The 227,291-nt window shown below is 66.3% G+C and carries 210 protein-coding genes, 1 tRNA gene, 10 pseudogenes and 1 riboswitch (1 of these 222 running past the window's edge); of the genes and pseudogenes, 95 read left to right on the top strand and 126 right to left on the bottom strand.

The window, feature by feature from the left end:
* Both QM789_RS09705 and QM789_RS09700 read right to left on the bottom strand, forming a co-directional pair.
* Window positions 1-696 carry the 5' portion of a patatin-like phospholipase family protein gene (locus QM789_RS09705; RefSeq protein ID WP_420351716.1) on the bottom strand. 354 nt of this gene lie to the left of the window's left edge, so only the first 696 of its 1,050 coding nucleotides appear in the window; its start codon is at window positions 694-696; its stop codon lies off the left edge, out of view.
* The gene (locus QM789_RS09700; protein ID WP_420353281.1) at window positions 696-1,469 is read right to left on the bottom strand and encodes a 3-hydroxybutyrate dehydrogenase; all 774 of its coding nucleotides are present in this window, start codon (window positions 1,467-1,469) and stop codon (window positions 696-698) included. Before QM789_RS09700 ends, QM789_RS09705 begins: the two co-directional genes overlap by 1 nt.
* 279 nt (window positions 1,470-1,748) lie before the next feature.
* On the opposite strand from QM789_RS09700, the gene QM789_RS09695 reads away from it, so the two are divergent.
* The 6 genes from QM789_RS09695 to QM789_RS09670 all read left to right on the top strand — a co-directional run bounded on the left by QM789_RS09695 (window position 1,749) and on the right by QM789_RS09670 (window position 7,530).
* Window positions 1,749-3,566, top strand: coding sequence for an extracellular solute-binding protein (locus QM789_RS09695; protein ID WP_420351715.1), 1,818 nt, complete (start codon window positions 1,749-1,751; stop codon window positions 3,564-3,566).
* Window positions 3,563-3,679 carry a lipoprotein gene (locus QM789_RS09690; RefSeq protein ID WP_420351714.1) on the top strand — a complete coding sequence of 39 codons (117 nt, stop codon included), beginning with the start codon at window positions 3,563-3,565 and terminating at the stop codon, window positions 3,677-3,679. The genes QM789_RS09695 and QM789_RS09690 overlap by 4 nt, the downstream gene beginning before the upstream one ends.
* A gap of 61 nt (window positions 3,680-3,740) precedes the next feature.
* Complete coding sequence (locus QM789_RS09685; protein WP_420351713.1) at window positions 3,741-4,058, top strand: hypothetical protein; 318 nt, start codon at window positions 3,741-3,743, stop codon at window positions 4,056-4,058.
* Between the two features lie 37 nt (window positions 4,059-4,095).
* Window positions 4,096-5,607 (top strand): class I adenylate-forming enzyme family protein, encoded by a 1,512-nt coding sequence (locus QM789_RS09680; RefSeq protein ID WP_420351712.1) that lies wholly within the window; start codon window positions 4,096-4,098, stop codon window positions 5,605-5,607.
* Entirely contained in the window at window positions 5,604-6,224 is a 621-nt protein-coding gene (locus tag QM789_RS09675) for a DsbA family oxidoreductase (protein ID WP_420351711.1), read from the top strand. The genes QM789_RS09680 and QM789_RS09675 overlap by 4 nt, the downstream gene beginning before the upstream one ends.
* A 91-nt stretch (window positions 6,225-6,315) precedes the next feature.
* Window positions 6,316-7,530 carry a multidrug effflux MFS transporter gene (locus QM789_RS09670; protein ID WP_420351710.1) on the top strand — a complete coding sequence of 405 codons (1,215 nt, stop codon included), beginning with the start codon at window positions 6,316-6,318 and terminating at the stop codon, window positions 7,528-7,530.
* Here QM789_RS09670 and mfd read toward each other — a convergent pair whose 3' ends face one another.
* Together mfd and QM789_RS09660 are read right to left on the bottom strand one after the other, a co-directional pair.
* Window positions 7,531-10,950: a transcription-repair coupling factor gene (gene mfd, locus QM789_RS09665; RefSeq protein WP_420351709.1), complete on the bottom strand. Its 3,420-nt coding sequence runs from the start codon at window positions 10,948-10,950 to the stop codon at window positions 7,531-7,533. It lies immediately after the preceding gene.
* 42 nt (window positions 10,951-10,992) lie between these two features.
* The gene (locus QM789_RS09660) at window positions 10,993-11,475 is read right to left on the bottom strand and encodes a component of SufBCD complex (protein ID WP_420351708.1); all 483 of its coding nucleotides are present in this window, start codon (window positions 11,473-11,475) and stop codon (window positions 10,993-10,995) included.
* A 118-nt stretch (window positions 11,476-11,593) separates the two neighbouring features.
* Here QM789_RS09660 and hemB point away from each other — a divergent pair, with 118 nt between their 5' ends.
* Entirely contained in the window at window positions 11,594-12,595 is a 1,002-nt protein-coding gene (gene hemB / locus QM789_RS09655) for a porphobilinogen synthase (RefSeq protein ID WP_420351707.1), read from the top strand.
* Window positions 12,596-12,690: 95 nt separating this feature from the next.
* Window positions 12,691-13,248 carry a YSC84-related protein gene (locus QM789_RS09650; protein ID WP_420351706.1) on the top strand — a complete coding sequence of 186 codons (558 nt, stop codon included), beginning with the start codon at window positions 12,691-12,693 and terminating at the stop codon, window positions 13,246-13,248.
* A 61-nt stretch (window positions 13,249-13,309) separates the two neighbouring features.
* Here the strand turns inward: QM789_RS09650 and QM789_RS09645 are convergent, their stop codons facing one another.
* Window positions 13,310-13,924, bottom strand: a complete 615-nt coding sequence (locus QM789_RS09645; protein WP_420351705.1) for a lytic transglycosylase domain-containing protein — start codon at window positions 13,922-13,924, stop codon at window positions 13,310-13,312.
* A 132-nt stretch (window positions 13,925-14,056) separates the two neighbouring features.
* The gene (locus QM789_RS09640) at window positions 14,057-15,700 is read right to left on the bottom strand and encodes a long-chain-fatty-acid--CoA ligase (RefSeq protein ID WP_420351704.1); all 1,644 of its coding nucleotides are present in this window, start codon (window positions 15,698-15,700) and stop codon (window positions 14,057-14,059) included.
* Window positions 15,701-16,088: 388 nt separating this feature from the next.
* On the opposite strand from QM789_RS09640, the gene QM789_RS09635 reads away from it, so the two are divergent.
* A complete protein-coding gene (locus QM789_RS09635) occupies window positions 16,089-16,715 on the top strand; it encodes a TetR/AcrR family transcriptional regulator (protein ID WP_420351703.1) in 627 nt (208 codons plus the stop codon).
* Here the strand turns inward: QM789_RS09635 and QM789_RS09630 are convergent.
* Window positions 16,712-18,019, bottom strand: coding sequence for a sigma-54-dependent transcriptional regulator (locus QM789_RS09630; RefSeq protein ID WP_420351702.1), 1,308 nt, complete (start codon window positions 18,017-18,019; stop codon window positions 16,712-16,714). The two genes, QM789_RS09635 and QM789_RS09630, sit on opposite strands and share 4 nt — an antisense overlap.
* Window positions 18,016-19,674 carry a sensor histidine kinase gene (locus tag QM789_RS09625; protein ID WP_420351701.1) on the bottom strand — a complete coding sequence of 553 codons (1,659 nt, stop codon included), beginning with the start codon at window positions 19,672-19,674 and terminating at the stop codon, window positions 18,016-18,018. Before QM789_RS09625 ends, QM789_RS09630 begins: the two co-directional genes overlap by 4 nt.
* 184 nt (window positions 19,675-19,858) lie before the next feature.
* Between QM789_RS09625 and QM789_RS09620 the strand changes: the two genes are divergently transcribed.
* Window positions 19,859-21,193: a dicarboxylate/amino acid:cation symporter gene (locus QM789_RS09620; RefSeq protein ID WP_420351700.1), complete on the top strand. Its 1,335-nt coding sequence runs from the start codon at window positions 19,859-19,861 to the stop codon at window positions 21,191-21,193.
* Window positions 21,194-21,235: 42 nt separating this feature from the next.
* On the opposite strand, the gene QM789_RS09615 is transcribed toward QM789_RS09620, so the two are convergent.
* Window positions 21,236-21,877, bottom strand: a complete 642-nt coding sequence (locus QM789_RS09615) for a hypothetical protein (protein WP_420351699.1) — start codon at window positions 21,875-21,877, stop codon at window positions 21,236-21,238.
* Window positions 21,878-21,957: 80 nt separating this feature from the next.
* On the opposite strand from QM789_RS09615, the gene QM789_RS09610 reads away from it, so the two are divergent.
* Window positions 21,958-23,163 (top strand): hypothetical protein, encoded by a 1,206-nt coding sequence (locus QM789_RS09610; protein ID WP_420351698.1) that lies wholly within the window; start codon window positions 21,958-21,960, stop codon window positions 23,161-23,163.
* Here QM789_RS09610 and QM789_RS09605 read toward each other — a convergent pair.
* The 8 genes from QM789_RS09605 to QM789_RS09570 all read right to left on the bottom strand — a co-directional run bounded on the left by QM789_RS09605 (window position 23,078) and on the right by QM789_RS09570 (window position 34,492).
* Window positions 23,078-23,884: a CatB-related O-acetyltransferase gene (locus QM789_RS09605; protein WP_420351697.1), complete on the bottom strand. Its 807-nt coding sequence runs from the start codon at window positions 23,882-23,884 to the stop codon at window positions 23,078-23,080. The genes QM789_RS09610 and QM789_RS09605 overlap by 86 nt on opposite strands.
* A gap of 34 nt (window positions 23,885-23,918) precedes the next feature.
* Window positions 23,919-25,217 (bottom strand): HlyD family type I secretion periplasmic adaptor subunit, encoded by a 1,299-nt coding sequence (locus tag QM789_RS09600; RefSeq protein ID WP_420351696.1) that lies wholly within the window; start codon window positions 25,215-25,217, stop codon window positions 23,919-23,921.
* Complete coding sequence (locus tag QM789_RS09595; RefSeq protein ID WP_420351695.1) at window positions 25,214-26,941, bottom strand: type I secretion system permease/ATPase; 1,728 nt, start codon at window positions 26,939-26,941, stop codon at window positions 25,214-25,216. Before QM789_RS09595 ends, QM789_RS09600 begins: the two co-directional genes overlap by 4 nt.
* On the bottom strand, window positions 26,934-28,220 hold the full coding sequence (locus QM789_RS09590) for a glycosyltransferase family 4 protein (protein ID WP_420351694.1): 1,287 nt from the start codon (window positions 28,218-28,220) through the stop codon (window positions 26,934-26,936). The genes QM789_RS09595 and QM789_RS09590 overlap by 8 nt, the downstream gene beginning before the upstream one ends.
* Window positions 28,217-30,373, bottom strand: coding sequence for a hypothetical protein (locus tag QM789_RS09585; RefSeq protein WP_420351693.1), 2,157 nt, complete (start codon window positions 30,371-30,373; stop codon window positions 28,217-28,219). Before QM789_RS09585 ends, QM789_RS09590 begins: the two co-directional genes overlap by 4 nt.
* Window positions 30,370-31,614, bottom strand: coding sequence for a glycosyltransferase (locus QM789_RS09580; RefSeq protein ID WP_420351692.1), 1,245 nt, complete (start codon window positions 31,612-31,614; stop codon window positions 30,370-30,372). The genes QM789_RS09585 and QM789_RS09580 overlap by 4 nt, the downstream gene beginning before the upstream one ends.
* Window positions 31,611-33,638: a hypothetical protein gene (locus QM789_RS09575; RefSeq protein ID WP_420351691.1), complete on the bottom strand. Its 2,028-nt coding sequence runs from the start codon at window positions 33,636-33,638 to the stop codon at window positions 31,611-31,613. Before QM789_RS09575 ends, QM789_RS09580 begins: the two co-directional genes overlap by 4 nt.
* Window positions 33,639-33,703: 65 nt before the next feature.
* Window positions 33,704-34,492, bottom strand: coding sequence for a calcium-binding protein (locus tag QM789_RS09570; RefSeq protein ID WP_420351690.1), 789 nt, complete (start codon window positions 34,490-34,492; stop codon window positions 33,704-33,706).
* Window positions 34,493-34,680: 188 nt separating this feature from the next.
* Between QM789_RS09570 and QM789_RS09565 the strand changes: the two are divergent.
* Both QM789_RS09565 and QM789_RS09560 read left to right on the top strand, forming a co-directional pair.
* Window positions 34,681-35,124: pseudogene (locus QM789_RS09565) on the top strand (calcium-binding protein); the annotation flags it as partial.
* Window positions 35,125-35,153: 29 nt separating this feature from the next.
* Window positions 35,154-35,363, top strand: coding sequence for a hypothetical protein (locus QM789_RS09560; RefSeq protein ID WP_420353280.1), 210 nt, complete (start codon window positions 35,154-35,156; stop codon window positions 35,361-35,363).
* Between the two features lie 379 nt (window positions 35,364-35,742).
* Here QM789_RS09560 and QM789_RS09555 read toward each other — a convergent pair whose 3' ends face one another.
* Window positions 35,743-36,597, bottom strand: coding sequence for a neutral zinc metallopeptidase (locus QM789_RS09555; RefSeq protein ID WP_420351689.1), 855 nt, complete (start codon window positions 36,595-36,597; stop codon window positions 35,743-35,745).
* Between the two features lie 119 nt (window positions 36,598-36,716).
* On the opposite strand from QM789_RS09555, the gene QM789_RS09550 reads away from it, so the two are divergent.
* The 6 genes and pseudogenes from QM789_RS09550 to gluQRS all read left to right on the top strand — a co-directional run bounded on the left by QM789_RS09550 (window position 36,717) and on the right by gluQRS (window position 43,579).
* Window positions 36,717-37,298: a YqaA family protein gene (locus QM789_RS09550; protein ID WP_420351688.1), complete on the top strand. Its 582-nt coding sequence runs from the start codon at window positions 36,717-36,719 to the stop codon at window positions 37,296-37,298.
* A 3-nt stretch (window positions 37,299-37,301) separates the two neighbouring features.
* The gene (locus QM789_RS09545) at window positions 37,302-37,787 is read left to right on the top strand and encodes a disulfide bond formation protein B (protein WP_420351687.1); all 486 of its coding nucleotides are present in this window, start codon (window positions 37,302-37,304) and stop codon (window positions 37,785-37,787) included.
* Between the two features lie 76 nt (window positions 37,788-37,863).
* Window positions 37,864-40,599 (top strand): DNA gyrase subunit A, encoded by a 2,736-nt coding sequence (gyrA, locus tag QM789_RS09540; RefSeq protein WP_420351686.1) that lies wholly within the window; start codon window positions 37,864-37,866, stop codon window positions 40,597-40,599.
* A gap of 91 nt (window positions 40,600-40,690) precedes the next feature.
* On the top strand, window positions 40,691-41,380 hold the full coding sequence (locus QM789_RS09535) for a hypothetical protein (RefSeq protein WP_420351685.1): 690 nt from the start codon (window positions 40,691-40,693) through the stop codon (window positions 41,378-41,380).
* A 36-nt stretch (window positions 41,381-41,416) separates the two neighbouring features.
* Window positions 41,417-42,746, top strand: a pseudogene (gene trmFO / locus QM789_RS09530) (methylenetetrahydrofolate--tRNA-(uracil(54)-C(5))-methyltransferase (FADH(2)-oxidizing) TrmFO).
* Complete coding sequence (gluQRS, locus tag QM789_RS09525; RefSeq protein ID WP_420351684.1) at window positions 42,734-43,579, top strand: tRNA glutamyl-Q(34) synthetase GluQRS; 846 nt, start codon at window positions 42,734-42,736, stop codon at window positions 43,577-43,579. Before trmFO ends, gluQRS begins: the two are co-directional and overlap by 13 nt.
* Here the strand turns inward: gluQRS and hisI are convergent.
* The gene (gene hisI / locus QM789_RS09520) at window positions 43,566-43,922 is read right to left on the bottom strand and encodes a phosphoribosyl-AMP cyclohydrolase (protein WP_420351683.1); all 357 of its coding nucleotides are present in this window, start codon (window positions 43,920-43,922) and stop codon (window positions 43,566-43,568) included. The two genes, gluQRS and hisI, sit on opposite strands and share 14 nt — an antisense overlap.
* Window positions 43,923-43,982: 60 nt before the next feature.
* On the opposite strand from hisI, the gene QM789_RS09515 reads away from it, so the two are divergent.
* Window positions 43,983-44,405, top strand: a complete 423-nt coding sequence (locus QM789_RS09515) for an iron-sulfur cluster assembly scaffold protein (protein WP_420351682.1) — start codon at window positions 43,983-43,985, stop codon at window positions 44,403-44,405.
* 288 nt (window positions 44,406-44,693) lie between these two features.
* On the opposite strand, the gene recG is transcribed toward QM789_RS09515, so the two are convergent.
* From recG to QM789_RS09495, 4 genes are all read right to left on the bottom strand, one after another.
* A complete protein-coding gene (gene recG, locus QM789_RS09510) occupies window positions 44,694-46,781 on the bottom strand; it encodes an ATP-dependent DNA helicase RecG (RefSeq protein WP_420351681.1) in 2,088 nt (695 codons plus the stop codon).
* On the bottom strand, window positions 46,778-48,850 hold the full coding sequence (gene ligA, locus QM789_RS09505; protein WP_420353279.1) for an NAD-dependent DNA ligase LigA: 2,073 nt from the start codon (window positions 48,848-48,850) through the stop codon (window positions 46,778-46,780). Before ligA ends, recG begins: the two co-directional genes overlap by 4 nt.
* A gap of 128 nt (window positions 48,851-48,978) precedes the next feature.
* Window positions 48,979-49,692: a response regulator transcription factor CtrA gene (gene ctrA / locus QM789_RS09500; protein ID WP_420351680.1), complete on the bottom strand. Its 714-nt coding sequence runs from the start codon at window positions 49,690-49,692 to the stop codon at window positions 48,979-48,981.
* Between the two features lie 95 nt (window positions 49,693-49,787).
* On the bottom strand, window positions 49,788-50,066 hold the full coding sequence (locus QM789_RS09495; RefSeq protein ID WP_420351679.1) for a DUF1153 domain-containing protein: 279 nt from the start codon (window positions 50,064-50,066) through the stop codon (window positions 49,788-49,790).
* A gap of 130 nt (window positions 50,067-50,196) precedes the next feature.
* Between QM789_RS09495 and mnmA the strand changes: the two genes are divergently transcribed.
* A complete protein-coding gene (mnmA, locus tag QM789_RS09490) occupies window positions 50,197-51,336 on the top strand; it encodes a tRNA 2-thiouridine(34) synthase MnmA (protein ID WP_420353278.1) in 1,140 nt (379 codons plus the stop codon).
* On the opposite strand, the gene QM789_RS09485 is transcribed toward mnmA, so the two are convergent.
* Together QM789_RS09485 and QM789_RS09480 are read right to left on the bottom strand one after the other, a co-directional pair.
* Window positions 51,333-53,174 carry a PHA/PHB synthase family protein gene (locus QM789_RS09485; protein ID WP_420351678.1) on the bottom strand — a complete coding sequence of 614 codons (1,842 nt, stop codon included), beginning with the start codon at window positions 53,172-53,174 and terminating at the stop codon, window positions 51,333-51,335. The two genes, mnmA and QM789_RS09485, sit on opposite strands and share 4 nt — an antisense overlap.
* Before the next feature lie 431 nt (window positions 53,175-53,605).
* Window positions 53,606-53,968, bottom strand: a complete 363-nt coding sequence (locus QM789_RS09480; protein WP_420351677.1) for a phasin family protein — start codon at window positions 53,966-53,968, stop codon at window positions 53,606-53,608.
* Between the two features lie 153 nt (window positions 53,969-54,121).
* On the opposite strand from QM789_RS09480, the gene QM789_RS09475 reads away from it, so the two are divergent.
* Window positions 54,122-55,063, top strand: a complete 942-nt coding sequence (locus tag QM789_RS09475) for a DMT family transporter (protein WP_420351676.1) — start codon at window positions 54,122-54,124, stop codon at window positions 55,061-55,063.
* Here the strand turns inward: QM789_RS09475 and QM789_RS09470 are convergent.
* The 5 genes from QM789_RS09470 to cyoA all read right to left on the bottom strand — a co-directional run bounded on the left by QM789_RS09470 (window position 55,060) and on the right by cyoA (window position 59,849).
* On the bottom strand, window positions 55,060-55,761 hold the full coding sequence (locus QM789_RS09470; protein WP_420351675.1) for an SURF1 family protein: 702 nt from the start codon (window positions 55,759-55,761) through the stop codon (window positions 55,060-55,062). The two genes, QM789_RS09475 and QM789_RS09470, sit on opposite strands and share 4 nt — an antisense overlap.
* A gap of 63 nt (window positions 55,762-55,824) precedes the next feature.
* Complete coding sequence (cyoD, locus tag QM789_RS09465; protein WP_420351674.1) at window positions 55,825-56,211, bottom strand: cytochrome o ubiquinol oxidase subunit IV; 387 nt, start codon at window positions 56,209-56,211, stop codon at window positions 55,825-55,827.
* Entirely contained in the window at window positions 56,211-56,819 is a 609-nt protein-coding gene (gene cyoC, locus QM789_RS09460) for a cytochrome o ubiquinol oxidase subunit III (protein ID WP_420351673.1), read from the bottom strand. Before cyoC ends, cyoD begins: the two co-directional genes overlap by 1 nt.
* Window positions 56,816-58,807, bottom strand: coding sequence for a cytochrome o ubiquinol oxidase subunit I (gene cyoB / locus QM789_RS09455; RefSeq protein ID WP_420351672.1), 1,992 nt, complete (start codon window positions 58,805-58,807; stop codon window positions 56,816-56,818). Before cyoB ends, cyoC begins: the two co-directional genes overlap by 4 nt.
* A complete protein-coding gene (cyoA, locus tag QM789_RS09450) occupies window positions 58,797-59,849 on the bottom strand; it encodes a ubiquinol oxidase subunit II (protein ID WP_420351671.1) in 1,053 nt (350 codons plus the stop codon). The genes cyoB and cyoA overlap by 11 nt, the downstream gene beginning before the upstream one ends.
* A 487-nt stretch (window positions 59,850-60,336) precedes the next feature.
* Here cyoA and argE point away from each other — a divergent pair.
* Window positions 60,337-61,492, top strand: a pseudogene (gene argE / locus QM789_RS09445) (acetylornithine deacetylase).
* Window positions 61,489-61,710: a hypothetical protein gene (locus QM789_RS09440; protein WP_420351670.1), complete on the top strand. Its 222-nt coding sequence runs from the start codon at window positions 61,489-61,491 to the stop codon at window positions 61,708-61,710. The pseudogene argE and the gene QM789_RS09440 overlap by 4 nt, the downstream one beginning before the upstream one ends.
* 63 nt (window positions 61,711-61,773) lie before the next feature.
* Here QM789_RS09440 and QM789_RS09435 read toward each other — a convergent pair whose 3' ends face one another.
* Complete coding sequence (locus tag QM789_RS09435) at window positions 61,774-62,181, bottom strand: universal stress protein (protein ID WP_420351669.1); 408 nt, start codon at window positions 62,179-62,181, stop codon at window positions 61,774-61,776.
* A gap of 21 nt (window positions 62,182-62,202) precedes the next feature.
* The gene (moaA, locus tag QM789_RS09430; protein WP_420351668.1) at window positions 62,203-63,207 is read right to left on the bottom strand and encodes a GTP 3',8-cyclase MoaA; all 1,005 of its coding nucleotides are present in this window, start codon (window positions 63,205-63,207) and stop codon (window positions 62,203-62,205) included.
* A gap of 98 nt (window positions 63,208-63,305) precedes the next feature.
* Here moaA and QM789_RS09425 point away from each other — a divergent pair, with 98 nt between their 5' ends.
* From QM789_RS09425 to QM789_RS09415, 3 genes are all read left to right on the top strand, one after another.
* Window positions 63,306-63,716 carry a hypothetical protein gene (locus QM789_RS09425; protein ID WP_420351667.1) on the top strand — a complete coding sequence of 137 codons (411 nt, stop codon included), beginning with the start codon at window positions 63,306-63,308 and terminating at the stop codon, window positions 63,714-63,716.
* 254 nt (window positions 63,717-63,970) lie between these two features.
* Complete coding sequence (locus QM789_RS09420) at window positions 63,971-65,545, top strand: Re/Si-specific NAD(P)(+) transhydrogenase subunit alpha (RefSeq protein ID WP_420351666.1); 1,575 nt, start codon at window positions 63,971-63,973, stop codon at window positions 65,543-65,545.
* A gap of 15 nt (window positions 65,546-65,560) precedes the next feature.
* Window positions 65,561-66,997: an NAD(P)(+) transhydrogenase (Re/Si-specific) subunit beta gene (locus QM789_RS09415; RefSeq protein WP_420351665.1), complete on the top strand. Its 1,437-nt coding sequence runs from the start codon at window positions 65,561-65,563 to the stop codon at window positions 66,995-66,997.
* A gap of 31 nt (window positions 66,998-67,028) precedes the next feature.
* Here QM789_RS09415 and glpK read toward each other — a convergent pair whose 3' ends face one another.
* Window positions 67,029-68,504, bottom strand: coding sequence for a glycerol kinase GlpK (gene glpK, locus QM789_RS09410; RefSeq protein ID WP_420351664.1), 1,476 nt, complete (start codon window positions 68,502-68,504; stop codon window positions 67,029-67,031).
* Window positions 68,504-70,045, bottom strand: coding sequence for a glycerol-3-phosphate dehydrogenase (gene glpD / locus QM789_RS09405; protein WP_420351663.1), 1,542 nt, complete (start codon window positions 70,043-70,045; stop codon window positions 68,504-68,506). The genes glpK and glpD overlap by 1 nt, the downstream gene beginning before the upstream one ends.
* 886 nt (window positions 70,046-70,931) lie before the next feature.
* Between glpD and QM789_RS09400 the strand changes: the two genes are divergently transcribed.
* Window positions 70,932-71,594, top strand: a complete 663-nt coding sequence (locus QM789_RS09400) for an integrase (RefSeq protein ID WP_420351662.1) — start codon at window positions 70,932-70,934, stop codon at window positions 71,592-71,594.
* Between the two features lie 358 nt (window positions 71,595-71,952).
* On the opposite strand, the gene QM789_RS09395 is transcribed toward QM789_RS09400, so the two are convergent.
* Window positions 71,953-72,150 (bottom strand): hypothetical protein, encoded by a 198-nt coding sequence (locus QM789_RS09395; protein WP_420351661.1) that lies wholly within the window; start codon window positions 72,148-72,150, stop codon window positions 71,953-71,955.
* 1 nt (window position 72,151) lies between these two features.
* A complete protein-coding gene (locus QM789_RS09390; RefSeq protein ID WP_420351660.1) occupies window positions 72,152-73,183 on the bottom strand; it encodes an SDH family Clp fold serine proteinase in 1,032 nt (343 codons plus the stop codon).
* A 713-nt stretch (window positions 73,184-73,896) separates the two neighbouring features.
* Here QM789_RS09390 and QM789_RS09385 point away from each other — a divergent pair.
* The 4 genes from QM789_RS09385 (at window position 73,897) to QM789_RS09370 (ending at window position 77,536) form a co-directional block, all read left to right on the top strand.
* A complete protein-coding gene (locus QM789_RS09385) occupies window positions 73,897-74,499 on the top strand; it encodes a hypothetical protein (protein ID WP_420351659.1) in 603 nt (200 codons plus the stop codon).
* Window positions 74,500-74,814: 315 nt separating this feature from the next.
* The gene (locus tag QM789_RS09380) at window positions 74,815-75,228 is read left to right on the top strand and encodes a hypothetical protein (RefSeq protein ID WP_420351658.1); all 414 of its coding nucleotides are present in this window, start codon (window positions 74,815-74,817) and stop codon (window positions 75,226-75,228) included.
* Window positions 75,209-77,086, top strand: coding sequence for a phage major capsid protein (locus QM789_RS09375; protein ID WP_420351657.1), 1,878 nt, complete (start codon window positions 75,209-75,211; stop codon window positions 77,084-77,086). Before QM789_RS09380 ends, QM789_RS09375 begins: the two co-directional genes overlap by 20 nt.
* Before the next feature lie 60 nt (window positions 77,087-77,146).
* Window positions 77,147-77,536, top strand: a complete 390-nt coding sequence (locus QM789_RS09370; RefSeq protein WP_420351656.1) for a hypothetical protein — start codon at window positions 77,147-77,149, stop codon at window positions 77,534-77,536.
* 76 nt (window positions 77,537-77,612) lie between these two features.
* Here QM789_RS09370 and QM789_RS09365 read toward each other — a convergent pair whose 3' ends face one another.
* Complete coding sequence (locus QM789_RS09365; RefSeq protein ID WP_420351655.1) at window positions 77,613-77,963, bottom strand: hypothetical protein; 351 nt, start codon at window positions 77,961-77,963, stop codon at window positions 77,613-77,615.
* Window positions 77,956-78,477: a hypothetical protein gene (locus QM789_RS09360; RefSeq protein WP_420351654.1), complete on the bottom strand. Its 522-nt coding sequence runs from the start codon at window positions 78,475-78,477 to the stop codon at window positions 77,956-77,958. The genes QM789_RS09365 and QM789_RS09360 overlap by 8 nt, the downstream gene beginning before the upstream one ends.
* 170 nt (window positions 78,478-78,647) lie before the next feature.
* Here QM789_RS09360 and QM789_RS09355 point away from each other — a divergent pair, with 170 nt between their 5' ends.
* The 3 genes from QM789_RS09355 (at window position 78,648) to QM789_RS09345 (ending at window position 80,390) form a co-directional block, all read left to right on the top strand.
* Window positions 78,648-78,866, top strand: a complete 219-nt coding sequence (locus tag QM789_RS09355) for a helix-turn-helix domain-containing protein (RefSeq protein WP_420351653.1) — start codon at window positions 78,648-78,650, stop codon at window positions 78,864-78,866.
* 222 nt (window positions 78,867-79,088) lie between these two features.
* Complete coding sequence (locus tag QM789_RS09350) at window positions 79,089-79,334, top strand: hypothetical protein (protein ID WP_420351652.1); 246 nt, start codon at window positions 79,089-79,091, stop codon at window positions 79,332-79,334.
* A 207-nt stretch (window positions 79,335-79,541) separates the two neighbouring features.
* The gene (locus QM789_RS09345; protein WP_420351651.1) at window positions 79,542-80,390 is read left to right on the top strand and encodes a tyrosine-type recombinase/integrase; all 849 of its coding nucleotides are present in this window, start codon (window positions 79,542-79,544) and stop codon (window positions 80,388-80,390) included.
* Window positions 80,391-80,464: 74 nt separating this feature from the next.
* Here QM789_RS09345 and QM789_RS09340 read toward each other — a convergent pair.
* Window positions 80,465-80,538: transfer RNA gene (locus tag QM789_RS09340), tRNA-Cys, on the bottom strand.
* A gap of 608 nt (window positions 80,539-81,146) precedes the next feature.
* Here QM789_RS09340 and QM789_RS09335 point away from each other — a divergent pair.
* Together QM789_RS09335 and QM789_RS09330 are read left to right on the top strand one after the other, a co-directional pair.
* Window positions 81,147-81,590: a TonB-dependent receptor plug domain-containing protein gene (locus QM789_RS09335; RefSeq protein ID WP_420351650.1), complete on the top strand. Its 444-nt coding sequence runs from the start codon at window positions 81,147-81,149 to the stop codon at window positions 81,588-81,590.
* Window positions 81,583-83,445: a FepA family TonB-dependent siderophore receptor gene (locus tag QM789_RS09330; RefSeq protein WP_420351649.1), complete on the top strand. Its 1,863-nt coding sequence runs from the start codon at window positions 81,583-81,585 to the stop codon at window positions 83,443-83,445. The genes QM789_RS09335 and QM789_RS09330 overlap by 8 nt, the downstream gene beginning before the upstream one ends.
* A 17-nt stretch (window positions 83,446-83,462) precedes the next feature.
* Here the strand turns inward: QM789_RS09330 and QM789_RS09325 are convergent, their stop codons facing one another.
* Window positions 83,463-84,317, bottom strand: a complete 855-nt coding sequence (locus tag QM789_RS09325; protein ID WP_420351648.1) for an alpha/beta hydrolase — start codon at window positions 84,315-84,317, stop codon at window positions 83,463-83,465.
* A gap of 181 nt (window positions 84,318-84,498) precedes the next feature.
* A complete protein-coding gene (locus tag QM789_RS09320) occupies window positions 84,499-84,771 on the bottom strand; it encodes a metal/formaldehyde-sensitive transcriptional repressor (RefSeq protein ID WP_420351647.1) in 273 nt (90 codons plus the stop codon).
* 317 nt (window positions 84,772-85,088) lie between these two features.
* Between QM789_RS09320 and QM789_RS09315 the strand changes: the two genes are divergently transcribed.
* The 10 genes from QM789_RS09315 to QM789_RS09270 all read left to right on the top strand — a co-directional run bounded on the left by QM789_RS09315 (window position 85,089) and on the right by QM789_RS09270 (window position 94,029).
* On the top strand, window positions 85,089-85,751 hold the full coding sequence (locus tag QM789_RS09315; protein WP_420351646.1) for a response regulator: 663 nt from the start codon (window positions 85,089-85,091) through the stop codon (window positions 85,749-85,751).
* Between the two features lie 135 nt (window positions 85,752-85,886).
* On the top strand, window positions 85,887-87,050 hold the full coding sequence (locus tag QM789_RS09310; RefSeq protein ID WP_420351645.1) for a sensor histidine kinase: 1,164 nt from the start codon (window positions 85,887-85,889) through the stop codon (window positions 87,048-87,050).
* Window positions 87,051-87,185: 135 nt separating this feature from the next.
* On the top strand, window positions 87,186-87,734 hold the full coding sequence (locus QM789_RS09305) for a DedA family protein (protein ID WP_420351644.1): 549 nt from the start codon (window positions 87,186-87,188) through the stop codon (window positions 87,732-87,734).
* Between the two features lie 33 nt (window positions 87,735-87,767).
* Window positions 87,768-88,643, top strand: a complete 876-nt coding sequence (locus QM789_RS09300; RefSeq protein WP_420351643.1) for a phosphatase PAP2 family protein — start codon at window positions 87,768-87,770, stop codon at window positions 88,641-88,643.
* 425 nt (window positions 88,644-89,068) lie between these two features.
* Entirely contained in the window at window positions 89,069-89,722 is a 654-nt protein-coding gene (locus QM789_RS09295; protein ID WP_420351642.1) for an ABC transporter ATP-binding protein, read from the top strand.
* On the top strand, window positions 89,719-90,516 hold the full coding sequence (locus QM789_RS09290; RefSeq protein ID WP_420351641.1) for an ABC transporter permease: 798 nt from the start codon (window positions 89,719-89,721) through the stop codon (window positions 90,514-90,516). Before QM789_RS09295 ends, QM789_RS09290 begins: the two co-directional genes overlap by 4 nt.
* Before the next feature lie 120 nt (window positions 90,517-90,636).
* The gene (locus QM789_RS09285) at window positions 90,637-91,146 is read left to right on the top strand and encodes a PepSY domain-containing protein (RefSeq protein ID WP_420351640.1); all 510 of its coding nucleotides are present in this window, start codon (window positions 90,637-90,639) and stop codon (window positions 91,144-91,146) included.
* Window positions 91,147-91,914: 768 nt separating this feature from the next.
* A complete protein-coding gene (locus QM789_RS09280) occupies window positions 91,915-93,342 on the top strand; it encodes an alkaline phosphatase (protein ID WP_420351639.1) in 1,428 nt (475 codons plus the stop codon).
* A 58-nt stretch (window positions 93,343-93,400) separates the two neighbouring features.
* Window positions 93,401-93,862 (top strand): hypothetical protein, encoded by a 462-nt coding sequence (locus QM789_RS09275; RefSeq protein WP_420351638.1) that lies wholly within the window; start codon window positions 93,401-93,403, stop codon window positions 93,860-93,862.
* A gap of 2 nt (window positions 93,863-93,864) precedes the next feature.
* Complete coding sequence (locus QM789_RS09270; RefSeq protein WP_420351637.1) at window positions 93,865-94,029, top strand: hypothetical protein; 165 nt, start codon at window positions 93,865-93,867, stop codon at window positions 94,027-94,029.
* Window positions 94,030-94,035: 6 nt separating this feature from the next.
* On the opposite strand, the gene QM789_RS09265 is transcribed toward QM789_RS09270, so the two are convergent.
* From QM789_RS09265 to QM789_RS09245, 5 genes are read right to left on the bottom strand one after another with little or no spacing between them, the layout of a single operon-like run.
* Entirely contained in the window at window positions 94,036-94,659 is a 624-nt protein-coding gene (locus tag QM789_RS09265) for a class I SAM-dependent methyltransferase (RefSeq protein ID WP_420351636.1), read from the bottom strand.
* 9 nt (window positions 94,660-94,668) lie between these two features.
* Window positions 94,669-96,096, bottom strand: a complete 1,428-nt coding sequence (locus tag QM789_RS09260; protein ID WP_420351635.1) for an ABC transporter ATP-binding protein — start codon at window positions 96,094-96,096, stop codon at window positions 94,669-94,671.
* Entirely contained in the window at window positions 96,093-96,917 is an 825-nt protein-coding gene (locus QM789_RS09255) for an ABC transporter permease (RefSeq protein WP_420351634.1), read from the bottom strand. The genes QM789_RS09260 and QM789_RS09255 overlap by 4 nt, the downstream gene beginning before the upstream one ends.
* The gene (locus tag QM789_RS09250) at window positions 96,914-97,849 is read right to left on the bottom strand and encodes an ABC transporter permease (RefSeq protein WP_420351633.1); all 936 of its coding nucleotides are present in this window, start codon (window positions 97,847-97,849) and stop codon (window positions 96,914-96,916) included. The genes QM789_RS09255 and QM789_RS09250 overlap by 4 nt, the downstream gene beginning before the upstream one ends.
* Complete coding sequence (locus tag QM789_RS09245; RefSeq protein WP_420351632.1) at window positions 97,846-99,348, bottom strand: ABC transporter substrate-binding protein; 1,503 nt, start codon at window positions 99,346-99,348, stop codon at window positions 97,846-97,848. The genes QM789_RS09250 and QM789_RS09245 overlap by 4 nt, the downstream gene beginning before the upstream one ends.
* 232 nt (window positions 99,349-99,580) lie before the next feature.
* On the opposite strand from QM789_RS09245, the gene QM789_RS09240 reads away from it, so the two are divergent.
* Complete coding sequence (locus QM789_RS09240) at window positions 99,581-100,360, top strand: hypothetical protein (RefSeq protein ID WP_420351631.1); 780 nt, start codon at window positions 99,581-99,583, stop codon at window positions 100,358-100,360.
* A 36-nt stretch (window positions 100,361-100,396) separates the two neighbouring features.
* Window positions 100,397-100,771, top strand: coding sequence for a hypothetical protein (locus QM789_RS09235; RefSeq protein ID WP_420351630.1), 375 nt, complete (start codon window positions 100,397-100,399; stop codon window positions 100,769-100,771).
* Between the two features lie 36 nt (window positions 100,772-100,807).
* Here the strand turns inward: QM789_RS09235 and mmsB are convergent.
* From mmsB to QM789_RS09215, 4 genes and pseudogenes are all read right to left on the bottom strand, one after another.
* A pseudogene (gene mmsB, locus QM789_RS09230) lies at window positions 100,808-101,681 on the bottom strand (3-hydroxyisobutyrate dehydrogenase).
* Between the two features lie 37 nt (window positions 101,682-101,718).
* Entirely contained in the window at window positions 101,719-102,750 is a 1,032-nt protein-coding gene (locus QM789_RS09225; protein WP_420351629.1) for an enoyl-CoA hydratase/isomerase family protein, read from the bottom strand.
* Window positions 102,747-103,889, bottom strand: a complete 1,143-nt coding sequence (locus tag QM789_RS09220) for an acyl-CoA dehydrogenase family protein (protein WP_420351628.1) — start codon at window positions 103,887-103,889, stop codon at window positions 102,747-102,749. The genes QM789_RS09225 and QM789_RS09220 overlap by 4 nt, the downstream gene beginning before the upstream one ends.
* Before the next feature lie 108 nt (window positions 103,890-103,997).
* Window positions 103,998-105,497, bottom strand: coding sequence for a CoA-acylating methylmalonate-semialdehyde dehydrogenase (locus QM789_RS09215; protein ID WP_420351627.1), 1,500 nt, complete (start codon window positions 105,495-105,497; stop codon window positions 103,998-104,000).
* Window positions 105,498-105,599: 102 nt separating this feature from the next.
* Here QM789_RS09215 and QM789_RS09210 point away from each other — a divergent pair, with 102 nt between their 5' ends.
* The 3 genes from QM789_RS09210 (at window position 105,600) to coaD (ending at window position 107,579) form a co-directional block, all read left to right on the top strand.
* Window positions 105,600-106,499, top strand: a complete 900-nt coding sequence (locus QM789_RS09210; protein ID WP_420351626.1) for a LysR family transcriptional regulator — start codon at window positions 105,600-105,602, stop codon at window positions 106,497-106,499.
* 66 nt (window positions 106,500-106,565) lie between these two features.
* Window positions 106,566-107,000: a CBS domain-containing protein gene (locus QM789_RS09205; protein WP_420351625.1), complete on the top strand. Its 435-nt coding sequence runs from the start codon at window positions 106,566-106,568 to the stop codon at window positions 106,998-107,000.
* Window positions 107,001-107,081: 81 nt separating this feature from the next.
* Window positions 107,082-107,579, top strand: a complete 498-nt coding sequence (gene coaD / locus QM789_RS09200) for a pantetheine-phosphate adenylyltransferase (RefSeq protein ID WP_420351624.1) — start codon at window positions 107,082-107,084, stop codon at window positions 107,577-107,579.
* A 95-nt stretch (window positions 107,580-107,674) separates the two neighbouring features.
* Here the strand turns inward: coaD and QM789_RS09195 are convergent, their stop codons facing one another.
* Together QM789_RS09195 and QM789_RS09190 are read right to left on the bottom strand one after the other, a co-directional pair.
* Complete coding sequence (locus tag QM789_RS09195) at window positions 107,675-107,902, bottom strand: DUF1150 family protein (protein ID WP_420351623.1); 228 nt, start codon at window positions 107,900-107,902, stop codon at window positions 107,675-107,677.
* Window positions 107,903-107,914: 12 nt separating this feature from the next.
* On the bottom strand, window positions 107,915-108,328 hold the full coding sequence (locus QM789_RS09190) for an Hsp20 family protein (RefSeq protein ID WP_420351622.1): 414 nt from the start codon (window positions 108,326-108,328) through the stop codon (window positions 107,915-107,917).
* 216 nt (window positions 108,329-108,544) lie between these two features.
* On the opposite strand from QM789_RS09190, the gene QM789_RS09185 reads away from it, so the two are divergent.
* The 5 genes from QM789_RS09185 to QM789_RS09165 all read left to right on the top strand — a co-directional run bounded on the left by QM789_RS09185 (window position 108,545) and on the right by QM789_RS09165 (window position 112,629).
* Entirely contained in the window at window positions 108,545-108,775 is a 231-nt protein-coding gene (locus QM789_RS09185; protein ID WP_420351621.1) for a YdcH family protein, read from the top strand.
* Between the two features lie 58 nt (window positions 108,776-108,833).
* Window positions 108,834-109,319 carry a 5-(carboxyamino)imidazole ribonucleotide mutase gene (gene purE, locus QM789_RS09180; protein WP_420351620.1) on the top strand — a complete coding sequence of 162 codons (486 nt, stop codon included), beginning with the start codon at window positions 108,834-108,836 and terminating at the stop codon, window positions 109,317-109,319.
* Window positions 109,320-109,365: 46 nt separating this feature from the next.
* Window positions 109,366-110,430: a 5-(carboxyamino)imidazole ribonucleotide synthase gene (locus QM789_RS09175; protein WP_420351619.1), complete on the top strand. Its 1,065-nt coding sequence runs from the start codon at window positions 109,366-109,368 to the stop codon at window positions 110,428-110,430.
* Between the two features lie 70 nt (window positions 110,431-110,500).
* Window positions 110,501-111,238, top strand: coding sequence for a metallophosphoesterase family protein (locus QM789_RS09170; protein WP_420351618.1), 738 nt, complete (start codon window positions 110,501-110,503; stop codon window positions 111,236-111,238).
* On the top strand, window positions 111,238-112,629 hold the full coding sequence (locus tag QM789_RS09165; protein ID WP_420351617.1) for a serine/threonine protein kinase: 1,392 nt from the start codon (window positions 111,238-111,240) through the stop codon (window positions 112,627-112,629). The genes QM789_RS09170 and QM789_RS09165 overlap by 1 nt, the downstream gene beginning before the upstream one ends.
* Here QM789_RS09165 and QM789_RS09160 read toward each other — a convergent pair.
* Window positions 112,614-113,633 carry a ribose-phosphate pyrophosphokinase gene (locus QM789_RS09160; protein ID WP_420351616.1) on the bottom strand — a complete coding sequence of 340 codons (1,020 nt, stop codon included), beginning with the start codon at window positions 113,631-113,633 and terminating at the stop codon, window positions 112,614-112,616. The genes QM789_RS09165 and QM789_RS09160 overlap by 16 nt on opposite strands.
* 101 nt (window positions 113,634-113,734) lie before the next feature.
* Between QM789_RS09160 and QM789_RS09155 the strand changes: the two genes are divergently transcribed.
* Both QM789_RS09155 and QM789_RS09150 read left to right on the top strand, forming a co-directional pair.
* A complete protein-coding gene (locus tag QM789_RS09155; protein WP_420351615.1) occupies window positions 113,735-114,334 on the top strand; it encodes a 2-hydroxychromene-2-carboxylate isomerase in 600 nt (199 codons plus the stop codon).
* Window positions 114,331-115,122 (top strand): alpha/beta fold hydrolase, encoded by a 792-nt coding sequence (locus tag QM789_RS09150; protein WP_420351614.1) that lies wholly within the window; start codon window positions 114,331-114,333, stop codon window positions 115,120-115,122. Before QM789_RS09155 ends, QM789_RS09150 begins: the two co-directional genes overlap by 4 nt.
* On the opposite strand, the gene QM789_RS09145 is transcribed toward QM789_RS09150, so the two are convergent.
* The 8 genes and pseudogenes from QM789_RS09145 to aroC all read right to left on the bottom strand — a co-directional run bounded on the left by QM789_RS09145 (window position 115,119) and on the right by aroC (window position 122,018).
* Window positions 115,119-116,168, bottom strand: coding sequence for a threonine aldolase family protein (locus tag QM789_RS09145; protein ID WP_420351613.1), 1,050 nt, complete (start codon window positions 116,166-116,168; stop codon window positions 115,119-115,121). The genes QM789_RS09150 and QM789_RS09145 overlap by 4 nt on opposite strands.
* Window positions 116,168-116,614 (bottom strand): YcgN family cysteine cluster protein, encoded by a 447-nt coding sequence (locus QM789_RS09140; RefSeq protein WP_420351612.1) that lies wholly within the window; start codon window positions 116,612-116,614, stop codon window positions 116,168-116,170. The genes QM789_RS09145 and QM789_RS09140 overlap by 1 nt, the downstream gene beginning before the upstream one ends.
* 36 nt (window positions 116,615-116,650) lie before the next feature.
* Complete coding sequence (locus tag QM789_RS09135) at window positions 116,651-117,574, bottom strand: bifunctional riboflavin kinase/FAD synthetase (RefSeq protein WP_420351611.1); 924 nt, start codon at window positions 117,572-117,574, stop codon at window positions 116,651-116,653.
* A gap of 34 nt (window positions 117,575-117,608) precedes the next feature.
* On the bottom strand, window positions 117,609-118,055 hold the full coding sequence (locus QM789_RS09130; RefSeq protein WP_420351610.1) for a MaoC family dehydratase: 447 nt from the start codon (window positions 118,053-118,055) through the stop codon (window positions 117,609-117,611).
* Window positions 118,056-118,172: 117 nt separating this feature from the next.
* Window positions 118,173-119,051, bottom strand: a complete 879-nt coding sequence (locus QM789_RS09125) for a TIGR01459 family HAD-type hydrolase (protein WP_420351609.1) — start codon at window positions 119,049-119,051, stop codon at window positions 118,173-118,175.
* Window positions 119,052-119,146: 95 nt separating this feature from the next.
* Window positions 119,147-120,067 (bottom strand): manganese-dependent inorganic pyrophosphatase, encoded by a 921-nt coding sequence (locus QM789_RS09120; RefSeq protein WP_420351608.1) that lies wholly within the window; start codon window positions 120,065-120,067, stop codon window positions 119,147-119,149.
* Window positions 120,068-120,270: 203 nt separating this feature from the next.
* Complete coding sequence (locus tag QM789_RS09115) at window positions 120,271-120,891, bottom strand: TetR/AcrR family transcriptional regulator (RefSeq protein WP_420351607.1); 621 nt, start codon at window positions 120,889-120,891, stop codon at window positions 120,271-120,273.
* A gap of 24 nt (window positions 120,892-120,915) precedes the next feature.
* Window positions 120,916-122,018, bottom strand: a pseudogene (gene aroC, locus QM789_RS09110) (chorismate synthase).
* Window positions 122,019-122,105: 87 nt separating this feature from the next.
* Window positions 122,106-122,205, top strand: a riboswitch (TPP riboswitch).
* Window positions 122,206-122,232: 27 nt separating this feature from the next.
* Between aroC and QM789_RS09105 the strand changes: the two are divergent.
* From QM789_RS09105 to QM789_RS09095, 3 genes are read left to right on the top strand one after another with little or no spacing between them, the layout of a single operon-like run.
* A complete protein-coding gene (locus QM789_RS09105) occupies window positions 122,233-123,210 on the top strand; it encodes a thiamine ABC transporter substrate-binding protein (RefSeq protein WP_420351606.1) in 978 nt (325 codons plus the stop codon).
* Window positions 123,186-124,718, top strand: coding sequence for an ABC transporter permease subunit (locus QM789_RS09100; RefSeq protein WP_420351605.1), 1,533 nt, complete (start codon window positions 123,186-123,188; stop codon window positions 124,716-124,718). Before QM789_RS09105 ends, QM789_RS09100 begins: the two co-directional genes overlap by 25 nt.
* Window positions 124,702-125,394, top strand: coding sequence for an ATP-binding cassette domain-containing protein (locus QM789_RS09095; RefSeq protein ID WP_420351604.1), 693 nt, complete (start codon window positions 124,702-124,704; stop codon window positions 125,392-125,394). The genes QM789_RS09100 and QM789_RS09095 overlap by 17 nt, the downstream gene beginning before the upstream one ends.
* On the opposite strand, the gene ygiD is transcribed toward QM789_RS09095, so the two are convergent.
* Window positions 125,388-126,203 (bottom strand): 4,5-DOPA dioxygenase extradiol, encoded by an 816-nt coding sequence (gene ygiD, locus QM789_RS09090; RefSeq protein WP_420351603.1) that lies wholly within the window; start codon window positions 126,201-126,203, stop codon window positions 125,388-125,390. The two genes, QM789_RS09095 and ygiD, sit on opposite strands and share 7 nt — an antisense overlap.
* 13 nt (window positions 126,204-126,216) lie before the next feature.
* Complete coding sequence (locus QM789_RS09085) at window positions 126,217-126,618, bottom strand: DoxX family protein (RefSeq protein ID WP_420351602.1); 402 nt, start codon at window positions 126,616-126,618, stop codon at window positions 126,217-126,219.
* A 123-nt stretch (window positions 126,619-126,741) separates the two neighbouring features.
* On the opposite strand from QM789_RS09085, the gene QM789_RS09080 reads away from it, so the two are divergent.
* Window positions 126,742-127,635 (top strand): LysR family transcriptional regulator, encoded by an 894-nt coding sequence (locus tag QM789_RS09080; protein WP_420351601.1) that lies wholly within the window; start codon window positions 126,742-126,744, stop codon window positions 127,633-127,635.
* On the opposite strand, the gene QM789_RS09075 is transcribed toward QM789_RS09080, so the two are convergent.
* Genes QM789_RS09075 through QM789_RS09065 form a run of 3 tightly spaced genes read right to left on the bottom strand, consistent with a single transcriptional unit; the run spans window position 127,632 to window position 129,064 of the window.
* Window positions 127,632-128,213, bottom strand: a complete 582-nt coding sequence (locus QM789_RS09075) for an SCO family protein (protein WP_420351600.1) — start codon at window positions 128,211-128,213, stop codon at window positions 127,632-127,634. The two genes, QM789_RS09080 and QM789_RS09075, sit on opposite strands and share 4 nt — an antisense overlap.
* 1 nt (window position 128,214) lies before the next feature.
* A complete protein-coding gene (locus QM789_RS09070; protein WP_420351599.1) occupies window positions 128,215-128,682 on the bottom strand; it encodes a copper chaperone PCu(A)C in 468 nt (155 codons plus the stop codon).
* A gap of 37 nt (window positions 128,683-128,719) precedes the next feature.
* A complete protein-coding gene (locus tag QM789_RS09065) occupies window positions 128,720-129,064 on the bottom strand; it encodes a hypothetical protein (RefSeq protein ID WP_420351598.1) in 345 nt (114 codons plus the stop codon).
* Between the two features lie 580 nt (window positions 129,065-129,644).
* Between QM789_RS09065 and QM789_RS09060 the strand changes: the two genes are divergently transcribed.
* From QM789_RS09060 to QM789_RS09045, 4 genes are all read left to right on the top strand, one after another.
* Window positions 129,645-130,532: a CPBP family intramembrane glutamic endopeptidase gene (locus QM789_RS09060; RefSeq protein WP_420351597.1), complete on the top strand. Its 888-nt coding sequence runs from the start codon at window positions 129,645-129,647 to the stop codon at window positions 130,530-130,532.
* 58 nt (window positions 130,533-130,590) lie between these two features.
* Window positions 130,591-131,499 (top strand): acetyl-CoA carboxylase, carboxyltransferase subunit beta, encoded by a 909-nt coding sequence (accD, locus tag QM789_RS09055; RefSeq protein WP_420351596.1) that lies wholly within the window; start codon window positions 130,591-130,593, stop codon window positions 131,497-131,499.
* A gap of 9 nt (window positions 131,500-131,508) precedes the next feature.
* A complete protein-coding gene (locus tag QM789_RS09050) occupies window positions 131,509-132,777 on the top strand; it encodes a bifunctional folylpolyglutamate synthase/dihydrofolate synthase (RefSeq protein WP_420351595.1) in 1,269 nt (422 codons plus the stop codon).
* 75 nt (window positions 132,778-132,852) lie between these two features.
* Window positions 132,853-133,878 carry an LLM class flavin-dependent oxidoreductase gene (locus QM789_RS09045; RefSeq protein ID WP_420351594.1) on the top strand — a complete coding sequence of 342 codons (1,026 nt, stop codon included), beginning with the start codon at window positions 132,853-132,855 and terminating at the stop codon, window positions 133,876-133,878.
* On the opposite strand, the gene panC is transcribed toward QM789_RS09045, so the two are convergent.
* On the bottom strand, window positions 133,879-134,718 hold the full coding sequence (gene panC, locus QM789_RS09040) for a pantoate--beta-alanine ligase (RefSeq protein WP_420351593.1): 840 nt from the start codon (window positions 134,716-134,718) through the stop codon (window positions 133,879-133,881). It abuts the gene before it with no gap.
* Between the two features lie 139 nt (window positions 134,719-134,857).
* Here panC and QM789_RS09035 point away from each other — a divergent pair, with 139 nt between their 5' ends.
* Both QM789_RS09035 and QM789_RS09030 read left to right on the top strand, forming a co-directional pair.
* Window positions 134,858-136,324: an ABC transporter substrate-binding protein gene (locus QM789_RS09035; RefSeq protein ID WP_420351592.1), complete on the top strand. Its 1,467-nt coding sequence runs from the start codon at window positions 134,858-134,860 to the stop codon at window positions 136,322-136,324.
* The gene (locus QM789_RS09030; RefSeq protein WP_420351591.1) at window positions 136,324-136,659 is read left to right on the top strand and encodes a cupin domain-containing protein; all 336 of its coding nucleotides are present in this window, start codon (window positions 136,324-136,326) and stop codon (window positions 136,657-136,659) included. The genes QM789_RS09035 and QM789_RS09030 overlap by 1 nt, the downstream gene beginning before the upstream one ends.
* Window positions 136,660-136,869: 210 nt before the next feature.
* On the opposite strand, the gene QM789_RS09025 is transcribed toward QM789_RS09030, so the two are convergent.
* Entirely contained in the window at window positions 136,870-137,715 is an 846-nt protein-coding gene (locus tag QM789_RS09025) for a L,D-transpeptidase (protein ID WP_420351590.1), read from the bottom strand.
* Window positions 137,716-137,822: 107 nt separating this feature from the next.
* On the bottom strand, window positions 137,823-139,982 hold the full coding sequence (locus QM789_RS09020) for an esterase-like activity of phytase family protein (RefSeq protein WP_420351589.1): 2,160 nt from the start codon (window positions 139,980-139,982) through the stop codon (window positions 137,823-137,825).
* Between the two features lie 170 nt (window positions 139,983-140,152).
* On the opposite strand from QM789_RS09020, the gene dprA reads away from it, so the two are divergent.
* The 4 genes and pseudogenes from dprA (at window position 140,153) to QM789_RS09000 (ending at window position 145,423) form a co-directional block, all read left to right on the top strand.
* A complete protein-coding gene (dprA, locus tag QM789_RS09015) occupies window positions 140,153-141,286 on the top strand; it encodes a DNA-processing protein DprA (RefSeq protein WP_420351588.1) in 1,134 nt (377 codons plus the stop codon).
* A gap of 113 nt (window positions 141,287-141,399) precedes the next feature.
* Window positions 141,400-143,999 (top strand): annotated as a pseudogene (topA, locus tag QM789_RS09010) (type I DNA topoisomerase).
* A gap of 60 nt (window positions 144,000-144,059) precedes the next feature.
* Window positions 144,060-144,794: a CoA transferase subunit A gene (locus QM789_RS09005; RefSeq protein ID WP_420351587.1), complete on the top strand. Its 735-nt coding sequence runs from the start codon at window positions 144,060-144,062 to the stop codon at window positions 144,792-144,794.
* Window positions 144,794-145,423, top strand: a complete 630-nt coding sequence (locus QM789_RS09000; RefSeq protein ID WP_420351586.1) for a 3-oxoacid CoA-transferase subunit B — start codon at window positions 144,794-144,796, stop codon at window positions 145,421-145,423. Before QM789_RS09005 ends, QM789_RS09000 begins: the two co-directional genes overlap by 1 nt.
* Here the strand turns inward: QM789_RS09000 and QM789_RS08995 are convergent.
* Window positions 145,420-146,224: pseudogene (locus tag QM789_RS08995) on the bottom strand (lytic transglycosylase domain-containing protein). The gene QM789_RS09000 and the pseudogene QM789_RS08995 sit on opposite strands and share 4 nt — an antisense overlap.
* Before the next feature lie 213 nt (window positions 146,225-146,437).
* Here QM789_RS08995 and QM789_RS08990 point away from each other — a divergent pair.
* The gene (locus tag QM789_RS08990; protein WP_420351585.1) at window positions 146,438-146,635 is read left to right on the top strand and encodes a hypothetical protein; all 198 of its coding nucleotides are present in this window, start codon (window positions 146,438-146,440) and stop codon (window positions 146,633-146,635) included.
* Between the two features lie 76 nt (window positions 146,636-146,711).
* Here QM789_RS08990 and QM789_RS08985 read toward each other — a convergent pair whose 3' ends face one another.
* From QM789_RS08985 to lgt, 4 genes are read right to left on the bottom strand one after another with little or no spacing between them, the layout of a single operon-like run.
* Window positions 146,712-147,329, bottom strand: coding sequence for a lipoate--protein ligase family protein (locus QM789_RS08985; RefSeq protein ID WP_420351584.1), 618 nt, complete (start codon window positions 147,327-147,329; stop codon window positions 146,712-146,714).
* A complete protein-coding gene (pgeF, locus tag QM789_RS08980; RefSeq protein ID WP_420351583.1) occupies window positions 147,330-148,091 on the bottom strand; it encodes a peptidoglycan editing factor PgeF in 762 nt (253 codons plus the stop codon).
* On the bottom strand, window positions 148,075-149,175 hold the full coding sequence (locus tag QM789_RS08975; protein ID WP_420351582.1) for a class I SAM-dependent methyltransferase: 1,101 nt from the start codon (window positions 149,173-149,175) through the stop codon (window positions 148,075-148,077). Before QM789_RS08975 ends, pgeF begins: the two co-directional genes overlap by 17 nt.
* Entirely contained in the window at window positions 149,172-150,056 is an 885-nt protein-coding gene (gene lgt, locus QM789_RS08970) for a prolipoprotein diacylglyceryl transferase (protein ID WP_420351581.1), read from the bottom strand. Before lgt ends, QM789_RS08975 begins: the two co-directional genes overlap by 4 nt.
* A gap of 117 nt (window positions 150,057-150,173) precedes the next feature.
* On the opposite strand from lgt, the gene QM789_RS08965 reads away from it, so the two are divergent.
* Window positions 150,174-150,419, top strand: coding sequence for an accessory factor UbiK family protein (locus tag QM789_RS08965; RefSeq protein ID WP_420351580.1), 246 nt, complete (start codon window positions 150,174-150,176; stop codon window positions 150,417-150,419).
* A 74-nt stretch (window positions 150,420-150,493) separates the two neighbouring features.
* Here QM789_RS08965 and QM789_RS08960 read toward each other — a convergent pair whose 3' ends face one another.
* Window positions 150,494-150,796, bottom strand: a complete 303-nt coding sequence (locus QM789_RS08960) for a DUF6476 family protein (RefSeq protein ID WP_420351579.1) — start codon at window positions 150,794-150,796, stop codon at window positions 150,494-150,496.
* Here QM789_RS08960 and QM789_RS08955 point away from each other — a divergent pair.
* Both QM789_RS08955 and rpoH read left to right on the top strand, forming a co-directional pair.
* Window positions 150,786-151,810, top strand: a pseudogene (locus QM789_RS08955) (RluA family pseudouridine synthase). The gene QM789_RS08960 and the pseudogene QM789_RS08955 sit on opposite strands and share 11 nt — an antisense overlap.
* Window positions 151,811-151,963: 153 nt before the next feature.
* Window positions 151,964-152,862 (top strand): annotated as a pseudogene (gene rpoH, locus QM789_RS08950) (RNA polymerase sigma factor RpoH).
* 261 nt (window positions 152,863-153,123) lie between these two features.
* Here rpoH and QM789_RS08945 read toward each other — a convergent pair.
* The 4 genes from QM789_RS08945 to QM789_RS08930 all read right to left on the bottom strand — a co-directional run bounded on the left by QM789_RS08945 (window position 153,124) and on the right by QM789_RS08930 (window position 155,030).
* Window positions 153,124-153,591 (bottom strand): periplasmic heavy metal sensor, encoded by a 468-nt coding sequence (locus QM789_RS08945; protein ID WP_420351578.1) that lies wholly within the window; start codon window positions 153,589-153,591, stop codon window positions 153,124-153,126.
* A gap of 10 nt (window positions 153,592-153,601) precedes the next feature.
* A complete protein-coding gene (locus tag QM789_RS08940) occupies window positions 153,602-153,910 on the bottom strand; it encodes a hypothetical protein (RefSeq protein WP_420351577.1) in 309 nt (102 codons plus the stop codon).
* On the bottom strand, window positions 153,903-154,478 hold the full coding sequence (locus tag QM789_RS08935; RefSeq protein ID WP_420351576.1) for an RNA polymerase sigma factor: 576 nt from the start codon (window positions 154,476-154,478) through the stop codon (window positions 153,903-153,905). The genes QM789_RS08940 and QM789_RS08935 overlap by 8 nt, the downstream gene beginning before the upstream one ends.
* 66 nt (window positions 154,479-154,544) lie before the next feature.
* Complete coding sequence (locus QM789_RS08930; protein WP_420351575.1) at window positions 154,545-155,030, bottom strand: EF-hand domain-containing protein; 486 nt, start codon at window positions 155,028-155,030, stop codon at window positions 154,545-154,547.
* A gap of 147 nt (window positions 155,031-155,177) precedes the next feature.
* Here QM789_RS08930 and QM789_RS08925 point away from each other — a divergent pair, with 147 nt between their 5' ends.
* A complete protein-coding gene (locus tag QM789_RS08925; protein ID WP_420351574.1) occupies window positions 155,178-155,567 on the top strand; it encodes a DUF983 domain-containing protein in 390 nt (129 codons plus the stop codon).
* Window position 155,568: 1 nt separating this feature from the next.
* Window positions 155,569-156,255, top strand: coding sequence for an NUDIX hydrolase (locus tag QM789_RS08920; protein WP_420351573.1), 687 nt, complete (start codon window positions 155,569-155,571; stop codon window positions 156,253-156,255).
* On the opposite strand, the gene QM789_RS08915 is transcribed toward QM789_RS08920, so the two are convergent.
* From QM789_RS08915 to QM789_RS08820, 20 genes are all read right to left on the bottom strand, one after another.
* A complete protein-coding gene (locus QM789_RS08915; RefSeq protein ID WP_420351572.1) occupies window positions 156,252-157,121 on the bottom strand; it encodes an EamA family transporter in 870 nt (289 codons plus the stop codon). The two genes, QM789_RS08920 and QM789_RS08915, sit on opposite strands and share 4 nt — an antisense overlap.
* The gene (locus tag QM789_RS08910) at window positions 157,121-157,627 is read right to left on the bottom strand and encodes a lipocalin (RefSeq protein WP_420351571.1); all 507 of its coding nucleotides are present in this window, start codon (window positions 157,625-157,627) and stop codon (window positions 157,121-157,123) included. Before QM789_RS08910 ends, QM789_RS08915 begins: the two co-directional genes overlap by 1 nt.
* Window positions 157,628-157,637: 10 nt before the next feature.
* The gene (locus tag QM789_RS08905) at window positions 157,638-158,675 is read right to left on the bottom strand and encodes an aldo/keto reductase (protein ID WP_420351570.1); all 1,038 of its coding nucleotides are present in this window, start codon (window positions 158,673-158,675) and stop codon (window positions 157,638-157,640) included.
* A gap of 57 nt (window positions 158,676-158,732) precedes the next feature.
* Window positions 158,733-159,332, bottom strand: coding sequence for an aminotransferase class IV (locus QM789_RS08900; RefSeq protein ID WP_420351569.1), 600 nt, complete (start codon window positions 159,330-159,332; stop codon window positions 158,733-158,735).
* Window positions 159,305-160,405, bottom strand: a complete 1,101-nt coding sequence (locus QM789_RS08895) for an aminodeoxychorismate synthase component I (protein WP_420351568.1) — start codon at window positions 160,403-160,405, stop codon at window positions 159,305-159,307. The genes QM789_RS08900 and QM789_RS08895 overlap by 28 nt, the downstream gene beginning before the upstream one ends.
* 52 nt (window positions 160,406-160,457) lie before the next feature.
* Window positions 160,458-161,606, bottom strand: coding sequence for a CaiB/BaiF CoA transferase family protein (locus QM789_RS08890; protein ID WP_420351567.1), 1,149 nt, complete (start codon window positions 161,604-161,606; stop codon window positions 160,458-160,460).
* Window positions 161,607-161,702: 96 nt separating this feature from the next.
* A complete protein-coding gene (locus QM789_RS08885; RefSeq protein WP_420351566.1) occupies window positions 161,703-162,173 on the bottom strand; it encodes an NADPH-dependent FMN reductase in 471 nt (156 codons plus the stop codon).
* A 115-nt stretch (window positions 162,174-162,288) separates the two neighbouring features.
* A complete protein-coding gene (locus QM789_RS08880; protein ID WP_420351565.1) occupies window positions 162,289-162,426 on the bottom strand; it encodes a hypothetical protein in 138 nt (45 codons plus the stop codon).
* A gap of 46 nt (window positions 162,427-162,472) precedes the next feature.
* Window positions 162,473-162,787 carry a hypothetical protein gene (locus tag QM789_RS08875; protein WP_420351564.1) on the bottom strand — a complete coding sequence of 105 codons (315 nt, stop codon included), beginning with the start codon at window positions 162,785-162,787 and terminating at the stop codon, window positions 162,473-162,475.
* A 120-nt stretch (window positions 162,788-162,907) separates the two neighbouring features.
* Window positions 162,908-163,534: a hypothetical protein gene (locus QM789_RS08870; protein ID WP_420351563.1), complete on the bottom strand. Its 627-nt coding sequence runs from the start codon at window positions 163,532-163,534 to the stop codon at window positions 162,908-162,910.
* Between the two features lie 320 nt (window positions 163,535-163,854).
* Window positions 163,855-166,602, bottom strand: a complete 2,748-nt coding sequence (locus QM789_RS08865) for an Rne/Rng family ribonuclease (protein WP_420351562.1) — start codon at window positions 166,600-166,602, stop codon at window positions 163,855-163,857.
* Window positions 166,603-167,030: 428 nt separating this feature from the next.
* Window positions 167,031-168,362, bottom strand: coding sequence for a sigma-54-dependent transcriptional regulator (locus QM789_RS08860; protein ID WP_420351561.1), 1,332 nt, complete (start codon window positions 168,360-168,362; stop codon window positions 167,031-167,033).
* A gap of 3 nt (window positions 168,363-168,365) precedes the next feature.
* Window positions 168,366-170,150 carry a sensor histidine kinase gene (locus QM789_RS08855; RefSeq protein ID WP_420351560.1) on the bottom strand — a complete coding sequence of 595 codons (1,785 nt, stop codon included), beginning with the start codon at window positions 170,148-170,150 and terminating at the stop codon, window positions 168,366-168,368.
* 46 nt (window positions 170,151-170,196) lie between these two features.
* A complete protein-coding gene (gene purQ, locus QM789_RS08850) occupies window positions 170,197-170,865 on the bottom strand; it encodes a phosphoribosylformylglycinamidine synthase subunit PurQ (protein WP_420351559.1) in 669 nt (222 codons plus the stop codon).
* A 30-nt stretch (window positions 170,866-170,895) separates the two neighbouring features.
* Window positions 170,896-171,135 carry a phosphoribosylformylglycinamidine synthase subunit PurS gene (gene purS / locus QM789_RS08845; protein WP_420351558.1) on the bottom strand — a complete coding sequence of 80 codons (240 nt, stop codon included), beginning with the start codon at window positions 171,133-171,135 and terminating at the stop codon, window positions 170,896-170,898.
* Between the two features lie 130 nt (window positions 171,136-171,265).
* Window positions 171,266-172,024: an ABC transporter ATP-binding protein gene (locus QM789_RS08840; protein ID WP_420351557.1), complete on the bottom strand. Its 759-nt coding sequence runs from the start codon at window positions 172,022-172,024 to the stop codon at window positions 171,266-171,268.
* Window positions 172,021-172,974 (bottom strand): iron chelate uptake ABC transporter family permease subunit, encoded by a 954-nt coding sequence (locus tag QM789_RS08835; RefSeq protein WP_420351556.1) that lies wholly within the window; start codon window positions 172,972-172,974, stop codon window positions 172,021-172,023. Before QM789_RS08835 ends, QM789_RS08840 begins: the two co-directional genes overlap by 4 nt.
* Entirely contained in the window at window positions 172,967-173,920 is a 954-nt protein-coding gene (locus QM789_RS08830) for an ABC transporter permease (protein WP_420351555.1), read from the bottom strand. The genes QM789_RS08835 and QM789_RS08830 overlap by 8 nt, the downstream gene beginning before the upstream one ends.
* A gap of 4 nt (window positions 173,921-173,924) precedes the next feature.
* Window positions 173,925-174,830, bottom strand: a complete 906-nt coding sequence (locus QM789_RS08825) for a siderophore ABC transporter substrate-binding protein (RefSeq protein ID WP_420351554.1) — start codon at window positions 174,828-174,830, stop codon at window positions 173,925-173,927.
* The gene (locus QM789_RS08820) at window positions 174,827-175,081 is read right to left on the bottom strand and encodes a hypothetical protein (protein ID WP_420351553.1); all 255 of its coding nucleotides are present in this window, start codon (window positions 175,079-175,081) and stop codon (window positions 174,827-174,829) included. The genes QM789_RS08825 and QM789_RS08820 overlap by 4 nt, the downstream gene beginning before the upstream one ends.
* Window positions 175,082-175,182: 101 nt before the next feature.
* Here QM789_RS08820 and QM789_RS08815 point away from each other — a divergent pair, with 101 nt between their 5' ends.
* Window positions 175,183-175,833 (top strand): hypothetical protein, encoded by a 651-nt coding sequence (locus QM789_RS08815; protein WP_420351552.1) that lies wholly within the window; start codon window positions 175,183-175,185, stop codon window positions 175,831-175,833.
* On the opposite strand, the gene QM789_RS08810 is transcribed toward QM789_RS08815, so the two are convergent.
* The 13 genes from QM789_RS08810 to QM789_RS08750 all read right to left on the bottom strand — a co-directional run bounded on the left by QM789_RS08810 (window position 175,812) and on the right by QM789_RS08750 (window position 195,072).
* Window positions 175,812-178,034: a helicase C-terminal domain-containing protein gene (locus QM789_RS08810; RefSeq protein ID WP_420351551.1), complete on the bottom strand. Its 2,223-nt coding sequence runs from the start codon at window positions 178,032-178,034 to the stop codon at window positions 175,812-175,814. The two genes, QM789_RS08815 and QM789_RS08810, sit on opposite strands and share 22 nt — an antisense overlap.
* Entirely contained in the window at window positions 178,034-179,125 is a 1,092-nt protein-coding gene (locus tag QM789_RS08805) for a hypothetical protein (protein ID WP_420351550.1), read from the bottom strand. Before QM789_RS08805 ends, QM789_RS08810 begins: the two co-directional genes overlap by 1 nt.
* Window positions 179,122-179,700, bottom strand: a complete 579-nt coding sequence (locus QM789_RS08800; RefSeq protein WP_420351549.1) for a type I-E CRISPR-associated protein Cas6/Cse3/CasE — start codon at window positions 179,698-179,700, stop codon at window positions 179,122-179,124. The genes QM789_RS08805 and QM789_RS08800 overlap by 4 nt, the downstream gene beginning before the upstream one ends.
* On the bottom strand, window positions 179,697-180,380 hold the full coding sequence (locus tag QM789_RS08795; RefSeq protein WP_420351548.1) for a hypothetical protein: 684 nt from the start codon (window positions 180,378-180,380) through the stop codon (window positions 179,697-179,699). Before QM789_RS08795 ends, QM789_RS08800 begins: the two co-directional genes overlap by 4 nt.
* Before the next feature lie 165 nt (window positions 180,381-180,545).
* Window positions 180,546-181,463: a MurR/RpiR family transcriptional regulator gene (locus QM789_RS08790; RefSeq protein ID WP_420351547.1), complete on the bottom strand. Its 918-nt coding sequence runs from the start codon at window positions 181,461-181,463 to the stop codon at window positions 180,546-180,548.
* A gap of 65 nt (window positions 181,464-181,528) precedes the next feature.
* Window positions 181,529-182,152, bottom strand: coding sequence for a tetratricopeptide repeat protein (locus QM789_RS08785; RefSeq protein ID WP_420351546.1), 624 nt, complete (start codon window positions 182,150-182,152; stop codon window positions 181,529-181,531).
* Window positions 182,149-182,835: a Fe2+-dependent dioxygenase gene (locus QM789_RS08780; RefSeq protein WP_420351545.1), complete on the bottom strand. Its 687-nt coding sequence runs from the start codon at window positions 182,833-182,835 to the stop codon at window positions 182,149-182,151. The genes QM789_RS08785 and QM789_RS08780 overlap by 4 nt, the downstream gene beginning before the upstream one ends.
* Window positions 182,836-182,906: 71 nt before the next feature.
* Window positions 182,907-185,156, bottom strand: coding sequence for a TonB-dependent receptor (locus QM789_RS08775; protein WP_420351544.1), 2,250 nt, complete (start codon window positions 185,154-185,156; stop codon window positions 182,907-182,909).
* A gap of 641 nt (window positions 185,157-185,797) precedes the next feature.
* Window positions 185,798-188,254, bottom strand: coding sequence for a TonB-dependent siderophore receptor (locus tag QM789_RS08770; RefSeq protein ID WP_420351543.1), 2,457 nt, complete (start codon window positions 188,252-188,254; stop codon window positions 185,798-185,800).
* Between the two features lie 108 nt (window positions 188,255-188,362).
* The gene (locus QM789_RS08765; protein ID WP_420351542.1) at window positions 188,363-189,280 is read right to left on the bottom strand and encodes a FecR family protein; all 918 of its coding nucleotides are present in this window, start codon (window positions 189,278-189,280) and stop codon (window positions 188,363-188,365) included.
* A gap of 13 nt (window positions 189,281-189,293) precedes the next feature.
* Entirely contained in the window at window positions 189,294-189,860 is a 567-nt protein-coding gene (locus QM789_RS08760; protein WP_420351541.1) for a sigma-70 family RNA polymerase sigma factor, read from the bottom strand.
* 1,669 nt (window positions 189,861-191,529) lie between these two features.
* Window positions 191,530-193,821 carry an ATP-binding protein gene (locus QM789_RS08755; RefSeq protein WP_420351540.1) on the bottom strand — a complete coding sequence of 764 codons (2,292 nt, stop codon included), beginning with the start codon at window positions 193,819-193,821 and terminating at the stop codon, window positions 191,530-191,532.
* A 78-nt stretch (window positions 193,822-193,899) separates the two neighbouring features.
* Window positions 193,900-195,072, bottom strand: coding sequence for an RsmB/NOP family class I SAM-dependent RNA methyltransferase (locus QM789_RS08750; protein ID WP_420351539.1), 1,173 nt, complete (start codon window positions 195,070-195,072; stop codon window positions 193,900-193,902).
* Between the two features lie 117 nt (window positions 195,073-195,189).
* Here QM789_RS08750 and alr point away from each other — a divergent pair, with 117 nt between their 5' ends.
* From alr to purF, 6 genes are all read left to right on the top strand, one after another.
* Entirely contained in the window at window positions 195,190-196,239 is a 1,050-nt protein-coding gene (gene alr / locus QM789_RS08745; protein ID WP_420351538.1) for an alanine racemase, read from the top strand.
* The gene (locus QM789_RS08740; protein ID WP_420351537.1) at window positions 196,236-197,015 is read left to right on the top strand and encodes an MlaE family ABC transporter permease; all 780 of its coding nucleotides are present in this window, start codon (window positions 196,236-196,238) and stop codon (window positions 197,013-197,015) included. The genes alr and QM789_RS08740 overlap by 4 nt, the downstream gene beginning before the upstream one ends.
* Window positions 197,012-197,755 (top strand): ABC transporter ATP-binding protein, encoded by a 744-nt coding sequence (locus QM789_RS08735; RefSeq protein ID WP_420351536.1) that lies wholly within the window; start codon window positions 197,012-197,014, stop codon window positions 197,753-197,755. Before QM789_RS08740 ends, QM789_RS08735 begins: the two co-directional genes overlap by 4 nt.
* Window positions 197,755-199,122, top strand: coding sequence for a DNA repair protein RadA (radA, locus tag QM789_RS08730; RefSeq protein ID WP_420351535.1), 1,368 nt, complete (start codon window positions 197,755-197,757; stop codon window positions 199,120-199,122). The genes QM789_RS08735 and radA overlap by 1 nt, the downstream gene beginning before the upstream one ends.
* A gap of 24 nt (window positions 199,123-199,146) precedes the next feature.
* Window positions 199,147-199,722: a CvpA family protein gene (locus QM789_RS08725; protein WP_420351534.1), complete on the top strand. Its 576-nt coding sequence runs from the start codon at window positions 199,147-199,149 to the stop codon at window positions 199,720-199,722.
* Window positions 199,723-199,827: 105 nt separating this feature from the next.
* Window positions 199,828-201,303: an amidophosphoribosyltransferase gene (purF, locus tag QM789_RS08720; protein WP_420351533.1), complete on the top strand. Its 1,476-nt coding sequence runs from the start codon at window positions 199,828-199,830 to the stop codon at window positions 201,301-201,303.
* 85 nt (window positions 201,304-201,388) lie between these two features.
* Here purF and QM789_RS08715 read toward each other — a convergent pair whose 3' ends face one another.
* Complete coding sequence (locus tag QM789_RS08715) at window positions 201,389-202,198, bottom strand: cell division protein ZapA (protein ID WP_420351532.1); 810 nt, start codon at window positions 202,196-202,198, stop codon at window positions 201,389-201,391.
* Window positions 202,199-202,204: 6 nt separating this feature from the next.
* Window positions 202,205-202,741: a hypothetical protein gene (locus QM789_RS08710; RefSeq protein ID WP_420351531.1), complete on the bottom strand. Its 537-nt coding sequence runs from the start codon at window positions 202,739-202,741 to the stop codon at window positions 202,205-202,207.
* Between the two features lie 199 nt (window positions 202,742-202,940).
* Between QM789_RS08710 and tkt the strand changes: the two genes are divergently transcribed.
* The 3 genes from tkt to QM789_RS08695 are packed head-to-tail and all read left to right on the top strand — an operon-like array spanning window position 202,941 to window position 206,736.
* Window positions 202,941-204,959 carry a transketolase gene (tkt, locus tag QM789_RS08705; protein ID WP_420351530.1) on the top strand — a complete coding sequence of 673 codons (2,019 nt, stop codon included), beginning with the start codon at window positions 202,941-202,943 and terminating at the stop codon, window positions 204,957-204,959.
* On the top strand, window positions 204,956-205,855 hold the full coding sequence (locus tag QM789_RS08700) for a DMT family transporter (protein ID WP_420351529.1): 900 nt from the start codon (window positions 204,956-204,958) through the stop codon (window positions 205,853-205,855). The genes tkt and QM789_RS08700 overlap by 4 nt, the downstream gene beginning before the upstream one ends.
* Window positions 205,852-206,736 carry a lysophospholipid acyltransferase family protein gene (locus QM789_RS08695; protein WP_420351528.1) on the top strand — a complete coding sequence of 295 codons (885 nt, stop codon included), beginning with the start codon at window positions 205,852-205,854 and terminating at the stop codon, window positions 206,734-206,736. Before QM789_RS08700 ends, QM789_RS08695 begins: the two co-directional genes overlap by 4 nt.
* On the opposite strand, the gene QM789_RS08690 is transcribed toward QM789_RS08695, so the two are convergent.
* Window positions 206,733-207,632 (bottom strand): DUF1223 domain-containing protein, encoded by a 900-nt coding sequence (locus tag QM789_RS08690; RefSeq protein ID WP_420351527.1) that lies wholly within the window; start codon window positions 207,630-207,632, stop codon window positions 206,733-206,735. The genes QM789_RS08695 and QM789_RS08690 overlap by 4 nt on opposite strands.
* Before the next feature lie 217 nt (window positions 207,633-207,849).
* Here QM789_RS08690 and acnA point away from each other — a divergent pair, with 217 nt between their 5' ends.
* Complete coding sequence (gene acnA, locus QM789_RS08685; protein WP_420351526.1) at window positions 207,850-210,603, top strand: aconitate hydratase AcnA; 2,754 nt, start codon at window positions 207,850-207,852, stop codon at window positions 210,601-210,603.
* Between the two features lie 68 nt (window positions 210,604-210,671).
* Here acnA and QM789_RS08680 read toward each other — a convergent pair whose 3' ends face one another.
* Both QM789_RS08680 and QM789_RS08675 read right to left on the bottom strand, forming a co-directional pair.
* A complete protein-coding gene (locus QM789_RS08680; protein WP_420353277.1) occupies window positions 210,672-211,664 on the bottom strand; it encodes an NAD(P)H-quinone oxidoreductase in 993 nt (330 codons plus the stop codon).
* A 20-nt stretch (window positions 211,665-211,684) separates the two neighbouring features.
* Window positions 211,685-212,350, bottom strand: a complete 666-nt coding sequence (locus QM789_RS08675) for a COQ9 family protein (RefSeq protein WP_420351525.1) — start codon at window positions 212,348-212,350, stop codon at window positions 211,685-211,687.
* A 93-nt stretch (window positions 212,351-212,443) separates the two neighbouring features.
* On the opposite strand from QM789_RS08675, the gene rpsU reads away from it, so the two are divergent.
* Together rpsU and QM789_RS08665 are read left to right on the top strand one after the other, a co-directional pair.
* On the top strand, window positions 212,444-212,650 hold the full coding sequence (gene rpsU / locus QM789_RS08670; RefSeq protein ID WP_011748553.1) for a 30S ribosomal protein S21: 207 nt from the start codon (window positions 212,444-212,446) through the stop codon (window positions 212,648-212,650).
* Between the two features lie 125 nt (window positions 212,651-212,775).
* Entirely contained in the window at window positions 212,776-214,227 is a 1,452-nt protein-coding gene (locus tag QM789_RS08665; RefSeq protein ID WP_420351524.1) for a TrkH family potassium uptake protein, read from the top strand.
* Here QM789_RS08665 and QM789_RS08660 read toward each other — a convergent pair.
* Complete coding sequence (locus tag QM789_RS08660; protein ID WP_420351523.1) at window positions 214,224-214,682, bottom strand: Lrp/AsnC family transcriptional regulator; 459 nt, start codon at window positions 214,680-214,682, stop codon at window positions 214,224-214,226. The genes QM789_RS08665 and QM789_RS08660 overlap by 4 nt on opposite strands.
* A gap of 136 nt (window positions 214,683-214,818) precedes the next feature.
* Here QM789_RS08660 and QM789_RS08655 point away from each other — a divergent pair, with 136 nt between their 5' ends.
* Together QM789_RS08655 and uvrA are read left to right on the top strand one after the other, a co-directional pair.
* Window positions 214,819-215,985 carry an MFS transporter gene (locus tag QM789_RS08655; RefSeq protein ID WP_420351522.1) on the top strand — a complete coding sequence of 389 codons (1,167 nt, stop codon included), beginning with the start codon at window positions 214,819-214,821 and terminating at the stop codon, window positions 215,983-215,985.
* Window positions 215,986-216,070: 85 nt separating this feature from the next.
* The gene (gene uvrA, locus QM789_RS08650) at window positions 216,071-218,929 is read left to right on the top strand and encodes an excinuclease ABC subunit UvrA (protein ID WP_420351521.1); all 2,859 of its coding nucleotides are present in this window, start codon (window positions 216,071-216,073) and stop codon (window positions 218,927-218,929) included.
* Window positions 218,930-219,047: 118 nt separating this feature from the next.
* Here the strand turns inward: uvrA and QM789_RS08645 are convergent, their stop codons facing one another.
* Complete coding sequence (locus QM789_RS08645; RefSeq protein ID WP_420351520.1) at window positions 219,048-219,269, bottom strand: hypothetical protein; 222 nt, start codon at window positions 219,267-219,269, stop codon at window positions 219,048-219,050.
* A gap of 390 nt (window positions 219,270-219,659) precedes the next feature.
* On the opposite strand from QM789_RS08645, the gene QM789_RS08640 reads away from it, so the two are divergent.
* Window positions 219,660-220,862, top strand: a complete 1,203-nt coding sequence (locus QM789_RS08640) for a CobW family GTP-binding protein (RefSeq protein WP_420351519.1) — start codon at window positions 219,660-219,662, stop codon at window positions 220,860-220,862.
* Between the two features lie 7 nt (window positions 220,863-220,869).
* On the opposite strand, the gene QM789_RS08635 is transcribed toward QM789_RS08640, so the two are convergent.
* The 7 genes and pseudogenes from QM789_RS08635 to QM789_RS08605 all read right to left on the bottom strand — a co-directional run.
* A complete protein-coding gene (locus tag QM789_RS08635; protein WP_420351518.1) occupies window positions 220,870-221,955 on the bottom strand; it encodes a CobW family GTP-binding protein in 1,086 nt (361 codons plus the stop codon).
* 153 nt (window positions 221,956-222,108) lie between these two features.
* A complete protein-coding gene (locus tag QM789_RS08630; RefSeq protein ID WP_420351517.1) occupies window positions 222,109-222,420 on the bottom strand; it encodes a VOC family protein in 312 nt (103 codons plus the stop codon).
* 9 nt (window positions 222,421-222,429) lie between these two features.
* Entirely contained in the window at window positions 222,430-224,394 is a 1,965-nt protein-coding gene (thrS, locus tag QM789_RS08625) for a threonine--tRNA ligase (RefSeq protein WP_420351516.1), read from the bottom strand.
* On the bottom strand, window positions 224,372-224,605 hold the full coding sequence (locus tag QM789_RS08620; protein ID WP_420351515.1) for a hypothetical protein: 234 nt from the start codon (window positions 224,603-224,605) through the stop codon (window positions 224,372-224,374). Before QM789_RS08620 ends, thrS begins: the two co-directional genes overlap by 23 nt.
* Before the next feature lie 3 nt (window positions 224,606-224,608).
* Window positions 224,609-224,788 carry a hypothetical protein gene (locus QM789_RS08615; RefSeq protein WP_420351514.1) on the bottom strand — a complete coding sequence of 60 codons (180 nt, stop codon included), beginning with the start codon at window positions 224,786-224,788 and terminating at the stop codon, window positions 224,609-224,611.
* Window positions 224,789-224,832: 44 nt separating this feature from the next.
* Window positions 224,833-225,879 carry a CobW family GTP-binding protein gene (locus tag QM789_RS08610; RefSeq protein WP_420351513.1) on the bottom strand — a complete coding sequence of 349 codons (1,047 nt, stop codon included), beginning with the start codon at window positions 225,877-225,879 and terminating at the stop codon, window positions 224,833-224,835.
* 671 nt (window positions 225,880-226,550) lie between these two features.
* Window positions 226,551-227,291: pseudogene (locus tag QM789_RS08605) on the bottom strand (phosphomethylpyrimidine synthase ThiC); the annotation flags it as partial.

Here is a 227,291-nt window from a genome sequence, read left to right as displayed (position 1 = left end):
GATGTTCACGATCACGATGTCGCGCGGATATTTCGGCTCATAGAGCGGAAACAGCGGCGGGTTGCCGGTGAAGCCGCCGTCCCAGAACGCCTCGGCCTTGCCGGTCTGCGGGTCCACCATCTCCACCGCGCGGAACACGTTGGGCAGGCAGGCCGAAGCCAGGATCGCCTCCGCCGTGATTTCCCGCCCGGAGAACACCCGGATCTTGCCGGTGCGGACATTGGTCGCGGCGACGAAGAAATCCGGGCCGGTTGCCTTGCAGACATGCTCGAACTCGAACCGCTTCACGATCCGTTCCAGCGGGTTGATATAGAACGGGCCGGAATCATAGGGTGAAACCACGCGCGCCATCTGGTCGAACCAGGCGGCCGGGGTGAACATCTCGATCCAGCGGTTCAGGGCCTGCGGATAGGGGAACAGCGCCGTCAGCCAGCGGTCGATGCGCAGGTCGTTGACCTCCGACACCTGCGACCAGAGCCAGTCGAGGTTCTCCCGCGCCTTCCGCCGCCCGGAGCGCGCCCCGCCCTGGGCCAGCCCGGCCTTCAGTGCGGCGCCGTTCAGCGCCCCGGCGGAGGTGCCCGAAATCGCCGCGATTTCGAGCCAGCTTTCATCGAGCAGCCGGTCAAGCACGCCCCAGGTGAAGGCGCCATGCGCGCCCCCACCCTGTAGCGCCAGATTGATGCGCTTCTTCTCCACTACAGCGCGGTCCAGCCGCCATCGACCGAGATCGTCGTGCCGGTGATCTGCGCCGCCGCATCCGAGCACAGGAACACCGCCGTGCCGCCCAGTTCCTCGACCGTGGCGAATTCGCGCGAGGGCTGGCGGTCGAGCATGACCTTCTTGATCACCTCTTCGCGCGACATGTTGTGGGTCTTCATCTGATCGGGGATCTGCGCCTCGACCAGCGGGGTCAGGACGTAGCCCGGGCAGATCGCGTTGCAGGTGATCGGCTCTTCGGCGGTCTCCAACGCGGTGACCTTGGTAAAGCCCACCACCCCGTGCTTGGCCGAGACATAGGCCGATTTGAACGGCGAGGCCGTCAGCCCATGCGCCGAGGCGATGTTGATGATCCGCCCCCAGCCCGCCTTGCGCATCCCCGGCAGCGCGGCGGCCGTGGTGTGGAAGGTCGAGGACAGGTTGATCGCGATGATCCGGTCCCAGGTCTCCGGAGGGAAGGTGTCGATCGGCGCGACATGCTGGATACCCGCGTTGTTCACCAGAATATCGACCTGCCCCGCCTGTTCGATCAGCGCGCGGCATTCGGCGCCCACCGACATGTCGGCCTTGATATAGCGCGCGGTGACCCCGAATTCGGCCCCCAGATCGGCGGCCATCTGGTGATCCTCGGGCCGGTCGGTGAACGAGTTCAGCACGACATCCGCCCCCGCCTTCGCCAGTTCGCGCGCGACGCCGAGCCCGATGCCCGAGTTCGATCCCGTCACCACCGCCGTCTTGCCGGTCAGGCTGATCGTGAAGCTCATAGTCTTCTCCCCTCCTCAGGAAATCCGGGGCGATCATGCCGCGCCTGCGAAGCGGCGTCCACAGCGCATCTTCGTGATCCGGGGGAAAGAAAAAGACGCCCGCGCAAGGCGGGCGTCAAGTCATGAGGCAGGTTTCATACAGGCAAGAAACCTATCGAGCAGTGAGTTCTTTATAAGCCGCTATTTGCCGCCCTCCAAGGGAAAAGTTTGCGCCGGAGCGCGCCCCGCACTAGCTTGCGGCCTGAAAATACAGACAAAGCCAGGGATATGGAGCAGATGCGGCAAGGGTTGATGCGGGGATTCGCCGTGCTGGCATTGGCTTTCGCGCCGCTTTTCGTGAGGGCGGAACCCGCACAGGGAATCGCCATGTATGGCGAACCAGCGTTGCCAAAAGGCTTCACGCAACTCCCCTATGCGAACCCTTCGGCCCCGAAGGGCGGGCAGATTCGCTTTGGGGAATCAGGCAGTTTCGATTCGCTCAACCCCTGGATTCTGACCGGCCGGCCGGCGCAGGGAATCGCCCTTTATGTGGCCGAGCCGCTGATGATGCGCTCGATCGACGAGCCCTTCACGCTCTATGGCCTGCTCGCCGAAAGTGTGGAGACCGATCCCGCGCGCACATGGGTTGAATTCACCTTGCGGCCCGAGGCGCGGTTTTCCGACGGCTCCCCGGTCACGGTCGAGGATGTGATCTGGTCGCTCGAAACCCTCGGTACGCAGGGCCATCCGCGCTATACCAACGCCCGGCGCAAGGTGGCCCAGGCCGTGCAGACCGGGCCGCGCTCGCTGCGCGTGACCTTCACCGAGCCGGACCGGGAACTGGCGCTGATCATGGGGATGGGGCCGATCCTGAAAAAGGCGCAGTGGCAGGGGCTGGATTTCACCCGCGCCACGCAGGTGGTGCCGGTGGGATCGGGGCCCTATACCGTCGAGACCGTGGACATGGGCCGCTCGATCACCCTGAAACGCAATCCGGACTGGTGGGGCAAGGATCTGGCCGTGAATGCCGGGCGCTACAACTTCGACCGGATGCGGTGGGATTATTTCCGCGACAGCGGCGTGGTCTTCGAGGCGTTCAAGGGCGGGGCCACCGATACGTTCCGCGAAACCAATGCCGCGAAATGGGCGCGCGACTATGACTTCCCCGCCGTGCGCAGCGGGCAGGTCGTGCTGTCCGAAATCCCGCATCACCGGCCCTCGGGTATCAGCGGGCTGGTGATGAACACCCGCCTGCCGGTATTCCGGGATTGGCGCGTGCGCGAGGCGCTGACCCTTGCGTTCAATTTTGAATTCATCAACCGCACGTTGAATGGCGGGACGGAGCCGCGCATCACCTCCTATTTCGCGAATTCCGATCTGGCGATGCGGCCCGGCCCGGCCACGGGACGGGTGGCCGACGTGCTGGCGCCCTTCACGGACAGCCTGCCCCCCGGCACGGTCGAGGGCTATACCCTGCCCGTCTCGGATGGCAGCGCGCTGAACCGGGCGAACAACCGCAAGGCGATCCGTCTGCTGGAAGAGGCGGGCTGGCATGTCGATGGTGCGGGCGTGCTGCGCGATGCGGCAGGGGTGCCTTTCACCTTTGAAATCCTGCTGCCGCAGGGCGCCGCCGAAACCCGGCAGATCGTGCAGATCTATGTCGAGGCGCTGAACCGGCTGGGCATCTATCCCGACGTGACCCCGGTGGATGATGCGCAATATCAGATGCGGCGCAGCAATTACGAATTCGGCATGACCTGGATGACGCTGGCGCTGTCGCTCTCGCCCGGCAACGAGCAGATGTTGTATTGGGGCGCGCGCGGCGTGACCGAACCCGGCTCGCGCAACCTGATGGGCATGCACTCCCCCGCCGCCGAGGCGATGATCCACGCGATGCTGAACGCGACCGGGCCGGAGGACTTCACCGCCGCCGTCCGTGCGCTGGACCGGATCCTGACGGCGGGGCGCTATGTGATCCCGGCCTGGTATCCGAAGGTCTCGCGGCTGGCGCATGTCCGGGAACTTCACTTCCCCGAACGACTTCCGCTATACGGGGACTGGCCGGGGTTCCAACCCGAAGTCTGGTGGTATGAGGCAGCGAAATGAAGAAACTCGTCCTTCTGGCCGTCCTCGCGGCGGCATTGAGCGGATGCAACACGGTGGCCGGTGTCGGCGACGACATCTCGGGCGCGGCGCGCTCGGTTCAGGGCTGGCTCTGATCGGGGCTTTTCAGCCGCGCGCCACCGGCGCAATATGGGGTATGGGGAAGGAGATCCGCCGATGAAATGGAGCCATGTGCAGGACAACTGGAGCGCGTTCTACGACGCGATCACCGACCGTTGGCCGGACGCCGAAGAGGATGCGCTGGACGAGATCGACGGCGATCAGCGCGCCTTCATCGCCTATATCGCGCGGCTCACCGAGCAGGAGCCCGGCGACGCGCGCGACGAGATCCGCGACTGGCTGACCGGGGAACTGCCTTCGGATGTGATCATGGATCCGGAGCATGACAACCATTCGATCATGCTGTCGGAGAAATACGTCCCCGAGGGCGAAGACGAATACGACGACGACGCCAAGTTCGGCGACGGGAGATAGGCTTGCGCGGGGGCCCGGCCTGACGTAGCAGGACTCCATGCTGTCCGTCCATGTCCCGACCGTCTCCGACCCCGTTCCCGCGCCGTTCAACATGGCGGCGCATGTGCTGGCCCATGCCGGGCGGCTGGCCGACAAATCGGCGATGCAGATCCTGCGCCCGACCGGGGCCGAGCGCTGGTCCTACGCCCGGCTTGAGGCGGCTGTACGCGGCGCGGGCACCGGCTTTCTGAACGCGGGCGCCGTGCCGGGGGACCGGGTGCTGCTGCGGCTGGGCAATACGCCGGAATTTCCGGTGGCCTATCTGGGCGCGATCGCCGCCGGGCTGGTGCCGGTACCAACGTCCTCGCAACTGACGGCGGCGGAGATCGGCAAGATGGCGGCGCAGGTCACGCCCCGGCTTGTCGTGGCGGGCGAAGGTATCGCGCTGCCCGAAGGCGTGCCGGTGATCACCGAAGCCGAGCTACGCGGGTTCGAGGCCCTGCCGCCCTGTGCCTGGGACATGGGCGATCCGGAGCGGCTGGGCTATATCGTCTTCACCTCGGGGACTTCGGGGCAGCCCCGCGCGGTGATGCACGCCCATCGCGCGATCTGGGCGCGGCGGATGATGCAAGACGGCTGGTATGGGCTGAACGAGTCCGACCGGCTGCTGCATGCCGGGGCGTTCAACTGGACCTATACGATGGGCACCGGGCTTATGGATCCGTGGTCCGTTGGGGCCACCGCGCTGATCCCGGCGGCGGATGTGCGGCCCGAGGCACTGCCGCTGCTGCTGCGCCGGTTCGATGCCACCATTTTTGCTGCTGCACCGGGCGTTTACCGGCAGATTCTCAGGCATCACGCGAAGATTGCCCTGCCCCGTCTGCGGCATGGGCTGAGCGCGGGCGAAGCCCTGCCGGACCTGACCCGGCGGCATTGGACCGAGGCCACCGGCACCCCCATTCACGAGGCGCTCGGCATGTCGGAATGCTCGACCTTCATCTCGTCCAGCCCCGCGCGCCCGGCGCCCGAAGGCACTGCCGGTTGGCCGCAGGATGGCCGCCATGTCGCCGTGCTGCGCGACGGTGCCCCCGTGCCGCGTGGCGAGCCGGGCGTTCTGGCTGTGCATCGCAGCGATCCGGGCCTGTTTCTGGGCTATATGGGCGCGCCTGCGGAAACCGTCGCGCGGTTTGCGGGGGATTGGTTCCTGACCGGCGATATGGTGGAGATGACGCCCGAGGGCGCGATCCGCTATATCGGTCGCGACGATGACATGATGAATGCCGGGGGCTTCCGCGTTTCGCCGCTGGAGGTCGAGGCCGCGATGGTCACCTGTCCGGAGGCCGGAGAGGTCGCGGCGGTCGAGGTCCGGGTGTCAGAGGAAGCCACGGTGATCGCGATGGCCCATACCGGCGCCGCGACGGCGGAGGCGCTCTCCGCCCATGCCGCCGCCACCCTCGCGCGCTACAAGCAGCCGCGCCTTTACCGTCAGGTCGCGGACTTGCCCCGCAACCGCAACGGCAAGATCGACCGGCGCGCGATCCGCGCCGGCTGGACCTCGGAGACCCCATGATTTCGCTCGATATTTTCGCCGATCCCGTTTGCCCCTGGTGCCTGATCGGCAAGGCGCGGCTCGACCGTGCGCTGGAGGCGCGACCGGATCATCCCTTCGCGCTGGCCTGGCGGCCGTTTCAGCTCAACCCGACCCTGCCGCCCGAAGGCATGGACCGGCAGGCCTTCCTTCAGGCGCGCTTCGGGGCGGAGGCGGAGCGGATCCATGTCCCCGTGCTCGACGCGGCGCGGGAGGCGGGCGTGACGCTCGACCTCGCCGCGATCCGGCGGATGCCGAACACTTTCGACGCGCATCGGCTGCTGTTCTGGGCCGGGCTCGAAGAACGGCAGACCCGGGTGATGTCCGCGCTGATGCGGGCCTATTGGCGCGAGGGGCGCGACATTGGCGCCCCGGCGGCGCTGGCGGACATCGCCGCGGAGGCCGGGATGGACCGGGCCATGGTTGCCCGGCTGCTGGCCTCCGACGCCGACCGCGACACCGTTGCCGAAGCCGAGGCCCATGCCCGCGAGCGGGGCATCCGCGCAGTGCCGACCTTCATCCTCGGCAATCAATATGTCCTCGAAGGCGCGCAGCCGGTCGAGACATGGCTGAAGGTGATCGACGAAATCGCCGCCTGAGCGCTGGCGCACACCCCCCTGCGCGGCGATAGCGCTGGCATTCGCGTGCGGGCGCGATATGTTCCGCGCGATTCCCAGAAAGGCGTATCCCGTGACCCCAGCCCCCCAACCGGCGGCCAAAAGCCTGCCCCTGCCCGAATTCGTCGCGCTGCTGGCGCTGCTGATGTCGATGGTGGCCTTCTCCATCGACGCGATGCTGCCCTCGCTGCCCGACATCGCGGCGGCGCTGTCGCCCGAAAACGTCAACCGGGCGCAGCTCGTGCTGACTTCCTTCATGCTGGGCATGGGGCTCGGCACCTTCTTCGTCGGGCCGATTTCGGATGCGGCGGGGCGCAAGCCGACGCTGGCGGGCGGGCTGGCAATCTATCTGGTCGGCGCGGCGGCCGCGATCTGGGCGAACAGCCTGGAACTGCTGCTGCTGGCGCGGTTCGTGCAGGGGCTCGGCGCCTCCACCGGGCGGATCGTGCCGATGGCACTGATCCGCGACCTGCATGCCGGGCCGAACATGGCGAAGATCACCTCGATCATCATGATGTTCTTCATGCTGGTCCCGGCGATCGCGCCCACGCTGGGCGGGTTCATCGCGCATCATTTCGGCTGGCGCGGGGTGTTCGGCGCCTTTCTGATCTTTGGCGTGATCTGCTTCGGCTGGATGATGATCCGGCAGCCCGAGACCCTGCCCCGCGAACGCCGCCGCCGTCTGGTTCCGTCGCAGCTGATCGCGGGCGCGGCCGAGGTTCTGGGCAACCGCGACGTGCGGATCTACACGCTGGTCCTGACGCTCGGCTTCGGGCAGATGTTCACCATTCTGTCGACGGCGCAGCAGCTTTATGCCGCCTATGGCGTGACCGATACCTTCCCCTACTGGCTGGGTGCGGGGGCGATCCTGGCCAGCAGCGCCTCCTTCATCAACGCGCGCTTCGTGATCCGGCTGGGGATGATGCGGCTCGCGCGCGGGGGGTATCTGATGCAGGTGGTTCTGTCGGCGCTGATGCTGGTCCTGGTGCTGGCCGGGGTCGCGATCGGGCCGCAGGCGCTGCCGATCCTGTTCCTGTGGGTGGTGTCGGTGTTCTTCATCGCCGGGATCACCTTCGGCAATATCAACGCGATGGCGATGCAGGGGATGGGTCATCTGGCGGGAATGACGGCCTCGGTGCTCACCGCGTTTTCGACCGTGGGAGCGGTGCTGATCGGCGGGCCGATCGGGCAGATGTTCACCGGCTCGCCGTTGCCGCTGGTCGTCACCACGCTGATCTGTTCGGCCATTGCATGGGTCATGCTCGGCCGGACGAAACCGGCCGAGTGATCACGCCTTCGCCGCGATCACCTTCGCGGCGAGATCCTTGGCAATCTCGAAACTGCCCTTGATCTTCTCGGCATCCGAACCCCAGTCGCGCGCGACGAAGACCTTGTTGCCGGTGATCTTCGCCTGCCCGCGATTGCCCTGGATGAATTCGACCAGACCGGCGGGGTTCGGGAATTTATCCTGATGGAACTGGATGTTGACGCCCTTCGGCCCGGCGTCCAGCTTCGCGATATGGGCGCGTTTCGCCATCGCCTTGATCCGCACCACCAGCAGCAGGGTGTTCACCTCGCGCGGCAGTGGCCCGAAGCGGTCGATCAGTTCGGCGGCGAAGCCCTCAAGCTCCACCTTCGTCGTCAGCCCCGACAGCCGCCGATACAGCCCCAGCCGCACGTCGAGATCGGGCACGAAACTTTCCGGGATCATCACCGGCACGCCCAGATTGATCTGCGGCGACCATTCGCCCTCATCCAGATCGGTGATCGCACCGGATTTCAGCTTGGCGATCGTCTCTTCGAGCATCGCCTGATAGAGTTCGTAGCCGACTTCCTTGATATGGCCGGATTGCTCCTCGCCCAGAAGGTTCCCGGCGCCGCGCAAATCAAGGTCTTGCGAGGCGAGGCTGAACCCCGCTCCGAGGTTGTCGAGCGAACCGAGCAGCCGCAGCCGCTTCACCGCCTGCGGCGTCAGCGGCATCCGTGGCTTCGTCGTCAGATAGCAATAGGCCCGGCTTTTCGACCGCCCGACCCGACCCCGGATCTGATAAAGCTGGCTCAGCCCGAACATATCCGCCCGATGCACGATCATCGTGTTCGCCGTCGGAATGTCGAGCCCGCTTTCCACGATGGTCGTGGCCAGCAGGACGTCATATTTTCCGTCATAAAAGGCATTCATCCGGTCATCGAGTTCCCCCGCCGCCATCTGGCCATGCGCGGTGATGAAGCTCACCTCCGGCACCTGGCTACGCAGGAATTCCTCGATCCCCGCCAGATCGGTGATCCGCGGCACGACATAGAACGACTGCCCGCCCCGGTAGCGTTCGCGCAAAAGCGCCTCGCGGATCGTCACGGCGTCGAATTCGCTGACATAGGTGCGGATTGCGAGGCGGTCCACCGGCGGCGTGCCGATGATCGACAGGTCGCGCACCCCGGTCAGGCTGAGCTGCAAGGTGCGCGGGATCGGCGTCGCGGTGAGGGTCAGGACGTGGATTTCAGAGCGCAGTTCCTTCAGCCGTTCCTTGTGCTGAACGCCGAAATGTTGTTCCTCATCAATGACAAGCAGGCCGAGGTTGCGGAATTTTACGCCCTTCGCCAGCACCGCATGGGTGCCGATGACGATATCGACCGTGCCATCGGCCAGCCCCGCGCGGGTCGCCGCCGCGTCCTTGGCACTGACAAAGCGGCTGAGCGGCTTGACCGTGAGCGGCGTGCCCCGGAACCGTTCGGCGAAGGTCTTGTAATGCTGGCGTGCGAGCAGCGTCGTCGGCGCGATCACCGCCACCTGCATTCCCGACACCGCCGCGACGAAGGCCGCCCGCATCGCCACCTCGGTCTTGCCAAAGCCCACGTCGCCCACCACCAGCCGGTCCATCGGCGTGCCGGAGGCGAGGTCGTTCACCACATCCTCGATCGCGGCCATCTGGTCCTCGGTCTCGGTATAGGGGAAGCGGGCGGCGAAGGATTCCCATTCGTGATGCGGCGCTTCGAGAATGGGCGCCGCGCGCAGGTGCCGTTCGGCGGCGATGCGCATCAGCTTGTCGGCGATCTGCCGGATCCGCTCCTTCAGCTTCGCCTTCTTCGCCTGCCAGGCGCCGCCGCCCAGCTTGTCGAGCAGCCCCTCTTCGTGGCCATAGCGCGACAGCAGTTCGATATTGGTCACCGGCAGATAGAGCCGGTCGCCCCCCGCATATTCCAGCAGCACACAGTCGAGCGGGGCGCCGAGCGCATTGACCGTCTCCAACCCTTTGTAGCGGCCAACCCCATGATCCACATGGACAATCAGGTCACCGGGCGTCAGGCTCTGCGCCTCGGTCAGGAAGTTTTCCGCCTTGCGTTTCTTCTTCGGCCGGGTCACCAGCCGGTCGCCCAGCACATCCTGTTCCGAAATCACCGTCAGGCCGTCGGCCTCGAACCCGTGATCCAGCGCCCAGATCGCCAGACCGATGCCGCCAATCTCCCGCGCGTCCCGGATCGGCTTCGTGCCGGTCAGGCCCTCATCCTCCAGAAGCCCCTTCAGACGTTCCCGCGCGCCCTCGGACCAACTGGCAATGACCACCGGACCAAGTTGAAGTCGCTTCAGAACATGATCCTTCAACGCACCGAAAAGGCTGACATTCTCCAGCTGACGCTCCGGCGCGAAATTGCGCCCGATCCGCGCTTCGGCATTCAGGATCCCGGGCCCCGGCGGCGCCGGCAGAACCTGCAACCGCAGCACCCGATGCGCCGCCAGCGCCGCGTTCCAGCCCACTTCGTCCAGATACAGCAGGCCCGGCGCGGCGGGTTTGTAGACGGTATCGACACGATCCTTGCGGGTCAGCGCCTCGCGCCGGGTGTCGTATTGGTCGGTGATCCCCTCCCATCGGGAAATCCGCTGCGCCTCGATCTGATCGTCGATCATCACCGCGGCCTGCGGCAGATAGTCGAAGATCGTCTCAAGCCGGTCGTGAAAATAGCCCAGCCAATGTTCCATCCCGGCATGCTTGCGCCCCGCCGACACCGCCTCATACAGCGGATCGTCCGCGCCGCCCGCGCCGAATTCGATGCGGTAATTCTGCCGGAATCGGGTGATCGAAGGCTCATCGAGGATCACTTCGCTGACCGGCGCAAATTCCACCGCCTTCAGCTTTTCGGTCGTGCGCTGCGTCGCCGGGTCGAACCGGCGCGCGCCGTCCAGCACGTCGCCGAACAGGTCGAGCCGCACCGGCCCGGATTCTCCCGGCGGATAAATGTCGATGATGCCGCCGCGCACCGCGTAATCGCCCGGCTCCGCGACCGTGGACACCGGAGAAAACCCCATCTTTACAAGGAATTCCCGCAGCTTCTTCTCGTTGATCGCGCCACCCACCCGGGCGGTGAAGCTCGACGCCGCAACCAGATCGTGCGCGGGCACCCGCTGCATCGCCGCGTTCAGCGTGGTGAGCAGCACGAACGGCCCCGGCACACCCGCCGCCAGCGCGGCCAGCGTCGCCATCCGGGTCGCCGAAATCTCGGGGTTGGGAGACACCCGGTCATAGGGCAGGCAATCCCAGGCCGGGAAGTTCAGCACCACCGCATCGGGCGCGAAAAAGGCCAGCGCCGCGCGCATCGCCTCCAGCCGCCGATCATCGCGGGCGATATGGATCACCGGCTGACCGCGCGCCAGTTCCTTCGCCAGAAGTTTCGCGTCATAGCCCTCGGGGGCGCCGGAGAGAAGAAAGTGATCCATCCGTCCGAGGTATCCACCCTGCCGCCGCTGTCAAGCCCCCCGTCAGGTGCCGAGGAAATGCGCCCGCACGATCTGCCGCATGCCATACCAGGCCGTCCCCCCGATCACCGCGAAAGCCACGACCTGCACCACGACGTGATGGCTCAACAGCACCTGCGCCAGCATCGGCCCATCCGGTGCCGCCCGCGCCCGCCGCGCCGCCGACAGGTCGAGCAACCGAACGAGCGTCACCGGCACCGCGATCAGCGCCACCGCCTGCGCCAACTCATACCCCTCGCCGAAACCGAGCAGCAGCAACACCGTCAGCGCGCAGGACACCAGCACCACCCGGGGCAGCCCCGGCACACGCCGCTGTGCCAGAAGGCCGCGCACCAGCACCTCGGCCCCGGCATCAACGCGGGCACGAAAGGCCAGATCCAGCGGCACATCCAGCACCCGGCGCGTCACCATCCCCCAGGCGGCGGCGACGAGGATCCAATACCACAGGCTGCCGAAGGCGCGGGTGTCGATAAGGTCGAAGATCATGTCTGCCTGCCCGTTTTGCTGCGACTTTATCGCATCCCCCAGGCGCGCGAAAGTGAGCCCGGAAGGCTTGAGCCCCGCCCCGATCCGTGGCACCGAAAGGCAGCCAAAGGAGGTTCCCATGCAGCCGATCATCCCGCCGTTCCCCGTCACCCGCCTGCGCCGGATGCGCACCACGGCGGCGTTGCGCGACCTGGCGCAGGAGCATCGGCTGAGCGTCAAGGATCTGATCTGGCCGATCTTCATCACCGATGTGCCGGGCGCGGATGTCGACGTGCCCTCAATGCCCGGGGTCAGGCGGCTGACCTGCGAGGGCGCGGTGCGCGCGGCGGAAATGGCGGCGAAGCTGGGCATCCCGGCGGTCTGCCTGTTCCCCTACACCGACCCGGCGACACGGACCGAAAGCTGCGAAATCGCCTGGAGCCCCGACAACATCACCAACCGCGTGATCCGCGCGATCAAGGCCGCGGTGCCGGAGATCGCTGTCATGACGGATATCGCGCTCGACCCCTACAACGCCAATGGCCATGACGGGCTGGTGGTGAACGGCGAGATCGTGAATGACGAGACCGTGGCGGCGCTGGTGAAGATGGGCCTCGCGCAGGCCGAAGCGGGGGCGGACATCCTCGGCCCGTCCGACATGATGGATGGCCGGATCGCCGCGCTGCGCGACGTGTTGGAGGCGAACGGCCACCGCAACGTGACGATCATGAGCTATTCGGCCAAATATGCCTCGGTGTTCTACGGCCCGTTCCGGGATGCGGTGGGCGCCACCGGCGCGCTGAAGGGCGACAAGAAGACCTATCAGATGAACCCCGGCAATACCGACGAGGCGCTGCGGCTGGTGGCGCGCGATCTGTCCGAAGGCGCCGACATGGTGATGGTGAAACCCGGCATGCCCTATCTGGACGTCTGCCGCCGGGTGAAGGACGCGTTCGGCGTGCCGACCTATGCCTATCAGGTGTCGGGCGAATATGCGATGGTGGCGGGTGCGATCAACAACGGCTGGCTGAAGCGCGAGGAGACCATCCTCGAAAGCCTGCTGGCCTTCCGCCGGGCGGGCTGCGACGGGGTGCTGACCTATTTCGCCCCCGAAGCGGCGCGGCTGCTCGCGCAGGGCTGATCGGCGAGAAGCCGCCTGTGGCTCAAGGAAAAGTGACAGGCCGCCCGTTTTGCCTTATAGATGAAGGTAAACCCGGGACAGGGAGCAGAGAGCAGATGACACAGATTTCCAGACGGAACCTCCTCGCGCTGAGTGCCGCGGGCCTCGGACTGGCCGCCTGCGGCAATGGCATCGGCTCCGAAGAAGGCGCGCGGATCGACGCAAGGGTCGATGCCACGCGCGACTATCTTCTGAGCAAATATCCCGGCACGCAGGATCTGATGAACAAGGCGACCGGCGTGCTGTATATGCCGCTGATGACCGAGGTCGGTCTCGGCGTCGGCGGATCCTATGGCCGCGGGGCGCTGCGGATCAACGGGGTGACGGTGGATTACTACTCCGCCGCCTCCGCCTCGATCGGCTTCCAGATCGGCGCGCAGCAATATGCCCATGCGCTGTTCTTCATGACGCCCGATGCGCTGGCCGAGTTCCGCCGCTCGAACGGCTGGGAACTGGGCGCCGATGCACGCTATGCGCTGCCCGACCGGGGCGGCGCGCTCGGAACCGATACGACGACATCGCTCGCGCCGGTCATCGCGCTGGTCTTCGGTCAGGCCGGGCTGATCGCCGGGGCATCGCTGGCGGGAACAAAATATACCCGGATTCTTCCGTAGGTTACGACGCGATCTTCATGTAAAATACAAAGGCGCGGGACATCCCGCGCCTTTTTCGTGGTCAGCTTCCGTAGATGACCTGCACATAGTTCATGGTTTCCTTATAGGGCGGCACGCCGTTGTGCTGATCCACCGCGCCCGGCCCGGCATTATAGGCCGCCAGCGCAAGCCGCCAGTTGCCGTAACGTTCATACATCATCCGCAGATAGCGCGCGCCACCTTCGAGGTTTTGCAGCGGATCGCCCGGATCCACGCCAAGAAACGCCGCCGTATCCGGCATCAGTTGCGCCAGCCCCGTCGCCCCCTTCGGCGAGAGCGCATTCGGATTCCACCCGCTTTCCTGCTGCACGAGCCGCAGGAACAGGTCTTCCGGCACGCCATGCTTGGCCGCCACCGTGCGCGCCGAATTCACATATTTGCCCTTGTAGGAGCCGCTGTAGCGCGGCACCGCAGCCGCCACCTGCACCGTTTCGGATTTCGGCTTCAGCCGATCCGAACCGCCGTATTGCGTTGCCAGCCGCGTATCCAGAAGTTTCGTCTGGTTGCGGAACAGGGTCGCCCGCGATTTCGTCGATTTTCCAGAGAGCACCAGCCCCTCGGCCCTGGCCACATCCGCAGAGAGTGGCGCAAGTGCAAGCGCCAGTCCCAGGGTAGCCGCCCCGGTGAGTTTCCGCATCTGTCCCCATCCACCCTTTTTCTTCGTGCCGGACTATACCCGCGAAAAATGCCTCCGCAAAGCGGGAACTCGCTCAGCCGGAGCGCACATCGGCAAGGCTTGGCCGAGCCCCGCCGGGCCCGGCCGAGAGCGTCAGGACAGGATGCTGTCGTCGGGTTCCATCGCGGCGAACCGCGCGGCGACGATCTCCCGGATCTTCATTTTCAACAGCTTGCCGGTGGCGGTATGGGGCAGTTCGTCCACCACGACCAGATCCTCCGGGATGCTCCATTTCGAAATCCGGTCGGTAAAGAGGTCCACCATGTCGTCCCGGGTGAACCGCGCGCCGTCCCGCAGCACCACGACCAGCACCGGCCGCTCGCCCCAGCGGGCATCGGCCCGCGCGACGACGGCGGCTTCCTTCACTGCGGAATGCGACTGCGCGATGTTTTCCAGTTCGATCGAACTGATCCATTCGCCACCCGATTTCACCACGTCCTTGTTGCGGTCGACGATCTGCACGAAGCCGTCGGCATCCATCGTCACCACATCGCCGGTGTCGAACCAGCCGCCGGAATGCGCCGGGCTTTCGGGGGTGTTGAAATAGCCCGCCGCGACCCAGGGCCCGCGCACCAGCATCGCGCCATAGGATTTACCGTCGCGCGGCACCGGGTTGCCGTCCGTCCCCTCGATCCGGAATTCCATCCCGAACACCGGCCGCCCCTGCTTTGCCTCCAGCATCAGCCGCGCCTCGTCATCGAGCACTGCGTGCTTCGGCTTCAGCGAGGACGCCAGCCCGATCGGGCTCGTCTCCGTCATCCCCCAGGCGTGGCGCACGTTCACGCCCTTGTCGCGGAACCGGGTGATCAGCGCGGGCGCCGGGGCCGATCCGCCGATCACCGCGCGCTTCAGCGTGGTGAAATGCCGCCCATGCGCATCCATCCAGTCCAGCAACCCCATCCAGACCGTCGGCACGCCCGCGGTGATGGTGACGCCCTCCTCCTCGAACAGCGAAAACAGGCTGGCACCGTCCAGTTTCGCCCCCGGCAGGACCAGCTTCGCGCCGATCATCGGCACCGAATAGGGCATGCCCCAGGCGTTGACGTGGAACATCGGCACCACCGGGCAGACGGTTTCCGAACTGGAGATGCTCATGATGTCGGCGCTCGAACTCGCCATGGCGTGCAGCACGACGGAGCGATGGCTGTAAAGCACCCCCTTCGGCGCCCCGGAGGTGCCCGAGGTATAGCACAGGGCGCAGGCCGTGTTTTCGTCAAACTCCGGCCAGTCGTAGCTGTCGGATTCGTCGGCGATCAGCTCTTCGTAGCAAAGCAGGTCCAGCACCTCCGACACCGGCATATGCGCCCGGTCGGTCAGGATCACCACCGCCTTCAGCCCCTTGAGCACCGGCGCCAGGCTTTCGAGGATCGGCAGGAAGCTCAGGTCCGAAAACAGGATCTGGTCCCCGGCATGGCTGATGATGAATTCGATCTGGTCGTGGAACAGGCGCGGGTTGATCGTGTGGCAGACATAGCCCGCCCCCGAGATGCCGTAATACAGTTCCAGATGCCGATAGCCGTTCCACGCCAGCGTGCCGACCCGATCGCCGGGGCTCAGCCCGAATTTCGCCAGCGCGTTCGCCACCTTCTTCGCCCGCGCGGCCATGTCGGCATAGCTGTAGCGGTGGGTGCCACCCTCGACGGTGCGCGAGACGATCTCGCTGTCGCCGTTGTAGTTCTCGGCGTGGCGCAGGATCGACGACACCAGAAGCGGTGTGTTCATCATCAGTCCGAGCATTGGGGTCTCCTCCCTCAAGGTTCCTCAGTTCTTCAATGGCTTGCCGGTCTTCAGCATATGTTCGCCCCGGGCCATGGTCTGCACCGTCCCGAACAGGCGCATGTTCACGGGCGACGATCTCCTCCTCCGCCCCAGCCGGGGATCATGCCGATCTTCGGCTCGACAGCATGGGCCTGGATCGCATCGCAATGCAGAAGCACCCCGCCACCGCCTCGATGATCCAGTCGGCCTTTTCGATCTTGCCCATGTCTCCCCCATCCGTTACCGAAACTGTATCAAACAGTTGTTACAGTTTTCAAGCACCTCCCGCGCGGCAAAATCCGCTCCGGGCTATTTCCAGAAAACCAAAGCCGGGCTAGATCACGGGGAAAACGCAAAGGAGAGACGCATGGCCCGGACCAAGACTGTGCCGCAGTACCGGCCGGCCCTGGAGGGCAAGCTGTCGCCCGACCTGTTCCGCGACGAAATGAGCGACCGGCACCGCGAGATCCTTGAGGCGGCGGCGGTGCTCTTCGCCGAGCGGGGCTACGCCGCCACATCGGTGCGCGACATCGGCGAGAAGGTCGGCCTGCTGGGCGGGTCTCTTTATCACTACATCCGCTCGAAGGAGGCGCTGTTCGTGCGGATCCACGACACCGCCCTGCAACGCGGCGAAGAGCGGCTGCGCGCGGCGATCGGCGCGGCGGCGGACCCGTGGGAAAAGCTGACCGTCGCCTGCGTCACCATGCTGGAAATCCAGCTCGACCCGCATTCGCTGACCATGCCGCTGATGAACGACCTGCGCGCGGTGCCGCCCGAGGTGCGCGACAGCCTGATCGCGCGGCGCGACACCATCGAGCGGATCTATCAGGAACTGATCGACGATCTGCCGCTGGATCCCGGACTGGACCGGGGGATCTACCGGCTGCTGCTGCTGACGCTGCTGAACAACATCTCCGGCTGGTATCGCGAAGGGCGGCTGACGCCGCAGGACATCGGCCGCCAGATTGCCGCGATCTTCCGCCACCCGGCCTAGCGGAAGTCCTTCGGCTGGATGCCGTGGCGGGCGAGCTTGTCATAGAAGGTCTTGCGCGGCAGTTTCAGCCGCTCCATCGCCGCGGTGGCATTGCCCCGCGCCTGCCGCAGCGCATCGCGGATCAGCGCGGCTTCGTAATCGGCAACCAGTTCGCCCAAGGGCCGGTCACCGCCCTGCGCCGCGCTTTCGGGCGAGAGTTCCAGCACATGGCGTTCGGCGAACTGCTCCAGCTCGCGCAGGTTGCCGGGCCAGTCGTGGCTTTCCAGATGGGCCTTCAGCGCGGGGGTCAGCGGCGGGACGGGCCGCCCGATCCGGTTCGCGGCCTCGATCACCATGCGGCGAAACAACAGCGCCACATCCTCGCGCCGGTCCTTGAGCGCGGGCATCTGCAACACCACGCCGCCCAGCCGATAGCGCAGATCGGCACGGAACCGCCCCTCGGCCACCAGCGCGGGCAGATCGGCGCGGGTCGAGGCCACCACCCACAGATCCACGGGCCGCGCGGCCTCGGCCTCCACCGGCCAGATCTCGCGCTTTTCGATGACGTTCAGCAGACGGGCCTGAAGGTCGATCGGCAGGGCGTCGATCTCATCCAGAAACAGCATCCCGCGATGGGCGCGTTCAAAACGCCCGATGCTGCGCGCCCCCCGCGCAGGCGCAAGGCCCAGCATCTCGGCGTCGAACCGCTCGGGCGCGATGGCCGCGCAGTTCACATGCACGAACGGGCGCGCGCGCCGGGGGCTGAGGTGATGCAGATAGCGCGCCAGCCGCTCCTTGCCCGCCCCCGAAGCACCGATCACCAGCGTATCCAGACAGGCCTCCGCCACCCGCACAGCCGCCTCGCGCAGCCGCACCATCGCCGGACTTTGCCCGGGCAGGCCATCGTCCTCCTCGGGACGGGCGGAGCGTAGCGCCCGGTTTTCCAGGACCAGCCGCCGGGTCGCCAACGCGCGGCGCAGCGTCGCCTCCAGCAGATCACCCGCCACGGGTTTCGTCAGGAAATCATAGGCCCCGCCCTTCAGCGCCTGCACCGCCATTTCCACATCGCCATGCCCGGTGAGCAGGATCACCGGCAGGTCAGGATCCATCGCCCGCACCGCCTGCGCAAAGTCGAGCCCGTCCATCCCGGGCATCCGCACATCGGACAGCACCACCCCCGGCCACTCCGGCCCGAGCCCCGCCAGCGCGGGCTGTGCCGCCTCGAACGCCTCCACCTCAAAGCCGCGCAGCCGCAGCCCCTGCACCTGCGCCAGCCGCAGCGCCGGATCGTCCTCGACCAGCCGAACCAGATCCGTTTCGCTCATGCCGCGACCATCTCCATGTGAAAGCGCGCGCCCTGCCCCGGCACCGGCGGATCGGCCCAGAGCCGCCCGCCAAAATCGCGCATGATTCCTTGCGAAATCACCAAGCCCAGCCCGGTGCCCTCGCGTTTCGTCGTCAGGAAGGGGGTGAAGAGGTTGCGCGCCACCTCTTCGGGCAGGCCGGGGCCGTTGTCGGCGATGGTGAGGGTGACGATCGCGGTGCCATCCGCCCGCGTGCCGCGAGTCAGGCTGACACGGATCTCCGGTCGCTCGACGCCGGAGAGCGCCTCATGCGCGTTCTGGATCAGGTTCACCATGACCTGTTCCAGCCGCACCTTCTCGCCGATCACCTTCAGCCCGGGGTCGATCCGCGGCGCGATCACCGGGGTGCGGTCGCTTTCGCGCCGCGAGGCCGACAGCAGCAGCGATGCCTCCCACGCCTCCGCCAGCGACACCGGCTCGCGGTCGCCCCGCGCCTTACGGGCAAAGCCGCGCAGTTCCGAGGTGATCCGCGCGATCCGATCCGACATCTGCACGATCAGGCCCAGATTGCTCCCCACCTCCGGCTGCTCGTGCAGCATCGCCTGCGCATTCTCCGCCAAAAGCCGGATCGTCGCCAGCGGCTGGTTCACCTCATGCGCCACGCCCGCCGTGATCTGCCCCATCGCGGCCAGCTTGTTCGCCTGCACCAGCCGCGCCTGCATCGCGGCCAGGTTGCGCTCGGCCTCCTTGCGCTCGCGGATTTCCTCCGACAGCGCCTGAGTCCGGGTGGCGACCGCGTTTTCCAGATCCTGCCGGTAGCGCGCCTCCACCTCGGCCCGGGCGATCCGCCGCCGCTGCCGCGCCCGCAGCCACAGCCCGCCCCCGCCCAGCGGCAGCAGCAGCAGCCCCGCGATCAGCGCCTGCGCCGCCGCCTCGCGCCGCACCGTGTCAAGCGGAACCACCATCTCCAGCCGCCAGTCGGTGCCCTCGACCGGACGCTCGATCACGATCCGATCCGCCCCCGGAGCCGCGAGGGACGTGAACCGGCCCGCCGGACGCGAGGTCAGCATCACCACGCCCTTCGGATCCACCGCCACCGTCTCGATCCCGCCGCCGCGCCAGCTTGCCTCGATCGCGTCAAATTCGACCTTTACCACGATCACGCCGACCGGATGGCCCGCGCTCTCGACCCGCTCCGAAAGGTACAGCCCGGGCCGGTGGCTGACACTGCCGAGCGCATATTCCCAGGCCCGCCCCTGCGCCATCGCCCCGGTGAAATAGCCGCGGAACGCATAGCTGACGCCGACGAAACTGTCCGGATCGTGCCAGTTCGACGCCGCGATCGCCAACCCCGCCGTGTTGAGCGCATAGATCACCGTGCCGCCGGTCTGCACCCGCAGATCCTCGAACTTGCGCGAAATCGCCTCCGCCCGGCCCGGATCGCGCGTCGCCAGCGCCTCGGTCACGTCACGGTCCCCGGCCAGGATCACCGCCACCGCGCGCTGCTTCGCCAGTTCGGACGACAACGTTAGCGCCCGGGCCCGCGCCGTCGCCCCGGCGTCTTCGGTCAGCCGCGTCTCGCCACGCGAAAGCGCGATCTGCCAGGTCTCGAACACCAGCGCCGCGCCCAGAAGCGCCGCCAGAAACCAGACCATCGCGGCCTTTCCGCGCCCCATCCCATGCCCCCCAGATGTGCGCCATTCCACACGCCCGCCGCCAGAATGTGCGGAAAATGAAACACATTCAAGCCGGATTTACCATCCGAAACTTTTCAGAACAAATACTTAGGCCGCGCGTAACAATCTTTCGACAGCGCTCCGGCAATGCCTATTCTGCGCCGCATTGCAACGGAGGAGAGCCATGCAGCTTCACGACCTTCGGGTAACGCAGACCGCGCCCACCCACAAACCCTTTTACCGCAACCTGTATTTCCAGGTTCTGCTCGCAATCGTCGTGGGCGCCGTACTGGGCCATTTCTGGCCCGACCTCGGCGTGCAGATGAAGCCGCTCGGCGATGCCTTCATCAAGCTGGTGAAGATGATCATCGCGCCGGTGATCTTTTTGACCATCGTGACCGGCCTCGCCGGGATGGGGACGCTGAAGGGCGTGGGTTCCGTCGTGGCGAAATCCTTCGGCTACTTCCTGTTCTTCTCCACGCTCGCGCTGGTCGTCGGGCTGGTCGTGGCGAATGTGGTGCAGCCGGGCGCGGGAATGAACATCGACCCCGCCACGCTCGACACCAAGGCCGTGGCCGCCTATGCCGCGAAGGCGCATGAGAGCACGCTGACCGGGTTCCTGATGAACATCATCCCGACGACGCTGACCTCGGCCTTCAACGACGGCGACATCCTTCAGGTGCTGTTCGTCGCGATCCTGTTCGGCATTTCGGTGATCCTGGTGGGCGAACCCGCGCGCCCGGTGGTGACCTTCTGCGAAGCCGCGACCCATATCCTGTTCAAATTCGTCTCGCTGCTGATGAAGGTCGCCCCGATCGGCGCCTTCGGGGCCTTTGCCTTCACCATCGGCAAATATGGCATCGGCTCGATCGTCAATCTGGCGACGCTGGTCTTCACCTTCTACCTGACCGCTGCGATCTTCGTGCTGGTGATCCTCGGCGCGGTCTGCGCGCTGAACGGTTTCTCGGTGCTGAAGCTGATCCGCTACCTGAAGGCGGAACTGCTGCTGGTGCTGGGCACCTCGTCTTCGGAATCGGCGCTGCCCGCGCTGATGGAGAAGATGGAGCATGCCGGCTGCAAGCGTTCGGTCGTGGGGCTGGTGGTGCCGACGGGCTATTCGTTCAACCTCGACGGTACGAATATCTACATGACGCTCGCCGCCCTGTTCATCGCGCAGGCGACCAATACCGACCTGACCATCGGGCAACAGCTTCTGCTCCTCGCCGTGGCGATGCTGTCGTCGAAGGGCGCGGCGGGCGTGACGGGCGCGGGCTTCATTACCCTGGCCGCGACGCTTTCGGTCGTGCCCTCGGTGCCGGTGGCCGGGATGGCGCTGATCCTGGGCGTGGACCGCTTCATGTCGGAATGCCGCTCGCTGACCAACTTCATCGGCAATGCGGTGGCCTGCGTCGTCGTCAGCCGCTGGGAAGGCGCGCTCGACACCGACCGGCTGCACAAGGTTCTTGGCGGTCACGAACTGCATCTGATGCATTCGCACGACGACAAGAACGCCGCCTGACAACAACGGTATCGGCCGGTTTCCGGCCGATACCTGCCGCCCTCACCCGGCGAGCAGCGACCAGATCCCGACCGCGAGCGAGATGACCGCGATCACCGCCCCCGCGCCCGCCAGCCCCCACAGCCCGCGCTGCGATTTCGGCTCCGGCGGCTCGACAGTGGCCAGCATCGCCTCGATCCGCATCTGCACCATCTCGATCCGCTCCACCTGCTTTTCCAGAGCCTCCTCGACGTGCTTACGATTCTGAGCCAGGTCGTCGCGCAGCGCCGTGACCTCGGTGAAAACCCTCTCCAGGATCTTCTGCTCCGGCTGCACCCGCGATCCGGCCAGCCGCGCCGTCGGCCCCACCGGACATTCCACCCCGTCCCGGCTGCGCGCCACGATCGACAAGGTGAATTCCATCCCGGGTTCCAGCGGCGGATCGAGCGGGATCGAGAACCCATAGAGCCCGGTGCCCACACCGTTGCGCGCCAGATCCCGGCGGGGCCGGTTCGCGGTCTGCGTCGCCACCACGCGCCCCTCCCGCAGCAGATCGACCTCCGCGCAGGCGGCGGGATCGGTCCGGTCGATGACCCAACCCGCGATCCGCTCCGCCTTGATCACGTCGATCACGCCATAAAGCCGCGGCCCCTCACCCTGGCCCACCTCTGCCTCGGGAACGGCAATCGGTGCCTGATCGGTCATTTTTTCCCCCGGATGACTGATATTTCCTGTTTGGTAACCGAAGGATATTTAAGATTCTCTCAACAGCCGACAGGGTTCCGATGCGCCTCATCCTCGCCTTCCTCCTGCTTGCCCCCACAGCCTGGGCGGACCCTCCACGCATCGTCGGCCGCACCGAAACCGTCTTCGACTGGAGCAGTCAGCGCTGCGATACCTGGGACATTCCCGACAGCCCCGCCCGGGCGTGGCGCGACCGGGCGGGCCGGGTGAATTTCATGGCGGCTTCCGAAGCGACACGCCTGGCTTCCGGACCTGACCTCGACACCCTGACGCGGGCCTGCCCCGTCATTCACGCGGGCGCCCATGCCGATACACCGGGGGCCTATGACGACCGGAGCTGGGTTGCGGCGCCCTATCTGGGCCGCGACGGTCGGCTGATCGCGCTGGCCCATGTCGAATTCCACGGCCATCGCCGCGCGGGGCATTGCACCGAAGGCACCTACGCCGCCTGCTGGTGGAATGTGATCGTCGAATTGCAGTCTGAGGATGGGCGCAATTTCCACCGCACTGCGGGGCCGGGTGACCTCGTAGCCTCCCCGCCCCGTCCCTATCAGCCGGATCAGGACCACAGGACGGGATATTTCAACCCCAGCAACATCATCGCCAAAGACGGTTATCTTTATGCCTTCATCTTCGCCGAAAATGCGCCGCCGCAGCGGCGCGGAGCCTGCCTGATCCGCCGCCCGGAAACCGGCGGCCCCAAGGACTGGCGTGCCTGGGACGGTGAGGATTTCACCGTTGCCTTCGCCGATCCCTACCGGTCGGATGTCAGCGACCCGGAGAAGCACGTCTGCAAACCTCTGCCCGGCCTTGGAAGCACGCTTTCATCGGTCGTGCGGCGTGCCGGAACGGATGAGTTCCTGGCCGTCACCCCGGCGACCCTGCGTGCTCCGGACGGAAAGCGCATCCCGGGAATCTGGACGACCACTTCAACCGATCTGATCCACTGGCAGCGGCCGGAATTGCTGAAGGCGCTTCCGCTGCTGTGGAACCGGGAGTGCGGCAGTGATTTCGCTTATGCCTATCCCTCGCTGATCGACCCGGACAGCCCGGATCCGAATTTCGGAACCGTGGACGATCACTTCTGGCTGTATCTGGTGAAGATCGCGCTCGATCCGGAGGGCAAAACCGGACCGGAGCGCGATCTGATCCGTCTGCCCCTTAGCTGGCCTGCGCCAAAGGCGGAAGGAACCGGTCAGCCAGACGGGATGCCAGCCCCTTCGGATCCGCCAGATCTTCCGCGGTAACGATCGGGCCCTCATAAGCCGAGAGGCGGCCGGAGCCGATTGCCTCTTCGATCACATCCAGCGCTTTTTCGATGTCGTCGAAAGGCGCGCTGAACAGGTCATAGATCGAATAGCGCCACCATGCGGCGGCCAGCAGGCGCTCCACGATTTTCTCCGGGAAACGCAGGCGCAGAACCTTGCCCGGCGTGCCGACGACGATCGAGTAAGGCGGAACATCGCGCAGCACCGTCGCGCGGGCGCCGATGATCGACCCGGTTCCGATCGACACTCCGGATTTGACGAAGGCCCCCTGTCCGATCCAGACGTCATGGCCGATCTCGGTGATCGGGCAACTGCCGGCAAAGGGACGCCGCCCCTGCCGGATTTCGTCCTTCCGGTCGCGGGCCACCAGGTCATCCCAGCCGTTGACCTGCGGGAAATAGGCCGTGCGAGAGGTCGTCAGCCAGTCGGTCGGATGTTCGTGCGGGCCGATGACCACGCCGCTGGCCACCGAGCAATAGCGCCCGAACCGTGCGTTGTTGATCGTGCCGCCGCTGAGATTGCAGAAGGCGCCGATATCCACGAACGCCCCCTGCGGCACGGAGGAAATCACCGATACCGGCCCTTCGAGTTGCGATCCCCGGGCAAGGCGACGGGTGTCCCTCAGGCCGGGAATGCGCAAGCCCAGCTTGTCGAGTGCCTGAATGTCAGCATGGCTGAGCGTGTAGGTTTGTTCGGTCATGTTGCTCCCTTTCCATTCCGGCGAAATCCGCCCCTCATTCATCGCGCATCGCTTTGCGCAAGTGCCGCAAGATCGGCTCCAACAGGTAATCCCCCGCCCGCCGCTCGCCGGTCTGGACGGCGACTTCGACCGGCATGCCGGAGCTTAGCTGGACATCGGGATGCCGCCCAAGCTCTCCCGGATCCAGCGTGACCCGCGCCTCGAAATAGGTCGTTCCGTCACGCGGATCCTGCAACAGATCGGCGGAAACATAGGTCACTTCGCCGGGTATGGTCGGGGCCACCGCCCGGCGATAGGCGGTCAATCGCACCCGCGCGGGACGGCCGACGTAAACGCTGTCGATCGCTTCCGGGGGAAGCCGGGTCTGGATGACCTTATCGTCGGCATCCGGGACGATCTCCATCACCACGGCGCCGGATCCGATCACCGCGCCCGGCGTGACGACGGGAATATCGACGACCAGACCATCCTGCGGAGCGCGCAGCGTCCTGCGATTGAGAATATCCTCGGCCGCGCGCATCTGCGACAGCAATCCCGGCAAGGCCCGCTGCGCATCGGCGAGCTTCTGACTGGATTCCGCAATGCGCTGATGCTCCAGCGTCGCGATATCCGCTGCCACGCGTTGCTTGTCCCGTTCGGCGGCGGTTGCAAGACTGTGGTATTCGTCGCGCTCCCCCTCCAGAATGGCAATATTACGGTCGAGTTCGCGCAGCTTCTGTTCCGGTGTCGCGCCACGGGCGACAAGCGTCTGACTGCTTTCACGGTCTTTCTGCCAGCTTGCGATCTGACGCTCGGCAGCCAGGGATTGCGCCTCGTTCGCCGCCGCTTGCGCCGCCAGAAGTTCCGTTTGACGGTTCAGCGAGGCGATCTGCCCCTCCTGCAACCGCAGCCGCGCATCGAACAGCCGGAGTTGCGCCTCGATCTGACCGGCATCGCGCTCCGGTGCCGTCGCGGGATCGAGCGCCGCCGCCCCGGCAACCTCCGCCGCGAGGCGCCAAATGTCAAAGACCAGCGTCTTGCGCTGCACTTCCATCTGCGCCAGCCGCTCCTGATCCTGAGTTGTGTCGAGTTGCGCCACGGGCTGCCCGGCAACAACCCTGTCGCCGGGGCGGACGAGAAGCTCCGCCAGGATCCCGCCTTCGAGATTTTCGACCGTCTTCCTCTTGCTTTCCGCGAGGACAACACCCTGCGTCACCACCGCCCCATCCAGCCGCGCATACATGGCCCATCCGCCGAAGGTCACAGCCAGAGCGCAGATCAGGGCCAAGGCCGCGACGAAAACCGATCGGTAGCTTTGCGGCACATCATCATCCCAGAGGTTCGCCGCGCTCATTGTGCCGCCGCCTCCCTGACCCCGCGCGGCCGACGCGCGCCCTGTGGTCCCATCGTCGCAAGAATCTCCGACTTCGGCCCATAATTCGCCACCACCCCATCCTTGAGGACCAGAAGGCGATCGGCCTTGTTGAGGATCGACATCCGTTGCGCGATCACCAGAACGGCCGCTCCGTTCTTCCGCGCAGCCTCAATGGCCTCGACAAGCGCTGCCTCGCCTTCCGCATCCAGGCTTGAATTCGGCTCGTCCAGCACCAGCAGCTTGGGCACCCCGAAAATCGCACGGGCCAGCGCGATCCGCTGCCGTTGCCCGCCCGACAACCTGGCACCGGCATCCGCCAGCAGCGTCTCGTAACCTTTCGGCAGACGCCCGATCAACTCATGCACACCGGCCTGCCGCGCCGCAGCCACCACCGCCGCCATCGGTGTTTCACGGAAGCGGCAGATGTTTTCCCGAACCGATCCGTCAAGCAGAAGCGGCTCCTGCGGCAAATACCCCACCGCCTCGCCAAAGCTCGCGCGTTCATGGCGATAAGTGCTTTGACCATCCAGAAAAATTCCGCCCGTGGTCGGTGCCCAAAGACCAACGACCAGCCGCGCCAAGGTCGATTTTCCGGCTCCGGAAGGCCCGATCACGCCAACCATTTCCCCAGGCCCGATGCGGAAAGTGATGTTACGCAGCAGCGGGACATCCTGGCCCGCGGGCACATAGCTCAATCGGTCCACGACAAGTTCGGCGCGGTTGATCTCGACCGGGTTGGCGGATCGGGCGCTCCCACCGGATTCCAGCACTTCGCGCAATCTTCGGAGCGTCGAGAAGGCCGTCATCCACTGCCGCCAGCCGTCGATCAGATGTTCAAACGGAGAAAGCATGCGGGAGGTGATAACCATCGCTGCCATGATGGTACCGGCACTCGCCTCCTGACCGATCACCACCACCGCGCCGGTGCAGATCACGGCGATCTGCAACCCGAGGCGAAGGCCCCGCGCAAGCGCCACGAGCGCCTTCGCCGCCGACCGACCACTTTCGATCCGTTCCAGTGAACGGGCATGGCTGATGCGCCAACGTCTGGCAACGGCAGGCAACATACCCATCGCCGCAATCACCTCGGCATTGCGGATGGCCGCACTGCTTTCCGCCTGAACCGCGCTGCTCGCCCGCGTCGCGTCGGCGACCGGGCGGCGGGCCAGAAATTCCGTCGCAACGGCCGCGACGCTGAGTAGAACCGCTCCCGCCAGCCCAACCATTCCATAAAACGGATGGAGCATCGTCAGGACCACGATCAGGATCGGCGTGAAGGCGAGGTCGAGCGGCAGGGCAATGGACCCACCAGCCACGAAACCGCGCAGGCTGCCCAGATCCCGCAGAGCCGTTGCCGCCGAAGACGGGCCGTGATTCAAGGCACTTTCCACCGCCGCCTCGAATACCGACCGGCCGAGCCGCGATTCAATCCGCCCAGCGAGGATCATGAACAGGCGGGAGCGGAGAAAATCCAGCATCGCCTGAAACGTGAGCAGGATGACCACGATCAGGCTCAGCGCGATCAGCGTGTCATAGTTTCCACTGCTGATCACCCGATCATAGATCTGCGCGTGATAGATTGGCATCGCCAGATACAGGATATTGACGAAAATCCCGATGACCGCCGCGGCCGCCGCCCCCAGTGCGAGATCCCTCATCGCCGCACGATAGGCCGGTGACGCGGCCGTTTTCTTCCTAGTCATGACGGACCAGCTCCATCGAGGCGCGCGCGTTTTTGCGCGCGATCAGCCGCTCGAACAAATCGGCATGCTGTCGCGCCGCGGAATCGCAACTCGTCGGCGGGCGGATTCCCGCGTGAAGCCGATCCCAGACCACAGGATCCATTGCGCGGGTCATCGCCTCGGCCAGGCTCTCCGGATTCGAGACGCGGAAATGCAGCCCGTCGATGCCGTCGCGCACCTTCTCCGCCATGCCGCCGATGTCGGAGGCAATGATCGGGCGGCGGTGATGAAACGCCTCCTGGATCACCACGGGCGCGTTTTCCCACCAGGTCGATGGCACGATCGTCCAGTCGACCTCTCGCATCAGATGCGGAAGATCCGGGCTCTTGTAGGAGCCCATGAACCGCAACCGCCGACCGGACGCCCGGAACAACTCCTTGACCTGCGCCTGAAACTCCTCGGGCTGGTGTTCGAGGTTGCCACCGAAGATATAAAGGATGCCGTCGCCCCATACCTTTTCTGGAATCCGGGTGACTGCCTCGACCAAAACCTTGATCCCTTTGAAGGGGTTGAGTTGTCCGAAATAGGCAAAACGGTTGCGGCGTCCTCCCGGCGGCAGCTTGCGGATCGGTGCCACCGGTCCGCCGTCCAGACCGTTTTCGATCATCACCAGCTTGTCGCGCGGAAGGCCCCAGTCACCGAACCGCTTCAGCAGGAACTTCGACGGCGAAACGAAGGCATCCACCTCGGAGAAGAATGACTTGATGAACAGTTCACGGCGCAACATGTTTGCCGGGCCGATGTCAGGGAAGCACATGCCGCAATCGGACGGCGACGCCTTGGAACAGAGGGCGCCGTTCCGTGCCTTGATCATCTGGCCATGATGCGCACAGATCGGCAGATATTCATGCAGGGTATAGACCACCGGCACATCGCCGAGGGCACGGCGCGTTGCGCGGATCGCCTGAATCCCGAAACCCATGACATGATGAAAATTCACCACATCGGGGCGGAGATCGGCCAGAAACCGCTCGAAATGGGTCATGATTGATTTGAGATCATTCATCCCGAGATGGAACCAGTCATAGTCATTGGTCCAGAACAACGTTTCGTCCGGCGCCTGCCCCAGCGACATCAGCGGCGTCGCGGCGTGGCGGGCCACCGGCGGGCCGATCCCCGCCATATAATGGGCGTCCCAGCCCCTCTGGCTCTTCAACCCCTGGAAAAGATTGTAGGATGCGACCTGTGCGCCACCGATCGAAAAAGCCGGGTGGGCATGGCTGAGAACGAGGGCTTTCATCGCGCAGGATCCTCCGCAGCGGCGATCAGCACCGCATCGACCTTTTCCATCAGTTGCGCATGAGGATCGCGCGTCTTCGGCTCTTCTTGCAGCATCCAGAAGTCGGCCCGCCCCGAACACCATGTGCCGTACCCGGCACGATGCAGCCGATGCGCCAGATCGCGGTGGGTGAAACGGTCGCTATATAGGCGGCCCTGAAACCCGCCCGCCCTCTCAAGCGCGATGCGGTCGATCAGGGCGATTTCGGCAGCTCCGGCGGGCATCGGCGCACAATCGGATCGCACCAGCCAGTCCGCCGGATAGCCAAGCAAGGGGGATGGCGTGCCGTTCGTCGCCCCCGCGCCGCCATAATAGACCGACCCGTCCTCATAGATCAGCGTCGGCGAAAGGAGCCCGGGGCCATCCAGACGCTCCATTTCCGTGATCAGCCGGGCCATCCAGCCCGGCGTCAACGGCAGGGCCGAGGGTGACCAGACCAGAACACGCTCCCCGGACGTGCAGGCCAGACCAGCCTCGACCTGTTGGGCGAAGACGAAATGATCCGGGGTCAGCAGAAGCCGCCCGTTGATGCCGTAGAACTGGAACATCTCCACCAGCTTTTCCGCCAATCCGACAGCGGCACCGCGCGTCGTGGTCAGAACGAGGTCGATTTGTTCCGCCTCCGGCGACCCGGCCAGAAGCGCCAGGACCGGGTGCAGATGGGCAACAGTGCGGAATGGCATGATCGCCGGGATCTCCCCAACCTTGTCGGACAGGGCGAGCGGCCGACTGACCGCGGATCGCAACGGCCGGTTCCGCGTAGGAATACCGGACAGGAAGGGAGCCAACGTCCCCTGGACGATCTGTTCGATCGCCGGATCGGCGGGTGACACCGCGGACAGGATCTGAGGCAGGCGGTCCCGGGATTCGAGCCGGGTCACCTTGACCGGGCGGAACAGGCAACTGTTGTCGTCCAGCACCAGTTCCAGATAAACCTCGTGGTCAACCACCTGCTCGACCTTGCCCGGAGCATAGGCGAGGAAGCCGTGCAGCGTGTCGCTCGGATCGAGCAGACGGGCAAAGCGTGGATCCTGCGCGAAGCCGCTGTTAAGGTCGGGGCGCGGCGACGGATTCCAATGGTCCTGCAAGGGCGCATAGAGCCCGCCGGTGCTCTTGACGATCACGCGCTCGACCCGTTGCAACGGATCCAGCAACCAGCCGGTGGCGAGAATCCCGCCATCGGGGGCCTGAAAGATCGCGTCCAGCGCCGCAGCGATCGGCAACGGCGTCCCGGAAAGCGTATCCTCTCCCTGATACCGCGGACGGCAGATCCGCCGGAATGCGCCCATCACATCGGTGCGCGCCTCGATCCGGGGGAGCATGTCGGCGACGTGACGCGTCGCGGCCTCTCCGGAGAGACGCAACACCGAACTTGGCACCACATCAAGCCGCCTCAGGCGCCCGTCATGCTCGAAAAACACGCAATCCAGATTGGCATCGTCCCAGCCGCGGCCATAGAAACAGAACCCATGACCGGGCGGCAGGATGTCTTCGCGCGCGAAGGTGCCGACATCGACCTCGCTCAACGAAAGATCGCCATCGAGCCGGGCCAGCCGAAGGCGCCCGGTCGGCATGCTCATCGACCAGCCCTGCGCGAACAGCCCCCCCGTTTCGGGCCGCGCGAGGATTTCCACGAAACCGTCCGGTTCGGCCGCACGGGTCAGGAAACCAGCGGCAAATTCGCGCTCGGCACGGCGCTCCTCGGAACGATCGTCGGAGACCAGAACCCGCAGGAGGAAATCGAAGACGTCGCGGCTATCGACCCCTTCCGCCCGGACGAATTCGGCCAGGGGAGCCGGGGAGACATCGACCCGATGCGACGGCACGATCGTTCCGAAGCGGCGGCCGCTCTGATCCCGGATCTCCGCCACATCCGTCAGCGGCGCATCGAACAGCGCGAGCCCCGCGCGGCCATTCCGGCCGGGCCAGCATCCCGCAATACATTGAGACAGGCGCGCACCCTGGCGCAACTCCCCCCGCGCCGGCATCGGCCCGGGAAGCCCGCTCAGGGCGACGAGCGCGCGGCCACCGGGCAAAATCACGGTCAGATCGGCGCGGATCGGATCCTGCGCCGAAAGCTCCATCCCGAAAGGGGCCCCATCTGCCGGTGTCATGCTGCGGTTCTCCGTGTCTGGCTGCGGTAGATTTCCAGATGAAGATTTACGAAGTCCTTATACGCGTCGGGAGAATGCGCCTTGCGTTGCGCCTGCGCGAAACGGCGGTGCAGAGGCACATCGCGCGCCGCCTCCCGCATCACCTCGGCCAGCGTCGCGGCATCGCCCGGCGGCACATGCAGGCCGGTCTGTCCATCGGCGACCATCTCCGCCATCCCGCCGATTCCCGAACAGATCACCGGCAGGCCCGCAGCCCGCGCCTCAAGCAGGACGAGCGGTGCGTTTTCCCACCAGACGGAGGGCATCACCATCCAGTCGGCCCGCCGCATCAGCTCCGGCAGATCGTCACGGCTATAGGGACCGTGGTGCTGAACGATGGCCCCGGCCGCCGCCAGGGCCGTATCAAAGGCCTGAGCGAAGGCGGGTTCGGGATGGATCAGGCCACCGTGCAGATCAATCCGCAGATCCTCTCCCGCCAGCCGCCGCGCGGCATCGAGAAGGGTCAGAACCCCTTTGTGCGGCACGATATTTCCGAAGAAGGCAAAGCGGTTCGGCGCCGGACGCGGGGCCGCCGGCAGGGCGGCGACGGGCAGGACCGCGTTGGGCATAAGGCGAATCCGCCCGGCCTCGATCCCCCAGTCGATGAAGCGGTCGCGCAGGAAGCTGCTCGGCGCCAGAAACACATCCACCAGCCTCAGAAGCGCCAGAAGATGGGCCCGCCGCAACGCATGACGCCCCCCGGCCTGCGCCGGAAAGCAACCGTGGCAGCGGTCCGGCCCGGGATTGGCACAGCGCTGGCCACCGCCCACCGTCAGCATCAGCCCATCATTCGGGCAGGGCATCTGGAAATCATGCAGCGTCAGGATGATTTTCGCCTGCGGCGCCAGCCGACGCAGCACCGGCAGAACCTCCGCCCCGATCCGGTCGAGGCCATGAAGATGCACGACCTGGGGACGCTCGGCCGCGATGACCCGCGAAAGGCTGGCGATCCATTCGCTGCCATCGAGCCGGGTCATCGTAAACCGATCATACCGCCCGGTGCGCAGAACATAATCCGCGCCCTGCAACCCCAGGCTTCCCGGAACGTCTTCGGCGCGGCTGAGCGCCGTCGATGCGGCGAGAAAGCTGCATTGCGCATCCGCCCGCGCGTCGAGCGCCCGCGCGAGGTCATGCGCGAGGATCTCCGTCCCGCCGGGGGTGAAATCGGGGTGGTCATGCGCGATCTGAAGGATGCGGATCATGCCGCGGTCTCCTCGGTCAGGACCAGGGCCGCCTGCTGAAGCGCAAGCGCAAAGGGGTCGCACGCGGGCGCGGGCGTATAACGCATGAAACCGTGTTTCGTCGCGATCTGAAGGCCGGTTTCCGGGATCAGTTGCGCGATCAGGACAGCCGGATCCGGATGCGCCGCCGCACGCGCAAGAAGACGCTGGATCCCCGCCTCGGTCAGCGCAAAACAATCGGGAATGGGGCGCCGGATACCCCGCAGCGTTTCGGGCAAGCGGGACACGGGCAGGCCGCGCCAGCCGTCTTCGGGCCGGTTTTCCGCAGCGGCAACGGAGCCATCCGCCGCGAGCAGCACGGAACCGATAACGTCCTCCTTCGCCGATGCAAGGCGACGCTGCCATGCCGAAAGCCACCCCGGACCTGTGGGAAGGGCGCCCTCCGCCAGAACCAGTGCCGGCCCCGCCCCCTCCGAAAGACCGGCGAGGATCCGTTCGGCGGGCGATGCGGTGGCCGACAGGGTGATCACGGAATGGGGAATGCCATAGACCGCGACGACCTCCTCGACCGCGCGCCGCGATGCCGAGGCAAGCGGCCCTTCGGACAGGGTGCAGACCACTTCGACGCGCTGCGCCCCGCGTTCCGCGAAGATCATCGCGGCCCGGGCGCGCAGCAGGTCGATGGAATCGCCAAGATCCGTCACCACCCGCAGCACCGAGGCATTCGGCGGCGTCCCGAAACGGCGCGAAACATGACGCAGAGGCTCGCGGATCGCGCCGAGGCAGGCCCCCGCCAGAGCCTTTTCAAGCGTGCGCATGTCGGCGGTTTCCTTCCAGAAATCGGAAAACTCCGCCGCCAGCGTCCCGTCGAAGGTTTGTAACACGCCCCGCGCCACCTCCCGCAGACGCCCCGAATGATGCAGAAGCAGAATCCGATAGGGCTCCGTGCCATCCGCGCGGCCCGCGACTTCGCCCACCCCGGCGATCAGCCCCGCGCCATCGACGCCGCAACATGCCGACAGTTCCACCCGCCGACCATCCCGTTCCAGGAGGATCGCGCGCACAAGCCCCTGCGGATCCGAAAGATCGACGGCATAGAGCATCCCCGAACGGGTCGCCGACAGATGCCGAACGGTCAGTTGCGGTTCAACCGCATCCGGGCGCAATTCGCGCAGGGCATTCGCCGCACCGGGATCCTTGCGCGCCGCGGCCAGAACCTGCTCCACCAGCCAGTCCCGAACCGCCGTCGTGCGGCCTTCGAGCCAGACCGGCGCGGGCAGCCGACGCATCTGCGCCGGGGGCGGCGCCAACCGCAACGGGTGATCCCCGAACAGGACGACCTCGCAATCCTGCGCCGCCGGGGGCAGATGGATGTGCAGATTCTGACCATCCTGCACGAGCGCGACCTTGCGCAGCAAGGCCGGCCTTTCCCGCGCCAGCACGACCACATCCACCTGCGCCGCAAGACCCTGATGACCGGGGGCGCGGTAGCTCAGAACCGTCTGTCCGCCGAACCCCGTGGCGGAAACCGGCTCTACTGGCGCCAGGTCACAGATCTCCATCATCGTGCGGAACGACGCGATCAGCGCCGGGCCCGCCGCCGCGAGGAACAGCGAAGCCCCCGTCGTCAGCAGCATCCGCAACAGCTTCGCGCGTCCCGCCTCGGTCAGCCCCTCAACCAGCGCCGCCAGATCGGCAATGGGCAGTTGCAGCCAGCCGGGATCAAGTTCCGCCGCCAGAGTGTCGTTCAGGTAAAGCGCCAGGGGGCGCGCGAACACTTCGTCGATCCCGCGCGCCATCAGCAGCACATGCCGGACGCCACCGCCGCGCAGATCGAACGTGCCGGTGATGAAAGGTTTCGGGATGGGGGATCCATCCTGCTTGGCCACCAGCCGCTGACGCGCGCCGCTCGGAGCGGATCGGTCGAAATAGGCCGCGCAGACATGGGGCGCCAAACCGACCAGCGTCGCATCGTCCAGCGGCTTTGCGCGCAGGGACGCGGGATGTTCCGGAACGTCGAGCGGGGGGGTGACGGGGATATTCATTCTGTGCCTCGTAACGGGGAGACGAAAGCAACCGGGCGCACCGGGATGTGCGCCCGGTCAGTTCATCAGACGACCGAGATGAATTTCGACGGATCGGCCGTCACGTCGTCATAGGAAACGCCGTGCAGCAGAACGCTGTCGCCCTGCCCGAAGTCGATCAATGTGCCTGCATCGCCGAGGTCGACCGCATATTCCGCCACATCGTCGGCGGTTCCGAGCGACACGCCGTCAAGCGACGACGAAATCTGAAGGATGTCCCCTTCGGAGAAGTCCATCACGACATCGCCACCGCCGGAGAAGACGAACAGGTCGTCCCCCTCGCCGCCATAAAGCACGTCATCGCCCAGGCCACCGTCGATGGTGTCATTGCCCGCGCCGCCCGTGATCAGGTCGTCGCCCGCGCCGCCGACCAGGAAGTCGTCGCCTTCGCCACCGTCGATCTGATCATCGCCGTCCCCGCCGGAAATGACGTCATTGCCCGCATCACCCGAAAGGACGTCATCGCCTTCGCCGCCGTCGATGGTGTCGTCCCCGGCGCCACCGACCAGCAGATCGTCGCCCGCGCCGCCATGCAGCACGTCATTGCCCGCGCCGCCCGAGAGGGTATCGTTCCCCTCGCCGCCATCCAGCAGGTCGTCCCCCGAACCGCCAAGAAGCTGGTCATTCCCCTCGCCGCCATGGAGCGAGTCATCCCCGGAACCGCCGTTGAGGAGATCGTCGCCGAGCCCCCCCTTGATAAGGTCGTCTCCCGACCCGCCGGAAACGGTGTCGTTCCCGTCACCCGCGTCGATGTAATCGGCTGCCGACGTTCCGAAAAGGAAGTCGCTGAAAGTACCGCCTGGAATTGTTGCCATAGTTACCCTCTTTCACACATGTCCACCCATGTAAGGGGCACTTACCCATCCCGGCGCTTAACCCGAGGTTAATTTGCACCCGGGATTTATTTCGCATTTGCAGCATCTGACCTCCCGGCCGCACTGCGGCGCGGCATTTCTTCACCATTCCGTAAGACCTTGCAGACATCAGATTGGATCTGAGGAGGGTGGTTGGTCCGGCGGCGTCGGGCCGGGAGCGAGGAGAGGCACGGGGGCACGGCAGATTGAGCAGCGCCGCCTGGATCGCGGGAAAACGGCTGTCGTCGGACGAACTTCATGGCGGCACGGGGAACGACACGCTGGAATATTCGTTCGGATCCAGTCGGCTTTATGGCGGCGACGGCAACGATTCGCTCTGCCGTCGCGACGGCGGCGATCTGCTGCACGGCGGAACCGGCCACGATTTCCTGCGCGGCGATGCGGGCGCCGATACGCTATTGGGCGGTGCGGGAGATGATACGCTCGACGGTGGATTGCGCACGGATTGGCTGGACGGCGGCGACGGCAACGATTCGATCCTGGGCTGCGACGGCGATGACCGCGTTCGGGGCGGATATGGCGATAACGAAGTCCGCACCGGCGACGGTGATGACGTCGCCTATCTGGGCGCGGGCAACGACTTCTTCGCCGGAACGGCGATTTGCGCCGGGACGATGATGTCCTCTTCGGCGAAGATGGCAACGACAGCCTGCACGGCGGTCGCGGAAGCGACATGCTCTATGGCGGCGCGGGGAATGATGCCCTCATCGGTGGCGCGGGTGACGATTATCTTGTCGGCGGCCGAGGCGCGGACAGGTTCGAGTTCCGCTCTGCATCCGGGGCCGACATTCATCGCCGATTTTCCGGCTGAGGAAACACTGATGATAACCCGCAACATCAACGGGTTGGGGGCTTCCACCGGCGGGACCGTCACGATCGACAGGCTGCTCGACAATGTGACAGATCTCGATGGCACAGCCTGTCTCGCTTTCGGCAACGGCCACGGAATCTACTCCTCAGCCTAACCGGCGACGAATTGAAGATGCTCTTGCCGGATCACGTCGGCTTTCCGAACGGAACCAGCCGCTGAGGAAACGGAAGTATCCCCTTCCGCACCGCTGGAGGGCGCCCCCCCGACGCAGCACGTCATGGCCTCTGCCAGGGCACGTCGCCCCGGCGCAAGACGATCCCGCAGCCGAAGGAACATCGCCGCTCGGCGCCCCTCCTGCCCCCGCAACCGTCGCCAGCGCTCAGAGGTTGCGGGCGGAAAACGTGTCGCAGTCCGAAAGATCGCCGTTGCGGAAACCCGCCGTGAACCAGCGCTGCCGTTGCTCCGATGTGCCATGCGTGAAGCTGTCGGGCATCGGTCGCCGGCCGGCATTGCGCTGCAACGTGTCGTCACCGATCTTCGACGCGGCGTTGATCGCCTCGGCAATGTCGCCCGGCTCGATGGAGCCGAACTGTTCGGCCGCATGCCGCGCCCAGACGCCGGAGAAGCAATCCGCCTGAAGCTCGATGCGCACCGACAATTCGTTGCTCTCGGCTGTGGAACTGCGCGCCCGGATTTCGTTGACCTTGGACAGGATGCCCAGTTCGTCCTGCACATGGTGGCCGATTTCATGGGCCACAACATAGGCCGCGGCGAAATCGCCATGTGCCCCCAGCTGCCGCGACAGCGTGGCGAAGAAATCGGTGTCCAGATAGACCTTCTTGTCCACCGGGCAATAGAACGGCCCGGTGGCGCCCGACGCCGTGCCGCAGGGCGATTGCGTCGCCTGGCTGAACAGCACCAGCGTCGCCGGAGTATAGGCGCGGTTCAGATCCTGCCGGAAGATCTTCGTCCAGACCTCCTCCGTATCGGCCAGCGTCACCGAGACGAAATCGCCCATCTGCCGGTCCCGTTCGGTCAGTTCGCCCTGGGTCTGCACGGTCTGTCCGCCCTCCATCCCGGTCAGCAGCGGCGTCAGGTCCACGCCGAAGAAGTAGCCGACCAGCACCACCGCGAGGAGGCCGAGCCCCCCGGCACCGCCGACGCGCATCACGCCGCCGCCCTGCCCGCGCCGATCCTCGATATTGCCGCTGCCGCGCCGTCCCTGCCATTTCATCGCAGTCCCTCCCGGTTTCACGTTCCCGAGATTATCCTGTCTTATCCTCAGGCAAAAGCTCCGTTGCGCTTGACGCGCGCCGCTGGCCGGGGGAAGCATCGGAAAACAAGAGGGTCAAGGTGTTCCGCAAGCTATATTACTGGACGTTCAGCCTCGCGGGCCATCCCCGGGCAGAGGCCGCCCTTGGCGCCGTCAGCTTCGTCGAAAGCTCGTTCTTCCCCATTCCGGCCGATGTGCTGTTCCTGCCGATGTGCCTGTCGCGGCCGGAAAAGGTCTGGCGCTATGCGCTGATCGCCTCGGTTTTCTCGGTGCTGGGCGGGATTTTCGGCTGGCTTCTGGGGCATTACGCCTTCGACCTGATCGGGCGTCCGATGCTGGAAGCCATGGGCAAGATGGACAGTTTCGAGCGGCTTCAGGGCACGACGGGCGACCTCGCCATTCTGGTCATGCTGGTGACATCGGGGCTCGCACATGTGCCGCCGATGAAGGTGGTGACGATTCTCGCCGGTGTGATCAGCTTCGATCCGATATTGTTCATCCTGTCGGCGATCGTGGCGCGCGGGGCGCGGTTCTATGGGCTGGCGTGGCTGCTGTCGCGCTATGGCGCGCGGATCGCGGCGTTCATCGAAAAGCGTGCGGGCTGGGTGGCGCTGGCGGTCCTTCTGGTGGCTGGTCTGGCCTGGTATTTCCTGAAAGGGTAAGCGATGGACATCAGAGATCTGACAACGCCACGCGGCCTGGTCGCGCTTGCCGCGGCCGGTTCGGCGGCTATTCTGCTCGGCGCGCTGATGTTTCAGGCGATCGGCTATGCGCCTTGTGATCTGTGTATCCAGCAACGCTGGCCGCATCTGGCGGCGGCGGTGCTGGGGGTGCTGATCCTGGTATTCCGGCTGCCGATGGCGACGGCGCTTCTGGGGGCGGTGGCGGCGCTGGTGACAGCGGGTCTGGGAGTCTATCACTCGGGGGTCGAGCGGAAGATCTTCGCCGGGCCGGATACCTGCACATCGAATCCGCCGGGGTCGATGTCGGCCGCCGATCTGCTGGCGCAGATCCAGAACGCACCGCTGATCCGCTGCGACGAAATCGCGTGGGAGATGTTCGGCATCACCATGGCCAATCTGAACGCGCTCTTCTCCTTCGGCTTCGCCGTGCTCTGGGTCGCCGCATGGGTCCGATCGCGCCGCGGCTGAGCCTTCGCGATTGCGCCCAAACGGTTGATTGCGCTATAAGGTCAGTCAACAAGATCTAGAAGAACGAGCGAGCTTCGTGACCGATACCCCCGACACGCCGGATACCCTCGACGAGGGGCCGAAGCGCCCCGCCTATGACGGCCCGACCGTTTCGATCGCCGAGGAGATGAAGACCGCCTATCTCGATTACGCGATGAGCGTGATCGTGTCCCGCGCGATCCCCGATCTGCGCGACGGTCTGAAGCCGGTCCACCGCCGCATCCTCTACGCGATGTTTGAAACCGGCAACACGTCGGACAAGCCCTATCGCAAATCGGCCCGCCCGGTTGGCGACGTGATGGGGAAATACCACCCGCATGGCGATGCGGCGATCTATGACGCGCTGGTGCGGATGGCGCAGGACTTTTCGATGTCCCTGCCGCTGCTGGACGGTCAGGGCAACTTCGGCTCGATGGACGGTGATTCCCCGGCGGCGATGCGCTACACCGAAGTGCGCATGGACAAGCCTTCGGCCTTCATGCTGGCCGACATCGAAAAGGAAACCGTCGACTTTCAGGACAATTACGACGGCAAGGACAAGGAGCCCACGGTTCTTCCGGCGCGGTTCCCGAACATGCTGGTCAATGGTGCGGGCGGCATTGCCGTGGGGATGGCGACCAACATCCCGCCGCACAACCTGGGCGAGGTGATCGACGCGACGCTGGCGCTGATCGAGAATCCCGACATGTCCACCGAGGCGCTGATGGAGATCGTGCCCGCGCCCGATTTCCCGACCGGCGCGCAGATCATGGGCCGTTCCGGCGCGCGCAAGGCCTATCTGGAGGGGCGCGGTTCCGTCATCATCCGGGCAAAGACCCGGATCGAGGAGGTCCGCAAGGACCGCCACGCGATCATCGTCGACGAGATCCCCTATCAGGTCAACAAGGCCGCGATGATCGAGAAGATGGCCGAACTGGTCCGCGACAAGAAGCTTGAGGGCATTTCCAACATCGCCGACGAATCCGATCGGGTCGGCGTGCGGGTGGTGATCGAGCTGAAGCGCGACGCGACGCCGGATGTGGTGCTGAACCAGCTCTACCGCTTCACGCCGCTGCAAACCTCTTTCGGCTGCAACATGCTGGCGCTGAACGGCGGTAAGCCCGAAGTCCTGACGCTACGCGATTTCCTCAGCCATTTCATCACGTTCCGAGAAGAAGTGGTGGCGCGGCGCACGGCGTTCGAGTTGCGCAAGGCGCGCGAGCGCAGCCACATCCTGTGCGGTCTGGCCGTGGCGGTGTCGAATGTCGATGAGGTCGTGGCGACGATCCGGTCCTCGAAAGACCCGGCAGAGGCACGCGACCGGCTGATGACGCGGCGCTGGCCCGCGCATGAGATCGCCGAATACATTCGGCTGATCGACGATCCGCTGCATGAGATGAACGACGACGGCACCTATAACCTGTCGGAGGTGCAGGCGCGCGCGATCCTTGATCTGCGGCTGCAACGGCTGACCGCGATGGGGGTGCAGGAAGTCACTGACGAGCTGGTGGAACTGGCCGGCAAAATCCGGGATTACCTCGATATTCTCGGCTCGCGCGAACGGATCATGGCGATCATTTCGGACGAACTGCGCGAGGTGAAGGCGCAATTCGCCGTGCCGCGCCGGACCGAGATCATCGACTGGGCGGGTGACCTCGACGACGAAGACCTGATCGAGCGCGAGGATATGGTCGTGACCATCACCTCGGGCGGCTATATCAAGCGCACCCCGCTCGCCGAATTCCGCGCGCAACGGCGCGGCGGCAAGGGGCTCGCCTCGATGCAGACGAAGGAAGATGACGTGGTGACCACGCTCTTCGTCGCCAATACGCATACGCAACTGCTGTTCTTCACCACAGACGGCATGGTCTACAGCCTGAAATGCTGGCGACTGCCGCTGGCGGGGCGGACGTCGAAGGGCAAGGCGATCGTCAATATCCTGCCGATCCCGCAAGGCGTTTCAATCGCCTCGCTGATGCCGGTGGACGCGCCCGAGGCGGAATGGGACGCCTATCAGGTGTTCTTCGCCACTTCGGACGGCGACGTGCGGCGCAATGCGCTGTCGGATTTCGCCAAGGTCATGCGCAACGGCAAGCGCGCGATGGAACTGCCCGAAGGTGTCACCCTGGTCGATACCCGGATGTGCACCGAGGATGACGACATCATGCTGGTGATGGCCGGGGGCCGCGCGATCCGCTTCCCCGTCCCCGAGGTGCGCGTGTTCAAGGGCCGGTCCTCCACCGGCGTGCGCGGTGTGCGGCTCGCCGAGGGCGACAAGGTTGTGTCGATGTCGGTCATCCGCCATTTCGACGCCGAACCCTGGGAACGCGCGGAATTCATCAAGCGTTACCGGATGGAACTCGGCGCCGATGAGGAACCCGGCGAGGTGCCCGAGTCCGACGAAGAGGATACCGAAGGCGCGGGCATCCTCTCCGACGACCGCTATGCCGCGATGCTGGAGGCGCAGGATCTGATCCTGACCATCACCGCGAAGGGCGTGGGCAAGCTGACCTCCTCGCATGACTATCCCGTGCGCGGGCGTGGCGGTCAGGGGGTCACGGCCTTTGAAAAGACCATGCGCGGCGGGCCGCTGGTGGCCTCCTTCCCGGTCGATATGCCGGATCAGATCATGCTGGCCACTTCGACGGGACAGTCGATCCGCTGTCCGGTCGAGGGGATTTCCTTCCGTTCGCGCTCGGCGGGCGGGGTGAAGGTCTTCAATACCGGTGCGGAGGAGGAAGTCGTCTCCGTCGCGCGCATCGCCGATCAGGAAGAGCCTGAAGGCGAAGAGTGAACCCACCTTGCGGGGCTTCCCCGCAGGGCGCCAACCCCGGCCCAGCCGGTCCAACGAAGGCGGCACAGACTGCCGAGCCATGAGGTTAACGATGCGGACATTCCTGATTGCGGCGCTTGGTGCCGCGCTTCTTCCCTCCATTGCGGGCGCCGAAATCATCGGCGCCGAAGTCGGTGGAGAGCATTCCACCCTCGCCGACGGCAAGGCGCGCGACATCCACAAGTCGACGCTCGGCGGCAGCATCGAATTCGGCTTCGGACAGTTTGCCGCGCAATTCGACCTGAAGCAACGCTATTACGGCCTGGCGGACTGGGATGGCACCACCTTCGGGATGCACGGGATCTATCGGCTGGGAAGCTCCTCGGTGGGTCTGTTCGTCGGCAAGGACTGGATCCACCACGATCGGGTTGAGAATTACGGCCTGGAATTCGCCTCGCAACTCGGCCAGATCAACTATCAGGCTTCCGCGGCATGGCTCGACGGGCGGCATGACAACGGCTATGCGCTCACGCTGGACGGCGATTATGCGCTGAACGACCAGTTCGGCCTTGGCGCCAAATTCGCCACCGTTCAGGCCGATGCCGATCTGACCCGCCTCGGCGCGACGGCACGCTATGAATTCACCCCCGGCCTGATCGGGAGCGCGGAACTCGGCCTCGCCTCGCTGGAGGATTCGGATAACGAGGTGTTCCTGACCCTGGGCCTCAAGGCCGTGTTCGGCGCGGGCCATGGCGTGACCTTTGGCACGCGCGGGCTGCAAGAAATACTTCCCGGCTTGTGATTGCAACCGCATGGGCGGGGCGCTACATCCCCGCCCATGGAAACGCTTCATATCATCGGCGGCGGCATGGCCGGATCCGAGGCTGCCTGGCAGGCGGCTTCGCTGGGTGTGCCGGTCGTTCTGCACGAGATGCGCCCGGGTGTCGGCACCTTCGCGCATCAAACCGGAAATTTCGCGGAAATGGTCTGCTCGAATTCGTTCCGCTCGGACGATGATGAGCGCAATGCCGTGGGCCTGCTGCATTGGGAAATGCGCGCGGCCGGCGGGCTGATCATGCAGATGGCGGATCGGCATCAGCTTCCGGCGGGCGGTGCGCTGGCGGTGGATCGGGACGCCTTTGCGCAGGCGGTGACTGCGGCCCTGCGCGCGCATCCGTTGATTTCCTTTTCTGAGGAAGAGGTTACCGAGCTTCCTTCATCCGGAGAATGGATCATCGCGACCGGGCCGCTGACCTCCGGCGCGCTGGCCGAGAGCATCCGCGCTGCGACCGGGGCCGAGAGTTCTGGCGTTTTTCGATGCCATCGCGCCGATCGTTTATGCCGAGTCGATCGACATGAACGTGGTCTGGCGCCAGAGCCGCTATGACAAGGGCGAGACCGAGGAAGAGCAGAAAGCCTATCTCAACTGCCCGATGGACAAGGCGCAATACGAAGCCTTCATCGACGCGCTTCTGGCCGCCGAGAAGACCGAATTCCACGAAGGCGAGACCGCAGGTTATTTCGACGGCTGCCTGCCGATCGAGGTGATGGCCGAGCGCGGGCGCGAGACGCTGCGCCACGGGCCGATGAAGCCCGTCGGCCTGACCAATGCGCATCGGCCCGAGGTCAAGCCCTACGCCGTGGTGCAATTGCGCCGGGATAATGCGCTCGGCACGCTCTACAATATCGTCGGCTTCCAGACGAAGATGAAGTATGGCGCGCAAACTGCTGTTTTCCGGATGATTCCGGGGCTAGAGCAGGCATCCTTCGCGCGGCTGGGCGGGATCCATCGCAACACCTTCATCAATTCGCCGACGCTTCTGGATGACCGGATGCGGCTGCGCGGCCGTCCGGGCGTGCGCTTTGCCGGGCAGATCACCGGCGTCGAGGGTTATGTCGAAAGTGCGGCGATGGGGCTTCTGGCCGGGCGGATGGCCGCCGCCGGGATCCTCGGGCGCGACCTGCCGCCGCCGCCGCCCGAAACCGCGATGGGCAGCCTGATCCATCACATCACCGGCGGCGCCGAGGCAAAGACCTTCCAGCCGATGAACGTGAATTTCGGCCTGTTCCCGTCAATCGACGCCAAGGCCGGGCGGCGCGGCCGCAAGGACCGCTACAAAGCCTATACCGACCGTGCCAAGGCGGCGTTCACGGAATGGCTCCGCTAGTCACCCGCTTCGCGCCGTCGCCGACGGGGCCGCTGCATCTGGGCCATGCCTATGCGGCGATGGTCGCCCATGACCGGGCGCGGGCGAGCGGTGGGCGGTTCCTGCTGCGGATCGAAGATATTGACCGGCAGCGGTCTAAGCCGGAATGGGAAATGCAGATCTACGAAGATCTGCGCTGGCTGGGGCTGACCTGGGACGGGCCGGTGATGCGGCAGTCGGATCGACTGAACATCTACCGGCATCATCTTGAAAAACTGTGGAAAGACGGGTTTCTGTTCCGCTGCACCTGCACCCGGCGGGATATCGAACTGGCCGCTTCGGCGCCGCAGGAAGGCGTCAGCTTTGGGCCGGATGGGATCGTCTATCCCGGCACCTGCCGCGGACAAAAGGCCAAGGGTCCACTACCAGACGCAGTTCTCAGATTACATATGGAACGCGCTGCAACAGATTGCGAATTCACGGAAATCGGAGATCTGCATCGCGGCGTTCACCGCATCACCCGCGACCATATGATCCGCGAGGTCGGCGATGTCGTGCTGTCGCGGCAAGGCATGGGCACCTCCTATCACCTCTCGGTGGTGCTGGACGATGCGGCGCAGGGCGTGACGCTCGTGACCCGGGGCGAAGATCTGTTCGACGCAACGCAAATCCACGTCACTCTTCAGAAACTACTTCAATTTACAATCCCAACATACTGTCATCACAGACTTATCCGCGACGAAAACGGCAAAAGACTGGCCAAGCGGGACGATGCCCGCGCCATTGCCCTTTACCGCGCCGAGGGGGCCAGCCCGGCTGACATCCGCCGCATGGTCGGCCTTACATCGGGGTGAGGATCACGACCTCTTCGCCGTCACGCAGCGCCGTATAGAAACAGCTGCGCCGGTTGGTATGACAGGCCGGCCCCGCCTGATCGACCAGCAGCAGCAGGCAATCACGGTCACAGTCGATCCGCAACTCGACCAGCTTCTGCACATGGCCCGAGGTCGCCCCCTTGGCCCACAACGCCTGCCGCGAGCGCGACCAATAGGTGACCTGCCCGGTCCGGAGCGTTTCCAGCAGGCTTTCGGGGTTCATCCAGGCCATCATCAGCACTTCGCCCGTCGCATGATCCTGCGCGATCGCGGGGATCAGACCGTTGGCATCATATTTCAAACTGCTGGGATCGAAGGGCATCGGGCTTTCCTCTGTCGCGGGACGCTCCTATCTAGGACGCGAACCGCCGGAGGGAAAGCCATGAGCGACACAGACCTGTTCAAGCTGTATTCGCAGCAGATCCTGACGCTCGCCGCCAGCATTCCGCATGCGCAGCTTTTGCCCAGCTTCGACGGTCAGGCACGGGAGCGCGCGCCGCTGTGCGGCTCAACGGTTGAGGTGACCCTGCGGCGGGATCATGGCCGGATCACGGCATTCGGGCAGAAGGTGCAGGCCTGCGCGCTCGGTCAGGCGTCGGCGTCGATCTTCGGCGCGCAGGTGATCGGCTGCGGGCGGGATGAAATCGCCCGGCTTTGCGCGGAACTGGACGCGATGCTGGCGGGCGGGCCTGTTCCTGCCGCGCCTTTCGGGGGCTATGACGTTCTTCAGGCCGCGCGCGCCTATCCGAACCGCCATGCCTCGATCCTGCTCGCACCGCGCGCGACGCTGGCGGCATTGGTGTGAAAAAACGCCGCCACCGCAAGGATGGCGGCGCAGGAAGCGCTTTCAGGGCAAGCGGACCGCGGGGACATGCGGGCCGCAAAAGCGCGAGGCAGTTCAGAACAGACCGGGCAGATACAAAACGCCCACGAAGGTGACGCAGACCGACAACGCCCCGAGCGCGTCCTGCCAAAACCTGGGATTGCGGGCGAAACTGGCGGGCAGATCCTTGTGCATTCCTTAACCTCCGTGATCGTGTTGCTTATTTGTTCTCATGATTCTTACGATCTGTAAAGAACTTTGTGAGAACATTCAGCCAACATCCAGGAGGCGGAACGCACGGTCCTGCTCCATCAGCCATAGCAGCACTCGCGCGGCCTGCCCGCGTGGGGTGTTCAGGTCGGGGTCACGTTCCAGGAGCGCACGGGCATCGCTCTGCGCGACCGCCATCAACCCGGCCTGCCGTTCCAGATCAGCGATGCGGAAGCGCGGCAAACCAGATTGCGCCGTGCCGATCACATCGCCCGCGCCGCGCATGGCAAGGTCTTCCTCGGCGATGCGGAAACCGTCCTCGGTCTCGCGCAGGATCCGCAAGCGGCGCTCGCCCGCCTCGCTCAACGGCGCCTGATAGAGCATGAGGCAGGTCGATTCCGCCGCACCTCGCCCGACCCGGCCGCGCAATTGATGAAGCTGCGCCAGGCCGAAAATCTCGGCGCGCTCGATCACCATGATCGAAGCGTTGGGGACGTTCACGCCGACCTCGATCACCGTCGTCGCGACCAGAACCCGGGTCCGGCCCGCGACGAAATCGGCCATCGCGGCGTCCTTCTCGGCCAGCGGCATCTGACCATGGACCAGCCCCACGGCATCACCAAGCGCGGCACGCAGGCTGAGAAACCGCTCCTCGGCGGAGGCGAGATCGACCTTCTCGCTTTCCTCGACCAGCGGGCAGACCCAATAGGCCTGCCGCCCTTCGGCCACGGCGCGCTTCAGATGGGCAACGACCTCGGGCAGCCGTTCCGTCGCCATCAGGGCGGTGCGGACCGGGCTGCGCCCAGGCGGTTTTTCGTCCAGCAGGCTGATGTCCATATCGCCATATTGCGCGAGCGCGAGGGAGCGCGGGATCGGCGTCGCGGTCATCACCAGAACATCGACCCGCTCGCCCTTCGCGCCCAGCTCCATCCGCTGCGACACGCCGAAACGATGCTGTTCGTCGATGATAACCAAACGAAGATCCTGAAATTCAACGTCTTTCTGGAACACCGCGTGAGTGCCCAAAAGGATATGAATCCGGCCCGCGACGAGATCGGCAAGCTTCGCGGCGCGCTCGGCGCCCTTGTCGCGCCCGGTCAGAACCTCGACCCGGACCCCTGCGGCGGCGGCGAGCGGCGCGAGGCTGTCGAGATGCTGACGCGCGAGGATTTCGGTCGGCGCCATCATCACGCCCTGCCCGCCCGCCTCGACCGCCACGAGCAGCGCGAGCATGGCGACCAGCGTTTTGCCCGAACCCACATCGCCCTGAAGCAGCCGGTTCATCCGCCGTTCGGAGCCCATGTCGGCGGTGATTTCCGCGACGGAACGGCTCTGCGCCCCGGTCGGCGCCCAAGGCAAAGCCGCCAGCACGCGCGCCCGAAGGCGGCCATCGCCCCGCGTCGCGCGCCCCTTGAGGCGGCGTTGCGTCCGGCGCGCCAGGGCGAGCGTCAATTGATGCGCGAGCAATTCATCGTAAGCGAGCCGCGCCCGCGCCGGTGCGCCCTGCACGAGCGACTGGGCCCCGCGCGGCTGGTGAGCGGCACGCATGGCCCCGGCCCAGTCGGGCCAGTTTTCCCGCGCGAGCAAGCCGGGGTCGATCCATTCGGCCAGCTGCGGCAGGCGCGCCAGAGACCCGGCGGCGGCCTTGGCCATCAGGCGCTGCGTCAGCCCGGCGGCGAGGGGATAGACCGGCTCGAACTCCGGCAGATCGGCGGCATTCTCGGGCGCGAGGATATGGTCCGGGTGAACCATCTGGACGATGCCGTCGAAGGCTTCGAGCTTGCCCGACACGAGACGGCGCGCGCCGATGGGGAGCGTCTTTTCCAGATAGTCACCGCGGGCGTGGAAGAAGACGAGGGAGAATTCCGTCTCGGCATCCTGCACCAGCACGCGCGATGGGCCATCGCGGCGGCGGGCCGGAAGATGAGCGAGGACGGTCACCTCGACCGTCGCGACGGTTGGTGGGGCAACCGCACGGACCGAGGGCACCGGCCGACGGTCGACCACCGCATGGGGGAGCGTGAAGAGCATGTCGCGCGGTCGGGTGACGCCGATCTGCGCGAAGGCCGCCGCCGTCTTGGCGCCGATGCCGGACAGCGTTTCGATCCCGGCGAACAGCGGGAAGAGGACGGCGGGGCGACCGCTCATGCCCCCTCCGCCAAAGCCAGCCAGGTGTCTTCGTCGATCACCTCGATCCCGAGTTCGGCGGCCTTTTTGGCCTTCGATCCCGCGCCCGGCCCCGCGATCAGCAGATCGGTTTTCGCCGAGACGGACCCCGCGACCTTGGCGCCGAGCGCCTCGGCCCGGGCCTTCGCCTCCGCCCGGGTCATCTTCTCCAGCGTACCGGTAAAAACCAGCGTCTTGCCGGCGACAGGGCTATCCGTCGCGACGCGCTGCGCGACGGGTTCGGCACTGACATAGCCCATCAACCGGTCGATCGCGGCGCGGTCGGCAGAATGGTTGAGCGAGGCGACCAACGAGGCGGCGGTGGTTTCACCGATCCCGTCGATCGACATGAGATCGGCCCAGGCGGGGCCCTCGCGGTCGTCCGCCGCGCGCATCGCGGTGATGAAATCCGGCCAGTTGCCGTAATGACGCGCGAGCAGATTGGCGGTTTCCTCGCCGATATGGCGGATGCCGAGCGCGAAAATCAGCCGGTTGAGCGGCACGTTGCGCCGCTCCCGAATCGCCTTGAACAGGTTGGTGACGGATTTCTCACCAAAACCGTCGCGGTTCTTCAGCTTGCCCAGATTGGCGGTGTCGCGCTCCTCCAGCATGAAGATGTCGACCGGCTCGCGGATCGGAAGATCCCTGTCGGCGAAGAACATCTCCAACTGGCGCGGGCCGAGGCCTTCGATGTCGAAGGCCTGCCGGGAGACGAAATGCTTCAACTTTTCCAGAGATTGCGCCGGGCAGTTGAGCCCCCCCGTGCAGCGGCGCACGGAATCGCCCTCCTCGCGGATCGCGGCGGAACCGCAGATCGGGCAGGTTTCCGGGAAGACATAGGGCACCGCCTCCGGTGGGCGCCGGGACAGGTCGATATCGGCAACCTTGGGAATCACGTCGCCCGCGCGATAGACCTGCACCCAGTCGCCCTCGCGGATGTCCTTGCCGCCGCGGATCTCGCCGCCGCGGGAATCGCGCCCGGCGATGTAATCCTCGTTGTGCAGCGTGGCGTTCGAAACGACGACGCCCCCCACCGTCACCGGCAACAGACGGGCCACCGGGCTGAGCGCACCGGTGCGGCCGACCTGGATTTCGATCTTTTCCAGCCGCGTCCAGGCCAGTTGCGCCGGGAATTTATGCGCCAGCGCCCAACGCGGTGTCGTGGCACGGAACCCCAGCCGGCGTTGCAGGGCCAGATCGTTGACCTTGTAGACAACGCCGTCGATGTCATAGCCCAGCGTCGCGCGCTGGTCCTCGATCAGGCGGTATTGCGCCAGCATCTCTTCGGGGCCGTGGCACAGATGGGTGAGCGGGTTCGTCTGAAAGCCAAGGGCCGCGAGCCGCTGAATCGCACCGGATTGCGTATCGGCCAGCGGTTCGGACAGCGCCCCCCAGGCATAGGCGAAGAACCGCAGCCGCCGCCCTGCCGTGATCCGGGGATCCAACTGGCGCAGCGAACCGGCCGCCGCATTGCGCGGATTGGCAAAGGTCCGGTCCCCGCGTTCGGCCTGCCGCGCATTCAGCGCCTCGAAATCGGCATGGCCCATATAGACCTCGCCCCGGATCTCCAGGACCGCCGGAGCCCCTTCGAGCCGTTGTGGAATATCGGCGATGGTACGGGCGTTTTCGGTAACGTTTTCACCGACTTCTCCATCGCCCCGGGTTGCGGCCCGAACCAGAACCCCGGCCTCGTAACGCAGCGACAGCGAAAGCCCGTCGATCTTCGGCTCCGCCGTATAGTCCAGCGGCGCTTCCGGCCCAAGGCCCAGATAGCTGCGCACGCGCGCATCGAAATCGCGAAGATCTTCCTCGGAAAAGCCGTTCTCAAGGCTCATCATCCGGATTTCATGGACGACCTTGCCGAATCCCTCCGCCACTGCGGCTCCGACCTGATGCGTCGGGCTGTCAGGGCGCGCGAGATCGGGGAAGCGCGCCTCAAGTGCCGCAAGGCGGCGCTTCAGCGCATCATAGTCCGCATCCGAAATCTCAGGCGCGTCGAGCGTGTGATAGGCGGTGTTCGCCGCCTCCACCGCACGGGTCAGACGCGCCATTTCGTCAGGCGCATCCGCACGGGAAACATCCTCTCCCGCGACCGGGTCCGGCGTGGTTTCCTCTGTCATGGGCATCTCCTCGGCTGTCCCCAATCCTTAGGGACAGCCGGGAAGGTCGTCCAGAGGGCTCAGGCCGAAGCCGCGATGCGCCGCCCCATCTCCCCCTGATCCGGATCGCGCAGGACATAGCCCCGGCCCCAGACGGTTTCGATGTAATTATCACCATCCGTCGCTTCGGCCAGCTTCTTGCGCAACTTGCAGATGAAGACGTCGATGATCTTCAGTTCGGGCTCGTCCATGCCGCCGTAGAGGTGGTTCAGGAACATTTCCTTGGTCAGCGTCGTGCCCTTGCGCAGGCTGAGCAGTTCCAGCATCTGGTATTCCTTGCCGGTCAAATGGACCGTCTTGCCAGCCGCCTGCACCGTCTTCGCATCGACGTTCACCGCAATCTTGCCGGTCTTGATGACCGATTGCGAATGCCCCTTCGACCGGCGGATGATCGCGTGGATCCGCGCGATCAACTCCTCCCGGTGGAACGGCTTCGTCATGTAGTCGTCCGCGCCGGAGCCGAAGCCCTTGATCTTGTTGTCGGTATCGTCCGCCCCGGTCAGGATCAGGATCGGCGTCTCGACCCGCGCCAGACGCAGCTGCCGCAGCACCTCCAACCCGTTCATGTCGGGAAGGTTCAAGTCCAGAAGAATCAAATCGTAGTCATAAAGCTTGGCAAGATCGATCCCCTCCTCGCCCAAATCTGTGCAATAAACATTCAGATTGGCATGGGTCAGCATCAGCTCGATGCTGCGAGAGGTCGTCGGATCGTCCTCCACCAACAGAATCCGCATTGTGGGTGCTCCGCGTTAATCACTCAATCACCAATCAACGTTGCATCAACTGGTTAACACGGAGTTACTGTCGCAGCTTTTTTCGCCGTCGCAACCTAAAGTTGTCGATATTTCTGGATCGCTGTGACTTTCAGGCCAGCCACCCCATGCTTGCTCACCGCATTGGCCCAGATGTCATATTCTTCCTCGGACAGGTTGTATTTCTCCAGCACCTCGGCCCGCGAGATCAGGCCGTAGGTCACCGCGTTCACCACCGTCGCCTTGCGCGAGGCAACCCACCGCCTCGTGTCGCTGGGCGGCAGATCGGCCCGGGTCAGAATGATCCCGTTCGGCAATGTGACCGAACGCGGACCGTCGACTTTCTTCAGATACATGGTCGCACCCCTTCACTCCATGCGGGTCACGATGCGGGGAGCGACTTAACGACCAGTGAAACGCGGACTTGAGAGTATTTAGCATTTTCATATATTCCTTCGGTTCTCGCGAAAGGACCGCCAGATGCGCATGGACCCGCCTATCCCGTTGAATTCGCTCGGGCTGCCGAAACCACCGGCCGAGACCCGAGTCGTCGTGGCGATGTCGGGCGGCGTCGACAGCTCCGTCGTGGCGGCGATGCTGAAGGAAGAGGGCTATGACGTCGTTGGCGTCACGCTGCAACTTTACGACCATGGCGCTGCGCTGGCGAAGAAGGGCGCGTGCTGTGCCGGGCAGGATATCCACGATGCGCGCCGCGTGGCCGAGGCGATGGGCTTCCCGCATTACGTTCTGGATTACGAAAACACCTTCCGCGAGGCGGTGATCGAGGAATTCGCCGATGCCTATCTGGCGGGCGCGACGCCGGTCCCCTGCATCCGCTGCAACGAGCGGGTGAAGTTCCGTGACCTGCTGGAAACCGCGCGCGACCTCGATGCCGATTGCATGGCGACCGGGCACTACATCCAGCGCAAGACGGGCCCGCACGGGCCGGAACTGCATTGCGCGGCCGATCCGAATCGTGACCAGAGCTATTTCCTGTTCTCGACCACGCCGGAGCAGTTGTCCTTCCTGCGCTTCCCCCTCGGCCATCTGCACAGCAAGGCCGAGACCCGGGCACTGGCGGCGAAATACGGCCTTGCCGTGGCGGACAAGCCCGACAGCCAGGACATCTGCTTCGTGCCGAACGGCAACTACGCCAGCGTGATCGAAAAACTGCGCCCCGGCGCCGCCGACCCGGGTGAGATCGTCGATCTGAACGGCAACGTGCTGGGCACCCATCGCGGCGTGATCCACTACACCATCGGCCAGCGCCGGGGGCTTGGCATCGGCGGGCTGGGCGATCCGCTCTATGTCGTGAAGCTCGACCCGGAGACGCATCGCGTCATCGTCGGGCCAAAGGAAGCGCTCGCCACCCGGATCGTTCCGGTGCGGGAAATCAACTGGCTGGGCGACACGCCGCTGACCACGCGGCCGGAATGGCATGTCCTCGTCAAGGTGCGCTCGACCCGCCCGCCACGCGAAGCGATCCTGCGCCCGCTCAGCGCGACCGAGGCCGAGGTCGAACTCCTCGCCCCCGAAGAGGGCGTCAGCCCCGGCCAGGCCTGCGTCTTCTACGAGGCGGAAGGCAGCAGGATCCTCGGCGGGGGCTGGATCTGGAAGGGCCGCTAACGCTGCATCACATATTTTCCGGGCGCGGGATACAGCACGGGATAGCCCGCCCCGGCATTACCCATCGGCGGCGGCGCGACGGGCTCGCCCCGGTCCTGCTCGCTTAACCAGTCCGCCCAGGCGGGCCACCAGCTTCCCGGTTGCTGTGGTGCCGCCGCCGCCCAATCGGACGGGCCCGGATGGCTGCGCCCGGGGACATGCGTCATCATCCGGAACTTCGCCTTCGGATTGCCCGGCGCGGCGACGATGCCGGTATTGTGCCCGCCCGAAGCCAGCGCGAAAGTCACCGGGGATCGCAGCAGCCAGGTCAGCTTGTAGACCGAGGTCCAGGGCGCGATATGGTCACGCTCCGTCGCCACGGCGAAAACCGGAACCTTGATGTCCTGAAGGAAGATGTGGTTGCCACCGACCTGCATCCGCCCCTCCGCCAGATCGTTGTCGAGAAACAGCCAGCGCAGATATTCGGAATGCATCCGATAGGGCATCCGCGTCGCGTCATCCGACCATGCGCCAAGCGCCGAGGGCAGCTCCCGCTCGCCCATGACATATTCGCGCACCATCTTCGACCAGATCAGATCCTGCGATTTGAGCATCGAGAAGGTGCCCGCCATCGCCTCCTTGCCCAGAACGCCCTGCTCCCACATCATGTCTTCCAGCAGGGCAAGCTGGTCTTCGTTGGTGAACAGGCTCAACTCGCCCGCCTCGTCGAAATCGACCTGCGCGGCCAACATGCTCATCGACGCGAGCCGGTTGTCCCCGTTCTGCGCCATCACCGCAGCCGAGACCGCCAGCAGCGTGCCGCCAAGGCAATAGCCCAGCCCCTGCACCTTCGGCGCGCCGGTGATCGCCGTCACCGCATCGAGCGCGGCCATCACGCCCAGCTTGCGGTAATCATCGAAACCGAGATCGCGATCCTCCGGCCCCGGGTTCTTCCAGCTGATGCAGAACACCGTAAAGCCCCGGTCCACCAGCCATTTGACCAGCGAATCCTGTTCCGTCAGGTCGAGGATATAGTATTTCATGATCCAGGCCGGAACCAGCAGCAGCGGCACCGGCTTCACCGTCCCGGTCGTCGGCGCATATTGGATCAGTTCGATCAGGCGGTTGTGATAGACCACCTCGCCCTTCGTCGCGGCGACCTCCTCCCCCGGGGTGAATTCGACGGAATGCTCATCGACGCGCAACAGTTTCCGGACCGCATCCTCCACCCAGTACTGCGCGCCGCGCATCAGGTTGGCGCCGCCTTCGTCCACCGTATGCGCGATAAGCTGCGGGTTGGTGGCCAGGAAATTCGACGGCGACAGCATGTCGAGCATTTGCCGCCCGTAGAAATCGACCAGCCGCAGATGGTGCTTGTCTGCCCCGGGCAGGTCCGAAACCGCCCGCTTCCACCGTTGTTCCGCCAGAAGATGCCGCTGCGCCCAGACGGCAAACGGGAACCGGTTCCATTCGGGCGCGCTGAAGCGCCGGTCGGGCTTGGCCGGTGCCGGGCCGGGGTCGTCCCCCGTCGCCGCGCCTGCGGCCCAGGCGGCCAGACGCTGCCCGTCCTGCGCCGCCTTCCACAGCAATTCGGCCTGTCTGCCCGGGCTGAAGGCCAGATGCGCCGCCCAATCCATCCAGGCCATTCCCAGCGACAGCGGCGAAATGCCGTTCTCCGACCGCCCCATCAGCGCATGAAGGTAGCGGTCGAACCGGCGGAAAGCATCCTCGGCAGGCACACGCGGCGCCTCCCGCAGCGCCGGAACCCCGGGCTCAATCCGCGCGGGCAGTTGCGCGATCGGCTCGACCGGAAGCGCTTCGGCCTCCGCCATCTTGCGGCGCGCGCGGGGGGCCTTCACCGCGCGATCAGCAACCGCTTCGGCCACCGGCTTGCGGCGGGCGCGCGAGGCCTTCGGCGCATCATCAACCGGCCCAGGCGGAATCTGCGCCGTATCAGCCGCCACCGGCTTGCGGCGGGCACGCGGGGCCTGCGGCGTATCATCATCGTCAACCGGCGCGCGGGGCGGAGCCTGCTCGGCGCCACCGGAACCCGGTAGCTCCTGGCCAGCAGTCAGAGCCTGTGCCTCGGGCTGAGCGGGACTTGCCCCAGACGGTTCCGGCGCGATGTCCTCCCCCGCGGTCTCTCCTGCCTTGCGCGGAGCGCGGCGCGCCTCCGCCCTGCTGCGCCCCTGGCCTGCCGACCGCCGACCACCACTACCCGCTCCGCGTCCTGCCACCTTCGCCTCCGATCAATGCGCTCCCGGCCCGGGCCGGGAGCCTTCTGGACCGATTACTCGGCCTTGCCCTTGCCCGCCCCATCGGTCGCGCTGCGGATCGTCTCCTGCGCGAGGGTGGCTGCCGAAGCGGCGAGCTTGTCCGTCTCGCTGGCATAATCCGCCAGCATCTTCTGCCAGAACCCCTGCCACAGGCCGATCGCATCGGTCGGGCTCTCGGCACGCCCGAGCGCCGCGAGGAAATCGCGGTCGCGCTCGCAACGCGCCTTCAGGAATTCCAGCGTCTCGATATTGTGCCGCAGCATCGCCTCCGCCACCCGCGCCTGCGGCTTGACGAGCGCGGTCCAGTCAGGCAGCGGCGCGTTCTTGAATGCTTCCGAGAAGCTGCCCATCATATCCGTCGGTGTCTTTCGGGTCATGCCGATCTCCTCTCCCTCCCATTAACCGAACATTACCATAGCATCACGTTCCGGTCCCGATATTGATCTGTGACAAACGCATGTTTCCGTGACCCCCTTGACCTCCGCCCGATGCGGGAGAATGAACGCGGGCCTTCCAGCCCCGGAGCCGCCATGCCCGCCGAACCCCCTGTCCCGACATCCCCAACCTCAGGCGTGCTGCTCGGATTCGCTGCCTTTGCCGCCTTTTCCCTTTCGGATGCCTGCGTGAAGCTGATCGAGGGCGGGTTGCCGCCTTACGAATCAGCCTTCTTCGGCGCGGTCTTCGGGCTGGCCGTCCTGCCCTTCCTGCGCCGCAGGGGCGAGCGGCCCGGCGATGTCTGGCGCACCGTCGACCGGCCGCTGTGGCTGTTGCGGTTCATCTCCTATCCGGTGGGGGTGATCGGGTCGGTCACCGCCTTCACCCATCTATTGATGGCCGAGGCCTTCGTCCTGATCTTCCTGCAACCGGCCTTCGTGACGGTGATCTCGATGCTGTGGCTGAAGGAACAGGTCGGCCCGCGGCGCTGGTTCGCGGTGGTGCTGGGCTTTGTCGGCGTACTGATCGTGCTGCGGCCGGGGATGCGGGAGTTGACGATCGGCCATCTCGGCGCGCTGGTCGCGGGGATGAGCGGCGCGGTCTCGGTCGTCACCTACCGCGCGGTGGGCGGGCGCGAAACGCGGCTGTCGCTGATCGGCGCGGGGGTGATGGGCGGGGTGATCCTGTGCGGGCTGGCGGCGATCCCGGGCTTTGTCTGGCCCGATGCCGGGCAATGGCTGCGGCTGGCGGGCTACGGCCTGTTTGCGGCGCTGGCGAATGTGCTGCTGATGCAGGCCGCGTTTCACGCGCCCGCCGCATGGATCAGCACGACGCAATACAGCCAGATGCTCTGGGCGATCGTTCTGGGCTGGCTGATCTGGGGTGACCGGATCGACTTGCCGACGGCCCTCGGCATCGTGCTGATCATGGGGTCGGGCCTGTTGACGCTGCTGCGCGAACAGGCCCGCCGGGTGCCCGAGCCGCGCGCGATGGGCGGCACGACGCGCCTTGGCCCGGTGACCATGCGCAAGGACTAGCGCCGCCGCTCGCCGCGCAGCACCAGCCCCCAGGCGAAGGCGACAAAGGCCGCAAGGCCGAACCAGGTCAGCGCATAGCTCAGATGCGCGTTGCGGAAGCTGACCACCGTCTGCCCGCCGCGCGGCCAGGCGGCGGGATCGCCCAACTCCTGATCCACGAAATAGGGCGCGGCGTCCTTCAGCCCGAGCGTCTGCGTGATCGACGCGATGTCACGGCGATACCACTGCCGCGCCTCCGGATTGTTCGCGCGCGAAAACAGCCAGCCCCGGTCCTCCGGCATCCGCAACAGGCCGATGACGGTCTGTTCGCCCTCGGGCGCGGGCCGGGTCGCGGGATCGCGCCGGTCCTCGGGCACCAGCCCACGGTTGACCATCACCACCGTGCCGTCGTCGCGCGCCAGCGGTACCAGCACCCAATAGCCCGGGCCCCAGTCGGTGGGGGTATAGATCTGCACCTCGTCCCCGTTCAGGAAATGGCCGCGCAGCACCACCCGGCGGTATTCGGCGCTTTCCGCCGTCAGGCCGGGCCAGTCGGCCGGACCCGGCGCGGGCACCGGCTCGGCATGGATGCGGGCATCGACCCGCGCGATCAGATCGGTCTTCCAGCGCAGCCGCTCGACCTGCCAGACACCCAGGCTGGCGAACCCGGCGAAGAGGACAAGCGCGAGAAGCGTGAAGAGGACAAAGCGCGGGCGCATCAGGGGGATCCTTTCATGACGAAGGGGCCGGAAAACCCGGCCCCTTGCGTTGCTGTGTTGCGATCAGTGCGAATGACCGGCGGGCACTTCGGGGCTCAGCCCCTGAACCTCGCCGCCCATGTCGGGCATCGGCGGCATCATGTGGGTGTTCATATTGTGCATCACCCAGAGCGACCCCGCCAGCACGATCCCGAGGATCACCACCGAGAAGATCGTCGCCGCCAGCGTCCAGCCGCCCTCCGCATGCCGGTTGACATGCAGGAAATAGACCAGATGCACGATGATCTGCACCGCCGCCAGCGCCATGATGATGCCGACCAGCAGCGTGCGACTCATCTCCACTTCGGACATGACCAGCACGAAGGGCACGACCGTCAGCACGACCGCCATCGCGAAGCCGATCATCAGTTGCGACATGGTGCCGTGCGAATGGGTTTCGGAATGCGCCATCAGACCAGCCTCACCAGATAGACGAAGGAGAACACCCCGATCCAGACCAGATCGAGGAAGTGCCAGAACATGCTCAGCGTGCTGAGCCGACGCATGTTCTCCTCCCGCAGGCCGTGGATCTTGAGCTGGATCGTCAGAACGATCAGCCAGATCAGGCCGAAGGTCACATGCAGCCCGTGCGTGCCGACCAGCGCATAGAAGGCCGACAGGAAGCCCGAACGGTCCGGTCCGGCCCCGATATGGAGCAGGTGCCGGAATTCGTAGACTTCCATCGCGATGAAGCCCGCGCCGAACAGGCCGGTCACGATCAGCCAGCGGATCGTGCCGGTCAGGTCCGCCGCGGAGGCCCGCAGCATACCCAGCCCGAAGGTAACCGAGGAGATCAGCAGCAGCGCGGTTTCCCACGCCACGAAGCCGGGCTCGAACAGATCCTTCGGCCCCGGGCCCCCGGCAAAGTTGTTGCCGAGAACCGCATAGGTGGCGAACAGGCATCCGAAGATGATGCAGTCGCTCATCAGGTAGATCCAGAAGCCGATCGGCGTCGGGCTCTCGTGATGATGCTCCGCGTGCGCAAGCTCCTGCGCCGTGGTGGGGGTGATCACGTTCATGCCGTGGCTCCCTTCTCCATCGCCGCGACGTCAGCCGCCGGGATGTAATAGTCGCGGTTGTAGTTGAAGGTATGCGCGATCGCGATGCCGACGATGGCCACGAAGGACAGCGCCGCCAGCCACCAGATCCACCACACCATCGCGAAACCGAAGACCAGCGACGCCGCCGCGATCAGCACGCCCGCCGCGGTGTAATGCGGCATGTGGATCGGCGTGTAATGACCGGACCATTTGAAGCCTTCCTGCTTCATGCGCCAGAACTCGTCGAGGCCGCGCACATGGATGGTTTCCGGGAAGTTGTAGGGCGCAGGCGGCGAAGAGGTCGCCCATTCCAGCGTCCGCGCGTTCCACGGATCCGACCCGCAGGCGAGCTTCTTGCGGTTCAGCACCGCGAAGAACATCGACGCGAAGTTGCACAGGATGCCGCCCAGAATGAACACCGCGCCAATCGCAGCCATCACGAAGTAGATCTGCCAGGCCGTGTCCTGATACTGGCTGATCCGGCGGGTCACCCCGATCAGGCCAAGCGCGTAAAGCGGCATGAAGGCCAGATAGAAGCCGATGATCCACAGCCAGAAGCCGCGCACGCCCCATTTCCGGTCAAGATGGAACCCGAAGGCCTTGGGCCACCAGTAGTTGACCGCCGCATAGACACCGAACACCACCCCGCCAATCGCGACGTTGTGGAAGTGCGCCACGAGGAACAGCGTGTTGTGCAGCTGGAAATCGACCGGCGGAATCGCGAGCATGACACCGGTCATGCCGCCGATGGTGAAGGTGACGATGAAGGCGATCGTCCACATCATCGGCAGTTCAAACCGCACCTGCCCCTTATACATGGTGAAGAGCCAGTTGAAGATCTTCACGCCCGTCGGCACCGAGATGATCATCGTGGCAATGCCGAAGAAGGTGTTGACGCTCGCCCCCGACCCCATGGTGAAGAAGTGGTGCAGCCACACGATGAAGGACAGGACCATGATGCAGCAGGTCGCCCAGACCATCGTCTTGTAGCCGAACAGCGGCTTGCCCGAGAAGGTCGCCGAGATTTCCGAGAACACGCCGAAGATCGGGATGATCAGGATGTAGACTTCCGGGTGGCCCCAGATCCAGATCAGGTTGATATACAGCATGGCGTTGCCGCCAAGGTCGTTGGTGAAGAAGTGCGTGCCCAGGTAACGGTCCAGCGTCAGCAGCACCAGCGTCGCGGTCAGCACCGGGAAGGCGGCGATGATCAGCACGTTGGCACACAGCGTCGTCCAGCAGAACACCGGCATGTCGAACAGCTTCATCCCCGGCGTGCGCATCTTGAAGATGGTCGCGACCATGTTGATGCCCGAAAGCGTGGTCCCGACACCCGCGATCTGCAACGCCCAGATGTAGTAATCGACCCCCGGCCCCGGCGAGAAATCCTTGCCCGAAAGCGGCGGGAAGGCCAGCCAGCCGACACGCGCGAATTCCCCGATGAACAGCGAGATGTTCACCAGAAGCGCCCCGGCCACCGTCATCCAGAACGAGAAGTTGTTCAGGAACGGGAAGGCCACGTCGCGCGCGCCGATCTGAAGCGGCATGACGTAGTTCATGATCCCGGTGATGAAGGCCATCGCCACGAAGAAGATCATGATCACGCCATGCGCGGTGAAGACCTGATCGTAGTGGTGCGGCGGCAGATAGCCTTCGGCGCCGCCCGCAGCCAGCGCCTGCTGCGCGCGCATCATGATCGCATCGGCAAAGCCGCGCACGAACATGACGAAGCCGAGGATCATGTACATGATCCCGATCTTCTTGTGGTCGACCGTGGTGATCCAGTCCTTCCACAGCGGCGCCCAGAGCCGGAAGTAGGTCATCGCCGCCAGAAGCGCCAGCCCGCCCACCACGATGGCGGAGAAGGTCAGCACGAGGATCGGTTCGTGATAGGGAATCCAGTCGAGCGTCAGCCGGCCGAAGATCGGCGACACCGGCCCGACATAGGGATTGATTTCAGTGGCCATTATGCTGCCCCTCCGTTTCGACCGAGGACATCTGCTCATGTCCGCCATGCGCCTTCGGCGCCAGCGGAGCGGGCTGGGCGGGCATCGGGTTGCCGAAGCCGTCGATCGTGCGCTCGTCGTCGTAGTTGTATTTGTCCTTGTCGCCGATGCCGTGCAGGCCACCGCCGCCCATCTGGTCCTGCATCATGGTTTCGCCCATGCAGACCTTGCCGGGTTCGACGCACATGCCGACGATCCGGTCGAAAAGCCCCGCCTCGACGGTGCCGAAATGGCCCACGGGCACGTTCATCGACGGTTTTTCCAACGCCAGATAGCTTGCGGTATCAAGCGCGGGCGACGGCTTCGCCGCTTCGATCCAGGCCGCGAAATCGGCGTCGTTCATCGCCTTCGCGTCGAAGGTCATATGCGAGAAGCCCGGCCCCGAGTAATGCGCCGAACGGCCCGCATAGGTGCCTTCGTGATCGGCGATCAGGTGGAGCTGCGTCTGCATCCCGGCCATCGAATAGACCATGCCGCCAAGCGCGGGCACCACGAAGGTGTTCATCACCGTCGAGGAGGTCAGCTTGAACTGCACCTGCCGCCCCACGGGGATCGCCAGTTCGTTCACCGAGGCAACGCCGTATTCCGGATAGATGAACAGCCATTTCCAGTCGAGCGACACCGCCTCTACGACCAGCGGCTCGCCGCCGTGATCAAGCGCGCGATAGGGGTCGAGCCGGTGGGTATAGACATAGGTCAGCCAGCCGAGCACGAGGATGATCAGGATCGGCACGCCCCAGACGGCCAGTTCGATCTTCGTCGAATGGTGGAATTCCGGATCGTAATCCGAATTGTCCGTGCGCGTGGCGCGGTATTTCCACGGGAAATAGACCGCCATCACCAGAACGGGGATGATGACGATCAGCATCAGGAGGGTGGAGATGATCAGCAGGTCGCGCTGTTCGGCGCCGACCCACCCCTTCGGGAGGAGCACGTCATACTGACATCCCGCCAGCGATACCGCCACAGGCAGCATCAGGAGGAGTTTGGGCAGTTTCAACAAATCCGGCCTCTTGGGCAATTCCGGCCCGCGCGGGGAATTCCCCGACGGGCTGGGAACTGGGATGGACTCCGCCATGGCATGCGCCTGAGCGGAGCAATATGCGCGCCTTAGGCGCCTTGGACGGGGTTCGTCATGGGACATTCTGTCGCACCCCGCGCAGGGCTATCACCGCAAAAATACTCATGAATTCATATATGTTGGCAGCGACGCCGCCGCCACGGTCAAACATATATCTGAGATTCAAGGTAAATTGCAGGGGAGAAGCACAAGACCGCTCGCCCGTCACGCTAAACCCATGGCTGCGGCGCAGCAATCTCCCAGCCGATCGCGCATATCAGCCATGCGCTGAAGACAAGGCTTAACCGGCTGTTAAATCGGGCAGCCCCCGAGACCCGATCGACGCCCGCTCACGGGACTCACGCGCCGGGGGTTGACCTTGCCCGGTCGTGGCGCAACGCTCGACCGTCTTCCCATACAGGAGCCCAAGATGACCGATCTCGCCACCGCCCGGATGCTGCTCGACCGGCTCGTTGCCTTCCCCACCGTGTCCAGCGGCCCGAACCGGGCGCTGGTCGAATGGGTCGAGGGATGGCTGGCGGAGCGCGGGATCCGGGCCGTGCGGCTGCCCGATCCGGCGCAGCCCGGGAAGGAAAGCCTTTACGCCTGCGTCGGCCCGGCGGTCGAGGGCGGCGTGATGCTTCTCGGGCCACAGCGACGTGGTGCCGGTGGAGGGGCAGGACTGGACCACGGACCCGTTCACGGTAACCGAGCGCGACGGACGGCTGATCGGGCGCGGCTGCTGCGACATGAAGGGGTTCGACGCGCTGGCGCTGGCGGCGCTGGCATTGGCGGCGGAGCGCCCGCTGAAACGCCCGCTGCAATTCGCGCTGAGCCATGACGAGGAACTGGGCTGCCTCGGCTGCATTCCGATGATCGAGGCGATGAAGGCCCTGCCCCGCGCCGCCGCCGTGATCGTGGGCGAGCCCACCGAAATGCGTACCGTCACCGGGCACAAGGGCTCCGGCGCCTGGCGGGTGCGGGTGCATGGGTTCGAGGTCCACAGTTCCATCATGCACACCGGCGTTTCGGCGGTCCTGGAGGCGGCGAAGATCCTGAGCTGGGTCAACGAGATGAATGCCGAGGGTGCGGCGGCGGGACGCGGCGCGCCCTTCGATCCGCCCTGGACCACCGTCCACACCGGCACGATCCACGGCGGCACCGCGCATAACATCACCGCGAAACTGTGCGAATTCGACGTCGGCTTCCGCGTCATCCCGGGCGAAAGCCTGGACGACTGGCGCGCCGCGCTGCTGGCCAAGGTGGCCGAGGTCGAGGCCGGGATGAAGGCGATCCGCCCCGAGGCCCATATCGAGGTGATCGAGGATTTCACCCTCCCCGCCCTCGCCCCCGAACCCGGCGGCGCGGCGCAGGCGCTGGCACTCTCGCTCACCGGCCGCAACGACACCCATGTCGTCAGCTACGCGACTGAGGCCGGGCAGTTCCAGACCCGGGGCTGGTCCGTCGTGGTCTGCGGGCCGGGCAACATCGCACAGGCGCACCAGCCCGACGAATGGCTGGCGGTGAGCCAGTTCGCCGAGGGCTGGGCCTTCATGGAACGTCTGGTCGACAGGCTGTGCCAATGATCCCGCTCGCCGACCGGGTGGCCTATCCCGGCCCGCCGCCGTCGCAGGCGGATGTGGTGGCGGCGTGGTCGGGGCTGTTCGCGCAGGGGCATGGGATCCGGCTGCGGCAGCTTTCCGTGCGTTCCCCGGTCGCACAGACGGCGCCGGACCTGTCGGGGCATGGCTTCGGCATCGGGCGGGTGATGGCCGATGATGCAGGGGCGCGCGTCGGGCCATGACCTGACGCGCTTCCGGCTCGGCCGGTTCTCGGACGGGTCGAAAATGGACCTCGGTCCAACCCCTTAGCGCAGCACCATCACCGAGCAATGCGCATGCCGCACCACGCGCGCGGCGGTCGAGCCGATCAGATAATCGCCGAACCCCGGCCGGTGCGAGGCGATCACGATGCAATCGGCTTTGGTTTCCTCGGCCAGCTTCAGGATCTCGTTCGCGGGATTGCCCTCGCGCAGCACACCCGTAGCATTGCCGAATTCCTCCGCCAGCTTGGTCAGCGAACCCTGCAACGTCTTGCGCAGATCGTTCGAATATCCCGGCGGCATGTAAGACACCGCATAGCCCGGCACATCCGCCATGACATGGACCAGTGTCACCTTCGCCCCTTCGGAGGCCAGCGCCCGCGTCACGTTCAGCGCGGTGTCGGGGTTGTGTTCATCGTCGAAGGCGACGGGGACAAGGATGTTCGTATACATCGGATTCCTTCCATTGTGCGCTCAGCCACCCGTGTGGCTCATGTGCCGGCTCATCTGACCCGAAATCCGCGCCCGGGAATAGTCGAAATCGTGCCCTTTCGGCTTGTGCGAAATTGCCGCACGGATCGCCGCCGCCACCGCCGCATCGTCCGACGCGCGCAGGACGGAGCGCAGATCGGCGCGATCCTCCTGCCCCAGGCACATGTAAAGCTCGCCGGTGCAGGTCACCCGCACCCGGTTGCAGCTTTCGCAGAAATTATGGCTCAGAGGCGTGATGAAACCGATCTTCTGCCCGGTTTCCTGAAGCCGGACATAGCGCGCCGGGCCGCCCGTGCGCTCGGTCAGGTCGATCAGCCGGTAGCGCCCGGCCAGCCGCGCGCGCAGATCGGTCAGCGGCCAGTATTGGCCCAGCCGATCGGCCTCCTCCATCTCGCCCATCGGCATCACTTCGATGAAGGTCAGGTCATGGCCCTCGGCGCCGCACCAATCGACAAGGCGGAACAGTTCGTCCTCGTTGAAGCCCTTGAGCGCGACGGTGTTGATCTTGACCCGCAGCCCCGCGGCCTTTGCGGCGCGGATGCCCTCAAGCACCTGCGGCAGCCGCCCCCAGCGGGTGACGGCGGCGAAGCGGTCCGCGTCCAGCGTATCGAGCGAGACATTCACCCGCCGCACCCCCACCGCCGCCAGATCCCCGGCAAACCGCGCGAGTTGCGAGCCGTTGGTGGTGAGCGTGAGTTCGCTCAGCGCACCGCTCTCCAGATGCCGCCCCATCGCGCGAAAGAAGGTCATGATGTCGCGCCGCACCAGCGGTTCCCCCCCGGTCACGCGCAGCTTGCGCACGCCCAGCCGGATGAAGGTAGAGCAAAGCCGGTCCAGTTCCTCCAGCGTCAGCAGGTCGCGCTTCGGCAGGAACTGCATATGTTCCGCCATGCAATAGGTGCAGCGGAAATCGCAACGATCCGTCACCGAGACCCGCAGATAGCTGATCTCGCGCGCGAAAGGGTCGATGAGGGGCGCCGTCTCCATCCGCCAGACCTAGTGCAGCACAGCCCCCGCGGCAAGAGCGGTTGCGGCGGCGCGCGCCCTGCCCTAGTTTGCGCCCCAGCCATGACGGGAGAGCGGGAATGAAGATCGCGAAGGCGGGGTTGATCGTGCTGATCGCGGCGGTCGCGGTTTCCGGCTGCATGAAGCGCAGCAAATCGCGCGATGGCGCACCGCCAACGATTGTCGGGGCTACCGTCGATCCGACCAAGCCGCTTCTGGAACAGCCGCTGGCCGGAGAGAGCCGCCTGGGCGAAACGGTGGCGACGCTGGGCGATCCGACGCAGCCCGGCTTCTGGCTGCGCACGCCGCTGGTCTCCAAGGAAACCAAGGGCCGGGTCGTGAACGACAAGACCGGCGCCTCGGTCCAGGTCGATCTGCTGCCGACGGGCGGCGAACAGGGCGTCGGGTCGATGCTGTCGCTCGCCTCGATGCGGCTGCTCGGCGGGTCGCTGACCGATCTGCCGGAACTGACCGTCTTTGCGCTGAACTGACCCCAGCCGCGTGGTCCGGCCGGGTGGGAAGCCCGTCGCCGCGGCGCGGAATTCACGCGCGCCCTAACCCCTTGGCATCGCGTGAAAACCCCGTATCCCAAGGTATACCGTCAGGAAATGGCGTCCCGCGCGCCTTTTTGCGGCATTACGCCCTGAGTTCTCGCTTGTGAAACTTTATTACGCGGTGCTAAGGAAGCTAAGCCACACCTGCCTGCCGGGGCCCGGCCCCGGCAAAATGACAAGGGGGAAACACAGTGAAGATCGGGGCACCGAGAGAGACATTCGAGGGCGAAGCGCGCGTCGCGATGACGCCCGACTCGGCCGTGCAGTTGCAGAAGCTCGGCCATAGCTGTTTCATCGAATCGGGCGCGGGCCTTGCCGCCGGGTTCACCGATGCCGCCTATGAAAAGGTGGGCGTGACGGTGATCCAGGGCGCACAGGCGCTGTTCGAGGCGGTGGATTTCATCGCCAAGGTCCGCCCGCCGAGCGAGGAGGAAATCACCTGGCTGAAGAAGGGCCAGACGCTGATTTCGTTCTTCTATCCGGCGCAGAACAAGGATCTGCTGGAGAAGGCGCAGGCCACCGGCGCGAATGTCATCGCGATGGACATGGTGCCCCGGATCTCGCGCGCGCAGAAGATGGACGCGCTCAGCTCGATGGCCAATATCGCGGGCTACCGCGCGGTGGTCGAGGCGGCGAACAACTTCGGCCGCTTCTTCACCGGGCAGGTGACGGCGGCGGGCAAGGTGCCGCCGGCCAAGGTGCTGATCATCGGCGCGGGCGTCGCGGGGCTTGCGGCGATCGGGGCGTCGACCTCGCTCGGCGCGATCACCTATGCCTTCGATGTGCGCCCCGAAGTGGCCGAGCAGATCGAATTGATGGGCGCGGAATTCGTCTATCTCGATTTCGCGGGCGAGCAGCAGGACGGCGCGACAACCGGTGGCTATGCCGCCCCGTCAAGCCCGGAGTTCCGCGAAGCGCAGCTGAAGAAGTTCCGCGAACTCGCGCCGGACATGGACATCGTGATCTCCACCGCGCTGATCCCGGGCCGCGATGCCCCGGTGCTGTGGACGAAGGACATGGTTGAGGCGATGAAGCGCGGCAGCGTCATCGTCGACCTCGCCGCCGAGCGTGGCGGCAACTGCGAACTGACCGAGAAGGATCAGAAGATCGTCACCGACAATGGCGTGACCATCGTCGGTTATACCGATTTCCCGTCGCGGATGGCGGCGCAGGCGTCGCAGCTTTATGCGACCAACGTGCGCCACATGATGGCCGACCTGACCCCGGGCAAGGATGGCGTCGTCAACTACAACATGGAAGATGACGTGATCCGCTCGGCGACCGTCACCCATGAAGGCGCGCTCACCTTCCCGCCGCCGCCGCTCAAGATCGCGGCGATCGCGGCGAAGAAACCGGCGGAGAAGCCGAAGGAACTGACGCATGAGGAAAAGCGCGCACTCGAAGTAGCCGCCTTCCGCAAGCAGACCCGCAACCAGATCGGCCTTCTGGGCATCGGCGCGGTGCTGCTGCTGGCGGTCGGGCTGGTGGCGCCTGCGTCCTTCATGCAGCACTTCATCGTCTTCGCGCTGAGCTGCTTCGTCGGCTTCCAGGTGATCTGGAACGTCTCGCACAGCCTGCACACGCCGCTGATGGCGGTGACGAACGCGATCTCCTCGATCATCATTCTGGGCGCGCTGATGCAGATCGGCTCGGGCTCGTTCCTGGTGATCCTGCTCGGCGCGCTGTCGGTGTTCATGGCGGGGATCAACATCTTCGGTGGCTTCATGGTCACCCGGCGCATGCTCGCCATGTTCCAGAAGTCATAAGCGGAGGAAGAGGTTATGGAATTCGGATTCACGACCGCCGCATATGTGGTTGCGGCCGTCCTCTTCATCCTGTCGCTGGGCGGGCTGAGCGGGCAGGAAAGCGCGAAACGCGCGGTCTGGTATGGCATCGTCGGCATGGCGCTCGCCGTGGTGGCGACGCTGATCGGCCCGGGCAAGGGGCTGTGGCTGCTGTCGCTGATCATGATCGTGGCGGGGGGCATCATCGGCTGGATCGTCGCGAAACGCGTGCAGATGACGGAAATGCCGCAACTGGTGGCGGCGATGCACTCGCTCGTCGGCCTCGCTGCGGTGTTCGTCGGCTACAACGCCTATCTTGAGGCGGTCCACGTCGCGGGGCTTTCGGAGGAGGCGCGCGCCTCGCTGGGCGGTTTCGCGGCCATCGTCGCGCATAAAACGCCGGTCGAGCTCAGCATCCTGCGGGTCGAGCTGTTCCTCGGCGTGTTCATCGGGGCCGTGACCTTCACCGGCTCGATCATCGCCTTCGGCAAGCTCGCGGGCAAGGTCGACGGCAAGGCGAAGAAGCTGCCGGGCGGGCATATCCTGAACGCGGCGGCGGCCATCGGCTCGGTGCTGCTTCTGATCGCCTTCATGAACGGCGCCGGGGCCTGGGCGCTGGTGCTGATGACGCTGCTCGCCTTCTTCATCGGCTATCACCTGATCATGGGCATCGGCGGCGCCGACATGCCGGTGGTGGTGTCGATGCTGAACAGCTATTCGGGCTGGGCTGCGGCGGCCATCGGTTTTTCGCTGGGCAATGACCTGCTGATCGTCACCGGCGCGCTGGTGGGTTCCTCGGGCGCGATCCTGTCCTATATCATGTGCAAGGCGATGAACCGCTCGTTCATTTCGGTGATCCTCGGCGGCTTCGGCGGCACGACAGGCCCGGCGATGGAAGTCACGGGCGAACAGGTCGCGATCGACGCGCAGGGCGTGGCCGATGCGCTGAACGATGCCGACAGCATCATCATCGTGCCGGGCTACGGCATGGCGGTGGCGCAGGCGCAACAGGCGGTCAGTGAACTGACCTCGATCCTGCGCGGCAAGGGCAAGGAAGTGCGTTTCGCGATCCACCCCGTCGCGGGCCGCCTGCCCGGGCACATGAACGTGCTGCTGGCCGAAGCCAAGGTGCCCTATGACATCGTGCTGGAAATGGACGAGATCAACGACGATTTCCCGAACACCGACGTGGTGATCGTGATCGGCTCGAACGACATCGTGAACCCGGCGGCGCAGGAAGATCCGAACAGCCCCATCGCCGGGATGCCGGTGCTGGAAGTCTGGAAGGCGAAGCAGGTCTTCGTGTCGAAGCGCGGTCAGGGCACCGGCTATTCCGGCATCGAAAACCCGCTGTTCTACAAGGACAACACCCGCATGTTCTACGGAGACGCCAAAAAAAGCGTCGAGGAACTGCTGCATCTCCTGCGCAAGTAAGCGTTTGAGGTTGGCCGGTTACCGGCCAACCTCAGCCCGCTTCGATCGTCGCCCGGACCGCGCGGCGCCATCGGGCGTATTTCTCCGAACGGAGATCTTCCCCCATCATCGGCGCAAAGCGGCGCTCCAGCGACCAGCTTCGGGCGAAATCCTCGGGCTCCGGACACAGCCCGGCCTTAAGCCCCGCCAGATAGGCCGCGCCGAGCGCCGTCGTTTCGGTCACCACCGGCCGATCCACCGGAGCACCCAGAATATCGGCCAGGAACTGCATCGCCCAATCGCTGGCCACCATCCCGCCATCGACCCGCAGAACGCCCGCCGTGCCCCAATCCGCGCGCATCGCCTCGACCAGATCGCGAGTTTGATAGCCCACGCTTTCCAGAGCCGCCCGCGCGAATTCCGCCGGGCCGGAATTGCGGGTCAGGCCGAAGACCGCACCCCGGCTTTCGGGCCGCCAATAGGGTGCGCCAAGGCCGGTGAAGGCGGGCACGATCACCACCTGCTGCGCGGGATCGGCGCTTTCGGCGAGCGGCTGCGTCTCTGCCGCCGAACGGATGATCCGCAGCCCGTCGCGCAGCCATTGCACCACCGCCCCGGCGATGAAGATCGACCCTTCGAGCGCATAGGTCGTCCGCCCGTCCAGCCGGCAGGCGATGGTGGTCAACAGCCGGTTGCGCGATGCGACGCGATCCGTGCCGGTGTTCAGCAACGCGAAACAGCCCGTGCCATAGGTCGCCTTCATCATCCCCGGGTGGAAGCACGCCTGCCCCACCGCCGCGGCCTGTTGGTCCCCCGCCACGCCCAGGATCGGGATCTCGCGCCCGAACAGATCGGGCCGGGTCCGGCCGAAATCGGCGGCGCAGTCCCGCACCTCGGGCAACAGCTGCATCGGAATATCGAGCAATCCGCAGATCTCCGCATCCCAGGCATTGGCGCCGATGTCGAACAGCAGGGTCCGCGCGGCATTGGTGGCATCCGTCGCATGGAGCCGCCCGCCCGTCAGGTTCCAGATCAGCCAGCTGTCCACGGTGCCGAAGGCCAGCTCCCCCCGCCGCGCCCGCTCCCGCGCGCCGGGGATGGTATCCAGCAGCCATTTCAGCTTCGTCCCCGAGAAGTACGGATCCAGCAGCAGCCCCGTCCGCTCGGTGATCATCGGCCCATGAGCATGCAGCGCGGAACACATATCGGCGGTGCGGCGATCCTGCCAGACAATGGCGGGGTGCAGCGGCCGCCCCGTCGCGCGGTCCCACAGCAGGGTCGTCTCGCGCTGGTTGGTGATGCCGATCGCGGCGATCCGCCCTGCCCCGATCCCCGCTCGTTCGATCGCCGCCCGCCCGGTGGCGGCCACCGTGGCCCAAAGGTCGCCGGGATCATGTTCGACCCAGCCGGGGCGCGGATAGTGCTGCGGGAATTCCTCCTGCGCCACGGAGACCGGGCGCAGCGCGGCGTCGAACAGGATCGCGCGCGAAGAGGTCGTGCCCTGGTCGATGGCAAGAATATGGTCCACTAGCTCACCCGCGTCATATGCGCATCCAGCGCCGCGACCTGCTCCGGCGTCAGGCTCAGGCCCAGCTTGGTGCGCCGCCACAGAATATCCTCGGCGGTGCGGGCGTATTCCTTGCGGATCAGCCAGGCGACCTCGGTACAGGTCAGCGTCCCGCCCAGATGGTTCCCCAGATCGGCGGGCCCCTTCGCATGGTCGAGCATCGCAAACGCCTCGGTCCCATACGTCCGGACCAGCCGCGCGGCATGGGGAGCGGCCAGGAACGGATATCTTTCGCGCAGGCGCCCGATCAGCGCGCCCACCCCATCCACCGGAAAATCCCCCCCCGGCAGCGGCACGCCCGCCGTCCAGTTGCCGCCCGCCTGCGGGAAGAAGGGCAGCAGCTTGCCCATCGCCTGTTCCGCCAGCCGCCGATAGGTGGTGATCTTGCCGCCGAATACATTCAGCAGCGGCGGCCCCGCCGTATCCAGCCCCAGCACATAATCCCGCGTCGCCGCCGTAGCCGATTCCTCCCCGTTGTCATAAAGCGGGCGCACACCGGAATAGGTCCAGACGACATCCTCCGGGCGCACGGGTTTCACGAAATAGCGGCTGGCAAAGGCGCAGAGGTAATCGCGCTCGGCATCGGTGCAGCGCGCATCCTCGGGGCGGCCCTGATGGTCCTGATCGGTGGTGCCGATCAGGGTGAAGTCCCCTTCATAGGGAATGGCGAAGATGATCCGCCCATCCGTGCCCTGAAAGAAATAGCATTTGTCATGGTCATAGAGCTTCGGCACGACGATATGGCTGCCCCGGACAAGGCGCACGCTTTCCGCCGTGGGCAGGCCGATCACATCGCGGATCACCCCGCCGATCCAGGGGCCCGTGGCATTGACCAGCGCGCGGGCGTGATGGACCGCGCCGTCTTCGGTGACGATCTCCCAAAGCCCATCCTTGCGATGTGCCGAGCGTACCTCCGTCCGGGTCAGGATCCGCGCGCCGTGCAGTTCGGCGTCGCGCGCGTTCAGCACGACGAGGCGCGAATCCTGCACCCAGCAGTCGGAATATTCCCACGCACGCGGAAAGCCGGGTTTCAGCGGCCCGCCTGCCGGATCCCTGTTCAGGTCGACCCGGCGCGTGCCCGGCAGGATCTTCCGCCCGCCCATCACGTCATAAAGGAACAACCCGAACCGGATCAGCCAGGCCGGGCGGCGCCCCTTCATCCACGGCAGGAACAGCCCCAGCAAGCGCGACGTCGGGGTGTTGCTCTCGAACCGCATCTCGGGCGACCAGGGCAGCACGAAGCGCATCGGCCAACTGATATGCGGCATCGCGGTGAGCAGGGTTTCCCGCTCCGCAAGTGCCTCCCGCACCAGATGGAAGTCGAAATATTCGAGGTAGCGCAACCCGCCATGGAACAGCTTGGTCGAGGCGCTGGACGTGCCCTGTGCCAGATCGCCCTGCTCGGCCAGCGTGACGCTCAGCCCCCGCCCCGCCGCGTCCCGCGCGATACCGCAGCCATTGACGCCGCCGCCAATCACGAACAGGTCGACTGTCTCCGACATCTGCGCCTCCTCCGGAACCACTGCCTCAGGGCGCGCAGCCCCGGGTCGCCAGAGTCACCCTCTATCATCCCGGTCGCAAGGAAGGAACATCCCCGATCACGGTCCATCTCCGGGCGGCGGGACGGCGCCGCTACGGGCGGACGGAAGCGGCATCGTCACATCGAAGATGGTGACAAGCGCCTTCATTCCGTCACCCTGCCCGGCCGTTCCTCGCACGGATCTACCAGAAGCCGCGCCTGTTCGCTACCGGCCATTCGCGGCGAACCCTAGGACCCGCCCCACTGCGCAGGATGAAAGCTCCGCGCGTCGGGCGATTGCTCACTCTGCGCCGATCAAGCAAACACAAACCGGGCTCCGGTCGCGACTGGATGAAAAACCCGTGGCAGATAACCCGGAACGCAGGCTCTCAACCGGCAGAACCTCCCGACCCGCCACCAGAAACCGCCGATCATCTTCCCAAAGAAAGATGCCCGGACCAATTTACTGAAAGCCTCGGACGCAGGCACCGATTCGGTAGTCCACTGAAATCAAACGGGAAAGTTGCATACCCACCCGCGAGCAAGCCCGCATTTTCGTCGGATTCTGCGCTATTTGCCGCTCTGTTGCCCTGCCGCCACGGTTTCACTGGCTCACAAGGCTGACCATAGCCGATCTTCTTTCACGCGCGAGAACTTGCCTTGGCGACGCGCTGGCCGATGTCGTCACGATGGTTTCGGACCTGTGGGAGCGGCTGAAGGCACGTCTGCGTTTGACCGGGAATACTGGGAAATCCTTACAGGCAAACGCGCCCAGGCGAAGTCCGCATAGGCCGCGCTGATGGACGACTACCGCACGTCCGACCGCTGGACCCGCCTCAAGTCGTACCCGACAGGATTACGACAAGGTGATGGACTACCTGCGGGAGAAGATCGGCAGCCGCGACGTGAAAGCCCTGACGCGGGCCGATGTGATCGGGGCGCAGAAGGCGAACGCGCATCGCACCCGGTTCGCGAACTATAGCCCCCAGATGCTGGTTGTCGCGATTGATCTGGGCAGGCTCCATAACAATCCGGCGAAGGGCGTCCGGGCACTCAAGACCCCTGCCGAGCGGCGGCGGGAACACCTGCCATGGCCGGATTGGGCGGTGGAAAGGTTCCGGGCCGAGGCGCAACCGCTGCCGCTCCTAATCTTCGAGATTGGCGTCGGCAGTGGTGACTGGGTGGGTTTCCGCTGGGGCGACTACGATGGTGATTCCCTGACCCTGCGCCAGAACAAGACTGACAAGCCGCTGGTGCTCCCCTGCACGGATCAGCTCCGGGAAGCGCTCGACCGCACCAAGGCCGGGCTTGGGGCCGTTCCCATCGCTGCCCGCCCCATCCTCATCAAGCGGGATGGCAACCCAACCCGCTATCGCTACATGGCCGATCTGATGCTGAAGGAGCGCAAGCGGCTGGGGCTGGAAGCCTACGACCTGCACGCGCTACGCTATCGTGGGGTGAAGGAACGGCATGGGTCGGCTGCGATGACGACGAGATCGCGGCCTATTCCGGCCATGCGACGAAAGAAATGATTGCGAAGCCCGGCAGGAGATGCGGGCACGTCAGGCGCGGGAGAAGCGGCAATAAACAGAACGGGACCAGAACATGAATCTGATACCCTATTTGATACCCTGACAGGGCATCATAAGGTCAAGTCGTTGAAAGATTTGGAGGCGGGTACCGGAATCGAACCGGTCTTCACGGATTTGCAATCCCACGGTGGGCGTGGATTCCATTGAGAAATTCTTCAAAACGCACGGATTTCGGTCCTAAGGAAATCAATGGCTTGTCAGTCGGTCGCAAAACTGACGCCATGTTCTTCTCCTGCCCCGTAACGAAAAAGCGCGCCACCGACCGGGCGCGCTGTGTTCTTCTGCCGGGAGAGGCGTGTCAGACCGCGTGTTCCTCGGCGGTGTCATCAAGTAGCATGGTGGGAAGAACCAGCATGGCATGGCGGCTCAGTTCCGCCAGCGAGTTCGGCGCGCTGGAAGTGTTGGCGTAGAACGTCTCGCAGGCCGAAGACGTCCAAGTTTTCCCAGCATTTTCAAACGAATAGTTAGCTGGTGACACTTCGTATGCCGATTTCATTTCATGCTACCTTTCTCCAACCTTCAAAGTTTCTAGAATCCTGAATGCCGACTTGCGGGATGCCGTTCTGATTCATCTGAACCCGCGAGATCATCCCCTCGGACAAGAACTGATGGCTCCCATGCGAAACACTCTCGATCAGCACGCGGCTGCACGAATACCCGCACTGTTGCTGACCTGCAAGTTCCGTGTCTGGGCTGAACGGGGTCCGCGACTTCAGGGCATCGGCCATAGAATTATGCAATAACTTTAAGATTCCGTAAAGTTCTTCGGAAGCGTTCTCGATCGCCAGCCCCATGCTGCGGGCTTCCCGCCTGTTGATGGTGTGGTCGTGGCTGCCTGACTCGCTGCACAAGAAGGCGATGATCGCATCGCGCTTCTCTTCCTCGACTTGCTGGTGCGCAAGCAAACGCTTTGCCAACGTCCTGATCTGCGACCGTGTGCGGAAAATCTGCCCAAGCACAAGAGGGTGGATTTTCTCCGACAGGTTGTTCCACACCGTAGCCAAAGCTCCTGCGTCAGTGACCTTAAGCTGATCTTGGACCACATCCAAGAAACCTTGCACAGCTTCAACGCTAACGGGTGCCCTGTGGTTCGGTCCGCCGCCGGGGATCAAGGGGTTAAGTGCGCTGTTCAGGCTCGGGTCAATCGGCCCCAAGGATGCCTGTTTCGTCATTACGATGCGGTTGGCACCAAGCGAAATCAAAGTTCCAGAGCTAAGTGCCTTGCGGGGAATGATTACCTCCAAGTCATCGCAGAACGTGCGGAAAAGGTTCACCAACTGCCATGCGGCGGCGGTGTCGCCCCCGTTGGTATGTAGGATCAGGCTGATTTTTTGCGTTGGCCACATGGCGTCCAGATGATCTACGAAGAAGTCGATCACATCTGGCGCGATCTGCGCTTCCATGCCCGGCCTATCGCTGGTCGCATACACCAAGACCTTCGATCCGCGCGCTGCCTCGATTTGCTGATACAGTGGCAGGCGATCCGCAAAAGCTGACAATGGTTCCTCCGGCGCAAATTTTCCCAACATTTAGTGCCATCTGCGGTAGGTTGTATAGCGGTTTTTGCTGCGACCTAGCTGTGTGCTGGCGCTGCCCGTGCCCCTCTCTGCCCCGCGCCCCCGGTTCCCACACCTAAACCGATCTGCCCCGATCTTTGACCGGGGGAAGGGAATAATGCCGCCCGGCATTCGCCGGGCGAAGAGGATGCGAGGCGCAAGTGACGGCTTGCAGGGCGGTTTGTGGAAGGTGCTTCCCCAATGGGGAGGGCTTGGGGAGGGTTTGGGGAAGCAGTTTTCCTGTTAGAATGCTGAATTTCTCTTTGTTTTTATGATCTTAGATATTCTTGGGGATGATGGGGATGATAATCCCTAGCGCAGAACCTAAAAAACTGAGCAAATCTGTGAATCTCTAGCAGCTAATAGGGAGATTTCCCTGCCCCAACATCCCCAATTTCGTCTAGGTAATTGAAAGGACAGAATGAAAATTCGATTCAGTCTTTCCCTAAAGCCGACCCCGGTCATCCCTTGACGATGGCCCTACGCCCCCAAGTGGTCAGGTGCGGTCTGCGGATCGCATAAGGGGAAGGGCGGGCCGGTAGCACATACTGATTGCAGAAGCGTTAAATTTTCAACGATCTAAACAGGAAAAATACAGGGTTTTATCAAGAGAATAGACATCATTTTGTGCGATTTTTTTCCAAAGGCGACTTCTTCCAGTCACCAAAGAAAAGGACGCCGAAGCGATGCAGACCGAAAAACGCCACCCCATTTCCCATGCGCTCCACATCATAGGTTTCGGGAGGACCACTCTCAACAATTACATTTACGGACCGGGTGCCATTCTGTCCGAAATCTTTGGTGAGGCGGGTGAATGCCTTGAAGACCACATCGGCCCCAACCGCGCATCGGCCTGCGAAAATCAGCGGTGGTTGCGCCGCTATCTGACGGACGAAGCGGTGGTGGTGCTGTCCATCGGCTTCAGGTTGATCCGCTACGGGGTCAAGGCTGACGAGGCGTTCCGGCTGGGCTTCCGCTTTGTCTTTGGCACGGATGCGCCCGAGGGGCATCCGGTGCGCTGGTGGCCTCTCTACCCCGAGGGCGACACTATTCTGATTGTCAACTCAACCAGCCCGGTCACGGAAGACGCCGAGGGCCGCACGGCTTTTGCCTTTGTCGGGGACCGTTACCATGGTTCCATGGCCGAGGCCGCGCGGTTGGCCGGGCATGAGGAAGCGGGCGACCCGCTGGTGGTACTGAACCTCTCGCACCTCTGCCGCTCTATCGCTCTTTGGCTGGGGGAAGACCCGGCAACCTTCATGCGACCGGCGACGCAGGCGGCCGGATGATGCTGGCCGCATCAAATACCATTCGGGCGGGTTACGCGATTTCTTCGCCCGGATCATCCAGCGGGTTTGGTGGCCTCGCTGGTGTCGTGGGGGCGGGAAGGCCGGGCTACAGGTCCGCGCCCGTGTCATCGGGCGCTGCCCGGCCTTCCCGTTCCACTTCGGCAGAAATCGCCCTGGACTCACACTCTTTAGGTTCTTCCGAGCAAGGCCAACGTGGGGATATTCGCGCCACGCTGCTTTGGGCAGTCTGGCGATTTTTCCGGGCGGGTTTTTGGGTTGGGGTTTTTGTTTTCACAGGGAAAAGGAGGCCGTTTAATGCTGCGGCATGACGTGCAGGATATGGCCTCGCCCGAGGGCGCGACGGCCGAAAATTCGGATATCGTGGCCGGATGCCTCGCGGCGCTGATCGCCCAGACCCGCCGCCTTGGGCTTCGGCAGGACGTCGCCTTCCGCCTTCTCTGCGATGCGCCGGGCCGGATCGCGGCGGCGCTGTCGAAAGGGCCGGACGCGCTGGTGGTTTGGCGGCTTGACGCTGAAGCGCCCACCGCGCTGGTTTCGACCGATGACGGCCGCCTCGGGCGGTTCGTGGCGCGGGCGAATGAGGCGGGCGCGGGTATCCTCGGGCTGAACCCGGCGAAGATCGCCGCCGCGCTGGCGGCCACCTCGGGCGCGGGTATGCCTGTAGCACCTGCGAAGGTGGGAGGGTGCCATGACCGCGCCTATCACTGATCTGGGCGCTGGTCTGTCAGCCGGGGGTGTTGCGGCCATGACCCGCTTTGCACCTTCGATCACCGCCGAGATTCTGCCTGAAGCTGGCGATGCCCGCACCGTGGCCCTGTCGTTTTCGTCCGAGGCCCCCGTGCTGCGCGAGTTTCCCGGCGTGGGGCTTGCCTATGAGGTTCTCGGGCATGGCCCCGGCGAGGCCGATCTGTCGCGCGTCACGGCGGGGGTTGTGCCTCTGTTGCTGGATCACAAGCGCGAGGTGGCCGCCAAGGTCGGGACCGTCACTCGGGCATGGATCGAAGGCGGGCGCGGGAAGGCCCTTGCCACCTTCGCCGCCACGCCCGAAGGCGATGCCATGCTTGCCCGTGTCACAGCGGGCGAGGTTTCGGCCACCTCGGCCGGTTATCAACCCACCGCCTTTGAGGTGGTGGAGACTGCCGGAGACGGCCTGCCGATTGTGCGCGCCCGCTGGCAGCTTCTCGAAATTTCGCTCGTGTCCGTACCCGCCGACATTTCGGTGGGCGTCGGCCGCTCCTTTACCGCCCCCCAGAACGAAGGTTCCGATATGACCACCCCCACCACTTTGCCGGTGAATCCGGCCCCCACTGGCCCGGCCACGGCCGCTGCGAATGCCACTGCGTCCGAACGGGCGCGGGTGCGCGAAATCACCGCCACCGCCGCCCGTTTCAAGCTGCCCGCTGACATGACCGCCGCCGCGATTGATGACGGCATGTCCGTGCGCGATTTCCAGATGCAGGCGCTTGAGGTGCTTGGCACCGACGAGTCCACCGCGACCCGCAGCCGTTCCCCGGCGCTGCATCTGGGCGGGGAGCGGGCCTATTCGCTGACCCGCGCCGTCGCGGCCGAGGTTTCGGGCGACTGGCGGGCGGCGGGCTTTGAACGCGAGTTGTCGCAGGAAGTCGGCCGCTCCATGGGGCGCACCCCTTCCGGGGTATGGATTCCTCCTGCCGTGCTGGGCCGGGCTGTCGTGACCACGGCGACCGCACCTTCGCTGATCGGCACCCACCACGCGGCCGAGTCGTTCATTGATGCACTTCGGCCCGAGGTGCAGGTGATGAACCTCGGGGCCACGGTTCTGCCGGGGCTTGTTGAGAACGTCAGCATCCCGCGCATGGTTGCGGGAACGGCGGCCGAGTGGATTGCCGAAGATTCCGCCGTGAGTGAGAGCGACCCCGAGTTTGACGCGGTTTCTCTGACTCTGCATCAGCTTGCCGCGCGTACCCAGATTTCGCGGCGACAACTGAAGCAGTCCCTGCCGGGTCTGGACACGCTGTTGCAGGCCGATCTTCGCAAGGCGATTGCGGTGGCGCTGGATGATGCCGCGATCAACGGTGCGGGCACCGCGACCGTTCCGCGCGGCATCCTGAACACCTCGGGCATTGGCAGCGTGGCAATCGGCACCAACGGCGGCGATGTAGAGTTCCCGAAGCTGACGGCCCTTATGGCCGAGGTGGAAGGTGAGAACGTCGCGGGCACGTCCTATGGCTGGCTCATGTCGCACAAGCTGAAGGCGGACCTAATGTCCAAGCTGACAGCCGATGCTGGGCCGATGATGATTTTGGAGCGCATCGCAGGCCAGTGGGAAATCGCCGGATACAAGGCCGCGTTTTCGTCGCTTGTGCCGTCGAACGGCACCAAGGGCAGCGGCACCGGCTTGTCGACTGTGATCTTCGGCAACTGGTCGGACATGATCATCGGCCAGTGGGGCGGCATCGACCTGATTGTGGACAATGTGACCGAAGCCGCAAAAGGCAACGTGCGGATCATCGCGCATAGCGAATGGGATATCGCCCTGCGCCATGCGGAGTCTTTCGCCGCGATCACCGATGCCGTAACCGGCTGACCCTGATCTGACCCGCGCCCCTGACCGGGCGCGGGTATCCATTTGAACGGAGGTGCCGTTATGGCGATCATTCACGGCAAGGACGGGATTGTGAAAATCGGTGCCACCGATTTCGCCCATGTCCAAAGCTGGAATCTGGACGTGACTGCGGATGTGACGGAAGCCTATTCCATGGGCGAGGAATGGAAAGACGCCGGGGTTGGCGTCAAGGGGTGGTCCGGTTCGCTGGAATGCTACTATGACCCGACGAACACCACCCAAGACGACATCGAAGTGGGCACCGTTGTGGCGCTGAACTTGTATCCGGGCGGCGACGATACCGGCGCGGCCTACTACAGCGGCAACGCCGTGGTGTCGGGTATCCCGCTTTCCGGCGCGAAAGACGGGTGGGTGGCTGTCACCTTCAATTTCTCGGGCAAGGGCGCGCTGGCGAAAGCTGTGGCCGCTTGACCGGCCGCCCTCGGCCTTCTTCGCCCCTGCGCTGGAAGGTCAGGGCAGACCGGGGAGGAAATGGCGGGCGGTTCCTTCACATGGGCGCGGGGACTAGGGTTACAGGGCGGCCGCCAAGCGGCCGCTTTGTGATTTCCTGCCTCGGCTGATCCGGGCGCAGCGCGCGCGCTTCCAGCGCCAGCATAGCGCGGGCTTGGATAAGCTGGCCGCACGCCCACACGATACCCTGCCGGGTCACGATATAGCGGCCGGGCGCGACCGGATGAATGAAGCCCGCTTGCCGCGCCATGCCCACGGCCATGTCGAGGCCGTAGGGGTCCAGCCCGGCCGCGCGGCCAAGCGGGATTTCCGGGGCTTCCTGCACCGCGGCGACGGCGCAGACGAAATCGAGCAAGGCCCTGTTGCGGAAGCCGGGGCGCTCACGCATCCAGCCCGGCCCGCTTCTCTGCCGATTCCCGGTGCCGCGCCGCAAGCTGCCAGACCTTCTCCCGTTCGGTGCGGGCGGTGTCGAAATCGACCATATCGGCGCGGCCCATGTGCAGAAGCCAAAGGCCGGTGCGCAGGCGGCCGAGGGCACCGGAATTGCGGGTGGTGGTCGGGTCCGAAGCGAGGCCGCAATAGACCTGTTCTGGATCTTCCATATTAACGGCCACGATCATCATACCGCGCGCCGCGCATTCCTGAAGGCCCGCCCATATCTGTGCGGTGGTCAGATTGTATTCGGTGGCGGCCGCGCCCATGTCGATCCATCCGGCGAGGTCTTGCATGTCTTCGAGCGGTTCCCGCTGGGCGAGGCGGTCAAAGGCATCCGAGAAATCCACGGCAAGCGCGAACAGCCCGGCGGCAAGGTATTCATTGATGCTGATGCCCCGGCCGTCTGTCTCGGCCATCCGGGCTTGCATTGCGGTATAGGCGGTGCGGTCGAAGTGTAGGATTTCCATGTCTCACCTTTCTTTTTTGGGCATGACTTCACCGGGGCCGAAAAGCGGGGCTTTCGGCATTGCGGGATCGTTCATCTTGGGTCATAGTAACAGGGCTACCATTTCAGAGGTGGCAAACGTCGTCAATAAAAAAGTAGCAGGGTTATCATTTGAACGCCGTCCAATGCAAAATGGCCCGTGTGGCAACAGGGCTTGGCATCCGCGAATTGGCGGAACTGGCGAACGTGTCGCCCAACACCATTTCCCGCCTTGAGCGGGGCGAGGAACTACGGGCAAGCACGGTTGCCGCGATCCGCGCGGCGCTTGAATCCGCCGGTGTCGAGTTCATTCCCGAAAACGGCGGCGGGGCTGGGGTGCGCCTCGCCAAGCCCGGCGGCGCGGGCGCGTAACAGGCTTTCGCTAAGATATACCTAACGAAATCGCGGCGCGCGCTGGCGATTTCAGCCGATTTCCTTAACCGCACCTTGCCGGGTTGTGTTGCTTTTTAAGGGCATCAAGACGCTTGCAGGCGGCTTGGTGCGAGGCGGAAGGCGGCACAACGGCAATCGACATTTCTTTTGCACGATGCTGCACTTCGGCAGGCACCACCCCTGTGTCGGAGGTGAACGCGCATGTTTGAATTGATTTCTGGCGAAGACCTTGCCCGGCAGATGCTGTTTTCCGGGGCGAATGGCGCTTTCCGCGATTGGTGCGCCCTTATGAAAATCCATCCGGTGCCGGGGCGGCGGGGTGTCTATGACCCGGCGCTGGTGCGGCGCAGGCTGGATGAAGCGCAGGGTCTGAACACCGGCGACGGGGCCGCCTCGGGTGCGGGTGCCGGGCTGGTCGCTCAGCGGCGGGCGCGTCGTGGCGCGTAACCGGCAGCGCCTTCCCCCCGAAATCAACCGGGTGCGGGCCAAGCTGGCCGATGGCACTGTGCGGTATTACTTTTACCTGACCCGCCGGAAGGGCGCACGGTTCTGGATGGATAGCCAGCCGTTCCCGACCGATCCCGCCTTCTTCGCCGCCTACGTCGCGGAACAGGAAAGGGGCGGCCGAAGGTTGGGCACCTCGTGCCCGGAATGGTGGACGCCTATCTGTCTTCAGCCGAGTTCAAGGCGAAAAGCCCTCGTACCCAAGACGATTACCGGAAATGGGCACTACGCTTTGCGGAAGAGTTCAAAGACGATCCTGTCGCCATGTTTGAGGAACCGGCCTCTCGGGGCGAGGTGAACGAATGGCGGCAACAGTGGGCGCATTCGGCCAAGCAATTTGACTACGCCGGAACGGTGGTCACGCTGATCCTGAATTGGGCGCGGGATGCCGGAAAGGTGGCCGAGCATCATTGCGACCGTCTGCCCAAGGCATACAAGGCCGACCGGGCCGAGGTGGTCTGGACGGAAAGCGACCTTGCCACCTTCACCGCCCTTGCGCCGGAATGGGTGTCGCGCATCCTTCTGGCCGCCTGCGAAACCGGGCTGCGGCCGGGCGATCTTATTAAGCTGTCCCGCGCCCATGTCGAAGAGACGCCGGGCGGGCGGCGCATCCGCATCAAGACGAACAAGCGCGGCCGGGTGGCCCATATCCCGGTGCTGCCGCGCATGGCCGCCATTCTGGATGACACGCCGAAGGACCGGCTGTTGATCCTGACCAATGCCAACGGCCAGCCCTTGACCGAACACCGGGCTTCAGAGGGCGTTCGCCAGTGGCGCGACAAGGCCAAGCTGTCGGACACGCTACGCCTTCAGGATGCCCGAGGCACAGCCGCCACGCGGCTACTGAATGCGGGCCTTAGCCTTGCGCAGATCGCGGGTTTCATGGGGTGGGGGCTGCGCCATGCGCAGAACGTCATCGAGCATTACGCCCGCCTTGCGCCCGGCGAGTCCGACCGCATTCTTGAGGCGCTGACGGCGGCCAAACGGGGCAGAGCATGAACAGATTTTCAAAACGCTGTTCAAAATGGACGCCCGAAAGGGCGGCGGTCATCATCTAAGTGATTGAAAAGATTTGGAGGCGGGTACCGGAATCGAACCGGTCTTCACGGATTTGCAATCCGCTGCGTAACCTCTCCGCCAACCCGCCTCGGAGCCCGGTTTCATTAGTTTTTTCTGAGACGGGCGTCAAGCTGTATCTATACTGCCCGTCGGTTACAGTTTGTTCACGCTGTCCCCCTTTGGCGCTCCCGCTTCACCAGAACAGCATCGGTTTCATCGGGGGAGACATGGGCGCAAGGCCCGATATTCGCCGACTTGTAGGGAGCATTCCACCCTATATGCGCCGCGATCTCCGCGAGAGGCCCAGCGGCGCCGCGAGGGTTGGGTTAACCACCCTCTCCCGCCTGCGAGGCCGGGCTCTGCGTGGAGCACGCAGCCCCCTTCGCTGCCGGGGCCAGACCCTGATTGCGCCACCAGTGTCGCTGTCGGAGGACTCATGAGTGCGGGGCATCCTCGAAGCGATCAGCATAACCCGCCTGTTCAGCGCGCAAAGCCGGAGGGGCTGGCTCGCGACCTCTCCGCCCATATCCGCTGCCTTCCGGAATGGAGAAATCGTGTTTGTGACGCATCCGCCACAATAGCGACATAATGGCCACGGCACGCGCGCCGGACGTTGATGACCGGGATCACGAATGGTTGAAGCTGGATCAGCCCGCGTGAAGCCAGCGATTCCCGTTTTCCCATCAGGAGTTTCTCATGGCATCGCGCTTCCCGCGCCCTTCCACGGGCACTGCCCTTTGCCTGCTGATGTCGCTGCCGGCATTCGCCGGTCCCGGCATGGCGCAGCAGACCACCGAAGATGACGTCGTTCTCGACACGATTGTCATTTCCGCCGAAGAACAGGCCAAGCAGGCCCTCGGCGTGTCCCAGATCACCGAAGAGGATCTGGAAAAGCAGCCGGTCGTGAACGACATTTCCGAAATCGTGCGCAAGATGCCCGGCGTCAACCTGACCGGGAACAGCCCGTCCGGGCAGCGCGGCAACCAGCGCCAGATCGACATCCGCGGCATGGGGCCGGAAAACACCCTGATCCTGATCGACGGCAAGCCGGTGCTGTCGCGGGGCGCGGTCAAGATGGGCCGTTCGGGCGAACGCGATACGCGCGGCGATTTCGAACTGGGTACCGGCCGAGATGATTGAACGGATCGAAGTCCTGCGCGGTCCGGCAGCGGCGCGTTATGGCTCTGGCGCGGCGGGCGGTGTGGTGAATATCATCACCAAGAAGCCGGAAAAGGAAACCTGGTCCTTCGGGCTGCATCACAACGCCCCGCAAAACAGCAAGGAAGGCAAGACCTCCCGCGCGAACCTCATGTATGCGCGGCCTCTGGGCGAGAATTTCAGCATCCGCCTGATGGGGAATTACAACAAGAAAGACGGCGACAAGGCGACGCTGAATGAAGACGTCCTGAAGGATCAGGAATGCTTCGATCGCGGCGGCAACGTTGTCCCCTGCACGACTTATCCCGCCGGGATGGAGGGTGTGGTCAACAAGGACGCCACCGTCCGGCTGAGCTGGGAGCCGACCCAGCAGGACAAGTTCGACCTCGATCTGGGGATGTCGCGGCAGGGCAATATTTACGCGGGTGACGTCCTTCTGGGCGGGTCGCTTGGCGAAGGCGGGCGGCCGCTGATCGGCGAACTGGCGAACGAAGGCAAGGAAACCAACGTCATGCGCCGCAGGACCGGCGCCCTCACCCATACCGGCGATTACGGCTGGGGCCGGGTGAACAGCTACCTGCAATGGGAGAACACGAAGAACACCCGCCTGAGCGAAGGCATGAACGGCAGCGGCGAAGGCGCGATCGACAGCGATGCCGATTGGGATACCGCGCGCATGACGATCTGGTCGGGCCGCAGCGAGGTCATCTTCGACCGGCAGATCTTTGGCCGGACCTCCGCCATCACCCTTGGCGCCGAAATGCGGCAGGAAAAGCTCGACCTGTCGGATTACGAGCCCAACGTGATCAACTTCGACTTCGGCCATTACCGGCCGGATCCGAGCCAGAACGACCCGATCACCAAGCAGTTGAACGTCGGCCTTTATGCCGAGGCGAATATCCCGTGGAACGACCGGCTGACGCTTACGCCGTCGATCCGCTACGACTGGGCCGACACCTTCGGTACCAACCTTTCGGGCGGGATGAACGCGGCCTATCAACTGACTCCGGAATGGCAGATCAAGGGCGGCATCGCGCGCGCCTTCAAATCGCCCAACCTCTATCAGCAGTCTGAGCAATATGCCTATCGCACCGGTGGCGGCGGCTGCCCCTATTTCGTTGACGAAACCGGGACGGTGCAGCGCTATGTCCGCTGCGCCATGCTGGGCAACCAGGATCTGAAGCCGGAAACCTCGATCAACAAGGAAATCGGTGTCGCCTTCAACGGCGCCAACGAAGTCAGCGCGACCCTGACCTATTTCCACAACAATTATCACGACAAGATCCAGGCCAGCCCCAACAGGCTCGGCACCAGCGTCGATAGCGTCACCGGCGAAGTCTGGAACGTGTTCAAGTGGGACAACATTCCGGACGCGGTGGTTTCGGGCCTCGAAGGCAGCGTGGCCTTCCCGGTTCACGAACGCGTCAAGGTCGCCATCAACGGCACCTACATGATCAAATCCGAGCAGAAGCTGAAGCTCGACGGTGGCAAGACGGTCACGGTGCCGCTGTCGCTGGTGCCGGATTACACGATCAACGCTTCGCTGGAATATCAGGTCACGGATCAGTTCTCGGTCATCCCCTCGCTGACCCATTTCGGCAAGATCGAGGCGGCAAGCACCAGCGCCACCACCGGCGGCGATGCCAGCAACACCAAGGACCGTTCGCCCTACACCCTGGTCAACCTCGCCATGTCCTATGAGTTCGAGAATGGCGTGCGGCTGAACGGCGGCGTGACCAACCTGTTCGACAAGACCATCCTGCGGTCGGGCGAAGGGGCAAATACCTACAACGAGCCGGGCCGGGCGTTCTATCTGGGCCTGACCGCCACGTTCTGATCCCCCGGCGGGGGCGGCTAACCGGCTGCCTCCGCCAATTCCAGGGCCTGCGGGAAGGATGCGGCGAAGGTCGCGCCATGCCCCAGCCCTTTCAGCACCGTCAGCCGCACCTCCAGATCTGCGCGCCGTTCCAGCACTTCGGCCAGCGCGAGGGTTTCAGGGTTGGGCCGTGGCCCACCCGGAGGGGGGCTTCCGCGCCGGTGTTCGCTGTCGCCCAGCAGGATCCGCACCGGAGCCACCCGCTCCGGCGGCAGATGCGGTGCCGTGGCCGCCAGCCCCCGCAGCACGCCGCCGCCAAAACCGCTCGAAGGGCTCGCCGCGATCCAGCCCGAAAAGGCCAGCGGCTCGGACATCAGGCAATGCAGCGTGAACAGCCCGCCATAGGAATGCCCCCAGAGCATGCACCGCGCCGGATCGAGCGCGACCCGCTCCGCCGCCGCGCGCCGCAACGGCCCCGTCAGCCGGGCGCGGAAGGCATCGGCGCCGCCCGTCATCCGCCCGCGCGCCGTTTCGGTATCCGGCGGGCTCGTCGGGGTATAGTCCAGCGCCCGCGCCGTTGTGTCGAAGCTCTCGCTCCCCGGATAGCCGATGCCCACAACCGCCAGCCGTGGATGGTGGCGGAGATCCTCTGCCGTCAGCCGCTCGAAAACGGCATTGCCGTCCAGCATCCACAACGACGGCCAGCCGCTTGCCGGAGGAACCCCGACCGGCTCCGCCATGAACAGCCGGTAGGCCCGCCCATCAACCGTGACATCGCGCAGCAACACCCGATGGCTTTCGGGGGGCGCGTCGAAAGCCCGCGCAGCCGGAGGGATCGCCATGCAGGCGGCAGGAAGCGCGGCCAACAGGACGCGGCGGGTCAGCGTGGCCAAGAGAAACATCCCGGGATCGAGGTCTGGCGGGCGGAAGCTGGCATAAGGTGGAAATACCGCCGCCGGTGCCGGGAATGCAAGCGCCCCCGCCGCAAATCCCCGAACCGCGCGCCGACAGCGGGATTTCCGGCCGCTACCCTGCCATCGGAACCGGTATCGGTGGCCTGTTCGGACATGGGGGCTATTTGAGATAGGTTCTGATGATCTCGATCATCTCTTCGGCGCCGGACCTGCGGGCCTCGTCGTCTTGCGCCGCCACGACATGTTCGCGCAGATGATCCTCCATCAGTTCCGCGGTCAGCCCGCTGATGGCGCCGCGAACCGAGGCGATCTGGCGCAGGACTTCGGAACAGGGGGCCTCGGCCTCCAGCGCCCGCTCCACCCCTTCGATCTGGCCCCGGATCCGGCGCACACGGGCGAGCAGCCTGGTCTTTTGCTTGACGGTATGGGACATGGCGTTGGCGATCCTCCCCGGACTTTGGCAAGGCATGGTATCATATCGCGCCGAACGCAAGGAGATGCCTGCCCCATGCGATCTCGGCCGGGCGCGGCGCGCTTTCCCATCCGATCAGCGCCGCCCGACCGCGCAGGCAAACCCCGCCAGAGGGTGCTGGCGTCAACCATATGTCGTTCCCGAACCGCGGCGGCCCGGGGCTGATCGACCCCGAGGATTACCGTTCGCTTGCGCACGGTCCGCAGCCAGTCGGGGGTGCCTGCGCTATGCAGGGGCGGACGGCGGCGCGGACACCCCCCCGTACCGAGGAGACGAAGATGCGCCTGCTGGCGGTGGAGGACGAACCAGATCTGGCCGAGGCGATCGGCGCCTGTCTGCGCCAGGCGGGCCATGCCGTCGACCTCGCGCTGCGGCTGGACGATGCGGAGGCGGCTGCGGCCGGGACGGATTACGACCTGATCCTGCTCGACCTGCATCTGCCCGATGGCGAGGGGCTGGATTTCCTGCGGCGGCTGCGTGCCGGGGGGCGGCGGGTGCCGGTGCTGATCGTCACCGCGCGGGACCGGATCACCGAACGGATCGCCGGGCTGGAGGCCGGGGCCGACGACTATCTGGTCAAGCCCTATGACCTCGACGAAATGCGTGCCCGCATCCTCGCCATCCACCGCCGCGCCACCGGCACGGTAGAGGTGGAACGCCGCTTTGGCCGCCTGTGCCTGCTGCCCGAGCGGCGGCAGGTTCTGCTCGACGGTGCGCCCGTGCATCTGACCTTGCGGGAATGGGCGCTGATCGAACGGCTGAGCCGCAGGCCCGGCATTACCGTCACCCGCGCGCAGATGGAGGAAACGCTCTACGGTTTCGGCGACGAAATCGAAAGCAACGCGATCGAGGCGCATGTCAGCCGCCTGCGGGCCAAGCTCGGGCGCGGCGCCATCGTGACGCAGCGCGGCTTCGGCTACCGGATGGGAGAGGTCGCGTGAACCTGTCCCGGCGGGTGACCCTGTTCACCACGCTCGGGCTGGGGGTGATCTGGCTCGCGGCGGTGCTGGTGATGGTTTCGGTGCTGTGGTCGGAGCAGGAGGAACTGTTCGACCAGCAGTTGGCCGAAACCGCGCATGTGCTGCTGCCGCTCCTGTCGCTGGCGGAGGCGCAGGGCAGCGCCGGGCCACAGATGCCGCAGCCGCTTTCCGCCCCCGAGGAGGCGCTGCTCTACCGGCTGTTCGGTCAGGGCGGGCAGGTTCTGCGCCAGGTCGACCGCGCGGGCCGCGCCGTGGCCCCGGAACTGCCGCCGCTTCTCGGTACCGGGCTTTGCCACGGCGGCGGATTACCGGCTTTATACCACGCCGTTCAACGCCGCAGGCCATGCGCTGCAACTCGCCGCGCCACTGGCCGAGCGGCGGGAGGCGCTGCGCGAGGGGATGACCGGCTTCCTGCTGCCGATGCTGGCGCTTCTGCCGCTGAGCTGGCTGCTCACCGGCTGGATCGCGCGGCAGGCGCTGGCGCCGATGCGCGCACTCAGTGCCGAGATCGCCAGCCGCGACGGAAACCGCCTCGATCCGATCGACACCACCGGCTGGCCCGCGGATCTGGTGCAGATCGCGGGCACGGTGAACGGCTTCATGGCGCGGCTGACGCAGGCGCTGGAGGCCGAGCGCGCCTTTGCCACCAATGCCGCCCATGAACTGCGCACCCCCGTCGCCATCGCGCTCGCACAGGTCCAGCAACTGCGCGCCGAGGCCCCCGAAAACAGCCGGCCCGAAAACAGCCGGGTCGACGCGCTGGAACGCGCGCTGCAACGGATGCGGCGGCTGGTGGCGCGGCTCTTGCAACTGGCGCGCGCGGATGCCGGGGTGGGCGCTTCGGCGCAGGCGCATGACATCGCCGCCCTCGCCCGGCTGGTCGTGGCCGATGTCCCCGCACGGATCCGGCTAGACCTGCCCAAAGCCCCGGTGCTGGCCCGGATCGACCCGGACGCCTTTGCCATCGTGCTGGGCAATCTGGTGGAGAACGCACTCCAGCACGGGGCCGGGGAAGAGATCGTGGTTTCCGTTCAGCCCGGCCCGCTTCTCGAAGTGTCCAACGGCGGGCCGGTGGTGCCGCACCTCGACACGCTCCCGCGCCGCTTCAGCCGGGGGGACGGCAACGGTTTCGGCCTGGGCCTGCATATCTGCGGGCAGATCGCCGCGCAGGCGGGCGGTAGTCTGGACCTGCTTTCGCCGCGTCCCGGGCGGGCGGACGGCTTCATGGCGCGCGTCCACCTGCGCGGCACGGATGGCTGACGCGCAGCCTGTCACGACGGCTTGAACACCCGCCTTCCTCGCCACCGTCAGCTTCCCGTAAGTTTGGCCCCCTAGTCCGGCCCGCGACCCCCCGGGCCGCCGTCGCGCGCCCCCGGATGCGCGAAAGGACGTGGGATGCTGGAGCAGATTCTGATGCTGGTCGGCGAAGGCGGCTACACCGGCATCGCCGCGGCCATGTTCGCCGAGAACGTCTTTCCGCCGATCCCGTCCGAACTCATCATGCCGCTGGCCGGATTCCATGCCGCGCGGGGCAGCATGGGCGCAACGCTCGGGGAGGCGTTCCGGTATCTCGTCGGCCGCTGGATCGGCACGGACAGGATCATCCGGCTGGCCGCGCACCATGGCCGGTGGATGGGGGTCGCCCCCGATGACATCCGCCACGCCACCGCCTGGTTCGCGCGGCACAGCACGCAGGCGGTGTTCTGGGGGCGGCGGGTTCCGGGGCTGCGCAGCCTGATCTCCGTGCCCGCCGGGATCGCGCGGATGCCGCCCCTGCCCTTCCTGATCTGGTCCGGCCTCGGCAGCACGGTCTGGACGACCTTCCTCGCCCTTGGCGGCTTCTGGCCGGAAACGCACGACACGAAGCGCGCCGCCCGGATCACCCCGCCATTTGCCGGTTTCGTGCTCGCCTACCTCTGCCGCGTGCTGCGCTGGAGGGCGTAATGACCATACCCCCCTGTCCGATGGATTTTCCCCGTGAATGACCCTCTCTTCACCCGCCTGCATATCCTCACTCTGACCGCCACGCTGGCCGTCATCTGCGTCTTCGTCACCTTTCCGGGGCTGGACCTGACCATCACACGGCTGTTCTACGCTGGCGCCGGACAATTCCTGCTGGACGGGAACGCGCTGGCCATCGGTCTCAACGATACGTTGCGCATCGGGCTGACGGTGGGCTTCGTCGCCGTTTTCCTCACCCTCCTGCTGTGGCGGTTCCTGCGCATCACCCCGGCCTCCGGGATCGGCAACTGGAGCTTCGCTGCGGTGAATTTCCTGCTCGGCCCGGGGCTCATCGTGAACGGCATCCTCAAGGCCCGGGTCGGGCGCGCGCGGCCCGCGCATCTAGCCGAATTCGGCGGCGACAAGCACTTCACGCCCATGCTGGAGATCAGCGACCAATGCGCCCGGAACTGCTCCTTCTCCTCGGGCGAAGTGGCGCAGACCGCGACCTTCGTCTTCGTCGCGCTGGCCCTGCTCTGGCCGCATCTGTCGCCACGCAAGCGCTGGATCGGGGGCATCGCGGGCGCCGCCCTGACCGGCCTGAGCATGGTCCTGCGCATCGGGCTCGGGCGGCATTTCATGTCCGACGCGCTGACCTCGGTGGCGCTATCCGCCCTCGTCGCCCTGGCGACCTACCGCCTCTGCAAGGTCGCGCAGGAGCGCCCGAAGCTGACACCCGCCGCGCTGAAGTGCGACCTGAAGGCCACGGGAACCGCCCTTCGGCACGCCTTCCATGGCCGCCGCCCCTGCGATCCCTGTTTCGGGCCGGGGGACGGAAAGGCAGATAACCTCGCCCCGCGCGACTGTGAGCGAAACATCGTCGAACGCCTGGATAGCGCCGAACGCCGGTGATACCGTCGAGGCCAATCCCGGCGTGGATCCGTTCATTTTTCTTTCTCCATATCGGCCCCGGACCCGAATGGCGCACCCACCGGATGACGCCGCTTCGGCCATTCCGCCCGGTGCCAGCCGCCCCGGTTTCCGCACGCACGGGATGGGTGCCGCCGACAGTTGCGGCCCGATCCACGGCCCCGGCCCCCGCACGCACGGGGTAGCCGAAATTCCCTTGCCAAGGCCGGACCAGACCCCCCGCGGACGCAGGGGATTGCCCCCTACCGTGGGCGGGTTCCCCCAGGCGCAACTCGGAACAGGGTGCCCCACAGATCCGGATGGACGCCAACACCCTTGTCATCCCCGGGCGGAGCTTTCGCAGGGCCCGCTTGTGTCCGCCGCACGACAAATGTAGCATCTACTACCAAAATGGAAGATGTGAGTGAATGCTACCTTTTGCCCGACGGAAGAAGTCAGCAACGGCGCCCGCCGGGTCGGGGCCGCTGATCGCCGAGGGGCTGTCCCGGGGCGAGGGCTGTCCGCGCTACAGCCTGACGGTCGCGCCCGGTTCCTGCGTCGCGCTGACCGGGCCGTCGGGGTGCGGCAAGAGTCGGCTGCTGCGGCTGATCGCCGACCTCGACCCGGGCCTGGGGAGCGCCCGGATCGGCGGCTTCCTGCGCGAGGCCGTCCCGGCCAGTGCATGGCGGCGGGCGGTGGTCTATGTCCCCGCCGATGCGGGATGGTGGGCGCCGCGCATAGCTCAGCACATGGAGGATGAGGCCGCCGCGCGCCGACTTCTGCCCGATTTCGGCCTGCCCGGCGCGCTGATGGAGGCCGCACCGGAGGACATTTCCAGCGGCGAGCGCCAGCGGCTGGCCCTCATCCGCGCGCTGCTGCTGCACCCCCGCTTCCTGCTGCTGGACGAACCGACTTCGGCGCTCGACCCGGAGGCGACGCGGCGGGTAGAGGAAGTGCTGGCCCGGATGAAGCGGGAGGGCACGGGGCTGCTCGTCGTTTCGCATGACCCGGCGCAGGTCGCGCGGCTGGCGGACCGGCACTATGTCCTTTCGGGCGACGGGCTGGCCGAGGCCGCGCCATGACGCCCATCACCCTCACTCCCGCCGATCTTCTGCTCGCCGCCGTCAGCCTGCTGATCGCTTCCGGCCTGTCGGTGGTGCTGACGCTCGGCATCCACCGGCCGCTGGCCATCGCCGCGCTGCGGATGGCGGCGCAGCTCGTTCTGGTGGGGCTCATGCTGCGCCATGTCTTCGCGCTGGCCTCGCCCGGGGTCACGCTGCTGATCGTCGCGGCGATGATCGGGGCAGCGGCGTGGGAGGTGCAGTCCCGGCAGAAGCTGCGTTTCCGGGGCTGGCTGCGTTTCGGCCTCGGCGGCCTTCCGGTGGCGATCGCCACGGTTTTCGTGACCGGCATGGCGCTTTCCACCAGCCTGCGGGAGGCGGCGTGGCTCGATGCGCGGCACACGATCCCGCTTGTGGGCATCATCCTGGGCACGGTGATGAACAGCACGAGCCTCGCACTGAACGCCATGCTCACCGGTATCCGGCGCGAACAGCGCGCCATCGAGGCCCGGCTGGCCCTTGGCGCGAACGGCGCGCTTGCGCTGCGCGAGCTGCGCCTCTCGGCCACGCATAACGGGCTGATCCCAGTCATCAACCAGATGGCGGGCGCGGGCATCATCACGCTTCCCGGCATCATGACCGGGCAGGTGCTGACTGGCATGGACCCGCTCGACGCGGCGAAATATCAGATCCTGCTGATGCTGCTTCTGGCGGGTGCGGGTGCGATCGGGGTGATCGTGGCGACGCAACTCTGCCTCAGAGCGGTGACCGACAAGCGCGACCGCCTTCGCCTCGACCGGCTGGAAAAGGGCTGACCGCTTGTTCGTTGCCCTTCCCGCCCGCCGATCATTGCGGAATTATACCGTTGCGGGAGGCGACATGTCGGGTTTCGCTACCTACATCTGTCCCGACGCCCATTCCTGAAGGAGGAACCTATGAACCGGAAATTTCTCGCCCCCCTCGCCGTCGGATTTCTGGCCCTGCCCGGCGCTGCATTCGCCGATGACCGCGAAGAGATCGCGCTTTTCCAAACCGCGCAACAGAGCCTGGGTGCCGCCATCGCGCGGGCGGAGCAGGAAACCGGCGGCAAGGCCGTAGAGGCCGAATTCGACGAGGAACGCGGCGTGGGGCTTTGGGAGATCGGCACGGTACACGACACCGCGCGTTTCAAGGTCGGCATCGACGCCATCAGCGGCCAGATCGTCCATAAGAGCGAGCGGCGGACAACCACCCCGGCGCCGCAGCCCGCGCATGTTCTGGCGGATCTGGTGACGAAGGCCGAGGCGGCGGGCAATGGCAAGGTCATGTCGATCGACCCCGAACACCACAAGGGCGAAATGATCGGCTATGAGGTCGAGATCCTCGGCACGGATGGCCGGGTTTCCGAATATCTCCTGAACCCGGCGGATGGCACGCTGGCCGCGAAACCGCGTCACGACCACTGACCCTCCGCCCCGCGAAGCCGGGTTCTGCGGAAAGTGCCATGCGAATTCCGGTGACCGAGGACGCCACCACGGGGGATATATCGCGCAGGGCCTGCGACAGGAGGGCCGTGCCGTCGACTGGATCCCGGGCGCCATGGTCTGGGGCCAACGATTTCGACGTTCTGGCACCGGGGCTGTCGCTGATCCGCACGCGGCGCGGCACCTGAGCCCCGCGCCGCTCCTGACCGAGATGGGCGGCGTCGATGACCGGATCGGGGGGGGAGCGACAATCATCTGGTAACGCCCTTCGCCCTTGGCGAATTCTCGGCCCGGCTGACCGCACGGGCCCGCCGATGCTGGTGGCGGGCGATCTGCGCATGCGCGCCGGGTGACGCGGGCGAAATCGCGCCGATGGCGAGCGCCTGATCCTGTGCCATGACGGGCCGGAGGGGAGCATCGGCAGCTACCGCCCGAAGGCCGCATGCGCGCGGCCCGGCTGCGCGACAGGGGCAAAGGCATCCATCTGCTGCGGGCAACTGACCGTGGGGCAGGACACTGACGCGAGGTATCCCTGCGGGTGGTGTTGGCCTCAACGGGGGGATGATCCTACCCCACCGGGCGCGGCGCCCGCGGACCGGAGCGAAAAATGACACGATCCGCCCGCGTACCCCCGGACCGTCGCGCGAAAAGCACATTTTCCTCCCCCCACGTCACAACCATGTCATGTGATTAAATTACATGCCTCGTCATTCGCGATCATCCCGTCGCGACCACACCGGAGAGATGACGATGAGCATTCTGACGAAATCCCTGGCCGCGCTCGCGCTTTCGACCGCGCTTGTCGCACCCGCCTTTGCTCAGGACGGCAAGGCCAGGAACGTGATCGTGATGATCACCGACGGCGCCGGGATCGAGACCTTCCGCGCCGCCAGCTACTTCCGCCACGGGGCCCTGGGGCACGAGGTTTATGACGAATTCGACACCCGCGTCTTTGCGGCGACCTATCCGCTGAACACCTCGAACAAGCCGACCCTGACCAACGACGGCGCGGTGACCTTCGATCCGGCCAAACTGTGGAACGCCACCCCGTCCGATGCGGTGTTCGAGGGCGCGCTTGGCAATTACAAAGGGTATTTCGAGGGCTACGACTATGCCCGCGCCGATTTCACCGACAGCGCCGCCGCCGCGACCGCGCTCGCCTCGGGGCACAAAAGCTACAACAACGCGATCAACTGGTCGAACGACGACAAGAAGCTGAAGCATGTCGGCGAATATGTGGTCGAAAGCGGCCGCGCGCTTGGCGTGATTTCCTCTGTTCAGCTCAGCCATGCGACGCCTGCGGGCTTCCTCGCGCATAACGTCAGCCGCAACGATTATGTCGGCATCGGCAAGGAGATCGTCGACTCGGGCCTCGCCACCGTGGTGATGGGCACGGGGCATCCGTTCTATGACGGCGCGGGCAAGCGCGTGGAAAACCCGGACGAGAACGCCTTCCGCTTCATCGGCGGGCCGGACACCTGGGCGCGGCTGAGCAAGGGCGAGACCGCCTACACGCTGATCGAGACCCGCGAGGATTTCGAGAAGCTGGCGGCGGAGAACCTGGACGCGAAGGGGCAGAAGTTCCTCGGCCTCGCGCAGAACATCCAAACGCTGCAATTCAACCGCCCCGGCGTCGGGATGGGCGACCGGCTGGAAAACTCGCCCGCGCTGGCGGTGATGGCGAAGGGCGCGCTGAACGTTCTGGACGACAACGAAAAGGGCTTCTTCCTGATGGTGGAGGGCGGCGCGGTCGACTGGGCGGCGCATGCCAACAACCTGCCGCGCCTCATCGAGGAGCAGATCGAGTTCAACGAGGCCGTCGAGGCCGTGGTGGATTGGGTCGAGGCGAACAGCTCCTGGGACGACACGCTGCTGATCGTCACCACCGACCACGGCAACGGCCTGCTGCAAGGGCCGAATTCCGACAAGGAAGCCTATCAGCCGATCGTCAATCAGGGCGCGGGCGCGCTGCCGCTGGTGCGCTGGCATACCGACACCCATACCCGCGAACTGATCCCGCTTTACGCCAAGGGGCCGGGCGCCGATTTCTTCACCGAGAACGGCAAGCGCGAGGATGGCCTGGCGATCTATGAGGTCGGCGAGGACAGCCAGCTCTGGGTGGACAACACCGATGTGTTCCGCGCCTCGCTGAACGCTTTCGGCATCAAGGCCGAGTGACCGAAACGGGCGGGGCTCCGGCCCCGCCTCATCCGGGCCCGCCTCCTCTGGAAATGACATGATGAAACGCCGCACGATCCTTTCCGCCCTGCTCTGCGCGGGGCTTTCCCTTCCTGCCTTCGCCGAGGTGCCGCAAAAGGCGATGACCGCCGGCGGCCATGCCTGGGGCGAGGTCAAGCGCGCCGTCGTGAAGGACGGGGTGCTGCATGTCGAGGCGCAGTTCCTCACCGATTACGTCGGCTATTCCGGCGAACGGCTTTACGCCGACATCCCCGCCGACAGGCTGAACGCCGCGATCTATGTGATGAAGGGCGACCAGACCTTTCCGCTCTGGCTCAGGGACGGCAAGGCGAAGGTGCCGGGCAAGCTGGACCTGACCTTCAACTACGATCCGCAGCGCAATCCGCGCGTCGGCAAATGGCAGGCGGATTTCGTCGCGCCCGAGGCGGATGTGACCGAAGCCTTCCTGATCCTGCCGAATGTCGCCCCCATCGGCCCCTTCCCGATCCGGAGACCCTGAGCATGCGTGACACCACCCGCACCTTCCCCGCGCAATCCGACAGCGGCGCGCGCCACGAGATCACCGAAACCATCCGCTACACCCTGCGCGACGGGCGCGAGGTGGTGGCCGAGGACGGCGGCCTCTTCCGCATCGTCGAGACCGGGGAACTGCTGACCCCGCTCTGATGCCTGTCAGACCTTTCGCGCCACCACGACATAGCGCGTCACGCTGGTGCCGAAGGCCGCGCGGCGGGCGGCGTTCGCTTCGTCGAACGGCCCCGCGCGAAGGATGCCGAACCCCGCTCTGGTCAGCGCATCGGCGACCGGGCGGGCGCTGGTCAGCGCGGCGAAGGGCTGGCCCGTGCGCGATCCGGAGCCGGTCCAGAACCCGTCCGACACGATCACATGCCCCCCGGGCCTCAGCCATCGGTGCCAGGCCGCGAAGCTGCGTTCCACCTCGGACAGGTGGCACAGAACCTGCCGCGAAACGATCCAGTCGAAGCTGTTCCGCGGAAACAGATCGGCATCCCCCGCGCTACCCGGAACGAAATCCGCGGCGACAAGGCCCGGATTTTCGCGAAGCCCCTGCGCGATCATCGCCCGCGCAAGTTCCAGTCCGACGGCGGTCAGGCCCGCGTCCTTGAGAACCGCCGTCAACAGCCCGGTGCCCGCCCCGATGTCGAGCGCCCTGCCCGCCAGCGGCCATGGCGTGGCCAGCCCCGCCATCAGATCCCGCCACGCCCGGCCCTCGCCACCCGGCAGAGCGTGTTCGTTTTGCCCGGCGTAAAGTCGGGCCGCTTCGGCGTCATAGCTCATGGCCGGGCCTCAAGACGCCCGCAGCAGAACATCCGCCGCATCGCCACCCCCCAGTTCCAGCGCGCGGTCCGCCGTCTTGCGGATCAGGTCGGCATCGTGGCTGACGATCAGCAGCGCCATGCCGGTTTCGCGCGCGGTTTCGGCCAGCAGCTCCGTCACCTCGGCCTGAGTGATCAGGTCGAGCCGCGAGGTCGGTTCGTCCGCGAACAGGAACAGCGGGTCGAGCAGCAGCACCCGCAGCAGCGCCAGCCGCTGCAACTCGCCGCCCGAAACCTCGGTCGGGCGGCGGCCGAGCAGAACCGGGGCAAGCCGCAGCCGTTCCATCAGCGCAGGGATCCGCCCCGCATCCAGCCGGTGCAGGCGCACCAGATCATCCAGCGCCCGGCCCAGCGGGACATGGCGGGGAAAGGCGCTCGGCGGATCCTGATAGAGCTTCTGGAACCGGACGGGCGCCCCGCCACCCCGCGCGACCGTGCCGTGATCGGGCCGCGCGAGGCCCAGCAGCACATCCCCCAGCGTAGACTTGCCGCAGCCGCTCGGCCCGGTGACACCGATGATCTCGCCGGGGTGCAGGGCCAGGTCGAGCCCCTGGAACAGCATCCGGCCACCGCGCGCGATGCCAAGACCCTTCGCCTCCAGCACCGGCACCCCCTTCGGCGCGCGGGGCCGCCCCTCGGGCCAGCTTGCGGGATCGGCGGCGATCAGGCGGCGGGTATAGGGGTGCTGCGGGTTGGACAGAACCTGATCGGCGGGGCCGCGCTCGATCACCTTGCCCTTCAGCACCACGGCCAGATCTCCCCCCATACGCCGCGCAAGGGCTAGGTCATGGGTGATCGTCAGCAGCCCGCCACCCTCGGCGACCTCGCGCATCAGCAGGTCGATCACATCGTCGCGCCGGGCCACGTCGAGCCCCTTGGTCGGCTCGTCCGCCACCACGATCCGCGCGCCGCCGGTGCGCGCGGCGGCAAAGGCCACGCGCTGCGCCATCCCGCCCGACAACTGATCCGGGCGGCGGTCGCCCGCGCCGTCCAGCCCAAGATCCGCGAGGTCGCGATCAGCGGCCCCGCCCGCCGCGCCCCATGACAGGCCGCGCACCAGCGCATGCCCCTCGGCCACCTGCGCGCGGGCCTTCATCAGCGGGTCGAGCGACAGCCACGGCTCTTGCGGCAGCACGCCGATCACCCGCCCCCACAGCGCCCGGTGCCCGCCGGGGCGCGCAAGGTCGAGGTCGTGCCCGTCCAGCGTGACGCGCCCCGTGGCCCGCAATCCGGCGGGCAGCGTGCCGATGATCGCCTGCGCCAGCAGGCTCTTGCCCGACCCGGTTTCGCCCAGAATGGTAAAGGGCCGCCCGGCATGCAGGGTCAGGGACACGGGTTCGACCAGTTCCTCCGCCCCGGCATGGACGGCGATGGTTTCGGCGTTGAGCAGGATGGTCATGCGCGGCGCCCTCCGGCGATCAGGTTCAGGCCCAGAAGGGTCAGGAAAGTGGCAAGGACGGGCACCAGAAGGGCCATCGGCGCCTCGCGGTAATAGGGCAGCATCTCGACCATCATCAGGCCAAGCTCCGGCGTCGGCGCGCGCATCCCAACGCTGACGAAGCCGAGCGCCGCGACCATCATGATCGCCGTCGCCGCGCCGAAGGCGGCCAGCGTGAGCAGCATCGGCGCCAGTTCCGGCCAGAGGTGACGGCGGAAGACATAGCCCGGCCCGAAGCCCAGAAGGCGCGATGCCTGCACCCCCGGCGCCGCCAGCAGCGGGCGCAGGGTGGCGCGGGTCAGGCGGAAATACTCGATCCACAGCACCAGCGTCAGCCCGATCCAGAAGGCCACGGGCGTGACCGGCACGATGGCCAGCACGATCAGCACCATCAGCAGGCCCGGCAGCGCGAGGAAACTATCCGCGAACAGCATCGCCAGCCGTTCCACCCAACCGCCCCGCCACGCCGCCAGCACACCCACCGCCACGCCCAGAACGGCCGATGTCGCCACCGCCGCCACGGCGATCAGCAGCGACAGCCGCAGCGCCGCCGCCAGCCGCGCGGTCAGCGACCGGCCCAGATGGTCATAGCCCAGCGGCGAGGCCGCATCCGGCCCGGCAAGCGTCAGCCGCAGGCTCTGCTTCACCGGATCCGCCGGGAACAGCACCGGCGCCAGCACCGCGAAGCCGATCACCACGGCCAGAATGACCGCGCCCGTCCATTGCGTTTTCGTCCAGCCACGCGCGGCCACAACCGGAATATCGGTGGTCAGCGTGCTCATGCCTTCGCCCCCCGCGGGTCGATCCAATGCGCGGCCAGATCCACCGCCGTGTTCAGCACCACGAAGCCGAGGCCGAGCAGCAGCGCCGTGCCCTGCACCATCGGCACGTCGCGCCCGAAGATCGCATGGACCAGCGCATGGCCGATGCCGGGCCAGCCGAAGATCGACTCGATCACCACCACGCCCTCGACCAGCATCGCGAATTGCAGACCCAGGAAGGTGACCAGCGCCACGCCGATATTGCGCAGCCCGTGGCGGCGGAACATCTGCCCCTCGGTGAGGCCCTTCCAGCGCCCGAAGGCATAGAAGGGACGCGCCGCCACCCCGGCCATCGCGTCACGCGTGATCCGCGCCGACACCGCCGCCAGCCCGAGCGCCAGCGTCAGCGCGGGCAGGATGAAATGCGCAGGCTTCCCGTAACCCGCCGCAGGCAGCCAACCCAGATGGATCGACACCAGCACGATCAGGATCAGCCCCATCAGGAACTGCGGCACCGAGCGCAGCGCGGTCGACACCACCAGCAAAGCCCGGTCCAGCCAGCCCCCCGCCCGCAGCCCCGCCAGCACGCCCAAAGGCGGGCCGATCAGCAGGGACAGCAGCAGCGCCACGCCCGCGAGTTGCAGGCTCGCACCCAGTTGATGGCGGATTTCGTCGATCACCGGCGCGCCGGAGATGACCGAAGTGCCGAAATCCAGCCGTGCCAGATCCGCGACCCAGAGGCCGAACGCCTCGATCGCGGGCCGGTCGAGGCCCAGCTCCTGCCGCACCGAAACGGCGGCGGCGGCATTCACCGCGTCATAGCCATAGCGCCCCGCGGCGATACGGAAGGCCATGTCCCCCGGCAGCGCCTGCATCATCAGGAAGGTCAGAACCCCCACCAGCAGCGCCACCATCACCGCCTGCGCCGCGCGGTACCCCAGAAGCCGGATCATTCCGCCCACCGGATCTGTTTCAGGCCGATATTGCGCTCGTAGGGGTCGATCACCGCGCCGGTGATGCCCTTCGAGACCGCCGCCGATTGCTGATACCAGGCGATCGGGATCACCGGCAGGTCCGCTTGCAGGATGGCAACGGCGCGGTCACGCGCGGCCTGCCCGCCCTCGCCACGCGCAAGGCCCCGGATCAGCGCGATGAATTCCGAGTTGTCCCAGTTCATCGCCCCCCAGGCATCGCCCGGCGCATAATCGGTGAGCAGCGTGCCGAGCGGATCGGGCACCAGCGCAAAGTTGCGGTTGAACAGCGCGAGGTCCAGCGTGCCATCCGCATGCCGCACCGGGATTTCGGAGGAGTTGGTCGAATTGATAGTCATCTCGGCCCCGACATCCGCGAACATCTGTTGCAGCACGGCGGCCGAAAGCGGCAGTTCGGGCCGATCCGGGAAGGTGGTCAGTGTCAGGCTCAGGCGCTGCCCGTTCCGGGTCAAAATGCCGTCCGGCCCCGGCTGCCAGCCCAGTTCCGCCAGCAGCGCCCGAGCGGCCTCCGGATCGTAGGTCAGGGGGTCCAGCGCGTCGGAATGCCAGTCGGGCACCGAAGGTGCGAAGATCTGCGTCCCGCCCGCCGGGAAACGCAGCACTGCCTGCGCCAACCCCTCGCGGTCGATCGCCATGGACAGCGCCCGCCGCGTGCGCGGATCGGAGAGCGCCGGATGCCCCGCATTGACCTTCAGCAGCAGGGTGCGCGGCACCGGAACGGTCAGGATGTCCACGGTATTCACCGAAGCCAGCCGGGTCGTCGAGGCCGGATCAAGGTTGAAGACATAATCCGCATCGCCGCTTTCGGCGAGCAGGGCGCGGGTCTCGGCCCGGCCCACGGCCTGATAGCTGGCGCGGCTGACCCCGGGCGCGGCGCCCCAGTAATCCGGAAACGCCTCCGCCTCCAGCCGTAGCGGCGCCTCCAGCTTCGTCACCCGATAGGCGCCGGTGCCGATCACGGCGGTCACGCTGCCATCCGCCGCATAGGCCGCCGGCGCGAAGATCAGCGAACGGTATTCGGAAAAGAACGCAGGCAGCGGCGCGAAGGGTTCGGACAACCGCACCACCAGATCGCCGCCATCGGCCACGATTCCGGTGATCGGCGCGGTTTCCAGCAGGCCCGGCTTGGCCCGCGCGATGGTCAGCGCATGGGCCGCGGCCTCGGCCGTGAAGAGGCTGCCGTCATGGAACCGCACGCCCTCGCGCAGGTGGAACCGCCATTCCAGCCCGTCCGCCGACACCTGCCACCCGGTTGCCAGCCCCGGCATCAGATGCCCCGCGGCATCCACATTCACCAGCGTCTCGGCCACGTCCATCTTGATGTAGACATTACCGGAGGTGACGGGATCGGCGCCCTTGATCTCGAAGGGCGCAACGACATCCAGCACCCCGTCATGGGCAAGGGCCGCAGAAGACAGGGCCGCGGCAAGGGCCGCGGAGGCGAGCAGTCTAGCAAACATGAGTCTTATCCTAAGGAATTTTTGCAATGTTATTATATATCCGATACAGGGATGCAAGACCGCATCGCCCCGGACCCGCACCGCACGGAGACAGACCACCCTGCGAATCCATGCCCTTCCCACACCCGACGGCTTGCAGGCCTCGGTTGCCAATGTGATATTATTACATTAGTTGATTTTCCAAGCCCGGACCAGCGCGCGCCAGTCCCCACCCCAACCCAAGGAGACTTCCATGTTCAGACTTCTCGCCAGCGCCACGGCCATGGCGCTTGTCCTCACCGGCACCGCCTTCGCGCAGGACGTGACGCTCTACCGCGTCTTCGTGGCCGATCACGCGGCGGGCAAGGTCACCGCCTTCGACCTGAACAAACCCGATCACCGCTGGACGTTCGAGACCACCGGGCAGGCAAAGCTCTTCGGCATCGCGGGCGGCGCGGCGGTGGCGGCGGTACAGTCGGACAATGACACCGTGCAGTTCTTCACCAGCGGCATCGACCTGCACGATCACGGCGACCATTCGGACATCGAAATCTCGGACCCCGCCGCAGTTGGCACGGCGCTGACCGGGCCGCGCCCGTTCCACCTGGTCGATCATGGCGGCAAGGTCGTGATCAACTACGACAAAGGCGGCTATGCCGAAATCCTCGACGGGCACGAACTGGCACATGGCCATGTCGAGGTCACGCGCTTCCCGCAATCCGTGCCGCATCACGGCTTCGTCGCGCCACTGGGAAATCACTGGCTGTCGAGCGTCGCGCCCGCCGAGAGTGGCGACGCGCCCCGGCTGGGGCTTCAGGAATTCACCCTGAGCGGCGCGCCCGCTGGCGACCTGGCGACCTGCACCGCGATCCATGGCGAGGCGTTTTCGGGCAACTACCTTGCGGCGGGCTGCAAGGAGGGCGTGCTGACGGTGACCACGGGCGCCGGGGGGCTGGTCTATGACATGCTGCCCTACCCCGCCGACCTGCCGCAGGGCAGCACCGGAACGCTGCTCGGCTCGACGGGGATTTAGGTTTTCCTTGGCAATTACGGCCCCAACGGGCTGGTGGTGATCGACCCGGCGGAGGAGCCACATTTCACCTATATCGCGCTGCCGTTCCGGCGGGTGGATTTCGTGCTCGACCCGGCAAAGCCCGCGCAGGGCTATGTGCTGACCGAAGACGGCACGCTGCACCGCATCGACCTGCTGAAGGCCGAGATCACCGCCAGCGCGAAGGTCACCGCGCCCTATTCGATGGAGGGCCATTGGAACGACCCGCGCCCGCGCCTTGCGATGGCCGGGGATGAAATCGTACTGAGCGACCCGAATGCCGGGCTGGTGCGGCGGATCTCGGTGGAGACGCTGGCCGAGACCGGCACCGTCGCCGTCGAGGGCAAGCCCTACAACCTCACCGTCGTCGGCGGAAGCGGCGTAAGCCATTGATCCGAATGGGGGCGGTGCGCCGCCCCCAGCTACATGTCAGCTCCGGTGGCGGGTTTCAAACCGTGGCAGCATCGCCGAAAAATCCCGGCCCTTGCCATCTTCTGCCTCGACGAAGCTGGTATAAAGCGCCGTTGCCAGTTCCCCCATCGGCGTGTCGGCATCGGCGGATTCCGCCGCCTGCTGGCTGAGACGAAGATCCTTGAGCATCAGTTCCGACGCAAAGCCGGGCTGATAGCCGTTGTCCGCCGGGCTTTTCGGGCCAACGCCGGGCGCCGGGCAGTAGGCGTTCATCGACCAGCTGTAGCCCGAGGAGGTCGAAACCACGTCGAACATCTTCTGCCGGTCGAGGCCGAGCTTGTCGGCCAGCGCGAAGGCTTCGCAGGTGGCGATCATCGTCACGCCGAGGATCATGTTGTTGCAGATCTTCGCCGCCTGCCCCGCACCCGCGGCGCCGCAATGCACCGCCTTCTGACCCATGATGTCAAAGAGCGGCGCGACCCGGGTGAAGGCTTCGTCCGGGCCGCCGACCATGAAGGTCAGCGTGCCCGCCGCCGCGCCGTTGATGCCGCCCGAAACCGGCGCGTTCGAGCGCGAGCAACCCCGCCGCCTCGCATTGCGCGGCGATGGCACGGGCGCTCTCCACATCGACCGTGGAGCAGTCGCACAGCACCGCGCCCTTGCGCATCGCCGGGATCACCTCGGCCGCGACGGAGCGCAGGATCGCGCCGTTCGGCAGCATGGTGATGACGACATCCGCACCCTCGACAGCCTGCGCAGCGCTGTCGGCCCCGGCCACGCCTTCGGGCATCGGCGCAACAAGGTCGAACCCCGCCACCTGATGCCCCGCCTTCGCCAGGTTGGCCGCCATCGGGCCGCCCATGTTCCCAATTCCGATGAAACCGATTTTCATGTTCCCTCCCAATACATTGCGTGCCAGTATTAAACCATCACGCGAAGTCTATCCGCCACGCCTCCGGCACCGGCGCGAGCATCCGCGCCACCACCTCTTCCGGCAGGGTGTCGAGCGTCCATTGCCACTGCGGCTTGCGGTCCTTGTCGATGATCTGCGCCCGCACGCCCTCAAGAAAATCGCTGTGCTCGACCGCGCGCAGGGTGAAGCGGAATTCGTTCGACAGCGCATTGCGGATCGCCGGATCGGCCCGCGTCATCCGTACCAGCCGCAACGTCGCCTCTTCGGACAGGGCCGAATTACGCCGCAGGATCGCCAGCGTCTCCTGCGCGAAATCGCCGCCCATCGCCTCCAGCCTCGCCACGATCCCCTTCACATCCGCCGCATCAAAAGCCGCGTCGATCTGCGGGCGCAGCGCCGCCAGCCGCCCCGGCGCGGGCACCTGCCCGGCGGGCAAGGCCACCTCCCCCGTCCGCGCCAGCTGCGCCTTCAGGTCCGGCCATTCCGCCTCCGGCAGGAACAGGTCCGCGAACCCGGCATAGATTGCATCCGCCGCGCCGATCCGGCTCCCCGTCACGCCCAGATATTCGCCGACATGCCCCGGAGCGCGCGCCAGAATCCGCGTGCCCCCCACATCCGGGATCAGCCCGATGCCGGTTTCGGGCATGGCGATCTGCGTGGTCTCCCCCACGATCCGGTGGCTGGCATGCCCGCCGACACCCACGCCGCCGCCCATCACGAAGCCCTGCATGAAGGCGACGATGGGCTTTGGAAATTCCGCGATCTTCGCGTTCATCCGGTATTCGTCGCGCCAGAACCGGGCGCCTTCGTCATAATCCCCGGCCCGGCCCGCGCGATAAACTGCCGCAATGTCGCCACCCGCGCAAAAGGCCCGCTCGCCCTCGGCGTCGATGATGACCAGTTGCACCGCCTCATCGTCGCGCCACGCGTCCAGCGCCTGTTCCATCGCCGCCGCCATGTCATGGTCGAGCGCATTGAGCGCCTTCGGCCGGTTGAAGGTCAGCCAGCCCGCCTTGCCCGCCTTACGGGCAATCATCGTGTCAGTCATCGGTCGCGCTCCGCCAGCAGGCTGCGGGCGACGATCACCCGCATGATTTCATTGGTGCCTTCGAGGATCTGATGCACACGCAGGTCGCGCACGATCTTTTCGATTCCGTAATCCGCCAGATAGCCGTAGCCGCCATGCAGTTGCAGGCACTGGTTCGCCACGTCGAAAGCGGCATCCGTCACCATCAGCTTCGCCATGGCGCAGAATTTCGTGGCATCCGGTGTGGCGTGATCAAGCTTCCACGCCGCCTGTCGCAGAAAGATCCGCGCGGCCTGAAGCCGGGTCTCCATCTCCGCCAGCCGGAATTGCAGCGCCTGAAACTGATCGAGGCTCTGACCAAAGGCCCGGCGCTCGCCCATATAGGCCAGCGTCGCGTCCAGCGCCGCCTGCGCCCCGCCCAAGGCGCCCGCCGAAATGTTCAGCCGCCCGCCGTCGAGCCCGGCCATCGCATAGCTGAACCCCCGGCCCTCCTCGCCCACCAGATCCTCGGCGAGACAATCGTCGAACTGCACCTGCGCCGTAGGCTGCGACTTCCAGCCCATCTTGCGTTCCAGCGCGCCAAAGCTCAGCCCCGGAGTGCCGTCGCACACGATCACGGTGGAAATGCCCTTCGGCCCCTCGCCGCCCGTGCGCACCATGGTCAGATAGGCATCCGAATAGCCGCCGCCCGAAATGAACGCCTTGGTTCCGTTGAGTTTCCAGCCGCCCACGACCTTCTCCGCCCGCGTCCGCAGCGCGGCGGCGTCCGACCCCGATCCGGGTTCCGTCAGGCAGTAGGAAAACACCGTCTCCATGCTGCACAGGCCGGGGAGCCATTTTTCCTTCACCTCGGGCGCGCCGAATTTGTCGATCATGCCGCCGCACATGTTATGGATCGACAGGAACGACCCCACCGAGGGGCAGGCCATCGCCAGCGCCTCGAACACCAGCGTCGCGTCCAGCCGCGACAGGCCGGAGCCGCCGTAATCCTCGGAAACGTAAATCCCGCCGAGGCCGAGTTCCGCCACCCGGCGCCACAGGTCGCGCGGGATCGTGCCCGCCGCCTCCCATTCCTGCGCGAAGGGGGCGATGTGTTCCGCCCCGAAGTCGCGCGCCATGTCGAAGATCGCCCGGCTTTCCTCGCTCAGTGCAAAATCCATGATGCTCCCCCCGAACGCATGGAAAATGAACGTCTGTTTATTTTCACCCGCGCGTGTGGAAATGCAACCCCCGGGTGGGAAAGGCCGCCCCGAAGGGCGGCCCCTGCCTTAGTCCAGCGCCTTGAAGTTCAGCGCCGCGCCGTCCTTGATGCCCGAGAACCAGCGCGCCGTGACCGTCTTCGTCTTCGTATAGAAGCGGAACGCGTCCGGGCCGTATTGGTTCAGGTCACCGAAGGCCGATTTCTTCCAGCCGCCGAAGGTGTAGTAGCTCAGCGGCACCGGGATCGGGAAGTTGATGCCGACCATGCCGACATTCACCCGGCTGGCGAAATCGCGCGCGGTATCGCCGTCCGCGGTATAGATCGCGGTACCGTTGCCATATTCGTTGTCGATCACCAGATTCAGCGCATCTTCATAGGTCTTCGCGCGGACGGTGGACAGCACCGGCCCGAAGATCTCCTGCTTGTAGATGTCCATGTCGCGGGTCACGTTGTCGAAGAGCGTCGGGCCGACGAAGAAGCCGTTCTCATAGCCCTGGATCTTGATCCCGCGACCGTCGAGCACCAGCTTCGCGCCCTGCTCCACCCCCGAGCCGATCAGCCCGTTGATCCGGTCGCGCGCCTGGGCGGTGATGACCGGGCCGAAGTCGATGTCGTTGCCGCCGGTATAGGGGCCGACCTTCAGCTTTTCGATCTTCGGGATCAGCGCGTCGATCAGCGCATCGGCGGTGGCATCGCCCACCGGCACCGCGACCGAAACCGCCATGCAGCGTTCGCCCGCCGCGCCGAAGCCCGCACCCACCAGCGCGTCGGCGGCCTTGTCGATGTCCGCGTCGGGCATGATGATCATGTGGTTCTTCGCGCCGCCGAAGCATTGCGCGCGCTTGCCGTTGGTCGCCGCGCGGCCATAGATATATTGCGCGATCGGGGTCGAGCCGACGAAGCCCACCGCCTGGATCACCTCATGGTCGAGGATCCCGTCCACGACCAGCTTGTCGCCGTTCACCACCTGCAACACGCCATCCGGCAGACCCGCTTCCTTCGCCAGTTCGGCGAGCTTCAGCGAGGTCGAGGGCACGCGCTCCGACGGCTTCAGGATCATCGCGTTCCCGGCCGAAAGCGCCGGTCCCATCTTCCACAGCGGGATCATCGCCGGGAAGTTGAACGGCGTGATCCCCGCCACCACGCCCAGCGGCTGGCGCATCGAATAAAGGTCGATCCCCGGGCCGGCGCTGTCGGTGAATTCGCCCTTGAGCAGCGTGGGCGCGCCCATGCAGACCTCGATCACCTCAAGCCCGCGCTGTACGTCGCCCTTCGCATCCGGAAGCGTCTTGCCATGTTCGACCGCGACCAGTTCCGCGAGTTCGTCCATGTGCTGGTTGATCAGATCGCCGAATTTCATCATCACCCGCGCGCGGCGCTGCGGGTTCGTCGCGGCCCATTTCGGCTGCGCGGCGGCGGCGCCCTCGATCGCGGCATTCAGCTCGTCCAGCGTCGCCAGCGCCACGCGCGCCTGCACCTCGCCCGTCGCCGGGTTGTAGATGTCGGTGAAGCGGCCCGAAGTGCCCGGGACCAGCTTGCCGTTGATCCAATGTCCGATCTCTTTCATCGCGTCCTCCGCAGATTGGTTCGGTGGCACATTAGTGTTGCGAAAATGCGGAATAAAGGCAAAGTCAGGCAAATGTGTTTTGCATTTCTGCAAAGGTACGGGATGGACTGGGACGATCTGCGGGTGTTTCTGGCGGTGGCGCGGGCGGAAAGCCTGTCGGGCGCCGGGCGGGTGCTGAAATGCGATGCGGCGACGGTCGGGCGCCGGATCGCGCGGCTCGAAGACGGGCTGGGCGCGCAACTGTTCCTGAAATCGCCGCAGGGCTATGAGCCGACCGAGGCCGGGCGCCGCCTGCTGCCCCATGCCGAAGCCGCCGAACAGGCGATGACCGGCGCCGAGGAGGAGCTTTCCGGCGCGGCGGGGAGCCTGGGCGGGCAACTCCGGATCGGTGCGCCGGATGGCTGCGCGAATTACCTGCTGCCGCAGGTCTGCGCCGCGATCTGCGATGCCAATCCGGGGCTGGAGATCCAGATCCTCGCGCAGCCCCGCGTCGTCAACCTGTCAAAGCGCGAGGCGGATTTCGCGATCACCGTCAGCCGTCCCACCGGCGGGCGGCTGACGGTGCAGAAGCTCACGGAATATCAGCTTCATCTGGCCGCCGACCGCGACTATCTGGCCCGGCATCCGCCGATCACCGGGCGCGCGGATCTGCGCGGGCACCGGATGGTCGGCTATATCCCCGACATGATCTTCGACAAGGAGCTGGACTACCTGGCCGAAACCGGGGCGCAGACGGTGGGGCTGGCGTCGAACTCCGTTGCCGTGCAGATGCAGATGGTGCGGGCGGGGGCCGGGCTGGGCATCGTGCATGACTTCGCCATCCCGTTCTGCCCCGGGGTGACGCGGGTATTGCCGGGGCAGATCGGGCTGAGCCGGACGTTCTGGCTGGTGCGACACGCCGACGACCGCCGTTCGGAACGGCTGACGCGGCTGGCCGAAGCGCTGGTGCTGGGGGTGCGGGCCGAGACCCTGCGGCTGGAGACGCTGGCCGCGCGGCAGTGAAATTCCTTGACAGGTCGTGACCCGGCTGTGACCCTTCGCCATGCGCAAGGCAAAGGGGAGGTTGCTATGCAGGTGCTTCAGATCCTGAAGGGGAAGGGAGACGACGGCGTTGTCACGGTGCTGCCGGGGTCCACGGTGGGACAGGCGGCGGATATTCTCGCCAGCCGCAGGATCGGCGCGGTGATCGTTTCGCCCGATGGCAAGACGGTGGCGGGGATCGTCTCGGAACGCGACATCGTGCGCGAACTCGCGCGCCACGGCGCCGCCTGCCTCGACATGCCGGTGGATGACATCATGACACGCCGGATCGTCGGCTGCGCCCGGACCGACTCGATCAAGGACGTGCTGGAACGGATGACCGAGGGCCGCTTCCGCCACATGCCGGTGATGGAGGGCGACGAGATGGTCGGCCTGATCTCCATCGGCGATGCGGTGAAGGTCCGGCTCGCGGCGCTGAAGATGGAGAAGGACGCCCTGACCGGCATGATCATGGGCAATTGATCATCGTCGGCGCTTGCAATTGGTAACGCAATATTGTTGCGTGCGCCTCACAATGTCGCGCTGGCATCTGAGGAGGCACCCATGCGCATCGGCCTGTATCCCGGCACCTTCGACCCGGTTACGCTCGGGCATCTGGACATCATCGCGCGCGCCAGTGCCCTGGTCGACCGCTTGGTGATCGGCGTGGCGATCAACCGCGACAAGGGACCGTTGTTCTCGCTCGAAGAACGGGTGGAGATGCTGGAAGCCGAATGCGCGGCGTTGCAGGAAAAGCACGGCTGCGAGATCGTCGTTCATCCGTTCGAGAACCTGCTGATCCATTGCGCCCGCGACGTGGGGGCCAATGTCATCATCCGCGGCCTGCGGGCGGTGGCGGATTTCGAGTATGAATTCCAGATGGTGGGCATGAACCGCGCGCTGGATGCCAGTGTGGAGACGGTGTTCCTGATGGCCGATGCCCGGCGTCAGGCGATCGCCTCAAAGCTGGTGAAGGAGATCGCGCGGCTGGATGGCGACGTGTCGCGCTTCGTCACGCCCGCCGTCAAGGACCGGCTGCTGGCAAAGCTGGGGCGCGGTTGAGGCCAAAGGCGATGCAATCGGCGCCAACAGGCGCGGTTTGAACGCGCCCCCCGGTCACGTTACACGCAACAGGGGGAGCGCGCCCGCCGATCCGGTCAATGCGCGCTGACCGGCGCCAGATCGTTCTGCCGGGCCAGGGCGAAGGCCATCCAGCGGTCCTTGACCAGCGCCAGCCGCTCACCATCCGCCGCATGCAGCGCATAGAGGTGATCAAGGCCACCCGCCTGCGCGCGGACTTCCTCGGGCAGTTCGGTCACCGCGACGGGGCGGACATAGACGATCCGCTCGCCACCCTGCGCCCCGAAGTCGAATTTCGCATCCATTTCACTCACTCCTCAACTGCGACGGATCGGAATCGTCTGCACGACGGGTTCGGGCATCAACCGGCGCAGATCGACATGCAGCAGCCCGTTTTCCAGCGCGGCCCCCGCCACCTCGACCCCATCCGCCAGCACGAAGCTGCGTTGGAACGCGCGGGCGGCGATGCCGCGATGCAGGAAGATGCGCCCGTCCTGATCGTCGGCCTGACGGCCACGGATGACGAGCGCGCGATCCTCCATGGTGATCGCAAGGTCGTTCTCGGCAAAACCCGCCACCGCCAGCGTGATGCGGAAGGCGTCGGGGCCGGATTGTTCGATATTATAAGGGGGATAGGCGTCCGAACCGGATTTCACCGTCCGCTCGACAAGGCGCTCAAGCTGGTCGAAGCCCAGCAGGTAGGGATGCGCGCCAAAGCTCAGTTTCGTCATCAGGCAAGTCCTGTGATAGCGACATTGCGGGCTTGGGCCCCGCCGCTGCGGCAGCCCTGTGTCCAGAATATGGGCAGAGCGAAAGCCGCCCGCAAGGCCGAGACACGCGATAAATTATTCCCCGCAACCGCGCGGAATTGCTATATTAACCGAAAGGCGCGCGTGAGTTGCCACCCTGCCACCCTGCGGATGCCCTAGCTGGACCGGAAGCCGGACATGAACGCCCATATCGACACCCCTATGGAGATGAAGCACGAAGACGTGCTGCGCGTGAAGCTGGAGGTCTTGCGGCGCGAACACCGCGACCTCGACGAAGCGATTCTCGCCCTGACCGGCGCGGGTCATGCCGATCAGTTGCGCATCGTGCGGCTGAAGAAGCAGAAGCTGGCACTGAAGGACCAGATCGCCCGGGTCGAGGACATGTTGACCCCCGACATCATCGCCTGAGCCCTTGCCGTCGCGTTCCGCGTGCCTATAGTGCGCGCCTCATCGCAAGAGGGACCAGATGGGCGTGAAAGTGGGAATCATCATGGGGAGCCAGTCGGACTGGGCCACCATGCGCGAGGCGGCGGCGATTTTGGACGACCTCGGCATCGCCTATGAGAAAAAGATCGTTTCCGCCCACCGCACCCCCGACCGACTTTGGAGCTATGGCAAGACGGCGGTCGAACGCGGGCTGCATGTGATCATCGCAGGTGCGGGCGGGGCCGCGCATCTGCCCGGCATGATGGCGTCGAAGACGCGGGTGCCGGTGATCGGCGTGCCGGTGCAGACGCGGGCGCTGTCCGGGGTCGACAGCCTCTATTCCATCGTGCAGATGCCCAAGGGCTTTCCCGTCGCCACCATGGCGATCGGTGCGGCGGGGGCGGCGAATGCGGGGCTGATGGCGGCGGGGATCCTCGCCGTGTCGGACCCGGAACTGGCGGCGCGGCTGGATGCCTGGCGCGCGGCACTGTCGGCCTCGATCCCCGACGAACCGCAGGACGAATAGGCCGCAAGGCGCCGCGCCTCGGGCGATCAGGGGCAGGTGTGATAGCATGACGTCTCCCCTTCCTCCCGGCTCGGTCATCGGCATTCTGGGCGGTGGCCAGCTGGGCCGGATGCTCTCGGTCGCGGCCTCGCGGCTGGGCTTTCGCTGCCATATCTTCGAGCCGGGCGCGGAGCCGCCGGCGGCCCATGTCGCCTGGCGGGTGACGACGGCGCCCTATACGGACGAAGCCGCCCTGCGCGCCTTTGCCGAAAGCGTCGATGTCGTCACCTATGAGTTCGAGAACATCCCCACCGCCGCGCTCGACCTGATCGAGACGCTGTGCCCGATCTATCCGGGCCGGCGCGCGCTTGCCACGTCGCAGGACCGGATCCTGGAGAAGACGTTCCTCAACGGCATTAGCCTGATCACCGCGCCCTGGGCCGAGGTGACGGACCGTGCATCGCTCGACGCCGCGATCGCGAAGGTCGGCACGCCTGCGATCCTGAAAACCACCCGGCTTGGCTATGACGGCAAGGGGCAGGCCCGCCTGCGCACGCCCGAAGACGCGGGCCCGGCGCTCGCCGCCATGGAGGGCGCGGTATCGGTCCTCGAAGGCTTCGTCGATTTCAGCGCGGAGATTTCGGTGATCGCCGCGCGCGGGCTGGATGGCTCGGTGTCCTGCTTCGACCCCGGCGAGAATGTCCACCGCGACGGCATCCTGCACACCACCACGGTTCCGGCGCGGATCCCGCCCGCGCTGCGCTCGGATGCGGTGCTGATCGCGGCGCGGATCCTGAACGCGCTGGATTACGTCGGCGTGCTGGGGGTGGAGCTGTTCGTCACGCCGCAGGGCCTGCTGGTGAACGAAATCGCGCCGCGGGTGCATAACTCCGGCCACTGGACGCAGGCGGGCTGTGCCGTGGATCAGTTCGAGCAGCATATCCGCGCCGTCACCGGCTGGCCGCTGGGCGATGGGTCGCGCTATGCCGATGTGCGGATGCTCAACCTGATCGGCGCCGATGTCGCGCAGGTGCCGGACCTCGCGAAGCAACCCCGCACGCAGATCCACCTTTACGGCAAGGCCGAGGCCAAGCCGGGCCGCAAGATGGGACACGTCAACACCGTGCTGTAACGGATTGACGGCCCCCGCGCGGCGCCCCTACTCTGTCCGACAGGCGGAGGGGAGACCGCCCGGGGGGATCATGCGACTGGCCGTTCTGAGCGACATTCACGCGAATCGCGAAGCCTTTGCCGCCGTGCTGGAGGATGCCGCGCGGCAGGGCGTAGATGGCTTCGTCCTGCTGGGCGACATCGTGGGCTACGGCCCCGATCCGGAATGGTGCACCGACCGCGCGACGGAGATGGCCGAAGCGGGCGCGATCTGCGTTCAGGGCAACCATGACGCCGCCATTGCCGCGCCGGAACCAATGAACGCCACAGCGCGCGCGGTGATCGACTGGACCCGGCCCCGGCTGAACGATGCGCAGCGCGCCTTTCTGGCCGGGCTGCCGCTCAGCCAGCGGGTGGAGGATGTGCTGTTCGTCCATGCCTCTGCCCATGCGCCGGGGGACTGGATCTATATGGACGGCCCCGGCCCGGCGGCGGCGAGCCTGCGGATGTCGGATGCGGCGGTGATCCTGTGCGGCCATACCCACCGCCCGGCGCTTTACAGCAACGACCTGCGCGGGGCGGTGCATCGCCATGACGTGCCGATCGGCACCGCGCTGCCGCTCTTGCGGTCGCGGCGCTGGATCGCGGTGCTGGGCGCGGTCGGCCAGCCGCGCGACGGCGTGCCGCAGGCGGGCTATGCGATCCTGAACACCACGGCGCGCGAGATCACCTATCGCCGCGTGCCCTATGACAGCGCCGCCACCATCGCCAAACTGCGGGCGGCGGGCCTGCCGGACGCCTTGGCGCAACGGCTGCGGGAGGGATTGTGATGCGCCCCGGCGAAGGACTGGAAATCGACGGCTTCACCCTGGGCGAATGCCTGCACAAGGGCGGTTTCGCCACGATCTGGCGCGTCACCCATCCGGACCATACCGAACCGATGGTAATGAAGGTGCCCACCATTCTGGATGGCTACGACGGCCCCACCATCGTCGGCTTCGAGGTCGAGCAGATGATCCTGCCCCGGCTGAGCGGCCCGCATGTGCCGCGCGTCATCGGCACCGGCGATTTTCGGGTGATGCCCTATCTGGTGACCGAACAGATTCCCGGCCGCAGTCTGCATGCCCTGTTCGAGACCGCGCCGCGACCGGTGGCGGAGGTCGTCGCCATCGGGCGCCGGATCGCGGCGGCAGTCCATGACCTGCACCGCCAGCATGTGATCCATCTGGACCTGAAGCCCGGCAACCTGATGCAGCGCGAGGATGGCACCGTGGTTTGCATCGACTTCGGCCTTGCCCGCCACGAACAACTGCCCGACCTGCTGGCCGAGGAATTCGCCGCGCCGATGGGCACCTTCCCCTATGTCGCGCCGGAACAGATCCTCGGCTGCCGGGACGATCTGCGCTCCGATGTCTTTGCCCTTGGCGCGATGCTGTATCAACTGGCGACGGGCACCCTGCCCTTCGGCGATCCGCAGGGGGTGCGCGGGGCACGGCGGCGGCTGTGGCGCGATCCGGTGCCACCCCGGGCGCTGGCGGAGATCCCAGACTGGCTCCAGGAAATCATCCTGCATGCGCTGGAGGTCGATCCGGCGGATCGGATCGGGTCCGCCGCGCAACTGCTGTTCGATCTGGAAAACCCGGAGAAGGTGCCGCTGAGCGCGCGCGCCACGCGGCAGGCGCCCGATGGCTGGTGGACGGTGCGGCGGCGCAAATGGCGGATGCGCAACGCGGCCTTCGCCCCGCCCGAAGGCACGCTGCGGCAGATCGGCGATGCCCCGGTTCTGATCGCGGCGGTGGATCTGTCGCCCGAGATGGAGCCGCTTTCCGAACGCATCCTGCAAAGCATGCGCGATCTGCTGGCCGTGCGGCCAGAGGCGCGGGTCGCCTGTGTCAACGTGATCCGCACCCACCGGATCGGCATCGACGAAACCACCGATGCGGCGGGCAATCATATCCATGTCGGGCGTCTGGTGGCGCTCAAGGCCTGGGGCGAGCGGCTCGGCCTGCCGGAGGCGCGGCTGACGTTTACCGTCCTCGAAGGCCCCGACCCGGCGGCGGAAATCATCGGACATGCCCGGCGCGTGATGGCCGGGCATATCGTGATGGGCGCGCGGGGCAGTTCGACCACGCGCCGCTTTCTGGGCTCGGTCTCGGCGCAGGTGGTGGCCGAAGCGCCCTGCGACGTGACCGTGGTGCGCCTGCGTCAGCCCGCCGTGTAAAGTCCTTCGTAGATCGGCACCAGCGTGTCGGTCTCGAACAGCGACGACACGGACGTGCCCGACCAGGTGTTCAGGATCGCCTGCGCGAACATCGGCGCGGTCGGCACGATGCGGATGTTCCCGGCGGCCTTCACCGGCTCGGGCTGGTCGATGGAATCGGTGATGACGAGCGTTTTCATCACGGATTTCTTCACCCGCTCCACCGCCGGGCCGGACAGCACGCCGTGGGTGATATAGGCGTGAACCTCGGTCGCGCCGGCTTCCATCAGCACCTCGGCCGCCTTGCACAGCGTACCGGCGGTGTCGCAGATGTCATCGACGATGATACATTTCTTGCCGGTGACGTCGCCGATCACGGTCATCCCCGCGACCTCGCCCGCCTTTTCGCGGCGCTTGTCTACGATGGCGAGCGGCGCGGTGATCCGCTTCGCCAGTTCGCGCGCCCGCGCCACACCGCCCACATCGGGCGAAACCACCATCACATCTTCCAACTGGCCCTTGAAATTGTGCAGGATGTCCAGCGCGAACACCGGCGAGGCATAGAGGTTGTCCACCGGAATATCGAAGAACCCCTGGATCTGCGCCGCATGCAGATCGAGCGTCAGGATCCGGTCCACCCCCGCCTCGGTCAGCAGGTTGGCGACCAGCTTCGCGCTGATCGGGGTGCGGGCCTTGGTGCGGCGGTCCTGCCGGGCGTAACCGAAATAGGGGATGACGGCGGTGATCCGGTCGGCCGACGAACGCTTCAGCGCATCGGTCATGATCAGCAGTTCCATCAGGTTGTCATTCGCCGGGTTCGAGGTCGGCTGGATGATATACATGTCCTCGCCACGGACGTTTTCGTAAACCTCGACGAAGATTTCGGCGTCGTTGAAGCGTTCCACCCGCGTATCGACCAGATTGACGGACATGCCGCGGTGCATCGACATCCGGCGGGCGATGGACTGCGCAAGCGGCTTGTTGGCATTGCCGGCGATGAGTTTCGGTTCGGTCATGACGGGCATCTCGTTACCTTTGGTCTGCGCCGGGTGGAGGGCGGATTCGCGAAAGATTGCGCCCGCATTAGCACCCGGTTAACGTCCCCGCAAATCAGGAGGAGGCCCCGATGGCCCATATCGACTATTTTTTCTCGGTCTTCAGCCCGTGGACCTATCTGGCCGGGCCGCGCTTTGACGAAATCGCCGCGCGGCATGGGGCCAGCGTGACGTGGAAGCCGCTCGACATCATCGCGCTGTTCGACCGCACCGGCGGCACCCGGCCCGCCGCGCGGCACCCGAACCGGCTGGAATATCGGGCGCAGGAAATGGCGCGCTGGTCGGCCCGGCTGGAGATGCCGCTGAAGCAGCCGACAATCTATCCGCCGAATCCCGCGCCCGCCTCCTATGCGATCATCGCCGCGCAGAAGGCCGGGGGTGGCAATCTGCCGGGGCTGGTGCAGGGGATCCTCACTGCCGTCTGGGCCGAGGATCGCAACATCGCCGAGGACGAGGTGATCCGCGACAAGCTGGCGGCGAACGGCTTTGACCCGAACCTCGCCACCACCGGCCTGTTCGACGGCGCGATGACCTATGAGCGCAACCTTGAGGAAGCGGTCGAGCGCGGCGTCTTCGGCGCGCCGTTCTGGATCGTGAAGGAGACCGATCAGCGGTTCTGGGGACAGGACCGGCTCGATTTCCTCGACGATCATCTGGGGAGCCTGCGATGACCCCGGGCATCCATTCGCAGACCGTCGGCACCGGAGACCGCCCCGCGCTGGCGATCCATTGCATGCTGGGGTCGGCCGAGATCTGGACCCCGGTTCTGACACCGCTGGGCGACCGGATCACCGCCACCACCTTCGACCTGCCGGGCCACGGCCAATCCGCGCCCTGGCAGGCCGATCCCGCGCCCGGCGCCTATCAGACCCTCGCCACCCGGATCGCCGCGGGCTTCATCGACCGCCCGGTCGACCTGATCGGCCACAGCTTCGGCGCCTCGGTCGCGCTGCGCATCGCCGTCGGCGCACCGGAGGCGATCCGCTCGCTGACGCTGGTGGAACCGGTGCTGTTCTCCTCCGTGCGCGGCACTCCGGTCTGGGAGGCATGGTCCGAACGGCAGAGCCATCTGATTACCCTGATGGCGCAGGGCCGGTTCGAGGATGCGGCGCGCTCCTTCATGGGGGTCTGGGGCGCGGGCGTGCCCTGGGACGCACTGCCGCAAAAACAGCGCGACCGCTTCACCCGGCAGATGCCGATCATCGAAAACGTCAGTCAGGCGAATTTCACCGACCCCGCCGACATCTTCCGCCCCGGCGGGCTAGAGGCAGTCGACACGCCGGTGATGCTGATCTACGGCCAGCGCAGCCCGGAAATCTGCCCCGCCGTCTGCGAGGCGATCGCGGCGCGGCTGCCGGATGTGGGCGTGGCCTCGATCCCCGGCGCGGGGCATATGGCGCCGCTGACCCATCCGAAACAGGTCAGCGATCTGATCGCGATGAACCTCGACCGCAGCTAGCGCAGGATGTCGAGCAGGTCGTCGACCTCCTCCTCCGTCGTCGCCCAGGAACAGACGAGCCGCGCCGTCAGCGGTTCGTCGTCATCCCCCTCCAGCGGCTGATCGAAGGGCCACATGTAATAATGCGCCCCCGCCTCCTGCGCCCGGCGGTGCAGCGCCCGCGGCAGGGTGGCAAAAACGGCATTCGCCTCGGTCGGGTGCAGCAGGCTGCCGCCCGCAATGTCCTCGATCCCCTCGGCCAGCCGTGCGGCCATCCGGTTCGCGTGCCGCGCCGTTTCTAGCCAAGCACCCCCCGCCAGATAGCCCAGCATCTGCGCCGCCAGAAACCGGTTCTTCGAGAACAGATGCCCGCCCCGCTTGCGCCGCACCTCGAATTCATGCGCGCGGGCCGGATCGAAGATCACCACCGCCTCGACCCCCATGCAGCCGTTCTTGGTGCCGCCGAAGGACAGCACATCAACCCCCGCCCGCCAGGTCAGTTCTCCCGGCCGACAGCCCAGCCGCGCCAGCGCATTGGCGATCCGCGAGCCATCCATATGCACCGGCAGGCCGAATTCCTGCGCGATCTCCGTCAGTTGCGCGACGTCATCGGGGTTATGCACCGTGCCCGCCTCGGTCGCGTTGGTGATCGACACCATGCCGCGCTCGACATTGTGGATGCCGCCGCGCCCGGTGTGTTCAATGGTCCGGCGCAGTTCCTCCGGATCCATCTTGCCATGCGGGCCGTCGACCAGAACCAGCTTCGACCCGCCGGTGTAGAATTCCGGCGCGCCGCATTCGTCTTCTTCGATATGGGCGTTGCGATGGCAGAAGATCGCACCCCAGGGATTGGTCAGCGCCGCGCAGGACAGCGCATTCGCCGCCGTCCCCGTCGCCACCAGATAGACGGCGGCCTCGGGCGCGTCGAACAGGTCGCGCATCTTGTCCCGGACCGCATCGCTGAGCGCATCGGCGCCATAGGAGGGCACATGCCCCTCGTTCGCCGCGTTGAGCGCCGCCATGACCTGCGGCGCGACGCCCGAAGTATTGTCCGAAGCGAAATGCATCACGGCTCCTCGATGATATATTGGTCCCAGTCCTCTTCCGGAACGGTGGTTTCGGACACGGTGCGGCCCCGCACCGAGATGCCCGCCTCATGCACCGTATCACGCGACCCGGAAATCAGGTAATGCCATTTTTCCAATGGCTTGCCTTCGTAGCGCAGGCGATAGGCGCAGCTTCGCGGCATCCAGTAGGCGATTTCGCGGATGGATTTCGGCGTCAGTTGCACACATTCGGGCACGAAATCGCGCCGGGTCTCATAGCGCGAACAGCGGCAGGTCTCGCCATCCAGAAGGCGGCAAGCGACGGAGGTGAACTCCAGTTCGCCCGTGTCTTCGTATTCCAGCTTGTTCAGGCAGCATTTGCCACAGCCATCGCACAGCGCTTCCCACTCCGCCGGATTGAGGCGGCCAAGCGGAAGGGTCCAGAATTCGGGGCGCAGCTGGGTCATCGCGGCAAGGTGGCGCAAACGGGGGACAAGGGCAAGTCAGGCCTTCGCGAGGATTTCGCGCGTGCGGGCGACATCCGCGTCCATCTGCGCGATCAGGGCGGGAAGGCCGTCGAATTTCATCTCAGGCCGCAGGTAATCGACCAGCGCCACCGAAAGGTGCTGCCCATAAAGATCACCTTTGAAATCAAGGATATGGGTTTCCAGGTTCGGGGCGTTTTCGCCGAACATCGGCCGCACGCCAAGGCTCGCCGCGCCGTGGTAGCTGCCCGCCTGCGGCCCGGTCAGCACATCGACCTTCACCGCATAGACCCCCAGACGCGGCAGGTGCAGGCCCGAAACCCCCATGTTCGCCGTCGGAAAACCCAGGTCGCGGCCGCGCTTGTCGCCATGCAGGACCGGCCCCTCGATCCGGTGCAGGTGGCCCAGCATCGCCGCCGCATCGCGCGGGCGGCCCTCGGCCAGCGCGGTGCGGATCGCGGTCGAAGACACCTCGATCCCGTCAAGTTGCAACAGCGGCGCGACGGTCACGCCAAAGCCGAAGCGCGCGCCCAGATCGGCCAGCGCCCCGGCGTCGCCCTGCCGCTTCGCGCCGAAATGAAAATCGCGCCCGACGGTGACATGGGCGATGCCCAGCCCCTCCGCCAGCACGTCGCGGGCAAAGGTTTCGGCGCTCATTCCCGCCAGATCGCGATCGAAGGGCAGTTGAAACAGCCGCTCCACCCCCAGCTTCGCCAGCCGGTTCGCCCGCGCCTCGGCATTCATCAGGCGGAACGGCGGGGCGTCGGGCGCGAAGACCTCGCGCGGATGCGGCTCGAACGTCACCACGCCCAGCGGCCCAAGCCCCCGCGCCCGGTCGATCACCGAGCGGTGCCCGAGATGGACCCCATCGAAATTCCCCATCGCCACCGAAGCGCCGCGCGCCGCTTCGGGCAAATCCCGCCACCGGGTGAATGTCTGCATCTTCCCCGCCTTCCGACGAGGCCGCCGGTCAGTGCTATATCCGCGAGGGCGCGAGGACATGCGCCTCGCCCACGAGGACCATCGTATCGCCCACGAAGCAGCCGGTTTCAAGGGTCACCCGCTTGCGATCGTGGTCGATCGCCGTCACCGTCACCACCGCGCGCACCTCGAAGCCCGGCCGGACCGGGCGGCGGAACTTCAGCGTCTGCTCCAGATAGACCGTGCCATAGCCCGGAAGCTGTTCCCCGATCACCGCGGAAATCAGCGAGGCGGTCAAGATGCCATGCGCGATCCGGCCCTTGAACGGCGTCGTCGCGGCATAGTCATCGTCCAGATGCACCGGATTGCGGTCGGTCGACACCTCGGCGAAAAGCTGGATGTCGCGGTCGGTGACGACTTTCACCAGTTCGCGCGACATGCCGATTTCCATGTCCTCGATGTAGATCGTCCCGGGACGGAACGCTTCGCCCGCTTCGGTCATGGTCGCCTCCTGCGTTTTTCGGCCCTGCGCTTACCACGCCGGGCCGATGGAGACAATCACGAACGCAACAATATTACCCGCGTAAAAATCATAGCGGAATATTGTTTTCTGCAAGGTTCAGCGCAACCGCCCGATGCTGAACTGCGGATCGTGCTGACGCGCGGCGAGCCACGCCTCCAGAAGATCCGCCTCGGGATGCTCCACATCGGAGCCGAACTGCCCCGCCGCCAGACCGCCGGTGACGAACAGGACATCCATCCCCTCGCCCTCGCCCCCGGCGACATCGGTGTTGATCCCGTCACCGATCGCCAGAAGCCGCGCCTCCTCGCCCACGCCGATCTCCGCCAGACGGCGCCGCGCCAGATCGTAGATCGGCGGATGCGGCTTGCCGAAATACAGCGCCTCGCCGCCCATATCCTCGTAAAGCGCCGCCAGCGCCCCGGCGCAATAGATCCGCCGGTCGCCCAGATCCACCACCACATCCGGATTGGCGCAGAGCATCGGCAGGCCGCGCGTCTTGGCCAGCAGGAAACGCGGGCGGTAATCCTCGGGCACCTCGTTCATCTCGTCGAACGGGCCGGTGCAGACGATCCCCTCGGCCTCCTCGAAGGGCACGAGTTCGATCCCCGCCTGCCCCTGCCATTCCGGCGGAACCTCGGTGAAAAAGCCGTTGTCCTTCTCCGGCCCCAGGTGCCAGACCCGGCGCCCCACGGCCCCCGCGAACATCGCATCCTGCGCCGCGTCGCCCGAAGACACCACCAGGTCGTAGGCGTCCTTCGGCACGCCCATCCGGTCGAGCGTCCCGGTCACATATTTCGCCGGGCGCGGCGCATTGGTCAGCAGGACGACCTTGCCGCCCCCCGCCCGATAGGCCTGCAACGCGGCCACCGCCGCCGGAAACGGCGCGACGCCGTTGTGCAGACACCCCCACAGGTCGCACAACAGGGCGTCATAGGAGGCCGAAACTTCGGCAAGGGAGGAAATGATGCGGGTCATGTCTGCCTCTAATCGTGCGGCCTGGCCGCCGCTTCTATCGGAGATGTATGGCAGGGCCGTGAAAAGGCAAAGGGCGGGTTCCCCGCCCCGCCGGTTCAGACCTTGAGTGCCGGGATGATCTGCTTCTTGCGCGACATGATACCGGGCAGCACGACCGTATCGCCCGACACGGTGCAGCCGAAAGACGCCTCGGCGATCCTCTTCACCAGATCGTTCGGGACCAGCAGCGTCGCCTCTTCGTTCAGGATGTCGATGACGAAGAGCAGCACCTGATCGGCACCGTCTTCCTGCGCCACTGCGGGCATCGCGGCCATCAGGCTGTCCTTGCGGTCCAGAAGCACCTTCGGCGCCGTGGTTTCCAGCACCGACACCCGCAGTTCGGTCCCGTCGACGTTGTATTCCTTCGAATCCATCCGCAGCAGCGCGGCATCCGAGAAGGACGACACATCCGACTTCGCCTCGAACATCGCGGTGGCGAGGTCGCCGATCACGATACCCAGATCCGCCGCCAGTTGTTCGGCCACGGCCTTGTCGTGTTCGGTGGTGGTCGGGCTGCGGAATTCCAGCGTGTCGGACAGGATGCACGACAGCATCGCGCCCTTGATCGCCTTGGGGAGCGCGACAGTATCAGCCCCCATCAGGTCATACATGATCGTCGCCGTGCAGGCGAGCGGCCGGATCGTGATGTCGATCGGGCCTTTGGTTTCCAGCCCGCCGACCAGCTTGTGATGGTCGATGATCTGGGTGATGTCGGCCTTGTTGATGCCCTCGGGCAGTTCGGCGGGGTTGTTGGTATCGACGATGACGACCTTCTCGCCCGGCTCGACGCCCGCGATGATGGCGGGCTTTTCCAGACCCCAGTGCTTCAGCACGAAGAGCGCCTCGGTGTTCGGCTCGCCCAAGAGCGCCGGAACCGCGTCGATGCCCTTCACCTCCTTCAGGTACCAGGCCCAGACGATGGCAGAGCCGGTCGAGTTGGTATCGGGCGATTTGTGGCCGAAAACCTTGGTGGTCATGGGAATCCCTCGATTGATCGCTTTTGCCGGGGTTATAGTGGCTGAACCGCACCTTGTCACCCGCAGAGCGGCGATGACGCCCCCTTCAGAAGGACTCGGCGGCCCCACGGATTAGCCGGGCCCGATCCCGGCCACCGCCGGAACGATCCGTCCGGCTCCCCATGTTCCGGACTGGTCGCACCAGAAAAATCGCGTTGCCGGCCCTAGCGGACAGCGTAGCGGGCGAGGAACATCTCAACCGCGCCGTCGATGATCCGGCGGGCGTCGCGCGGGTTGACCTTTTCCGTCACGCCCAGGATCAGCCGGGCGTGGATGTCGGCCTTGCACAGTTCGGCGAACTGGTCTGCGGCGAGGTCGATGTCCTCGATCGCCAGCTCCCCCCGGTTGACATAATCGCGCAGATGCCCGCCCAGCCGCTGGCGCAGCAAAAGCGGCCCGCTCTGGTAGAAATCCCGCCCGATCTCCGGAAACCTTTGCGCCTCGGCCACGCCGATGCGGAACATCGCCATGCCGAAATCCGAGGAGATGAAATCCACGATCCGCCCGCCGACATAGCGCAGCATCTCCCGCGCGCTGGCCGTGGCGGCGATCGGGTTCACGGCCTCATCCGCCTGCCGGGCGCATTCGCTTTTCGCGGCCTCCAGGAACAGAAGCCGCTTGTCGGGGAAATAGCTGTAGAGCGTGGCCTTCGACACCCCCGCCGCCGCGGCGATATCGTCAACGGATGCCCCCTCGAACCCGTCGCGCAGGAATACGGTGCGGGCGCCCTCCAGCACCTGGTCGAATTTGCGCCCCTTGCGGATGACGGGTCTTGGCTGTGACATGGCTTCCCCTTGGCTAAGACGGTGCTAGCCGATACGCCCGCGCAGGCCACCGGTCTGTGCCCGGTCGAGCAGCAGATGGTCGAGGATCACGCAGGCCATCATCGCCTCCGCCACCGGCACGGCGCGGATGCCAACGCAGGGGTCGTGGCGGCCCTTGGTGATCACCTCGACCTCCCGCCCGTCCATATCGACCGACGCCCGCGGCGTCAGGATCGAGGACGTCGGCTTGACCGAGAACCGCAGCACGATCGGCTCGCCCGTGGTGATGCCCCCCAGAATGCCGCCCGCGAGGTTGCTTTCATAGACGACCTGACCATTGCCACCCATGCGCATTTCGTCGGCATTGTCGATGCCGGTCAGCCCGGCGGAGGCCATGCCCTCGCCGATCTCGACGCCCTTCACCGCGTTGATCGACATGATCGCGGCGGCCAGATCGCTGTCCATCTTGGCATAGATCGGCGCGCCGAGTCCGGGGGGCAGCCCTCGGCCACCACCTCGATCATCGCGCCGACCGAATTGCGGTTCTTGCGGATCGCCTCCAGGTAGTCCGACCATTCATCGACCACTGCGGCATCGGGGATGAAGAACGGATTGCGCAGGATCTCGTCGCGGTCGAACCGCAGCCGGTCGATATGCTTCACGCCCATCTGCACCATGTAGCCGGTGATCCGCAGCCCCGGCACCATCTGCGCCAGCACCGCCTGCGCGACACCGCCCGCCGCCACCCGCGCCGCCGTTTCCCGCGCCGAAGACCGCCCGCCGCCGCGATAATCGCGGATGCCGTATTTCTGGTGATAGGTGATGTCGGCATGGCCCGGGCGGAACTGCCGCGCGATCTCGCCGTAATCCTTCGACCGCTGGTCGGTGTTCTCGATCATGAGCTGGATCGGCGTGCCGGTGGTGCGGCCCTCGAACACGCCGGACAGGATCTTCACCCGATCCGCCTCCTGCCGCTGCGTCGTCATCGAGGACTTCCCCGGCCTGCGGCGGTCGAGGAAGACCTGAATGAACGCCTCGTCCAGCGCGATGCCGGGCGGGCAGCCGTCCACCGTGGCGCCAAGCGCAGGGCCGTGGCTTTCGCCCCAGGTGGTGACGCGGAACACATGTCCGAAGGTATTGTAGCTCATCGCGGCCTCCCTTTCCCTTGGGATAGCCGGGGCGGGCGCGGCGCTCAAGCGGATTCCCCTTGCGGGGGGCGCGCCTTCGCCTATGCTGGCCGGACCTCGGGGAGCCCGTCACGGGCTGAGATGCGCAAGCGAACCCGTCGAACCTGAACCGGCTGGAACCGGCGGAGGGAAGGTGCCGGTCTTCGGGCTGCCCTCCGGCCCGTGAGGAGGACCGATGAGAAAAGCCCTGCTGCTGGCCGCCGTGATGGCCACGCCCGCCTGTGCCGAAACCCCCGTGCTGACGGTCTATGCGCCGGATTACTTCACCTCCGAATGGGGGCCCGGGCCGAAGATCGAGGCGGGGTTCGAAAAGACCTGCGGCTGCGATCTGAAATTCGTCGCGGGCGATGTGCTGCCCCGGATCCTGCTGGAGGGGGACAAGACCGCCGCCGATGCGGTGATCGGGCTGACGAATGACGAACTCGCGCGGGCGGCGGCGACCGGACTCTTCGCGCCGCACGGGGCGGATCTGTCGCGGCTGACGATGCCGGTGGACTGGACCGATCCGATCTTCCTGCCCTTCGACTGGAGCGAGACCGCCTTTGTCTATGACAAGACCCGGCTGAAGAACCCGCCGCAGTCGTTCCAGGCGCTGCTGGATGCGCCGGATGATTTCAAGATCGCGATTCAGGATCCGCGTGCCTCGGTCTCGGGCCTCGCGCTGGTGCTGTGGGTCAAGGCGGTCTGGGGCGACAAGGCGCCCGAGGCCTGGGCAAAGCTGGCGCCCAAGGTGCTCACCGTCACGCCGGGCTGGTCCGAAAGCTACGGCCTGTTCACCGATGGCGAGGTGGACATGGTGCTGAGCTTCACCACCTCCCCCGCCTATCACATCATCGCCGAAAACGACGACACCAAGGCCGCGCTGATCTTCCCGGAGGGGCATTATTTCCTGCCCGAAGTGGCGGCGAAGCTGCGCCGGACGCAGCATCCGGACCTCGCGCAGGCGTTCATGGATTATATCCTGTCGGACGATTTTCAGGGCATGATCGCCACCGCGAACTGGGCCTATCCGGTGACCGGCGGGGACCGGTTCCTGCCGCCCGGTTTCGCCGCCCTGCCGCGCCCCGAAAAAACGCTCTACTACAGCCGCGACGAGGCCGAGGCCCTGCGCGGCCCGGCGATCGAGGAATGGCGGCGGGCGCTGCGCAAGTGATCCCGGCGGGGGCGGCGCTTCTGGTCGTGGCGCTGGTGCTTGCGCCGATCGGCGCGGTGGCGTGGCGCGGCGGCGGGCTCGCGGCGCTGAACGCGGCGGATCTTGAGGCGCTGTGGTTCACGCTGTGGCAGGCCGCGCTGTCGGCGGGGCTGTCGTGTCTGTGCGCGGTGCCGGTGGCGCGGGCGCTGGCGCGGCGGCGGTTTGCCGGGCGCGGGCTGCTGGTGTCGCTGATGGGGGCGCCGTTCCTGATGCCGACGGTGGTGGCGGTGATGGCACTGATCGCGGTGTTCGGGCGGCGGGGGATGGTGAATGCCGGGCTGGGTTGGCTCGGCCTGCCGGAGATCACGATCTATGGCGCGCAGGGCGTGATCGCGGCGCATGTGTTCTTCAACCTGCCGCTGGCGGTGCGGATGGTGCTGCATGGCTGGCAGGCGATCCCGGCGGAGCGGATGCGGCTGGCGGCGTCCCTTGGCTTCGGCCCCTCCGATGTCGCGCGGCATCTCGAACGGCCGATGCTGCGGGGCGTGCTGCCCGGCGCGTTCCTGTCGATCTTCCTCGTCTGTCTGACCTCCTTCGCCGTGGCGCTGATCCTGGGAGGCGGGCCGCGCGCGACGACGGTGGAACTGGCGATCTACCAGGCGTTCCGCTTCGATGCCGATATGGGCCGGGCGGCGGCGCTGGCGCTGGTACAGGTGGCGGTGTCGCTGGTCGCACTGGCGGGGGCGCTGCGGATCACCGCGCCGCCCGCCTTCGGCGCGGGGCTCGACCGGGTGCAGGGCATCGCGGCGCCGGGCGGATGGCGGCGGGCCAAGGATGCGCTGGTGATCACGCTGGCGGCGGCCTTCCTGCTGGTGCCGCTGGCCACGATCGTCGCGCGCGGCCTGCCCGCGCTGCCCCTGCTGCCCGATACGGTGTGGCGCGCGGCGGGGGTGTCGCTGGTGCTGGCGGTGGGGTCTACCCTTCTGACCCTTGCGCTGGTGCTCGCCCTCGCCCTCCCCCGCACGCGATGGGCCGAGGTCGCCGCGACGCTGCCGATGACGGCCTCCTCGCTCGTGCTGGGCACCGGACTGTTCTTGATCGTGCGGCCCTTCGTCAGTCCGACTTCGCTGGCCCTGCCCGTCACGCTTCTGGCCAATGCGCTGATGAGCCTGCCCTTCGCCGCGCGCCTGCTGATCCCCGAGGCCCGGGCGCTCCACGCCGATTACGGGCGGCTGGCGGCATCGCTGGGCCTGCGCGGGGTGGCGCGGCTGCGGCTTCTGGTACTGCCCCGGCTGGCCCGTCCGCTGGGGTTCTCGGCGGGGCTGGCGGCGGCGTTTTCGATGGGGGATCTGGGCGTGATCACGCTGTTTTCGGACGGATCGCGCCAGACCCTACCGCTCGCGCTTTACCAACTCATGGGCGCCTATCGGATGGATCAGGCCGCCGCCGCGGCCTGCCTGCTGATGGCGCTGGCCTTCGGCCTGTTCTGGGCCTGTGACCGGATCGGACAGAATGCTGACCCTCGATGACCTGACCCTGCAACAGGGCACCTTCCGCCTGCATGCCAACCTGACCGTGCCCACCGGCGCGCGGGTGGCGCTGATCGGCCCTTCGGGCGCGGGCAAGACCACGCTGCTATCGGCCATCGCCGGGTTCCTGCCACCCAACGGTGGGCGCATCCTGTGGAACGGCGCGGAGATCACCCGCACCGCGCCGGGGGACCGGCCGCTGTCGATCCTGTTTCAGGACCAGAACCTGTTTCCGCATCTGACGGCGGCGCAGAACATCGGCCTTGGGATCAGCCCCGCGCTGCGCCTGACGCCACAGGACCGGGCGCGGATCGAGGCGGTGCTGGAGCGGGTGGATCTCGCGGGCCTCGGCACACGCCGCCCGGCGGAGCTTTCGGGTGGGCAACAGTCGCGCGTGGCGCTGGCGCGGGCGCTCTTGCGGGCGCGGCCGATGCTGCTGCTCGATGAGCCCTTCGCCGCGCTCGGCCCCGCGCTGAAGGCCGACATGCTGGCGCTGGTCGCGCAGATGGCGGCGGAACAGGGCACAACCGTGCTGATGGTCAGCCATGATCCGCTCGATGCGCGCAGGCTCTGCCCCGAAACCATTCTGGTGGCAGGTGGCGAAGCGCAGCCGCCACAGCCGACGTCCGCCCTCCTCGACAACCCGCCCGAGGTGCTGCGCGCCTATCTTCAGTAAAAGACGAAGCTGCGCATCGACAAGGACGCAAGGTCGATCGACGCGTTCAGAAAGGCCAGCCGATCCTTCGCATCCGCCGCCCCCGCGATGGTCAGCGCCGGGATGTAATGGTCGGGCGTCGGATGCGCCATCTGCAACAGCGCCCCCATCCCGCGCCGGTCAGCCAGCGCGGCAATGTCGCGATCCGCCAGCCGCTCGGCGACATATTGATCGAACGCCACCGCCCAGTCATGCGGCGTGCCATGCCGCATCGCGCGCAGGTTATGCACCACATTGCCGGACCCGAGGATCAGCACCCCCCGGTTGCGCAGATCCGCCAGATCCCGGCCGGTCTGCACATGCCAGTCGAACTCCCGCGTCATGTCGATCGACAATTGGAACACCGGCACGTCATGATCCGGATAGAGCCATTTCAGCACCGACCAGGCGCCATGGTCGAGACCCCAACTGTCATCCCCCTGCGCATGGTGGCTGGCCAGCAGTGCCGCCACCTCCCGCGCGATGTCCGGCGCCCCCGGCGCGGGGTAATCCACCGCGTAAAGTTCGGGCGGGAAGCCGTAGAAATCATGGATGGTTTTCGGCAGCCGCGAGACATCGACCAGCGTCGTTCCCCGCGTCATCCAATGCGCGGAAACCACCAAAATCGCCTGCGGGCGCGGCAGCGCGCGACCGAGATCCGCCCAGCTTCGCGCATAGGCGGTGTCCTCGATCGCGTTCATCGGCGAGCCGTGCCCCAGGAACACCAGCGGCATCCGGTCGGACGCTTTCAGCCTGTCCTTCAGATCCTGCATGGCCTGTGACAACGACATTTTCCCCTCCTGTTCAGCGCCGGAACGGACGGAGCGCATGCGCCCCCTCGCCCAGAAGCGCCAGCGCGCCCATGACGACGGCCCACATCACCGGATATTCCCAACCGCCCCCCGGATTGCCGAAACCGAACCCGTTGGCAGCATGGCCGAGCAGCGCCGCGCCCAGCAGTTCTGGCACCATGATGGCGGCGACGATACGCCCCCAGATCCCGAGGATCAGCATCGCCCCGCCGACGATTTCCAGCACCATCACCACCGGCCCCAGGAACCCCGGCAGCCCGAGCGAGGCGAAATAGCCCGCGGTGCCCGCCGGCGTGAACACGAAGAGCTTCGTCAGCCCGTGGACAATGAACAGCACCCCCGTCAGCACGCGCAGCACCAGCGCGGCATAGGGTGCGAGTTTCTGGTCGATCATTTCAGTCTTCCCGATCTGGCGGGGCCCTGTGCCCCTTTCCCGGTGAAGATGCGCCTTGCCGACACGGAATGATATGGCGATATTGGCGAATGACTGCGCACAGATTGTTCCGAAAGGTGGGGCATGGATGTTCTGGACGGCCTGCGGGCCTTTGTCGCTACCGCGCAGACGGGCTCCTTCACCGCGGCGGCGGAGCGGCTGGGCCTGTCGAACCGGCTGGCGTCGAAATATGTGGCGGAACTGGAGCAGCGTCTGGGCGTGCGGCTGTTGCAGCGCACGACGCGGCGGGTCGGCCTGACGCCGGCGGGGCGGGATCTGCTGCTGCGCGCGCCCGCCCTGCTCGATGAAGTCGATGACATGCTGGCCGTCGCCGCCGAAGGGTCGCGGGGGTTTTCCGGGGTGATCCGGGTTTCGGCCCCGGTGACCTTCGGCGCCAGCCATGTGAAGGATTTGCTGCTGCGCTTCGCGGCGCCGCATCCGGACCTGTCGATCGACCTGCGGCTGGATGACAGCCATGTCGATCTGGCCGCGCAGGGGATCGACCTCGCCTTCCGGATCGGCGCGCCGGGGCAACAGTCGCTCAAGGCGCGGCGGCTGGCGGGGATCGGCGCCGCGCTGGTGGCCGCGCCGGAATATGTCGCGCGCCGGGGCCTGCCGCAGGCGCCCGCCGATCTGGCCGCGCATGACTGCATTCTGGACACCAACCGGCGAAGCCCGGGCCAATGGCTGCTGCGCCGGAAGGACGAGGAAGTTTCGGTCAGGGTCCGGGGGCGGTTCATGGTCAACAGCGCCCAGGTCGCGCGGGACATGGCGGTTTCCGGGCTGGGCATCGCCTATTGCCCGCATTTCGTTCTGGGCCGCGCGCTGGACGACGGGCGGCTGATGCCGGTTCTGCCCGAGTGGCGCAGCCCGGACGCGCCCCTCAGCGCCGTCTGGCTGGAGGGGCGGACCCTGCCGCGCAAGATCCGCGCCCTGATCGACTTCGCGGCCGAGGACTTCCGCACGCGCCTGAGCTAACCGCCAAGCAGCGCGCGCAGTTTCGGCAGCGCGGTCTCCGGCGCCTCCTGATAGGAAATCGTCTGCACGAAGCGCCCGTCGCGGTCGAACAGGATCACATAGGCGGTGTGGTCCATCGTATAGTCCGTGCCCTCGCCCACCTTGCGCGCATAGATGCGAAAGGCCCTGAGCGCCTTGTCCACCTCGGCCCGCAGGCCGGTAACGCCGGTGACGCCCTCGGACCAGGACAGGTAATCGCGCAGCATCGGCAGGCTGTCGCGCTCCGGATCCACGGTGATGAAATAGATCCGCAGGTCCCGCGCCGCATCGCCCAGTTCCCCCTGCCAACCGGCAAGGTCGCCCAGCGTCGTCGGGCAGACGTCCGGGCAATGCGCGTAGCCGAAGAACACCGCCGAGGGCGCCCCCTTCAGCGTGTCGGCGGTGAAGGGCGTGCCATCCGTGGTGTCGAGCCGGTAGTCGCCCTGCCCCAGGGTATTCTGCACCGCCGTATCAAAACGCGGCGCCAGCACTGCGAACCACAGCGTCACCGCCAGCATCAGCCCCACCAGCGCCCAGGCGATCAGCCGGATCCGGCCCATACTAATGCTCCATCCCCCGCGCGCCGGGTGCGAGCACCTTCAGCGGCACCGTCACCGCCCCGGCCTTGGCGAAGGTCAGCGTGACCGGGACCGTCTCGCCCTCGACCAGCGGCGCCTTCAGCCCGATGAACATCAGGTGATGACCGCCGGGTTTCAGCGCGATCTCCTGCCCCGCCGGAACGGGCAGGCCATCGGGCAGCGCACGCATCTTCATCACATCGCCCTCCATCGCCATTTCATGCACCTGCACTTCGGCGGCGAAGGGCGCGGAGCCGCCGGTCAGCCGGTCCTCGGCCCCCGCGTTGCGGATGGTGAGAAAGCCGCCCGCGACCGGCGCCCCGGGCCGGGTCGCGCGGGTAAAGGCACCGCTCAGCGTCAGATCGCCCGCCGTCACCGGCGCCTCATGCGCCAGCAGCGCGGGGGAAGAAAGGCCAATCAGCGCGGCCGCGAGGAATGTCCTGATAATCATGTCCGTCTCCGAAACCGTTCGTTATGGGGGAAAGGCCTCAGGCAAGGGGCGGCGCGCGCAGGCCCCGCGCCGGGTCACGCACCGGACGGACGGTTTCGTTTTCGCCCGCGAACCGCAGCACGGCCAGCAGCCGCAGCGGCGCATGCCACACGGCCCCGGCGGCGCCAGGTACCGGCACCGGGCCGCTCAGGTGACAGGCCGGGCAATCGTGGTGATACGGCTGGGAAAGATCGCCGCACAGGTCGGCGGCGCTGACGCCCTCAAGCTCCGCCGCCGCCAGCCGCGCCTCCGCGACCGAGGGCGCCCGATGGGCAAAACCCATCGCCGCCAGCCCCGCCAGCAGCACCACCGTAGCCCAGAGGGCACCTATCCGCGACAACATCCGCATACCGCAGTCTTGCCCGCTTTCCCCGCCCCTGCCTAGCCCCCAACGCGGATAGGCACCCACGACGGGGCTCGGTGTCGTGGTGGTGGGGCGCCCGGCTATCGTGGCGGCTGACCATCAGATGCCCCCAACCGCGCGCCCGGCCCCCGCGCAGGACAGGGACTTGCCGACCGCCGATTCCCAATCCTGCGCAATCGCCCGGCCCCCACGCGCAGGACAGGGGCCGCCAGACGATTTGTCAGACATTGGGGACAGCCCTACCCCGCGCGCGGAAACCGACCGCCGCGAATTTGTTGGTGGTTTTTGCGTTCCTCCCGCCTGCCCCCGCGCAGGGAGAGCCGCCCCTCATTTTCATAGCAGAGAACGCGCCTCGCCCCCCGGCTTCTTATTCCCAGCCTCGATCTGTTCGCGGGCGGACGCCTTGCCCCGCGCAGGAAGAACCTCGTGTTTGGCGTCTTGGGCACTGCGTCGCTCCGCCAGCACCGGCCCCACGTCGGCCGGGGTCTCCGACCCGCCACCGGTGGACATTCCCGGCAAAGGTCGCCACTGTCGCGCCGAAATCGACGCAGGATGCCCGATGCTGCCCCCCGCCTATCGCCCGCTTGCCGCCTTTGCCGCCCCCGCCCGGGAGCGGAGCGAATTGTGGCGCACGATGGCGGGGCTGGTGCTGATCGCGGGGCTCTACTGGGTGGCGCTGGTCGGCGGGCTGCGGCTGGTGCAGGCGGTGCTGGGGGATCTGGCCTTCGTGCATGTGCTCTCGGCGATCGGGCGGGCGGCGACGCCGGGGGGCATGGCGATGCTGCTGGCGACCTTCGCGCCGATGGCGGTGGCGGTGGCCTTCGTCACCCGGGTGCTGCACCGGCGCGCGGCGGGGACGTTGTTCGGCGCCGGGGCTACGGCGGCGGCGGTGCGGGTGGGGGTGCCGCTTCTGGCGCTGATGCTCGCGCTGTTTCCGCTCGCGCTGATGGACGGCAATGTCGGGCGCTCCACGCCCCTTGGCACGGCGCTGATGTGGCTGCCCGTCGCCTTGCCGCTTCTGGCGGTGCAGATCGGCGCCGAAGAAATGGTCTTCCGCGGCTATCTGCTGCAACAGATGGCGGCGCGGTCGCAGGCGCCGCTGATGTGGATGGGGCTGCCCTCGCTCCTGTTCGGGGCGCTGCATTACGCGCCCGAGACCTATGGCTCGATGGCGCTCTGGCCGGTGGTCTGGGCGGTGCTGTTCGGCTGCCTCGCCGCCGATCTGACGGCGCGGACGGGCAACCTCGGCGCGGCGCTGGCGCTGCATTTCGCCAACAATTTCTCGGCGATGTTCCTTGTCGGGCTTTATGGCGAAATGGACGGGCTGGCACTGTTTACCGTGGTCATCAACCCGCGCGATCCGGCGATGCTGATGCCCTATCTGGCGACGGATGCGGGGATGGTGCTGGTATCGTGGCTGACGGCGCGGGTGCTGTTGCGGGTCTGATTGCAATTTCCGGCCCCGGAGCGTATCTGTCCCTTCACGCTAGAAGGGGCTGAGCCGGATGAACTGGATCTCGAACTACGTCAAACCGAAGATCAACTCGCTGTTCTCGCGCCGGGAGATGCCGGAGAATCTTTGGACGAAGTGCCCCGAATGCGGCACGATGCTGTTCCACCGCGAGCTGGCGGAAAACCTGAACGTTTGCACCAATTGCGACCATCACATGGCGATCAGCCCGCGGGCGCGGTTCGCCAACCTGTTCGACGGCGGGATCTTCACCGAGGTGAAGGTGCCCGAGCCGAACCCCGATCCGCTGCATTTCCGCGACCAGAAGAAATATCCCGACCGGATGAAGGCCGCGCAGAAATCCACCGCCGAGAAAGAGGCGATGCTGGTCGCCGAGGGCGAGATGGGCCGCACGCCGATTGTTGCCGCCGCGCAGGATTTCGCCTTCATGGCCGGGTCGATGGGGATGTATGTCGGCAATGCCATCGTGGCCGCCGCCGAACGCGCGGTGAAGCTGAAACGCCCGCTGATCCTGTTTTCCGCCGCCGGGGGCGCGCGGATGCAGGAGGGGATCCTGTCGCTGATGCAGATGCCGCGCACCACGGTGGCCGTGCAGATGCTGAAGGAAGCGCACCTGCCCTATATCGTCGTGCTGACCCATCCGACCACGGGGGGGGTGACGGCCTCTTATGCGATGCTGGGGGATGTGCAGATCGCCGAACCCAACGCGCTGATCTGCTTTGCCGGGCCGCGCGTGATCGAACAGACGATCCGCGAAAAGCTGCCCGAGGGGTTCCAGCGCGCGGAATATCTGCTCGATCACGGGATGCTGGACCGGGTGACGCATCGCAAACACCTGCGCGACGAACTGATCACGATCACCCGGATGCTGATGAACCAGCCCCCGGCGATTGCGGGCGAACTGCCGCCGCCGGGCAAACCGATCGAGACCCCCGCCGCCTGATGGTTTGCCATGACCCAGCCCTCTGACGAAATCCTGCGGCGGCTGATGACGCTGCACCCGAAGGTGATCGACCTGACGCTGGACCGGGTGCACCGGCTGCTGGCGGCGCTTGGCCATCCGGAGCGTGCCCTGCCGCCGGTGATCCATATCGCGGGGACGAATGGCAAGGGCTCGACCCAGGCGATGATCCGGGCCGGGCTGGAATCACAGGGCAAGCGCGTGCATGCCTATACCTCGCCGCATCTGGCGCGGTTCCACGAGCGGATCCGGCTGGCGGGGGAGCTGATTTCCGAACCCGCGCTGTCGGCGCTGCTCGATGAATGCTATGCGGTGAACGGCGGTGAGCCGATCACCTTTTTCGAGGTCACCACCTGCGCGGCCTTTCTGGCCTTTGCCCGGACGCCCGCGGATTACACCCTGCTTGAGGTGGGCCTTGGCGGGCGGCTGGATGCGACGAATGTGATGGATCCGGCGCTGACCATCATCACCCCGGTGTCGATCGACCATCAGCAGTTCCTGGGCGAGACCCTGCCCGAGATCGCGGGCGAAAAGGCCGGCATCATCAAGCGCGGCGTGCCGGTGGTGGTGGGGCCGCAGGCGCCCGAGGGGTTGGAGGTGATCGAGACCCGCGCCGCGCGAATGGGTGCGCCGGTCTTTGCCTATGGGCAGCAGTGGATGGTGTCCGAGGAACGCGGGCGGCTGATCTTTCAGGACGAGACGGGCCTGATGGACCTGCCGCTGCCGAACCTGCCCGGCCCGCATCAGGTGCAGAACGCGGGCGCCGCGATTGCCGCGCTGCGGCTGCTGGGCCTGCCCGACGCAGCCGAACCCGCCGTGAGCCGCGCCGAATGGCCCGCCCGGATGCAGCGCCTGCGCAAGGGGCCGCTGGCGGAAAGCGCGCCGGGGATCGAACTGTGGCTGGACGGCGGGCACAATCCGGCGGGCGGCGCGGCGGTGGCGGCGACGCTGGCGCAGATGCCCGCGCGGCCGACGCATCTGATCTGCGGCATGATCAACACGAAGGATGTGGTGGGCTACATGCGCCCGCTGGTCGCGCGGGCCGGGAGCCTGACCGCCGTGACGATCCCCGAAGAGCCGAACGCCGTCCCCGCCGAGGTGATCATGGCCGATGCGCGGCAGGCGGGATTTACCCGAACCGCGACCGCCGCTTCGGTGCAGAAGGCGCTCGACCGGATCGCGGCCGAGGATCCGCGGGCCCGGGTGCTGATCTGCGGCTCGCTCTACCTCGCCGGGCAGGTGCTGCGCGAGAACGGCTGAACAGACCCTGTGCGCGGGTGCGGGATAGGGCCGCCAGCATCCCTCCCCTATCTTGGCCGCAACAGGAGAGACAGCATGGCACCCCTCGAATTCGGCCTCGATACCTTCGGCGACATCACCCGCGACGAGAGCGGGTTGCGCACCGGCGCGCAGGTCATCCGCGACACGCTGGAGGAAGGCATCCTCGCCGATCAGGTGGGGGTGGATTATTTCGGCCTTGGCGAACACCACCGCCCGGATTTCGCGATTTCGGCGCCGGAGCCGCTGCTCGGCGCGCTGCTGGCGCGGACGGGGCGGATCAAGGGCGGGACGTCGGTCACGGTGCTGTCCTCCGACGATCCGATCCGGCTGTTCCAGCGGTTCTCCACGCTGAACGCCATCGCACCTGGGCGGGCGGAACTCACCATCGGCCGGGGATCGTTCACCGAGAGCTTCCCGCTGTTCGGCTATGACATGGCCGATTACGAGGATCTGTTCCGCGAGAAATCGAACCTGCTGCACCGGCTGCTGACCGAGGAAAAGGTCAGCTTCGAGGGCCGCTTCACCCCGAAGCTGTCGGGCGTCACGGTCTGGCCCCGCCCCGAAGCGCCGATCACCGTCTGGCGCGGCGTGGGCGGCAGCCCGCAATCGGTGGTCGAGGCGGCGGCGGCGGGGATGCCGCTGATGCTGGCGATCATCGGTGGCGATCCGGCGCGGTTCGCGCCCTTCGTGGACCTGTACCGGCGCACACATGCGCAGATCGGTACGCCGGTCCTGCCGGTGGGGGTGCATTCGCTGGGCCATATCGCCCCGACCGATGCCGAGGCGCGCGAGGAGTTCTTCGAGGGCTACCGGAAGATGCACGAGAATATCGGGCGCACGCGCGGCTGGAGCCGCCTGACCCGGGAGGCCTATGAAGCCGAGATCACGCATGGCGCGCTCCATATCGGCTCCCCCGAAACCGTGGCGCGCAAGATCGCGAAGACGGTGAAGGCCCTGGGCCTGTCGCGGTTCACGATGAAATATCACACCGGCGCGCAGGACTACCGCAGCAACCTGCGCAACATCGAGCTTTACGGCACGCAGGTGATCCCACGCGTGCGTGCGCTGCTCGCCGGGTGATCACACCGCGATATTGTCGATCAGCCGCACGTCGCCCAGCCAGGCCGCCGCCAGCATCCGCACGGGTTCGGACAGGTCCGAGACCGGGCGCAGATCGTCGGCGCCGCGCAGCTCCAGATAATCGATGCTGCGGTAACCGCCCCGAAGGATGCGCTCCCGCGCGGCGGCCATTGTGGGGGCGATCTCGGCCCCGCTCCGGATCGCCTGCGCCGCCGCCTGCATTTCGCGCCACAGCACCGGGGCGATGCGGCGTTCGTCGGTGCTGAGCCGGACATTGCGCGAGGACATCGCCAGCCCGTCCTCTTCGCGCACCGTCGGACAGCCGATCACCCGCACCGGGATGTTCAGGTCCAGCGTCAGCCGCCGCACCACCTGCAACTGCTGCCAGTCCTTTTCGCCAAAGAACGCCCGCCCTGCCTGCGTCATGCCGAAGAGCTTCGCCACCACCGTCGCCATGCCGTCGAAATGGCCGGGGCGGAAGGCGCCCTCCAGCGGCGCGGACACGCCCGAGACGCTGACACAGGTGCAGAAGCCATCGGGGTAGACCTCCTCGACGCCCGGGGCGAAGAGCACATCCACCCCCGCCGCCTCCAGCAGCGCCAGATCGCGGGCTTCGTCGCGCGGGTATTTCTTCAGGTCGTCCGGATTGTTGAACTGCATCGGGTTGACGAAGATCGTCACGATCACCCGGTCCGAATGGCGCCTCGCCTCGCGGATCAGGCTGAGGTGGCCGTCATGCAGCGCGCCCATCGTCGGCACCACGCCGACGAGGATGCCCGAACGCTTCCATCCCGCCACCTTGTCGCGCAGCTGGGCCGCGGCCCGGATTACCTGTGTCATGTCGTCTCCCCGTCCCTCGGGCGTCCCTTATCCCCCCGGCGGCGGCGGTGTAAAGATTTTGCTGCGGTGCAGTAACCGCAAATCCCTTGATCCGCGCCGCATTCGCGGGAAACATGCGGTCGCAACGCTAGGAGGTCCGATGTCCCGCCGCCTGTTTCCGCTCACTGCCGCCTGCGCCCTCTGGGCCTCGGCCGCGCTGGCCGCCCCCGATTCCGTGACGCTCGGCATGGTGCTGGAGCCGCCGAACCTGGACCCGACGGCGGGCGCCGCCGCCGCGATCGACGAGGTGGTCTATGCCAATGTCTTCGAGGGGCTGACCCGGTTCGGCGCGGATGGCGCGATCCTGCCCGCGCTCGCGCGCAGTTGGGACGTGTCGGAGGATGGCGCGGCCTATACCTTTCATCTGGCGCCGGGCGTGACCTTCCACGATGGCACGACCTTTGACGCGGAGGATGTGAAATTCAGCCTCGACCGCGCCCGGGCCGAGAACAGCGCGAATGCCCAGAAGGCCCTGTTCGCGGGGATCAAGGCGGTCGAGGTGATCGACCCGCTGACGGTGAAGGTCACGCTGGCGGCGCCCGACGGGGCCTTTCCGTTCAAGATGGCCTGGGGCGATGCGGTGATCGTCGCGCCCGAATCGGTTGCGGCGCTGGCAACGCATCCGGTGGGCACCGGCCCGTTCCGCTTTGCCGAATGGGCGCGGGGGGATCATGTCACGCTGACCGCCTGGCCCGGCTACTGGGGCGCGAAACCCGCGCTGCATTCCGCGACGTTCCGCTTCATTTCGGACCCGACGGCGGCCTTTGCCGCGGTGATGGCGGGGGATGTCGATGCCTTCCCGAGCTATCCCGCGCCCGAAACGCTGGCACAGTTCGAGGCCGATCCGCGCTTCAAGGTGATGGTCGGCACGACCGAGGGCGAGACCCTTCTTGCGATGAACAACCGCAAGCTGACCGATGTCCGCGTGCGCGAGGCCATCGCCCACGCGCTCAACCGGCAGGAAATCATCGACGGCGCGATGTATGGTTACGGCACGCCGATCGGCACCCATTTCGCGCCGCATCATCCGGATTACATCGACCTGACCGCGCTCTCCGCCTATGATCCGGAGAAGGCGAAGGCGCTGCTGGCGGAGGCCGGGGTGACGGACCTGACCCTGCGCCTCGCGCTGCCGCCGCCGGTCTATGCCCGCCGGGGCGGCGAGATCGTGGCCGCGCAACTGGCCGCCGTGGGGATCCGGACGGAAATCACCAATGTCGAATGGGCGCAGTGGCTGGAACAGGTGTTCAAGAACCACGACTTCGACCTGACGATCATCAGCCATACCGAGCCCTTCGACATAGATATATACGCCCGGCCGGAATATTATTTCGGCTACGGCAAGCCGGAATTCGTGACGCTGATGTCCGAACTCGACCGCGCGACCGATCCGGCGCAACGTTCGGCCCTGACGAAGCAGGCCGAAGAGATGATCGCGCAGGATTACGTCAACGCCTATCTGTTCCAGCTTGCGAAGACCGGCGTCGCCAATGCAAAGCTGGAAGGGCTCTGGCTGAACGCGCCGACCCCCGCGAATGACCTGACCGCCGTGCATTGGAGCGAATGATGCTGATCGAATCCCTGACGACCGAGGGCATCACGCCCGAAACCAGCCGCCCGGAACATGTGGTGGAGGGCGATCCGGTCCATACCACCTGGAACCTCGACGACGACCGGGGCCTGTTCTGCGGCATCTGGCAGTCCACCCCCGGCGCCTGGCGCGCGACCTATGCCGAATGGGAATATATCCACGTCCACCACGGCCATGCGGTTCTTGAGGGCGACGACGGCACCCGCACCGCGATCGGCCCGGGGGATTCCCTCGTCCTGCGCCCCGGCTGGAGCGGGATCTGGCGGGTGAGCGAAACGCTGCGGAAGGATTACGTCATCCTGCTGCGCTGACAAACGCCCCCGGAGAGAACGCACTGAAGAAGAGATGGGCGGCGTCCCCGGAGAGGCCGTCACATCCGAAGCACCGCCGCCCCCAAGAAGAGCCACATGCGCGGAAACGCGACCCTTGGCATGAGCGTCATATGCGCGCTGAAAAGCCCCGCCTCGGGCAAGGTGACCCCTTGGGCGAACTCCTTGGAGAGCCAGGCGCCCCGGGTGGCCTCAGTTCGGCCCCGCCAACAACCGTTCGCGCTCTTCGGCCGAGGCGACGGCGGCGGCGTGCTGTTGTGCCTCCAGCGTCGCCTGATCGGTGATCAGACCGGCCTCATAGGCTTTCCGGTCGGCCTCGATCGCCTTGGTATCGCTGGCGGGCACCACATAGCCGGTGTGCAGTTCGACCATCGGGCCTTCCAGTTCCAGGCTTTCGGCATAGCTGCGGACATGCACGGGCGTGTTGACCGGCACTTCCTCATACATGTCGATGATGTCCTGATTGAACAGCCGGATGCAGCCCGCCGAGGTGGCCTTGCCGATCGAACCCGGGTCCATCGTGCCGTGGATCCGATAATAGGTATCGCGGTTGCCCTGATACAGGTAAAGCGCCCGCGCCCCCAGCGGATTGTCGAGCCCGCCCGGCAGCCCCTTCGACAGCGGGCCATACAGATCCGGGTCGTCCTTGATCATGTTCGCCGTCGGCGTCCAGTTCGGATATTCGCGCTTGCGCCGGATCACCGCATCACCGGCAAAGCCCTTGCCCGCCTTGCCCACGGCGACGCCCATCCGCATCGCCTTGCCCGGCTCGACGACGTGATACAGCACCCGCGCATAGGGATCGACGACGATCGTGCCCGGCTCCTCGGGGCCATTGTAATGCACCCATTGCCGCTTGTTGCGCGCGGTCAGATAGGCCGGGTTCACCGTCGGGATCTCATGCACGCCGTCCTGGCGGGCGTGGTATTCCGGCGGCACCGAGGAAACGGACGTCTTGCCGCCACAGGCCGACAGCGCCATCAGCGCCAGCCCCGCCGCCAGAAGCGCGCCATGACGAAACGGATTGACTGCCACCATGACACCTGTCCCACAATTCCCGGATGGGCGCAGGTCTCTCCGCCCCGGCGCCCAAGGTCAAGACCCCGAGAACGTAAAAGGCCCGGGGTGTGTTCCCCGGGCCGCGTTCACTCGACTTTGCCGATCGACAGGAACAGCGTCTCGCCCGAACTGTCATCCACGCCGTCGTTGTCGGTGACGATCCAGCCGGTGCCGTCGCGGTCGATGGCCAGCCCCTCAACCTTGTCCACGACATAGCCGCCGTTGCGCTTCAGGTCGGGGATCAGGTCGCGCACCTCTTCCTTCGCCACCACCGGCAAGTCACCGCCCAGCTTCGCGGGCTTCAGGTCGGAAAGCTTCACGCGGAAGATCTTTTTCACCACCGCCCTGTCGCCGATCAGGTTGTCGCGCTCCAGCACATAGGCATGGTCGCCATGCACGGTGATTTCCGACAGGCCCATCCAGCCGTCGCCCTTCGGCTCCAGCGGATAGTGGACGGCACCCCATTCCTTCGTTTTAGTGTCATAGGCGACCAGCTTGGTCAGCCCCTTCGGGTCGTCCTTCCATTCACGCTGCTGCGCCATCCACAGCGTATCGCCGACCTTCGCGATGCCCTCGAAACCAAACCGCGTCTGCGCGCGCAGAAGCGCGTCGGGCAGGCCGATCTGCTCCTTGATCGCGCCCTTCGCATCGACGTGCACGATGCCATGCGGGACCATTTTCTCGCCATTGCCCTCGGTCGCGATCCAGAAGCCGCCCTTGCCGTCCAGCGTGATGCCTTCCATGTCCATCAACTGCGCCGGGGCGCCGTTGCGGGTGACGGTCAGCGCCCCGGTGATCCGGGCGGGGTGCTGCGTGGCGTCGATGGTGAAAATCCGGGGCTGCGCGGCATAGACGCTATCCGAAACCGCGTAGAAGATACCCGGCTTTTCCGGATCCGCCGCCAGCCCCGAGAGCGCGCCCCAGCCGATCAGATCCTCCGTCCCGACCGAGGTCAGCGTCGGATAGAACGCCGGGCCTTCGCCGCGCTGGTAGATCATCACATGCGACCGCGCGGCGCCGTCTTCGCCCAGATCGGTCTCATTCGCCGAAACCAGCAGGCCCCGCGCCGGGATGACGGCATAGCCCTCCGGCCCAATCCCCGAGGGCAGCAGTTGCAACAGCTTCGGCGCCGCCGGATCGGCCACGTCATAGACCCCCACGACCGAGCCGCGTTCGGAGCCGACGAACAGCAGCTTCTGCCCGCCGAAATCGCCGAAGGTGACCGATTCGGGCTCGACGCCCTTCTTGTTCGCGCGGCCTTCGGGGAAATGGCCGATTTCGGCGATCGCGCGTTCAAAGCTGTTGCCCGCGTCGTAGACCAGCGTGCCGTCCTTGCGGAAAATGCTCCAGCCCCGGGTGCCGCCGTTCCAGTCGCCTTCGTTGGCGGTGGCGAAATGGTCGCCGTCGATCCAGGCCACCGCATCGGGTTCGCGCGGGATGTCCGCGATCTTGCCGGTGAAGTCGAGCCTGCCGTCCTTCTTCGTGTCGATCCCCTCGACGCTCGCGGTGCCCGCGCTGAAATGGCTGATCTTGCCCGTGGCATCGACCACGACCATCTCGTTGTTTTCCTGAAGCATCAGGGCGATTTCGCCCTGTTCGTTGATCGAGACGAATTCGGGCTCCGGATCCTCGGGCGCGATAGCGGCAAGGCCGGTCAGGTCGATCCTTTGCAGTGCGGCGCAATCCGGCAGGCCGTTTTTCACCGGCAGTTTCACCAGATAGCCCGCCGGCATCTGCGGCAGCGCGCCATCATTGAGGGATTCGTCGCGCTCGTTCTCGATCGCGATGGCGACGAAGCTGCCGTCCTTCGCCCGCGCGATGGAATCGGGCTGGCCGCTCAGGTCGCAGGACGCGATTTCGGTTCTGGTCGCGATGTCGACGATGGCCAGCCGCCCCGAGGGATTCGTGTAGCTTTCCGAGGTATTGACCGCGACCAGCGCATTCGGCCCGATCACCGTGACCGAGGTCGGCTCGCCCTTCATCTCGACCTCGCCCAGCCCCTTCGGCGCCTTCGGATCGGTGATGTCGATCAGTCCGATCACCTTGGCCAGGCTGTCGGAATAGACCAGCGTCATGCCGTCTTCGGTCGCGGCGATGATCTCCGCCGAGGTCGGCGCGTCCTTGCGTCCGGCGGGCGCGTTATCCGCCACGGCAAAGGCCGCCACGCGGTTGAAACTCATCTCCGCCAGCGCGGGCAGCGCGGTCGTCAGGGCCAGCAGGCCACCGATCGTCAGTCGCAGGATCATCGGAAAACTCCAGAAAGTTGTCCGCCCGGCGATGCCCCAGCCGGATGACAGCCCGGCGACAATCATGTGTCGGTTCGGTGAACCTTGCCGAATCGGAGCGGCGTAAACCCCTTGTTAACCTTGTGCTGCAACAAGGATAGGGCGAACGAGGCGAAGAGGATGAGGGCAGATTGTTTTCTTATCGCACCCCCTTCACCCCACCCACCACGGAAGAGGATGAACTGTCCGTTCTTCGTCTCGTTCGTTCCCGCCGCGTCGGTGCCACGACCTTCCACCGGCTGATCGGCGAATATGGCAGCGCGGCGGCGGCCCTGCGCGCCCTGCCGGAAATCGCCCGTGCTTCGGGCGTGAAGGATTACCAGACCTGTCCCGAAGGGGTCGCGCGGGCGGAGCTTGCCGCCGGGCGGCGGGCCGGGGCGCGGCTTGTCGTTCATGGTGGCGCGGATTACCCCGAACCGCTTCTGGCCTTTGCGGATGCGCCGCCGGTGCTGTGGACATTGGGGCGGCTAGACCTGCTGCAACGGCCGATGATCGCCATCGTGGGCGCGCGCAGCGCCTCGTCGCTCGGGCTGCGGATGGCGCGGCGGCTGGCGGCGGATCTGTCAGCGGCGGGGGTCGTCGTGGTCTCGGGCCTCGCGCGCGGGATCGACGCGGTGGCGCACGAAGCCGCGCTCGACGGCGGCACCATCGGGGTGCAGGCGGGCGGCATCGACGTGATCTATCCCGCCGAGAACGCCGATCTGAGCGAGAAAATGGCATTCCGGGGCCTGCGCCTGGCCGAACTGCCCCCCGGCGCCGCGCCGCAGGCCCGCCATTTTCCGCAGCGCAACCGCATCATCGCCGGGTTGTGCCGCGCCACGGTGGTGGTGGAGGCTGCGGCCCGCTCGGGCAGCCTGCTGACGGCGCGGATGGCGCTCGATTACGGGCGCGAGGTGCTGGCCGTTCCGGGCCATCCGCTGGACGCGCGGGCGGCGGGGTGCAACCTGCTGATCCGCGATGGCGCGACACTGATCCGCGGTATCGACGATATTCTCGACGCGCTCGGGATGGAGGCCGCCACCCCTGACGCGCCCGCAACCGTGGACACCGCTCATCCGGTGAGATCACGCGCCCCCGCCGAAACGCCCCCCGTGGGGGATCTGTCCACGCAGCTGCTGGCGGCCCTCGGCCCCAGCCCGACATCCGAAGACGACCTGATCGCCACATTGGGGACCGATGCCGCCGCCTTCGCCCGCACCCTGCTCCTGCTGGAGATGGAGGGCGCCGTGACCCGCCATCCCGGCGGCTACGTCAGCCGCCCGTAAGGGAACACCCGTTCACGATCCGATCACCGCCCCCCGCCCCATCATTGACATTTCGGTCGAGAAGCCCACATCTTCCGCCCCCGTAGCTGAATTACGCATTTCAAGAGGAAGTCATGGCCGTCGTCGTCGTCGAATCCCCCGCCAAGGCCAAGACAATCAACAAATATCTTGGATCCGACTATACGGTTCTGGCGTCTTTCGGCCATGTCCGCGACCTGCCGCCAAAGGATGGCTCCGTCGATCCGGACGACGATTTCGCGATGAAATGGGAGGTCTCTCCCGAATTCGAAAAAGCACATCAAGGCGATCACCGATGCGCTGGCCTCGGATGACGAACTGATCCTCGCCACCGACCCCGACCGCGAGGGGGAGGCGATTTCGTGGCACCTGGAACAGGCGCTGGCCCCGAAGCTGAAGGCGAAGAAAGTGTCGCGCGTGACCTTCAACGCGATCACCAAGGCCGCGATCACCGAGGCGATGAAGGCCCCGCGCCAGGTCGACAAGCCGCTGGTGGAGGCCTATCTGGCGCGTCGGGCGCTCGACTATCTGGTGGGGTTCAACCTGTCGCCGGTGCTGTGGCGCAAGCTGCCGGGCGCGCGCTCGGCGGGCCGGGTGCAATCCGTCTGCCTGCGGTTGATCGTCGAGCGGGAGATGGAGATCGAAGCGTTCCGCGCCCGCGAATACTGGAGCGTGACCGCCGTCCTGACCACCCCGCGCGGGCAGGAGTTCACCGCGCGGCTGACGGTTCTGGGCGGCAGGAAGCTCGACAAGTTCGATCTGTCGAACGAAACCGATGCCGAACTGGCGGTGCAGGCGGTGACCTCGCGCGATCTGGCGGTGAAGTCGGTCGAGGCGAAACCCGCAACGCGCAACCCCTACCCGCCCTTCATGACCTCGACCCTGCAACAGGAGGCGAGCCGCAAGTTCGGCATGGGCGCCAAGGCCTGCATGCAGGCGGCGCAGCGGCTCTACGAGGCGGGCTATATCACCTATATGCGGACCGACGGCATCGACATGGCGCCCGAGGCGGTGATGGCCGCGCGCGCAGAGATCCAGCGCCGCTTCGGCGAGAAATATGTGCCGAACAGCCCGCGCATGTACAAGAACAAGGCGAAGAACGCGCAGGAAGCCCACGAATGTATCCGGCCCACGGACATGAGCCTCGACCCCGGCAAGCTGAAGGCCGCGGATGACCAGACGAAGCTTTATGACCTGATCTGGAAGCGCACGCTGGCCAGCCAGATGGCCGCCGCGGTGATGGAGCGCACGACCGTCGATGTCGGCTCGCGCGATGGCGAGGTGGAGCTGCGCGCGACCGGGCAGGTGGTGACCTTCGACGGCTTCCTGAAGATCTACGATCAGGGCCGCGACGATGACGAGGGCGAAGACGGCGCGCGCCTGCCGCAGATCATGGCGGGGGAACCGGCGGCGAAGAAATCGGTCACGCCGGAGCAGCATTTCACCCAGCCGCCGCCGCGCTATACCGAAGCGACGCTGGTCAAGCGGATGGAGGAGCTCGGCATCGGCCGGCCCTCGACCTATGCCTCGATCCTGACGACGATCGTGGATCGCGGCTATGTGCGCAAGGACAAGAACCGGCTGATCCCCGAAGATACCGGGCGGCTGGTGACGGTGTTCCTGTCGAACTACTTCCGCCGCTATGTCGAATACGATTTCACCGCGGATCTCGAAGAGCAGCTTGACGATATTTCGGCGGGCGAGCGGGATTACAAGGACGTGCTGGCCCGGTTCTGGCGCGATTTCTCGGCGGCGATCGGGGAGACGTCGGAACTGCGGATCACCGAGGTTCTGGACAAGATCGACGAGGTGCTGTCGCCGCACCTCTACCCGCCCCGGCCCGACGGATCCGATCCCCGGATCTGCCCGGTCTGCCATCAGGGGCGGCTGCATCTGAAGACGGCGCGTTCGGGCGGGGCCTTCATCGGCTGCGGCAACTATCCGGAATGCCGCTATACGCGGCCGATCTCGGCGCCCGATGGCGAGGGTTCGGCGGCGCTCGAACGGCAAGGTTCTGGGGCAGGACGAGGGGCAGGACATCACGCTGCGCGTCGGTCGCTTCGGCCCCTATGTGCAGAAAGGCGAGGCCACCGCCGAGGCGCCGAAGCCGCCGCGCGCCTCGCTGCCGAAGGGCTGGTCGCCGGAAAGCATCGACCTTGAAAAGGCGTTGCAACTGCTCAGCCTGCCGCGCGAGATCGGCCCCCACCCCGAGGATGGCGAACTGGTCGAGGCGGGGATCGGCCGCTTCGGCCCCTATGTGAAGCACGGCAAGACCTATGCCAACCTGCCCGATGTCGAGGAAGTCTTCACCATCGGCATGAACCGGGCGATGGAGGTCATCGCGCAGAAGGCGGCGCGCGGGCCTGGGCGCGGCGCGGCGGCCAAGGCGCTGCGCAGTCTGGGCGAGCATCCCGAGGGTGGCGAGGTCGAGGTCATGCCCGGCCGCTATGGCCCCTATGTCAAATGGGGCAAGGTCAATGCCACGCTGACGAAGGAGCTGGACCCGGAGACGGTGACGCTGGAACAGGCGCTGCCGCTGATCGAGGCGAAGGCCACGAAGGGCGGCAAGAAGAAGGCCCCGGCGAAAAAAGCCGCTGCGCCGAAGGCGGCGGCTGCGAAGAAACCGGCGGCCAAAAAAACGGCGGAAAAGAAGCCCGCCGCGAAGAAGGCACCGAAGAAAGCCGCCTCCGGCTGAGGCGATTGACAGGCCCGCTCCGGTTCGCCACTAATTTCCGGACGAAACCGGGAGGGTTCAATGACGAAGGTGTATGGCTCGGCGAAGGAAGCCCTGGAGGGGCTTCTGTTCGACGGGATGACGATGGCTGCGGGCGGATTCGGGCTCTGCGGCATTCCGGAACTGCTGATCGACGCGGTGGTGGAAAGCGGGGTCAGGGATCTGACCATCGCCTCGAACAACTGCGGGGTGGACGGGTTCGGGCTGGGCAAGCTGCTCGACACCCGGCAGATCCGCAAGATGATCTCCTCCTACGTCGGCGAGAACGCGGAATTCATGCGGCAATATCTGTCGGGCGAGTTGGAGCTTGAGTTCAACCCGCAGGGCACGCTGGCCGAGCGGATGCGCGCGGGCGGCGCCGGGATCCCGGGGTTCTACACCAAGACCGGCGTCGGCACGGTGGTGGCCGATGGCAAGGAACTCAAGGATTTCGACGGCGAGACCTATGTGCTGGAACGCGGGATCGTCGCCGATGTGTCCATCGTCAAGGCGTGGAAGGCCGACGAAACCGGCAATGCCGTCTTCCGCAAGACCGCGCGCAACTTCAACCCGCCCGCGGCGATGTGCGGCAGGATCTGCGTGATGGAGGTGGAGGAGATCGTCCCCACCGGCAGCCTCGACCCGGACCACATCCACCTGCCGGGGATCTATGTCCACCGGCTGATCCAGGGCACGCATGAAAAGCGGATCGAACAGCGCACGGTGCGCAAGCGCACGGAAGCCGCCACCGCCGCCGGACAAGGGGAGGAACTGTGATGGGCTGGGACCGCAACCAGATGGCGGCGCGCGCGGCGCAGGAGCTTGAGAACGGCACCTATGTGAACCTCGGGATCGGCATCCCGACGCTGGTGCCGAACTTCATTCCCGAGGGCGTGACGGTCACGCTGCAATCCGAAAACGGCATGCTCGGCATGGGCCCCTTCCCGTTCGAGGGCGAAGAGGATCCGGACCTGATCAACGCCGGCAAGCAGACCATCACCGAACTGCCGAACACCGCCTATTTCGACAGCGCGACCAGCTTCGGCATGATCCGGGGCGGCAAGATCGCGATGGCGATCCTCGGCGCGATGGAAGTGGCGGAGAACGGCGACCTCGCGAACTGGATGATCCCGGGGAAGCTGGTCAAGGGCATGGGCGGGGCGATGGACCTCGTGGCCGGGGTGAAGCGCGTGGTGGTGGTGATGGACCACACCAACAAGCATGGCGAATCGAAGGTGCTGAAGGGATGCACCCTGCCGTTGACCGGCAAGGGCGTGGTGGACCGGATCATCTCCAACCTCGGTGTGCTGGACGTGGTGCCGGGCGGGCTGAAGATCGTCGAACTCGCCGAGGGGGTGAGCGAGGCGGAGCTGCGCGCCGCGACCGAGGCGACGATCGTCGGCTAGATCCGCCCGGCGAAGACGCAGCCCTCGGTGACCTGTTCGGGCGGGCTTTCACAGAGCCCGCGCGCCACCTGCCAGGCGGCCAGAACCCGGGGCACATAGTCCCGGGTTTCCGTATAGGGCGGCACGCCGCCGTTGCGCTTCACCGCGCCCTCGCCCGCATTATAGGCCGCGAGCACCATCAGCGGATCGCGGTCGAATTCCTTCATCAGCCAGTCCAGATAGGCCACCCCGCCGCGGATGTTCTTCGCCGGATCGGTGCTGTCGTTCACGTTGAAGCGCGTCGCCGTCGCCGGGATCAGCTGCATCAACCCGACCGCCCCCGCGCGCGACACCGCATCCGCCCGCCCCGCCGAATTCGGTCGAGATCACCGCCAGCACCAGTGCAGGGGAGACCTCGGTCCCATTCGTCGCGGCTTGGATGTCGCGGCCATGGCGTAGCGCAATTTCCTGCATATGCGTCCGCTTCGGCCCGCGCACCGCCTGCCCGCGCGGCCCGGAGGCCAGCGCCTCGATCGCCTGCCGGAACCGCCCGTCGCGCTGCGCGAGCGCGGGCGACACCCGGTCCCAGAACCAGGCATAGGAGGCCGAAGGCGCCGCCCCGGGAATGGCCCTGCCACCCGCGCGCCGCACCGCGGGCGTCCTGACAAGCGCGGTCGTACGGATTTCGGGGCCGAGCTGGATCGTGCGCATGTTCGGCAATTCGGCCGACATAACCGGCAGGGGCCTGAAATACCGGACCGTCGGCGCGGGCTCCGCACAGACCGGCAAGGCCAGGATCGCCGCCGCCAGAAGCCCCTTCATCCACTGCACCATATCTCCCCCGGGTTTGCCGCACTGCCGGACCGAATAACGGGAAAACCCCCGCGCCACGGCCTCGTGATTCCGGTCCCTTGCGCCAAGATCCGCGCACCGGGTTAACACTTCGTCAAAAGGCCGGGAAGGCGCCCAAATCCCGCCACCTTCCAGCGGTCCTATGGCGCCAGGCCGCGCCGAACAGTGCCAGAGGAGATGCCCATGAACTTCTTCAAGCTCGTCCGCAGGATACGCGGCGAAGAAGGTGGCGTGGTGATCATCGACTGGGTGGTGCTGGCCGCTGTCCTCGTCGGACTGGGCGCGCTTGCCATGATCGTGTTCACCGGTGACACCTCCAGCCTGTCGGATAGATTCGGCGACGAACTCAAGACCGACATGAAGCCCGCTCCGGAAAGCTGAGCCAGCCTTTCGCGTGTCCACCCACGCGGAACGGCCGCCTCTCCGGGGCGGCCGCTTTCGTCAGGGGTCCGGTGGATCAGAGCGCAGCCTTCAGCGCGGCAACGAAATCGGACGGCATCAGCCCGGGCAGGAAATCGCGGATCGTGGCATGGACCTCGCGCCGGATCGGCGGCAGCCCAAGGTCGCGGTGCAGCGCATCCACCGCCGCTACGCCCTCGTCCAGCGGCGGATCGAACAGGATCAGCGCATGGGCCAGGGCCCGCCCCCCCGCGCGCCAGCGTTGCGCCGTGCCGACGATCTTGCGCCCGCCGACGCCCAGGTTGAAGCTGCCGTCGCAAAAGCTGTCGGGCGTCGCGCCGGGTTCCGCCCGGATCCCCCGCGCCGCCAGAACCCGCTGAATCGGCGCGCAAATCTCGCGATAGATGTCGCCGATGCTGTGCCCCTCCACGGCCAGGCACAGCGCGAGGTTGATCCCCCCCGGCCCCTGTGGCACCGCACCCCCACCCGACCCGCGCAGGATCAGCGGCCAGCCGCGCGCGGCGCTGGCGCTGGTGGCGGCCTCAAACCCCGCACGGTGGGACAGCGCCTGCGGCAGGACGATCGCCCGCGCCTGCGCCTCCCACAGCAGAACCCCGCCGACCGGCAACGCCAGTTCCGCCGCGATTCCCTCCGCCGCCGTTGGAAACCGGATCATCTAAAGCCGGATCGCCGAGATCAGCCGACCGTAATCCGCTTCGCCCAGATGGGTCGCGCGGCGGTAGGAATAGAATTTCGCCGGGTCGGAATAGGTGCAGCGACCGATCCATTCCGCCGCGCCTACACCCGCTTCGCGCAACCGGTGCAGGCCGAAGGATGGCAGGTCGAACATCGGCTTGCCTCCCGGCCCGCCCGCGAAGAACCGGCCATAGGCATCGTCTTCCATCAGGAAATTGTCCATGAACTCCTCGCCGACCTCATAGACCCGCTGCGAGATGCACGGCCCGATGATGGCGACGGTCTGCGCCCGCCGCGCACCCAACCCCTCCATCGCGTCAAGCGTCGCCTCCAGCACCCCGTTCAGCGCGCCCTTCCAACCGGCATGGGCGGCGCCGATCACCCCTGCTTCGCGGTCGGCGAACAGCACCGGCTGGCAATCCGCCGTCAGCACCGTCAGCAGCAACCCCGGCACCCTGGTAACCAGCGCATCGGCGGTGACGAGCGTTTCCGGCACGGATTCGATCACGGCGACATCGGCGGAATGGATCTGGTTCACCCCCACCATCGCCTCGGGCGCGACATCCATCGCCTCCGCCACGCGGGCGCGGTTCAGCGCCACCACCTCGCGCTGATCCTGCGATCCGAAACCGCAGTTCAGCCCCTGATAGATGCCGGAGGAGGCCCCACCGCGCCGGGTGAAGAAGCCGTGGGTCACCCCGGAGAGCAGTGGCGATTTCAGGATTTCAAGCGTGGTGGCCATTCTGGGACATATCTTCCGATGCGGGATCGAAGCCGGGCGGAAGCGGCGCCCGGCCCGGATAAATCGCGAGGGTCTGGAATAACTGACCCATTTCCTCGGGGTGGGTCAAGCGCCGATGCGCGGCAACATGCGTGGCAAGCCGCTCTCCGGCCAAACCGCGCGCAAGCGTCTGCGCCCGCGCGGTGATGCCGAGCCGTTCGAGCAGCACGCCCTGCGTGGTCATCGCGCTGACGGCGGCGCCTTCGGCACAGGCGGCGCGGGCCAGCGGCTCGAAGGCGACATGGGCGGTCAGATCGGCCTCTCCCGGCGCCGCGAAGGGGTCGCAGGGGGCATGCGCCTTCAGCGCCTGGAACGTATCGCCCAGCGAGCGCCAGTGGCCGTAATCGACAAACACCGCCGCGCCGCCATCCCGCGCGATCCGCCGCGCGACCTCGGCCACGATGCCGGGCGCGGTCGGACAGATTTCCACCACATCGCCGTCGCGGGTATCGCCCAGCCGGTCGTGCAGCACGGCCAGCGGCACTGGCGGCGCAAGGCCCGGGGTCAGGACGCCATCGGACAGGCCCACCTGCCGCTCGGCCCAGCCCGGCCCGCGCCGGACGAACTGCCGGATCGGCAGCGCGTCGAAGAATTCATTGGCGACCAGAAACAGCGGCCCCTCGGGCAGGTCGGCCACGGTGTCGAACCATTCCGCCCGGCCCACCGTCCGGCGCTGTTCGGCCCGCAGCACGGGCGAGGCCTCGACCAGACAGACCCGCGCGGCCTCGGCCATGCCGGGCACGGCCCTGATCGCGCGCAGCATGTCGGCCATCAGCGTGCCCCGCCCGGGGCCAAGCTCCGCCAGCACAAACGACGCCGGGCTGCCCTGATCGAGCCAGACCTGCCCCAGACACAGGCCCAGCATCTCGCCGAACATCTGGCTGATCTCCGGCGATGTCACGAAATCCCCGGCGCGGCCCAGCGGATCGCGGGTGGTGTAATAGCCATGGCCCGGATGCAGCAGGCATTCCATCATGTATTGGTCGAGCCGCATCGGCCCGTCGATGGCGATCCGCCGCGCGAGAATCTCGCCCAGGGCACTCATCGCCGCGCCGCCCAAAGCACAAGGGCCAGCCCCGCCAGAACCATCGGCACCGACAGGATCTGCCCCATCGTCAGGCCCCAATCACCGAATTGCAGCGCATAGCCCAGCGGATTGCCCGGCCCCTGAAACTGCGCGTCGGGCTGGCGGAACAGCTCGACAAAGGCCCGCGCGAGGCCGTAGCCCATCAGGAACACCCCGGTCAGCAGGCCCGGCCGCCGCAGCGCCCCCGCCGCCATCAGCGCCCATAGCAACACGCCCAGCACCAGCCCCTCCAGCCCCGCTTCGTAAAGCTGCGAGGGGTGGCGCGCGCAGATCCCATCCACCTGCCCCGCGATGCCGTGGCACATCTGCGCCATGTCACCCGGGAAGATCACCCCCCAAGGCACATCCGTCGGACGGCCCCAAAGCTCGGGCTTGATGAAATTCGCGATCCGCCCGAACAACAGGCCGATCGGCGCCACCAGCGCCACCGCATCCGCCACGCCAAGCGCGGACACGCCATGGCGGCGGCAGAACAGCAGCCCCGCCACCACAACGCCCAGAAAGCCGCCGTGGAAGGCCATGCCGCCCTCCCAGACCTTCACGATTTCAAGCGGATGGGACAGGTAATAGGCCGGTTCGTAGAACAGCACGAAGCCAAGCCGACCGCCCAGCACCACGCCCACCACCATCCAGGTCAGCAGATCCTCGACCAGTTTCGGCGCCATCGGCGCGGTGCCGCCCCATAGCGCAGGCCGCGCCATCAGCCGCATCACGATCTGCCAGCCAAGCACCAGCCCCGCGATATAGGCCAGCGCATACCAGCGGATCGGCAGGCCGATCCCCGGAATGACAAAGGCGTTCGGGCTGATCTCGGGAAAGGGAATGGCCAAGGGGGTCATCGGGGGCTCCGGCGCGGGATATGGGTGCAGGAAGCATTGCGCCCCGGTCAAGTCAACCTTGTCTGTATCGCGCCGCGCGGCCATATAGGGCAAAACCCCGTGACCGGAGAGGCAAACATGACCGCCCCCAACAAGTTCTTCGACGAAATGTCCAAGCTGATGACCAATGCCATGGGCGTCGCGCAGGGCGCCCGCACCGAGGCCGAGACCGCGATGAAGGGCTGGATGGACCGCTGGCTCGCCGAACGCGATTTTGTCACCCGCGAAGAATTCGACGCGGTGAAGGCGATGGCGCAGAAGGCGCGCGAGGAGAACGAGGCGCTGAAGGCGCGGCTCGACGCACTGGAGAAGACCGGGGCCTGAGATCCCGCGCGGCCGTTCCGTCTGCGGCCCGAGGGCATCCCAAGCCGTCTTCCCCCGTCGGCGCGAAAGCCGGATCACTCCACCGCGACGGTGCGCGCGAGCGTGCCGTCCGCGCGGTAGATCAGCACCTCGCCCGCCGTGGTCACCACCACCGTATGGCCGCGCGCAAAGGTCAGCGCCTCGACCCGCGCACCTTCGGGCAGGCGGATGACCTCGGGCAGCACGGGCAGCGGCGGCGCGGTGCGCAGCCGGGTGACAAGCAGCCCGACGATCGTTACAAGGCCAAGGATCATCGTGACGGCCAGCGCCGTGACGAGCATCTTGAGAAACCGCACCTCCGGCAGGGGGGCCGGATCGGAAGGCGTCATGTCGGGCATCGCGAACATCCTGCGTATCGAAATCGGGGAGCCCCCCGCCGACCGCCTTGATAAGGCCCTGGCGGCACTTGTGCCAGAGGAAGCGGCATTGTCGCGCTCGCGCCTTGCCCGGCTGATCTCCGAGGGCGCGGTGACCCGGGACGGGGTTGCGATCACGGATCAGAAGGCGCGCGTAACCGCCGGGGAAACCTACGAAATCGCGCTGGAGCCACCGCGCGCGGTGGAGACGGTGGCGCAGGACATCCCGCTGAGGGTAATCTGGGAAGATGCGGATCTGATCGTCATCGACAAACCGGCGGGGATGGTCGTCCACCCCGCGCCGGGGTCCGAGGACGGCACGCTGGTCAATGCGCTGCTGCATCATTTCGGCGGCAACCTGTCCGGCATCGGCGGCGAGGCCCGGCCCGGCATCGTCCACCGGATCGACAAGGACACCTCCGGCCTGCTGGTCGTCGCGAAATCCGACCGGGCGCATCACGGCCTGGCCGCGCAATTTGAACGGCATACTGTCCACCGGCATTATCTGGCGGTGGTCTATGGCGTGCCCTCCGCCGCCGATCCGCGCCTGCGGGGCGTGCGCGGGGTCAGCTTTGAACAGGGCGGCGTGCTGAAGATCACCTCGCAGCTTGCCCGCCACAAGACCGACCGCCAGCGACAGGCGGTGCTGTTCGACGGCGGGCGCCACGCTGTCACCCGCGCCCGGGTGGTCGAGGCGTTCGAGGCCGCCGCGCTGGTCGATTGCTGGCTGGAAACCGGCCGCACGCATCAGATCCGGGTCCATATGGCGCATGCCGGCCATGGGCTGATCGGCGATCCGGTCTATGGCGGCAAGCGCAAACTACCCGCGAAGATGCCGGGGACCGAGGCCGTCGCAGCCTTTTCCCGGCAGGCGCTGCATGCCGCCACGCTGGGCTTCCGCCATCCGGTGACGGGCGAGGATCTGAGCTTTTCCTCCCCCTTCCCGACGATCTTGATGCGCTTCTGGCGGCGCTGCGCGGTGGCGCGGAAAAGTAAACCGCGCCGTTCACTTTGGCGTCATCCCGGCTGGACAGGGAACGGAACCGGGGTCATGCTGCGTTGTATCGTCAAGCCCGACAACGGGCCTCTTGAACTCCGCCCCTGCCGCCCCCATCTGGGGCGGTCCGTCAGGGAGAAAGAAAGGGACATATGACCAGTTACGCCAACCTGCCAGCGCCGAGCCCCGAACAGGGCCTGAACCGCTACATGCAGGAAATCCGCAAGTTTCCGCTTCTGGAACCGGAAGAGGAATACATGCTGGCAAAACGCTGGGTCGATCATCAGGATCCGAAGGCGGCGCACAAGCTGGTGACCTCGCATCTGCGTCTGGCCGCGAAGATCGCGATGGGCTATCGCGGCTACGGCCTGCCGCAGGCCGAGGTGATCTCGGAGGCGAACGTCGGGCTGATGCAGGCGGTGAAGCGGTTCGACCCGGAAAAGGGCTTCCGTCTGGCCACCTATGCGATGTGGTGGATCCGCGCCGCGATTCAGGAATACATCCTGCGGTCGTGGTCGCTGGTGAAGCTGGGCACCACCTCGGCGCAGAAGAAGCTATTCTTCAACCTGCGCAAGGCCAAGGCCCGGATCGGCGCCTATGAGGACGGCGATCTGCGCCCCGATGCGGTGAAGCGGATCGCCCATGACCTCAACGTGACCGAGGACGAGGTTATCGCCATGAACCGGCGGTTGTCGGGGGGGATGCCTCGCTCAACGCGCAGGTCGGCTCCGCCGAGGGTGACAGCGCCACGCAATGGCAGGACTGGCTGGAGGACGAGGACGCCAATCAGGCCGAAGCCTATGCCGAGGCCGATGAGCTGGACGCCCGCCGCGCCATGCTGACCGCCGCGATGGATGTGCTGAACGAACGCGAGCGCGATATTCTGGTCGAACGCCGCCTGCGCGACGAGCCGGTGACGCTGGAGGAGCTCTCCAGCAAATACGACGTCTCGCGCGAGCGGATCCGGCAGATCGAGGTTCGTGCCTTCGAGAAACTGCAAAACCGGATGCGCGTTCTGGCAAAGGACAAGGGGATGGCGATCCCCGCCTGACCGATACAGCACGCGGTGGCCAACCACCGCGTGCTGTTGCGCCCAGGGGTGCAAGCCCCTGCCGATGACGCTGCGGCAAGTGGGTTCGCATCGCCCGCCGCCGGAGCCGTCGCGCGGAGGCTTATCCCCGATGACCCCGGTCGCTACATCGGTGCGCTCAGAAACACCGGGGTGCCATGGCCCCCAGCGGTAACACCCGCCCTTCGTGCGGACGAATGCCGTCAGTGCACGCCCCGCACAAAAGCGCGCGGGGAAACCCCCTCAATGATCCGCAGATTTCGCATGCCGGGGCGCGGTCATCAGCTTGCGCAGCCGTTCGGCATAGCGCCCCCGCTCCTCCGCGCTCATCGCGGAGAGGCGTTGCAGCATGACCTGCTCGCCCAGAAGCACGCGCCGATCCGCATTCGCGCGCATCTGCGCAAGCTGTCGGCGCACGGCGTCCTCGTCCCAGGGATCGGCCTCGACCGTGGCGATCAGGGCTTCCATATCCGCGCCGAAATCCTTCCGCATCTCCCGGATGTCCACCCCGGCCTTTGCTGCCTCCTGCCGCATCTGCGCCCGATCCTCGCGTGAGAAGGCCGCGCCAAGGGGGCCGAGCCGGAAGTCTACCGGCGGTTCGCGCCGCTCCATCCGCTCATGGCCCCAGAAGCCGCCCGCGACCACGCCCACAACCAGCAGGTTCACCGTCACCGAAGCCACCAGCGCCCATTTCTGCCACCCGCGTCCCATCATCCGTTCCTCACTCCCCCGCCAGGGCCAGAATGTCGCTTTCGTCCAGCACGGACACGGTTTCCTCGGCGGAGCCGACCGTGAGCCGCATCACCTGTTCGGACCCGACGAAGCCCAGCCACAGCCCCACCGCCGCGGCCGCCGCCATCCCGCCAAGCGCGCCCCACAACTCCCGGCCCCAAAGCACCCGAACCGTCCGGCGCGGCGCCGCCGCATCCAGGATCGCCCGCATCGCCGCCGGTGAGAGTTCGGGCGGCGCCTCGCGTGCCGCCGCGAAGAACGGTTCGAGCAGTGCATCCAGATCGCGTCCGTCAGTCATGACCATACCCCAGTTCTCCGCGCCGCCCCGACAGCAGCGCCGCCAGCCGCCGCTTGCCACGCGCCGTCAGGCTTTCCACGGCCTCGACCCCGGTTTCCATCGCCTCGGCGATCTCCGGGTTCGACATGCCCTCAAGATAACGCAGGACCACCGCCTGCCGCTGCCGCGCGGGCAGTTGCGCCAGCGCCAGCTCCAGTGCCCGCGCCCGATCCGTCTCGATCATCCGGTCGAGCGCCGAAAGGGCGTCATCCTCGACCTCCGGCGCCTCGTCCAGACCCACCCCCCGGCGGCGGCGCAGCCGGTCCGTCGCGAGATTGGTCACCACCCGGTAGAGCCAGGTCGAGACCTTCGCCTCGCCCGGGCGCCAGCCGGGCGCGATCTTCCACAGCCGCAGCATCGCCTCCTGCGCGACATCCTCGGCCTCGGCGCGGTCGTTCAGCATGCGCTGCGCCACACGGAAGGCCAGCGGCGCGAAACGCTCCGTCAGCAGGCGCGCCGCTCCCCGGTCCCCATTGCCATAGAGACCCAGCAGCGCTTCGTCCGAAACCGCATCGAATGCCAATGTCATGCCACCCGCACCAGCGTGAAAGACCTGCCCGTCCATCCGGCCCGCCGTGGCGGCGCCGGACTCCGGTCACTGCGCGGCGGCGTCGCCCGGCTTCGCGCGCCGGTCTCCCGGACGGTCGCCATGATGGGGACGATCCTGATGCTTCCGGTCGCGCGCGGCCTTGATCTCGTCGCCGGTCAGCACGCCGTCGGAATCCGCATCCAGCCGGTTGAACATCCGCACGCCCTTCGGCGGCACCGCGAGTTCGGCCGCCGAGAGCAGGCCGTCGCCATCGGTATCCTGCGCCGCGATCCGGGCCTTCACCCGCGCCTCGATACGGGGGCGGACGTCGCGCAGGCCACCGGCGACCAGTTCGTCATAGCTCAGCTTGCCGTCCTTGTCCGCGTCCAGCGCCTCGGCCTCGGCCTTGCGCTTTTGCGTGATTTCTTCGAGCGAGACCTTGCCATCGCCATCCGCATCGAACTGCTTCAGATCGAAGTGCGGGAAATCCTGTGCCAGCGCCGGGGCTCCGATCAGAACGCCCGCCAGAAGAATGCCCTTGAAACCGTTCATCTCTCGTCTCCTGCTGTCGTCACGCCCCATTTCGGGGCCAGATATTCGCCAAACGCGCCGCGCGCCGCAATCCGTCGCGGAATGTCGAAACCGTGATCGGGCTAGGCAGAACGGATTTTTCGTCGGATAGTGGCGGCGGAGGAGACCATGACCGATATCGACGACCGCCCCCTGGGGCCTGCGGTCCTGCGCGGGCTGATGTGCCGCTGCCCGAACTGCGGGCGCGGGCCGCTGCTTGACGGCTATCTGACCGTGCGCACCGCCTGCCCCGCCTGTAGCGAGGATTTCCGCCCGCAGCGCGCCGATGACGGCCCGGCCTATCTGACCATCCTGATCGTCGGGCATCTGATGGCACCGCTGATCCTGTGGGCCTTCGTCGCGTTCCGGCCCTCGCCGCTCACGCTGATCGCTGTCTTCGCGACGGGCTGCGTGGCGCTGTCGCTCTTTCTCTTGCCGCGGCTGAAGGGCATGATCGTGGCGATCCAGTGGTCGCGCCGGATGCACGGATTCGGCGCGGGGGAAGCAGCGAGCGATTGAGATGACACAGACAGACAAGACCCGGCTGCGCGATGCGGCGACCGTTCTGGTGGTGCGGCGGGGGGGTGACGGGCCTTCGGTGCTGATGGGGATGCGGGGCGCGCAGGCGGCGTTCATGCCGTCGAAATTCGTCTTTCCGGGCGGCGCGCTGGATGCGGCGGATGCCGATGTGCCGCTGCTCGCGCCGCTGACGCCCGACACCGCCCGGCGGCTGGAGGCGGAGTCCCCCGCGATCGGCCCGGCGCTGGCGGCGGCCGCGATCCGCGAGCTGTGGGAGGAAACCGGGTTGATCCTTGGCGCGGCGGGCGGCTGGCCCGGCATGGTGCCCGAGGATTGGCGGGGCTTTGCCGAGGCGGGCTTTCGCCCCACCGCCGATGCGCTGCGCTTCGTGTTCCGCGCGATCACCCCACCCGGGCGACCCCGGCGGTTCGATGCCCGGTTCTTCCTGATCGACGCGGACGACCTGGCCTCCGACCCCGACGATTTTTCCCGCGCCTGTGACGAGCTTTCGCATCTGCAATGGGTCCGGATGGCCGAGGCGCGCGACCTCAACCTGCCCTTCATCACCGAAGTGGTGCTGGCCGAGGTGCAGGCCTTCCTGAGCGAACGCCCCCGGGGCGCCGAACCCGCCCATGTGCCGTTCTTCGACAACCGGGGCGAACGCTCGGTGTTTCGCCGGATCGGCTAGCGCCCGCCCAGCACGACCAGCACCAGCGCCAGAACCACCAGCGCAATGCCGATCCCTTCGCGCCGGCTCAGCCGTTCATGGAAGACCAGCGCGGAGACCAGCAGCGTGAAGACCATCTCCACCTGCCCGAGCGCGCGGACATAGGCCGCGTTCTGGAGCGCGAAGGCCGTGAACCAGCCCGCCGACCCGGCAATGCCGGTGACGCCGACCCAGACGGTGCGGCGCCAACTGTGCAGCACGCGGCCAAGTTCGCCCGGCTCACGCAGCCGCAGATAGAGCGCCATCCCCACCGTCTGCGCCGCCGTGACACAGGCCAGCGTCACGATCGCCCGGGTGAAATAGCCCGCGGGCATCAGGTCGAGCGTCGCCCCCCGGTAGCAGATCGACGACAGGCCAAGCAGCCCTCCCGCCGCCACGCCATAAACCGTCGCCCGCGCCGAAAAGCCGCTGGGCGTGCGCGACAGTGCCAGTACCCCCGCCAGCCCGACCGCGATGCCGAGCCAGCCAAGGCCCGACACGGTTTCGCCAAGGATCAGCAGCAACATCAGCGCGACCTGCACCGTCTCGGTCTTGGTGAAGGCAATGCCGACGGCGAAATTGCGCAGCTTGAACAGCGAAACCGTCAGGAACGTCCCCGCCACCTGCGCCGCGCCGCCCAAGAGCGCAAAGGCCCAGAACCGGGCCGAGGGCATCGGCACCGGCCCGGCGAACACCAGCGCCACCGCCGCCGCGATCGGCGCGCCGAACAGGAAGCGCGAAAACGTCGCCCCGCCCACCGACAGGCCCGAGGACGACAGCTTCTTTTGCAGCATGAAGCGCAGCGTCTGCACCGCCGCCGCGCCGAGCGTGATCCAGATCCAGAGCATCAGCGCCCGATCCGGCGGATGTCATAGCCGTTGAAGTCCAGCACCCGCCGCGCCGCGACCATCAGATCGCCCCGGGGCGGCAGGTCGCGCGTGATCACCATGCCGAAGCGCCCCGAAGGCGTGCCCAGAACCGCCGTGCGATAATCCTGATCGACCCAGAGCACCCAGACCGGTGCGCCACCAAAGGCGCCCTGCGGCGTCATCCGCCCGCCCGGCCCGGTCAGATCCAGCCGCCCGCCCAGACGCGCGGGCCGCCCGCCCGAACAATCGACACCGGAGAGCACATAGCCGCGCCCATCCCATGCCCAGTCCTGCCGCGCCCCGGCACAGCCCGGCACGCCGCTTTCCGCGACATGCCAGCGCCCGGCGAACCGCTGCGGATCGAACAGCACCGCCGAGGAAATCCACCCCGACGGATTGCGCAGCACGACCGGCGCGGCGGGCCGTTCGGGCGCAGCGGCGCAGGCGGCCAGCGCCAGCACCCCGGCCCATATCAGGTGACGCATGGTCCTCTCCTCAGAACGGCATCGGGTTTTCGCGGTGCAGCCGCTCGATCCCGGTCAGCACCTCGGGCGGCAGAACCGTATCCGCCGCGTCGAGCGACCTGGCGAGTTGGTCGCAGGACGTCGCACCGATGATCGGGATCACCGGGAAGGGCCGCGTCAGGATCCAGGCGATCGCCATCGTCACCGGGTCGAGCCCCGCCCCACGCGCCAGCGCAACATAGCGATCCGCCACCTCGAAGGCACGCGGATTGACCCGCCCGCCCAGATCCGGCGTGCGCGCCATGCGCGACCCTTCGGGCACCACTCCGCCCGCGTATTTCCCGCTCAGCAGCCCCGCCGCCAACGGCGAATAGGCCAGGAGCGTGACCCGTTCGTGCTGCCCCAGCTCCGCCAGATCGGTATCATACAGCCGGCACATCAGCGAATATTCGTTCTGGATCGAGACCGCCCGCGGCCCCTCTCCGGCCAGCCGCAGCCATTCCGCCATGCCCCAGGCGGTTTCGTTCGACAGGCCGAACTGACGGATCTTGCCCTCCGCCACCAGCGCGCGCAGCGTGTCGAGACACTCCAGCATATTCGCCTCGACCTCGGCCTTCGGCGGCTGCTGCGCGGGGGCATAGCCCCAGTTCTGCCGGAAGGAATAGCTGCCCCGGTTCGGCCAGTGGAACTGATACAGGTCGACGTAATCGGTGCGCAGCCGCCGCAGCGAGGCTTCCAGCGCGCGGCGGATGGAATCGGGGGTGATGTCCTCGCCATCCCGGATCGCCTTGCGGCCATTGCCGGTGATCTTCGTCGCAATCACCACCTTGTCGCGCGCCCGCCCCGCAAGCCAGGAGCCGATGATCTCCTCGGTCCGGCCCACGGTTTCGGTCCGGACGGGGTTGGTGGGATACATCTCGGCGGTGTCGATGAAATCCACCCCGCGCTCGACCGCCATGTCGATCTGAGCATGGCCCTCGGCCTCGGTGTTCTGCGTGCCCCAGGTCATCGACCCCAGACACAGTTCCGACACCATGATCCCGGTGCCGCCCAGTTCGCGCTTGCGCATCATCCGTCTCCTTCGCAGGCGCAGAACCTGCCACAGCCCCCCGCCGGGGGAAAGCCCCTAGACCAGCCGCGCCGCAATCAGCCCGCGCAGGGAATTGCCCAGATGAAAGCCGCCGCGCAGATCGGCGGGCCGCAGCACTGCCTCGCGCGCCAGCCCCCGCGCCAGCAGATCGGCCCGCAGCACCCCGGGCAGGCAGCCGGACGTCAGGGACGGCGTGAGCCAGCCCGCGCCCTCGGCCACGAAGACATTGGTGATCGTGCCATCCGCCACCTCGCCGCGTTCGTTGAGCAAAACGGCCTCGTCCACGCCGGGCGGCAGCGCGGCGCGGGTCCGGTCGTAGATCGCGCGTTCGGTGGTCTTCAGCCCGCGCCACGGATCGGTGCTGTCGAGCCCCTCGGCCAGAACCGCCCGCCAGCCGCGCGTTTCGGGCACGAAGGGCGCCCGCGTGACCTCGACCCGCCCCGCCAGATCGACCGTCACCCGCACCCTGAGCCGCCCCGAACACCCCGCCAGCACCGCGACCAGATCCGGCACCGCGACCCCAAGCGCCGCGCAGCCCCGCGCCAGCCGCGCCTGATGCAGCGACAGCCGCACCGGCCCGCCGTCCCATAGCAGCGTTTCGATCAACCTCAGATCGCCGCAAAGCCCGCCTTGCACAGCGCCTCCTCCCATTCGTCCCCGGCCCGGCTGTCGGCGACGATGCCGCCGCCCACGTTCAGCGTGATCCGCCCCTCACGCAGCATCAGGGTCCGGATCGCCACGGAAAACTCCATCGCCCCCGTGGGTGCTACCCAGCCGATCGCGCCACAATAGGCGCCGCGCGGATGGGGCTCGACCTCGCGGATCACCTGCATCGCGCGGATCTTCGGCGCGCCGGTGATCGAGCCGCAGGGGAACAGCGCCGCCAGCAGTTCCGAAAGCCCCACTGGATGCAGTTCCGCCACCACCGTCGAGGTCATCTGATGCAGCGTCGCATAGGTCTCGATTTCATAGAGTTTCGGCACCCGCACCGTGCCCGGCTTCGCCACCCGCGACAGATCGTTGCGCAGCAGATCGACGATCATCAGGTTCTCGGCGCGGTTCTTCTCGGATCGGCGCAGGCCCTCGGCCAGCGCGGCATCTTCGGCCGGGGTCGCGCCGCGCGGCGCCGTGCCCTTCATCGGCCGCGCCACGGCCCGGCCCTGCGCATCCACCGCAAAGAACAGTTCGGGCGAGCGCGACAACACCGCGAAATCCCCCGCCTCGACCAGACAGCCATGCCCGACCGCCTGACCCGCCCGAAGCCCGGCATAAAGCGCGCGCGGATCCGCCCCGGTTTCGCCCATCAGCGGAAAGGTCAGGTTCACCTGATAAACGTCGCCCGCCGCAATATAATCCTTCACCCGGGCGAAGGCCGCCGCATAGTCCGCGCGCGTCACCACCGGAGACAGCACCGGCATCGGCACAGGCGCAGAGCCGGGGCGCGGCATCTGCGGCCCGTCATAAGCGCCAAACAGCAGCAGCGGCAATTCGCGGTCCTCGGGGATCAGATCGGCCAGCCGGTGCGAAAAGGCATAGCCCGCCTCGTAGCTGATCAGCCCGGCGAGCCAGAAGCCCCGCTCCCGCGCGCGCTCCATCGCCTCAAGACAGTCGGGCAGCTCATCCAGCGTATCGGCGCGGAACAGGAAGCGCGGCGCGGCGAACCGTGCCCCATGCCCCGATGGCCCCGCGTCGAACTCCAGCTCCAACATGCCCGCCCCCTTTTCGGCGGACTAGGGCATCATTCGTCCCGATGCGCAAGGATCAGCCCGGGGAAAACCGCCATTCGCCTTCGCCAAGCGCCGGGCTTGCCTTTTCCAGCGTCATCGGGCTGCGCGAAAACCGGATCGGCGTGCGCAGGCCCGCGATCCCCTCGGGTGCGATCTGCATGCCCCGGGCGGCGATCTGCGGCTCGGCCAGCGCCTCGGACACATCGTTGATCGGCCCGCCCGGCACACCCGCCGCCTCCATCGCCGCGATCAGATCGGTCTTCGGGCGCAGCGCCGTGCGCGCGGCGATCCGGGCGCAGATCTCGTCGCGGTGCATGACCCGGGCCGGGTTGGTGGCAAACTCCGGATCGTCGCATTCCGTCATCTGAAGAATGCCGCACAACGCCCTGAACTGTCTGTCATTTCCGCAGGCGATGATGAAATGCCCATCCGACGAGGGGAACACCGAATAGGGCACGATCGAAGGATGCGCATTGCCCAGCCGATGCGGCACCATCCCGCCCAGCAGGAAGTTCATCGCCTGATTGGCCAGCACGCCGACGCCGACATCCAGAAGCGCCAGATCGACATGCTGCCCCCGGCCAGAGCGCGCCCGCTCCGCCAACGCCGCCTGCACGCCGATCACGCCATAAAGCCCGGTGAAAATGTCAATCCAGGCGACGCCGACCTTCTGCGGCTCGCCGCCCTTCGGCCCGGTCAGGTCCATGATCCCGCACATCCCCTGCACCAGGAAATCATAGCCCGGCTGTTTCGCGCGCGGCCCGTCCTGCCCGAAACCCGTCACCGAAGCATAGACCAGCCCTGGGTTCAGCGCGGCGCAACTGTCGTAATCCAGCCCGAATTTCCTCAGCCCGCCGACCTTGAAATTCTCAAGCAGAACATCCGCTTCGGCAATCAACCCCTTGACCTTGTTCAGATCCTCCGGGTTTCCGAAATCGCAGATGACGGAGCGCTTGCCCCGGTTGGCGGCGTGGTAATAGGCGGCGACGGTCTCGGTCGTGCCATCGGCGCGCGGGCGCTCGACGAAGGGCGGGCCCCAGCGGCGGGTGTCGTCGCCCTCCGGCGCCTCGACCTTGATCACCTCGGCGCCCAGATCCGCCAGCACCTGCCCGATCCACGGCCCCGCCAGGATCCGCGCCAGTTCCACCACCTTCAGCCCCTTCAGGGGTGCGTCATGCGTCATCGCTGCCTCCCGCTCCATCGGCCCTGACTATCGCGATCCGCACCGGATCGCGACAGCTATTCAGGCATGGATCCATGCGCGGAACGCCCGGTAAGGCTAGCGCAGCGTGGCCAGCGCCCCGGCCCAGCGATACAGTTCCGCGATCAACGCATCGGCCGACTCTTCATGCAGCTTCTCGGCGTTGAACTTGCCCTCCGCCAGCAGGCCGAAGACCATCGGGATCACCACCTGCTCCGGGATCGGCATCATCTTCAGCGTGGTCAGGATCCCCTTCGCCACCTGCACCGAACGCAGCCCCCCCGACACGCCGCCATAGCTGACGAAGCTGCACGGCTTGTAGGCCCATTCCTGCGACAGGTAGTTCACCGCGTTCACGAATGCGGGCGGCGCCGAGAAATTATATTCCGGCAGCACAAAGACAAAGGCATCCGAACCCTCGACGATCGCCGACCATTTTTTGGTATGGTCATGGACGTATTTCTTCATCCGGGGATGGTTCGGCTCGTCGAACACCGGCAGGTTCAGATCCGCCAGATCGGTCAGCACGACCTCGAATTCCGCCGTCATGCGCCTTGGCATAGTCATAAAACCAGTCACCCACCGCCTTGCCATTGCGGCCCGGGCGGGTGCTGGTGATCACCACATTGAGTTTCATTGGGGAGTTCTCCTGCGTTGCGACCGGTCAGCCTGCGCCCAAATGGCCCAGCCAGACCCCGATCATGAAGACGATAACACCACCGATGACGACCTGCACGATGGTTCGCCCCAGCCTGCCGCTCATATAGTGGTGTCGGATCCAGACGATGGCGATCCGTTCCACGACAACACCGCATAGGCGAGGTTGAGCGCCGTGCTCCGGTCCGGGATTAGGAAGGGCAACGTGGACTGCCCCCGCCCACCGCGGTGACAAGGCCGGTGATGGCGCCGCGCCGGACCGGGCTTCCGCGCCCGCTGACCGAGCCGCCATCCGACAGCGCCTCGGACAGACCCATCGAGATCCCCGCCCCGAGCGAGGCCGCCAGCCCCACCAGAAAGGCCGAAAACGTCTTCGCCGCCAGCCCCGCCGCCGCGAAGATCCGCGCCAGCGTCAAAACCGCCCCATCCATCAAACCCAGAAGTGCCGGTTGCACCTTCTGCAACCCAAGCCTGCGGCGATCATCCCGGCTGCTGGCGGCTGGCATGGCTGGCTCCGAAGCAGGAACGCGCGATTGAACCCCGATCATCGCGGAGGGACAATAGCGACCGGCACCCTCCCGTTCCCCACTGTGTCACGGATGAGACAAAGCCGAAATGTCAGGTGGTCACTTGGAGCGTTCAATCAGCCTTTTCAGATGGTTGGCGCACGAGTCGAAGAACCGTAACACCTCGCCGACGCTCGGAAGCTCAACGGTGACAATGCGATTGGCAAGTTCCCTCTTCTTCGCGTCTCTGTCTTCGCGGCGGAGGTTATCCCACTCTTTGAGATAGCTGCTTGTGATTACAATTGGCGTCGGCTCACAATCGGAATACTTTTCCGACAGACACCTGTGCGCGAAGACGAAATCACTGGGATGCTTGATGAAACCCGCCCATCGCCTGATCACCTTGTCATCTTCAACTTCATTATAGAACCTGGTCGGAAATGCCGCCCGGATATATTCTCGAAGCACATCAAGAGACACCAGAAACATCTCCGAGAGCTCACGGCAGGAAACATTTGACCTTGGCAAAGCGAGAATACGTCCCAAAGAGTTTATCATACCGGCGATATTGCATGCCTCCGCGACGTGATACTCGACCACATTCCCGGCGCCATCAACAATCTGAACGTACCCAGCCGGATTGCAGCAATCAAACAACTGGCACGAGAGCGGCACCCCCGCTTCATCCTTCAACGCCTCCTGAAGGCGCTTACGCATCACCGAAAAGTCTTCAAGATTGTAGGCCATCTCGCCCTCTACTAAACTCAAACGTGTGTCCGGTAGATAGACGCACTTTTGAATGACTCCAACGCCCGGCTTTGACGCTGTACCCCCCGTCGGTATCGAATGTGCCAGGGTGGGCCTGCAACGATCCACAAAGGGGAGCGGTCACAGCATCAAGGCCGCAACACCCCCTGAAACAAGCCGCCGCAGGGGCCGGATGCAGCCAGTAGGGAGCAATTCCCGCTCGGATCCAAACTCCTTCCGTCGCCAAGGCCAAAGAAAGCGGCGCCCACAGAGGCGGGCGCCGCTTCATCATGTCTCGAACGGGAGTCTCCGCCCTTTGCTCAGCGCGTCTGCGACCACCAGCCGCGGCGTTTCACCGCCGGTTCCTGCGGCTCCTCGGAAGCGCCCGCTTCCTCCGCGCCTTCTTCCGGAAAATCCGAAGGGATCTCCATCGGCGCGGGCTCCGGAACCTCTACCGGCTCCGGGGTTTCCATGGGCATCTCGACCGGGGCGGGAGCCTCTTGCGGCACCTCGACCGGAGCCGCGGGTTCCGCGGGCGTCTCGACCGGGGCGGGAGCCTCTTGCGGCACCTCGACCGGCGCCGCGGGTTCCGCGGGTGCAGGTTCCGGCACATCCTCCGGAGTCGGCGCAACCGCCTCGGGCTCGACCGCCACCGCCTTGCGGCGCGTCCGGGTCCGCTTCGGCGCGGGGGCCTCCACGCCTTCGGCCGCGGCTTCCAGAGCCTTTTCCTCGGCCGTCTTGCGACGCCGACGCGGCTTCTTCGGCGCCTCTTCGACGACTTCGGCAACCACCTCAGCCGGAGGCGCAACAGGCTCGGCCAACGGCTCCACCGGCAGTTCCGGCAAGCTCACCTCGGCCAGAGAGGCCGCCGCAGCAACACGCGCGGCATCCTCTTCGTCCTCATCCTCAACCGGCGCTTCGTCCTCGTCGCCTTCGGACGCGGCATCCGCCTGATCGGCCCCGCCCTTCTTCTTCCGCCGACGCCGACGCTTCTTCTTGCGCGGCGCATCGCCATCCTCGGCACTGTCCGCACCCTCGGCCTCGACCTCATCGAGGTCTTCTTCCTCCTCGATCTCCGCCTCGTCGATCTCCGCCATCAACTCCGCCGTCGCATGGACGACCGGGCTCAGGACTTCGGGCACGACACGGGTCGCGGTCTTGAACTTCTCGATCGAATAATCGGGGCTGACCAGCGACGGATCCGCCTCGATCCGCACCGACATACCGTAACGCGCCTCGATCGAGGCGATATGCTCGCGCTTCGCATTCATCAGGAAGTTGACCACGGCCACCGGCGCCTTGACCAGCACCTCGCGCGAACGCTTGCGCGTGCCCTCTTCCTCGATCGCGCGCAGCACCTGCAACGCGAGGCTATCATCCGACCGGATCAGCCCGGTGCCATGGCAATGCGGGCAAGGCTGCGTGGTGGATTCCAGCATGCCGGGCCGCAGCCGCTGACGGCTCATCTCCATCAGGCCGAAGCCCGAAATCCGCCCGACCTGGATCCGCGCGCGGTCGGTCTTCAGCTTTTCCTTCAGGCGCTTCTCGACGGCGGCGTTGTTCTTGCGCTCTTCCATGTCGATGAAGTCGATGACGATCAGACCGGCGAGGTCGCGCAGACGCAGTTGCCGCGCCACTTCGTCGGCGGCCTCCAGGTTGGTCTTGAGCGCCGTATCCTCGATCGAGCCTTCCTTCGTCGCCCGCCCGGAGTTCACGTCGATCGCCACCAGCGCCTCGGTCACGCCGATCACCAGATAACCGCCCGATTTGAGCTGCACCACCGGGTTGAACATGCCGCCCAGATAGCTTTCCACCTGGAACCGCGCGAACAGCGGCAGTTGCTCGGTGTAATGCTTCACGTTCTTCGCATGCGTCGGCATGATCATGCGCATGAAGTCCTTGGCCACCTGATAGCCCCGGTCGCCCTCGACCAGAACCTCGTCGATGTCCTTGGAATAGAGGTCGCGGATCGACCGTTTGATCAGGTCGCCCTCTTCGTAGATCGGCGCCGGCGCGATGGATTTCAGCGTCAGTTCGCGGATCTGTTCCCACAGCCGCATCAGATATTCATAGTCGCGGCGGATTTCGGTGCGGGTGCGCTGGCTGCCCGCGGTGCGGATGATCAGCCCGGCGCCCTGCGGCACCTCCAGTTCCCCGGCGATTTCCTTCAGCTTCTTGCGGTCAGCGGCATTGGTGATCTTGCGGCTGATCCCGCCACCGCGCGCGGTGTTCGGCATCAGCACGCAGTAGCGACCCGCCAGCGACAGATAGGTCGTCAGCGCGGCGCCCTTGTTGCCGCGTTCTTCCTTCACCACCTGCACCAGCATGATCTGGCGCACCTTGATCACTTCCTGGATCTTGTAGCGGCGCGGGCGCGGCTTGCGCGGCGCACGGATCTCTTCCTGCACATCCTCTTCGGCGACGGATTCGATATCGTCATCGACGTGATCGTGTTCCTCGGCCTCTTCGGCGGCGCCAGTATCTTCCGGAGCGCTGTCTTCCGCCTCGGTGATTTCTTCGGCTTCGGGCGCGCTTTCCGCCACGACGCCTTCTTCCGAAGGCTCCGCGAGCGTCACGGCTTCGGGCGTTTCCACCACTTCCGGCTCGACGCCTTCGACAGCCGGAACTTCTTCCTGCGGATCGACGAGGCTCATGCCCGGAATGTCTTCCGAACGCAGCACCGCATCGGTATCCGCGGCCTTCTCGGCCTTGGCACCGCGCCGCGGACGGCGGCGGTTGCTGCTGCTGCGGGCGCGTTCCTCGGCCTCTTCGGCCTCGGCATAGGCGCGCTCTTCCTCAAGCAGCGCGCGGCGGTCGGCCACCGGAATCTGGTAATAATCCGGGTGGATTTCCGCGAAGGCCAGGAAGCCGTGCCGGTTCCCGCCGTAATCGACAAAAGCGGCCTGAAGCGAAGGCTCCACCCGCGTCACTTTCGCCAGATAGATGTTCCCGGCCAGTTGCCGTTTGTTGACCGTTTCAAAGTCGAATTCTTCAACCTTGTTTCCGTCCACCACCACGACGCGGGTTTCTTCCGCGTGGGTGGCATCTATGAGCATTTTCTTTGCCATGAATCCATGTTCCACATGCCCGCCGCCGTCCCTCCCCGGGGGGAGAGGCGGCATGGACATGATTTTTCGTTGAGGCGATGGCAGGCATGGGCGCGCAGGTGGCGGAGGCCAGCGGCCCGCCCGTCATCACCTGCCCGACATTTCCACGCACCATCGCGGTTCTTCCCAAGCGGCGGGGGGAGGCCCCGGCGCCCAACTGACACCCCGGGTCACCCCGCGGGCAAGAATGCGGCCTTGCGGCCAATCGTTTGATCCGGACCTGCCGATGCGCCATCGCGCGATCCTGCGGCCCCGAAATCAGCGAATTCCGTGGATGCAGGGGAAGTTGCGCCCCTGCATCGACATGTTCCCACAATAGACGGGCGACCGCCCCAAAGACAATCGCTTTTTCTCGGCCGCCCCGTTCGCGGAAACAAAACTGCTTAGGATCAGATGTAATCCTGCCGTTGCAGACTGTATTTCGCCATTTTCTCGTTCAGCGTCCGGCGCGGCAGGCACAGTTCCTCCATCACCGCGGCGATCGAGCCCTTGTGCCGGCGCATGGTGTTGTCGATCAGCATCTTCTCGAAGTTCTCGACATATTCCTTCAGCGGCTTGCCCTCGGTGGTCATCGCCGGGCCCGCTTCCTCGTTGTCGGCCATCAGCAGCGAGGCGATCGAGCCCGAACCGCGCCGGGCCTGCAACACCGCGCGTTCGGCCACGTTGATCAACTGCCGCACATTGCCCGGCCAGGGCGCCTGCAACAGCTGCGCCGCCTCCTGCGCAGAGACCTCGGGCACGTCGCAGCCGTATTCCTCGGCGAATTGCTCTGCCATCCGGGTGAACAGCGTCAGCGTGTCCTCGCCCCGCGTGCGCAGCGGCGGCAAGGTGATCTTGTGCGCGGCGAGCCGGAAATACAGGTCCGGGCGCAGCGCATCTTCGAGCGTCCGGCCCTCGCCATGCGCGTTGCAGATCGCGATGATCCGGGTTTCGGCGGGCGTGCCCTGCTCGTTGATGAAGGTCAGCAGCCGCGCCTGAAGGCTCTGGCTCAGCCCCTCGACATCCTCAAGCACCAGCGTGCCGCCCCGCGCCTCCTCGACCAGGGGCAGTGCGCCGCCCTCCTCGACCGGGCCGAACAGCTTCGCGCTCAGCGCATCCTCGGCATAGGCGGCGCAACTGACCACCACGAATTTCTTCCCCGCGCGCGGCCCCGTCGCATGCAGCGCCAGCGCCGTGAGCGACTTGCCCGTGCCGGTTTCGCCGTCGATCAGGACGTGGCCATCCACCTGCGACAGATCGAGAATATCCTCCCGCAGCCGCTCCATCGGCGCCGAGGTACCGATCAGCTTGCCCATCACCTGCGCCCCTTCGGCCAGGTCGCGCCGCAGCGCCCGGTTGTCAAGCGCCATCCGCCGCGCCTGTGTCGCGCGCTTGGCAAGTTCGGTCATCCGGTCCGGGTTGAACGGCTTCTCCATGAAGTCCATCGCGCCCAGACGCATCGCCTCCACCGCCATCGGCACGTCGCCATGCCCGGTGATCATGATCACCGGCAGCCCCGAATCCAGCCCCATCAGCCGCTTCAGAAACGCCATGCCGTCCATCCCCGGCATCCGGATGTCCGAAATCACCACCCCGGGCCAGTCCGGCCCGATCACCTTCAGCGCATCTTCGGCGCTGGCATAGGTTTCCGTGTCGAAGCCCGACAGCGCCAGCCACTGGCTGACCGATTGGCGCATGTCCTCTTCATCGTCGACGATCGCCACTTTCATCATGCGTGCCATGTTCTACTCCGCTGCCCGGGGCGTCCGGCGGTCATCCGAGATCAGCGGAAGCTGCATCTCGAAGACGGCGCCACCGCCCCCGGCGTTATGGGCGGTCAACCGACCGCCGAAATCACTGACGATGGAGGAGGAAATCGCGAGGCCCAGCCCCGTTCCCTCCCCCGGTTTCTTGGTGGTCCAGAACGGCTCGAACAGCTTTTCGAGATCCGATATCCCCGGGCCATTGTCGCGCACGCTCAGAACCGCCGTCTCGCCGGTGGCGAGGATCAATTCGATCTCGGGGGCCTTCTGGCCCTTGGTTGCATCCAATGCGTTGCGCAAAAGGTTGATGATCACCTGTTCCAGCCGGATCCGGTCGGCCATCACCATGACCTGGCCGCGCGGCAGGACGCGGGTGATCTTCACCGTCTTCGCCTTCAGTTGCGGCTCCATCATCGCCAGCGCCGAACTGATCGCCGCGCGCAGGTCGACGGGCTCGAACGCCTCGCCACCCTTGCGGGCATAGGATTTCAACTGCCGGGTGATCGCGCCCATCCGCTCGATCAGGTCGTCGATCCGCTGGAAGGAGGACAGCGCCTCCTCCACCCGCGCGCGCTGCAACAGCAGCCGCGCCCCCGCCAGATAGGTCTTCATCGCCGCCAGCGGCTGGTTCAGCTCATGGCTCACCGCCGCCGACATCTCGCCCAACGCGGCCAGCTTCGACGACTGCGCCAGCGTGGATTCCGCCACCGCAAGATCTTTCTGCACCCGCTCGCGCTCGGCGATTTCGCGGCTGAGCCGTGCGTTCAGCGCCCGCAGCTCCGCCGATTCCTTCCGGTAGGCCAGCGACTGCACCCGCGCCCGGCGCGACACCAGATAGAACCCCGCCGCCAGCAGGATCGCCAGCGCCATGATCTGCAAGGCCAGAACCGCGTTCACCTTCTCGCGCACCGATTCATAGCTGGTGAAGGCCACCATCCGCCAGCCGCGGAACGGGATCCGCGATTCCGTGCGCATCACCGCCTGCCCGGCCAGATAGGCATCGGGCGACTGGTTCGCCCAGTCGGTCGTAGCCTGAAGCGCGCGCTGGATCGCGGTGGGGGCAGAACGCGCCTCCAGCGCCTCGTCCATCGTCAGGCCGCGCCATTTCGGCTCCGTCGTCAGGATGATCTTGCCATCGCTGTCGATCACCGCCACCGCATCCGAAATCCCGGCCCAGCTTCGTTCGAACTTCGACAGTTCGGCCTCGACGACGATCACCCCGGTGACCTTGCCATCCGTCACCAGCGCCCGGGAATAGTCGAATTCGGTCCCCGTGCCCTGCCGCGTGCCGGTGGTGAAGATCGTCTCGCGCGAGCGCAGCGCCTCCACGAAGAACGGCTCGTCTGCGTGGGAGGTGCCGATCAGGTTGCGGTTCGTCGCCGCGACCACCCGCCCGTCCGTATCCAGAAGCCGGATCGAGGCCGCGGCAATATCCTCCCGCGCGGTGATCAGCGCGGCCGAGGTCTTCGAGAAATCCCGCGTCGCCAGCGCCGAGGTCAGTTCCGGATCGCGCGCAAGCAGCAGCGGCACGACCGATGTCCGCTGCAATTCCGATATGATATTGCCGGAATACAGCGCCAGCCGCAGTTCCGTCCGCACCCGCGTGGTTTCGGTGAACCGCTCGGTCAGCCAGGCGTTGGTGCCCCAGATGATCGCCACCGCGACGGCCAGCACCCCGGCAACACCGGCCTGCAACAGCTTGCGGCGCCGAAGGGCGGCCTTCGGCTCGGTCAGGATCGTTTCGGCTGTCGCGATGCTATCCGGCATGGCGCGAACTTAGGCCATGCCCCCGCCCGCAACAAGCACAAGCGCATCACGCCAGCGCCACCACACCCGTCAGCGCGCGGAAAAGCGCCGTCCCGTCGGTGCCGCCCTGCGCATCCTCGACGACGCGTTCGGGGTGCGGCATCAGGCCCAGCACGCGGCGGTTGTCGCTGAGCACGCCCGCGATGTCATCCGTCGCGCCGTTCGGATTGGCGGCATAGCGGAACGCCACGCGGTCCTCGCCTTGCAGCCGCTTCAGCCCCTCCGCGTCGATCTGATAGTTCCCCTCGGCATGGGCGATCGGGATCACGATCTCCTCGCCCTTGACATAGCCCGAGGTGAAGGCGCTGCCGGTGGTTTCCACCCGCAGCGCGACCGGCTTCGAGATGAACTTCAGCCCCGCATTGCGCATCAGCGCGCCGGGCAGCAGGCCCATCTCCGTCAGCACCTGAAAACCGTTGCACACGCCCAGCACATAGCCGCCCCGGCCCGCGAAATCGGCGATCGCCTGCCCGATCGGCGAGCGCGAGGCAATCGCGCCGCAACGCAGGTAATCGCCAAAGCTGAACCCGCCCGGCACGCCGATCACGTCGATCCCGTCGGGCAGCGCCGTTTCCTTGTGCCAGACCCGGACGACATCGGCCCCCGCCTTGGCAAAGGCATTCAGCAGGTCACGGTCGCAATTCGATCCGGGAAAGGTGATAACGGCGGCTTTCATGGCGGCTCCTCTGCTCTCGACGGTCCTGCCTCAGGCGATTTCGACGGTGTATTTCTCGATCACGGTATTGGCGAGCAGCTTCTCGCACATCGCCTTCACCTCCGCCTCGGCGGCGGCACGGTCGGTCGCCGTCAGGTCGAGGTCGATCACCTTGCCCTGCCGCACCGCATCGACCCCCTGGAACCCCAGATGCCCGAGCGCGTGGCGCACGGCCTCGCCCTGCGGATCGAGAACGCCATCCTTCAGCATGACATGGACGCGGGCTTTCATCGGCATATCTCCCCGGACTCCGGCGCGCGCGCGCCGCGTGAACGCTTGCGCCCATGTAACCCGAAGACCCCCGCCAGACAAGGCGCGAAACGGCCCGCTTCGCGAGGAAACCACACCCGCCGGAGCGCTGTCACCCGTAGAACAGCGCCAGCCGGTGGCCGTCTATCTCGCGCACCTGAATATCCATGTCGTAGATCTCGCGCAGCGCTTCGGAGGTGATGACAGTTTCGGGCGGCCCCTGATGCACGACCCGGCCCGCGCGCATGGCGACGATATGATCCGAATAGCGCGAGGCGAAGTTGATGTCGTGCATCACCATCACCACGGTCTTGCCCAGTTCCGACGACGCCCGGCGCAGCAGTTTCATCATCCCGGCAGCGTGCTTCATATCGAGGTTGTTCAGCGGCTCGTCCAGCAGCACATAATCCGTGTCCTGACACAGCACCATCGCGACAAAGGCCCGCTGCCGCTGCCCGCCCGACAGCTCGTCCAGAAAGCGGTCGCGCAGATCGGTGAGCGTGAGGTAGTCCATCGCCCGGTCGACATGGGCCTTGTCCTCGACCGTCAGCCGCCCCCGGCTGTGCGGATAGCGGCCGAAGGCCACCAGATCCGCCACCGTCAGCCGCGCGGTCATGTGGTTGTCCTGCCGCAGGATCGACAGCCGCCGCGCCAGCACCGCGCCCGGCGTGGTGGCAACGTCCAGCCCGTCCACCGTAACCTTGCCGCTGTCGGCCTGTGACAGGCGGCTGATGATCGACAGCAGGCTGGACTTCCCCGCCCCGTTCGGCCCGATGATCGAGGTCACCCCGCCCGCGGGCAGCGTCACCGTCACGTCATCGACGACCGGCACCACGCCGTAGCGCTTGTTGACATGGCTCGTGACGATCATCTGGCGGCCCCCCTTATGATCAGGAAGATGAAGGTGATCCCGCCGATGAATTCGATGATGATCGACAGGGCGGTGTCAAAGGCAAAGACCCGCTCCATCAGCGTCTGCCCGCCCACAAGGCAGATCACCGCCAAAAGCACCGCCGCCGGCAGGATGTAGCGATGCCGGCTGGTCCCCACCAGCCCATGCGCAAGGCTCGCGACCAGAAGGCCGAAGAAGGTCACCGGCCCGACCAGCGCGGTGGAGACCGCGACCAGCACGGAGATGATCAGCAGCAGAACGATCACCACGCGCCGGTAATCCACCCCGAGGCTGATCGCCTGCGCCCGGCCAAGGGCGAGAATGTCGAAGCAATGCCCCATCCGCCACAGCACCAGCCCCAGCACCGCCACGATGCCCCAGGACAGGCCAAGCAGCGTCGGGTCGATGGTGGAGAAGCTGGCGAAAAAGCTGTCCTGCAACACCTGAAAGGCGTTCGGGTCCAGCAGCCGCTGCATGAACCCCGACAGGCTGCGGAAGAACACGCCGAAGACGATGCCGATCAGCACCACCAGATGCAGGCTGCGTTCCTCGCCCAGAAACAGCCAGCGGAACAGCAGGCCCGCAAAGCCCACCATCAGCACGACCTCAAGCCCGAAGCGCAGATGCGGATCCATCAGCGCAAACACCCCGGTGCCGAGAAAGAACATGATCGAGGTCTGCACCAGGATGAACAGCGCATCGAACCCCATGATCGAGGGTGTCAGGATCCGGTTGTTCGTCACCGTCTGGAACAGCACCGTGGACACCGCGACCGAACAGGCGACGAGCAGCAGCCCCGCGAGCTTCTGCCCCCGGAAGTGCAGCACGAAGCCCCAGTTGCCGCGCACGCCGAGCGTCATGAAACAGATGACACTGGCCAGCGCCAGCACCGTAAGCACCAGCAGGACAAGACGCGGACGGTCAGGCATGCGACCGCCTCCGCAGCAGGAGCACGATGAACACGCCGCTGCCGATCACGCCGACGACCACGCTGATCGGGACTTCGTAGGGGTAGCGCACCAGCCGCCCGATGATGTCCCCCGCCAGAACAAAGGCCGCGCCGCCCACGGCGACCCATGGCACCGCGCGGCGCATGTTGTCGCCGATCATCAGGCTGACCACATTCGGCACCACCAGCCCGAGGAACGGGATCGAGCCGACGGACACCAGACAGACCGCCGCAATCACCGAAACGATGCCACGGCCCAGCACCATCAGCCGCTGGTAGTTCAGCCCGAGGTTGGTCGTGAACTCCCGCCCCATCCCCGCCACAGTGAAGCGGTCGGCGGCGAGCGCGGCGACCAGCGTGCAGGCGAGCCCGAGCCACAACAGCTCATACCGTCCGCGCAGCACACCCGAGAAATCCCCCATGCTCCAGGCCAGAACCGAGGGCAGCAGCCCGTAGCGATAGGCGATGAACGAGGTTACCGCCCCGATCACCCCGGCCAGCATGATACCGACCAGCGGCACCAGAACAACCTCGCGCAGCGGCACGAACCGCAACAGGCGCAGGAACAGCAGCGTGCCCAGAAAGGCGAACCCCGCCGCCACCCCCATCTTTGCCATCACCGGCCAGCCGGGCGCGAGCAGCGTGACGATCAGGAACCCCAGCATCGCGGATTCGGTCGTGCCGGTGGTCGAGGGTTCGACAAAGCGGTTGCGCACGATCATCTGCATCACCAGCCCGGCAATGCCCAGCGACGAGCCCGCCAGCATGATCGCCAGTGTCCGGGGAATGCGGCTGATCATCAGCACCTGCGCCGCCCTGTCCTCGCCCGCGAGGAGCGTGGCAAAGGACATGTCGGCGGCGCCGATGGTCAGGCTGATCCCCGCCAGAACGGCGGTCAGGACGATGCCGAAGGCAAGCGAATACACCGGCTCACTTCGTGCTGAAGGCGTCGGTCACCTGATCCAACAGCAGCATCAGCGCGCCATAGCCGTTCATCGTCACATAGGAAGCGGCCGGGTCCAGATAGACCACCCGGTCGTTCTTCCAGAAATTCGTCTGATGGATCAGGTCGTTGTCCAAGAGCTTCTGCGCGGATGCGCCGCCCGTGCCGACCCCCGCATCCCGGTCAACCACGAACAGCCAGTCCGGATTGGTCTTCAGCAGATATTCAAAGGTGATCGCATCGCCGCCATGGTCGCGGTCATCCACCGTATCGAAGACCGAAGGCACGTCCAGCGTGTTGTAAAGCCACGACACCCGCGATTTCGGGCCGTAGACGCCGATCTTGCCGCCATTCGTCACGATCACCAGCGCGGTGCCCTTGCCTGCCGCCGCGGCCTTCGCCTGCGCGACCTTGGCATCGAGCGACGCCTTCAGCGTCTCCGCCTGTTCCTCGCGGCCGAAGACCTTGCCCAGCATGGTGAGGTTGGCCTTCGCCCCGTCGATCACCGCGCCATTGTCCACCGACACGTCGATCACCGGCACCAGTTGCGACAGCGTGGCATAGGATTTGCGCGACCGCGCGCCGATGATCACCAGATCCGGGCCCGCCGCCGCGATCGCCTCGACATCCGGTTCCTGCAACGAGCCGATGCGCGTCATGTCATCCGTCACCTTCGCCGCCAGATAGCCCGGCGGGGCCGAACCCGGCACCCCGGCAACCGGCACGCCCAGCGAGGTCAGATCGTCGAACGCCGCCCAATCCGTCACCATGACGGTCTGCGGCACCGCCTTCAGAACCGTTTCACCCTGAGCATGGGTAACGGCAATGTCCGCCAGTGCGGCACTGCTCAGCAGATGCACGGCTGTGAGCGCGAAAACGAAGGGCTTTATCATCGGAAATCACCATCAATAGCTTGAGGGAACCTGTCATGGGCCGTTCTGTAATTCAGGCAGCACCAGCGGTCAATAAATCTTGACCAAATTTGTAAAAATACAGCCAGAATGAAGGCAATAAATTTTCCCGCATATTCAATGCCATAAACGCCAAGAAATCCCGCAGAACCGTTCTGCGGGATGGCTTTGTCCTGCCCGGGATCTGATCCACCGTTTTTCGGTGTCGCAACTTCCGGCGGCTGTAGCAACATGTAGTCGTGGCTGCATCCGACCGTGGAAAACCGGCGCCGTGGTGCCTTTCCTGCTCCGGCGAAGCGGCATAACCTTGCGCAAAAGGCATCGCGGAGCGGGAATGGCGTTGTTTAGAATCACGGCCCATCTGGACACCCCTCTGTGTCTGGGAAAGACCTATCTGACGCTCGATGCGGTGCTATATGGGATATTGTCCGAAATCCGGGATCTGTGGGGCATCGAAACGGATCCGCTCGGGGAAATCCCACTGGCGCGGGAGAACGGTCTGTTTCGCGCAAGCCGCGCCTATTTCAACAATCCGGTGCATTACGCCGCGATAAAGACCGGGGGGATCCGGCTTGCGAAGGATCTGGCGGAGGCGCCGCTGTTCCTGCACCCCGTGCGCGGGCGGTATCACAAGGTCAGCACGGTGAAAGGGCCGACGAAGGCCCATCTGACCCGGTATCAGTGCATCGCCGCGGAATCGGTGTCATGGATCGCCGAAGGGGATGCGTCGCGCGCCCGGCGCCTGCTGGAAACCGCCGGGAGCATCGGCGCCCGGCGCAGGGACGGGCATGGCGCCTTGGGCCGGATCGAGATCGAACCGGCCGAGGGGCTTTGCCCCCTGATCGACGAAACGGGCGAAGTCCGGCGCCCGATCCCGGTACGGCTGTCGACGCGGGCGCTGTCGCTGACTGCGGTGGAGACATGGCGCCCGCCCTATTGGGACATCTCCGGCGCCGAAGACTGCTACGTCCCCCGGCCCGCCTGAGCGGCAGAGGGAAGGCCGGGGGGACCGGCCTCCGTCGACCCCGGCCCGGAGGCGGGGCTGCTCTGCTTGGTGATGATATTCATCACGCCGCCGTTTTCGACCCCCACCCAAAGGCCGGGGCTGCTGCGTCCCGGCACCATCGCCTGTTCCGGATGCGATTGCAACCACCCTGCCCCGGCCTGAAAACGGGGCGCCGCGCTTGCCACCTTCCGGAACCGCCCGGGCACCGCGTTCAGCATCGCCCCCGACCAGGGCCGGGGCTGATCCAGCAAAAGCATGTCGGCCTCCTGCTGATTGAGCGGCCAGCGCGGATCCCCGATCCAGATCGTGACGCTATCGTCCTGTGCCCGGATGCCGCGCCCGATCCCCTGCCGCAGCCGCCGCCGCGCCTCGGCCAGCCGTCGGCCGAAAATCGTGGCGCGGCCCGCCCTTTCGCCGCCGGTCACCTGCGCCAGATAGCGTTGCAGAACGGTGTCCTCGAAGCTCTGCGGCCGGATCGGAAAGCGCGGGATGACCACATGGGCGATGGCATGGGGCAGGCTCACCCCCTCCCACGCCGAAGCGGACAGCCAGACCGCATCCGGCTTCGCCAGGAACCGGGCAATAGCCAGGTTCATCGGCAGGCCGGGAAGCTGTGCGACCAGCCGGGGATCGTCCGGGGTGAACAACCGCGACATGGCCAGAACGTCGCGCGTGGCAGGCAACAGGACAAGACAGCGCCCGCCCGCGCGGCTGGCGGCCTCGATCATCGCCTTCCAATAGCGCAGGGCGGCCTCCGCAACCTGCGCCGTGTCGGCATCGCCCCCCGGCGCAAAGGCCGCCGGAGCCGCAAGCGCGGGCCGCACGAACCGCAGGGTGCCGAACCGCTCCGGCGCGATCTGGGCGCAGCAGGCGGCATCGACCTTCTCCGCCGCGAAGCCGCATCCGGCAATGAACCCCGCCATCGCGCGGCGCGCATCGGTATCTTCGCCCTGCGCCAGCGTCGAAAGGGTGGCCGAGGTGAACAGCAGCCCGCCGACCGGCGCCGCCGGTTCCGACCACAGCCGCTTTGCGATGATCCGCGCCGCCCCCTCCGCAATGGTCGCAATCCCCGGATAGCGCCGGACCGGCGAATGACAGATCACGGTTCGGGCCAGATCGCCCTGTTCCGCCCGCCGCAGGATCCGCTCCAGCGCGATACCATAGGTGTCGAGGGCCGCAATATCGTCGCACAGCGCCGCCGGAGGATCCCGCGTCAGATGCGCGATCTGGCCCCGCAGATCCCGGATCACGCCCAGCACCACGCCCTGCTCCGGTTGGGTCAGGCTGTTGAGGGGAATGACCTCCCGGTTGCCCCAGCGGGGGGACAGAACGGCATCAAGGCGGGTGATCGCCTCCGCAATCGCCGTATCGGCCCGCCCACCCGCAAGGCTGTGCAGCCGGTGCAGCGGCACGGCGGAGCGGGTCATGTCCTCGACGATCTGCGGCAGGCGGTCGGCCTCGTCCACGACGACATGGGCCACCCGCTCCCCGTCCCAGAGGAACGGCCGGATCAGATGCCGCGCCAGAAGGTGATGGTTGACGACAAGGACATCCGCCTCGGCGCATTCGTCCATAAGCCGCTGAAACAGCGCCCCGGCGGCATCGCTTTCGGGCGTCAGGCCGATGAGGTCCGCCGAAAGCCAGGGATGCGGCGCGCTCAGCCGGTCCGAAAACGCCGACAGGAGTGCGGAGCGCATCGGCAGCTCACCCCGCGCCAGCGCCGTTTCACACCAGCCGATCATGTCATCGGCCAAGAGCCGGTCGCCCGCCGTGCCCAGGTCCGTGACCGCGGTCTCCAGCGCCTCCGGATCTATCACCTGCCGACGGCCAACGCGCATCGCCGCGCGCAGCCGCCTGCCGGTCGCGCGGGCAAAGGCGTCCAGCGCAACGGGCAGGTCGGCGTCCATGATCTGCCGCTGCAAGGCGACATTGGCGGTCGAAATCACCACGACGGGCCGCACCTGTGCCCCGCGCCAGGCATGGTTCAGCATCGGCACCAGATAGCCGAGCGTCTTGCCCACGCCGGTCTCAGTGTCAATGAACGCCGGGCGCCCGGCGGCAAGGCACTCCGTCAGATGGCGGGCATAGGCCTGTTGCGCGGGCCGGGGCGCCGGGTCCATCCCCCTTGCGCGCAGGGCATCGGCCAGCGGGCCTTCGGGGCCGAACCACAGCGAAGCCATCACCCGATTTCCGAAGCCAGACGGAAATCGAACGCGCCGCTCCGGAACGCCTCCCGGAATGCCGCCATGAACCCGGCAAGCCGTTCGGGCACGCCCGACAGACCGGCGATCGGTTCGGCGGTCATCGTGCCCAGCGGAAGGGCCTGCGCCTGCCCGACGGAAAAGGGATCGCCCGCCCCGGCGGGAGACAGCCAGAGGTCATATTCCCCACGCAGCAGCCCATAGCCGAGGCTTTCATGCTGCCCCAGGGCCGGTTTGCTCCGCATCCAGTGGTTCATGGCGGCAAGGAACAACCCCGCCTCCGCCTCGGTCACCGCCGTCAGCATCATCCGGTGCCGCATCCGGACGCCCACAGGCATCGCCTCATGCAGCAGCGGCATCGAGACCGGGTTCGTGCTCATGAGCCCCGCCGCTTCCTCGCACCGAACAAGGTCGGCAAGCTCGGCCTCAAGCCGGGCCACCTCCTCCGGGCCGCCCCCCTTGCGCGCGGCGCGCAGCGTGGCGTTCAGGTCGCGCATGGCCTTCTTGTATCGGGTCCGGGCCGCGTTCGCATCGGCCATCGCATGCCATTGTTCCGCCGCATCGGCATCCAGCCGTTCAAACAGCATCCCGTCGCGGCGCCCGTCATCGGATCTGGCGCCGCCGATCAGATCGGTCTCGACCGGCCCTTCGGGGATGGCGTCGCCGATCGCCGCCCGGCCCGTCATCCAGGGCGACCCCGCGCCGAACAACGCCAGAACCGGGTTCTTTTCGCGCAGGGTGATCCGGAGTTGCACGTCGAAGGCGGCTTCGGAGTCGCTGCCCTTGATGCCGCCGATCGCATTCTGGTGCCATTGCGCCAGCGGCATCCGCTCTCCGCTCAGGATCCGCACCACCTCGACCGCGGAGCGGCGCAGCCGGCCGCGCAGGGTCGATCCCGGAACGACCGGCCTGCTGTCGCGCAACCCGTCACGATAGAGCGTCCTGCGGCTGATCCGGCGGTATTTGCCGCCATTGGCGCGGGTCACCTCCTCCGCGCCGGGGGCGATCACGCAAAACGGCGACAGGGTTTCCAGACTGCCCTCCAGCCGAATATCCCAAAGCCCGCTCATACCCGGTCCTCGCTGTTGATGACGCCGATCAGACCGAACCCATAGGCCTTGGCCGCGCCGATGCCCGTGGTCAGGAGCCCCCGCAGCGCCGGTTCATCCGTCACCCTCCCCGACAGGGAAATCCGGCCATAAGCCCGGCCGAACCGCGCGCGCCCACGCTCCATATGCGCAATGCCGATATCGGGATCGACGGCATAGCCGCTCAGGTCGATAGCCGCGGCAAAGACATCGCGGTAGCGCGCCAACCCCGCCATAACCCGGTCGTGCAGATCGGTTTCCGCATGGAACACCCGCGCTTTCATCGCCACCCAGGCCGCCGCCTCGATCCGCTGTCCCACCCGAAGCACCGGCGCCGCCAGTTCCGCAACCAGCCCGCGCGCGGGCTCCGGCGCCGGGCCGGCGCAGCTTCGCACCCGGATCCACGGTCCCTCCGCGATCAGCGGATCCGGCGAAAACAGGTAGCGCGGATGACCCTCGGCGCATCTGTCCCCGAACAGCGCGGCAACGGCGTTTTTCAGCGCGGTGCGCTGCGACAGGTCGAGCCCCGCCGGAACGCGCAGGATATAATCCCTCATGCCGCGATCTTCCCGCGCGGCCGGGTCTGTGCCGTGAACGCCGCCAGCCGGGCGAGAAAGCCGCTCGCACTGCCCGGAAAGCCGCGCAGCAGCGCCGGATCGGTTTTCAGCCGCCCGAGGGCAAGCCGGGCCTCGGCGCCGCCGATCAATCCCATCCGGAACTGGCGCGCGATCTCATGGCTCCGCAGCAGGTCGGCGGCATTGGCGCCGGTCAGGGCGAACCAGTCGGCGGCCTCCAGAAAGCGGCGACGTTCGACCAGAACGACATGCTCGCCCTCGAACAGCGCCGCCGCCCCGCCGAAAACGATGAGATCTTGCGAAGTGGTCAGCTTCCAATGCGCCGCATCGCCGCCGGAAAGCCCGGCAGAAGCCGCCAGGAACGGGGGCCGGGGCGGGTTCACGATGACATCGACGATCCAGTCCCACCGCTTCCGGCTATGCGTGGGCTGAAGGGAAACCTGCGGCGGCAGATCGGCCTCCGGACGCACCGGCGCCCAGGCCCGGGCCCAGTCCTCACAGATCAGGAACCGCGCCGGTTCGGACCCGCCCATCCGGGCCGTGACCTTGCGCGCCGGATCGGCATGGGGATAGCGACGCATCAGCGCCCTGGACCAATCGGCGGCATCGGGCGCCAGAAACCGGCCGAAATGACGAAACCAGAAGCCGGTCGCGTCGTTCAATGCGTATCCCCGCGTTCGCGCGCCGGGCCTGTCTTCAATATCCGAAAGTCGTTCCATTCCGCGTCGGCGTCTTTGATCCGCTCACTCCGGCCCGGCATCGCCCCGGCCTCTCCGCCCGCAGCAGCAACATGGAAGAATGTAGCAGTAAAGCCGCCGCTTCGGATCTCATTCCTCGTCGGGGTCCGTCGGCATGAGCTGACGGCCCGACCGCAGCGCCTGCCGCAGATGCTCCAGCCGCGCCAGCGATGCGAGTGCACGATCCGACTCCCCCGCCGCCAGACCGAGAAGGAGCATCTCAAGACAGAAGACCGTCACGCCATGCAGCGCAAACCGATCGTTCTTGCCCCTCGGCACGGCAAGGACGACATCGGCCCGGCCCGCCAGTTCCCCCTGCGCGGTGTCGCTGATCAGGATCACGGGCAGCCGCAGCCGCCGCGCCTCGGCCAGGGTCACCCCGGCTTCCTTGTAAAGGGGACCGTAGGCCATCATGATGAGGGCATCGCCGGGCGCGAATTCAAGCAACTGATCCGCCAGTTCCGCCCCTGTCCGGTTGATCACCTGCTGCGGCTTCCCCTTGCGCCGGAGCCTCGCGGCGAAATATTCGGCGATATGCGCGGTCGGGCCGATTCCGAATACGAAGACCCTCTGCGCATCATGCAGGGCGGACAGTGCCTTCATCAGGTTTTCGCGGAAATCCGGCGCGCGCAGCGCCTCCAGCCCCGCCGCATAGACATCCAGCAGATCGTCAACCACCGCGTCGATCCGCGTCACCGCATCGTCGAGGGTGCGCTTGAGATTATCAGCCGGAGTGGTCCGCTGTCCGAGGCTCGCCGCCAGTTCGCGGCGCAACTCCTGCAACCCCGAAAAGCCCAATGCCTGCACCGCGCGCACGACCGTCGCGTCGGAGGTTCCCACCGCCCGCGCGATCTCGATCGCCGAGGAGGCCAGAACCGAGAGCCGGTTGGCGTCGATATAACCGGCCACGCGCTGAAACGCCGGGGACAGGCGGTCACGGCGGCGTTCATACCTGTCGGTGAACAGATCACGCGCCTTGCTGGCCGGTTTTCGTCTTGCGGGCTCCATGGGCGGGTAGAATATCCTGTTACCTTGGTAGCAATCACTACCCGACGGGCGCGCAAAAGTAAACGCTACATCGTCACGGCGAAGCGCTGCGCGATCCGCTGCAACCGGGGATCCGCCTGCCCCGCCAGCGCGGCGGCCAGCGCCCGCCAATAGCCCGGGAAGCCAGTGGCAAGCGACGCCTCGAACCACGCCGCCGCCGCATCCACCTGCCCCTCGGCCAGCGCCAGCCGCCCAAGGTTGAACTGCGCCCAGCAATCGCCGCCCTCGGCCCCGGCCACGAAAAACCGCCGCGCCTGAGCCGGATCGGCGGGGGTGCCGCGGCCTTCCTCGTGACACATCCCGATCATGTTCAGCGCTTTGACGACCCCGGCGGCGGCGGCCTGCGTGTAACAGGCATAGGCCGCGGCATCGTCCTGCGGCACGCCCGCGCCGCGCAGATAAAGGTCACCCAGGTTGAAATGCGCCCAACCGCTGCCCGCCGCCGCCGCGCGCCGATAAAAGCCCGCCGCCTGTTCCGGCGCGGGCGGCAGGCCGTTCCAGCCCTGCTCCGACATCCGCCCCAGCATGTTCAGTGCCCGCGCGTCATGGGCGCGGGCGGCTGCGGCGAAGGACTCCCAAGCCGCAGCCCCGTCCCCCGCATCAAGCAGCATCTGCCCAAGGGCAAGCTGCGCCTCGGCCCGGACGGTCACAGTTCCGCCCACATCCGGCACAGGTTATGGTAATGGCTGACCAGCCGCTGCACCGCCTCGCTGTCGTCGCCGTTCATCGCCCGCACCTGCCGGATCGCGGTGTCGAGGTTGTAGAGCATGGCGCGCTTCTCGTCCTCGCGCACCATCGACTGCGCCCAGAAGAACGAGGCCCAGCGGCTGCCGCGCGTCACCGGCGTCACGCTGTGCAGGCTGGACGACGGATAGACCACCATATGCCCGGCGGGCAGCTTCACCCGCTGCGTGCCGTAGGTGTCCTGCACCAGCAATTCGCCGCCGTCATATTCCTCCGGCCCGGTCAGGAAGATCGTTGTCGAGACATCGGCCCGCATCCGCATCCCCCCGGTGCCCGGAACGGTGCGGATCGCATTGTCGGTGTGCATGCCGAAGGTCATGCCCTCGTCATAGCGGTTGAACATCGGCGGCAGCACCCGGAACGGCAGCACGGCGGAATTGTAGATCTCGCTGCGTGCCAGCGCCCGCAGGACGATCTCGCCCAGGTCGCGGGCCTCGTCGCTGTCCACGGGGATTTGCAGGTTGCGCTTGGCCTGCACCGCCAGATCGCCCGCCGTCAGCCGCCCGTCCGCCCAGGGCGACGCCTCCAGCCGCCGGCGGCAATGGGCAACCTCCTCGGGGGTCAGGACATCGGGAACATGGATCAGCATGAGGGCCTCGTGATATGCAAAAACGCGCGCGGCGAACCGCGCGCGAGGCTGTCAGGATCCCGGCACCGGGATCAGAACTTCGCCGCCACGGTCAGCGCGAAGTTGCGTCCCGCCATCGGCACGGCACGCACCGCATTGAAGGCCGACGAATAGTTGTCGTGATCGGTCAGGTTGTTGGCGCTGAACGTCACACGATAGGCGTCGGTCTCATAACCAATCGAAGCATCGAGCGAGAGCGCGCTCGGGATCTGGGCTTCGTTCCCGGCGTCGGCGTAGTATTTCGACGCATAGGTCACGCCCGCCCCAACCGAAAGCTGCCCCGGCAGATTCGTCATCGCGCCCGGCAGATTGTAGTTGGTCCACAGCGAGATGTTGTTGCGCGACACGCCCGGCGCATCGTTGCCTTCATTCTCAGGCCGGGTGCCCTTGCCGCCCTGCACTTCGCCATCCAGCCAGGCATAGGCCGCCATCACCGTCCAGTCAGAGGTGATGTTGCCCGTCGCACCGAGTTCGACACCGCGCACGCGGATCGCCTGACCAGCGTCCAGACCGCCATTGGTCACCGTGCCATCGTCATTGACGGTGAACGAGTTCTTCTTGCGGGTCTGGAAGATCGCACCGTTCAGGCCCAGCGTGCCGCCGAACAGGTCCATCTTGCCGCCCAGTTCAACGTTATCCGACCGCTCCGGCTGATACTTGGCGTCCGAGGTCGGCGGCTCGAAGGAGTTCACCGCCGCCGCGATATCGGTGCCGAGCGGACGCCAGGTGCGCGAGACCGAGAAATAGGCCATGGTGTTGGCATCGGGCTCGAACATCAGGCTGACCGAGGGGCTCAGACGCTTGGTTTCCGACTTGCCGTGAACCGTTTCGCTCCCACCGATCACCGCGCCGTCGAAGGTGCTCTTGAAGTAATCCGCCCGCGCCGTGGCCTGAACCGACCATTGCTTATTGAACCACACCCGGTCACCGAACAGCACACCGATGCTGTGCGACTTCGCCCGGGTTTTGCCGGCGTAGTCATAGGTCACGCGGGCATCGGGGTAGCCATAACGAGGATGCAGGATCGTCTGATCGCTGGTGCGGCCTTCCCAGCTGCCCGAGGTACGGTCGTCGCCCTGATAAGTGATGTCGAGGCCGACCATCGCCTTGTGCCGCAGCGCGCCGGTTTCGAATTCGAGTTGCGCAGCGGTCAGGTTCTGGAAGCCCCAGCCCTTTTGCTTGTAGGTCATGCCGCCGCCCGCGCCATAGCGCAGCGGCTGGTCGATGCCCGCGCGCAGGCCTGCTATGCAGGCCGCATCGCAGGTTGCCGGGTTGGTGCCCGAGAAATCCCGCTCGAAACGCGAGAACCGGGTGTCGTTGGTGATGGTGAAGCCCGGCGCGACCTTATAGCTGAACGAGGAGGTTAGCATATGCGCCTCGGTATCGTCCTTGTCGGTCGAACGGACATAGGACACATCGCGGTCATAGCCCGGGATGCCGAATTCCTGAAGCGGGCGATACTTGCCGTCCGAATCTTCGCCCATCGGCTGGCCGTAGTCCGGCTTGCCCTTGCCCTTCAGGTATTGGTAGCCGACGTGCCATTCCATATCGGTGCCAAGGCCCATGCCGTAAGCCACCGCAAGACCCTGCCGCTTCACCGTGACATGATCGCGGTCGGCGGCATAGCCGTTCTGGTTCATCAGGTTGAAGCGGATCGCCGAGGTATCGGTGAGCTGCCTGTTCATGTCGAGCGTCTCGCGGGTGCGCAGGCCGCTCGCGATGGTGCCGCTGACCTCGTTCGCATCGCCCAGATGCGCGCGCTTCGAGACCTGGTTGATCACCCCGCCGAGGTTGCCCGAACCGAAAGCCTCGCCCGACGGGCCCTTGATCACCGAAACCGAATCGACGTTGAACGTGTCATGGGTATAGGCGCCGAAGTCGCGCAGGCCGCTGTTGTAGATGTCGCCCTTCGCGGTCAGGCCGCGCAGGCGGTATTGCTCGCCGTTCGAGCCGCCACGACCCTCGCCGGTCGACAGCGTGATCCCCGGCACATTGCGCAGCGCCTCTTCCAGCGTGGTGATGTTCTTCTGCCTGATCACCTCGGCGGGCACCACGGTAACGACCTGCGGCGTTTCCCGGACCGTGCCGCCCAGCATCCGCGCGCCGGTGCCGGTGGTGGCATCATTCGCATTGGCGGAGACAGCATCGAGCAGGATCGTATCAAGAACGACCTGTTCCCCCGTGTTTTCAGTCGTTTGCTGTGCAGCAGCAGGCAGGGCCGTCGCCGCGCCGAGCGATAGGGCAACCCCGACCTGTATCGAGTTCGGTTTCGTCAATGTCATGTCCTCTCGTTTGTGCCGCCTGTGCTGCGGCATCGTCGTTGAATTCGGGAAGGGGATCCGCTGCCTGTCGCGCTCCGGATGGTCTGCGGAAACCATCTCCCTCCGGCCTTCCACACCGCGGCTACCGGCCCGGGCACGCTGCGGATTGCGCCCGCTGGCCCGGGGTCACACAGGCCAACGCCCGCCGGGCGGCTGGCTTCCTGCACGGGAAAGGGGATGGCGAACGCCTGCTGCGCGTTCCGGGCAATCCTTGCATGACCATACTTCTGCGATGTGGAACAGAAACGGATGGCTATTCAGATTGGCTACCGCGCCTGCACCGACCACGATCCGATGTAGCAGTAAAATCGCCCCGCCATTCCGCGCGGGCATTTCCGGGCCGGAGCCGGTATCTCCGGGCCCCGAACACCGCGCAAACATGGCGCGAAACGGCCTGTTGCGCTTTTTTACAAAGATTTTCTGTCGTGGATGGGGGCACTGCTACATCGCAGAGGTTCCGGTTCGCCGTCCGGTGGCGCGGATCGTGGCGCCCTGCCCGGCCACGCCCTCAGGGCCGCGCGCGGGCCGAAAATGGACGGCCCCCGACAATGTTTCATCCGGTCCGCCCCGCGTCTGATCGCGGGGCGGAAGGTGCGTGGATCTCAGAACGTGTATTTCAGCGACGCGGTGATCCTCCGCGGTTCGCCGTAATACAGGTTCGTGTTGCTGTAGGTGTCCGCATAGGTCTTGTCGAACAGGTTGTCGACGCGCAGCGACAGGTTCAGGTTGTCGTCGAACTTGTACTTCGCCATCAGCCCCACCAGCGTATAGCCGCCCTGCGTCACGCGATAGGTATCCGCACCGGCCTTGTAGGTGTTGTAGGTGTCGCTCTGGCTGCGGATGCTGCCGCCGACGCTCCAACCGGTATCGGGGATGTCATAGGTCGCGAACAGGCGCAGCGCATGGGCCGGCATTGTGGTGCGGTAGGCGTCGCCCTTCTTGAAGCCCGGGGTGCCGTTGCCATATTCCGCATCGGTATAGGTGTAGCCCGCGCCGATGTGCAAGTTCGCCATCACCTCGCCGCTCGCGCTCAGATCGACGCCCTGGCTGATGATTTCGCCCGCCGCGCGGTAGCAGCTCCGCCCGCCGCAGCGTGCGATCAGCACCGGGTCGGTCACGCTGTCATCCACCACGGCGCGGTTGGTCTCCTCGGTCCGGAACAGCGCCAGCGCGGTGTTCAGGCCACCGTTGAACAATTCGCCCTTGAGCCCGATTTCATAGTTGCTGCCGGTGACCGGCTTCACGATGCTGCCATCGGCCTGAATCTGGGTCTGCGGCGCGAAGATCTCCGAATAGCTGGCATAGGCCGACCATTGCGAGGTCAGGTCATAGACCACCCCGGCATAGGGCGCGAAGACGCCGCTTTCCGAGGTCGAGGAACTGCCATAGGTGCTGTCTCGGCCGGTCTGGACATTCAGGGTGCGGTTGGTCTGGTCATACCAGCTCCACCGCGCGCCGAGCAGCACCTTCAGCCGGTCGCTGACATTCAGGTTCGCCGCGGCGAAGACGCCATATTCCTTGGTGTCGATCCAACGATAATCCTGCGGATCGCCCCATTGCGGGCGCGGATAGGCCTTCGGATCGAAATCATAGATGTTGAACGGCCCCATGAAATCGTAACGGAACGCGCCGTCCACCGAGGTCTTCGACCAGCTCGCCCCGAAGGCGAGGTCATGCGTGCGCCCGAACGCCTGCACCGGGCCGCTCGTCTGCACGCTGAGGATGTTCTGATGCGTCAGATAATCGAGGGGCTGCGTGCCATAGGATTTCCCTTCGCCGGTCACGGCATCCAGATTGCTTTCCGCGAAGTTGAAATAGGTCAGCCGCAGCCGCATATCCATCTTCTTGTGCATCGCGGTGGCGTTCAGCTTCCAGTCATTGGCGAACGTATGCTCAAGATAGGCGGTGTAATGCGTTTCGTCGTTGCGGTTGCCGTCGTTCGCGCCGCCGAAGAACGTGTCGCGGCCAAAGCCCAGCGACTTCCCGCGATACAGCGGCACGCCATAGCGATAGGCCGACCAGTCGCGCTGCGTATACATCACGCTGGCGCCCAGAACGGTGTTGGGGGCGATGTCGGCCTCGACGACGCCATAGACGCCCTCTTTCTCATCGCTGATATAGTCAACGAAGCTGTCGCGCTTGTCGGCCATGCCGACCAACCGGCCCCGGATGGAGCCGCTTTCGTTCAGCGGGCCGGAAACATCGGCGACGACGCGGCCCGCGCTCCAGGATCCGGCCTCGGCCTCGATCGAGGATTGGAACTCCTGCGTCGGGCGTTTGCGGATCAGGTTGATGGTACCGCCCGGCGCGCCCGCCCCGGTCGACAACCCCGCCGCGCCCTGAAGCACCTCAACCCGGTCGATGAAGGCCATGTCGCGGGTGGAGCCGATGTTGGCGTTGCCGCTCCACATGCCATCGCCCGGCACGCCGTCGATCTGGCCCTGCATGGCGAAGCCGCGGCTGATCGGGGCGGTGGTCTGGCCGTTGCTGGTTTCAAGGTAGATGCTGCTGTCGCTTTTCAGCGCGTCGTTCAGATCGCGCATCCCGAAATCGTCCATCTGCTGCCGGGTCACGACGGAAACCGACTTCGGCGTCTCCCGGATCGACAGCGGCAGGCCGGGCGTGGCGGAGGTGTCCGTCGTGGTCCAGGACCCCGTGCCCTCGGTCTTGCCGCCCGCCTGGATGGTGATGGTGTCGAGCTGCACCGATCCGTCGGCCGCCACCTCGCCGGGGCGCGACACGATCATCGTCGCGCCGCTCTGGCGCCAGCTCAGCCCGCTCCCCGCCAGAACCCGTTGCAGCGCCTGCCCGGGCGGCAGCGTCCCCGACACGCCGGGCGAGCGCAGCCCGCGCAGCAGCGCCGCATCGACCGAGACCATCATCCCCGCCTGCCGGCCATAAAGCATCAGCGCATCGTCCAAAGGCTGCGCCGGAATGCGAAAATCGCGCGCCGCCTCCTGTGCCATCGCCGCCGTCATCGGCAGGGTCGGCACCAGCGCCGTTCCCAACATGAGCGCAGCGACCAGTCTGCCCAGTCCGATAGATTTCCCCGGTTTCATCAATACGTCCCTCTGTTCTGGATCGGCCGCTTCTCGGCCCTTCAAGGAAAAGACGTATTCGGAGCGCCATTTTTCAGGAAAAATTGTTAATTATTTACAACCATATGATTAGTATGACGAAAATATGGTTATTCCACCGGGTATCCGGCGCAGCTTCCCGCCATGCGCCGCCCGCAATGCCTCCAGTGCGGCCTCGGGCCGGGCCAGATCGTAGACGCCTGTCACCCGCACCGCATCGAACCGCCCCCCGATCACCGTCAGCCCGCCGGGCAGGTAGCGCCCGAGCATGTCCGCAACCTCGGACACCGGGCGATCCTTGACGACCAGCATCCCCTCGCGCCAGCCGCCGATGGCCCCGGGGGCGGCCACGCCGGTCTCGACCCGGCCCGCCGCCTGATAGAGCCAGTCCCCCGCCTCCAACGGCGGTTCGTGCCCGCCGACCGCTACGCGCCCATGCCCGACCGCGACCGCCGCGCCGGTCCCGTTCAGCCGCAGATCAAACCCGGTGCCCAGCACCGTCACATGCAGATCCCCGGCCACGGCGGCGAACGGTCGGGCGGGATCCGGCGCGACCTCGAACCACGCCTCCCCGGCCAGAAGCCGCACCGCGCGCCGTTCGGGCGTGATCTCCACCGCGATCGCGCTGGCGCCGCCAAGGGTGACCGAACTGCCATCCGCCAGCCGGATCTGCCGCGTTTCGGCGACCCGCGTGACATGATCCGCCTCCAGCCGCAGCACCACGCCCGGCACATAGACCGCCGCCAGAACGGCCAGGGCCAGCGCGGCCACGCCACTCGCCACCGCACGGCGCATCTGCCGCCGCGCGACCGCCCGCGGCGCCATCCCCGCAACCCGCCACAGGCGGTTCGCCTCATCCCAGGCCGCCCGGTGCGCGTCCTCCGCATGCAGCCACAGCAGGAAGCGCGCCCGAGCATCCCCATCCCCGGGATCCTCCCGCAGCAGGATCAGCCAGTTCAACGCCTCCTCGGTCGCCTTTCGCTGCGCATTGCCCGCTGTCTTGTCCATGTCATCCGCTTCTTCAGGACCGCCCGCCCCATAACGGATGCGGTGGCTTTTTCCGTCGGCACTTCGCCTGCGCGGGGCTGTCGCCATCCAGACGATACCGGCAATAGGCCAGCCCTTCATAGACGAGACCATGCGCCGTCGCTGTCGAAACGCCAAGACGGTCGGCGATCTCGCGCAGTTTCAGACCTTCAAACCGGTGCATTTCCAGCGCATCGCGGGTGCGCTCCGGCAGTTCGGCGATCGCCGCCATCACGATCCGCAATTCATCGCGGCAGGCAAGCGCCTCCTCCGCCATCGGCTGGTCATGCAGCGCCCAGGAAGCATCGGCGTCCGGGTCGATATAGCGGCCCTCCGCCTTGCGGCTGCGCCGCCAGTCCAGCGCCAGGTTCCGGATGATGCGCCACAGATAGCCGAGCGGTTCGTCCAGCGGGCGCGACGCGGTTTCGGAGCTGAACCGCAGAAACGCGTCCTGCACGACATCCTCGCCCTGCGCGCGGTCGCCGGTGATGGCCGCGGCATAGTCGAGAAACTCGCGCCGATGCGCGAGATACAGGTCAAGTCTCCTGTCGTTGTCGTCCAAACCTGCCTGCCCTGCATACCGCAGCGGCGGTATCGCGAAACCCATGAAAAGATCCGAGGGCTCGCCTCGTGGCTGGCTGCATTAACGTTAAGAAATGCGGTGAATGAAGGCAAGTCCACGGCGGCTTCCCTGGTCCCGGGCCGGACATTTCCGCAACACCCCTTGGCCGAAGTGATTTCCCGGCCTACACGCCAGAACGCACCCCATCGCCCTTCCCGGCGGCGCTCTGGCCTTCCGTACAAAGGCCCAGTGCAATCCGGTGGTTCAGCACCCCGCCTGGCAGGGACGTTCAACCGACACGATTTGGTTCGAGGGACAGCCGGATTCGCACCCAAAGGCGAACTTCGAGCCTGCTCGATCACACCCGGCCATTGGGCCGACATCCCCGCAAGGATCGGTCTCGCTCTGCTGGATGATCGCGTCCGGACCAGATTGCGCATCACCTCATGGGCCGGGTCAGGCGCCCGGCGCAGCATGACAGTCCTCACACCATCGCAACGATCCGTCGCCCCTTTGACCGGGACCAGGGAGGGAGCCGTGATCGCGCCCCGTTTCGACAAGCTGACAGGAGCGTTTGTTAACCTCACAAGCGTGTTGACGGTGCGACCGGCCCGCCCCGGATCAGCGCGCAATCATGATCGGGGCGGCGCGGAACCGTCTCAAAATACCACACCACGCAGATCCGTTTACCCGGCGCAGCAGTCCCCGAAATCGTCGTCTTGTCGCGTGCCATCGCGCGGACCTATACCCAAAATTGATGCGCGGGCGGGGTCGTGGTTCAAGTTCCCTTCATGGGCGGGATTTTCTGGTTGACCGATACGCAGATGGAGCGGTTACGGTCGTTCTTTCCGTAACAACGAAACAGGCTGCGAAGTGCCGGTCTGCTGGTGCCGAAGGGCATAATTTTCATTCAGCGCAATGAATTTGCGTTGAGGAAAGCCCGGGCGCCGTTTCGGGTGAGTAAGCCAAACGCACCCAGGGAGTATGGCCGCCGACTGGAAGGGAACCGTGGCCCCGGTAGGGCCCCGCACCGTCGGAAGCGCTGGAGCCGGATGGGTGCGCCATGATAAACTCGACCCGGCATGCGACAGGGGAGCGAAACCATGAGCCTGATCCCTCTGGTGTAGTCAGGCTATCACCGCCCCTTGGTTGCTGTGATTTGGTGGCGGCGATGGTGTATTCCAGCCTCGGGGACGTTGAGAGAGGCGGGTTCAGGAAGGCCCGGGATACCAACCCTGTTTTGGGATATTCTGCCCTTTTTGGCCCCAAGGGCAGCTTGACGCTCGCCCCCGAAATGTCCGGGGTTCTGCACTGGAAAACGGCGATCCCGGACAGGTCGAGCCCCTTCCCTGAGTGAAATTTCTTCCCTGTCCGGCAGGCCCGGAACAGGCCGTCATAGCTGGCAAACCGCTTCCGCATCCTCAGCGCACCCGGCGCAATGTCGCCCGGATGCTGCGGTAGGTGGTTACGTCCGTCCCCAAACGGCACAGGCAGACCTGTCAGGCTCCGGGCGCGGCGGGAAGATCCATGCGGCGCAGTTCAGTGCGGCTACGATCTAATGCCCTCCCGGTCAGGCATCCCGAAGGGGAAGTGGCCCTATTCCCTGATCTCATTCGCGGCGCGTCGGCGCTTTTGAGCGGATGCCTTCAATCGGACACCAAATTCGGTTTCATCGCCCCAAGGTATTCTGCACCGTGGCCGTCAATTCGCTCAGCGAGAAAGGCTTCGGGAGGAAGGCGGAGCGTGGGATCGGCGGCAGACCGCCACGGAACACGTCCTCCGCATAGCCCGAGATGAAGACCACCGGCGTGTCGGGGCGGGTCTTGCGGGCCTCTCCCACCCAACTCGGACCATCCATCCCCGGCATGATCACATCGCTGACGAAAATGTCGAAAGCAAGCGAAGGGTCTTCCAGGATCCGCAGCGCATCCTCGGCGTTCTCAGCCTCGAAAACACTATAGCCGCGCAGTCGCAACGCACGCGAGGCGAAGGCGCGCACAGGCGCCTCATCCTCGACCAGCAGGACCGTCGCGCTGGCGTTTTCGGTCATGGCCTCCGCCGACGACACGGATTGCGGCGCAGGTTCTTCCAGCTCCAGCCGGTCATAGGTCGGCAACAGAAGGATGAAGGTCGAGCCATGGCCAAGCTCGGAATCGCAGAAGATATAGCCGCCGGTCTGCTTGACGATGCCATAAGCGGTGGACAGCCCGAGGCCAGTCCCCTCACCCGTGCGCTTGGTGGTGAAGAAGGGCTCGAAAATCTTCGCCAGCGTATCGGGCGCGATGCCGGTTCCCTCGTCCGTCACCCGCACGCATACATAGTCACCCTTTGGCACCGACACCCGGTCACGCTTGAGATCCTCGGTCAGCGTCAGGTTCTCTGTCTCGATCCGGATATCCCCGCCGCCCGGCATGGCGTCACGCGCATTCACGACGAGATTCATGATCACCTGCTCGATCTGGCGCTTGTCGGCGCGGATCGGGCGCAGATCGGGATCATGCAACAGCGTCAGCTTCACCTTCTCCCCCACCAGACGGTTCAGCAGATGGGTCAGGTCTGACAGCGTGTCGCGCATGTCGATCACCTGGGGATTCAGCGTCTGCTTGCGCGAGAAGGCCAGCAGTTGCCGCACCAGCGCCGCCGCGCGGTTGGCGTTCTGGCTGATCTGATCGAGGTCGGCGTAATCCGGATCACCCTTGTCATGACGCAGCATGAGCAGGTCGCAATGCCCCGAAATCGCCGTCAGCAGGTTGTTGAAATCATGCGCGACGCCGCCCGCAAGCTGCCCGATCGCCTGCATTTTCTGGCTCTGGACGAATTGCTCTTCAAGCTTCTTGAGCTGCGTCGCGTCCGACAGCACCGCGATAAGCCCGGCGCGGCCTTCCTCGACCACGCGATTGAGCGACACATGGACGAAGACCTCGCGCTCCAACCCGCGTGCGCGCAGCACTTCCGGGCGGCGGTCGGTGCGGCCCGCGCGCGCGTCGGTAACCCAGTCGGCAACCGGCCGGCCAAGCCCCTCGAACAGATCGGACAGGCTGGCGCCGCAAGCTATATCGCCCAGCAGCGCGCGCGCGGCATTGTTGGCCGCCATTACACGGCCATCCGCCGTCAGCCGGATCAGCGCCACCGGCAGGCTGTCGAACGCCGTCGGGTCGTGGGAGACGGCCTTGCCTGCGGCGATCGGCATCAGGAAAATCGAACGCCTGTCGCCCTGCCCCTCCGTTTCCGTCACGAAACAGCGGATCGGGCCGGAGACCGAGATCAGTTCGTGCTCCTCACCGGGCCGCAGCGGCAGATCGGTGACGATCTCTTCCAACGTGGTGGGCTTGTCGCCCACCAGCGCCCGCAGCGCGGGGTTCATCGACACCACCGCGCCGTTTTTCGACAGCGACAGCCGCGGCAGGCCCCCGGCATCGCCAACCTCGCCGGGTGCAAGATCCTCGATCCGCCAGGCAAACCGGCTCAACCTCCCCCTGTCCCCTCCGATACGGTGGACGGCGAGGCGTATTCCGCCGCGGCTGGTGGTGATATCCTCCTGCGCAGCCCCCTTCGCGGTGGCACGACCAGTCACGCGCGCCAGGACCGAATCCGGACTGGCAAGCGTGGTTGTCAGGATATCCGCGAGCGATCGGCCCTCAGCGGAACCGAAGCGGCTCCGGGAAATTCCGTTCTGATACCGGATCATACCCGCGGAATCGGTGCCGAAGGTCGCGGCGCCGTCATGGCCGAAGGCGGAGTCCATCCGGGCGCGAAACGCCGTTTCGGCAAGGCGGCGGAACTGCCGCGCCAGAAGGATCAGCACCGCCAGCACCATCAGGCTGCCGCCCACCGAGAGCAGCAGGACGAGTGTCTGCGCCTCCGTCATGGCGAACGCCAGCAGTGCAAGGCACGCCCCGACGCCGAAAAGCCATGCTTCGCGGACAGGCCAGGCGGTGCCGCCGGGCTTGCGGCTGCTCATTGGAATGTCCGAATTCGACACGGCTCTTTCCCCAGAATCAATCTCCCCGACTGTCTACGGAAAGGCATTAAGCGACAGTTAATTCCGATCCTGCCTTTGCCAGATTGCCACGAAAAAACCATCGCCGCCATCGTCGGGCAGGAATCTCCGGCGCGTCAGATCGCTCCAGCCCGTTTCGGCGGCAAAACGATCGGCCTGCTCCGCATCCTCGCAGGAAAGCAGCGAACAGGTCATGTAGCACAGCCGCCCACCCGGGGCGACGAACCCCGCCGCCTGCGCCAGAATATCGCGCTGAAGTGCAACCAGCCGCGCCAACCCCTCCTCCGTCAGGCGCCATTTCGCATCGGGCGTCCGCCGCCATGTCCCCGACCCGGAACAGGGCGCATCGACCAGCACCAGATCGAACTGCCCCTCGACGCCGCCGGGCCGCGCCCGCGCGATCCGCGCCCCGGCGCGCGCCGCGCGTTCGGGCAGGTCGCGCATCCGGCCCGCGTCGATGTCATGCGCGGTGATCCGCGCGCCCGGCGCCCGCGCGGCCAGCGCCAGCGCCTTGCCGCCGCCGCCCGCGCAATAGTCCAGCACGCGGTCGCCATCCGAAACCGGCACCATCTCCACCGCGGCCTGCGAGGCGGCGTCCTGCAACTCGACCAGCCCTTCGCGATAGGCCGCCGACTGCTGGATCCGGCGCGCGCCATCGGTGACCTCCAGCGCGGTCGTGGCCAGCGGATGCGGCATCGTGGCAATCCCCTCGGCCGCCAACACAGCCCGCGCCGCGTCCCGCGTCACACGCGCCAGATTGACCCGCAGGAACACCGGCGCGCGCGCCCGCATCGCCCGGCTGACCGAAGGGAAATCCGGCCCCAGATCGCGCTCCAGCCGGGGCCGCATCCATTCGGGCCAGTCCAGCGCGGCCAGATCATCCTCGGGCGGCAGCGGTTCGGCGAATCGGGCCTGTTCCCCGGGCGACAGCGCCTCGGGCGCATGCCCGCCCGCCCCGAACAGCGCCGGATCCAGCCCCTGCGCCCGGACCAGCCCCAGCATCAGCCCCCGGCCATCCGGCCCACCAAGCGTCGCGTAACTGCCCCGGCAGCGCAGCGCATCGAAGACGTGATCGCGCACCGCCCCCCGGTCGCCCGAACCGGCAAAACGGCTGGCCCGGCTCCAGTTCGTCAGCGCCTGTTCGGCGGGTGCTCCGGCCAGGATCCGGTCGAGGATGCCGATCGCGGCGGCAAGTCGGGCGGCTGGGGTCATGCGGGGGCTCCTTTGGCGCGGGTCTAGCGGCGCGGGCGACGAAAAGCCACCGGCAAACTCCCGCGAGCGGCGCGCTTTGCGCTTGACCTTCGCCCGGCAACGGCCAAGAACACCCGCATGGCTACTGCATCGCTCCGCATCGACCTCGATGCCATCCTTTCGAACTGGCGCGCGCTGGACGCGCTCACGGACACGGCGACCGAGTTGGGCGCCGTGGTCAAGGCCGACAGCTACGGGCTGGGCGCCGCGCGGGTCGCGCGGATGCTGGCGCGCGCGGGCTGCCGCACGTTCTTCGTCGCCTGCGCCGAAGAGGGCGCCGCGGTCCGGCAGGCGCTTGGCGAGGGGCCGCGGATCTTCATCTTCGCCGGCCATTGCGCGGGCGATACCGAGATGATCGGCGACCTCGGCCTGACGCCGGTGCTGAACTCTCCCGAACAGATGACCCGCCATTTCGAGGCGCTGCCGCGCCATGACTTCGGGATCCAGCTGGACACCGGGATGAACCGGCTGGGGTTCGAGGCCGAAGACTGGGCCACCGCCGCGCCCGCGCTGTTGCAGGCGGGGCCGAAGCTGATCATGAGCCACCTTTATTGCGCCGACGATCCGGCCCATCCCGCGAATGCCGCGCAACTGGCCGAATTCCGCCGGATGACCGAGGGCATGAACGTGCCGCGCTCGCTCGCGGCGACGGGCGGCATCGTGCTGGGCAAGGACTATCATTTCGACATCACCCGCCCCGGCATGGGGATGTATGGCGGCATGCCCTTCGCGGATGCGACGCCGGTCGTCACCCTCTCGCTGCCCGTCATTCAGGTGCGCGACGTGCGTCCGGGCGAAACCGTGGGCTATTCCGCCGCCTGGACGGCCGAACGTCCGAGCCGGGTCGCCACCCTCGCCGCCGGCTACGCCGACGGGATTTCGCGCCGCCTGGGCAATCTGGCGCAGGTCTGGTTCGGCGATACGCCCTGCCCCGTCATCGGCCGGATCTCGATGGACCTGATCACAGTGGACATCACCGATCTGGACGAAACGCCGAAGGAACTCGACCTGCTGAACCACCGGCAGGGGGTCGATGCCCTCGCCGATCTGATCGGCACCATCGGCTATGAAATCCTGACCTCTCTGGGCCACCGCTATGCGCGGCAGTATTGCGGAGGCAATCCGTGATCGCGCGGCTGCTGGCCGGGATCGGGCGGTCGGTGCTGAACGGGCTTGCGGGCGCGGGCAGCATTACGCTTTTCGCCATCCGCGTGGTGTCGCACATGCTGCGCCCGCCGTTCTACCTGCGCGAATTCGGTCAGGCGGTGATGCAGATCGGCTGGCTGTCGTTGCCGGTCGTCGGCATGACGGCGATCTTCACCGGCGCGGCGCTGGCGTTGCAGATCTATGCGGGCGGGGCGCGGTTCTCGGCCGAATCCGTGGTGCCCTCGATCGTTGCCATCGGCATGACGCGCGAACTCGGCCCCGTGCTGGGCGGGTTGATGGTCGCGGCGCGGGTGGCCTCCTCCATCGCCGCTGAAATCGGCACGATGAAGGTGACCGAGCAGATCGACGCGCTGACCACCCTTTCGACCGATCCGATGAAATACCTCGCCGCCCCGCGCGTGCTGGCGGCGACGCTCTCGGTGCCCTGCCTCGTTGCGGTGGGCGACATCATCGGGATCATGGGCGGCTGGCTGGTGGGGACGGAGCGGCTCGGCTTCAACTCCGCCACCTATATCCGCAACACCTTCAACTACCTCGAATTCTGGGATGTCGGCTCGGGGCTGGTCAAGGGCGCGGTCTTCGGCTTCGTCATCGCGCTGATGGGCTGCTATTACGGCATGAACTCGGGCCGCGGCGCGCAGGGCGTGGGCGCGGCGACGAAAACCGCCGTGGTCGCGGCCTCGGTGCTGATCCTCGCCACGAACTATGTGCTGACGGAGGTGTTCTTCTCCTCATGATCGAACTCCAGCACCTGCACAAAGCCTTCGGCAAGAAGGTCGTCCTCAAGGACGTCAACCTGACCCTTCCCGATGGGCAGAGCCTCGTCGTCATCGGCGGCTCCGGCACCGGGAAATCGGTCCTGCTGAAATGTATCCTCGGCCTTGTCAAACCCGACGGCGGCACGATCACCATCGACGGCAAGCCCGCCGGAGAGGAGCGCGAGGAATTCCTGTCGCATTTCGGCATGCTGTTTCAGGGCGCGGCGCTGTTCGACAGCCTCACCGTCTGGCAGAATGTCGCCTTCCGGCTGCTGCGCGGGCCGCAACGGCGCTCCCGCAAGGAGGCGCGCGACATCGCCATCGACAAGCTGAAGCGCGTCGGCATGGGGCCGGAGGTCGCCGATCTGTTTCCGGCGGAACTCTCCGGCGGGATGCAGAAGCGCGTGGGCCTTGCCCGCGCCATCGCTGCCGATCCGAAGGTGATCTTCTTCGACGAACCCACCGCCGGGCTCGACCCGATCATGTCGGGCGTGATCAACAAGCTGATCCGCTCCATCGTGACGGAGATGGGGGCGACCGCCATCACCATCACCCATGACATGACCTCGGTGCGCGAAATCGCCGATCAGGTCACGATGCTGCACGAAGGCGTCCTGCGCTGGCAAGGGTCGGTGGCGGATCTGAAAACCACCGACGACCCCTATGTGACGCAGTTCATCAACGGCCGCGCCGAAGGCCCGATCACCGCGCTGCGCTGATGGCGAAGGCCACGGCACACTTCACCTGCACCGCCTGCGGGGCGGTTCACCGCAAATGGTCGGGCAAATGCGATGCCTGCGGCGCCTGGAACACGATTGTGGAGGAGGCGCCGCTGTCGTCCGGCCCGGCGTCGCGCTCGCTGGGCGCGGCGAAGGGCAAGCGGATCGCGCTCTCCACCCTGTCGAGCCATGAGCCGCCGCCGCCCCGGACCTGTTCGGGGATGGTGGAATTCGACCGGGTTCTGGGCGGCGGGCTGGTCCCGGCCTCGGCGATTCTGGTGGGCGGCGATCCGGGCATCGGGAAGTCCACGCTGCTGTTGCAAGCTGTCGCGGCTTTCGCGCGCAAGGGTCTGAAATGCCTGTATATCTCGGGCGAAGAGGCGGCGGAGCAGGTGCGGATGCGCGCCGGGCGGCTGGGCCTTGCGGATGCGCCGGTGGGGCTTGGCGCGGAAACCAACCTGCGCGACATCCTGACCACGCTCGACGCCGAAAAGCCCGATCTGGTGGTGATCGACTCGATCCAGACCGTCTGGGCCGACATGGTGGAATCGGCGCCCGGCTCCGTCGCGCAGGTGCGGGCGGCGGCGCATGAGCTGGTGACCTTCGCGAAAACGCGCGGGGTGTCGGTGGTCATCGTCGGCCATGTCACCAAGGAGGGTCAGATCGCCGGTCCGCGCGTGGTCGAACACATGGTCGATACCGTGCTGTATTTCGAGGGCGAGCGCGGCCATCAGTTCCGCATCCTGCGCGCGGTGAAGAACCGCTTCGGCCCGGCCTCGGAGATCGGCGTGTTCGAGATGACCGGCGCGGGGCTGGCCGAGGTCGCGAATCCCTCCGCCCTGTTCCTCTCCGAACGCGGCGAACCCGCCCCCGGATCGGCGGTCTTCGCAGGGATCGAGGGCACGCGCCCGGTGCTGACGGAAATCCAGGCGCTGGTGGCGCCCTCCACCCTCGCCTCGCCGCGCCGGACGGTGGTGGGGCTCGACAGCGGGCGGATTTCCACCATCCTCGCTGTGCTCGAAAGCCGCTGCGGCATCCCCTTCACCGGGCTCGACGTGTTCCTGAACGTCGCCGGGGGGATGAAGGTCACCGAACCCGCCGCCGATCTGGCCGCCGCCGCGGCGCTGCTGAGCGCGCGCGAAGACGTCGCATTGCCCGCCGATATGGTGATTTTCGGAGAAATCTCACTATCTGCCGCGCTCCGGCCGGTGGGACAGGCGGAAAACAGGTTGAAAGAGGCCGAGAAACTTGGTTTCACACAGGCGATCGCCCCGCGGGGCACCAAGGTCGAGGGAAGCGACGGGATGCGGCTGCGCAAGCTGCCCGATCTCGTGACTTTCGTCGGAGACATGTTCGGCGCGGGATAGCGCCCTCAGGCAAGCGCAGGGATCATGGAAGGTTTCACCATCGTTGACGCCATCGTGGCCGTCGTCATCATCCTGTCGGCGATCCTCGCCTACAGCCGCGGCTTCGTGCGCGAGGGGCTGGCCATCGTCGGCTGGATCGCGGCGGCGGTCGTCGCCTTCCTGTTCGCGCCCGCTGCGCGGCCGATGATCGCGCAGCTGCCGTTCCTGAACAAGTTCCTGGGCGATAGCTGCGAACTGGCCACGATCGGCGCCTTTGCCGCGGTCTTCGCGCTGGCGCTCGTGGTGTTCTCGGTGATCACGCCGCTGTTTGCGACGGTGATCCAGCGCTCGGCGCTCGGCGGGCTGGATCAGGGGCTGGGCTTCCTGTTCGGCGTGGTGCGCGGGGTGGTGCTGATCGCGGTGGCCTTCGTGCTTTACGATCGGGTCGGCGGCGCGAATTCCGTGCCGATGATCGACCAGTCGCGCTCCGCCAGCATCTTCGCCGGGCTGAGCGACAAGCTGGAGCAGCAGGTGCCGACCGACGCGCCCGGCTGGGTCGTCGCGCGCTATGAACAACTGGTCGCGAACTGCCCCGCGCCCACCACGACGACAGTGGAATGAGCCTTCGGCGGTAAATTGTGACAGCAAACACAGCGGGAGGGGTTAACAGCCTTCCCGTTTCGCATTAAATGTCGCGCGCAAGCCCCCGGACAAGGACTCCCCCCCATGACCCAACCGGCCAGCCCCGTTCTGTTCTCGCATCCCTTCGATGACGACAAGCTGAAGGAAGAATGCGGGATCTTCGGCGTGATCGGCGTGAACGACGCGGCGAATTTCGTGGCGCTCGGGCTGCATGCGTTGCAGCACCGGGGACAGGAGGCGGGCGGTATCGTCGCCCATGATGCCGAACACGGCTTCAACTCAGCCCGTCGCTTCGGCTATGTGCGCGACAATTTCACCAAAGCCTCGCTGATGGAAACGCTGCCCGGTCCCCTTGCGATCGGGCATGTTCGTTATTCGACGGCGGGCAAGAAGGCGGCGGCGATCCGCGACGTGCAGCCCTTCTTCGGCGAATTCTCCATGGGCGGCGCGGCGATCGCGCATAACGGCAACCTGACCAATGCGGAATCGCTGCGGCGCGAGCTGATCGAACATGGCGCGATCTTCCAGTCGTCTTCGGATTCGGAATGTATCATCCACCTGATGGCGCGTTCGTTCCAGAAGACCCATGCCGACCGGATCGCCGATGCGCTGCGCCGCTGCGAAGGGGCGTTCTCGGTCGTGGCGATGACCCGTACGAAGCTGATCGGCGTGCGCGACCCGCTGGGCGTGCGGCCGCTGGTGCTGGGCCGGATTGGCGACAACGGCTATGTGCTGTCGTCCGAAACCTGCGGTCTCGACATCATCGGCGCGGATTTCGTGCGCGAAATTGATCCGGGCGAGATGGTGATCATTCAGGACGGGCGGATTGAAAGCTCCCGCCCCTTCCATCCGTCAAGCGCGCGGTTCTGCATCTTTGAGCACGTCTATTTCTCGCGCCCGGACAGCATCATCGGCGGGCGTTCGGTTTACGAGACGCGCCGCCAGATCGGCGTGGAACTCGCGCGCGAGGCACCGGTCGAGGCCGATCTGGTCTGCCCGGTGCCGGATTCGGGCACGCCCGCCGCCATCGGTTTCAGCCAGGAATCGGGCATTCCCTTCGCGCTTGGCATCACCCGCAACCAATACATGGGCCGGACCTTCATCGAGCCGACCGAGCAGATCCGCAACATGGGCGTGCGGCTGAAGCTGAACGTCAACCGCTCGCTGGTGAAGGGCAAGCGGGTGATCCTGGTCGATGATTCGGTCGTGCGCGGCACCACCTCGCGCAAGATCAAGGAGATGATCATCGAAGCCGGTGCGGCAGAGGTGCATTTCCGCATCGCCAGCCCGCCGACCGCCTGGCCCTGTTTCTACGGTGTCGACACGCCCGACCGGAACAAGCTGCTCGCCGCGCGGATGAGCGAGGACGAGATGCGCGACTGGATCGGCGTGGACAGCCTGAAATTCATCTCGCTCGACGGTCTCTATCGCGCGGCGGGCGAGGCAGGCGGGCGCAACGACGATTGCCCGCAATATTGCGACGCCTGCTTCTCGGGCGAATACCCGATCGCCCCGGCCGACCAACTGGCCAAGGGCTTCGAGATGAAGGCGGCAGAGTAATCACCCCGATGCGCAGGCGAACCGCCTGTGCAATCATTTCGGGCATCCGGGTCGTCAGCGCGCCCCGGATGCGGAGATGGGGCGCTCAGTCCGCCCCCTCGGCCTGATCCGCCAATTCCTCGGCACGCGCCGCGAGGTTTTCCAGCATCTGGAACAGATCTTCGGGAATCGCCGATGTCCCGGCTTCGGCCCGGATCTGCTCGGCCTGCGCCTGTGCTTCGGCGATGATCCGCTCGGCCTCGGCCCGGACGGCCTCTGCGCCCGGCTCGGCCTGAGGGGGGGCGATCCGGGATTCGGCATCCGCGATCCGGGCCTGCGCTTCGGCTTCGGCGGCGGCAACCCGCTCCTGCGCGTCGGCCTCCACCGCCGCAATGCGCGCCCGCGCATCGGCTTCCATCGCCGCAATCTGCGCCTGTGCTTCGGCCTCCGCTGCCGCGATGCCCGCATCCGTGGCGGTAGTCCGGCTTTCCATTTCGGCTTCCAGCGCGGCGATACGGTCCTGTGCTTCGGCTTGGGCGGCGGCGATGCGGTCCTCCACGGCGGCTTCCGCCGCCGCGATCCGGGCCTCCGCCTCGGCCTGCGCGGCATCGGCGCGCGCCTGCGCATCGGCCCGGGCGGCGTCGATCACGCGCTGCGCATCGGACATCTGCGCCGCAACCTCGTCCAGCCGGCCCTGAAGATCGCGCAACTGATCCTCCATCCCGGCCGCCTTGTCCGCCATCATCAGCCCGACCATCAGCAGCATCCGCGCTTCCGGCAGCCGCCCGATCTGGGACAGAAGGGCACTCGCCTCATTGTCCAGCATACCGGCGGCGGTGCGCAGGAAATGCTCCTCGCCCGCCTGGCAGGACACCTCGAAATCGCGCCCCCCGATCGAGATCGTCAAATCAGGCATTGCCCGTTACCCCCGCTTGCCATGTGTCTCGATCAGCGGTTCCAGCCCCGCAAGGATCGCATCGAGTTCCGCAACCTCCAGCGCCCGCTCCGCCCGCAGCGCATCCAGTTCCGCCTGCAACGCGGAGTTCACCAGATGCGGCGCGGGATCCGTCCCGGCCTCGACCAGCACCCGGTTGGCCTCCGCCAGATCGGCATTGGCGCGCTTGAGCCGGGTGTTTTCGGCCTGCGCAACCTCCATCACCTGCGTCGCCTGCACCAGCCGCTTCTCCATCGCGGAAAGCGTCGTCTCCTGCTTTTCGCGCAGCGCGCGGACCCGCTCGGCCAGTTGCGCCTTCTCCGCCCGCTCGGCGTCGAGCGCCTCGCGCAGACGCGCGATCTCGGCCTTGTCCTGCGCCGCGAATTCGGCCCAGACCGGATTATCGGGACCGGCTTCCCGACCCGGCAGAACCGCAGGGGCATGCGCCTTCAGCGCCACCACTCCACGCTCGATCCGTTCCAGCGCGAAGCCGATCCGCCGTCCGTATTCGTCGATCTCGTCCATCTGCCCTGTCGCGCCCTCTCGTCTTCTGTTTCCGGCGGCGAATCGCGTCCCCGGACCGGTCCCGGCCAGTTTACCGTGGCGATGCGGGGCATCCCACCCTTTTGCATCAAGCACTTGGGGCTTGCGCTTGATCTTGCCCCGATCCCTGCTATCAGAAGCGCGAGTTAACGCCAACAGAGCAAGACCGAAGGAGAGGCCCTTGGACATCGCCACGCTCCGCGCAACGCATCCCGACCACTGGAAGCTCGCCACCGCCATCCGCGCCTTGGCGATGGATGCGGTGCAGGCCGCCAACTCCGGCCATCCCGGCATGCCGATGGGCATGGCCGATGTGGCGACGGTGCTGTACCGCAACCACCTGAAATTCGACGCCAAGATGCCCCGCTGGGCCGACCGGGACCGGTTCGTGCTGTCGGCGGGCCATGGCTCGATGCTGCTTTACGCGCTGCTGCACCTGACCGGCTACGAACAAGCGACGCTGGATCAGATCAAATCGTTCCGGCAATGGGGCTCGCGCATGGCGGGGCATCCGGAATACGGCCATCTGGAGGGCGTCGAGACCACGACCGGCCCGCTCGGCCAGGGGATTTCGACCGCCGTCGGCATGGCGATCGCGGAAAAGTCGATGGCCGCGCGCTTCGGCCGGAAGATCGTCGATCACAAGATCTGGGTGATCGCGGGCGACGGCTGCCTGATGGAAGGCATCTCGCAAGAGGCGATCGGCCTTGCCGGGAAGCAGGATCTCGACAACCTGATCGTCCTTTGGGACAACAACAACATCACCATCGACGGCCGGGTGACGGTCGCCGACGTCACCGATCAGCACAAGCGCTTCGCCGCCTCCGGCTGGACGGTGCTGGCCTGCGACGGCCATGATCCGGCGGACATCGACCGCGCCCTGACCGAGGCGAAAAAGGCCAAGGGTCCGGTGCTGGTCGATTGCAAGACGATCATCGGCTTCGGTTCGCCCTCGAAAGCGGACAGCTATTCGGTGCACGGTTCGCCCCTGGGTGATGCCGAGATCACGGCGACGAAGGAGATTTACGGCTGGCCCTATGGTCCGTTCGAGATCCCCGGCGACATCAAGGCCGAATGGGAAGTGATCGGCACGAAGGGGTCTTCGCAGCGGATCGAATGGGAGGCCCGGCTCAACACGCTCTCCCCCGCGAAGAAGGCCGAGTTTGAACGCCAGATGGCGGGCGGCGTGTCGAAGAAGCTCGCCTCGGCGATCCGCGCCTTCAAGAAGGCGCAGTCCGAGGCCGCGCCGAAGGTCGCCACCCGCAAGGCATCGGAAATGGTGCTGGCGGCGGTGAACCCGGTGATCCCGGAAACCATCGGCGGCTCCGCCGACCTGACCGGCTCGAACCTGACGCTGACGCCGGGCCTTGGCGACTTCATGCCCGACAACCGCAAGGGCCGTTATGTCCGTTACGGCATCCGCGAACACGGCATGGCGGCTGCGATGAACGGGCTGTTCCTGCATGGCGGCGTGCGGCCCTACGGCGGGACGTTCTTCTGCTTCACCGATTACGCCCGCGGCGCGATGCGGCTTTCGGCGCTGATGGGGGTTCCGGCGGTTTATGTCATGACGCATGACAGCATCGGCCTTGGCGAAGACGGACCGACACACCAGCCGGTGGAGCATCTGGCGATCTGCCGCGCGACGCCGAACACCTGGACCTTCCGCCCGGCGGATGTGGTGGAAACGGCGGAGGCGTGGGAACTCGCGCTGTCGTCCGAGCGCACCCCTTCGGTTCTGGCGCTGAGCCGGCAGAACCTGCCGACGCTGCGCAAGACCCACACCAATGCGAACCTGTCGGCCAAGGGCGCCTATATCCTTGAGGAAGCGGCGGGCAAGCGGCAGGCGATCCTGCTGGCAACCGGTTCCGAGGTGGAGATTGCACTGAAGGCGCGTGACATCCTGCAAGGTCAGGCGATCGGCACGCGGGTCGTTTCCGTCCCCTGCATGGAGCTGTTCGCGGCGCAGGACGAAAGCTATCGCCGCCGGATCCTGCCCCCGGGCGCGGTGCGCGTGGCGGTCGAGGCAGCGGTGCGCCAACCCTGGGACCGCTGGCTCATGGGCGAGCGCGGCACCGAGAAGAAGGCGGGCTTCGTCGGGATGGAGAGCTTCGGCGCCTCGGCCCCGGCGGATGTGCTTTATGAAAAGTTCGGCATCACCCCCGAGGCGGTCGCCGAGAAGGTCAAGAGCCTGCTTTGATCCCTACCGGGGCCCCGGATCCCGATCAAACCCCCGCGGTTCTGCCGCGGGGGGCGAGTCTTGGCATCCTGCTGCTGATCGCCTCGCTGCTGGCCTTCACGCTGATGGATGCCTGCGCCAAGCTGCTGGCCGAGCGCTACCACCCGATGCAGATGATCTGGACCCGGTTCGCGATCAACCTGCTGGTGATGTGCCTGCTGTTCCGGGGGCGGCTGCTGCCGCTGTTCCGTTCGCGCCAGCCGGGGTTGCAGCTGTCGCGCGGGCTGTGCCAGATGGCGACGATCACGCTTTACTTCTTCGCGATCCAGTTCATGGGCCTGGCCGAGGCGGCGACGCTGTTCGACATCAACCCCGTGCTGATCACCCTTGGCGCCGCACTGTTTCTGGGCGAGCGGATCGGCCCGCGCCGGATCGCCGGGATCGCGGTGGCGTTTCTGGGGGCGCTGATCATCCTGCGGCCCGGGCTGCGCACATTCGACCCGATGGGGCTGGTGGTGCTGGCCTCCGCGCTGACCTATACGGCGGGCAATCTGCTGACGCGGCGGGTGCGCTCGGACGGGCTGGCGACCTCCATCCTGTGGTCGGCGACCGTGGGCACTCTGCTCAGTTCGCTCGCCCTGCCGTTCTTCTGGAAGGAGGTGGCGACCGTGGACCTGCCGCTGTTCCTCGCCATCGGCGTTCTGGGCACGATCGGGCAGGCGCTGGTGATCCGCGCCTTCAACCTGACCGAAGCCGGGGCGCTGGCGCCGATCGGCTATTTCGGGCTGATTTTTTCCGGGATGTGGGGCTGGGTGATCTTCGGCCAGTTGCCCGACCAGTGGACGGTGATCGGCGCGCTTGTGATCGTCGGAGCCGGGCTTTATGTCTGGCACCGAGAACGGATGACCAGTCGATGACCGAAGCCCCCCCCAAACCCAGCCTGACCGACCGCCTGACCGATGGCGCCTTCCGGGCGCTGATGGCGGTGGCGCGCGCCCTGCCCTATGAGCGGCGGATCCCGATGGTCGGCTGGGTGATGTCGCGGCTGGTCGCGCCGGTGGCGGGGTTCCGGCGGCGGATCCGGCGCAATCTGGCGCTGACCTTCCCCGACATGCCGCGCGAGCAGGTCGAGCATCTGGTCCGCGCCGTGCCCGACAACATGGGCCGCTCGATCGCCGAGACCTATTCCGGCAAGGAATTCATCGAACGGATGCGCGACCTGCCGCTCGAAGGCCCCGGGGTCGCCGCGCTACAGGCGGCGAAGGAGGCGCATCGGCCGGTGATCATCGCGCCGGGCCATTTCGGCAATTACGACGCTTGGCGCGCCGCGCTGACCAGCCGGGGCTATCCGGTGGGCGCGATCTACCGGCCGATGAACAACACCCTGTTCAACAGCCATTACGTCGAGGCGATCACCAGCATTTCCGAGCCGCTCTTCGCCCGGGACAAGGATCTGCGCGCCATGCTGCGCTTCCTGCGGTCGGGCGGCATGGTGGCCTTCGGCTTCGACCAGTATTTCCGCAGCGGCGCACCGCTGACCTTCTTCGGCCTGCCCGCGCGGACGCCGACCTCGGCGGCGGAAATGGCGCTGAAGCTCGATTGCGACCTGATCCAGATCTATGCGATCCGGCAGCCGGACGGGCTCTCCTTCCGCATCCTGATCGAGGCGCCGATCCCGCACAGCGACCCCCTGACCATGACCCAGACGCTCAACGACCGGCTGGAGGCACAGGTGCGCGCCCATATGGATCAATGGCTCTGGGTGCATCGGCGCTGGAAGGATGTGAAGGGCGGCTAGTTCAGATGCGCCGCGGCCAGGATCGGCCCCGGCAGCGCGGCGGCCTTGCCCGGAAGCGTGCCTTGAATGATCACGACGGCGGGTTCATCGCCGTCGATCCGGGTATTGAACCGGGTGGGTGTCACCCCGTCCCAATCCGCCACGGCATGCCAGGCGGTCACGACATTGGAATAATCGACGACCAGACCGGCGTTTTCCCCGCGCAGGATCTCGACCCGCGCCTGCGGCATGTAACGCACGATCTGCACCACCGCCCCGCGCGGCAGCGGCGGGTCCGCATGCAGTTCGATCGCATATTGCCCCTTGCCCCCCGATACCGTCAGCGACACCGCCGCGGGCAGCGCCTTTTGCTGTGCGACCAAGGCATCGAGCGCCGCCTCGTCGCCGCCGACCAGCGAAACCGCCCCTTCGACGATGATCTGCGGGGTGAAGATCGACCGGCTTCCGGCGGCGCGGGCATAGGCCTTCTGGCGGCCGGTGAAGGCGGGCTGGGCGAAGGGATCCTCCCATCCGAGATAATCCCAGTAATCGACATGCAGCGCCAGCGCGATCACATCCGGGCGCTGTGCAAAGCGGTTGAACATCTCATCCGCCGGAGGACAGGAGGAACAGCCCTGCGAGGTGAACATCTCCACCACCACCGGCCCCCGCGCCGCGCTGCCCTCCGCACGGGCCGCGAGCGGCATGGTGCCGGTCGTCTCCGCCGGGGCGCCGCCCCGCGAAATCGCATTGCGCAGGGCCCGTTCCAGATTGTCGACCAACGAGGGGCGGGACGCCTCGGCCGCCGGACCGGGCTCCACCGATTGCGCCATCGCCGAGGGCGCCGCACCCAGAACCAGGCCGAGTGCCAGCCATCCCCCCGCCGCGGAGCCGATGATCGCGCTTGCCCGTGTCATTGCGCCCCTTTCCATTGCGGCTCCTTCCTAAGGCCCGGGGGGGCCGTTTGCCAATCAAGGTTTTGCGATTTTTTCGGGCAACGTTACGTTCCGGAATGCCCCTGCCGCCGCAAATTCGGTATGCAACGGTATACAAATTTCACGCAGCCCCCTTGAACGACTCCCCCCGATGGGGCATCTAATCAGCAGCGACACCCTACAGCCAAGGGAGGCCACGATGTCCATCGTCACCGGCAAGGACACTGCCAAAACCCGCCGCAAGCTCAGCGTAGGCGGCAAGTCCTATTCCTACTTTTCCATCCCAGCAGCGCAGGAGGCCGGGCTCGGCGACTTCTCGAAGCTGCCCGCCTCGCTGAAGGTCGTGCTGGAGAACCTGCTGCGGTTCGAGGATGGCGGGTTTTCGGTCTCGGTCGATGACATCCGCGCCTTTGGCGAATGGGCGGCGCAGGGTGGCAAGAACCCGCGCGAGATCGCCTATCGCCCGGCCCGCGTGCTGATGCAGGACTTCACCGGCGTTCCGGCGGTGGTGGATCTTGCCGCGATGCGCGACGGGATCAAGGGGCTGGGCGGCGACGCGCAGAAGATCAACCCGCTGGTGCCGGTCGATCTGGTCATCGACCACTCGGTGATGATCGACGATTTCGGCAATCCGCGCGCCTTCCAGCGCAACGTGGATCTGGAATATGAACGGAACATGGAGCGCTATCAGTTCCTGAAATGGGGTCAGGGCGCGTTCCAGAACTTCCGCGTGGTGCCGCCGGGCACCGGCATCTGCCATCAGGTGAACCTCGAATATCTGTCGCAGACGGTCTGGACCGATACCGACCAGACCGGCGAAATGGTCGCCTATCCGGATACGCTGGTGGGCACGGACAGCCACACGACCATGGTCAACGGCCTCGCCGTTCTGGGCTGGGGCGTCGGTGGGATCGAGGCGGAGGCGGCGATGCTGGGCCAGCCGGTGTCGATGCTGATCCCCGAAGTCGTGGGCTTCAAGCTGACCGGGGAGCTGGTCGAGGGCACCACGGGGACCGATCTTGTGCTCAAGGTCGTGCAGATGCTGCGCAAGCATGGCGTGGTGAACAAATTCGTCGAATTCTACGGCCCGGGGCTGGACAAGCTGCCGCTGGCGCAGCGTGCCACCATCGCCAATATGGCGCCGGAATATGGCGCGACCTGCGGCTTCTTCCCGATCGACGCGGAAACCCTGCGCTATCTGCGCCAGACCGGGCGGGACGAAGACCGGATCGCGCTGGTCGAGGAATATGCCAAGGAGAACGGGTTCTGGCGCGGCCCGGATTACGCGCCGATCTATTCCTCGACGCTCGAACTCGACATGGGCACGATCGTTCCCGCGATCTCCGGGCCGAAGCGGCCGCAGGACTATCTGCCGCTGGTCAATGCCGCCGATACGTTCAAGAACGTCGTCGCCTCCTATCGCGGGATCGACATTTCCGCCGATGCCAAGGACATGGCGGACGAAGGCCCGGTCGCGACGAAGCAGATCGAGGTGATCAAGACTGTCCCCGTCGAGGGCAAGGATTACACGATCAACGACGGCTCGGTGGTGATCGCGGCGATCACGTCGTGCACCAACACATCGAACCCCTATGTGCTGATCGGTGCGGGGCTGGTGGCGCGCAAGGCGCGCGCGCTCGGCCTGACGCGGAAGCCCTGGGTGAAGACCTCGCTCGCGCCCGGCTCGCAGGTGGTCGAGGAATATCTGAAGGCCGCGGGGCTACAGGAAGACCTCGACGCGCTCGGCTTCAACATCGCGGGCTTCGGCTGCACCACCTGCATCGGCAACTCCGGCCCGCTGGGCGATCCGGCGATTTCCAAGGCGATCAACGACAACGATCTGGTCGCGACCGCCGTCCTGTCGGGGAACCGCAACTTCGAGGGCCGGATTTCCCCGGATGTCCGGGCGAACTTCCTCGCCTCGCCGCCCTTGGTGGTGGCCTATGCGATCGCGGGGGATCTGAACGTCGACATGGCGAACGCGCCGATCGCGACCACACCCGAGGGCAAGGAGGTCTACCTCAAGGACATCTGGCCGACCGACCACGAGATTGCCGAACTGGTGAACAGGGTGGTGACGCGCGAAGCCTTCCTTGAGAAATACGCCGATGTGTTCAAGGGCGACACCAACTGGCAGGGCGTGAAGGTCGCGGGGGGCGAGACCTACGACTGGCCGCCGACATCGACCTACATCCAGAACCCGCCCTATTTCAAAGGCATGTCGCCAGAGCCGGGGGTGATTTCAGACGTGCGCGATGCGCGCATCCTCGCCGTGCTTGGCGACATGATCACCACCGACCACATCTCCCCCGCCGGGTCGTTCAAGCCGACCACGCCGGCCGGGAAATACCTGACGGAACGGGGCGTCGCGCCAAAGGATTTCAACAGCTACGGCTCGCGCCGCGGCAACCATGAAATCATGATGCGCGGCACCTTCGCCAATATCCGGATCCGGAACGAGATGCTGGACGGTGTGGAAGGCGGCTTCACCAAGGGGCCGGATGGCGAACAGACGACGATCTTCGACGCGTCGATGGAGTATCAGGCGGCGGGCATCCCGCTGGTGATCTTCGGCGGCATCGAATACGGCGCCGGGTCGTCGCGCGACTGGGCGGCGAAGGGCACCTGCCTGCTGGGCGTGAAGGCGGTGATCGCCGAATCGTTTGAACGGATCCACCGGTCCAACCTGATCGGCATGGGCGTCATCCCGTTCGAGTTCACCGGCGGCGAAACCCGCAAGACGCTCGGCCTGAAGGGCGACGAGGTGGTGACGATCGAGGGGCTGGAAGGCGACATCAAACCGCTGTCGCTGGTGCCCTGCACGATCCGCTATGCCGACGGCACGGTGAAGACGATCCAGATCAAGAGCCGGATCGACACCGAGGTCGAGATCGAATACCTCAAGAACGGCGGCGTGCTGCACTACGTCCTGCGCAACCTTGCCAAGTCCTGACCCTGACATGGCGCCTGCGGGCGCCATGCCGGGCGGAGTTTCAAACGGCGCCCCGATCCGGGCGCCGTTTACATCCCGGACACCCGCAGCACGATCTTGCCGATATGGGCCGAGGTTTCCATCCGCGCATGGGCCTGTGCCGCTTCGGTCAGGGCGAATTCGCTGTCATGGATCACCCGCAGGTGCCCCGCCTCCAGCATTGGCCAGACCCGGGCGCGGATCTCCTGCGCGATCGCGGCCTTGGCGGCGTCGGATTGCGGGCGCAGCGTCGAGCCGGTGATCGTCAGGCGGCGCAGCATGATCTGGGCGAAGTTGATCTCGGCCTTCGGGCCTTCGAGGAAGGCGATGAAGACCATCCGCCCGTCATCCGCCAAAGCCCTGATATTGCGGGGGATATAGCTGCCACCCACCATGTCGAGGATCAGGTCCGCCCCGCCTTCGGCGCGCAGCACCTCGACGAAATCCTGTTCGCGGTAGTTGATCGCCGTGGCGCCCAGCCCGGCGATGGCGGCGCATTTGTCGGCATTGCCCGCCGTGGCAAAGACCCGCGCGCCAAGCGCCCGCGCGATCTGGATCGCCGTGGTGCCGATGCCCGACGAGCCGCCATGGACCAGGAACCGCTCTCCGGCCTTCAGCCCGCCGCGCATCACCACATTCGACCAGACGGTGAAGCAGGTTTCCGGCAGGCAGGCGGCATCCTTCAGCGCCAGCCATTTCGGCACCTTGATCACATGCGCCGCCGGACAGACCGCGAATTCGGCATAGCCGCCGCCGGGCAGCAGCGCGCAGACCGGATCGCCCACCATCCAGCCGCTGACCCCCGGCCCCACCGCCGCGATCCAGCCCGAGCATTCCAGCCCCGGCAGGTCCGACGCGCCCAAGGGCGCCTTGTAGGCCCCCGCGCGTTGCAGCGCATCGGGCCGGTTCACCCCGGCATAGGCCACGCGGATCAGCACCTCGCCCTGCGACGGCAGGGGCACGGCGCGCTCCGTCGCGCGCAGGACACCGGGGCCGCCGGGTTCGGAAATCTCGACGGCGGTCATCTGCACCGGCAGGGGCATCTTCATGATAAACGGTCCTTTCAGCGCGTGGTCCGGCCCGGCATCGGGCGCGGTTCGGGGGCATGGATGCGCGACAGCAGACCGGACAGGCCCGGCAGGCCGGTGACCTTGCCCTTGATCTTCTCGAACTGCATCACCTCGCCGATGCGGCGGTCGAGGAACTGCCAGCTGTCGGCGCGGCCCTCGCTCTCGTCCCCCATCCAGTAGAGCACGGTGCCCGAGATCACCCCCGCCAGCGTCAGCCGCTTGGAATACCAGTTGTAGTCGCGCGATGTGTCGCCAAGCGCGGTCCAGACCATATCGGCGCTTTCCCAGACCAGCTTCGCTCCCGTCGCCGCATGCTGCGGCAGCGCGAACAGCGCCGCCGCCCGCCGCACCAGTTCCGGATCGACCAGATCGAGCCGCATCCGCACCGCCGCCGCAACCTTGTCGCGGAATTTCATCTCCGGCCAGTCGGCATCGGCGATCAGCCGCGCCGCCTCCCCGTCCGCCGCGCGGTGATATTCCACCGCCAGATCCACCGCGCCGCGCGGACAGACCAGCCGCGCCACCCCCGGATCCACGCCCAGATCCGCCACCGCCTGCCGGAAGGCGGGCTCGGACCAACCGTCAAAGGGCACATGCGGCGTGATCGCGGCCAGCAGATCGCCCCGCATCCGCGCCACATCCAGATGATCGTTCTTCATGGAAACCCCCGATGGACAAATGTCCGTTGCCCTGCTATATGGCCGCTTCCTGCAAATTGATGCAACTCTAACTTAGGAAGGTGGTGACACCACATGCAGGTCAGCGTTCGCGACAACAACGTCGAACAGGCGCTTCGTGCTCTGAAGAAGAAACTTCAGCGCGAGGGGGTTTTCCGTGAAATGAAGCTCAAGCAACATTTCGAGAAGCCTTCCGTGAAAAAAGCGCGCGAGAAAGCGGAAGCCGTCCGTCGTGCCCGTAAACTGGCACGGAAGAAGGCTCAACGCGAAGGCGCGCTCTAAGCTCCTGGATCGCTGGCGGGGGTGACACCTCGCAACCCGGACCCCCGTGGCATTGCGCCCGGGGGTTTTTGGTTGACCGCGGCCCATCCGGCCCGGCATTCTTTCCGCAGCCCGTTCCCTAGCGCATGATGACCGACTTCGGCCCCGTCTTCCATCTTCTCGGCCTGATCCTGCTGGCGCTTGGCGCCACCATGCTGGCACCGGTCGGCCTGGACTGGGCCGATGGCGCGGAGAACGCGGCCCCGTTCTTTCAGGCCATGCTGGAGACGATGGTGTTCGGCGGCTTCCTGGCGATGGCGAGCCGCGCCGAGGCCCCGCGCCCGCTGACGCTGCGGCAGGCCTATTGCCTGACGGCGGGGATCTGGTTCGTGGTGCCGGCCTTCGCCGCCCTGCCCTTCATCCACGGCGCCCCGGCGGCGAGCTTCACGGACGCCTATTTCGAGGCGGTCTCCGGCATCACCACCACCGGCTATTCCGTCTTTGCCCATATTGACCAGTTGCCGCGCGGCGTGCTGCTGTGGCGGGGCATGCTGAACTGGATGGGGGGGCTCGGCATCGCCTTCGTCGCGATGATCTTCCTGCCGGTGATGCGGATCGGCGGCATGCGCTATTTCCAGACCGAAGGTTTCGACACGCTGGGCAAGGTTCTGCCGCGTGCGCGCGACATCGCGATTTCGCTGCTCGAAGTCTATTCGACCCTGACAGCGCTGTGTTTCCTGGCCTTCACCGCCTGCGGCATGCCGATGTTCGACGCGCTGGTCCATGCGATTTCGGCGATCGCCACCGGCGGTTTCGCCACCCATGACGCCAGTTTCGCGGTCTGGAACCCGGCCACCCAATATGCCGCCATCGTCTTCATGCTGCTGGGGGCGATGCCGTTCATCCGGTTCTTCCAGATGGTGCAGGGCCAGCCCCGCGTGCTGTGGCAGGACAATCAGGTCCGCGCCTTCCTGCGCTGGTATGGCTATGCCTGCGTGCTGGTGATGCTCTACCGGTTCTGGCGCAAATCGCTGCCGGTCGAGCGGATCGCCCGCGAGACGCTGTTCAACCTGGCCTCGGTGATGACCGGCACCGGCTTCGGCTCCGCCCCGATCGAGCAATGGGGCTCCTTCGTGCTGGTCGTCGCCTTCGTCATCGGCACGATCGGCGGTTGTACCAATTCCAGTTCCGCGGCGCTGTCGGTGTTCCGGGTGCAGGTCGTGCTGTCGGTGATGCGCGCGGCGATCCGGCAGTTGCACTCCCCCCACCGGGTGGTTCAGGCGATGTATGACGGCAAGCCGCTTGATGACACGACGCTCGGGCCGCTGATGCAATATGTCACGGCCTATATCCTGACGATGGGGGTGTTTGCCGTGCTGATGTCGATGGATACCGGCAATGACATGACCTCATCGCTGTTCGCGGTCTGGGGGGCGCTCGGCAATATCGGCTTTGCGGTGGGGCCGATGACGCGATCGGGCACGATGGCGGAGTTTTCGGATGCCTCGACCTGGCTGATGACGCTGGCGATGCTGCTCGGGCGGCTCGGCCTGCTGACGATCTTCGTGCTGTTCATGCCGCGGTTCTGGCGCGACTAGACCGGCAGCGCGGTGGTCTTGAACACCGTGCGCAGCGCGAAGGAGCTTTGCATCCCCTGCACACCGGGCAACCGGGCGAGCTTCGCGCGGTGGATGCGGGCGAAATCCTCGGTATCCTCCGCCACGACCTTCAGCAGGTAATCCGCCGACCCCGCCATCAGGTGGCATTCCAGCACATCGGGGATCTTCATCACCTCGCGCTCGAAGGCCTCCAGCACCTCATCCGCCTGCCCCGAGAGGGTGATTTCCACGAAAACCGTCGTCGGACAGCCCAGCTTGCGCGCATCGAGCAGCGCGACATAATCGCGGATATAGCCCTCCTCCTCCAGCCGCTGCACCCGCCGGTGGCAGGCCGAGGCCGAGAGGTTCACCCTTTCGGACAGTTCGGCATTGGAGATCCGCCCCTGTTTTTGCAGGACGGAGAGGATCCGTCGGTCCGTGGCGTCAATGGTCATCAGCGCGCAACATTCTTCGGTGGATGGGCCTTTCCGCCGAAGATACCCCCACGCCCGGCAAGTGCAAGCCGAGGCTTGCACTTCGCCCGCCGCCGGGCGACACAGGGCCAACCGTTCCCTTCCCCCGCGAGGCCGCATGACTACGCCCTGGGGCGCGATCTTCGCGCTATGGTTTGCCGGGCTTTGCGCCGCGGCGCAATTCTCGAAGATCGGCGTCATCTTTCAGGAGGTCGCGATGCTCTGGCCCGATGCCGGGGCGCGGCTCGGGCTGGTGGTGTCGGTCGTCGGCGCGGTCGGAATCGTGTTCGGCACCACGGCGGGGCTTCTGGTGGCGCGGATCGGGGCGCGGCGGCTGATCGTGGGGGCGCTGCTGGCCAGCGCGGCTGTCTCGGTGGTGCAATGCCTCGGCCTGCCGCTGGGCGTGATGATCGCCAGCCGGATCGTCGAAGGGTTCCTGCACCTCGCCATCGTCGTTTCCGGGCCGGTGCTGATCGCGGGGCTGGCGGCGCCAAAGGATCAGGCGGCGGCGATGACGCTGTGGTCCACCTTCTTCGCCATTGCTTTCGCCATCACCGCGCTGCTGGGCCTGCCGCTGGTTCATGCGACGGGCGCGCCCTGGGTTCTGTGGGCGGTCCATGCCGGGTTGATGCTGAGCGCGGCGGCACTGCTGCACCATGTCCTGCCCCGGGCCGAGCCCGGCCCCGTGCCGCCGTTCCGCCCGGGCAACCTGCTCTCCGATCACGTCCGGATCTATACCGATCCGCGCATCGGGGCGCCTTCCATCGGCTTCGTCTTCTACACGATGATCTTCATTGCGATCATGACGCTGGTGCCGGGGCTGGTCGCGCCGCAGTTCCGCGCGCTGACGGCGACGCTGATGCCGCTCGCCTCGATCGTGGCGTCGCTCGGGCTGGGGATGCGGCTGTCGCGGCGGCTGGGTGCGGTGCGCACGGTCGAGATCGGCTATAGCGTCGCCGCCTGTGCCGCGCTGCTCTGGGCGGTGACTTCGGGGATTGCGGAAATCGGCGCGGCCTTCCTGCTTTCGGCGGGGCTCGGCTTCGTGCAGGGCGCGAGCTTTGCCGCCATCCCCGAACTCAACCCCACCGCCGCGGGCCGGGCCGAGGCGGCGGGCGCCATGGCGCAGCTGGGCAATATCGGCACCACGCTCGGCACGCCGCTGCTGGCGCTTCTGGTGCAGACGATGGGGGCAACGGCGATCACGGCCTATGCGGCGCCGCTGTGCCTGTGCGGGATCGCGGTGCATCTGTGGCAGGCACGGCGGCGCGCATTCAACGAAAGCTGACATGCGTTCATGTTGCGTTCACTTATTTCGGTTGGAAACTCGGCCCCCTTCGCCTATCTAGGGAACGTTGTAACCGGGGGCATCCATGGCCGAGCAGAAGTTCATCGAGATCCGCGGCGCGCGGGAACATAACCTCAAGAACATCGACCTGGATATTCCACGCGATCAGTTCACGGTGATCACCGGGCTTTCGGGTTCGGGGAAATCCTCGCTCGCCTTCGACACGATCTATGCCGAGGGGCAGCGGCGCTATGTCGAAAGCCTGTCGGCCTATGCGCGGCAGTTCCTCGACATGATGGGCAAGCCGGATGTGGATCATATCTCCGGCCTCTCGCCCGCGATTTCCATCGAGCAGAAGACGACCTCGAAAAACCCTCGCTCGACCGTCGGCACGGTGACCGAGATCTACGACTATCTGCGGCTGCTGTTTGCCCGCGCGGGCACGCCCTACAGCCCGGCGACCGGCCTGCCGATCGAGGCGCAGCAGGTGCAGGACATGGTGGACCGCGTGATGGCGATGCCCGAGGGCACGCGCGGCTATCTGCTCGCCCCCGTGGTGCGCGACCGCAAGGGTGAATACCGCAAGGAGTTCCTCGAATGGCGCAAGGCCGGGTTCCAGCGGGTGAAGGTCAACGGCACCTTCTACGACCTTGAGGAACCGCCGACGCTCGACAAGAAGTTCCGCCACAACATCGACGTGGTGGTGGACCGGATCGTGGTGCGCGAGGGGCTGGAGACGCGCCTTGCCGACAGCTTCCGCACCGCGCTGGACCTGGCCGATGGCATCGCCTTCTTCGAGACCGCCGTGCCCGAGGGCGAGGAGCCCGAACGCACCACCTTCAGCGAGAAATTCGCCTGTCCGGTCAGTGGGTTTACGATCCCGGAAATCGAACCGCGGCTGTTTTCCTTCAACGCGCCCTTCGGCGCCTGCCCGGTCTGCGACGGGCTGGGGGTCGAGCTGTTCTTCGACGAGCGGCTGGTGGTGCCGGATCAGTCGCTGACGCTGATGACCGGGGCCATCGCGCCCTGGGGCAAATCGAAAAGCCCCTATTTCACCCAGACCGTCGAGGCGATGGCCAAGCACTACGGCTTTGACAAGCGCAAGCCGTGGAAGGATCTGCCCGAGGCGGTGCGCAAGGTGTTCCTCCATGGCTCCGGCACCGAGGAAATCCCGTTCCGGTTCGACGAGGGCGGCCGGGTCTATCAGGTCAGCCGCACCTTTGAGGGCGTGATCCCGAACATGGAGCGGCGCTACCGCGAGACCGAAAGCAACTGGTCGCGCGAGGAAATGGAGCGCTACCAGAACAACCGCCCCTGCGGCGCCTGCCACGGCTACCGGCTGCGGCCCGAAGCGCTGGCCGTGAAGATCGCGGGGCTGCATATCGGCCAGGTGGTGGAAATGTCGATCCGCGACGCCTTTGCCTGGGTCGAGACGGTGCCCGCCAGCCTGACCCATCAGAAGAACGAAATCGCCCGGGCGATTCTGAAGGAGATCCGCGAACGTCTTGGATTCCTTGTGAATGTCGGACTGGATTACCTGACGCTGAGCCGCGCGGCGGGGACGCTTTCGGGGGGCGAGAGCCAGCGGATCCGGTTGGCCTCACAGATCGGGTCGGGGCTGACCGGGGTGCTTTATGTGCTGGATGAACCCTCGATCGGGCTGCATCAGCGCGACAACGACCGATTGTTGCTGACGCTGAAAAACCTGCGCGATCAGGGCAATACCGTGCTGGTGGTCGAGCATGACGAAGATGCGATCCGGCATGCCGATTTCGTCGTGGACATCGGGCCGGGCGCCGGGGTCCATGGCGGGCGCATCATCGCCAAGGGCACGCCCGAGGAGGTCGCCGCCGACCCCGCCAGCCTGACTGGGCAATACCTCGCCGGCACGCGGCGGATCGAGGTTCCGGCCGAGCGGCGCAAGGGCAACGGCAAGAAGCTGACCGTGGTGAAAGCCAGCGGCAACAACCTGAAGAACGTGACGGTGGATTTCCCGCTGGGCAAGTTCGTCTGCGTGACGGGCGTGTCGGGAGGCGGGAAATCGACGCTGACCATCGAGACCCTGTTCAAGACCGCGGCGACGCGGCTGAACGGCGCGCATGAAACCCCCGCGCCCTGCGAAACGATCAAGGGATTCGAGCATCTGGACAAGGTGATCGACATCGACCAACGCCCGATCGGGCGGACACCACGCTCCAACCCCGCAACCTATACCGGGGCCTTCACGCCGATCCGCGACTGGTTCGCCGGTCTGCCTGAGGCGCAGGCGCGCGGCTACAAACCCGGGCGATTCAGCTTCAACGTCAAGGGCGGGCGCTGCGAGGCGTGCCAGGGCGATGGTGTGATCAAGATCGAGATGCACTTCCTGCCCGATGTCTATGTCGAATGCGAGACCTGCAAGGGCAAGCGCTACAACCGCGAGACACTGGAAATCAAGTTCAAGGACAAGAGCATATCCGACGTTCTTGATATGACGGTTGAAGATGCGCAGAGCTTCTTCAAGGCCGTTCCGCCGATCCGGGAAAAGATGGATGCGCTGGTCGAGGTGGGCTTGGGCTATATCAAGGTCGGCCAGCAGGCGACCACCCTTTCAGGCGGCGAGGCGCAGCGGGTGAAGCTGTCGAAGGAACTCAGCCGCCGGGCGACGGGGCGGACGCTGTATATTCTGGACGAACCGACGACGGGGCTGCATTTCGAGGATGTGCGCAAGCTGCTCGAAGTGCTGCATTCGCTGGTCGATCAGGGCAATACGGTGGTGGTGATCGAGCATAACCTCGACGTGATCAAGACGGCGGACTGGATCATCGACATCGGGCCGGAGGGCGGCGAAGGCGGCGGCGAGATCGTCGGCACCGGCACGCCCGAGGAAATCGCCCTGAACCCGCACAGCCACACCGGGCGCTATCTGGCGCCTCTGCTGGGGCTGAAGGCGGCGGCGGAGTAGGGTTACTCCGCCGGGTGATGCGGCTTCTTGCCGTCCCGGGTGGCCAGCCAATAGGCGGCGAGCCCGATGACCAGGCCGCCAACCGGGGTGATGAGCAGGGCGATCACGTCATTCGTCGTCATGGTTCCAGCCTCCTGAGGGCCATCCTCGCCCCATAATGTAGGGCAAAGGATACCAAAAAACAAACCACGCTGACGACGAGCAGGAAAACGGATGGTCCCGCGCCCGAATAGAGGCTTGAAAAGACCGGGGCGAGGCCACCCACGGCAAAGACCGCAATCGCAACCCCGTTCAGATAGGTCGCCGTCAGCTTGGTTTGTTCATTCCGAATCAGGCTCATGCCGCACCGTTCCCCTGCGGCAACCCCGGGGCGCCCGCCGTTCGCGGGGGTGCCGCCGACAGCCGGATTGCGCCTGTGCCGGACCCAAGCCGTTTGAAACGCGCTCCCAAGGGTCGTGCCAACCCACGCCCTGCTTTCCCCCGCGCGACTGATGTCTTCGGCACTGCCATTGCGCTGCCTATTCTCAACCCAGGGCATCGGAACACGCCTTGCGGCCTGACGCAATGCCAGGCGCATGCTGCCACCTGTCTTTGGTTTCGGGCTGGGGGCATGGCGCCCCCGAAAGCGTGATAGTATCACATACAGCAAATCAGCAGGGCCCGGCCATGGCGACCCCCTCCGCGAGGGGCACCCGGCCCGCCACGCACGACTGACAGACAGGACGATCCCATGCAGACCCCGGTCACGATCCTCAACGGCTTCCTTGGCGCCGGGAAGACCACCTTGCTGCAAAGCCTGCTGGTGCAGGCACGCACTCTGCCGCAGGTGCGGCTTGGCGTGATCGTCAACGAGATGAGCACGCTTGACGTCGATGGCGCGGTGCTCGACACATCAGAGGTGATCTCGCGCCGCGACCCGCGTTTCGCCGCAATCCCGGCGGGCAGCATCAGCGGCCCCCGCGGCCTCGCGGCCTTCGCCGCCGCCGTCGAGAAGGTGACCGCAGGCGGTGCCACGCATATCCTGATCGAAACCTCGGGCAGCACCCATCCCTGGCCCCTGCTGGAGGCGATCCGCACCCACGCGGCCCTGCGGCTGCACGGTTTCCTGTCGGTGGTGGATACGCTGGTGCTGGCTCAGGACCATGACCTTGGCCGCGCGATCCTGCCCGCCGCGTCGCAGGCCCTCGCCACAGGGCAACGCGGCATCGCGAACCTGCTTGCCGAACAGATCATGTTCGCAAGCCGCATCCTGCTGTCGAAAATGGACAAGGTGTCCCCCGAGACCCTGCGCGCCGTTGCGCAGGCGGTCCATCCGATCAACCCCTTCGCCGATGTGATGGGCATGCAATGGGGCAACGTGCGGCTGGCCGATGTGCTGGCCCTGCCGCCCTACGACCATGCCCGGGTGGCGATGCTCGGCGCCGAACTGATGGATTGGGACCGGCAGCACGGCACCCGCTCGATGGCCAGCGCCGGGGATTACCGCATCGACAGTCTCGTGATCGAAGACCCGCGCCCGTTCCATCCGCAACGGCTTTGGGACGTGTATACTCATTCCCTCGGCACCGGCATCCACCGCAGCAAGGGCTTCTTCTGGCTGCCGACGCGCGACCGGCTGCAACTGCTGTGGAACCAGACGGCGGGGAGCATCGGGCTTGAAATCGTCAACTACTGGAAGATCGCGCTGCTGGAGGACGACAGCCTGAACCTGCTGCCGGAGGAGCGCGCGGAGATGCGCAGCCGCCTCCGGGGCCTGTCCCCCGACTTCGGCGACCGCCGCTGCCGCCTGACCGTCATCGGCAATCGGGACGAGATCGGGGCCTTCGCCACCGCCCTGCGCGCCTGCTTCTGCACCCCCGGCGAGGTCGCCGCATGGAAGGCCGGAGAGGCTTTCGACGACCCCTGGCCCACGGCCACCGCAACGCTGGGCTGAGACTGGATCAGCCGAAGGGCCTGTCCGGCTTGAACGCCTGCACCACCATGGCCGGGAAGGGTTGCGCCGCCCCCGAAAGCGCGGCGAACCCGGCCCGGATCGCGCTCTCGTCCAGATTGGTGCCGATGATGACCAGCCGGGTGCCCGCCACGCCATTCGGCCAGCCGTCCAGCCGCACGATGGGATACAGCCGGTGACCAACGGCATGGACCAGGGCGGGCGTGGAGGGATCTTCGCGCAGCGCGACCAGCCCCTTGATCCGCAGGAGCCCATTGCCCGGCGTCGCGGTCAGCCGCACGAGGAACAACCGCAATTCGGTCCCGTCCACCGGATCGTCGCGCAGGAGCGGCACCGCCGTGACATTGCCGTGCCGGTTCAGGTCGTGGAAATGCCCGCCATGGTGCGCCCCGGTTTCGGCCGCAAGCCAATCCGCCACCCCCTCGCCCTTGCCGAAGGCGGTGTAGCTACCGGGCGTCAGCAGGCCCGCCGGATCAAAGCCCGGATCGGCCCCGTCATGGATCCGCAGGCCCGGATTGATCGCGCGCAGCCGTGCGGGCCAATCCCCCGCGGACGCGACATCGGTACGGCTCAGCACGACATGATCGGCAAAGGCGATCTGGCGCAGGCTCTCCGGATGGCTGTCGAGCACATCGCCGATCCCCTCGACATCCACCACCGTGATCACACCCGAAAGCCGGAACGCCCGCGCCACCGCATGATCGCGCAGTGACACCGCCGTCATCCCGCCGGGGATCAGGCTGTTGAGGATCGGCGCCGGATCGGCAAGGCCCGTGGTTTCCACGATCACCCGCGAAAACGGCGGCAGGCTGCCGTTCTTGCGCCCGATCAGCAGTTCGTCCAGCGACGAGCGCAGATCGCTGCCCGCCGTGCAGCAGATGCAGCCGGTGGTGGTGACCACGGGCCGCTCCGTCCCTTCGCGGACCAGATCGTGATCCACCGGCACCAGCCCGAATTCGTTGATGATCAGTGCCGTATCATGGAACGCCGGGTTTGCCAGGATCCGGTTCAGCAGCGTCGTCTTTCCCGCGCCCAGAAAGCCGGTGAGAACGAAGACGGGGATCTGGGGTGTCATGGGGAAACTCCTTTGCTACGCCAGTCATATCTGTTTGAGCGCGGTCGGGTGTGGGAAATCAACCCGCATCCCGATCGCCGCCAGCAACGCCCAAGGCGTCCATCTGGCTTGTCGCTCTCGGGATCGCGGATATGGGCGCCGTAATAGTCGAAATCATAGGCCGGGCTCGTCCTTATCACTGCCACCGGCGGCGATGGCGGCGGTCCAGGCGGCAGCGACTGCCGCCTGCGATGGCGCACGGAAGCTCGCCTGCACGCCGTTGCCCCGGGTGGCCGGGCGCCCGTCGAAAGGAAGCTGCACCCAGAACTGCGGCCAATCTTTGCCCGGCTCGGTCCAGAGCGAACCCGCAGGACCGCCGTCATCCTCCGCCGCGCGCCGGATCAGGCCGAGATGCGGCAGAACGGCATCGTAGAAGGCCGTTTGCCGGTCCAAATCGCGCGCGCCGAGGATGATGTGGCTGAACATGGCGTCGCCTCACGCAGGCTCGGTTTCAGGGACAGGCGCCGGCGCGGGCTTGCCTTCGCCTTCCAGCGGCGTTTCCGCCTCGGCGGCGAGCTGCCGGATCGCCTCGGCCAGCGGCACAGCCTGACTGCCTCTCTCGCCCAGACGACGCAACGAAACGGTGCCTTCCGCCGCCTCCTGCGCGCCGATGGCAAGGATCACCGGCACCTTGGCCATCGAATGCCCGCGCACCTTGTAGGCGATGGTTTCGTTGCGCAGATCGGCCTCGGCGCGCAGGCCCGCGGCCCGCAACGCGGCCAGAACCGCGCGCGCCCAAGGTTCCGCTTCCGAGGTGATCGTCGCCACCACCGCCTGCACCGGCGCGAGCCACAGCGGCAGATGCCCGGCGTGATGCTCGATCAGGATGCCGGTGAACCGTTCCAGCGATCCGAACATGGCGCGGTGCAGCAGAACCGGCACCTCGCGCTCGCCACTGGGCGCGACATAGGTGGCGCCGAACCGTTCCGGCAGGTTGAAATCCACCTGAAGCGTGCCGCATTGCCAGTCGCGCCCGATGGCATCGCGCAGCACATATTCGAGCTTCGGGCCATAGAACGCGCCCTCGCCCTCGAAGAGGGTGAAGGGCTGACCCGCGACCCGTAGCGCCTCGCGCAGTGCCTCCTCGGCGCGGTCCCAGGTCTCCTCGGCGCCGATGCGGTTCTCGGGCCGGGTGGAGAGCTTGATGCGGATGTCTTCGAACCCGTAATCGCGGTAGATCGACAGGATCAGGTCGTTGACCTTCACGCATTCCTCGGTCAGCTGATCCACGGTGCAGAAGATATGCGCGTCATCCTGTGTAAAGGAGCGCACCCGCATCAGCCCGTGCAGCGCGCCCGAGGGTTCGTATCGGTGGACCTTGCCGAATTCCGCGATCTTCATCGGCAGGTCGCGGTAGCTGCGGTTTTCGTGCCGATACAGCAGCATGTGGCCGGGGCAGTTCATCGGCTTCAGCGCGAATTCCCGTTCGCCCTCGGTTTTGGTGAGGAACATGTTCTGGCGGTAGTTCTGCCAGTGGCCCGAGGTCTCCCACAAGGCGCGGTCCATGATGTCGGGGGTGTTGACCTCCTCATAGCCGGCGCGGGCCTGTTTTTCGCGCATGTAGCCGATCAGGGTCTGGAACAGCCGCCAGCCCTTCGGGGGCCAGAAGACGGCGCCGGGGGCCTCCTCCTGAAAGTGATAAAAGTCCATCTCGCGGCCCAGGCGGCGGTGGTCGCGCTTTTCGGCCTCGGCCAGCATCTTCAGATGGGCGTCCAGATCGGCCTGCGTCGCGAAGGCCACGCCATAGATGCGCGACAGCATAGCGTTCTTCGCATCGCCCCGCCAATAGGCCCCCGCCACCCGGGTCAGCCGGAAGGCCCCGCCGATCTGGCCGGTGCTGGCCAGATGCGGCCCACGGCAGAGGTCGAGCCATGCGCCCTGCCGGTAGATGCCGATCGGCTGGCCCTCGGGAATCGCGTCGATCAACGCCTCCTTGTAGCCCGCTCTCCGCGCCGCGAAGAAGGTATGGGCCTGATCGCGTGTCCATTCCTCGCGGGTGATCGGGGTGTTGCGGGCGATGATCTCGCGCATCTTCGCCTCGATCCTCGGCAGATCCTCCGGGGTGAAGGGGCGCTCGGCCGCGAAATCGTAGAAAAAACCGTGCTCGATCACCGGGCCGATCGTGGCCTGCGTGCCGGGAAATAGTTCCTGCACTGCCTCCGCCAGAACATGCGCGGCGGAATGGCGGATCAGCTCCAGCGCGCGCGGATCCTCACGGGTCAGAATCTCCACCGACGCATCCCGCGCAATGCCTGCGGACAGGTCCGCAACGCGGCCATCCACAACCATCGCCACCGCCCTCTTGCGCAAAGACGGCGCGATCGACCCCGCCAGATCGGCCCCGCTGACCGGCCCCGCGAAATCCCTGGTGGCCCCGTCAGGCAAAGTAATGTGAACCATCGGCGTCCTCATCGGTTTGAACGGCCGGACCGAAATCCGCCGAACGGGTTACAAAAGGCCCGCGCGCGAAGGGGTCATGCCCCTGCCCCGCAAGCGGCGCATCCTCGACCGGGGCGTCAAGCGCCGCCATATCCGCGTGACAGGCCGCCGTGAAACGTTCAGTGATGGCCGAAATCGGCACACCCGCCGCTGCGTTGATCTTGTCACCCACACCCTAAGTCCGGGCATGGATCACCCGGCCAAAATGCCGCGCCAGCACATCGAAGACCACCGGTCGGGCATTGCCGATGTGGTTGCAGACGGTCGGGCAGGCATACATGCGGACCTTCCCCGGGTTCAGCGGGATGAAGGGCTGCTTCGCGCCGCCCATGCCGTTGGTGAGGGAGAGGCTCATCCGGGATCTTTCCGTGCTTCAGCAGCGGCATCGGGGCGCCGGGATCATGGCACGACTTCCTGCGACAGATAGCCCCCCGGCAGCTCATGCCCGGCAACCTCGACCGAGGTCAGCGCCGCGAACAGATCCTCCAACTCCGGATCGGTGAAGTCGCGCACGATCAGCACCAGCTTCGTGCGCCGGTCCGTGCCCTGCCAGTCGCGCAGCAGCACCGGCGGGTGGAAGATGTGCTGCACCCCGTGGACGACGAAGGGATGGGGCATATCCTCCAGATAAATCAATCCCTTGAACCGCAGGATGTCGCCGCCCCGCCGCGCCATCAGGATCTCCATCCACAGATCGAAGGCGGTGGCCGAGAGCGGCTTGTCGACCACCCAGGACACCGCGCGGATCGCATCGAGGTGCTTTTGCGCCGCAAGGCCGGTCAGATGCGGCTCCGGCACCACTTCCTGTCGCAGCCAGGCCTGCGCCTGCGCCGCCTTCATCGACGGGTCGAAATGGCCCAGGCCGGTCAGCCGCGCGGGATCCACCGCGCCGTTCACCACCGCCAAGACAGGTGCAGCGGTCAGCGCGGCGATCTCCTGCCGCACCGCGTCCTGCGCCTCGGGCAGATCTGTCTTGATCAAGAGGACCAGATCTGCCAGCGCCACCTGCCGCCGGGCCTCCTCATGCTCGCGCAGGCTGGCCAATCCGGTCGCCGCATCGACCGTGACCACCACGCCATCCACCGCGAAACGCTCGGACAGGTCGACGCTGGTCAGCAGCGTGTGCAGGATCGGCGCCGGATCGGCGAGGCCCGTCGTCTCGATCACCACCCGCCCGAACCCCAGTTCATCGCGGCGCGCGTCCAAGTCTATCAGCGTGTCCAGCAGGTCACCCCGCAGCGCGCAGCAGACGCAGCCCGATTGCAGCAGCACCATGGTTTCCGTGGTTGCCACCACCAGCTCATGATCCAGCCCGACCGCACCGAATTCATTCACGATCACCGCCGTGCGGGCAAAATCGGGATGCCGCAGCAGGGTGTTCAGAACCGTGGTCTTGCCGCTGCCCAGAAACCCGGTCAGCAGCGTGATGGGAATGGGCGCGCTCATCCACGCCCCCCTTTCGGCGGCGCGCTCTCCCCCTGACACTCCGCGCAGGTGCCTTGCAATTCGACCACGCGGCGCCCGACGCGGAACCCGAGCGCTTTCGCCCGGCGCGCAAACTCCGCATCCAGTTCGGGGAACTCCACCTCGACCGTGGCACCGCAATGATCGCACAGGCAGGAACGCCCCAAGGTTCCGGTCTTCGGGATGCGACGACGGCAGGAAGGCGTTGCGCGTCTCGATCCGGGTCACGAAACCCTGCTCCTGAAGAAACTCCAACGCGCGATAGGCCGTGGGCGGCGCAACATGTTTCCCGAGGCGGAGTTGCAGCGCCGGATCAGGTCATAGGCCCCGGCGGGCCCGTTGAAGGCCAGCAGCGCCTCGAACGCCACGCGCCGCAGGGGGGTGAAGCGGACACCCCGTTCAGCACAGATCTGCGCGACGCGATCCGCAGTCAGGGGCACTGGCGAAGGCTAATGCAGGTCCGGCATGGGTCAGGTCCAATTCAGGATATGTAATGTTATTACATAAAAACACCTGAACGCAAGCCACCCGGAACATCACAGTTCCGGCAAACGCACCTGACCAGCAAGCATGGCAAAACCCCCTTTCCCTTGCGGCAAAGGGGATTTCGGGTGATGTGAGGACGCCCCACTTTTCCGGATGAACCGGTCAGGTCACGGGCCACCTGTTTCCGGCGCGATCAGACCTTCTCGTAAGCCAGCATGTAAGTCGCCACCTTCACGAACTTCGCCATTTTCGCCATGCCTTCCTTCTGCGCCTCGGCGCCAATGCGTGGCTAATCCGCATCAAGCAGATTTCAGCCCCACATCGACAGAATGCAGAGTTTATGCGCCTCTTTCGGCAGGGTTCGTCATGAAAGGCCCGCGCGGTATCCGGATCCAGCAACGAGTAAACTGATCCTCCCAACGGAATTCAAACCGCGCACGCGACAGCGCATCGTCACGCACCCACACCGCCGGATGGCCCTTCGCCAGATCGGCAGCATGGGCGGCGATCTTGTAGGTGATCACCCGGTTGAGTTCGTCCCAGTCGGCAGCCAGATGTATTTCGGCGTGACATAGCACAGCATGGCAGTCCCGAACCAGCCGATCATCGCCGCGCCGATGCCCGAGGTGATATGGTCATAACCCGGCGCAATATCGGTGGTCAGCAGCCAAAGTATAAAACGGCGCCTCGCCACAGACATCAAGCTGCTTCTCCATATTCTCCTTGATCTTGTGCATCGGCACATGGCCCGGGCCTTCGATGATCACCTGACAGTCTTTCTTCCAGGCAATCTCAAGGTCGATTCACCAGCGTTTCCAGTTCCGCGAATTGCGCGGCATCATTGGCATCGGCGATGGAGCCAGAGTCAGCCCGTCACCCAGGCTGAAGGTCACATCATAGGCCCGCAT

The organism is Paenirhodobacter sp., from assembly GCF_047600745.1.
Lineage (GTDB): Bacteria > Pseudomonadota > Alphaproteobacteria > Rhodobacterales > Rhodobacteraceae > Rhodobacter.
Note: the sequence above shows the minus strand (reverse complement) of the source record. Positions and strands in the feature narration are given on the sequence as shown.

Bases quoted from the DNA above. Each gene is read 5' to 3' on its own strand.
- QM789_RS09005 (WP_420351587.1), top strand. From the start codon at position 144,060: ATGACGAAGGTGTATGGCTCGGCGAAGGAAGCCCTGGAGGGGCTTCTG.
- QM789_RS09435 (WP_420351669.1), bottom strand. From the start codon at position 62,181: ATGTATACGAACATCCTTGTCCCCGTCGCCTTCGACGATGAACACAAC.
- QM789_RS09105 (WP_420351606.1), top strand. From the start codon at position 122,233: ATGAGAAAAGCCCTGCTGCTGGCCGCCGTGATGGCCACGCCCGCCTGT.
- QM789_RS08805 (WP_420351550.1), bottom strand. From the start codon at position 179,125: ATGAGCGGGCTTTGGGATATTCGGCTGGAGGGCAGTCTGGAAACCCTG.
- QM789_RS09645 (WP_420351705.1), bottom strand. From the start codon at position 13,924: ATGCGGAAACTCACCGGGGCGGCTACCCTGGGACTGGCGCTTGCACTT.
- purF (WP_420351533.1), top strand. From the start codon at position 199,828: ATGACCCAACCGGCCAGCCCCGTTCTGTTCTCGCATCCCTTCGATGAC.
- QM789_RS09375 (WP_420351657.1), top strand. From the start codon at position 75,209: ATGACCGCGCCTATCACTGATCTGGGCGCTGGTCTGTCAGCCGGGGGT.
- QM789_RS08665 (WP_420351524.1), top strand. From the start codon at position 212,776: ATGATGACCGACTTCGGCCCCGTCTTCCATCTTCTCGGCCTGATCCTG.
- QM789_RS09210 (WP_420351626.1), top strand. From the start codon at position 105,600: ATGGACTGGGACGATCTGCGGGTGTTTCTGGCGGTGGCGCGGGCGGAA.
- QM789_RS08865 (WP_420351562.1), bottom strand. From the start codon at position 166,602: ATGGCAAAGAAAATGCTCATAGATGCCACCCACGCGGAAGAAACCCGC.
- QM789_RS08715 (WP_420351532.1), bottom strand. From the start codon at position 202,198: ATGCCTGATTTGACGATCTCGATCGGGGGGCGCGATTTCGAGGTGTCC.
- QM789_RS09310 (WP_420351645.1), top strand. From the start codon at position 85,887: ATGTGCTGCTGCCGCTCCTGTCGCTGGCGGAGGCGCAGGGCAGCGCCG.
- QM789_RS08825 (WP_420351554.1), bottom strand. From the start codon at position 174,830: ATGATAAAGCCCTTCGTTTTCGCGCTCACAGCCGTGCATCTGCTGAGC.
- QM789_RS09250 (WP_420351633.1), bottom strand. From the start codon at position 97,849: ATGATCCGGCTTCTGGGGTACCGCGCGGCGCAGGCGGTGATGGTGGCG.
- QM789_RS09695 (WP_420351715.1), top strand. From the start codon at position 1,749: ATGGAGCAGATGCGGCAAGGGTTGATGCGGGGATTCGCCGTGCTGGCA.
- QM789_RS09060 (WP_420351597.1), top strand. From the start codon at position 129,645: ATGCTGCCCCCCGCCTATCGCCCGCTTGCCGCCTTTGCCGCCCCCGCC.
- QM789_RS09135 (WP_420351611.1), bottom strand. From the start codon at position 117,574: ATGCAGACATTCACCCGGTGGCGGGATTTGCCCGAAGCGGCGCGCGGC.
- QM789_RS08695 (WP_420351528.1), top strand. From the start codon at position 205,852: ATGACCGAAGCCCCCCCCAAACCCAGCCTGACCGACCGCCTGACCGAT.
- QM789_RS09625 (WP_420351701.1), bottom strand. From the start codon at position 19,674: ATGGGGCGCGGAAAGGCCGCGATGGTCTGGTTTCTGGCGGCGCTTCTG.
- moaA (WP_420351668.1), bottom strand. From the start codon at position 63,207: ATGGAGACGGCGCCCCTCATCGACCCTTTCGCGCGCGAGATCAGCTAT.
- QM789_RS09330 (WP_420351649.1), top strand. From the start codon at position 81,583: ATGATTGAACGGATCGAAGTCCTGCGCGGTCCGGCAGCGGCGCGTTAT.
- QM789_RS09255 (WP_420351634.1), bottom strand. From the start codon at position 96,917: ATGAGCACGCTGACCACCGATATTCCGGTTGTGGCCGCGCGTGGCTGG.
- cyoD (WP_420351674.1), bottom strand. From the start codon at position 56,211: ATGGCGCATTCCGAAACCCATTCGCACGGCACCATGTCGCAACTGATG.
- QM789_RS08630 (WP_420351517.1), bottom strand. From the start codon at position 222,420: ATGTTCAGCCACATCATCCTCGGCGCGCGCGATTTGGACCGGCAAACG.
- QM789_RS08815 (WP_420351552.1), top strand. From the start codon at position 175,183: ATGGCGTTGTTTAGAATCACGGCCCATCTGGACACCCCTCTGTGTCTG.
- QM789_RS09470 (WP_420351675.1), bottom strand. From the start codon at position 55,761: ATGCGCCCGCGCTTTGTCCTCTTCACGCTTCTCGCGCTTGTCCTCTTC.
- QM789_RS09100 (WP_420351605.1), top strand. From the start codon at position 123,186: ATGGCGGCGGGCGCTGCGCAAGTGATCCCGGCGGGGGCGGCGCTTCTG.
- QM789_RS09635 (WP_420351703.1), top strand. From the start codon at position 16,089: ATGGCCCGGACCAAGACTGTGCCGCAGTACCGGCCGGCCCTGGAGGGC.
- QM789_RS09595 (WP_420351695.1), bottom strand. From the start codon at position 26,941: ATGACTAGGAAGAAAACGGCCGCGTCACCGGCCTATCGTGCGGCGATG.
- QM789_RS08725 (WP_420351534.1), top strand. From the start codon at position 199,147: ATGGAAGGTTTCACCATCGTTGACGCCATCGTGGCCGTCGTCATCATC.
- QM789_RS08735 (WP_420351536.1), top strand. From the start codon at position 197,012: ATGATCGAACTCCAGCACCTGCACAAAGCCTTCGGCAAGAAGGTCGTC.
- QM789_RS09580 (WP_420351692.1), bottom strand. From the start codon at position 31,614: ATGATCCGCATCCTTCAGATCGCGCATGACCACCCCGATTTCACCCCC.
- QM789_RS09245 (WP_420351632.1), bottom strand. From the start codon at position 99,348: ATGTTTGCTAGACTGCTCGCCTCCGCGGCCCTTGCCGCGGCCCTGTCT.
- thrS (WP_420351516.1), bottom strand. From the start codon at position 224,394: ATGGTTCACATTACTTTGCCTGACGGGGCCACCAGGGATTTCGCGGGG.
- QM789_RS08870 (WP_420351563.1), bottom strand. From the start codon at position 163,534: ATGGCCTACAATCTTGAAGACTTTTCGGTGATGCGTAAGCGCCTTCAG.
- QM789_RS08920 (WP_420351573.1), top strand. From the start codon at position 155,569: ATGACACAGACAGACAAGACCCGGCTGCGCGATGCGGCGACCGTTCTG.
- QM789_RS09190 (WP_420351622.1), bottom strand. From the start codon at position 108,328: ATGACGAAACTGAGCTTTGGCGCGCATCCCTACCTGCTGGGCTTCGAC.
- QM789_RS08835 (WP_420351556.1), bottom strand. From the start codon at position 172,974: ATGCCTGACCGTCCGCGTCTTGTCCTGCTGGTGCTTACGGTGCTGGCG.
- QM789_RS09030 (WP_420351591.1), top strand. From the start codon at position 136,324: ATGCTGATCGAATCCCTGACGACCGAGGGCATCACGCCCGAAACCAGC.
- QM789_RS09020 (WP_420351589.1), bottom strand. From the start codon at position 139,982: ATGATCCTGCGACTGACGATCGGTGGCCTGCTGGCCCTGACGACCGCG.
- QM789_RS09615 (WP_420351699.1), bottom strand. From the start codon at position 21,877: ATGACCGATCAGGCACCGATTGCCGTTCCCGAGGCAGAGGTGGGCCAG.
- QM789_RS09650 (WP_420351706.1), top strand. From the start codon at position 12,691: ATGACACAGATTTCCAGACGGAACCTCCTCGCGCTGAGTGCCGCGGGC.
- QM789_RS09260 (WP_420351635.1), bottom strand. From the start codon at position 96,096: ATGACCATCCTGCTCAACGCCGAAACCATCGCCGTCCATGCCGGGGCG.
- ctrA (WP_420351680.1), bottom strand. From the start codon at position 49,692: ATGCGGATTCTGTTGGTGGAGGACGATCCGACGACCTCTCGCAGCATC.
- QM789_RS09025 (WP_420351590.1), bottom strand. From the start codon at position 137,715: ATGGTGGCAGTCAATCCGTTTCGTCATGGCGCGCTTCTGGCGGCGGGG.
- QM789_RS09000 (WP_420351586.1), top strand. From the start codon at position 144,794: ATGGGCTGGGACCGCAACCAGATGGCGGCGCGCGCGGCGCAGGAGCTT.
- QM789_RS09370 (WP_420351656.1), top strand. From the start codon at position 77,147: ATGGCGATCATTCACGGCAAGGACGGGATTGTGAAAATCGGTGCCACC.
- QM789_RS09285 (WP_420351640.1), top strand. From the start codon at position 90,637: ATGAACCGGAAATTTCTCGCCCCCCTCGCCGTCGGATTTCTGGCCCTG.
- QM789_RS09480 (WP_420351677.1), bottom strand. From the start codon at position 53,968: ATGACCCGAAAGACACCGACGGATATGATGGGCAGCTTCTCGGAAGCA.
- QM789_RS09045 (WP_420351594.1), top strand. From the start codon at position 132,853: ATGGCACCCCTCGAATTCGGCCTCGATACCTTCGGCGACATCACCCGC.
- QM789_RS09380 (WP_420351658.1), top strand. From the start codon at position 74,815: ATGCTGCGGCATGACGTGCAGGATATGGCCTCGCCCGAGGGCGCGACG.
- QM789_RS09395 (WP_420351661.1), bottom strand. From the start codon at position 72,150: ATGAAATCGGCATACGAAGTGTCACCAGCTAACTATTCGTTTGAAAAT.
- QM789_RS09140 (WP_420351612.1), bottom strand. From the start codon at position 116,614: ATGACCCAGCTGCGCCCCGAATTCTGGACCCTTCCGCTTGGCCGCCTC.
- QM789_RS09660 (WP_420351708.1), bottom strand. From the start codon at position 11,475: ATGATCTTCGACCTTATCGACACCCGCGCCTTCGGCAGCCTGTGGTAT.
- QM789_RS08660 (WP_420351523.1), bottom strand. From the start codon at position 214,682: ATGACCATTGACGCCACGGACCGACGGATCCTCTCCGTCCTGCAAAAA.
- QM789_RS09075 (WP_420351600.1), bottom strand. From the start codon at position 128,213: ATGGGCCGGATCCGGCTGATCGCCTGGGCGCTGGTGGGGCTGATGCTG.
- purQ (WP_420351559.1), bottom strand. From the start codon at position 170,865: ATGAAAGCCGCCGTTATCACCTTTCCCGGATCGAATTGCGACCGTGAC.
- rpsU (WP_011748553.1), top strand. From the start codon at position 212,444: ATGCAGGTCAGCGTTCGCGACAACAACGTCGAACAGGCGCTTCGTGCT.
- QM789_RS09335 (WP_420351650.1), top strand. From the start codon at position 81,147: ATGGCATCGCGCTTCCCGCGCCCTTCCACGGGCACTGCCCTTTGCCTG.
- QM789_RS08930 (WP_420351575.1), bottom strand. From the start codon at position 155,030: ATGAACGGTTTCAAGGGCATTCTTCTGGCGGGCGTTCTGATCGGAGCC.
- QM789_RS08610 (WP_420351513.1), bottom strand. From the start codon at position 225,879: ATGAGCGCGCCCATTCCCATCACGCTGCTGACCGGGTTTCTGGGCAGC.
- QM789_RS09350 (WP_420351652.1), top strand. From the start codon at position 79,089: ATGTTTGAATTGATTTCTGGCGAAGACCTTGCCCGGCAGATGCTGTTT.
- QM789_RS09690 (WP_420351714.1), top strand. From the start codon at position 3,563: ATGAAGAAACTCGTCCTTCTGGCCGTCCTCGCGGCGGCATTGAGCGGA.
- QM789_RS09175 (WP_420351619.1), top strand. From the start codon at position 109,366: ATGACGTCTCCCCTTCCTCCCGGCTCGGTCATCGGCATTCTGGGCGGT.
- QM789_RS09685 (WP_420351713.1), top strand. From the start codon at position 3,741: ATGAAATGGAGCCATGTGCAGGACAACTGGAGCGCGTTCTACGACGCG.
- QM789_RS08935 (WP_420351576.1), bottom strand. From the start codon at position 154,478: ATGACATTGGCATTCGATGCGGTTTCGGACGAAGCGCTGCTGGGTCTC.
- QM789_RS09205 (WP_420351625.1), top strand. From the start codon at position 106,566: ATGCAGGTGCTTCAGATCCTGAAGGGGAAGGGAGACGACGGCGTTGTC.
- QM789_RS08945 (WP_420351578.1), bottom strand. From the start codon at position 153,591: ATGGGACGCGGGTGGCAGAAATGGGCGCTGGTGGCTTCGGTGACGGTG.
- QM789_RS08990 (WP_420351585.1), top strand. From the start codon at position 146,438: ATGAACTTCTTCAAGCTCGTCCGCAGGATACGCGGCGAAGAAGGTGGC.
- QM789_RS08890 (WP_420351567.1), bottom strand. From the start codon at position 161,606: ATGACGCATGACGCACCCCTGAAGGGGCTGAAGGTGGTGGAACTGGCG.
- QM789_RS09275 (WP_420351638.1), top strand. From the start codon at position 93,401: ATGATGAAACGCCGCACGATCCTTTCCGCCCTGCTCTGCGCGGGGCTT.
- accD (WP_420351596.1), top strand. From the start codon at position 130,591: ATGAACTGGATCTCGAACTACGTCAAACCGAAGATCAACTCGCTGTTC.
- QM789_RS09575 (WP_420351691.1), bottom strand. From the start codon at position 33,638: ATGAATATCCCCGTCACCCCCCCGCTCGACGTTCCGGAACATCCCGCG.
- QM789_RS09400 (WP_420351662.1), top strand. From the start codon at position 70,932: ATGGACTACCTGCGGGAGAAGATCGGCAGCCGCGACGTGAAAGCCCTG.
- QM789_RS09165 (WP_420351617.1), top strand. From the start codon at position 111,238: ATGCGCCCCGGCGAAGGACTGGAAATCGACGGCTTCACCCTGGGCGAA.
- QM789_RS08645 (WP_420351520.1), bottom strand. From the start codon at position 219,269: ATGAGCCTGATTCGGAATGAACAAACCAAGCTGACGGCGACCTATCTG.
- QM789_RS09605 (WP_420351697.1), bottom strand. From the start codon at position 23,884: ATGACCGAACAAACCTACACGCTCAGCCATGCTGACATTCAGGCACTC.
- QM789_RS09065 (WP_420351598.1), bottom strand. From the start codon at position 129,064: ATGTTGTCGCGGATAGGTGCCCTCTGGGCTACGGTGGTGCTGCTGGCG.
- QM789_RS09415 (WP_420351665.1), top strand. From the start codon at position 65,561: ATGGAATTCGGATTCACGACCGCCGCATATGTGGTTGCGGCCGTCCTC.
- QM789_RS08985 (WP_420351584.1), bottom strand. From the start codon at position 147,329: ATGATCCGGTTTCCAACGGCGGCGGAGGGAATCGCGGCGGAACTGGCG.
- QM789_RS08965 (WP_420351580.1), top strand. From the start codon at position 150,174: ATGACCGCCCCCAACAAGTTCTTCGACGAAATGTCCAAGCTGATGACC.
- QM789_RS09130 (WP_420351610.1), bottom strand. From the start codon at position 118,055: ATGACCGAAGCGGGCGAAGCGTTCCGTCCCGGGACGATCTACATCGAG.
- mfd (WP_420351709.1), bottom strand. From the start codon at position 10,950: ATGGATCACTTTCTTCTCTCCGGCGCCCCCGAGGGCTATGACGCGAAA.
- QM789_RS09195 (WP_420351623.1), bottom strand. From the start codon at position 107,902: ATGGATGCGAAATTCGACTTCGGGGCGCAGGGTGGCGAGCGGATCGTC.
- QM789_RS09440 (WP_420351670.1), top strand. From the start codon at position 61,489: ATGATCCCGCTCGCCGACCGGGTGGCCTATCCCGGCCCGCCGCCGTCG.
- QM789_RS09120 (WP_420351608.1), bottom strand. From the start codon at position 120,067: ATGACCACCAAGGTTTTCGGCCACAAATCGCCCGATACCAACTCGACC.
- QM789_RS09265 (WP_420351636.1), bottom strand. From the start codon at position 94,659: ATGAGCTATGACGCCGAAGCGGCCCGACTTTACGCCGGGCAAAACGAA.
- QM789_RS08765 (WP_420351542.1), bottom strand. From the start codon at position 189,280: ATGGACAAGACAGCGGGCAATGCGCAGCGAAAGGCGACCGAGGAGGCG.
- QM789_RS08840 (WP_420351557.1), bottom strand. From the start codon at position 172,024: ATGATCGTCACGAGCCATGTCAACAAGCGCTACGGCGTGGTGCCGGTC.
- QM789_RS09320 (WP_420351647.1), bottom strand. From the start codon at position 84,771: ATGTCCCATACCGTCAAGCAAAAGACCAGGCTGCTCGCCCGTGTGCGC.
- QM789_RS08925 (WP_420351574.1), top strand. From the start codon at position 155,178: ATGACCGATATCGACGACCGCCCCCTGGGGCCTGCGGTCCTGCGCGGG.
- QM789_RS09225 (WP_420351629.1), bottom strand. From the start codon at position 102,750: ATGACTGACACGATGATTGCCCGTAAGGCGGGCAAGGCGGGCTGGCTG.
- QM789_RS09545 (WP_420351687.1), top strand. From the start codon at position 37,302: ATGGACATCAGAGATCTGACAACGCCACGCGGCCTGGTCGCGCTTGCC.
- QM789_RS09145 (WP_420351613.1), bottom strand. From the start codon at position 116,168: ATGCATTTCGCTTCGGACAATACTTCGGGCGTCGCGCCGCAGGTCATG.
- purE (WP_420351620.1), top strand. From the start codon at position 108,834: ATGGGCGTGAAAGTGGGAATCATCATGGGGAGCCAGTCGGACTGGGCC.
- radA (WP_420351535.1), top strand. From the start codon at position 197,755: ATGGCGAAGGCCACGGCACACTTCACCTGCACCGCCTGCGGGGCGGTT.
- QM789_RS09600 (WP_420351696.1), bottom strand. From the start codon at position 25,217: ATGAGCGCGGCGAACCTCTGGGATGATGATGTGCCGCAAAGCTACCGA.
- QM789_RS09570 (WP_420351690.1), bottom strand. From the start codon at position 34,492: ATGGCAACAATTCCAGGCGGTACTTTCAGCGACTTCCTTTTCGGAACG.
- QM789_RS08635 (WP_420351518.1), bottom strand. From the start codon at position 221,955: ATGACACCCCAGATCCCCGTCTTCGTTCTCACCGGCTTTCTGGGCGCG.
- QM789_RS08960 (WP_420351579.1), bottom strand. From the start codon at position 150,796: ATGCCCGACATGACGCCTTCCGATCCGGCCCCCCTGCCGGAGGTGCGG.
- recG (WP_420351681.1), bottom strand. From the start codon at position 46,781: ATGAGCGGTCGCCCCGCCGTCCTCTTCCCGCTGTTCGCCGGGATCGAA.
- hisI (WP_420351683.1), bottom strand. From the start codon at position 43,922: ATGCCCTTCGATCCCAGCAGTTTGAAATATGATGCCAACGGTCTGATC.
- QM789_RS09610 (WP_420351698.1), top strand. From the start codon at position 21,958: ATGCGCCTCATCCTCGCCTTCCTCCTGCTTGCCCCCACAGCCTGGGCG.
- QM789_RS09170 (WP_420351618.1), top strand. From the start codon at position 110,501: ATGCGACTGGCCGTTCTGAGCGACATTCACGCGAATCGCGAAGCCTTT.
- cyoB (WP_420351672.1), bottom strand. From the start codon at position 58,807: ATGGCCACTGAAATCAATCCCTATGTCGGGCCGGTGTCGCCGATCTTC.
- QM789_RS08780 (WP_420351545.1), bottom strand. From the start codon at position 182,835: ATGCTGATCCATGTTCCCGATGTCCTGACCCCCGAGGAGGTTGCCCAT.
- coaD (WP_420351624.1), top strand. From the start codon at position 107,082: ATGCGCATCGGCCTGTATCCCGGCACCTTCGACCCGGTTACGCTCGGG.
- QM789_RS09035 (WP_420351592.1), top strand. From the start codon at position 134,858: ATGTCCCGCCGCCTGTTTCCGCTCACTGCCGCCTGCGCCCTCTGGGCC.
- alr (WP_420351538.1), top strand. From the start codon at position 195,190: ATGGCTACTGCATCGCTCCGCATCGACCTCGATGCCATCCTTTCGAAC.
- QM789_RS09050 (WP_420351595.1), top strand. From the start codon at position 131,509: ATGACCCAGCCCTCTGACGAAATCCTGCGGCGGCTGATGACGCTGCAC.
- QM789_RS08860 (WP_420351561.1), bottom strand. From the start codon at position 168,362: ATGGCACGCATGATGAAAGTGGCGATCGTCGACGATGAAGAGGACATG.
- QM789_RS09630 (WP_420351702.1), bottom strand. From the start codon at position 18,019: ATGAGCGAAACGGATCTGGTTCGGCTGGTCGAGGACGATCCGGCGCTG.
- glpD (WP_420351663.1), bottom strand. From the start codon at position 70,045: ATGTCGGAGACAGTCGACCTGTTCGTGATTGGCGGCGGCGTCAATGGC.
- QM789_RS09590 (WP_420351694.1), bottom strand. From the start codon at position 28,220: ATGAAAGCCCTCGTTCTCAGCCATGCCCACCCGGCTTTTTCGATCGGT.
- QM789_RS08755 (WP_420351540.1), bottom strand. From the start codon at position 193,821: ATGAGCAGCCGCAAGCCCGGCGGCACCGCCTGGCCTGTCCGCGAAGCA.
- QM789_RS09160 (WP_420351616.1), bottom strand. From the start codon at position 113,633: ATGCCCGTCATGACCGAACCGAAACTCATCGCCGGCAATGCCAACAAG.
- hemB (WP_420351707.1), top strand. From the start codon at position 11,594: ATGCAGCCGATCATCCCGCCGTTCCCCGTCACCCGCCTGCGCCGGATG.
- QM789_RS08915 (WP_420351572.1), bottom strand. From the start codon at position 157,121: ATGCTCTGGATCTGGATCACGCTCGGCGCGGCGGCGGTGCAGACGCTG.
- QM789_RS09390 (WP_420351660.1), bottom strand. From the start codon at position 73,183: ATGTTGGGAAAATTTGCGCCGGAGGAACCATTGTCAGCTTTTGCGGAT.
- QM789_RS09270 (WP_420351637.1), top strand. From the start codon at position 93,865: ATGCGTGACACCACCCGCACCTTCCCCGCGCAATCCGACAGCGGCGCG.
- QM789_RS08910 (WP_420351571.1), bottom strand. From the start codon at position 157,627: ATGCGTCACCTGATATGGGCCGGGGTGCTGGCGCTGGCCGCCTGCGCC.
- QM789_RS09080 (WP_420351601.1), top strand. From the start codon at position 126,742: ATGGATGTTCTGGACGGCCTGCGGGCCTTTGTCGCTACCGCGCAGACG.
- QM789_RS09315 (WP_420351646.1), top strand. From the start codon at position 85,089: ATGCGCCTGCTGGCGGTGGAGGACGAACCAGATCTGGCCGAGGCGATC.
- QM789_RS08810 (WP_420351551.1), bottom strand. From the start codon at position 178,034: ATGGCTTCGCTGTGGTTCGGCCCCGAAGGCCCGCTGGCCGATGCCCTG.
- QM789_RS08940 (WP_420351577.1), bottom strand. From the start codon at position 153,910: ATGACTGACGGACGCGATCTGGATGCACTGCTCGAACCGTTCTTCGCG.
- QM789_RS09185 (WP_420351621.1), top strand. From the start codon at position 108,545: ATGAACGCCCATATCGACACCCCTATGGAGATGAAGCACGAAGACGTG.
- QM789_RS09290 (WP_420351641.1), top strand. From the start codon at position 89,719: ATGACGCCCATCACCCTCACTCCCGCCGATCTTCTGCTCGCCGCCGTC.
- QM789_RS08710 (WP_420351531.1), bottom strand. From the start codon at position 202,741: ATGGACGAGATCGACGAATACGGACGGCGGATCGGCTTCGCGCTGGAA.
- QM789_RS08875 (WP_420351564.1), bottom strand. From the start codon at position 162,787: ATGCCAGCCGCCAGCAGCCGGGATGATCGCCGCAGGCTTGGGTTGCAG.
- QM789_RS09155 (WP_420351615.1), top strand. From the start codon at position 113,735: ATGGCCCATATCGACTATTTTTTCTCGGTCTTCAGCCCGTGGACCTAT.
- QM789_RS09680 (WP_420351712.1), top strand. From the start codon at position 4,096: ATGCTGTCCGTCCATGTCCCGACCGTCTCCGACCCCGTTCCCGCGCCG.
- QM789_RS09385 (WP_420351659.1), top strand. From the start codon at position 73,897: ATGCAGACCGAAAAACGCCACCCCATTTCCCATGCGCTCCACATCATA.
- QM789_RS08750 (WP_420351539.1), bottom strand. From the start codon at position 195,072: ATGACCCCAGCCGCCCGACTTGCCGCCGCGATCGGCATCCTCGACCGG.
- QM789_RS09360 (WP_420351654.1), bottom strand. From the start codon at position 78,477: ATGGAAATCCTACACTTCGACCGCACCGCCTATACCGCAATGCAAGCC.
- QM789_RS09280 (WP_420351639.1), top strand. From the start codon at position 91,915: ATGAGCATTCTGACGAAATCCCTGGCCGCGCTCGCGCTTTCGACCGCG.
- QM789_RS08895 (WP_420351568.1), bottom strand. From the start codon at position 160,405: ATGTTGGAGCTGGAGTTCGACGCGGGGCCATCGGGGCATGGGGCACGG.
- QM789_RS08855 (WP_420351560.1), bottom strand. From the start codon at position 170,150: ATGCCGGATAGCATCGCGACAGCCGAAACGATCCTGACCGAGCCGAAG.
- QM789_RS09555 (WP_420351689.1), bottom strand. From the start codon at position 36,597: ATGAAATGGCAGGGACGGCGCGGCAGCGGCAATATCGAGGATCGGCGC.
- QM789_RS08800 (WP_420351549.1), bottom strand. From the start codon at position 179,700: ATGAGGGATTATATCCTGCGCGTTCCGGCGGGGCTCGACCTGTCGCAG.
- QM789_RS09675 (WP_420351711.1), top strand. From the start codon at position 5,604: ATGATTTCGCTCGATATTTTCGCCGATCCCGTTTGCCCCTGGTGCCTG.
- QM789_RS09355 (WP_420351653.1), top strand. From the start codon at position 78,648: ATGGCCCGTGTGGCAACAGGGCTTGGCATCCGCGAATTGGCGGAACTG.
- mnmA (WP_420353278.1), top strand. From the start codon at position 50,197: ATGGACCCGCCTATCCCGTTGAATTCGCTCGGGCTGCCGAAACCACCG.
- QM789_RS09095 (WP_420351604.1), top strand. From the start codon at position 124,702: ATGCTGACCCTCGATGACCTGACCCTGCAACAGGGCACCTTCCGCCTG.
- QM789_RS09585 (WP_420351693.1), bottom strand. From the start codon at position 30,373: ATGACACCGGCAGATGGGGCCCCTTTCGGGATGGAGCTTTCGGCGCAG.
- QM789_RS08905 (WP_420351570.1), bottom strand. From the start codon at position 158,675: ATGCGCAAGCGCGAACTGGGCGGCACCGGGATCATGGTGTCGGAACTG.
- panC (WP_420351593.1), bottom strand. From the start codon at position 134,718: ATGACACAGGTAATCCGGGCCGCGGCCCAGCTGCGCGACAAGGTGGCG.
- QM789_RS09215 (WP_420351627.1), bottom strand. From the start codon at position 105,497: ATGAAAGAGATCGGACATTGGATCAACGGCAAGCTGGTCCCGGGCACT.
- QM789_RS09495 (WP_420351679.1), bottom strand. From the start codon at position 50,066: ATGTATCTGAAGAAAGTCGACGGTCCGCGTTCGGTCACATTGCCGAAC.
- QM789_RS08675 (WP_420351525.1), bottom strand. From the start codon at position 212,350: ATGAAGAACGATCATCTGGATGTGGCGCGGATGCGGGGCGATCTGCTG.
- QM789_RS08640 (WP_420351519.1), top strand. From the start codon at position 219,660: ATGCAGACCCCGGTCACGATCCTCAACGGCTTCCTTGGCGCCGGGAAG.
- QM789_RS08770 (WP_420351543.1), bottom strand. From the start codon at position 188,254: ATGAAACCGGGGAAATCTATCGGACTGGGCAGACTGGTCGCTGCGCTC.
- ygiD (WP_420351603.1), bottom strand. From the start codon at position 126,203: ATGTCGTTGTCACAGGCCATGCAGGATCTGAAGGACAGGCTGAAAGCG.
- QM789_RS08655 (WP_420351522.1), top strand. From the start codon at position 214,819: ATGACTACGCCCTGGGGCGCGATCTTCGCGCTATGGTTTGCCGGGCTT.
- QM789_RS08775 (WP_420351544.1), bottom strand. From the start codon at position 185,156: ATGACATTGACGAAACCGAACTCGATACAGGTCGGGGTTGCCCTATCG.
- cyoC (WP_420351673.1), bottom strand. From the start codon at position 56,819: ATGAACGTGATCACCCCCACCACGGCGCAGGAGCTTGCGCACGCGGAG.
- QM789_RS09115 (WP_420351607.1), bottom strand. From the start codon at position 120,891: ATGTCACAGCCAAGACCCGTCATCCGCAAGGGGCGCAAATTCGACCAG.
- QM789_RS08885 (WP_420351566.1), bottom strand. From the start codon at position 162,173: ATGACGGCGGAATTCGAGGTCGTGCTGACCGATCTGGCGGATCTGAAC.
- QM789_RS08615 (WP_420351514.1), bottom strand. From the start codon at position 224,788: ATGAGCCTCTCCCTCACCAACGGCATGGGCGGCGCGAAGCAGCCCTTC.
- acnA (WP_420351526.1), top strand. From the start codon at position 207,850: ATGTCCATCGTCACCGGCAAGGACACTGCCAAAACCCGCCGCAAGCTC.
- QM789_RS08690 (WP_420351527.1), bottom strand. From the start codon at position 207,632: ATGACACGGGCAAGCGCGATCATCGGCTCCGCGGCGGGGGGATGGCTG.
- QM789_RS09640 (WP_420351704.1), bottom strand. From the start codon at position 15,700: ATGCTCGGACTGATGATGAACACACCGCTTCTGGTGTCGTCGATCCTG.
- QM789_RS09070 (WP_420351599.1), bottom strand. From the start codon at position 128,682: ATGATTATCAGGACATTCCTCGCGGCCGCGCTGATTGGCCTTTCTTCC.
- QM789_RS08975 (WP_420351582.1), bottom strand. From the start codon at position 149,175: ATGAGTGCCCTGGGCGAGATTCTCGCGCGGCGGATCGCCATCGACGGG.
- QM789_RS09515 (WP_420351682.1), top strand. From the start codon at position 43,983: ATGAGCGACACAGACCTGTTCAAGCTGTATTCGCAGCAGATCCTGACG.
- QM789_RS09295 (WP_420351642.1), top strand. From the start codon at position 89,069: ATGCTACCTTTTGCCCGACGGAAGAAGTCAGCAACGGCGCCCGCCGGG.
- QM789_RS09150 (WP_420351614.1), top strand. From the start codon at position 114,331: ATGACCCCGGGCATCCATTCGCAGACCGTCGGCACCGGAGACCGCCCC.
- QM789_RS09085 (WP_420351602.1), bottom strand. From the start codon at position 126,618: ATGATCGACCAGAAACTCGCACCCTATGCCGCGCTGGTGCTGCGCGTG.
- QM789_RS08790 (WP_420351547.1), bottom strand. From the start codon at position 181,463: ATGGAGCCCGCAAGACGAAAACCGGCCAGCAAGGCGCGTGATCTGTTC.
- ligA (WP_420353279.1), bottom strand. From the start codon at position 48,850: ATGGCGCGTCTGACCCGTGCGGTGGAGGCGGCGAACACCGCCTATCAC.
- gluQRS (WP_420351684.1), top strand. From the start codon at position 42,734: ATGGCTCCGCTAGTCACCCGCTTCGCGCCGTCGCCGACGGGGCCGCTG.
- QM789_RS09305 (WP_420351644.1), top strand. From the start codon at position 87,186: ATGCTGGAGCAGATTCTGATGCTGGTCGGCGAAGGCGGCTACACCGGC.
- purS (WP_420351558.1), bottom strand. From the start codon at position 171,135: ATGAAAGCCCGCGTCCATGTCATGCTGAAGGATGGCGTTCTCGATCCG.
- QM789_RS08820 (WP_420351553.1), bottom strand. From the start codon at position 175,081: ATGTTGCTACAGCCGCCGGAAGTTGCGACACCGAAAAACGGTGGATCA.
- QM789_RS08680 (WP_420353277.1), bottom strand. From the start codon at position 211,664: ATGCCCCTGCCGGTGCAGATGACCGCCGTCGAGATTTCCGAACCCGGC.
- uvrA (WP_420351521.1), top strand. From the start codon at position 216,071: ATGGCCGAGCAGAAGTTCATCGAGATCCGCGGCGCGCGGGAACATAAC.
- QM789_RS09425 (WP_420351667.1), top strand. From the start codon at position 63,306: ATGAAGATCGCGAAGGCGGGGTTGATCGTGCTGATCGCGGCGGTCGCG.
- QM789_RS09240 (WP_420351631.1), top strand. From the start codon at position 99,581: ATGTTCAGACTTCTCGCCAGCGCCACGGCCATGGCGCTTGTCCTCACC.
- pgeF (WP_420351583.1), bottom strand. From the start codon at position 148,091: ATGGCCACCACGCTTGAAATCCTGAAATCGCCACTGCTCTCCGGGGTG.
- QM789_RS09365 (WP_420351655.1), bottom strand. From the start codon at position 77,963: ATGCGTGAGCGCCCCGGCTTCCGCAACAGGGCCTTGCTCGATTTCGTC.
- QM789_RS09620 (WP_420351700.1), top strand. From the start codon at position 19,859: ATGCAGCTTCACGACCTTCGGGTAACGCAGACCGCGCCCACCCACAAA.
- QM789_RS09475 (WP_420351676.1), top strand. From the start codon at position 54,122: ATGCCCGCCGAACCCCCTGTCCCGACATCCCCAACCTCAGGCGTGCTG.
- QM789_RS09220 (WP_420351628.1), bottom strand. From the start codon at position 103,889: ATGGATTTTGCACTGAGCGAGGAAAGCCGGGCGATCTTCGACATGGCG.
- QM789_RS09125 (WP_420351609.1), bottom strand. From the start codon at position 119,051: ATGACCCGCATCATTTCCTCCCTTGCCGAAGTTTCGGCCTCCTATGAC.
- QM789_RS09535 (WP_420351685.1), top strand. From the start codon at position 40,691: ATGCGGACATTCCTGATTGCGGCGCTTGGTGCCGCGCTTCTTCCCTCC.
- lgt (WP_420351581.1), bottom strand. From the start codon at position 150,056: ATGACCCCCTTGGCCATTCCCTTTCCCGAGATCAGCCCGAACGCCTTT.